Origin of the sequence: Rickettsia sp. Oklahoma-10 (genome assembly GCF_039954865.1) — a bacterium.
GTDB classification, from domain to species: domain Bacteria; phylum Pseudomonadota; class Alphaproteobacteria; order Rickettsiales; family Rickettsiaceae; genus Rickettsia; species Rickettsia oklahomensis.
On record NZ_CP157197.1, the window covers coordinates 75,172 to 305,857 of the forward strand.

A 230,686-nucleotide genomic window follows, 5' to 3' on the forward strand; every position below is an offset into this window, starting at 1 on the left:
TTGATTACCAAGTTACTGAGCTGTTTATCTTGAGCAGGCGTTAGACTCTCAAAATTATTTAGCGCTATAATCATTTTTTTTCTAGCACGAAACTCATTAAGAGTAATAGGTTCATCATTTACAGATGCTATTATATTTGGTAGTGAAGCTTGTACTACATTAAAAGTAAAAACAATACCAACTATAAGTAATAATTTTTTCATATTTTTCAGACTCACATAACGCAATAGTTAGAACAATTTTTATCCTGACTATCGATAAAAGGTTAGATAATCAAGCGACTTTATTGTATGGATCGATTTCATTCCTGCGAAAGCAAGAATCCAGCTCTCTCTTTCCAAGATCATACTGTGGCTTGAACACAGTATCTAGAAAAAAATCAAGACTGTAATACATTTTCTAGATTCCACCTAGGAGGAAATAACATATGGCACTTTTTCTAGCCATTTGAAACTTACATGTTTAATACTTTTAAACCGATAGAAAGAGTAGGTGAAGAAGTAGTCTTTTTGATTCCTCTACTTCCGTCAGCTAAATAATCGGAATAAATCTTTGCAGTAATTCTAACACAATCTTTAGCATATGTCACCCTAATAGTTCGAGTAAGTAAATTTGGGGATCGTTTAGAGAGATCAATACGTCCACCAAAGCCTACAATCCAATTGTCCGCTAGTTGATAATTTATGTCTCCATAAAATTGCTGCACTCTATTATTTGCAACCCTTGTATTTTCTACAGAATAATATTTTTTAAGCTTTGCAAGCTGAATAAAACTACCTAAACAGTTAATTTTATTATAGTTAAAATTTCCTCCTACTTCATATCTGATAGGCCTAAAATGTTTATCTTGCCGGAAACTATAAAACAATTCTAAATTATTAGAAATATTAACTAAGATTTGACCGACATTTTCCGTATCATCAGCGGGTAAATCTATACTATATCGTGTGTTACGGGACTGCCCTAAAAATAATTTTAAATAATTTCCTTCTTTAGCAATACTAGTATTTACACCATAACTTAATCTATTACCGAAATCATGGCAATCAATACCGCTATAACGATTGGATAAAAAGATATTTTTTTCAGATAATTCATATTGAGCAGGATCAATTATAACAAATTTTTTGTCTTTCTTAGATAATTTATGTCCCATAGTAAAAGACACTACCGGCTCAATAAGTAAATTTATCATTCTTGTTATATTACCTACTAACGGATAACGCCACAAAATTTGTAATTCCGGTATATTTCGTTGGAATGATTTAGTGTCTCTCGTTTTATCTAAATAGACTCGTCTTGCAAGGTAAAAATCACCTCTATCCTTAGCAGCAAAATCAAAAATTTGTCCTGAGGAAGTTATAAAATAATGAAGAATCGAAAATTGTAAAGAAGTTCTAGCAAGTTGTGTTCCTATCCTTTCTTTGTACATTAACGTATTATTTTCAACAACAATAAAACTATTATCATTTAAATTTATCACGTTTTTTGTATTGATTTTTGGGAATACTAGCGAATCAGTATACTTACTATCATTACTAACTAAGTCTTGAAAACTTAATCCTTCCAACGAAAAATAATTAGCCTCATGAATTTTATTTAAGAATATTTTAGAAGTTAGATATGAAGCATAGCTATTATAATAATTTTTTAAATAAGCTTTATCCGATGTACGTTCTATCCTAAAACCGTAATCATAAACTTTATCGTTACTAATAAAACTGCCACTTGCTATATAATGATAAGAAGAAACTTTTTGATTTTTTACTATACTTCCATCTTTTTCTAGAAAATAGGGTAATTTACCGTAACTACCTTGAAAATTCATATTATCAGTATTATTCGGGCGATAACGTGCTTCTAATTCAAAAGTTTGATATTTACTAAAAATGCGCGGAGTGAGGGTAAAATCCATATTAGGTTTTGCATATAGATATAGAGGTATACCAAGTCCTTTGTTTTTTATGTCTGGCACTAATAACCCGGAAGTTGCAGGAGCTGTAGGAGTCGGATGGGAAAAATATGGCAAGAAAAAAATTGGTACTCTATATACTTCAAAAAACACATTTTTATAAACTATTCTATGCTCTTCAAAGTGAATATAAGTATCCTTAGCAGCAATTTGCCAAATAGGATTTCTATTACAAGTAACAACACAAGGCGTAAATTCAGCATGGTGCAACTTAAGATTATTTTCATCTATTCTTTCAGCAAGTTTAGCAATTAAAAGATTATTATAACCTGAAAGCAAAATGAATTCTGATATGACACCCTTTTTAAATTCATCTTTTAAAACTAATTGAGAACCCTCTATTATTCTATTTTGTTTATCCTTAATGCGGATATTACCTTCTGCCCATAAAATATCCTTTTTTATATCATAAAGTAAATTATCTGCCTTTAATAAATACTCATCTGTGATAATTTGTATATTACCTTTAGCATATATCAAACCCTGAATTCCGTTATACTCTACAAAATCAGCTATCATATTGCTTATCTTAATATTGTGGCCCTTCTTAAAATTATCAGCAAAATTTATCAGAGGAGATATTATAATAATAAACAAGCATATTATTCGCAGTAGCATTTATATTAATAACTATATTTTAATAGTAAGAAATAATATCAAGCTATTAGTAATATATCAAATAATAAAAGTTTTACTTGCTCTTTTGCAGTGCACGGTTATTCTATTGAGAATGTATGTTATATAATTTTTTTGATTCCTGCATGACTTTGGTAAACCACCTTGTCCTACCGTTGCTTGACCACAGTATTCATTAAAAAATTAAAAAGACTGGATTACCGTGTGATCAAGCAGCGGGATGAGAGTAATAAAACTAATCTCTGCGGAAATAATATAAGAGTCATGATAAAATGTTAGACAATTTCATTGCGAATCAAGCAACTAAAGAATTTTCAGTTAGTGAGATTTCTAATAAAATTAAAGAATTATTAGAACATAATTTTGGCTATATTAAGGTCAAAGGAGAAATTTCAGGTTTTAAAATAGCAAGCTCAGGGCATGCTTATTTTAACTTAAAAGAAAATACTGCTATTTTAGCCTGTACTTGCTGGCGTCCTATTCTTGCTAAAATCACATTTCCTTTAAATGACGGCATGGAAGTAGTGATTAGCGGTAAACTCTCAAGTTATTCAGGTAATTCACGCTATCAATTATCAGTAGATAATTTACAACCCGCAGGACTTGGAGCTATACTGCAAATTCTAAACGAGCGTAAAGGACGTTTAGAGAAAGAGGGTCTATTTAATAAGAGACGTATTCCTATACCTTTTTTACCTACTAGAATAGGAGTTATCACCTCAATAACCGGCGCTGTTATTAAAGATATTATTCATCGTATTCGTGAACGTTTTCCGACTCATATAATAATATGGCCGGTTAGCGTACAAGGAGAAAATTCCGGTAATGAAATTGCCTCAGCAATTGAAGGATTTAACAAATTAGAAGAGGAAAAGAAACCAAGTGTTATAATTGTTGCTAGAGGCGGCGGCTCTATAGAAGATCTTTGGTCATTTAACGATGAGATATTAGTACGTGCCGCTTATAATTCAAAAATTCCTATTATTTCTGCAGTAGGTCATGAAGTGGATTATACTTTAATAGATTTAGCAGCTGACAAAAGAGCTCCAACTCCTACTGCTGCCGCAGAATTTGCTGTACCAGTACGATCTATTTTAAATCATACCATACAATCTTATGAAAAAGTATTATTAAATAATATTAGACAATTAATTAAGTATCACGAACAAAATATAGTAAATTATAATAAAATACACAGATATCTCGCTCACTATATAAATAATAGACAGCAATTACTGGATGAAACCAGTTTTAATTTACTAGATGCTTTACCATGCTTTATTGAACTACAAAAAACAAAGCTTAAATCTTTTTCTAAAGAAAGAATTAACCCTGCTAAAATAATCAATTACAAAACATTAGAATTATCACATCAAATAGCTTATCTATCAAAATCGGCAAATAATACTTTGAAAAACTTTGGGTATAAATTAGAATTAAATAGTACATTACTTGCAAGCCTTGATTATCATAATGTATTAAAACGAGGCTTTGCTATAGTTAAAGGAGAAATGGGTAATTTTTTATCTTCTAAAATTACTGCTGCGGATGAAAAAATTTTTAATATTAAATTTTATGACGGCGAAATTAAAGTAGTTCGTAACTAAAAATGTCAAAGCATATGATAACATTTATTTTATTTATATACTGCTCATTTCTAAAAATTTTTATGCTTAGGCATAGGTGCAAATGAACAACAAGTATCTTTAAATAGCGTTGAGCAATTTAATTTTGTTATAGATGATTTTCGTGCAAGTTAAGAAGTACAAAAAATCATTAAGATATATATCATATTTATTATAGGCTTAATTGGCTACTCGCTTTTGCTTTTTCAGAAATTATTTTGAATAACAGAAAAAATAGTACTTATATTCGTTACATTTACGGATATTACTGTTCTAGTAGCTGTATAATACTCGACTTAATTAGTAACCAATGATACCAGAAATTTAAACCTATACTTTACTCTTTCTTATTTCTATTATATATTTGTAGTAGTTTTGCGTGGTTTTACTATTATTAAATTATTCAGCTATTATAATAAATAAATTACTGAAGATAATTATTTAGAACAATCATTAAATAATATAGTAGCAATTTGCGATTCATTGGGACGCAACTTTTATAATTATAGAAGTTAAATTGAGCCTTTAAGTTTTTAGTGGACGACCGTTTTTGCTTTTATTACAGCTAATTGCGGTACGATATTACGAGATATTTATTATGAAAGAAAATTCAATTAAGAGGATACCAAGAGGAGTGAGTATTGAAATAACTTATGTTATAGGGCATAGCATTTAACATATTATGAGATATGGCAGTAATCTAAATTAACAAAATTTCCAGAGCATAAAAACAAACATGAAGATAGCTACTTGGAATATTAATTCCATAAAAACAAGAATTAATTTATTGCGTAATTTTTTGTCTAAGGAAAATCTAGATATTGTATTATTACAAGAAATAAAGTGTGAAACTGAAAAATTCCCGTTTGATGAATTATCCGATTTACCTTATAATTTTTACGTTCACGGACAAAAAACATATAACGGTGTTGCTATAATCTCAAAATTTCCTGCCGATGAACTAATTAAGGATTTTCCAGATAATTACTGCAGTGATCAAGCAAGGTTCTTAGAAATAAAATTATCACTACCTATAGGGTTTTGTAATATAATCTCGCTCTATGCTCCTAACGGATCATTTGTCGGTAGCAATAAATTTATAGCAAAACTAGCATTTTATGAAGCGCTTATCAATTATCTATCAACTAAAAAATCTTTTGATGAAAAAACTATCATTGGCGGTGATTTCAATATTGCACCGTTTGATATAGACGTATATTCACCTAAAGCATTAGCTGAAACTACTTGTTTTACTAAGGTTGAACAAAAAAAATTACGAACTATTCTAAATTCTGGATTTGAGGATTTATACAGATTAATACATCCGAGTAAACAAGAGTTTTCATGGTGGGATTATAGAGCTGGATGTTTTGAACAAAATAAAGGTATGAGAATCGATATGATCCTTGGTTGTAATAATACAATTGACTATTTAGAAAATTGCTATATGGATTATAATTTAAGGACACAAGAAAAACCTTCAGATCATATACCGGTCATTGCTAGCTTTAAGGTATAAATATGAATTCAAAATTTTATGAAAAATACATGATAATTGTTGGTATAATCAGCAAATTTTTTGTACAAGCTCATAAGATTTTCATTTACAAATCTTTGGCTTCTATTTCCATGTTTGCTTTTTAAGTGCTATTGCTCTTTGTATCTAGCTTATATTATGTTATTTTAATAAAAAACATACCTATTATAATAGCAAATATAAGTAGGTTTTATCGGGACATTAACAATAACTATCCTAATGTATTAAATATAATGAATAAACAAATCATTACTTTGGTAGGAAGACCTAATGTCGGCAAATCAACGCTTTTTAATAGATTAAGCATACGTAAAAAAGCTATTGTTCATGATCTACCCGGAGTCACTAGAGATAGAAAATATACAGACGGCAAAATCGGGGCTTTTGAATTTTTGTTAATTGATACTCCAGGACTTGAAGAGAATACTGGTAGTATGAGTGTACGACTAATGGAGCAGACCACTAAAGCAATTTTAGAGGCAGATTTAATTTGCTTTATGGTTGACGGTAGAAGCGGAATATTGCCTGATGATAAGTCACTTAGTAGTTTTATTAGAAAATATAATAAACCTGCAATACTGGTAGTTAATAAATGCGAAAAAGCTTTTGGTTTTGATAAAGAATACTACCAATTAGGCTTTAATAGTATGGTAGCTATTTCTGCCGAGCATGGCACAGGCTTAATTGATTTATATGACGAGATTATTGCCAAGTTACCTGAAGAAGAATCAATCGACACAAATATAGTGGATCCAATTAAAGGAGATTGTGTACAAATAGTAATTAGCGGCAGACCTAATGCTGGAAAATCTACTTTTATAAACGCTCTTATTAATGACGAAAGATTATTAACTGGTCCTGAAGCAGGTATTACTCGCGAATCGATTGAAATTGATTGGCAATATAAAAACAATCATATTAAATTGATTGATACAGCAGGACTCCGTAAAAAATCTGCTATTATAGAATCTTTAGAAAAATTATCAGCATCAGATGCTATTAACAGTATTAAATTTGCTAATACCGTAATTCTAATGATTGATGCTTTATCTCCTCTAAAACAGCAAGATTTAAACATTGCAAGCTATGTAGCAAATGAGGGCAGAAGTATCATTATAGTAGTGAATAAATGGGATTTAGTTAAAGAATCTGAAAAAGAAGCGTTTCAGGAAGAATTTTATTATCAGATAGATACTCATTTACCTCAGGTTAAAGGCGTCTCTGTGCTATTCATTTCAGCGATAAATAAACAAAATATTGAACAAGTTTTAGATGCTTGTCTTAAAATTTATAAAATTTGGAATAAGAAAATAACTACTAGCAAATTAAATGAATGGCTAAATTTTACTACGGAAGCACATCCACTACCTCTAAAAAAAGGCGGCAAAAGAGTACGTATAAAATATATGACTCAAACAAAAACTCGTCCCCCTACTTTCAAGTTATTTTCCAATAATCCAGAAAAAATTACTGATAGTTATACTAGATATTTAATAAATAATATGCGTGAAACTTTTAACATGCCAGGTATTCCTATCAGATTCACTTACGTCAAAATTAAAAACCCGTATGTATAGTTTATTTTACTTATATACTTGTTTATACAATAAACAAGTATATTATTATGCAAAATCAAATAAAAAATCTCCATGTGCAGTGGTAATAGATTGTCAGCAAATAAAGGGAGCGGTATTATGTGATCAAGTTAAATCCAATGGACTTCACCGCACATAAAACAAATAAAATTTTAACATTAAATAAAATACTTATAAATGAAATAATATATAAATTAAAATTACTTTTATAAAATAAAACATTTATTATATAGTCAATAGAAACTTTTTTCTTTAGGTAGATTTAACGGTGATTTTCTATTTAACATAATTATACATATATAGTATTACTATTTTGTAGTATTATGACTAATTACAATAATAATGTAAGATTAGCAGTGATCTAGTTATAAAAATGCCAGTATTGATCCTAAGATTACGTTTAAATTGGGTTAATTTATATAAAGAGGTAGGTAATACAGGGAAAGTTGTGGCTACACTTATAGTATTTCGAGATTCACTTTACACAAATGGTATAAAGGTGTAGATGGATTACATAATTTAAGCAGAAAACTACATACATTTCCTTTTTAGAAAGGAACTGATATAGCAGCAGATCAACAATACTAGTTTTAAGAAAAGAAAGAAAGCTAGCAGTATAAGAGATGTATTCAGAACAAACTAAAATGTCCACATAGCATTTCGTTTTCTATGACTACTATACATAAAATATTGCAATAATCCCAGGAGGTTAAGCTTAAAGCACCATTACCTACCGTAAGCAAGCAAAACATTATGGTGCTAAAGTTCCAGGAGGGACAAGAATACAAATTGATATGTGTAAGATTGTTAGTAATTTATATCAATATACTTCCATAGATTATTGTACTAGATATAAGGTATTAACTTTATATAACGTGCCACAATAAATACTTGTATCTTTTAGATCAAGTATTAGTAGAAGCCTATGCCATTTCCAATATAACGCACATTCAAACTGATATAGGACAAGAATTTTTTGCTTATATTGTACAATATTATCTAAAAAGAATACAAACTTAAATTCTGTCCGATCAAACCATTATCACCCTATCTATGGTAAAGTAGAAAGGTCACAAAGGACTAATTTAGTTGAATTTTACACTACAAAAGCAATTATAAAATTGGGAGCATTATTATAATCATAATAGGGACTGACTCTCTTGTTGGAAACGCTCCTTGGGGAAAATATAAAGATATAATCGTGTATCATTAGTTACGAATTAAACAAACAATCTAGTTGTATATCTATAAATCACACATTTAAAGAGTACATAAATAACTGAAGCTCATCAGCAATCTTAAATTTCTAATATTAGATTAGCCTCGCTTTACAGCACTACAAATACTAGTACTACTATCTCAAGCTATCAACTCTTAGCCAAAATAGTGGTTGAATTTTTATTTTTGTTAATTTTAAAAATTATCTTACAATAGTTTTTTACTATACTTCTTCATTCACAGCGCCTAAATCCATCTCTCTCTACAAAATGAAACAATATTCTCCATTATCTGAGGGATCTATAAAGATTTTATAATATTCACGTTTTGCATAATCAAGCAATTCTGCTACCATAAGTGGCATATCTGGATACTTTTCTATACTTACTAAAGCTATATTGTCTAAGTTTTAAGGATATTGAACAATTCTAGCTAAAGCTGTTAATTTTTACTCTCCTATTGTATCTTCTAGGTCACTTTTATATTTTTGTTCTTTATACAAAGAAAATACTAATTTATCATTTTTACACTCAACTAGGAAAGGATTTTTAAATTTAATCAATAAATCTTTTAGTTTCACATTAATAAGTTTTTTATATTTCAAATAATATCCTCTAAGGTAGTTAAATAATGCTTAATTAATCGCAATAATTTTGCTTCCGGACTTAAATTTTTCACTGCCCATTTTTTAATCCAAGGTTCAGCTAGTTGCCACATATTAACATTATTATCTAACTGCCTACCTATCCCTTCAACCATTATCAGAGTCTTTTGTAATAACAATAATTCCGGTTGTATTTCCATACCAAAATCTTCAGTAATTTTAAATAAATCTGCAAGCAACTTACCTATGGAAATATTTTTTGTAGGTATACCTACTATAGGCTCGATAACCGCTCTACAACTTTGAGCAAACAAATCTAAATTGGTATTTGAAGGGATATAACCTGCTTTTAAATGTACTTTAGCCACTAATTTATAATCACGCTTAAAAAAACCGAATAGGCTTTCGGCAACGGCTAATCGGTCTTTCTCATTAAGTCTGCCCATAATGCCAAAATCAAGCAGGATTATCTTACCTTGCTTGTTTACTAAAATATTTCCTGCATGTAAATCAGCATGAAAAAATCCGTCTCTATAGGCTTGATAAAAAAACATTAAGGCAAAACCCAGAGCTATTTTTTTTGGTTCTAATCCCATTTGTTTTAGCAGCGAAGTATCATATATAGAAGTTCCTTCTAGCCACTCAGTAGTGAGTATATTTTCCGATGTTAAATCCCAATATATTTTAGGAATTATTACATTACTATCATTTCGCATATTATGCATAAGCTCGGAAGCAGCAGCTGCTTCTAGCCTTAAATCAATCTCAAATTTCATAGTTTCATGAAATTTATCAACTACTTTAATCGGTTTTAGCCTCTTTGCTTTAGAAAATTTTGATACGATTCTTGCTAGAAAATATAGCAGCTTAATATCTCGGTTATATTTTTTATGAATATCGGGACGTAATATTTTTACCGCAACATACTCACCGGTTGCCAGCCGCGCCTTATGCACTTGCGAGATTGAAGCGGCAGCGACCGGGGTGTCATTGAAGTGTGATATTGTCATACCACGCCTCGATCTCAGTATCCAGTTGCTGTTATGGATTCCATAGTCAAGCCACAGCATGACATTATGCTTACAAAACTCCCTCTCTATAATTTTTCTAGCCACCCCACTATCAAACGGAGTTAGCTTATCTTGCAATAATCTTAAATGCTCTGCTATTTCTACTCCTACTAAATCAGCTCTTGTAGAAAGTGTTTGTCCGAATTTTATATAAATAGGTCCAAGGTTAATTAAACAATCTATTAAGCGTTTGCCGTAATCTTCACTTGATTTTTTTATTAATGATATCGGAGCAAAAAATAAAGCTAATATATAACCGATAAACCTAAAATTTTTAGGAACTCTAGAATCAATTAGGATTTGTTTTTTACTGATGATACGCAAAATACGTATTAAATCTAAAAAATTACTTATCATATCTTATATGCACTATGTACCGCTACTATACCGTTACTTAAATTTTTATAATGTACCTCTTCAAAACCGGCTTCTTTAATCATTATTCTAAAGTCATCCTGTGAGGGAAATAACTCTATACTTTCGACCAAATATTTATATGCCTCTTTACTACCTACTACCATGTGACCAATTTGAGGTATAATATTAAATGAGTAAAATTTATAAAAATCTTTTAAGATTCCCTCTTTTACTTTTGAAAACTCAAGACATATAAACTTACCCATTGGTTTTAGCACTCGATAAGCGTCTTTTAAAGCCTTATTAATGTCAGGTACGTTTCTAATACCGAATGCTATAGTATAATAATCAAAACTATTATCTGCAAAAGGCAATTCTTCAGCACTGGCTACAATAAATTTAAGGTTTTGAAATAGATTAAGATCTATTGATTTCTTTTTAGCATGTCTCAGCATTGCTTCATTTATGTCACTTACAGTTAAAGAGACATTATTTCCTCTATCTCTTGCTTTTTTAGCAAGCTTTAAAGCAATATCACCGCTACCGCTAGCAACATCTAAGATATGAGAGTTAAGATTTGGAATTTGCCTAATAAACTCATCTTTCCACAAGCGATGCAATCCAAAGCTCATAAGATCGTTCATTAAATCATACTTATCCACAACATTAGAAAAAATATTATTTACTAACCCTTGTTTTTCAGTGTAGTCTACTTTTTTAAAGCCAAAATTTGTTTGGTTCATAGTATTTAGTATAATTAATATAATATCAAATGCCGGAACTTCCTGAAGTAGAAACTCTTAAAAACTCTCTGAAAGATAAGCTAATCGGGCTTATTATAGAAAATGTAGAGTTTAAAAGAGATAATTTACGTTATAAGTTATCTCCACTTTTAGCTACAGAAATCTCAAATACTAATATACTGAATGTTAGGCGTCGTGCAAAATATTTAATTATCGATTTTGGTAATTATCATTCTTTAGTTATCCATCTAGGTATGAGCGGTAGGTTTACAGTGCAACCTGCTAATTATAAAATTCAAAAACATGATCACGTGATTTTTAATTTAAATAACTGCAAAAAGTTAATTTTCAACGATACTAGACGCTTCGGAATGGTTTATAGCTTTAAAACTAATTTCTTAGAAGAGGAATTTTTTCATAATCTAGGAATAGAGCCACTTTCTGATGTATTAACACTCGGATATTTAAAAAGTAAATTAATTACTCGAAAAATACCTATAAAAAACTTGATTATGGATAATAGAATTATAGTCGGAGTTGGTAATATTTATGCTTCTGAAAGTCTTCATTTAGCTAGAATCCATCCGAATACACTAGGTAGCAATTTAAAGGATGATGAAATAGCAAATTTAATTAAATCGATTAGAGAAGTGTTAACTAAAGCTATAACTGCCGGCGGCACTACTCTAAAAGATTTTGTAAACGGTAATAGTAAACCTGGTTATTTTAGTCAGCAACTTACGGTTTATGGTAGAGAAGGACAAAAATGCCCTCACTGTTCCAGTACTATTCTCAAAACAAAGCACTCAGGAAGAAGTACTTTTTATTGTAAAATTTGCCAATATACTTGATATATCATATAAAGCTATTTATTACTTATTCAATTAATAGCTATAAAATATATGATAAGTAACCCTCTTTAAAGAAGAATGTGAAGGAAATACTTCAACTCGCACCACAGCATACAAAAAAGTACATGACAAATTACCTTTAGCATAAGGTTATTACAAGGGGTCTAATAAAGCTGGTTATTATGGCAATGGTAAAAGAATTATGACCTGTATCATCAGGGACACCAAAACAATTTAGAAACCATATTTGGCTACAACAAACATTAAATCACAATAAATTCTTAGGATAACCTACTATTATTACTTCCAAAAAGTATAAATCAATTGCTAAATAACAAGAAGTCTAATTATTTAGATATAGCAATAGAATTAATTGCTGAACCCTTATAAAAAAATACCACCAATTGTGCTATTATTACAACATTATTGTCCAAGAACAAGTGTTTGATATCGTAGTATTACTCCCTGCAGATCATCCTATATTAGTAAATGCGGTATTCTAGGCATATAAATGCCCTAAATACTGAATATAACTATATAAAAATAGGCTTTCCAATTGCAGAAAATATTGATCAAACAGATTATTTTATTAAAAAACCTATATTATAGTATAGCAACAAAATATTTTTGGAATTCTAGAATTTTTATATATGAAATTAGTTTTTTTCTAGTAATTAATCTTCAACCTGATTAATTGTCTATTGTAGCAAATTAAGATACTATGACAATAAATCGTAATATTTATAATGAAATTGAAGCTATTTCGATAGAGAATACCATAATGGGATATATCTCGGGGATGTTTATGATAAAAGCCGATTTTACTTGAAACGATCTGGTACTTAGCACTACTTATTACAAGCAAAACACTAAAATATAAATAATAATTATTGCGAGAGAAACGTAACAACAAGGAATACTATCAACTCTTGCATTACTTCTAATAATATAATTACCATGTAATAATTATCAATACTATGAACAGTCTTTTGGTCGCCTATAAATCAAAAATGACTGTAATATAAAGAATTAGTAATGAGCAAAATAGTAAAATGCATGATCTACAAAAACTAAAATCCTATTTACTGCTCTTCTTAACAGGAAATCTGATTCATCACCACATTATGAAATATATGAAAAAGCTTTTCTAAGTAAATTAGGCAATACAGAATCTACAAAGCTTGTTTATTCATATGCTACAAAATATACAAACTTTGAAAACCTACTGTTAACAATTTTATTCAAAACTATAATAGGACAGCCTAATATCATTTTTGATGATGCTATTTGTTATCAACTACTACGGCTCCTTTAAATGACTTCAATATTAAAAGACGCAAATTATAATGATATGTATAAACCTTGCTTAAAACATATACAGCTAATATCAAGGCTATTGACATAACATTATTGCTTATATATCCTATTTTTACCTAAATGAGATGCGGCTTAAACCTCATCATTAAAATATAGCTAATCTTATAAACTTCAAAAGATCTATAAAATTTATAGGCGCAGCTTAGTAATAAAGAGGTTCATTTTAGTATTTTTCTTTTTATAATCAATTGATATAAACTGGGCATGCTTGTTGCTTATCGCTCACCTATCATTAATAGGTCTTGCTCCTCACGCCTAGTCCCAAATTACCTGAATTGACTATAGTTGATAATAAAATTAACTTCTGTGTTACTAATAACTAATAACAGTGTGAGTCACAATATGGGGAATACTACAGAAAAACAAATAATAATCTCTGAGTTCAAAAATGATAATGATGAAGATGAAGATGAAAAAAAATTAAAAGCAGAAGATGCACGTAAACAACTTAAAGCAATACTAATAACATTTGGTATTATTTTGACCGGGTTTTTAACTTTTACTTATTTCTTTTTTAATTACATAGAAGCAAAAGCAGAAAAATACAAGCAACAACAAGAAACTCAAAATAACTAATAAAATTACTTCCTTTAGTTGCAGTCTTATAGTTTTAATGTCATTCTAGCTAGTAGTGAGATGAAGAATAGTATACAAAGATCAATTTCAAAAAGAGCAAGGAATTTACAAGGCGAGGAACAGGGCATATAGTACGTAATACAATTCTTATAGGATGACATAGCAAATTTTTTATCTAGTGTGTCGAAAAAGAGTTAATGTTTATATTAATTTAAGTCTAGAGTGCTTGAAACCGTTTTTCTCAAAATCATAAATAAAATCTTTAATTAATAGGTACTTCACTTCTGCTACATACCCTGTAATGCCCTGCCCTTTTTGTCAATAGTATCCCTTTTCATTAATTGAGAATTTTAAAGCAGCTTTTGTTTGTTCCACGCGGCTGCAATATCAGTCTAATTACCCTTCAAGACCAAGTAGTAACTAATTTACCTCTTCTAACGAAAATTGTTGCAATACTTCATCTAGAGTTTGAAGACAGAATTCTGCAGGCATATACATATTAAATACTCATAATAAAATTTAATAGTATGGTCAGCTTTTTTATAATCAGAATTTAATAAACTTTGCCATAAAATGCAAAATGTAAATCTATATAATGGAATAAATTTATAAAGCTGGTAAGTTGGAGAAATCAAGAGTATTCTTTTTTCAAGACGGTATCTGCATTGTAACAATTTTGTAACACTATTTTAACTTGTATGTACTTTGAACAAATTCATTAACTACAGTGGGGTTTTGCTAGAATCTATAGGATCCACATCAAAATCACTGAGCTTGGAACATTAGACTATTAATGTCTAACATTACACTAATGGCGACAAACAGAGGTATGGCAGGTTAGCAAACTGCCATAGTGCGAACATTTAATCCTACAAATACATAATCAATATAATCATCCATATCAAAATGCCCTGATTCAAGTGACATACAATTAGTGCCTGTCCAATCCGTAATATAAATGATCTTGGTATACGAAATTCCTATACAGCTGATCTAAATATAAGTAGTGTGATGCCCTACGATAGCTACTATTATATATTTAGGTAATTCTTTTTTAAAACCTAATTTAGGCCCTAATTTACAAAAAGGTCTTTTTAGTATAACTTTTTCATTAATATTAGGTTCTATAATCAATAATTGTTCCGAGAATTAGGTTTCTTATAATTTTCTAGTCATGCGTTCACTAAAGTGTACAAGTATGCATAATTCTTACAAAACTGTTATCTTCTAATAATTCATGTTCATATACTTCTTTTAAAATTTTTTTATATCTAAATAAATTGGAGCAATTTATGTTCTAAGAACCTCTAACATATAACATGTATAATTAAGTACTTAAACCACAGTTAATCATAATTTATCCACAAACTTAATTTATACGTTTTATTCTATTCTAAAATATTGATTCTTCATTTATTGTTTAGTTTAACACTAAAAATCTCTCAATACATTAATTTTAGGATTTATAGTTTAAGTGTTTATAAATTTTAGTCTATACATATAAAATATTCTTATTTTTTCTTCTTGCTTTACTTAGGCATATATATGTTTGTTAATATTATAATACCATGTACTGTTTCTGTTGATTTTATACAAAAAATATAAACCTTAATTTAGATAATTTTCAAAATCCTTATTTTCTTCTGCCAACCTATTAACAATATTCCAATCTATCTCATATTTTCTCTAGCAGGGATTAATATTTCACTATTTTCAGGGAATAACATATTTATTACAATAACATCTATTTCATACCTAGTGCATAACATTTCAAGTGCATTCCTAGATATCAGACCTAGTTTTAGCATAGGTGCAACTAAATAATCATAATGTGCCCATGATGAATTTGATAAAGCCTAAAAAACTCTGTTATGTTACTATAGTTTATTTTCCTTTTTACTTCAAAAGACCAAAGTCTTGCTTGTTTCCTATATAATTTATTTAGTATAATCTTTAATGAGTATACTACATTTTCTACTATATCTACCCAATCTGGATTAACCATATATTACTTGCCTGCTGCTTATTTATTTGTAGAAAACTATGTTGAATTTGCATATTATTAGATATCCAATTCATTAAAATATAATGCAATTACCGCTCATTTTTCTTCTTCAGTTATATTATTTGACTTGCTTAATTTATTTAAGACTTGTTATTTGTTCATTATTAATTTGATAATTAGGATTTCGACTATAGTACAACCTTAATTGAGGTTCTTGACTATATTCTAATATTAGGATTTAATGCCACTCTCAAACTACACCTCTACTAATTTCAACCATATAATCCTTTATAACTTCCTTAATTTTTTCTTCTTGAGCTTTTTCATTATTTTCGTATTTTGACTTGTGTTTACTTTACATCTAGCTTTTTTAGGATAATTTTCTACAAGTCATTTAGCTATTTTATAAGGAGTAAATTTCAGATATTCATATGCTTTTAAAAGAACCAATAATGGCATTTATGCAATTAAATGCCAAAATGCCATATTAAATATACTAATAATTGAAATACTGTAAAATATACATGTTATCAACTTGATGATTCTATAAAGTATACTTTATATATTGTTCAAATTTAGAAAATAAAGTCTTGAAATTATGATTAGTAACATTTGCCACTTCTTTAGAGGTAATATTTTTGAGTTCAGCAATTTTCTCAGCAACATATCTCACAAACGCTGGTTCGTTTTGTCTGCCACGCATAGGGATTGGTGCTAAATAAGGTGAGTCTGTTTCGATTAATAACCTATCAAGTGGTACATATTTGACTATTTCCTGCAAATCGGTTGCATTCTTAAAAGTAACAATACCGGAGATTGAAATATATAAGCCTATATCTAGCATCTTTGTTGCTAGATTTTTTGAGGAGGTAAAACAGTGAATCAGCCCAGAAAATTTGCTATTATGCATTTCTGAAGTTAAAATATCAATAGTGTCTTCATCTGCTTCTCTTGTATGAATAATGGCAGGTAGGCTTGTGGAAGATGCTGCTTGTATATGTGCTACAAGCGAATCTTTTTGTGATTTTTTATTGTAAGGTTCATGATAATAATCAATACCTGTTTCACCGATTCCAATAATTTTCGGATGCTTGGTCAACTCTATTATTTCTGAATTAGTAATGAGCTGGCTACTTTCATTTACCTCACATGGATGTACCCCCACACTCGCAAAAACATTTGCATATTTTTCGGCTATTTCTAAAATAATTGATAAATCTTCAAGTTTAGTGCAGATAGTTTGCATATACTGCACATTATTTTCTAACGCTCTTTGAATGACAGAATCTAAATCTATATTTTTGGTAAGTAAATTAAGATGACAATGTGAATCTATCAAAATATTATTATTCATATTTCTAGTCTTTATATATGTAGGTTAAGCGTACTCTACCTCATACCTACAGATGCATTGTTGTGGTTGGATTGAAAAAAGCATTTGCTATCATACCTTAGCTTGACACAATCCTAATATAATCTTTAAACCTCTTATACTCTTGGAAAGATTATAGTAGGTTCTAAAATAGAAGCCCCTACAGTTAAAGCATAGTCACGTACTAAATGCCTAAATAGACGCTCTTTTTTATTTACCCCTAACTGATCAAGCATTTTGTTTGCTGAAGTCGGCATAAAAGGTTGAAGCATTATCGCAATATAGCGTAAAACCTCTAGTAAAGCATATAACACCTCTAACATCTTATCGTGATCGGTTCTTTTCAAATTCCAAGGAGCTTCATTATCAATATAGATATTTGCCTCTTCAGCCAAATTAATAATATTTTCAAGCACCTTATTAATTTCAATTTTTTCCATCAATAAAATATTCTGCTTAGCAAATTTACTTGCAGCTTTTAAAATTGGTAGCTCATATATTTTATCTATAACGCTTTGCATAAGTAGCGGCACTTTGCCATTATTATTTTTATAAACAAAAGTCATAGTACGCTGTAATAAATTACCAATTTTATTTGATAACTCACTATTGATTCGAGTAATTAGATTACTACGGGCAAAATTACCATCTGCACCAAAAGTGACTTCACGCATCAAAAAATACCTAACCTGATCAACACCAAATTCATCAATAAACTTAATCGGATCAATGGTATTACCAAGAGATTTAGAAATTTTTTGTCCCTCATTTGTCCACCAACCATGAGCCATAATTGTTTTCGGCAGAGGAATTTCAGCAGCCATTAAGAAAGCAGGCCAATAAATGGCATGAAAACGTAATATATCTTTACCGACTACATGTAAATCCGCTGGCCAAAATTTACCGTAATTACTTTGTGCATCAGGATACCCGAGCGCCGAAATATAATTAACAAGGGCATCAAGCCAAACATAAATTACGTGTTTTTCATTATTTGGGACTTTTATTCCCCAATTAAAAGTAGTACGTGATATTGATAAATCTTTTAAGCCCGATTTAACAAAGCTAACTACTTCGTTACGCCTTGATATAGGTCTAATAAACTCAGGGTTTAGCTCATAAAGGTCCAGTAATTTATCTTGCCATTTTGAAAGATTAAAGAAGTAGCTAGGCTCTTTAACCCATTCAACTGAAGCTCCCGTCGGTGCTAAGCCATCACTAGTAAGTTCCCACTCATCATAAAAAGCTTCATCCCGTACTGCATACCACCCTTCATAAAAACCCTCATAAATAGCACCGTTATCTAGTAATTTCTGCCAAAAAACAGCTACAGCTTCTTTATGCCTATTTTCCGTTGTTCTAATAAAATCATCATTAGAAATATGCATAGAGGTCATGAGATGACAAAAACTCTTGTAGGTCTGATCAGTAAATTGTTGAGGATCGATATTGTTATTAATAGCTGCTTTTTCCACTTTCTGCCCATGCTCATCGGTACCTGTTAGGAATATTACATCGAAGCCGCAAAGGCGCATGAAACGGGCAATTACATCACTAGCAACGCTGGTATAAGCATGACCGATATGGGGAACATCGTTAACGTAATATATAGGGGTCGTGATATAGTAAGTATTCTTCATAAATGCTTTTTTATTAACTCATGTACTTCAAGCAGACTTAAATCTGAAGCTTTAATTGTCTTTATTCTCGCTGGAAATCTATTACTTAATTCTTTAAAACAATCATAGATTTTTTTATAAAAATCTATACCTCTTTTGTCAAATTTATTACTTATATTTCGTAAATTTACTCTCTTAATAGCAGTATCGGGCTCTATGTCAATAAAGAAGGTAATATCTGGCATAAAAGGAGGCATTAAAGTTTTGTGCAGATTATATACTAAATCTATGCCATTTTCTAACTCTAATCCTTGATAACATGCAGTTGAGTCAAGAAATCTATCACATATTACAATATACCCCTTTTGTAGAGCCGGTATAATCTTCTGAACCATATGATCATAACGTGCTGCCATAACTTGTAATAACTCAGACATTGGAAGTAATTCTTCATGCACCAGAATTTCACGTATTTTCTCGGCTACGATAGTACCGCCAACTTCACGAGTTAAAATAACAGGAATATTTTGAGATTTTAAATATTCATAGAGCATTTGAGATTGGGTCGATTTACCGACCCCCTCCCCTCCTTCAAACGTAATAAACTTTCCTTGTTTCAAATTATTCATTAATCTCAGTCATTTTTAAAACTTAATAAATGATGTGTTATTTCTGCGGAAAGCTTACCAATGTGGATAGTAAAAAGCGGTTCAATTTCATTCCTGCTGCATAAGCAGGAACAACATAGGGAAATAACTCATCATTTTATAACAATAATATCTCTTAAAAAAATATTTACAAGGGAGATTATATACTTATAATGCATTCAAATTTTAAATTATTAGCATATGAACCATTCGTTAAGCAAACGGGATCTTTCTATCATAATCGGTAATACAATGGATCATTTCGATACTGCACTTTATGGGTTTCTTGCACCATTCCTTGCCGATATTTTCTTTCCAAATCATGATAAAGTCATTGCCTTAATACTTACCTATAGTGTTCTTGCTACCTCTTTATTTACACGTCCACTTGGTGCTTATTTTTTTGGTATTACTGCTAAAAAATACGGCGGGGTTTTTGCTTTGTCTCATTCTTTAATTGGAGTTGCTTTAAGCACTGTTCTAATTGGTCTCATACCTTCTCATGCCCAAATAGGCTGGCTTGCACCACTATTATTAATTGTGCTTAGAACGTTGCAAGGAGTATATTCCGAGGGTGAATGTACTATTGCTAAATTATATATTTTAGAAAATAAAAATGAAACAACAGCATTTAAAGCTTCTTATCTTTATCAAACCTCTACTATGGTCGGTATTATTCTTGCTTCATTTATCAGCACTATAGTTTTAAATGTAGATTATAATAAATATTGGCGTTTATGTTTTATATTCGGTGGGTTTACAGCTCTTGCAGGTTATTTTTTAAGGAAGAGTGATTTCATTAGAATAAACACTTTACTGTCATTCCGCGCCTTGACCACAGCATCCAATAAAAACCCTAATACTATAAGTTATTTTCTACCCCCCGTGGTCAAACCACAGGGTGATAATAAAGGTTTCTGGATTTCCGCTTTCGCGGGAATAACATTTTTACAGAGTCTTGTTACAATTTGGAACAATAAACTAAGTATTTTGCGGGTTAGTTTTGCCTTAGGCTTCTCATATATGACCTATATATTGCCTTTTGTATTTATGAATAGTTTTATTCCTATTATAACAAATATAACACTTGAAACAATGATGAAGTTTAATACTGAATTTCTAATTTTCGATATGGTTATGATTCCAATAATTGGGCATTTAACTAAAAAAATACATTATCTTAAAATACTAAGCGGCACTCTTATTATAATGATTTTAAGTATAATTCCTCTATGGTTATTCTTGAATCACTCGTCTATATGGTATGTTAATTTTGTACGTATCTGGATTATAGTACTGGGCGTTAGTTTCCTAGCACCTTTAAATTGTTGGCTAAATGATTTATTTAAAACCGCAGATAAATATATGCTAGTCGGTATTGGCAGTAGTATCGGCTCTTCACTAATCGGGCGTCTCATCCCGTCTACCTGCCTAATACTTTGGCATGTAACAGGTAGCTCTTTGTCAATTGCTGTTTATATAACTGTAATCTCTGCAATAACCTTATGGGCTGTAAGAGTGAGCAATTAATAAAAAGTCAAACTCAATAATATACCGACATAATTATTAGCTCTGAACCTTGTCATACAATTAGCAGGACTTTGAATATCTAGAGTTGCTACTTGTAATATCAATAAAATCAAAGCAGCTAAGATAGATAGATAGTTGATATTATGATTAGCTATCTTTGTTGCTAGAAGAAATAATAATATAAAACCTATATAACATACACAAATCCAAAACTTATAATGCTTGTTTTCTAAATATATGCTTAATGATTTTACTCCTATTTTCTTATCATCTTTTATATCCATAAAGCCATAAATCGTATCATAGCCGGTTGCCCAAGAACAGCATGCTAAATACATAATAATTGCTGCCATATCAAGCTTATCCTGAACTGCCGCATAAGCTATTAATGCTCCTAGCTTAAAGGTAAAGCCCATAAATATTTGTGGGAAGTAGGTAATACGTTTCATTAACGGATATATGCTAATCATTATTACTGCAAAAAAACCCATATATATAGCTGTTTTACTTAAAAGTAATAAAATAAACAGCGAAATAATGCTAAGAACAAAGAGTATAAAAATAGCATAAGAAACAGATAAAACACCACTTGCTAAAGGTCGATCTTTAGTTCTTGCTACATGCTTATCAAATTTCTGATCAAATATATCGTTAATAATACATCCACTACTTCTAGTCGTTATACTGCCTAAAATAAATATCGGTAATAACTGAGCTAATTCTATGTTAGAAGGATTTGCTAATAATAATCCAAATAAGGCAGGAAATAAAACTAGCAAATAAGCTACCGGCTTATCTGCCCGCATTAATTTTAAAATAAGTAAAAGTTTATTTAGCATTACTATATTAAACTTTAATTTAAATAAATATAGCATATAATCTAAGATAAAATACGCTATGCTGCAAAATAAAGCTACTAGATTTTTTATGGTCGAAAAATAAAAATACGATTCTTTAGTAAAAAGAATAATGACCAATCTGGTAGCAGTAAAAGCATTTCTAGAATATTACTTGCCTGATGATCTTAAGAACTTAGTAGATTGGTTAAAAATAGTAATAAAGCAAGAAAGCTATAATAGAGGAATCTTTAAAATAAGAAATATAGTGGTATAGTTATCAAATATAGTGCTAAGAATAAAGAAGAAGTATTTATTTATATACTAATTATAAGTTCAATCAAAGTTGATTAGTGGACAACTTTGCGGTTATGAAAATATATGTTATTATTATGTGCAAGATATTAAGAAAGGCAGAAATAAATTGACGCTAGTTTATGATTGAATTATTTATAATGGTAAAAGCAATACTCACAAAAATCTATAGCGTTTATTTACTGATAACATGATGGAATTAATGACAGCAGACTATAAACTATTATGCTTTGCAAGCTATATCAGATGATGAAATTGTAAAGAAAAAGCATTTAGGCATACTGGAGTATATGTATCCATATGCGGAATGAAACTATGTGAGAAATTTTTAACATAGTTTAAACATATTAAAATTTTATACAAAGAGAAAGATTATATTTACCTTAGGTCATTTTTATGGTATACCGACATAAAATTATCAAAACAGAAATAACAGGAATTATTACAAGTATTTACCACATTATATAATATAAATTATAAGGATAGCGTTATGAAAACTATAGAACAAAATATGCAGAAAAACATATGAGAGCAGGTTCTGATACAAGGAAGACAACTAAGGTATTAAGTAGGAGAGACTAAAGGTGAGAATAAAAATGCTCTCTAAAGAATTCAAAGGTTCTATTTTATCGCTGATCTTACAGATCTTAAAGATATCTTCATTAGTTCAATTGTAAAAAGTGATTTTTTTGTATAAGCTTAAAAACTACAATACTTGTGCAAGTATCTCTTGCAGAAATTATAAGTCTCCATATCTTCGAAAAGAAACGTAACATTTCTGTTGTCATAATCAACATATAACAACATTCTTGAATCAACTACAAAATCTATGAAAGAATTTCAGAAAAATTATAATTTTACAGAAACTGAAAAAAAATGGCAAAGAATTTGGCAAGAAAAACAAATTTATGCTTATGATCCAAATATTTCAAAAGAAGAAACTTATATAGTTGACACACCGCCTCCGACTGTTTCAGGACAGCTACATATTGGCCATGTTTACAGCTATACGCAAACTGATTTTATTGTACGATTTCAGCGTATGATAGGCAAAAATATCTTTTATCCTATGGGTTTTGACGATAACGGACTACCAACCGAGAGACTCGTTGAAAAACAGAAGCAGATCAAAGCTTATAATATGGGAAGAGACGAATTTATAAAAATTTGCGAAGAGGTAGTAACATGTGAAGAAGAAAAATTTAGAAGTCTATTTAACCAAATAGCCTTATCGGTTGATTGGAGTTTAGAGTACCAAACTATTAGTCCATTATCTCGCAAAATATCCCAAATGTCTTTTCTTGATTTAGTTAAGAGAGGCGAAGTATACCGCAATGATCAGCCTATATTATGGGATCCGGTAGACGGTACTGCTCTTGCTCAAGCTGATATTGAGGACACTGAACAAACCTCGTTTATGAATTATATCACCTTTAAAACCGAGCAAGGAGAACCACTTACTATAGCAACTACAAGACCTGAGTTATTACCGGCTTGTGTAGCGGTATTGTATCACCCTGATGATAGACATTATAAGCATCTAGCAGAAAAATTTGTTATAACTCCAATTTTTAAAGACAAAGTGCCACTGATTGCCGATCCTTTAGTACAACAAAATAAAGGTACAGGGTTAGTTATGTGCTGCACATTTGGTGATCAAACAGATATTACTTGGTGGAAAATGCATAATCTGCCTTTAAAAACTATTATAACCAAAAAAGGTACGATAGACTTCCCTAATGATATTGGTATAGACGGATTAAAAATTAAAGCAGCTCGAGCAAAAATAATAGATATTTTAAAAGAGCAGAATTTACTTATTAAACAAGAAGAAATAACTCATATAGTCAAATGTGCCGAAAGGTCAGGTTCACCACTTGAAATTTTAACCGTGCCACAATGGTTCGTTAAAACAATAAAACATAAAGAAGCATTACTTAAAAGAGTAAACGAGCTAAATTGGCATCCTAAAAATATGAAGATTCGTTTAAACAATTGGATTAATGCTATTAGCTGGGATTGGTGTATAAGTAGGCAGCGTTATTTCGGTGTACCGTTTCCTGTTTGGTACTCTAAGAGAGTAGGAGAAGAAGGTAAGATTTTATATGCTGACATTTCACAGCTACCAGTTGATCCCTTAAGAGATTTACCTATTGGTTATAGTAGAGATGAAGTTGAACCTGATCTAGACGTCATGGATACTTGGGCAACAAGCTCCACTTCACCGCAACTTTCAACTCATGGCATCTCTGATAATTTCACTGCTAATAAAAATAGGCACGATAAATTATTTCCGATGGATCTAAGACCTCAGGCACATGAAATTATCAGGACTTGGGCATTCTATACTATCCTAAAAGCACATCTACATCAAAATACTTTGCCGTGGAAAAATATCATGGTAAGCGGTTGGTGTTTAGCTGAAGATCGAAGTAAAATGTCAAAATCTAAGGGCAATGTTTTAGTTCCTGAAAAGCTACTAGAGCAGTACGGTTCTGACGTAATACGTTATTGGTCGGCAAATTCAAGACTAGGTGCTGATACTATCTACTCGGAAGACGTTATGAAAAACGGCAAACGACTAGTTAATAAGCTGTGGAATGCTGCTAAATTTATTTCTATTCATTTTGATAAATTAAAAGATGAAGATAAAAAAGCAAAGCTTTTAGAGGTTAAAGAAACAATCACTAACGAGTTTGATAAATGGATGATTAATAAGTTAGTCGAGCTAGTTAAGGCAGCCACAAATGAATTACAAAACTACGAATATGCAAATGCTATGCATTTGACAGAAAAATTCTTTTTGGCAGTATTTTGTGATAATTATTTAGAGATTAGTAAAACACGAGCGTATGATAAAGAAAATAAAAACCTAAGCGGACAATATAGTAGCATATTAACTTTATATCATGTGATGCAAACATTACTGAAACTATTTGCACCATTCATGCCACATATTACCGAAGAATTATACCAAATATTATACAATGATAAAGAATCTATCCATATAAAAGGTACCTTCGCTAACTATGATAATTTACATTACAATATCGATATAAAACAAGTAGAAGGTCTGCTTAAAATCCTAGATATCACCAGGAAATTCAAAGCTGAGAAGAAGTTATCTATAAAAGCTCCGATAAAATTGCTTAAAATTAGTGGTATAGTATTATCTGAAGAATTAGCAGAAGATTTAAAAAATGTTACATCAGCAGAAGAACTAAAATTTGAGACTCAAGGTGATAAAATTAAAGTCGATATTATCCTTTAAAAATATTTTAGGTTTAATTCTTATTATTTTTGCCGGTATATTTTTTTATGCTTATATATTAGAGCATGATTGGCGATATGTACTGTTAAGTGATGAACAAGTAAAAAAATACAGAATTAGTGAGAAAAAAACTATTGCTCTTTATCAGCTAATGAAAGACACTCATGAACTACTTAGCAAGAATAATATTAATTATTGGATAGAATTCGGCACTCTACTTGGTGCAGTAAGACATAAAGGCATAATTCCTTTTGATGATGATTTAGATATCGGTATTATGCATGAAGACGAAATACGTCTGCAACAAATATTACCGCAATTTGAGCAGCTCGGTTATACTGTTTCCTACAAGAGAACTTATAATATATGTAAAACAGGGTGTTTGGATATTTTCATTTTTCATCAAGAGAAAGATAAAGTTATATACTCTAATTTAGCAGTTCGAACTAAGTACCCAAATGATGCGTTTTATTATAATGAATTATACCCATTAAAAAAATATAAATTCGGTAGTATAGAGGTTTATGGTCCAGCTGATCCTATAGGAAAGCTAAATAGGCAATATCCGGAATGGGATAAGTATGCACTGATACAGAATTCCCACAGCTTACATATGCCTTTTTTATCAAATATCGAGCAAAAAAGCAAATTGATACTTACACCAGAATTGTTAAAACCTGCTCAGCCGTTCGAACCACTAGAAGATAAAGTAAATATAGTCAATTCAGCCAGTTTTAGTGATATAGAGGATAAAGCGTATTAATTAAATGTTGAGTTGGTTATAACTATTTCGACATTTGTAATGGAATGCTTATTATAGATGTGCATGTGTAAACAAAATTCACTATTGTACGAATATTGATAAATTTATACTTCTAGCAGCGTTGTTGCATGGATCTGATTTCATCCTAACAACAGCGGAAATCCTAGACACAATAATCTATAATATTAATACAAAATTATATATTATTGATAAAATATAATGTATAAAAATAAGTTTCTTATACATTTGGCTGGATTCCTGTTTTTGCAAAAATTCGCATTAAATAAGTTAAGGTAAAACAAGTAATAGCAGGTACTATCTCAATAAGACCGGTTTATCAAAGCAAGAATTAGAAATAGCTTGTTTATTTTGAATTACTTGAAAACTAAATTCAGGTTTAAGTAATGCATAAAAATATTTTAAACTAAGAGACACTACTAAATTACTTACTTTTGCTTCCACTAAAATCTCAGGTTTGTTATCCTTAATATAGTTATTTCACATTATTTATCACAAAGATAGTATAAACCAAAATCACCAAGTCCTGTTTTATTCCAAAAATATACGGTTTTTACAAGATGAGAAGCAACAAGATTTTCAAACTTTGCTCCTATATCTTTATATTTGTGAGCAGTCCCAAAGATAATATTTAGGTTCTTTATATTACAACATTTTTATACCAAGGTTTAAGCTCAAAACAATAATAATGTTTTTCTATAGCAAACAAACCACCTCCTTATTTGTTGATCTAAAACTCTAATTTTGTTAGCAAGATTTGTATAGATCATTTATAACGATAGCAAGTAATTCTAACGAATAAACATATCTTCAGTATATCTCTTCCCTAAATAATTGCTCAAATCTTTGATCACTCTATATTCTATAAAATGTTGTAGTGGCTTTTTAATATACTTCAAATTCATCGGTAGTGATATTTTTAAGATTTTTCATACAATCAATGTTATTATCAAAATTTTTAACTATTTCAGATACCGATAACCGATGTATAGTTCAATTTATGTATGCCCCATCCTTAGACTATCACCACCGTTTATATATTTAATTTAGCACTGACAGTTATAATAAATTCAATATTTTTCTCCGCATTATTTATTATACAATCCTTTTACAAGATTTTTCCAATCTTTATATTTATGAATTTCATCCAGTATTAAGGTGAATTGGGACCAAACTTAAATACTTGTTTTAATATTTGTAGTTTTTCCTACTTGTCTTGCTCCGCGTATAAATACGAACTTATTTTTAGATATTCTTCAACTTGCTTTTTATATAAGCTATATATTATAATAACTCTATAGTTTAGAAAAAAACAAGTAAATGTTGAATTGGTCAAGACCATTTTAATATTTACAACGTAATAGTCACATAAAATATATGCCTTACTTGTTACCAGTGATCATAACTACAGCATTTATTTTATTAACTTTAACAATTTGGTTTTATATAAAAACTAAAACCTTAAGGACACAACTACAATTCTTATCAGGACAGAATCTAGAAATTAACAATAATAACCAATTATTGAACCAAGAAAAAATAGGATATTTACAGACAATTGAGCAATTAAAGTGTAAAATAGAATATCAAGAACAAACTATTAAGGATTCAGAAAAAATAAGAGAAAAGTCGTTTTCATTAGCAAAAGCTGCCTTATTTGATCTTGGGAAAGATTTATCCAAGCAATTAATTGAGATACACAAAATAGAAAATATAGCAGCAAGAGAGCTAGCCGAGAAAAATATTGCTACTGCTTCCAGAAAATTTAATAGTGAGTTTGAGCGATTAATTACTATGGTAGGAGCATTAAATAAAGATATAGAGCAGTCCAAAGGTACGGTTGATTTGATAAAACAGTCTCTGCTTTCTCCTATAGGTGCAGGATTACTTGCCGAAATCACGCTTGAGAATATTCTAAAATCTTCAGGATTACGTCCTAATTTAGATTTCATTATGCAATATGGCTTAACTACAACAAATAGTGGGAAGCTAAGACCCGACGCTCTTATTTTTCTTCCTTCCGGTAATTTAATGGTTATTGATTCCAAAGCTTCTAAATTTCTAGTAGACGAGCAAGATAATAGTGGGAACCTTAGTAAAACTATGAGTTATCATTTAAAATCTCTAGCTAATAAAGACTATGCTGAAAATATTTTAACTAATCTAAATAAAAAGGATCAGAGTTTTAACAATGTTATTACTTTAATGTTTTTACCAACTGAACAAGCAGTGGAGAAAGTTATTGCAGCCGATTCTGAATTTTTACAAAAAGCTTGGGGGTGTAATATTTTTCCAGTAGGACCTGCAGGACTTATGAATATGCTATCATTTGCAAGATTTCAAATTACCGATCATCGCCGCTCAGAAAATTATAAGGTAATCATTGAAGAAGTGAGAAAGTTATTAAGCTCTATAGGTAGTATAGCTGATTATTCTCAAAAGATTGGTAATAACCTACAAAATATGGTTACTAATTATGATAAATTTGCCGCCTCGTTTAATCGTAATTTAATGTCAAGAGTGAAGAATATTCAAAAACTTGGTATTGATTCAAAGAATAAAACCATGTTGGCAAGCCTTGAACGTTATCAAATTGTTTCCTCCAAATCAGAAATTATTGAAATAGCAGCAGAAAATCCGCCAAAAATAGAAGAAAAATTATAAATAAATTTTTATACTCATGTGTAAGCATATATAAGATTAAAGCTTCTGAAAAAAAATAAACATATTATAGAGTAAATTTTATTAATAGGCCAGGCTCTACAGTAAGCAAGCTGCCAATTATATAAATATATAATTGAAGAAAACACAAAAATAATTGTGATAGAGCATAACAATTATAACCTTATTATTAATAATGTTTTTGGTCAAAAAGATTAGTAATTAAAGATATTTGTCACTTATGACTCCGTTAGACTAAAAGAGCATTATTGATATATCTTCTATAGATTTTGATTATATAGATCATCCAAATTATATAAGCATACCTTTTTGTAGGTATTTTTTAATAGCACTCAATTAAATGATTAAAATGTATTTTGTTTGTACCTGAGACAATCTTATTAAAGCCAAGTAAGATAGTAGCGGTTGTCTCGGAAATATTCTTGCCTGCACTACTAGACACTTAAATCTGATATATAAGCAATTGTTAAAACATCTATGAAAGTTGCTAGAATTTAAAATCTTTAACTTAAACATTATTACAGTACTATCCTACAGTCAGTCTTGCCTCATCATTATAGTAAAACTTTTGAAAAAACACATAATTAGTTACCAATGATATTTTATATAACTTGATTACTATATTAATAAAGAAGCAAGATGCATTATATTTAATAGATGTTGATGAAGATTGGATCTTCATAAATTCTAATCCTGAATTACAAAAATAAAAACAGATATAATCCAAAATCAGCGATTGCTATTACTGAACACATAGTAGCACAATTCTATCCATAATATGTACTAATATCTGTTTTAATATTGATTAGTAAATTTATTATATATTTCTTGAAGTTTTATTTGTGTATTCTTATCTTTTTCGAAACATTTATATTTTAAGTGAAAAGACTGTTTAATTTCTTCAGGTAAAAGTTCCTTATTCTCAATTAAAGTTAAAACAAAAAATATAAAAACCTCTTAAATATTTATTTAAATCTCTTAATATGTAATTATTTTATTATGAGATAATATTAAAACCACAAATTAAGTTTAATGGGTTCTATTATATCATTCCTGTGCAAGCAGGAATAAAAATAACCTGAATATTGACAAAAATAAACATATAAAAAACTCATTTTTTAATGTTTTACTTGTATTTCTGCTTTTGCAGGTAAAATAATATTTACGCCGGTATATATTCAAGAACTGGTTGTTTTTTACTTGATTTTGTAGGAATGAGAGAGGTCATTATCGGTTCTACTAACCCGTTCACTACCTCTTTTGTAATGATAACACGATGTTTTTTTAACTCGGCAACTTTATACATACTATCAAGCAAAAGATGTTCAAGTATTGAACGAAGTCCTCTTGCTCCTGTCTTTTTAGCTAAAGCTTTTTCGGCAATAGCTTCTAGCGCGGGATTCTCAATTATAAGCTCAGCATCATCAAGCTCAAATTGTTTCTGATATTGCTTTACTATGGCGTTCTTAGGCTTAGTTAGAATCGTAATTAAAGCTTCTTTATCTAAGTCATCTAAAGTAGTAACGATAGGTAACCTACCGATAAATTCAGGAATTAACCCGAATTTAATTAAATCCTCGATCTCTAATGATTGAAGAATCTCTCTATTATTTTTCTCTTTATCCATCTTTAAGTTAGCTGCAAAACCTATAGAACTATTATTAGTTCTTGCGGTTATAATGCTATCAATCCCCATAAAAGCACCCCCGCAAATAAATAAGATATTTGAAGTATCTAACTGTACGAAATCTTGTTGTGGGTGTTTCCTACCACCTTGAGGAGGCACGGAAGCAACTGTTCCTTCCATAATTTTAAGTAATGCCTGCTGTACTCCTTCACCCGATACATCCCGTGTAATAGAAGGATTCTCCGATTTACGGGCAATTTTATCAACCTCATCAATATAAATTATACCCTTTTGTGCTTTTGCTATATTAAACTCGGCTGCTATCAATAAACGTAGCAAAATATTCTCAACATCTTCACCAACATAACCAGCTTCTGTTAAAGAAGTAGCATCCGTCATAGAAAAAGGCACGTCTAAAATTTTAGCAAGCGTTTGAGCAAGTAAAGTTTTTCCTGAACCGGTAGGACCGATCAGTAAGATATTTGACTTATTAAGCTCAACTTCATTATTGCCGGATTGTACATACTCAAGCCTCTTATAATGATTATACACCGCTACTGATAAAATCTTTTTCGCTTGATCCTGCCCAATTATGTAATCGTTTAGAATTGTACATATTTTTTGTGGCGTTGGAATTGAAGAAGTAATCTGCTTTAATGCAACTTTACTTTCTTCTTTCATAATCTCCATGCATAAATCTATACATTCATCACAAATAAATACTGCAGGACCTGCTATTAGTTTTTTTACTTCATGCTGTTTTTTACTACAAAATGAACAAATTAATTCTTTTTTATCAACTTCTACTACCATTAACTTTCTTTTTTTATTTAATTTAAATTCTTCTTATACATACTACAAGCATGTTGTACAGGAAGTCATTCCTGCGCAGGCGGAAATGACTTAAAACGAGCGATATAACAACATTATTATGTTATTCTTGCATACATATAATAATCTTTATGCTCATTTGCAACTATTTCGTATTTCTTAAGGATCCCTTCCTTAGCAAAACCGCATCTCTCAAGCAGATTGATTGAACGAAAATTATCTGTAATGACTGTTGCTTGGACTCGCACAATACCTATATAATCAGCAAACTTTAAAATATTCTTTATTGATTTTAACATTATACCTTGACCCCAAAAGCTACAATCTAAATCGTAGCTTATTTCTGCTCTATGATGTTCTAGATTTATTATATTAAAACCTGCAGTACCTATTAATTTATTATTGCCTTTAAGGGCGATTCCCCAATAAAAGCTTCTATGATTTTTATATAAACTAGACCAATAACGTATTTCTTCTCTAGCTTCTTCTAAATCTTTAGGTCTATTACTATCAGTTATATAAAGCGCCATTTCCAACTTACTCATATAATTAAAATAATCTTGTGCATCATCTGCAACTAACTCACGTAAAACTATATCGTTTAAATCAAGTATAGGAAAGGAAGCATATAAATATTCTCTACTTATCATATATATTTAATAGGATCTTGTACATTATTCTTTTTAAAAGCATCAAGCCGTATCATGCAAGCAAGACATGTACCGCAAGATAAATGATCTGCAGTAGGTTCATAACATGATATCGTATTTTTATAATCTACACCAAGTTCAAGACCAGTTCTAATGATTTGCTCTTTAGTCATGTCAATTAAAGGCGTATGAATAGTAATTTTTTTACCTTGCACTCCCATATTGGTTGCTAAATTCGCCATTTCTTCAAAAGATTTAATATATTCATGACGACAATCAGGATAATTTGCCGAATCGCTTGTATGCACACCTATAAAAATGTCTTTTGCTCCTATTACTTCTGCAAAACCAAGTGCATAGCTTAAAAATATCGTATTACGAGCAGGCACGTAAGTAACCGGCACATCTGCGGGTAGTGCATTTACGCTGTAATAATGAGGGACACTTATATTATTGTCGGTAAGAGCAGAGCCGCCGAAAGCTCGTAAATCTATATCTACAATCTTATGCTGCTTGATTTTATATTCTTTTACTAACTCTCTAACTTTTCGTAACTCTGCATTGTTACGCTGTCCGTAGTTAAAACTCATAGCATAGATTTCATAACCCATTTTTTGTGCTATTGCAAGAACCGTAGCAGAATCCGCCCCGCCACTAACCAAATTAACTGATTTTTTCATTTACATATACTAATTATTTATAAAAGATAATTATAATATAATTTATATTATATATTAATCTTTAATGACTAGAAAAATATCTATCCAAAAACAAGTCGCTAGTAATTAAAGATAGTGTTTAAATTAAAAAAGAAAAATTCCAATCAAAGAGTTATAAAATTGATATAATAAATTATCACAGGTAATGAGTACATCAAATATGTATACCAATGAAATAATAACACGAGATTCACAATAAAATATAAAAAGATTAAATTCATAACAAAGGAAGAATCCACCTTTCGTCTTTGTTATTCATTATTTTCTAATTTTCTTTAGAAAAGGATATAACACACCTTTCTAAAGAATAAAACATAAATATAAATATTCTTGACTAAATTCTTATAATAATCTAAGGTTACGCTGTTAAGTTACTAATATGGCGAGTGTAGCTCAGTTGGTTAGAGCATCAGGTTGTGGTTCTGAGTGCCGCGGGTTCGAATCCCGTCACTCGCCCCATTTTTTTCTTCATGTATGGGTATCAAACTTTTATATAGACTGGTTAAATATCTAAGGTTCTATACAAAAGACTTGATCATTGTTATGATCTCTTTACTTAGCGTATCAGCTTCATTATTACTCATCGGTAATATTTTTAGAAATTTAGTTGATAAAGGCTTGAGCAAAGACCATATTTTATCAGTTGATAAATCTATATTATATATTTGTTTATTAATTATCATCTTAAGTATTGCCAGTTTTTTCCGTTCATATTTTATCAATAATGTTGCTGAAAAGACAGTTAATCAAATGAGAAAAGAAGCTTATAGTAATTTAATTCATTATAAAATTGAAGAGTTTGAAGAATTAAAAATCGGTGATATAATTTCACGCCTAACAAATGATATAGATCAAATATCTACACTTATAGTGAATTTCTTATCTTTTTTTATCCGCAATTCAGTAATGCTAATCGGTGGCGTTATATTAATGTTTTTTGAAAGCTTTAAACTCGCTTTTATAGTAATTATTACCATTCCTATCTTATTAATTCCTTTAATTAAATTTGGCAAGCATGTTAAGGCTTTATCTAAAAAAGCTCTAGAATCTAAATCACTTTTAGCCTCAGATATTGATGAAACTTTTAACAATATTAGAGCTATTTATGCTTTTAACAATCAAACAAATAAAATTGCCGATTTTGATACTAAACTACAAAACTATTTAACATACTGTAAAGCACGTTTAAAAATTCGTGCTTTATTCTTTGCAATTGCAATAGCTGTTATATTTCTTTCAATTACTTTAGTCATTTGGATCGGAGCGTCGGATATAGTTAAAGGTCATTTATCGCCAGGACAAATTATATCATTTATTTATTATGCAATTATTGCTGGAGTTAGTTGTGGCGGTATTTTTGAGCTACTAAGCGAAATGCACTTACCTATTACAGCACTGGAGAGAATAATGACAATTATAAATAAGAAGCCTACAAAACTTAAAAATTATTTAGAATTAAATAATTCTGACTCCGTATCAATAGAATTTAAAAATGTAGATTTTACCTACCATTCAAGACCTAATTTAAGAATTATTAATAACATGTCTTTCAAGATAAATGCTAATAAATTTGTTGGTATTGTAGGTAGATCAGGAGTGGGAAAAAGTACTATAATTCACCTATTACTACATTTTTACTGGCCAAAAAGCGGCACTATCCTTATTAACAATCAAGATATATCTTATTTAGACCCTATCGAAATCCGTAAATTCATTGCTTATGTTCCGCAGGAACCCTGTGTTTTTTCCGGCACTATAAAATCAAATATTATATTCGGTAATATGGAAGCAAGCGACGATGAAATAAACGAGGTAATAAAAATTACGGGAATAGAAGACTTTGCTACTAAACTTCATAACGGTATAAATGCTAAAATCGGTGAGAAAGGGGTTAGATTATCAGGAGGACAGAAACAAAGAATAGCTATTGCTAGAGCATTACTACGCATGCCACACATTTTACTTCTTGATGAAGCAATGAGTGCTTTAGATACAATAAGCGAACAGAAATTATTAAATGCTATAAAAAAAATAATGAACGGGAAAATTATTATATCAGTTGCCCATAGAATTAGTAGTATAGAATCAGCTGATCGTATTTTAGTAATAGATAAAGGTAGCATGATAGCTAGCGGGACCCATGATAATTTGTTACAAAATTCAGAAATTTATCGGAATATTTGTAGAGAACAGCTAGCTTAAATAAATTTCATATAGCTAATAAGGAGTCTCCCTCATGAAACACAGAACGCAGCACCGCGCAGCGTACAAAAAAATACGTGGAGGATGTGATGTACTAGATTGAAGTAATCAATTACCCTTAGAAGCAAGTTATGTAAGGAGTCTAATGATATATTAGTTACAATAAAAGTTCCTTAGTATAAAAAATTTAAATGTTTAATATAATTTAGCTTGAAAGCTACCGTGGCTTTGTTATAATTGCAATTACAAAATAAAAAAGGTTTACAAAATGAAAAATTTATTAAAGATTTTATTAATTCTAGCTTTCTCAGCACCAGTATTTGCTGATATGCCGTCCGACCCTACTTCAGTTACAATAACCCAAATACAAGCTATGAGTACTGATGATCAACAAGCTTGGGTTGCTAGCTTAACATCAGATCAGTATAATATATTAAGCACTGATGTTCAAAAGTGGGTAATGGAGCATACCACCGATGCTCAAAAACAAGCTTTAGGAATTAATCAGTAATATTTTAATTAATTTTTGAAATTGATATATGTTAGGAATCAATGATTCTTAACATATGTTCCTGGTAAATAATAAAGTAGTTGGAATAAAAATAAATTAAATTTACATCTAAGATTGAGACTACTTAACATCAAATACTTATTATTTTAAACGCCTGTCAAAAAGAGTATGCGTAATACTACTTATTGAAAGAAATAAAGTATAATATCACTAAAAGTTTTTGCTTTTGATCTCCTGAAGCCCTTCGGTTATTTATCATGCTGTGTATAAAAATTCATTTATCCTTTAGTAAAATAATAAACTATAAAGAATATAGAAGCTAAGCCACCAACGTTATTCCTGCTTTTGCAGGAATACATAAAAGCTATAGCAAGAAAATATGCATTTCAAGAAAATGCAACCAGTTTTCAAATCACTGAAAGTTATATATTTATATACTTACAATGATATTCCTTACACAAGGATATCAGATATTTATTGGAATTGTGAGATTATATAGGCAAAATTTAGATATAACTTCAGAATATTATGGATTATATATCAATAGCAACTTTATTCTCGATCATGGGCTTTACAAGCAGTGATCGCTTTTAAAAATGCGGTATTAAAAATTACTTCTATTTTGAAATTATAGTTATAATACTATTCTTACTAGGAAATAGCATACTAATTGTATATAATATAGTTACTCTATTATGATCTCTTGATATGATATATCCGATAAACATCTTATTGCTAATGCGTTTAGAAGCTATTCCGGAAACGACACAGCACATATGACAACTATTTTACTACGGCTAGATTGATTTTAACGGCATTTGGTCTACAATTGTAGACTTGTTTATAACAGTATTTTGTATCCCACGTAGTATTACTAAATATGAGTTTACGCTATTTGGGTTAGTAAAATTTCCAGTGAGGGAAAAATAAAAAATGACTAATCAAGCTTTTATATTCAAAATAGCGTTCAGATATTTTAGAGCTAAGAAAAACGAAAAGTTTGTTTCTATTATTTCTGCCTTTTCTTTAGTGGGTGTCATGATCGGCGTTGCAGCATTAATAGTCGTTATGTCAGTTATGAATGGTTTTCACATAGAGCTTACTAAAAATATTATTGGGTTAAATGGAGATATAGTAATAAATCCGCAAGCCGGTAGCATTGATAACTATGAAGAGATTAAGGCTAAACTCCTAAAACAAGATTATATAAAACATGTAACATTTATTGCTCACGGTCAAGCTTTAGCTCTTGGTAAAAATAATAATAGCGGTGTACTTATTAAAGGTATTCATTTAAAGGATCTCAGTTTAAGAAATGAAATTTTTAAAAATGTGAATTTTGGTAGTTTTGATAATTTTCACAGCACAAACGTAATAGCACTCGGAGGAGAATTAGCAAGTAATTTAGGTGTAACTGTTGGAGATAAGATCAGATTAATTTCACCAAATTCAGTTGCTACTGCCTTTGGCAGTATACCAAGGTCAAAAGAATTTAAAATTATAGCAATTTTCAATAGTGGTATGTATGATTATGATTCAGCAACGATATTAATGCCGCTTACCGCAGCACAAAAATTTTTATCTCTTGGCAATGATATTAATTTAATCGAAATTAATAGTTTAGATCCTGATAAAGCTCTTTCATATTCATATAAATTGCAAATATTATTAGGAGCAATGTTAAGAGTAACTAGTTGGCAAACATTAAATGCGCCATTTTTAAGTGCCCTTACCGTTGAGCGTACAGCTATGTTTACTATTCTTTCTTTAATTATTACGGTTGCCGCATTTAATATTATTTCAAGCTTATTTATGCTCGTTAAAGATAAAACTTCAGATATTGCAATTCTTAGGACCATGGGAGCAAGTACAAAGCAAATAATGCTTATTTTTATCTACAATGGAATGTTTATAGGATTGCTTGGCACAACACTAGGCATAATCCTTGGTGTTACCTTCTCTTATAATATTCAAACTATCAAGAATTATTTGGAGCGTATAACTGGTACTAAAATTTTCGAGGCAGCTATTTATTTTCTTTATAGTTTACCTTCAAAAGTAAGAGCTGAGGATATTATTTTAATTACCTCCTTATCTATAATATTGTGTTTTTTTGCAACAATTTATCCTTCTTATAGAGCATCAAAATTAAATCCAGTGGATGCCCTAAGATATGAATAATAAAGTTCTTATTCTAAAAAATATCTCAAAACATTACAGCCAAGGCAAAACTATTGTTAGAGTATTAGATGATCTTAATTTAACAGTTAGTGAAGGGGAATTAATCGCTATAATAGGTACTTCAGGTAGTGGCAAATCAACTTTACTACATATTGCCGGCTTGCTTGATAAACCTACAAACGGTCAAGTCATCATACAAAATAGCAAGTATACGAAAAATCACCTAATTCGTCTTCATTATTTAGGTTTTATCTATCAACAACATCACTTACTTAAAGATTTTACTGCCCTTGAAAATGTCATTATGCCAAGACTTATTAGCGGTCTTGATCAAAAAGAAGCAGTACAAGATGCAACAAAGGTATTAGATGATTTAGGACTTGGGAAAAAACTCTATAATATGCCTGGAGAATTGTCAGGAGGAGAACAACAGCGTATTAGCATAGCTCGGAGCTTAATTAACAAGCCAAAAATTATTTTAGCAGATGAGCCGACTGGTAATTTAGACCCCAAAACCACAAATGAAGTATTTAATTTATTTTTAAAAGTAGCGAGAGAACAAAATACTGCAGTTATTATGGTAACACATAACCATGAGTTAGCACATAAAATGGATAAATTATATAAGCTAAAGCACGGATTATTAAATATAGCTTGATTTAAAGCTCAAAAATTCTAATAATTATGTAATATTCTTTAATAAAGGTTAGTAATAATGGCTGAGCCTATTATATTTACTCTTTTACTTGGCAATAAAGATCGGATATTAGAGAGAATAAACAATCAGAACCCACTGAATAAACTACCTATTATCCCGCTACAAGTTAATAAAGAAGTACATATATCCGATAAAGAACGTATTTTTTCAGAGATCTTAGAACAATCCCACAAAGAGGGCAAAATACCGATTTTTAACATTCAACTTAATAATAATGTAAGATCAATTTTTCAGGTACAAGATTTAATTAATGCACAAAATCTAAATATAAAAACTACTATTACTTTTGATCAATATAACTCATTAACTCAAAATCCTGAACTAAAAGCTTACTGGAAGCAAATTATGGAACAAGTTGATCATGTTTTTTTTGTCAATGAAGCGGATCAAAATTTAGCTATAAATGAAAATATTATAAATAAAGATAAAACCACTACAATTAAAGATACAAATATAGATTTAACATCGGTTTTTAATAATCTTATATATAATCAAGAAATTGACCAATTACTCTCTGAGACAATACCTGATAAAGCAAAATTAGATAAAATAATAAAAAATACTAAAAATCAAGGTGGTAGAGTAATTATAGAAGCTTGGCCTATTTCTGAAGACGAAGCAATAAACCTTATAACTGCTAAATTCGGTATTACCTCTGAAGATCAAATTTACGGACTAAAGCTTGAAATTAATGAAATCTTAAAAGATCAAAACAATGCTGCCGAAAATTTAAAAAAATATGTATCACAAATATCTCAACAATTTCAAAAAGATTTAGGTAGATCTGAAATAAATCCTATTGATTTTAATTTTAATATAGAAAAAATTATAAAAAATGGACCTGAGTATATAAAAAAAGAACACTTAACGTCATATCAACCTCCAAAAGAAAATCAAACGGAATCGCAAGGTTTGTTTAGAAGAATTTTTAACTATTTTAAAGATATAGTAATTAGTATTCTTTGCAAGAAAGAAAAACCTCAAACTCTAGTAACTTCAACCCTGCAACAAAAACTAATAGTAACACAAGAATTGCAAGCTGTTGCACCTTCTATAATTCAACTGGAGCAACAAGCTGCCGTTAGTAATACAAAAACATGGGCAGAATTAGGCATCACACAAAAAGTGTACGAGGAATCTCTGCAAGCAAAAAAGCAATTTTCTACACTGGTAGCAGAACAAAAAATACAAATACCTGAAAAAAAATCATCACCGATTATAAATACTGAAGCTCAAGTTGGTATTTCTAATATAGAAAATATAAAAAAACCTAATTATTTATACACTGAAGATGATATAAAAAATATATTAGAAGCAAATATAGATCAGAATAAATTCTCTATATTCCATCATGCCTCTTTAGAAGAACCGGCACTATTAAAAGATACTTTTCGTGCTGCACTTGAGGGTCTAATTGTAGATAATAAAAAGCCAATTATACCACTCAATACAGGACACAATCACTGGCTATTCATGATGGCTAGTAAAGATGATAAAGGTAATATAACCTTTATCTATAATGACCCTACCGGTCAGCCATTGGAAACTCGCCCAAGAGTGGTAGAATATATTAACGAAGTTTATTCCGATGTAAAAATAATAGATTTAAAAACAAAACAACAAGAAAATGCATACGATTGTGGAGTTTTCGTATGCAATAGTGCGATAAACCTATCTAAAGGGCAGAACATTCTAACTACTTTAGAATCTAAAGGACAAAGTATAAATTTAAGGGAGACTCAAGCTAATACATTATTAACACAACAACAAGCAAAGGCAATTAGACAAGCATTAAAAACAAATATAGGACAACAACTAAGTAATAAATTTCATAAGATGGTTAGTCAAAAAACGAATGATCAATCTAGACAACTCTAATAATAAAAAAACATTAGGCAAAATTTCTAATTACTAATATAATTATTCATAGTTAATTTATACTTTAACAAAGAATGACTACAATACTTGTGATTGTTATTATAATAATGATTGCTTTATCTGCTTTATTTGCTGCCACCGAAACTGCTATTACTGCCTCTTCTCCCGGTAAGATTCATAAGCTTAAAATCGCTGGTAATAAGCGTGCTAAAACAGTTTTAGAGGTTCTTAAGAAAAAAGAAAAAGTCATAGGAACTTTATTAATTGGTAATAGCTTAATCAATACTGTTTGTACCACTATTGCAACTACTCTCCTTATTAGCTTACTTGGAGATAATGGACCTATAGTTGCTTCTGGTGTTATGGCTTTTATAATTATTGTTTTTGCTGAAGTAGTACCGAAAGCAATAGCTGTTGCTAATGCTGAACAATTAGCATTAAAAATGGCTTCAACTATAATAATTTTTTTAAAGCTTTTCAAACCTATTAATATTGCTCTTGATTATATTACAAAAATATTTTGCTTTATATTTCGTATTAACTTAAAACCTCAAATCTCAGGCACTGAGGAAGTAAGGGGCGTAATTGAGCATTACCATCAAGAAGGCGGGGTTTATAAATCTGATCGTAATATGCTCGGCGGAATATTAGATATACGTAATATGACGGTATCGGAAATTATGACTCACAGGAGTAGTATTATAGCCCTTAATATCGATCTACCTCATGAAATAATAATTAAAACTTTATTATCAGGTGCTCATACACGTATACCTTTATGGCAAGATAATAGAGATAATATAATAGGGATTCTTAATTTAAAAGATTTGCTTAAAGCATTATATGAAAATAATAATGATATAAAAAAAGTTGATATTAATAAACTTCTAACCCCACCTTGGTTTATCCCTGAAAATGCACTTGTAGTAGACCAGTTACATGCATTTAGAGAACGTAATAATCATTTTGCTTGTGTTGTAGATGAATATGGTACTCTACTAGGTATTATTACTCTTGAAGACATTATAGAAGAAATCGTAGGACCTATTACTGATGAACATGATAGGCTTAATAATGAAATTATTAAAAAGTCTAATACTGAGTTCATTATAAAAGGAACTACGACTATTAGAGATATTAACCGAGAACTTGATTGGAATTTATCGGATGAGGATGTAAACACTATAGCAGGATTAATAATCCATAAAATTGCTAGGATTCCAAATCAAGGAGAAGTAATTAAAATATTTAATTTAAAGGTAATTATTTTAAAGAAAATTGCCAATAAGATTGATAGGGTAAAAATTACCGTATTACCTAATACTGAGGACACCATAAGCAGTGAGTGAAATCGGTAATTTTTTACTGCTAGCTACAATGTGCTTAAGTGGTGTATCAGTTGTCATACCGTGGCTCGACCACAGTATACAGAAAAAAATCAAAAAAGAGTGGATTCCACGATTTAATCTTGGGGTGACCACCATACTTCCTTTCTACATAGCTGCCTTATGTACGTTATTTGCTTTTTATACCCTAGTCTACGCTTTTATTATCTCTGACTTTTCACTACAAAATGTTTTCTTAAATTCTAGTACCTTAAAGCCGTTAATATACAAAATAGCCGGTAGTTGGGCAAGTCACGAAGGGTCGATGTTATTATGGTTTTCCTTATTACAAATCATTAGCTGTTGTTATATATTTTTACTTAAAGATAATTGGCTTAAATTTTTATCTATTATTATATTATCAGCTATACAATTATTTTTTAGTAGCTTTATTTATTTTACCTCAAATCCTTTTAACGTTTTTTCATTTAGAGCTAAAGAGGGACTTGGGCTAAACCCAATGCTACAAGATATTGCTCTTAGCATTCATCCACCATTACTTTATCTCGGCTATGTTAGTTACGTAGTGCCTTTTACTATTGCTACCGCAATGTTGCTTACTCCTGTCATACTACAACTTGATCGCGGTATCAAAAAAAAAATTAATAATATGGATACCGTGGTCAAGACATGCTATTACATAAATTATAGTACTTTATGTCTTCTTAAAAGATTTGCGGGCTGTGGTATTTTATTTACTACTATCGGAATTAGTCTTGGTTCTTGGTGGGCATATAGAGAACTTGGATGGGGTGGATTTTGGTTTTTTGACCCAGTAGAAAATATTTCGTTATTTCCTTGGTTATCTGGAATAATACTATATCATTCTATAATTGTAACAGTAAAAACTGACCGTATGCAAAGTTGGATGATAATTTTATCAATCGTTACTTTCTTATTGGTAATATTTAGCACCTTTTTAGTACGTTCTGGTTTTGTTACCTCAATTCACGCTTTTACATTCTCATCTGAGAGAGGACTATACCTACTTGGGATATTTTTAATTTTGAGTATTGGAAGTATAGGGTTATATAGTGTTACCCCGCGACTTGATCATAGCATCAAAAAAAAAATTAATAATGTGTATACTGGAGTCAAGACACGGTATGATAAAATACTCGGCATACTCTTAGGCAATATATTTTTCCTACTTAGCCTTATTGTGCTAATAACTGCCACACTTTATCCACCAATTTACTCTTTATTCAACGATAAACCTATTATTATTAGTAAAACATTTTTTATTAATAATTTTATTATATTCGTTATTCCTATTCTTTGTATCATAGGATTATTTACTACTAGAAGCTCTATTAAAAAACATATTATAATTCTAATATTATCCCTAATAATTACTTATTTAATATCATCAAAAATAACATTTAGTGTTATATCAATTTTAACTATAATTACATCTATATTTCTAATGCTTCATAATGTTCATCACCTTTTGATTAAAACTAATTATTTTAGAAATAGACTTAAAGCAAGTAACGCTAGTATGATCCTTGGGCATTTTGGTTTTGCACTGATTAGCTTTAGTATAACTATGAATTCATTATTACAAAGTGAAATGGATTTTACTGGAGAGGTAGGAACAAATAAAACATTTAATAAATTTAAAGTAACATTGCAAAATATTAAATTTGCTCAAGGTAAAAATTATTATAGACAAATTGCTGAATTTTGGGTTGAGGATAATAGCCGTAATATAACTATATTAAAGCCGGAAAATAGGCTTTATATAGTTGAAAATAGTTTATCACAAGAAAGCTATATATACTCTTATTTATCATATGATCTTTACGCGATTTTAAGCAAAATAGACGGTGATATAATTCATGCTAAAATATATTACAAGCCAATGATGAGCTTTATTTGGCTTGGAATTATTCTTACCGCTTCCGGCTTTTTTATTGCACTAATCAGAAAAAATTCTAGTTAATGTAAACATTTAATTTAAACCATGAAATTTAAACTTTTAAATTTTAGTACTATTTGGATGATCAACTCTAAATTTTTCTATCTGATTATTATGGAATTTTTTATAACAAAATATTCTTAGGTGAAATACAGTTAGGTTTAGCAGCTGCAATATACATATTGCTTATTTCATACACATTCTGCATATTTTCTCTATAGTTATTCCAATATATTTTGCAGCAGTAACATAAGCATCTACTGCCTCTTAATTTTATACTAGTGTATTCCCTTCAACAGCAAATGCTTTTGTCAAATCTATATCCGTTGAATAATAACCTCTTTATTATGTCTAATTGAATCGCTAGGAAAAATTGTCTTAGACTTTATTACTCATTTTCAGTAACTTAAATTTATTCTTTTGATCGTTTTTATCAAACCACATTACTAATTTTATTTTTTTGAGTTATATAAATCGGAAGAATTATCATATTATATTAATAAATTTACTCTAAAATTTTATGTATCCATATATCGTATTTTTTGTAATTATCTCAATATTTATCCGTTATAGTTTTAGCATTTCTAAAAATCCTCCTTTACTAAACTTTTAGGTATAGAAATATATTCTTTATTTCCTTTATTCCCATTTATTTGTAATATTTTTTCAGCTATAACATAATGCATTTCAAATATTGGATTAACTTCATTAGGTTTAATATTATGGATCAAAGCAAATTTAGAAAGCTGATAAATATATCCATCTAGACTACTATTAAATTCTTTGATTATTGAGTACTATCTTGTAATCTCTTAACACTAGGCTTTAATCCATATAATAACAGTTTTATATTTAGCTCTATCCTTAGAGGTTCCTATCTTTTCTTATATTCCTCTAAGTTTAAATCTTATACTTGATTTAATATTTGTGTCCATTGTACTAAGAGAATCAGATAACCTCCAAATTCTTGAGTCAAAAAATTGACTAATTCCAGCTCTTGGGAACAAACTGTATATTACCAATTAATAAAATCCTCTACTTTCTTATCCTTGACTATGTTCAAATTATCAAACACTAATAAACATTTATCTTTATTTAGTAGTAGATAAGGAATAAAATCTTTCATCATCACTGTTGCCATATCTTGCTGAAATCACTTGTACTTTTATCTTGGGATTAATAGCTTTGATAATCTGAGTAATTGCTGCTCCTGTTTAGATTACAATTAATAAATAAATTATTGTTATCTTTATTTTTACAAGCATACATCCTAGCAAGCTGCATTTTACCCATACCACTTACCTATACTACGCTAGACTGCTCATACTTTATTAAGATTTTGTTCTAGCACAACTAAATTAGATATTTGACCTTGAATAAATATACTTCTGCTTTGAGTGAGATTTACAGATATTCCATTGATTAAAACACAACCCCAGTTATCATACCATGACTTGACCACAGTATCCATAAAAATAACTTAAAGCATGTAGTATTTGAACTCAACCACGTCATCAAGTCATGGAATGTGACAAGGGTGGAATTGCTCCACGCAAGCAAACATTTTACAGGAATGAACATAAAACGATGTCATACAACAACACCCCTTCAGGGATACAAGCAATCACTAGAAATTCTTATAAGAATAAACAAAAATTGGAATATAGAATAAAACCCCCTTTTTTCAAAGAGGGCTTTTTTCTTAAGATAAGTTATAAACTTACAGAAGTAATTAGAAGTTTACACGAACTTTTAGAGTACCTTGATGTGCAGTATATTTACTTGCAATCTGAGAATCATAACCGATTTCATATTCCATCTTAGCATCAGGTCTCATACTTACACTTAAACCTAAATTATAAGATGTTTTATCGGCTCTATCAGACTGACTGATGAATGGAGTAACCTGTCCTTCTAACTGAGACTGAATTTTAGATAATTTACCATTTACTTTGTGAACCACAAAAGCATGAGCTTCTGGATATACTGCAAGATCACTAAAGTTCATAGTATTACCCATTACTTTCACACCTACTCTTAAATCAGTTCTATCGCTAAACTTGCTATTAACTTGCTTATTTGCAACTGTTGTACCGGTTTCTTTATAGTTTTCGTCAGAAGACTTCAAGTAGCTAAGTCCTACCATTGGAGTTATTAACATGCCTTCCATTGCATTGCAATCATAACCAACTGTTAAGTTAGCTCCGAATACCATGTTATCGTAATTACCGGCAGCAATTTGCTTACTCATCTTACCGTTAGAATCGAAGAAATAACGCTGACTTTTGTTCTTCACTGGGTTTAAATTAAATATTGCACTACCTTGAGCAAAGAAGTTTTTAACAAGCTGCTGTGCACCGTATAGAGAGAATGAGAAACCGTTAATATCGGTTTTATCACCTTTCTTATAATCTTGGTGCTTTATATTGGTTTTAGTGATACCGATAGCAGCACCGATCATTAAGTTATCGTTAGCTAGCGTATCTAAACCGATTACTATACCGGTGGTTTTAGCTTTATAACCTGCTATACCACCTTTCTTACTTTGATGTACATCAGCATAGAAAGGTTTTGCCCATATACCATAAGCTACATTATCAACAGCCTCATCACCTGATGCAACCGGACCTTGCTGTGTAGATACTAATCCACCTTCAGCTCCTGCCATTTCAGCAGTTTCATAAGTACCAAGGTATCTAAGAGCACCTAACCTGTTACTAAGTTGAGATTGGATATTTCGAGCTAAATCTAATTGTACATTAGTTACAGCTGCACTTGTATCGGTAGTAATAGCTCCAACAAAGTTAGCTAAATCAGTAGTGTTTTTAGCTAAAAGAAGATTATTATATACTGCAGTATTAGTTGCATTTAAAAATGTTGTAACGTTCTGATCACCTACACCTGCAAACTGGCTATTTTCAATAGCCTTTGTAACTACATTTGCTACATCATTAGTACGTGTTAATATATAATCTTTATTATCGGCACGTATTAACCCATACTTTACAAAAATATTACTTCCGGTTACATTAAATTTAGGATCACCTAAAGTACCCACAAAATGAGCCCCGCCGTGGATTAAAGTATAAGTTTGTGTACCGCTGAAATTGACATTAGCACTATCTTGTACATTAATGGTTGTGGTTCCTGTCATTGTTGCATTAACTTGAGCATCTTCTGCTATAACGATATGACCTATATTGCCGTTTTCTAATGTTAGCGTTGTGCTAAGAGAAGTATTGGCTCCCCATGTTGAAGTACCGCTTGCAAATGTTAAGATGTTTGAAGCAAGATCTATATTACCGTTAATAGCAGTTGTACCGCCACCTAAAATTACGTTTGATTCTACAATATTTAAGTTCACATTACCAAAATTGGTTGCCGTAGAATATATATTGCCTTGTAATTTTTCTAATGAACTGGCAGGACCCGTAAATTGTACGGAAGCTACAGGAGTATTAGAGCTACCTATATTACCAACAGATGCACTACCCAAGTAAGTTACGCAACCACTATTAGCTTTAATGGTAGCAACCGTACTTGTAGCAGTAGAGTTTGTACCATCAGCAAAAATTACATTAGAGTTACCGTTAGCACTCCCAAGAGTGATTATACCATCCAAGTCTTTTCCGATTACACCGCCTGCTTGATATGTTAAACCATCATTAACTATTAAATTATTAACGAAAGTACTTCCTAAGTTTTTATAGTTTGTAGCAACAGTTACAAGCTTTAATTTTAGAGGAGCTTCACCTTCTGGTTTTGTCCCTAAACCGTAAATTGTACCAGGAACATTAGGAGCACCACCGTTAAGCTCTATAGTACCTTGACCGTCATTTACAGTAAACAGACCTGAATATAATGTAGGAGCATCAACAGTAATCGTATTATCACTTGCAAGCCCAAGGCCTACGATATTATGCTGATCACCGATTACTTGAGCTGGAACAATTTTACTATTAACATCTGAAACAATAACTTTAGGAATAATAAAGTCAGCTACCGGACCATTACCGACTGTACTTGTAATTGTTAAACCATCAAATGGCATTTTGCTAGGTAAGAATAAACCTGCACCCAAGCTTGCATTTTCAAAAGCAATATTAGTGGTATTAATACCATGCTCAGCTAAATTACCAGTCTCATTAAATACTACTGTTCCAGGACCGGAAACTGTTATTTGTTTTAATGCATCAACAGCGGCAGCTTGTGTTTGTAATGTTACGGTAATATCATCAGCATTAATGAACTCTACTACACCAGTATTGTCAGCAGATTCGATAAGACTTGTAGTATAATTGCTACCAATTTGTAAGGTAGCATCACCAGCAATTGTACTCTTGCCGTTAAAAATAGCACTACCTAAGAACTGAACAGTAGTACCATTACCTACTTCTACAGTATTAAACTTACGACCTTGCTGCCCACCAACTACACCACCAACTATATTTGTTCCACCAGCATTAAAACTGAATGAGCCTGTGTCAGCAGCAGCAGTAGTAATGTTAGTGGCGTATAAATTAACACCTTTACCAACCTCTAATAAAGAATTATTTGGAGCTGCCGGAACTGCAAAATTAATTTCAGCAAGTGAATTTGCTGCACTACCTAAATTTGTACCTGCAGAAAGAGTAGTAGTAGGGTTAGCGGGATTGCCAGCAACTATTATTTTACCTTGACCTTCAGCATTAGTAGTTTTTGTTATTAAATAATTATTGTGACCAAGTTGTACTGAACCGTTACTACCAATATCTAAGTTATGAATAGCAACATCACCAGCATTTAAAATTATTTTACTTGATCCGACTTTTAATTGTCCAAGGGTTTTATCAGCACCGGGTGCAATAGTACCGATACTACCATTAATAGTTAAAGTTTGAGCATTTGTTATACCACTCGCATCTAATATACCTTGTTTATCGGTAGTGACGGCTAAATTAGCATTAATTTGCAAAGCTGCATCTGTAGTATTAGTTAAAGTTAATGTTTCATTAGCTCCAAAAGTAATAGCATTAGCAAGATTATTAACTAATAAAATACTGTTGCCGCCGTAAGATAAATTGTTACCAGCTAAATTAATATTTTTTAGGGCATTACCAACATTACCACCGACAGCAGCATCAACACCTATATTACCATTAATAGTTGCATCACCGGTTAAAACGATTGTACCATTACCTGCTGCTAGCATATTTATAATATTACCGGTTACGGTTGTACCTTCTTCTAAGGTAAGGGTATTATCAAATGCATTAGATAAATATATATTTTGAGCATTAATTTTGCTACCTTGCTTTAAAGTAAAGTTTGTAGCAGCACCATTATCATCATCTTGTAAATGAACAATTTTTAAAGCATTATTTCCACCTACATTACCGTTAATGGCAAAATTAGCACCTTGTAACTGTAACACACCTTTATTAGCTGTATTAGTATTAACATTTTGAACAAAAATAGCATTTGCAGCTGCTTTATGCACTACTAAAGTATTATCTGTATCAAAATTAATTGTAGCTAAACTATTACCATCAGCACCAATATCACCGGCAACTGTTACATCACCACCATTAACACTAAAACCACCTTGGTTATTAGTCCCACTAGTATTAAGTATATTACCTGCCACATTATGATTTTGTGTTGTAAATTTGATGAAGGAATCAGCACTAGTTAAATTAATAGCTTGAGCAGCAAAAGTACCACCTTGCCCATTGTTTCCACCTTGGAATGTTAATTTTCCGGCAACATTAACTACAGCTACGCTATTATTAGCACCACCTATATCTGTACTAACCTTAGAATCACCTAAGAAATTTACCATACCATTATTAGCAGCTGCACCGTGAATACTTACATTATTAGCAGCAGTAATACCTGTTATATTAACGCCATCTGCAACATTTAATACAGCAGCATTACCTAAAATAATACCACCAGCAGCAACAGCACCGTCAAGTTTAGTATTTGCATTTAAAGTAACTTGTGCATTTGCCCCTAATGTAAAATCTTGTATACCATTAACATTACCAATCACACCATTAAATATAGCTATATTCCCGTTACCAATGTTAATGCGACCTATACCTGCTGCAGCTTTACCGTTGAAAGTAGCAGCATCACCAAAAACAGCTGTTTTAGTACCGTCTGCACCATTAGCTGCAAGGCTAACTTCAAATACAGAATTAGCATTTTCAAAATTAATAGGCCCAATGTTAGTGTAAGTATTTACAGGAAAAGCTGCGACACCAGGATCACCGTTTAAAGCTAAGGTATGTCCTGTACTTATATTGACTGTTAATAATTTATTTGCAGCACCGGAAACAGCACCAATTGCTATATTTGCACCGTTCACTGCAAAAACACCATCTTGCAACATGTTAATTGATCTGAAAAGCACAGTAGCATTAGCAGCTTTATCTTGTCCTCCATCAGCTGTAGCAGTGAAAGGACCTCCTCCTTGTACAACATAAGTTAAAGAATCACCTGTTGTTATTCCAGGAATACCAACAGCATTTAAATTAACGTTTGCATTAATATTATGGTTAGCAGCACCCATAGCTGAGCCTGCAAAACCAACTACTATGGTAGCTGTAGAAGCAGTTACCAATCCTGCGGAAATTAATTTTTTTAGAAAATTTGGTTTTTGAGCCATTTTTTTTTCCTATATTTAAGTTAAAAATTTAGTACCTAGCATTAAAACAATATAGCCGACTAAAGGTAAGATTACCTATACCCCGAATAAGGGAATAACCTAACATTTTGCTTTAATAATCTCTAAACTACGGCTAAGTATACTATATATTATGTATAATTACAAGTCACATAGTAGTTTTTTTATAAAGTTTTAATAACTGTTATATTTTTATCACAACTAAGTTATTCCACGTGGCCATGACCATGGAATCTAAAAATAATCTTAAAAAATACTAAATAATTTTCCTACTCTTTAATTAAATATAAGCATTTTAGCTTTATTTTCCAATTTTAGCATTTCATCATATTTGGTATGCCAAATATGCATAATTTCTTTTTCATATTCTACAATTTGCTCTTCCAATCCTTTAAATTGCTTCACCATTTGACGTGCTGTAGAAAATATCGGGTCGTTAGTAACGTCAAAAACTTTTTCCAAATGGCGGTCTTGTGCTGCTTTATAATTTAAATGAGCCGCTCTACCAAGCTCAGCATCTTTATGCATTTCCTCACTTCTTATTTGTATTTCAAAATTACGTTTAGAGTATAAAAGCTGCATTATATTATGAAGAGACTGATAGCCGTTGCTTTTTGGTCTATTGATATAATCTTTAGTATATAGTAAAGTTAAATGTGGAGAATTCTTAACTATGTCTAAAGCATTATAGCATAGATCCTTAGAGTTAACTATAATCCTAAATGCAATTAAGTCTTTCAATGCATCAATTGACACTCCTTTCCTTTTCATCTTTTTTAGAATAGAGTAGGGTTCTTTAAGACGCATATATATCTTATTTTCTACCTCTGCTTTATCTAAATCTTCTTTAAGCAGATTAATAATATCACAAATCAAATCCCCTCTTACTACCTAAAATTCTATATACCTCTATTTTAAGTAAAAATTGCCTATAGCTTTTAGTACTTAAGTCCACAAGACTATTCATCATACTATTAAGTAATTTATAAAAATTAATTCTTTAACTAAAAACTTAAAAAATATATTAAAATTTATTTCTGTAATTGAATAGTTTCTTAATAGCAATTTATGTGACTTGCCCCTGTGTTATACGAACCTTTGGTATATCATTCCCGCCTTTGCTTGAATGCAGCAAAACATATAAAAAACTTGTTTTTATATGTTTATTTTACCAAATATATTTCGTACCAATATTCATGTTATTGTTTCTGGATCCATGCTTTCACAGGCATGATATAAAGTCAAACAATAAATAAGTCGAAAAATTTACCCATAGATACCTTAGAAACACTACTAAGAACTTCAGACATTTTGTCCCATTCTCCGGTACACTCAAGCACTATATCTACACCCGCATCTAAAACTCCTTTAGTAATATCTTTCATATTACCGTTTAAAGCTTTCATATCTATTGCATCAGAAATAATAAGCCCTTTAAAACCAATACTACTTTTAATATAATCAATAACTTTTTTTGATAGGGTCACAGGGTTGCTTGGGTCAAGAGCTTTATAAATTATATGTGCCGTCATAGCAAGCTTAATATTATTTTGTTTCGCTAACTCCTCAAATACTTTAAAGTCTGTGTTTTCTAATTCTTTTAAGCTAGTATCAATAATAGGTAACCATATATGGCTATCTACTTTAGCTCTACCATGCCCTGGAATATGTTTAATACAAGCTTGGACTTTCTCTTTTTGTAATCCGCCTACGGCGGCTAAACATAAAAGTACCACTACTTCCGGCTCCGAGCTGAAACTTCTATCTCCAACTATATTGTGTGCTCCCTCATGGATCAAATCTGCGACCGGTGCAAAGTCTAAATTAATCCCTACTTCTCGTAACTCTTTTGCGATATTACTATAATTTTGTTTGCACCCCTGCACATCAATGAAAGTTTGAGCAGCTGGAGCATCATAAAAAGTTGGAGCAATAAGCCTTTTGACCCTACCCCCTTCTTGATCTACGGCGATGATAGTGTTTTCCCCTAGCACTCCTTTTACATCGTCAATAAGAGCTTTAAGTGCTTCTTTATCCTGCTCACCGTTCTCATGCTTTTTAATATTACGACGAAATAAAATTACACCTAAAGGATTATGCTCTTCAAATAATTCTCTTTCGGCATCGGTTAATTCAGGACCAGATATACCGATAATTACCGGTTTTACCATTTGTCTTATTGTCATAATATGCTTTAAAACACTATATGATAAGTACTATACGCAAGTCATTGCGTCATCTGCAAGATTTTTTTTATTTGAAGAGATAAATTATGAAATTTAGTAAGTAATGTATCAATTCTCTCGGTAGGAAAAGATATAACATCTTTATTTAAAGATTTTTGAAGTAGATCGATATCATTAACTGTATAATATTTTCTATTATTTATTTTATAACTGGATAAATCAGGGATTTTTGTCTCTAAATACCTTAATTGATGTAAAGCAATATTTAACTGCTTAATTACCTCACTAGCGGAATAATATTTTTTTGTTAGTTTATTATTTGTCATATACTCGAAATAAATAAAAAGTATTATATAATACAAAGATCAACTGTAAAAAGAGCAAAGAATCTCTACAAGGCGAGGAGTGAAGCGTATACTTGAAATACGCGAGCACCACAACTCTTATAGTTATAGGATGACGTAGCCAATTTTGAAGTTCATAAAGCAGATCCATTGATTAAAGCTTTTAATTTGGCAGAAGGAACAAAACGTAAATTCTTTTTTGATTCTATAATTAGCAGTGATTTAGTATAAAAATTTATTCCGGGACGTGCATTTTTTTGTTTAACCTCAAAGTACTAAAATTCTTTAAAGTTAATTTTTGTTTCTTGGCTATTTCTTCACATAAGTTATTTGAATAACCTAATTTGGAGCTTAACATAATTGCAATTTTTTTCTTTAGTAATAGTCATAAATAATACCGATTTTTTAAGAATATAATTCCATACCATAACTCGATCCACTTTGTTACATAGATTGAACAAACACTGGATTGTTATACACTCAAAATTTTTATCTTTAATTTTATATTATTTATAGCTTTTTGTAGTTCTTCACTTTAATTTTATCGTTTTGATTTGTCATATTTTCTTTCATCTCTGCAACGCTTTATTATGCTATCTAATTATAAGTATTACTAAGGTCTGATTAAATTTATCAGCCCCAATTTGTGCTAGGTTTGTTAAATTGTCTTTTAATGCCTGTAATTATACTACTTAATAGCTACTGCTTCAATTTGCACTGCATTTGATTACGTCTTGTCCTTAGGAGACAAATCCGCAAAAATGTTAGGTGTTAATAAATAATAAGGCAGTGGTAGCCCCATAATGTTATTAAAATTTTTTTCATTATATTCTCCAATTATTTATGTTTATTATTATATTGTTCAATTTTCTTACTTAAAATCATCCTGTTTTTTACAAGTTTTTGTCTATATTCTGCAACTTTATCATCCTTGATTTTTTGATAACCCTCAAACTCTTTCATTAAATTTTAATATTGCTCTTTATATATAATTTCTAAAGAATGATCCTTATTATATTTCTCCAAATTTTTAATTTTGACAGATAATTTATCCATCACTTTATGACATTGTTTATTAAAGTCAGCAGTAATTTTTAGCAGAACCCTTAAGTAAGTTTGTTATGTAATGCTTCAAGTACTTCAACTATAGCTCCATAACACCTCTTTTTGAAAGATAGTTAATCAAAATTAAACTTTAGGTTTAAAATACCAGAATTATAAAAAGCAATTTCTATAGTTATTATATAAGATGAATTTGAGAATGTTATGACATTAAAACTAGAAAAAATCCTGATTTATCTTTACATATATGTAAAGATAAAATAATTACACTATTGGATTTAAAAGAAAAATATATAGTATTTATATTGTTACAAGACGATATACCCTAGTACTATTGCAGCACAAGATTTTAACACACTAAAACCAGAATTGGATAAACTTAATACGGTAATTATCGTAGTATCTAAAGATAAGTTTAACTCTCATAATAAATTTAAAAAAATATAGTTTGGAATTTGAATTAGACTCTGATGCAAATTCAATTTATGTGAACAATGAGAGGTATGGATAGAAAAATTAATGTTCAGGAAAAAATATATATGCATTGATAGAAGAGCTACGTTTTTACTTTGATAAGCAAGGCATCGTTAAACATATTTAGCGATCGGTAAATGCTAAAAATCAAGCTCAAGAGGTATTTGAAAAATTAAGCACAATTTGACAACTATAGCAGATTGCTCTGAAGTAAAATAAAAATTTGGTATACGCAGATCAACCTCAAAAAGAGCAAGGAGGTTTTACAAGGCGAAAAATACAGCATACACTGCTGAATGAATATGCAAGTACCGCAGATCTTAAGAACGACATAACCAATTTTTGAAGTTTATTGCATATACTTCTTCCATCTATTATGAAACCAAAACCATTGAGAAGGATTTTGTTTAACCCATTCTCCTAGTATTTTGTTAATATTAAGCATAATATTATAGCAATCGACTTTATTATCACCGCTTTGTTCAAACATCAATTGTGAGTGAAATATTACTTTAAAATAACTGCCCTTAGTTCTAATGATTTGGCAAGGTATAATCGGATATTTATACTGCAATGCAATTTTAGCGATAGCGTTAGCAGTCATAGCAGGATATCCTAAAAAAGGCACTTCAATTCCATCGTTCATTTTTTGGTCAACAAGCATAACAATAGATTCACCCTCCTTGATAGCCCTCACTAAAGCTCTACTGCCTTCAAGACCTTTCGGTATAAGTTTTAATTTATCACCGGCACGACTTGCATTAACTAATTTGTTAACATACGGATTATTTGCTTTACGATAAATTACAGCAAATTTTGGATAAGATTTATGAAGAAGCTTAAGACCGATATCCCAATTTGCAAAGTGACCACTAAATAATAAAAAAGGTTGTCCTTCAAATTTTTGAATATTTTCTATGCCAATGACTTCAATTCTACGCTCTAACTCAACTTCATCCATCTTGTTGACATATGCAAATTCACCAATAAATCTACCGAAATTACCCCAAGTTTGATCTATGATTTTTTCAACATCACACATATCCCCAAATACTGCTTGAATATTCCTTCTAGCAATTCTATTAACAGCAAATAATATACCGATTTTTCTCGCTATAAAACTACAAATATCAGCTGCTTTATCTATACCGAACATTCCTATTACTTTAAGGAATATAAGAACGATAAAATATTCAATTAAATATCTGAGCTTTTTTAAAAATTTTTTCATTTAATAAATCAGAGTTGTTTATAGATAATTCTACATCTAAACAGATAATATTATTTAAATCATTAAATTTAACATAATCTTTTCTTGTAGTAATTAAGGTAGCATTATGCTCTTTAGCTAACGAATATAAATTTTCTAGATCTGCTTGTAAATAATTATAATGATCAGGAAAAATTTTGTAACCGACTATATGTAGCCCATAATTCTTTAAAGTAGAAAAAAAACGCTCAGGATTACCGATACCGCTAAAAGCAAAATAATTTTTAGTTTTGTCTATATTATTTAATGGCACTATTTGAGCATTTATTAACTTATTTACATAAGGAGTTAGAATATTTGATATTTTATCATTGGTACTACTAACTAAAAAAACCAAATCAGCCGCATCAAGAGCTTGATTGGGATATTGTCTTAAAGGACCAGCCGGAATCAAAAATCCATTACCGAAAAGCCTTTGGCTGTCTACTGAAAGTATAGTAAAATCTTTATGAAAATGAGGATTTTGTAGAAAATCATCAACTATTATTACATCAGGTTTAAGTTCGTTAATTAACGGCAAAACCTCTTTGATATTTTTAGTAGCAATAACTAGTCCGTATTTTACAAGTATTACCCCCTCATCTCCTACCTCTAGAGCAGTATGTCTTGCATTTACAATAGCTGCACTTTTAAGCATGCTACCATAACCCTTAGTAACTATTACAAAACTTATATTTCTAGCTTTTAGTAATTTGGCTAGATATATTACTATTTGTGTCTTACCAGTACCTCCTACGCTACAATTACCGACACAAATAACTTTAGCAGGCAACATAATCGGTTGAGCTAGGCTAGCTCGCACATAACCTAAAAATTGATATATCAGACTTACCGGTAAAAGCAAATAAGATATAATACTTTGCTTCTGCCAGAATTTAGGATATAAAAGCTTGATCATATTAATACAAATTAGGTTAATATTGGTTCTATTGTGTGGTTCAGCTTTTCCTATTGTCATCCTATCACTTATGAGAGTAGATCCAGTTAGAAATACTAATACCGTGTAAGGGACTAATGTATGACATCAGAGTGTTTCAGAACTACACAATAAACCTATTTATAGCATTTACAGCAGTTAAGTTACACGGATTGATTGCTTTATTGTGTAGTAGAATTTTAAAATGCAAAATGTTCGCCCGTTGCATTACCAGTTCTGCCTTGTATACCGATAAATTGACCACACTTAATATTGTTTCCTGCTTTAATTTGTATTGCCTTAAAATGAGCATATTGCGTAACAAATTTACATCTTTAATCTCGACAAAAAGTCCGTAGGGACTCTAGCAACTTTTACAATGATCCCACTTGCTTCTACATTATATCGGGGCTGCTTTTTTAAATTGTAAATCAATACCGTTATGGAAACATTTTTTTTCTTTTCTTTTTATTAGGACTTCTTCTAATGCTGTAATGACTGGTAATTTGCAGTTCGTATTCCGGTATATTGTAGCAATTATTTTATCACACTTGGTTAATTCTGAAATATTATTCCTATAAGTTTGTTTTTTTTGCAAAATAACTAGCTGCCTGTTTAGAGCAAAACTTATATTGTGAATTTAGTTTTGTTATAAGCGCCTTTATATCGGCTATTTTGATCACAGCTGCTTTATTAAATTGTACCAAATTTTTATTATAAAATTTTTGTAAAGAAATCTTATTGTGTTTAGGGGTATTAATCATTTAGACCTAAGTTTTTTGCATATATGATATATATTTACTATTGTTATTTGCTAAATCATACTGTACTAAAATCCACATGATGATTTTATATTTTTGTTTTAATTGAGATGAAGTTGTAGAAAGTAAAGTAGTATCACTAGATTCTTTAATACTGCCACACCTCAAATAAGAAAAACCATAAACCACTGTAAAAAGATCTTTTTTCAAAAGAACATTAAAAGTTAATTTAAATTAAGAGAAGTGTTTAAATATTCTGTTAATTTATCTAATTCGCCTCTAATATTCGGAGGATTTAATCAACATCAATACACACTTTACCATATTTTTGTAATTGTGGTAACAATCAGGGACTAAAACCACTGATAGGATACCAAATTAAGACGTATTATAAGAGATCATAGCTTAATTTTTCAAGTGCTTTGAGCAATTTTTGAAACTCATTTTTGACCTCAAAAGGCGAATTAAGAAAATTAATCCTCTATTTTCTTTAAACGGTATAAAGCTTTTATAGCATTATAAACACCTATATTATGCGCATTATTCGGTAGTAGCTTTTAACTTCAAGTACTCGCTTGGATGAAGCTTGCAAGCAATTAAGCGATCATTTGGTCTTAATAATTGTTTAATTATCAAAGGTGAGCTAGGATAATAATTTGCCCAGCTAGGTTTACTATATTAAAAAAAACTTTAAAAGTTCAGGAATAAATAGGTAGCTTGCAGTAATTTATTAATGCCTGTGTCGCTTCCTAGAGTTTTACAAACAGCTTCCGAACTTAAATCGTAAATACCTAGACCTGCAAAAACATCTAAAAATGCGAAAGGTTTTGCTATTTCTTAAACTGCTCTAAGATCGCAATAAGCACTACATGTTTCACTATATCGGCAAAATTGCCTTCATGATAAATATACCGATATTTCAAAATTATAATCCATATTTCTTGTTTAACAATTCTGCTGCTACTGTATTCTGAAGTAATAAGTTGATTACTATTATTAATTAGTCTTTCTAAAACAATTTCTACTATCTTTTTTTTAATCCAAGTAATTTTTAATTGCGACTCATATTAATTGAGCTTTACTAACCATAAAACTAATCATTAATTCTTGCTGTATACCCAAGTAAAAACAAAAATAAATTATTTTGTAATAACGATGGATGTAGTCTTTCATCTTTATTACTAATTATTTTAATGCTTCTTTCAAAAGCAGTATCTACCATGTTTTATAGAGTAATTTTATGTTAATTAATTCTTGTCCCATACTATTGACCAAATTTTGATTTATCAAAGTATTTGTTAAAAGTGCTACTGTGTTGTAGATTATTTAATTTCTTGTAAGTGATTTCATCTTGAGTAATACTATATTTAATGAGATATTCTCTAAGTCAGTTAGTAGCACACTTTCTACAAACTATACATATCTTAGAATGTATTCTATACCCTACAAATATTGCATCTAAATTATAATATTTATGCTATCCTTCTATTTAAACTGTGATAAAAAAGCAATAGCTGCTTTTTATTCCAATGCCCTGTCTTTAAATGTCTTGAAATTAACTGATTTATCTAGTGCAAATAGTGCTGCTATTTGATTTAAAGATAACTAAACTGTCTCTTATAATATTAACTGCAACATTAACTTCCCAATTTTCATCTTGATAAATTACTAACTGACTTTCTATTTCTTTATTCATTGTTTTAAACATTCTTTACTATGGCAAGCCATTTCTCTTCATCAATAATTTTAATTCCCAGCTCTCTAGCTTTTTTAAGTTTACTACCTGCATCAACACCTGCTATGACTAAATCCGTATTAGATGATACTCTAGCTGTAACTTTAACTCCAAGCTTTTCAGCCATTGCTTTAGCTTCTGCTCTAGATATAGTTGGTAAGCTACCGGTAAATACCACTATCTTACCTGTAAAACTACTTTGTTCTCTAGCCTCTTTATAATCTTCAATATTTAATACTTCACCAAGTTTTTTGATAAGCTCAATATTTTCTTTAACATCAAAAAAATCAATAATATCTACTAGAATCTTATCACCGATTCCTGCTAGATTGTTTAGTTTTTGGTAGATATCCGAATCGTTTTTACTCAGCAATTCTATCTGACTTATAAAGTTATCATAGCTTTCAAATTCTCTAGCAAGCAACTTAGCATTTTGTTCACCGATATGCCTTATGCCTAAGGCATATATAAACCGTGACAAACTAACATTTCTTGATTCTTCGACATTTTTAAAAAGATTTTCTACTGATTTTCTACCCCACCCATCCATATTTTCAAGCTTTATTAAGCGAGATTCATTTTTTTCTTTTAAGAAGAAGATATCTAAAGGATTGCTAATGAACCCCTTATCTATTAAAAACTCAATTTGCTTACGCCCCAACCCTTCAATATCCATAGCATTTTTTGACACGAAATGGCGTATACGCTCATAATTCTGAGCAGGACAGTTAAGAACGTTATCACAGCGTATAATAATATCTTCAGGAAGATAGTGCAACCTAGAATTGCACGAAGGACAAAATAAAGGAGTACTAAACATTGTTGTATCGGTGGAACGTTTACCTATATCAACTCCAGTGATTTGAGGAATAACGTCACCAGCACGTTGCAGGAATACATAATCCCTGATCCGCACATCTTTTCGTATAATTTCTTGGAAATTATGTAGCGTTGCTCTGCTAATGGTTACCCCACCTATTTCTATAGGTTCAAGCTCAGCTACCGGAGTTAATATGCCGGTTCTGCCTACTTGCACTGTAATAGAAAGCAGCTTCGTTTGCCCTATTATAGCAGGAAATTTATGAGCAGTAGCAAATCTTGGAGAACGAGCTGCAACTCCCATTCTATTTTGTAGTGCAAAATCATTTAGCTTATATACTACACCATCAATTTCATAAGGTAAATCTTCCCTATTTGTTTTTAGATATTCGTAAAAAGCAAAAATTTCTTCTTCGGAATCTGCAAGTTTAGATATTTCATTAACACTAAAGCCGAATTCTTTTAATTTTTTAAGTAATTCATTTTGAGAAGAAGCGAGATTTTGTTCAGTTGCTCCTACTGAATAGACAAAATATTTTAGCGGTCTTTTTGCAGTAACTGAAGAATCTAACTGACGAAGTGATCCGGCAGCAGCATTACGCGGATTTGCAAATTTATCTCTGCCCTGCTCGTTTTGTTCTTTATTTAGGTTAAAAAAATCTTGTTTTTCAATATAAATTTCTCCTCGTACTTCTAAAAACTCCGGAGCATTATTAATTTTATGAGGAAAATTTTTGATTGTTTTAATATTTCCCGTCATATCCTCACCTATATAGCCATCTCCTCTTGTGGCTCCTGTTGTAAGCCGCCCATTTTTATAAATAGCAGAAAAAGACAAACCATCTATTTTAGGCTCACAAAAGATAGGAGCAAACTTATCAAGGCGTAAGAAATTTTTGATACGATCTACAAAATCTTTAACATCTTGCTCATCAAAAACATTACTAAGAGATAACATCGGTGCTTGATGCGTAACCTTAGCAAATTTATTTGCTATCTTAGCACCCACTTTTTTGCTAGGACTATTTTCTAAGATTAAATGAGGAAATTTTTGTTCTAACTTGAGATTGATATTAAATAATTGATCATATTCGGCATCTGAAACTAAATGATTATCTTCTATATAATAAGCATGATTATAGCGTTCTATTTTATCAGCTAGTTCTTTTAATAATTTTGTTGCTTCCTCTTCAGAGATTAAATAAATATCCTGCATTATTAGTTCATACTTTTATTTAAAAATCAAGTTTGTATCAAACTTCAAATTATTACTTATTTCATTTAATTTACAATCAAGATTGTGCCGTAATTTAGTACATAATTTAACATCTTCATAAATTGCGTCAGCATATTCATTTATCGGAATTGGAACTTTAACATAGTTTTCTAAATATTCTTTAGATAATTCTGGCTGAACTGCCGTAGAAGACAAATAATAAAACTGTTTCTGTACTAATTCGCTCCTTAAGCTTGACCAAAGTAAGTAAGAATTTCTTTCTGATAAATTAGTAAAAACAAAAAAACCTGTAGAGACAAGGCAATCATTAATATCGTTATTTATTATACATGTTGAATATAAACAACCGATAAGCTTAGGAGTTATAACATCAAATTCTTTAACCACGATTCTTGCTCTGGTAGGTAAATTTCCTAAATTATCAGATTGACTACTGACTATATCGCCTTTTTTATTACAACTTCCAACTTCAATATAGTTAAATATGTTATTAAAATTATTTTGCACATATTTTGCATTAACTGATTTTTGTAGAGTAAATTCTTTACTGGTTTTTATAATAAATTTGCTTTTATCTAATGAATTAATCTTTTTATATATATTTTGCAATTCAGGACTATAGAAAAAGGCATCAAATCTTTTAGAAGATATCTTGCTATAATCTATACTAAACATTTGTAAGGAACATGTTAGTAATTCGCTTTTATTCTGATTTTCAATTATAATATCAGGTAGAGAAGAGTCTTTGTTAAAATCTAACCACTTACTATAAACTATATTTAAATTATTTCTCTCAGGAGTATCCTTGCTAGAATCATCATGACCTATATTATTACATATTGCCATAAATATTTTGTTTTGACTAATTGACTTATATTCTTTCTTCTCAAGATATATAATACTTGTTTTTATAGTAGTAGAAGCATTGACAAAAGCATTAAACGGTAAAGAAATAACAGCTTTTATATGAAATCTTTCTAAAATCCATTCTCTAAATGATTCTTGGTTTTTAGCATTTAATAGCGAATCGTCTATAACAGTAATTAATTTACCTCCAAGTTCTAGTAAATCATAATATCTTTCTATAAATAGGATATTGGAATTAATACTATTTTTTTTCCCGACTACCGTATAACTTTTTAGAATTCGTGTATCACTCTTATTAGTATCTTTATCTCTCATTTTATAATTACTTGAAAAAGGAGGATTTGTTAGCACTATTTGAAAAGCACCGTTAATTAAAACTTCTTTTGCGTCTTTAATATTGTTGTTGTTCTTCATCTGATAAGGTAGGATCTATAGTTAAATTTTTGTCTAAAGCATCTTGTAACCTAAATATTTTACTGCTACCATCTTTGTGAACATTAATTCTTGCAAGTCGTACAACTTTTTCTTCTTTATCTACTCCAAAAATAAGATTCTCCTTTATATTTTTTACTATTTCTTCGTGTTTAGATTTGGATAAGTTTTTAGGTATATTGTTCATTATGTAAGCAAACGACTCAATTAAAAATCCACCACTACCACAACAAGCATCTAGTATTTTTGTATACTCATTTGGTTCAGCAAGTTTTACCATAAATTTTATAACGTCCCTTGGAGTAAAATATTGTCCAATTTCTCGGCCTCTTACTGCTACTTTTAAAAAAACTTCAAACATTCTTCCGTTTAAATCTTCGTCTATATCGCTTAAATCAAATTTCTCTAATCGCTTTACTACATATTTTATAGTCTCTAAACTTAAATTTAATGCTTCACCTTTAGTAAAAAGTCTTTTTTTACCTTCTTTGGTAATCAATATTTCAAGTTCTTCTCTAAAATTATTGAATATTTTTTTTATAGGATCTTGCTTAGGAAATAAACTTAATTTTTAATCTATATAATTAGTAGAAAAAAGGTTATTCATTAATTTTTTATTGATATTTTTATCATTATCTTTGAATACTATCTTTCCTTTTTATAGAATCCTGAGAATAATCAAGAAATTTCAATAACGGTTCAACAATTATAGCCTCAACATCTGCCTTATTGTTAATAGTATCAAGGTTCTGCAAAGAAAAGCTTTCCATAATTTTTACTAAAAAAAACTTATAATAATAATTTGATTATATGAAACTAAAAATACAAGTCTGATTTTAGTTACTGTATAATATTTATCAACTCTTGACACTAAAATATTAACTAAGCTATAAAATCAAAATCCTTGCCGACTTTAATATATTCTCTAATACGGCTCATAAGGTTTTGAAAATATGTTAAATTATGCCATGTCATTAGCATAGAGCCAAGTATTTCACCGATTCTAACTAAGTGATGCAGATAAGCTTTGCTATAGTTTTTACAAGCAGGACATAGACAATCATATTCTAGCGGCTTGTTATCATCGGCATATTTGCTGTTGCGGATATTTATCGTACCATATTTGGTAAAAGCCTGACCGTTACGACCTGAACGAGTCGGAATTACACAGTCAAACATGTCAATACCCCTACTAACAGCACCAATAATATCCGCAGGTTTACCGACCCCCATTAAATAACATGGCTTATTTTGCGGCAGAAAATGAGGAGCATAATCAAGTACTTTAAACATAAGTTCTTGCCCTTCTCCTACCGCAAGCCCCCCTATAGCATAACCTTCAAAATCAAGCTTTACTAAATCTTTAGCAGATTGCTCACGTAATTCTTTGTAAACACTACCTTGAATAATGCCGAATTGTGCGTAGCCCTCCCGCTTAACAAAAGCCTTGCGTGATCTCTCTGCCCATCTAGTCGTTAATTGCATAGAAGTTTTAGCTTCTTCAAAAGTGATAGGATAAGGCGTACATTCATCAAAAGCCATAGTGATCGTGCTACCTAGTAAATATTGTATTTCAGTAGAACGTTCAGGTGTTAGCATATATTTATCACCGTTAATATGGGAACTGAAACTTACTCCCTCTTCAGTTATCTTGCGTAATTTTGATAAGGACATTATCTGAAAACCACCGGAATCAGTTAATATAGGTTTATGCCAGTTCATAAATTTATGTAAACCACCAAGGCGTGCTATACGCTCACTACTAGGTTGCAGCATTAAATGATAAGTATTGCCAAGGAGTATATCGGCACCTGTTTCAACTACCGATTCAGACAGCATAGCTTTAACAGTGCCTTGTGTACCAACTGGCATAAAGGCAGGAGTGCGGATTTCGCCGTGTGCAGTTGTGATAACACCGCTTCTCGCTTTTTTATGCCTCTGATGAATGGTAAATGAAAATTTTGACACTAAAATCACTGCTTTTTATTTTATACATTATTTTAGCATAAATTAAACCTGATCACCAAGGATATTATAATATAAATTTTCCACATAATACTTAAGGCTTTACAAATCTCAAGATTACCAATAATATAAAGGTTATTCTTAGCTCTACTAATACTGACAAGAAATTTATGGATCATAACATTTCGTGCTCCCTAATCTTCAGGATATTGAGTCCCTAGTACCATAATAACAGTGTCTGCCTCTGTACCTCAAAAAAAGCGTGAATAGTACCAATATTACTATCACAAAAATTATTAACCTTCTTTTCCATTCTAAGTTTATACGCTTCTTTCTTTAACCTAAATTTAATATTAAGAACTATTAATTTTTATAATGGTTATTATCTAGATTTTATTAATTATTGAGTAGAAGTATCTTATTTAAAAACTAATTTCAATCGTTTAAACAATACTTAAAATGCTACTTCCAATGCATATTGAGCTTTATTTAGTATGATTACCTTGAATATCAATCCATCTTGATTCCGTAGAATTATTCTAAGATAAGAATCAGATATAGGTGCAAATGAAACACATATATTATAATCCTATAATTCTGCTTTTAATTTTGCCTTATTATGACATTTGTAAAAAGGTGCATTTTGTAATAAAAAAAAGAGCTTCTTTTGTATTAATCTCTTTATAAAACTCTCTGTGCTACTTAGCATGTTTTTGCACATACGCGAAGTAATTATTTAAAGTTTCATTTTTAGGAGGATTAGAAAGTGCAATAATCTTCCATACATCTAGGATAGATTTGATTTATTCATTAGATTGGTTGTATATTAAAGAAGTGCATACTTAAAATAGAAATATTCTAAATATAAAAACTAGAAGAAATAACTAATTTTTTTGTGTATTAATTTATAGTTAAACTGATTCATTCAATACACATAGCCATAACGATATCACCACCGATACATAAAGTAACTAAGCTTTTTTAACTTTGGCTCCCTTCTGCAAGTTGTGTATTAAAGTAATAAACACATACCACCACACCTCGATTGGATGACCGATTGCTATTGCTCCTCTCCTCCATTAATATTCACTATTATTCATATCACATTTCATTGCACGGTTTACATAAATATTTTGTGAGCAGCAAATTTCTCATTAACCTCGATAATTTCCAAATCATACTACTTTACTTAAAGCTTTTTGCGATGCAGGAACAGGGGCAATACCCATAATATTTGGATCAACAATGACGGAAGCATAAGAAACAATACGAGCTAACGGCATTAAATTTATACTTTTGCAAAGCTTCTTCGGAAACTACCATAAGGCATGCTGCACCATCATTAATTGAAGAAGTGTTACCCGTGATAAACTATAGCAGTTTTATCGAAAGCAGGGTGTAATTTACTTAGAATTTCAAGGCTGTTTCAGGTCTTACTGTTTCATCATGATCAAACAAACTAGTAGTTTTTATCGTTACTTCAATTTCATCTTCAAATATTCCTTCCGCATAACTTTTACTACTTTCTTATAAGAATTTAAAGAAATTCGTCATGCTCTTGTCTGCTAAATTTAAACTGCTTTAAGATATTTTCGGCAATAATCCCCATAAATACTCCTAAAAATACATCTGTTAATCCGTCATACTGCATTAAATCAACCATTTTAGTATCACCAAATTTAACTCCTGCGCTAATAACTGCCATGCATACCAAGCAACACATTCTCCTGCCCGCCTGCTATAACGATTTCATTATCACCTGTCACAATTTAAGTGTGTAGCAAGTACTACACTTTTAAGACCTGAGCCGCATACTTTATTAATCACATAGCCCGGCACTTCTTTCGTTATTCCTGCATGAACCGGAGTTTGCCTTGCCAGATTCTGCACGCTACCACCCTACCACCACCTGTTATTATTTGTTCAAGTATTACTTCATTTACTAAAGCAGGATCGATTTTGCTGTTTTCTATCATGTCTTTCATTAAATGAGCAGCAAGCATAGGTGCTGCAGTTACTAAAGCTACCTATAAACGCACCGAAAGCTATCCTTTTCGCATGGGTTATATAAACTATGTTGTATCATGGTATATACTCCTTAAATAACTTATCTAATTTATATTGTGTCCGCTTTGTACAAGCTTAGAACGTTTAATAATTTTACAATGGAAGATTTAGGCACTATTACATTTGTAACTATTGTAAGGTTACCACCGATGCAATGAATTATTAAATTAATTTCTTTAATTTTAAACTGATCTATTACATTATCGTATGTACGTCATCTAGTCAGTTATTTAGGCTCTTGCATCTCTAACCAATCTATTAATTATAGACTGTGCCATAATTTCTTAAATTTTCTATGAAGATTTTATCACGAGCTAGAAAAAATATTGCAGCTGCGTTGAAGATAGAAATGATGATTACGAATATTTTATTATGCACATTGGTAAATCGATTTGTCATCCCATAACATGAATTGGTTGAACAATCAATTACTCAGTTTGCATTACTATTTTAACAGATTTTAAATATTAATTACCAAGCTTATGTGTCTTTGTATTATTATAGATAAAAATATTCCTGCAGTTTATTACTATCTAGCATTGGGCATTATTAGTAATTCTTGACAAAAGGCTAAATATATTGTATAAGTTCAAGACCTTTAGAAGGTAATAACAGTGCTCTAAAGTTTTAGGGGAAGTATCTTTTCATAAAATCTTGAAGTGCTTAAGTTTTTTTTTTGTCCTTAGGGATGTATAATGCTAAGTACCTCATCACGATCGTTTAAAAGCAAATTTAGAGCAGCATTTTGGCCTGTGCATAGTTACGAACTTGGCAAGTTTATCCCGATGAGCACATTAATGTTTTGTATTTTATTTAATCAAAATGTTTTACGAATCTTAAAAGATAGTATTTTAATCTCTGAGATTAGTGCAGAAATAGCAGGTTTTGCTAAAGTTTATTGTGTTACACCTGCTGCTGTTTTATTCGTAATTATTTATGCTAAAACAATTAATCACCTTACTTTTGAAAAGATATTTTATTATTTAAGTGCATTTTTCATCAGCTTGTTTGTTTTATTTGCTTTCGCTATTTATCCTAATATCCATATTTTCCATATACAGCCGGATAACTTAGCTGACTGGATGGAGCGTTATCCTCATTTTAAGTGGTATATATCACTAGTAGGTCATTGGGGCTATATATTATATTATAGTCTTGCCGAGCTTTGGCCTAATATTTTTTACGTATTATTATTTTGGCAGTTTGCTAATGAACTTACTACTACTGAAGAAGCAAAAAGATTCTATACTCTTTTTTCGTTATTTGGCAACTCTTCTTTAATATTAGTCGGCTTTTTAATGATGAATCTATCATCGGAAGATACGATTATTAAAAAGTTTATGAGTATTTCGGATAGTAAAATCACTTTAGTTCAAGTATCCACAACAATTGTTGCAATTGTTGCTATTATTTGTTGTATGCTAGTCAGGTTTATTAGTAAAAATGTTTTGACTAACCCATTATTTTACACTAAAGCAAAAAGCAGCAGATCAACTTCAGAACGTATGGGATTAATTAAGAGCTTTAAGTATATTACAAAATCAAAATATTTATGGCTACTTTTAATTTGTTCTGCAACTTTTGGTTTCGCTATCAACTTAGTTGAAGCCGTATGGAAAGCAAAAATCAAGGAGTTATATCCAACCGTAAATACTTACGCTGAATTTAACAGTCTGTATATACTTTGGACAGGCATTGCAATAATGGTTATGACTATCATCGGTAATAATGTAATGCGTATGCATAATTGGTTTGTAGCGGCAGTAATTTCACCGATTATAATAATGGTGACCGGCGTTTTGTTCTTTGCACTCATAGTATTTGATAAACAAATTTTATCATTATTTGACGGAGCAATTTTAATGTCGCCTCTTGCTCTTGCCGTTTCGATCGGCGGCATTCAAAATATTTTAGCTAAAGGTACTAAATATTCTATATGGGATACTTCAAGAGAAATGTTATACATCCCACTTGATGAAGAACTTAAAACTAAAGGCAAAGCTGCTGTTGATGTGATAAGCGCGAAAGTCGGCAAATCCTCTAGCGGTCTTGTACAATCTATTATTTTTACCTTAGTTCCAACCGCTACTTTTACCTCAATCTCACCAATTTTAATGGTAGTGTTTACTTTTGTATGCTTAGCGTGGATTTATGCAGTAAGGAAAATATATTTTGAGTATCAAAAAATAGCATAAAATAAATTATTGTCACCCCGTGACTTTGATCACAGGTCCAGTATGAATACTAAAATTATTAATATTTAAAGTTAATTTCTAGATACTGTGGTTAAGCCACAGTATCATATATAGAACTTTTTATAAACTATGCTGTAATAATGGAATATTCTAGCCCAATACCTTATTTTAATAATCAGAACAGTTAAACCATTTACATTCGATTCATTATTTTTTATAAAATTATAATTATTTACTGTTTTTAGTAAAAATCGACATTATAAATGATATAGTAAAAGATAATATAAAAACCCCTTGTTAGATATAAGCTTGCATTAGTAAGTAGGAGCATATGTTGTTGGAATTTATATAGTTAGTACTTAATCCACCTTCGAAATTTGCTATAGCATGTGCTGCAGTAATAATGGGTCATTGGCTGCAATAAAATATGAGAAACATGTTTATAATTATAAATATGGACCAATACCCTAGAAGAACTAATTGGGAAAGTAGAATATAACACAGGAGTATAATAATTAAATATAATCACTATTCAAACCATTCTTTAGTCTAATTTTAACTTGCTTTAAAGAGCGAGGAGTGGCATCCGTAACTTCAATTTCAATATTTTCTGAAATATTTATTTTAGTACCGATAGCAGGCACACTACCGACTCTAGTTAGAACTAATCCACCTATCGTATCAAACTCATTATCATTTTTTAGCTTTTCTCCTATTATTTCTTCAAGCACTTCTACTTCAACACGTGCATTTGAAATAATTGTTGAGTTATTAATAACCTTAAAATTATCGCTATCTAACTGTTGATCATGTTCATCATCAATTCGTCCTACTATTTCCTCTATAAGATCTTCAATAGTAACCAAACCATCAGTACCGCCGTACTCATCAACAACTATTGCAATATGTGTTCTCTCACGACGCATTTTTGCTAACAAATCTAATAATTTCATAGAAGGAGCTGCAATTATATGCTTACGTATAAGCTTTTTTAAACGACCATTTTGCTTTGTAGCCAATGCTTTAAATAAATCCTTAATATGTATAAATCCTACTACATTATCCAAAGTACCATCATATATAAGAGTTCGTGTATGAGGGACTTCTAACTTAATAGACTCACTTAATTCTTCTAGATTTGTAGTTAATTTTATTGCCGCAATATCAGAACGTGGTACCATTATATCTTCAATGGTCTTATCTTCTAACTTCATTAAATTAGCTAAAATATCACACTCGTCTAAAGTCATTTTTTGGCTATTAATTTTAATACGTTTTATGACACCAAAAAAATTATCGGGTGTTTTTGTTTCTCTAAAAAAATTTTTTATCGAAGAGAATAATTTTGTAAAAATTAACTTACTATTGTAATTGTCTTTAATAGAATCTTCTTTTTTCGAAGATTTTAACATAAAATTTTTTATTTAGTTAATAAGGGGAAGAAATACCGAAATATGATAATATTTCAATTTCTAGATTTTCCATAATATTTGCTTCTGTATCATTTTGATGATCGAACCCAATTAAATGTAAAATACTATGTATTAAAAGATGAATAAAATGATCTTCAGAAGTTTTTTGTTGCTCGTATGACTCATTATATATTACCTCATAACAAAATGCTATATCACCTAAATGCATATAATCATAGTCAATTAACAATTCAAGTTTAGGACTAACATTACTAAAACGTAAATTTAGCCAACTTAATTCGTTGCTTGGAAAAGAAAGAACGTTAGTAGCTTTTTCTATATTACGAAATTGCTTGTTTAAGGTCAATATTTCTGCAGCATTTGTAAGTAAAATTGATAATTCAAATTGTTTTATTTTACTAAAATTATCAAATCGCAATAAAACATTTTGAGCGATTTTTTTAATTAATGCTTTATTTATTTGTTTATGCTCACTCCATTTGTCATAATTCCTTATAATTTCTACATTTATCATTTTCTTATATTTTAAGCATTGTTATGCAACTCTTTCATTCCAACGAAAGCAGGATTCTAGGAAAACATATAAAAACTTGTTTTTATAATCATATATCTTAAGATACCAGTTGTTGCCGGTAATTTTCTTTTAATTTTTGAAAATCTTCTTCAGCATGATATGAAGAACGAGTTAACGGGCTTGCAGAAACCATTAAGAATCCTTTCGTTCTTGCTACTCGCTCTAGATATTTAAACTCTTCGGGAGTAACATATTTTGCGACCTCGGCATGATCTTTGGTAGGTTGCAGATACTGCCCAATAGTTAGAAAATCGACCTTTGCTTCTCTTAAATCATCCATAACTTGTATTACTTCACTTATTTCTTCACCAAAACCTACCATCATGCCAGATTTTGTAAAAATTTCAGGAGATAATTTTTTAATATTATGAAGTAAGCTTAAAGAGTTATAATATCTAGCTCCCGGTCTAATCGTTTTGTATAAAGATGGTACTGTTTCAACATTATGATTAAAAACATCAGGCTTTGAATTAACTATTATTTCAGCCGCCCCTTCTTTTCTTAAAAAATCGGGAGTGAGAATCTCAATAGTAGTATTTGGTGATGATTTTCTAATTTCATTAATACACTCCGCAAAGTGCGACGCTCCACCATCTTCAAGATCATCACGATCAACCGAAGTAATTACTACATGGTTCAGATTTAATTTCTGCACTGCTTCAGCAAGCCTTTGAGGTTCGTGCGGATCAAGCAAATCAGGTCTACCTGTTTTGACATTACAAAAACTGCAAGCTCTAGTACAAACCGAGCCTAAAATCATCACAGTTGCATGTTTTTTTGACCAACATTCACCGATATTAGGACAAGCTGCTGCCTCACACACAGTATTTAATCTCAGATTCTGTATTAAATCTTTTGTATTATAATACTCTGCAGAATTAGGAGCTTTTACTTTTATCCAATCAGGTCGTTTATTTAAATTAGCCATAGAAAGGGAATAATTTAATTAATTGTGTCACTTTAGTTAATATTTTCTGCTCAACCTTACTATTATCTTCATTATTTTTTAAACCGTCTAAAATATCTGCTATCATATGAGCGACTAATACAAACTCCTTTTCTTTAAACCCTCTAGTAGTGCATGCGGGAGTACCAAGCCGAATACCTGAAGTGATAAAAGGTGAAGTTTCATCAAACGGAATAGTATTTTTATTGCATGTAATACCTGCTCTCTCTAAAGAATTTGCAGCAAGCTTACCCGTGATTTTGTCTTTACGCAAATCCACTAAAACAATATGATTGTCGGTACCACCTGTTAATATATTATATCCTCTTTCTTGTAAGACACGTGCTAAAGCTTTAGCGTTACTTATCACTTGGTGAATATAACTTTTATATTCAGGCTGTAATGCTTCTTGAAAAGCTACGGCTTTTGCAGCTATAACATGCATTAACGGTCCACCCTGCAATCCCGGAAATAATGCAGAATTTACCTTTTTTCCGATCCATTCGTTGTTAGACAAAATTAAACCACCTCTTGGACCTCGCAGTGTTTTATGAGTAGTAGAGGTAACAATATGTGCAAAGGCAAGTGGGCTTTGATGCTCACCTGTGGCAACTAATCCTGCAATATGAGCAATATCTGCCATGACATATGCTCCAACTTTATCTGCAATTTCTTTAAATTTTGCAAAATCAATATTACGAGGATAAGCAGAAAAACCTGTTATAAGTAATTTTGGCTTATGTAAATAAGCTAACCTCTCAATTTCATTATAATCAATTAAATAAGTCTCTTTATTTAAGCTATAAGAAACAGCATTAAACCATTTACCGGACATATTAGGGGATGCACCATGCGTTAAATGTCCTCCACTATCTAAGGACATACCAAGAATTGTATCCCCAGGCTGTAACAAAGCAAGATACACAGCTTGGTTTGCTTGTGAGCCTGAATGAGGTTGCACATTTGCATATTTACAATTAAATAATTTCTTTGCTCGCTCTATAGCTAAGTTTTCAGCTTTATCGATTACCTCACAACCATTATAGAAACGCTGACTCGGATACCCTTCTGCATATTTATTAGTTAAAACCGACCCTTGAGCTTCAAGAACTGCAGGACTTATGAAATTCTCTGATGCAATAAGCTCGATTACACTACTTTGACGTATCTTTTCATGCTTTATTATTTCATCAATGTCTTTATCTATTTCATATAAATTATTATTAAAAATATTCATTTATCCTCATGTGTTATTTATAAAATGCAGTGCAATTTCAAGCCCCCGCCCATCTATTGAATGAGCAAGAGAAGTTAATTTATGTCCACTATGAGATATATGCAACTTAGATAAATAGTTTAAAGCATTATCCATTTCACTAATACTCACCACATCGTCAAGCTCCCCATGAATCAAGCATATAGGAGTAAGCTTATTATTAACTTTAGTCGGCGGAATTAATGCCCCTGAAAAACCTATAGTACAGAAAAACGGCTCTTGCTGAATCAGAGTTAAATATAAACCAATCATCGTGCCTTGGGAAAAACCAATAATGATAGTATCTTTGTTAGTTAGATTTAGCTCCTCTTGCTTTTGCTTTATTATATCCTCAAGAAGTTTAACATTACTTGCAATCAATCTAACTATAATATACGGACTACGATCTTGTAGGCTAAACCATTGCCTACCATATGGTGCCATATCGTAAGGCTGGATTCCATGAGGTGCAATAAAATTACAATCAGGTAAATCATTCTTAATATAAGGGACTAACCCTATTAAATCATGCCCGTCTGAGCCGAGACCATGCAGTAATACTACTAGCTTTTTTGGTGGCTGCTGGATACTTGTTACTTCAGGATATTCTAAATATTTGCTCATGTTTTTTCACAGATTGTCACCCAACAACTTAATCGTGGGATCTAGTTAATAAATATTTTTCCCGTAGTTAAGCCACAGGATAACAGCGACAACATTACCTCTTCAATATCTTCTCAAGCTCACCATTATTGTATAGCTCTGTTGCAATATCACACCCACCGACTAATTCACCATCAATATATAACTGTGGGAATGTTGGCCAATCACTAAACTTCTTTAAATATTCACGCAACTCCGGATCAGCAAGCACATTAATATCACGAAATTCTACATCTAATTTATTTAACATATCAACTACTTTAGCAGAAAAGCCACACATTGGGGTTTCCTTAGTACCTTTCATGAACAACACTACTTTATTATTTTTTACTTCATTTTCTATAAATTCACAATTTTTATTTTCTAGCATTTTAAGACTCAATAATTTATCTTTTAGGTTTTGTGAGAATTTCTAATTGATTTACTATTTTAAGATATTTTTTAGCAAAAATTAATAACCCATTTCAAAAAAATCTTATAATTTGGAGCAAAAAATATCTTAAAATAGTAAATCAATTAGAAATTCTCACAAAACCTAAAATACACCTTCTATAGTAAAACATGCAAGCACAAATAGTTAATAAAATTTTTGAGATTTTAAGCAAGAATAATCCAAATCCAAAAACCGAATTAGTATATAAGAATAATTTTACCTTATTAGTAGCAGTCATATTATCTGCTCAAGCCACCGATATATCAGTCAATTTAGCAACTAAATCTCTATTTGAAATTTACGATACACCGGAAAAAATTTTAGGCCTCGGTGAAGAAGAGTTAAAAAAATATATAAAATCTATCGGACTATTTAACAGCAAAGCAAAGAATATCATAGCATTATGTAAAATATTGATAAATGAGTATGATAATTCACTACCGAATAGCTTTAAAGAGTTAGTTAAACTACCCGGTGTCGGCAGAAAAACTGCTAATATTATACTAAATTGCTTATTTGGTATGCCAACAATAGCAGTTGATACACACGTTTTTAGAGTAGCTAAAAGGATCGGGCTTGCTCAAGGCAACACTCCTGAAGTAGTAGAAAAAGAGTTGCTGCAAATTATTGATGAGAAATGGTTAATGCATGCCCATCACTGGCTAATATTACATGGCAGATATATATGCAAAGCTAGAAAACCTGATTGCGATATTTGCCCTATTAAAAAGTATTGTAAGTATTATTGTAATGCAGCATTTGAAGTTGACAATGTTTTGCTTAATTCATAATATCTAGTCTCAATTTGATAAAGGTAAAATTTATGCGTTCAACACTTATAACTTCTATATTTAGTAACTGTAACAAGTGCTTGTAATACAAGGCAAAGTTGTAAGTTAAGATATAAAGCTAACTAATCAAAAACTTGAAGATTTGATAGAAAGAAATAAACCTAAAAAAGATTGCAGTTGCCATTAAAAATATACTTGTCGTGCTTTGTCAGATAGATTTTAAAAGCCTTTAATGTAATTCTCGCTTCTGCAGGAATAACATCAACATCATAGCAACAAAGCCTACAGCTGCTCGCAATGACATAAGTAAGTTACTCTAATCACTCTCATTCACCAATTTATATATCTCTTTCTTACTATAAATATTTTTGAATTTTTCATAAGCAAGTTCAGTAGTGGTTTTGTTACTTAAATTTCTATTTAAACAAAATTCTATAAATTTTTCTAAATCAACTTCTTCTTTTTCTTGTAAATTTCCTGAAATCAATAATACTATCTCACCTTTGAAAATATTTTTTTGATAAAACGCTATTATTTCATCTATATCCCCTGTTTTTATTTCTTGATACCGTTTAGTTAACTCACGAGCCACACATATTTCTCGGTTTCCTAGTATTTCTTTAACTACTGATAAAGTGTTTAGCAAACGAGGAACCGTTTCAAAAAAAACTAAAGTAGCCTTAAGATTTACTAACTCAGAAAAAATCTTTTTTTTACTTTCTATAGTTTTAGGTAAAAAACCATGAAATAAAAATCGATCAGTAGGAAGAGTCGATAAAGTTAGTGCAGTAATCGGTGCAGATACCCCGGGTATTACATCTATATGACAGTTAAGCATACGCAAATCTCTACTTAACTTATACCCTGGATCGGAAATTAAAGGAGTTCCTGCATCAGAAATTAAACTTACTATATTACCTTCTGCTATAAGACTTATAATACGTTCCCTATCTTTTTTGTCACTATGATCATTATAAATTTGTAATTTTGTATGGATATCATATTTTGCTAGCAATTTTTGTGATATTCTAGTATCTTCACATAAGATAATATCGGAATTTTTTAAAGTTGCTATAGCACGAAGCGTTATATCTGCAAAATTGCCTATCGGTGTTGAAACAATATATAACCCTGGTTTTAAAATCATAATTTTTAAATTTTAAGTAAATTATGGCTAGTATAAAACATACACTAAGAATTATTCTATCATTTTTTTGTTTAATATATTTATCATCATGTCAAACTCCTAAAAAAGAACCTATAAGTTTGTCTAAAAAAGAACCAAAAGAAATTGAAATTGCAATTTTAATGCCAAATCAGGGCCCTGATAGTATTGCAGGTAAACAATATAAAGATTTGATTAAAATGGGACTTAACGACGAGATAAAATCTTACATACATGTTACGTCTTATGATGGCTCAGACGAAAGAAACGTTTTAGCCGCTATCGATAAAATAGTAGCACGTAAAACTAAGATTATTTTAGGTCCTCTATATTCTAACTTTACTTCATTGATAGCTGAAAAAGCAAAAGTTAATGATATTATCATAATAACTATGTCAAATAATCCAGCTCTTGCAGAAGATAAATTATTTGTGTTCGGTCATGCACCTTTAAAACAACTGATACGCATTGTTAATTATTACGCAAGTAACGACCATAAAGATTTTATGGCATTATTACCTAAAGGGAAACATTCGGAAACTATTAGTCAAGTAATGCAAAATATATTGATTCAGAAAAATGCATCATTATCACACACTGAATTCTATGAGGATAATCCTGAATCTATAGCAAAAGCCGTAAGAACTATTTCAGATAATACTGATATTATAAATGAACGTAGCGATACAACAAAACCAGTTATTTATATATCCGACGATCCAAAAAATTTAAACCTACTTGCTGATAGTATTCGTAAATATAATTTAGATAAAAAAGCTATTTTAATCGGTGATAATCGTATTGATATTGATTACCTTCAAAATATCGATATTAGCTTTACCGGTTCTTTAAATTTACTTAATAGCAACGTTCCTGATACGGCAAAAGACTTGGGTATTAACCATATGGGTTTCATACATCTTCTTGCTTATGATTTAGGTCGTATGACTGCAAACTATATAGGCAACGAATTTGCATCTGAAAGATTTTTAAATAGAATCAACAGTAGACAACCTTATACAGGTTTATCAGGTAATATTCATTTCATTGACGGAATAGCTCAGAGATGGTATGATATTCTTAGGAAAGAGAATGGTGTATATTCTACTGTATCAGGAAACTAGAGATTTAACTCTAAAAAAGTGCATCTACACAGAAATGACAATAAAGATTAATTATTTGTTATCGTTGTTGCCTTCATCTTTCATGCCATCTTTAAAAGCTTTAAGACCTTTTGCAAGATCAGACATGACTTGCGGTAGCTTACCAGCACCGAATAATACAAAAATAATTAATAAAACTATCAATAAATGACTAAAACTCATACCCATGATATTTATTATTGTGTGCGTTAAAATCTTATTATAAGATTTTAACTAAATTTAATCTAGTAAATTTTCATTTAAAAAATGTTCACTAAAAAATGGTTGTCAGAATTTTTTGTTACTTTTTTTTATATTGGGAAAATTAAATATTGTCCTGGCACGTTTGGCTCACTTGCTGTTTTCCCGCTAGCTTACTTCTTAATATATTTTATTGTTAATAACAAAATAATTATTCCTTTCTCAAATCTAACCCTCGGTGAAGCACAGCTTGTAAGTATATTTATTATAAGTTTTAGTATATGTTTGATATTGTTAATTCTCGGTACTTATTTTACTAGAATATATTTAAATTATACAAATTTAGACGACCCTAAAGAAGTAATAATTGATGAAGTAGTTGGACAAATGCTCATTATTGTTTCAGTATTTTTTTCAGCTTTATTTGCCAATGAATCACATTTAGTAAAATATTTTAGTCCATTAACAATAAATATTATATTACTTTTCATATTACCTTTTTGTCTATTCCGATTTTTTGATGTAGTAAAGCCCTGGCCTATTAATTGGTTTGATAAAAATATTAAAGGTAGTATCGGCATTATGCTTGATGATTTGCTAGCTGCAATATTTGCTGCAATAACTCAATACGCAATTGTATTCGTATTAATAGATATAACATTTATTATTGACTAATTTCTAATAAAATAATATGATATGACAATATTTATAAATTTTTAAAGAGATATTGTTCATGTTCGCAGTTATAAAAGCAGGTGGAAAACAATATAAAGTCGGTAGACATAGTGTTATTAAAGTTGAAAAAATTGATGGAGAACTTGGCTCTAAAATTCAGTTTGATCAAATTTTAATGATTGGAGAATATTCCAAGCCTTCTTTTATTGGTACTCCAATAGTTAAAGGAGCTATTGTTACGGCTGAAATTACTAATCAGCTTAAGGATAATAAAATTATAATTTTCAAGAAAAAGCGTAGAAAAAATTATCGTCGTAAGGCTGGTCATCGTCAAGAATTGACAGAGTTAAAAATATTAGATATTACCAAACAATAATAACTTAAAAGGAATTATAAAATGGCAACTAAAAAAGCTGGGGGTAGTTCTAGGAACGGCAGAGACTCAGCAGGTCGAAGGTTGGGAGTAAAGCAAGCAGATGGACAATATGTAATGCCTGGTAATATTATAGTCAGACAACGCGGCACAAAAATTCATCCAGGAATAAATGTAGGGCTTGGAAAAGATCATACAATATTTGCTTTGATAGAAGGTAGAGTAGAATTTTTAACTAAGCGAAATCATAAAGTTGTGAACGTTAAAGAAATTGCAAGTGCTTACAAGAATAATACTTAGCACTGTATAGTACTGATATCATTTTTGGATAAGCTGCTTGTGTAGACCATAAGGTATAATCACTATCATCATATAGTTTGACCAGTGTTGTTGTATAGCTTCTATGTCATTCTCCGGCAAAAGTGTGCTAACATTAAGGGTATTTTTGGGCTATGCAATAAAGCATATAAGTGATCTAGATGATAACAAGCAGAACGTTAGTTATATAACATAATTCTATTAGGCTTCCTTTATATGGCCTTAATAATTCAAAAGTTTGGCGGCACTTCCGTTGCAAATATTGATAAAATAAAAGAAATTGTTCCTATTATAAAATCTGAAATAGCTAAAAATAACCAAGTAATCGTAGTGGTGTCGGCTATGGCAGGTGTTACTAGTCAACTGATCACATTGTGCAATGCAGTATCAAGCCTTCACAAAGCTTCTCAATTTGCAGAATATGATGTAGCACTTTCGAGTGGTGAAATGGTCACTGCTTCATTACTTGCATTAGCTCTGCAAGAAGAAGGTATGAAGGCACGATCATTTCTAGCTTGGCAATTACCAATTCTCACCAATAATAATCATAGTAAAGCTTTAGTGGAATCAATTACTACAGATTTACTAGAAAAATATTTACAGCTAAATACTATCCCTATAATAGCCGGTTTTCAAGGAATTAACAAGTTTAATAGATTATCTACTTTAGGTAGAGGAGGATCTGATACTACTGCTGCATTAATTGCTACAGCTATGAAAGCTAATAGATGTGATATTTATACCGATGTGGAGGGCATATTTACTGCTGATCCAAGAATTATTCCAAATGCAAAGAAGCTAAAAAAAATAGATTTTTTAGAAATGTTAGAACTAGCATCAAGTGGAGCAAAAGTATTACATCCTAGAGCTGTAGAGTTAGTAATGCGATATAAAATAGATATGCGTGTTCTTTCAACATTTTCACCAAATACAGAAGGTACATTAATTACTTCAAGAGATAATAATATGGAAAATGGCGTTATTAGTGGTATTACCTCTAATAAAAATTTATTAAAAATATTTATAAAGAGCGTTTCGTTAAATTTTCTGCAAACTGCAAATATGATTACACAAAACAATAATCATATTGAGTTTATGCAAGAGATAAAAAATAATGAAGAATATAGTTTTATTACAAAATTAACTGATAAAAATAACTTACAAACTTTACTTACTAATTTAAAAAATGATAAGCAAATACAAGATTTTACTTTTGACACCGAAATTGCTACAATCTCACTTATTGGTTATGGGATTAAAAATGATTGTAAATTACTTGAAACAATATTATCAAAATTAACGAAAGATAATATAAATGTTAACATGATGCAATTATCAGAAATTAAAATTACCTTATTAATAAATGATCAAGATGCAGAGAAAACAATTTTTAATTTATATAATCTTTTAAAAATATCCTAGATTCTGTATCTGGGCTGGGATTTAATTTATATATTAAAGTTATGTTGAAAAGATACAGATTTTATTTTGGAAAAATCTTATAATTTGTGATAAAAAAAGTTAAAATATATTAATTTAAATTTCATATTAGGACCTATATATTTAATTAAATAGCTTAAATTTATTATTTTCATTATAATTATCTTCTATGTACAATTTATTAGTTATATTAATAAATAAGTCTTACAAGTCAGAAATTCCTATCATTTTAAAATAAATTATTTTAACTCTCAATGTTTAGGAGTAAATTTTATAGGAAAAAATAATGAGCGAAGATATAAGGTCAAAAGAAAGAGTTAATCAAATTAACAACATATCAGAAACAAATAAAGATGATTTAGATTTAAAAAAAATTAGAGATAATTTAGAAAAATTTGTACAAGATGTGTTAAGAGAAGAAAATATAACCCCATATGAGTTAAGTAGAAGAACAAATACTCATGAAACATTATGGAAAAATGTCCTAGATGGTCGTACACAAAAGCCTGACACTGGAGCAATTGTTGCTCTTGCAGATTACAAAAATGTTCCACTAGATCAATTGATAGGCAGAGATATAAATAAAGACAATAATATAAAGGTAGAAGTAAAACAAATATCATCATCTATAGTTAAGCTACCAAAAAACATACTTCAAGAAGCCATGTTGATAGGAGAAAAAACTAGAGAATTTATGCATAAAACAACAACTAAAGAAAAATCTTTCACTGAACAAATTCAAAACTCTAATAAACTAAAAGGCAGGTCTATCTAAATAAAAGTATATTTTTATCGATCCTAATATCAAACCTAAAACTTTACTTGATATTTTAAAATGGAAAATAATTTCAACAAGATTGAAATACCGGCAACACTATCACTTCCTTTTAACGACATTCCTACAAAAAAATAACTAGCAACAGAAAATATATACTCCTATAAAATAAAGAGTTGAGATACGAAAATCAATTTGGAAAAGAGCAAGGAGTCTGTACGCCGAGAAAGCGGAGGGTATATAATATGTGCGCATCCGAGAAAGACGAGTGAGACAATTTTTCAAGTTCATCGATATATATGAATAAGTTATGTGGGGCATGTAACATTTTTAATTCAAATAGAAGGTGTTAAATATCCTAACTGATCCGGTATGGTCAGAATGATTTAGTCCTTTTAATTTTGCAGGACCAAAGAGAGTGATAAAACCAGATATTAATTTTACTGATTTATCTAAAATAGATATTATATTAATATAACCATTGAGATATTAAAAAAATTAAAAGATCTATAGGGACGAGATAAGTCTAAGATTATTATATCGCTAATGAATAATGACTTAATAATCACACAACATAATTAATTACCTATGCAGAAATTGTTACCTGAGGATGGGGAAATAAACTCAGCCCCATTTTGTAACAAGCGTGAGGAACAAGCCTATACGCGAGAGGACGGACAACTAAGCACAAGGGGAGCTCAGCACAAAATATTTATTTAGAACCAACACAGTATTTGGTCAGCTATAAAAATAAAGCATTATGGGGAGCTTTTATAATAAATACTTAAGATAGAAGATTTTTTATAGGTGATTCAGGTTATACACTATAATCTTTTGAAAAAGATCAAAACAATATAATACTTTTATTATAAGCCTGATTCCAGGAGTTTATAAGGCTGGTGCATATAAATCCTGCAGAAACTGTATTTACTCATTTGGATTTAGGCGCTAAATACTATTTTAATGTTTTGTAACTAGCTAGATTAAGCCTTTAACTGGGGTTCCGACACACTATAAAAAAACATAATATTGATGACAATAAATTTATTATTCCTGAAATAGATGTATTTTTTCTATTTAATAAAAACGGTTTTTAATCTAATAAAACACCTGTAGTAATTATGTAGGTATGTATTTTAGAACAAAAAATCATCTACTATAGAAATATTTTAATCAAGTTGATTTTTAGTAAGAATCTTATACATCTCATCAAATAAATTGCTTTCCATTTTATATTATTTGCCAGTATTTTTACTAAACAACATAGTCATAGAATAAGCAAGTACGGTAAACATGCAAAGATATAAAATCGGGAATAGGTTAAAATCAAATAATTTTATTATCTTTGCACAAATATAATTAGCAGTACCAGACATTAACATTGAGCCGATATTATGTCCTAAACTTATAACACGGTAACGTTCTTTAACTACAAAAGACTTAATAACCATACTATGAGCAAGCGCATTAAAAGGGGCAGCTGATGCAGCTAACATTAAACTAGCTGCAAGCCCTAAATTAGCCATTTGATATTTTACTGCTATTACAAAAAATACACTTGCTATAATAGTACATATAAATGCGGTTTTTAATACCGAGTTAACTCCTAAACGGTCTGCAATAAAGCCAGCAATCGGCATGCACATAGCAAAGCATATTACTATTAAGACTGAAAAAGAACTCATAATAATACCGACTGAAGGCAGTACAATAGGTAAATATTGCTTCATAAAAATGATTGCAATTTGATATGTTGCCCCAAAACCTCCGGCTAAGAATATAAGGGGTAAAATATATTTCCATTGTTTTTTAATTATGAAGTTAAGTTTTTCAATAGAATCTTGGCTATCATCTGATTCTTCAAATTCCGGTGTTTCATCAAATTTCTGACGATAATAAAGAGTTACTAATGCAAGCGGTAAACTTAACAAAAACGGAATACGCCAACCCCATTCTGGAAAAATATGAGAATTAAAGAAATTAGTTGCACCAATCCCGCATAATAAACCCACCACCCCCATACATCTAGTTATAGCTGAAGCAGTAAAACAGTATTTTGCCCCTAAATGTTCAATAACATAAATCACTGCACCGTCATATTCCCCTCCAATAAAAATACCTTGCATAAAGCGACATAAAACTAAAATTATTGTACTCCAAACTCCTATCGAAGAATAATCAGGCAATAAACCGATTATTAAGGTAGGAATTACAATGCCGATAATCGTAAAACTTAACGCTCTCTTTCGACCGTATATATCCCCTATGCATCCAAAAATATAAGCACCAATGGGCTTTGATAAATATGCTGCTGCATAAACAGCAAAAACATTTACAAGCTTTGTTAATGGATCAGTACAAGCTGAAAAGAATTTGTCGGCAATAATTGCTGCTGAGAAACCATATAAACTATAGTCGTAATACTCAATGATAGTGCCTAAAAAAGCACCGAGAACTTTATTGCTTGATCTTATTTGTTTCATTTTAAAGGTATACTGTGAGTAAACGAAAAGTAGGTAGACAAAGTTTAATTTAGAAAAAAGTAAGATGTCTTAAAGCTGATAAACGCAACGTACATACTAGTACGATGAGGATTATATAAGACAACGTAACTAATTTTCACATTAAACGAGCATACATGACCGCTTTGGCCGTTACTTAAAATCCTTCAAAGACCTTTTGTTAAAAGGTGGACTTCATATGTCTAAACTTAAATGAGTATTAGACAGGGACGATGTCCTAAAAGTTAGTGGTAGTCCTAGGCTAATATTAAGCTCACAAACCAAGCAGCCAAGAGCTAATATATCACTTTCCCATTTTACGTGCAAGGTTTTCTAGATAACCTGCTATAGTAGTTAAAGTTTCTGCGAATTTTTCTTCATTGGGATGATTTTTTTGAAAACCGTTTTTTTCAAACTTTTCTGTTAGGCTTGCTATTTCAGCTTGAGCATTAAGGGATGCCATAACTAATAATAGCTCAAAAGAGGCTGTAGGATTAACAAGTTTAATTTCAGTTATTTTATCATTCAATTTATTCGCTAAAGATAGTAATTCTTCCTCATCTCCATTATTACAATATAATTGAAAACTCTTGTTATTTAATGTTATCGTAACAATTGACATAATTACTTTTGCTGTTTTTTTATTTCTTCAAGTTCATTAATATAAATGCTAATTTGATCTAGCATTTTTATATAATTATCTTTTAATGCTTTATTTTCGTTTTGTAATTTTTTAATTTTATTTTGATTATTTACAAGCATACTCAATAAATAATCGAGTTTATCTCCACCTTTTCCATTAATTTCTTTAAATTGCTTACATAACTTGCTTCTAAAGGTAATTTGTATGCTGCGGTGCTGCGTTCCTTATCTCCTTCACATTCCTCCTTATTAGCTTCGTTCTGTAAGCAGTCTAATATTTCATTATCCATTGTTGTCTAAGCATGAATTATGACTTACAATAATAACCGATAACATTATAATAGATATAAGTACTAATTGTTGTTTACGTTTATAATTTATTAATGCTATATCTCTTTTATTATTTAATAATGTTTCTTTCTCGTTCTGTTTAGTACTTCTATCTGCTCTGCATTGCGATCTTTTACATTAAGATAATCTAAGTATAATTGTAAGTAACCTCTTCTTCTCCCGGTAAAACATCAAAATTACCCTCTTCTAAAGCTACTAAATATTTTTTTCTAATTTTCAAATCACTAGATACCTGATTTAAAGTTTTACCTGAATCTAACCTAATTTGCTTAAGCATTGACGACATAATTTACTCAAGTTTTTGTAAGAATATTTCAAATTTCTTATTTGCTAAAATAATTATATTTAAGTCTATAGTTTCTTGAGATTTAATTTCTTTAATAAAATCAAGAAAATTTCTAACTAAATTATTATTATTATTAATCCATAAATCTAAATCAATAGCTGTTTTAGATTTATTAATTATTCTTATTAATAATCTACGTTGTTTATCATATAAATCATCTTTTAGCGATTGAATTCCAAGACGACGCCAAAATGAATCGCTCAACTGCCTATCGCAAGCTTTACGTAACCAATCAAGACTAAACATATCGCTTATAGCAAAATAGGCTTCTGCTATCTCTTTATTATTACCTGAAGTCTGTTTTGTTATATATATAGTGTCAAATACTGAAATTAAATTGTCAAACGTAGCGATAGTAGCAGCAAATGATTCCTCTACTCCGTTAGTTGTATAATAATTTAATTTTTCTTCAAATCTTATTTTAGTTTCTCCAACTAATAAAGTACCTACCGTTTTTCTTAAGTTTTGCGCAGGAACTCTAAACTCTTCTATAGTTGCACTAATATTAATAGGATGTTTTAAATTTTTAATAAACCAAGAAATACCACGACGCATTAATTTTGTGATTTCGGTAAACATATCAATTTTTACATTGTAATCAATATTAGCAGATAAATTGCTCACTGTTTCCCATATGTTATCAAGATCAAAAATTTCACAAATAATGGTATACGACCTTATTATGTCACAAAGAGGAGCTCCAATCTCACGCTTTACAATACTAATAAGCGGTCCTCCAAGCTGATTCATTATTTTATTTATAGTAACGGTTTTAATAATCTCATGTTTAAGAGGATGAGATAAAATTTCATTACGAAACTTTTTTTGCATCATTTCTGGGAAATAATTTATAAGATATGCATCAAAATATTTATCATGAGAAAAAGTAGAATTAAGTAACTCATGATAAGCCGACCTTTTACTATATGATAGCAGTACGCAAAGCTCAGGACGAGTTAATACTTCACCGCTGATAGCTCTTCTACTCAATTCTTCTGCACTAGGCAAAAATTCATTTTCTCGTTCTAATACTTTTTCTTCTTCTAAAATGTCTATAAATTGACTAAGTATATTAACGGTTAAAGTAGGAGATAGTTGCATAATCGTTATTGCTTCGGTTTGCTTATAATTATCAAGCAATACTAACTCTTCAACTTGCTTTGTCATATCGTTTAAAAGTTTGTTACGTTCTTCTAAAGTAATTTTTCCTAAGGTTACCGCACTACTTAAAGCAATTTTAATATTTACTTCATGATCGGAGCAATCAACACCTGCTGAATTATCAATAAAGTCAGTATTTATGCGTCCGCCTTTTTTAGCATACTCAACTCTACCTCTCTGTGATACACCGACATTACCACCTTCTGCTATAACCTTTGCTCTAATTTCATCCCCATTACATCTAAGATTATCATTTGCTTTATCACCGATTTCTAAATTATTTTCCGTATTAGCTTTAATATAAGTACCTATTCCGCCATTCCATAACAAATCAACATTTGCTTTTAAAATAGATTTAATTAACTCCTCTGGTGATACCTCATTATCATTTATATCAAGTAATTTTTTAATTTCCGGTGATAATTTTATTAATTTACTACTGCGTTCAAATACTCCACCTCCCTTAGAAATAAGCTTATAATCAGACCAATTAGAGCCTTTTAAATTAAATAAACGCAAACGCTCATTAAAACTTGATAAAGGATCAGGAGTAGGATCAATAAATATATGCTTATGGTTAAAGGCAGCAACTAGTTTAATCACCTCTGACCTTAGCATACCGTTACCGAACACATCTCCCGACATATCCCCTATACCTACAACGGTAATAGGATCTTTTTGGACATCTAACCCTAGAGTTTTAAAGTGATTAGTTACAGAAATCCAAGCTCCTTTAGAAGTAATAGCCATTTTTTTATGATCATAACCTGCAGAACCACCTGAAGCAAACGCATCATCAAGCCAGTAATTGTATTCTCTTGCTACACTATTCGCATAATCCGAAAATGAGGCTGTACCTTTATCAGCAGCAACCACTAAATAAGGATCTTCTTTATCATAAATAATAGTGTCTTTTGGATGTACTACTTTACCATCAACGATATTATCGGTTATGTCTAATAAACCTCTTAGGAAATTTTTATAACATGCAATGACTTTTTCCATATATTCATCACGAGTAAGACCTTCCTCAGTAAAATGAACATAAAAACCTCCTTTAGAGCCGACAGGAACAATAACAGAATTCTTCATCATTTGTGCTTTCATAAGCCCCAGAACTTCAAACCTATAATCTTCTGCTCTATCTGACCATCTAATTCCTCCACGCGATACAGGACCACCTCTTAAATGAACGGCTTCAAAATTTCTAGAGTAAACAAAGGTTTCGGCAAATGGAATCGGTTTAGGTAAATTCGGTACTTTTGAAGAATCAAACTTAAATGAAAAAATATGTTTATGTAGTTGATAGTAGTTTGTTCTAGTAATAGCATTAACTATACCAAGCATATTACGTAGTACTTTATCTTCACTACTCATATCAACACTTGCTAAGTAATTAGTGAGCTTACCTTTAATTACATCACAATTATTATCAGAATGTTTAGGATTAAATTTGATGTCAAATAGATTTACTAACATTTTTGTATATTCGGAATGTTTCAGTAGTGTTAACTGTACATACCCTTTGCCGTAACTAAATCCTGTTTGATGTAAATATCTTGCTAAAGCTTTTACTAATTTAACTTGCTTCCAATTAAAACCGGCCAACACTATCAGTTTACTTAAAGAATCATTAGCAAACATCCCAAGTGCCATTTTATCTAAAGCTTCTTCAACATTTATTTTTAATTTGGTAATATTACCCTTTATGGGTACAATAGAAGTTAAAATAAAATTATATATCCAGCTTTCTTTGATTTCGAGGGCTTCCTTAATGCAAAAAGTCTGTTCATCAATTGCTTTAAAACCTAAATTTTCAATTGGCGGCAATATGTTAGAAAGTACAAGTTTTACTTTTGGACTATATATTTTTAAGTAAAATTCCGAGTCACTTATAGCGACTAAATTAAACATATATTTTTGCAACTTGCTTGCTTCCTTTAGATATTCAATATCTACTAAAGCTATTTCCGGAGAAAATTTTTGCCTATAGTCTGTCGGAAAAATACTATCAAAGAGCTTTAAATTAATACCTGCTTGATATTCGCCGAATTTTTTAGAAAGCTTGAAATAAAAATCTTCACTCCAACGTGTAGAGATACGATCTAAATCTTGCTGTATTATTTCTGCTTCAAAATTTATTTTATGTTCACCATGTGCTTCAAGAGTTACAAAAAGATAAGAGAAATTACCTGCTACTTCGGTGATATAATTGGATAAAATTTTACTACCAAATTTTTCCGATAAATAACAATCTATCACATTATGTATTTCAGCCGTTAAACGTTCTCTCGGTAAAAAAATGATGATATTAAGAAAAGAACTCGACCAGTCATATTGAATAAACAATTTAAGCTTTTTACTAATCATACTTGAAAGCATATGAAGACACATACAATATAAATCATCTTGATCAATTTGTATTAAAGCTTCACGCGGCAATGATTCCATTAAAATTTTTAATTTATCAGCATTATAACCTGATAGGGCGAATCCTGCTTTCTCTATTACAAAATTAAATTTCTGTCTAAGGATTGGGATAGTACTTATTGAATGATAATACATATTTGAACTATACATCCCAAATATTATACTGCCTGAAATATACTCACCCAAAGAATTAAAATGCTTTACTAACACGTAATCGATTAAATTGTCCGGATGGATAAGTGATCCACTGTTTATTTTACCTAGCATTATCAATTGATTTTGATACGGTAAATCTGCTGAACATTTTATAATATCTTCAATTTCGGTATGGATATCTTGCCATATTGCCCTTACACCAATTTCATTGTTTAATTTTAAAGATTCTAATTTAAAATCAAGGGCACCTAATAAAACAAAATTATTATTTTGCAGCCAATTTAAAAATTCTTTAGCCTCTTCAAGTTTCAATTTATCGTTACTAATTAAATTTTGAGATAAATCTTGCAATTTTGTGAGCAAATGTGGCAAGCTTCTATAGCTTTGTTCTAGTTCCTCTAATCTTTCATTTATAGCCCCAGTTAAAAATGTAGTAGTTTTATCGTCAAAATTTCCTAATATAGTTAAATGTAATATCGATTCTGAGTTTTCATTCGGTGCAGAATTTTCTAATATTTTTTCTAATTCTCCTTTACTATTTCGTATGCAGTTTATTACCGGATGGAGCAAAAACTTAGCTTGTAAATTCATGTTTTTAAGTAAACATATAACAAAATCAACAATATGCGGTTTATTATCAAGTAATATCAAGACATTTATTGCCGGATCATTTTCTATAGTCACCTTTGTTATTGCTATTTTTCTTGCTCTTCTTACCCTTTGCCTAAAAAACTTAAAGGCTTCATCTGCCAAATTTTGGAATAATTTTTCTCTATTCTCAAAATCATAATCAATCGGAATATAATTTAAAAATTTTTGAACAAAATCTATATATATAGGATTTGATTCACGTTCCGTACTAAGTTTTAAAATTTTAGTTTTATAATTTGGGATTTGACAATTTAAACGACTAAAGTTTAAAGAGGTTGTTTTTGGGGTCATACTTTGCTCAAATTAATAATATGATTATTTCTTTTGTTATTATATTATATTAAATAACTTAAGCAAGAGGCATAGAAAATAAGTGGAAACGATATTTGCACAAAGCTCTGCATTCGGTAAAGCAGGTGTAGCAGTTTTTAGGATTTCCGGTCCTAAAAGCTTAGAAGTGTTGCAGCTACTTACCGGTAGAAAGAACTTTAAATCGAGACTAATGTATTATCAACAAATTACATTCCCTGAAAGCGGCACACTAATTGATAATGCTATGGTCGTTTATTTTAAGTCACCAGGTAGCTTTACAGGTGAAGACGTAGCAGAGATTCATACGCATGGCAGTAAAGCTATCTCTATAATGCTTATTAATGCATTGTTAAATATACCGAATATTCGTTTAGCGGAAGCTGGAGAATTTACTAAAAGAGCTTTTTTAAATAATAAGTTTGATTTAACAGCTGCTGAAGGAATAGCCGATTTAATTAATGCTGAAACTATTATGCAGCATAGGCAAGCAATTAGACAAGCAGGTGGAGCGCTTAAAGAATTATATAATAGTTGGCGAGAACAGTTACTTCAAATTATCTCTTTACTTGAGGCTTATATAGATTTTCCTGATGAAGATATACCGGTTCGAGTCCTTAATGATGTTAATAACACTCATACAAACCTTATAAATGAAATATCTAATTATCTTAACGATAATAGACGAGGAGAACTACTAAATAGCGGTCTTAAGCTTGCAATTATCGGACCGCCGAATGCAGGTAAGTCTAGCCTATTAAACTTCCTCATGCAAAGAGATATAGCAATTGTCTCAAATATTGCAGGCACTACTAGAGATATAATTGAGGGGCATTTAGACATTGGCGGCTATCCTATTATTTTACAAGATACAGCAGGTATACGAGAAGCAAGTAGCGACATTATAGAGCAAGAAGGTATAAAAAGAGCTATAAATTCAGCTAAAACAGCAGATATTAAAATTATTATGTTTGATGCTGAGAAATTAGATTCATCTATAAATGAAGACATTATCAATTTAATTGATGAAAATACTATAATTATAATTAATAAAATTGATTTAATTGAACCGAGCAAAATATTTCCAATTGAAGATAAATATAAATGCTTAAGAGTTTCAATTAAGAATAATATATCCTTAAACGATATATTGAAAAATATTGAAAATATTGCCGAAAATATGACAGGATTGACTGAAACGCCTTACATTACAAATCAGCGTCACCGTTATTATTTAAAACAAGCTCTTACCTATCTAAAAAATTTTACTCTAGATAACGATTTAGTCCTAGCAACTGAAGATATTAGAATGACAGTACGTTGCATTGGTACTATTACAGGCGTTATTAATGCGGAAGAAATACTAGGTGAGATCTTTAAAAATTTCTGCATAGGAAAATGATTTTACCGCTGTCACCCCCTGACTTGATCATGGGGTATAGTATCTTTGTCATACCCCAACTTTTGACCACAGTATCACAAAAATAAAAAATACTAATAATTTAGTATTTTTAACTTGATCCCGCTATCAAGTTGCGGTATGACAATGTAACAATTGATCAACACAAGTAAACCTTTTGCAGGAATAACATAAAGGTCTAACCACAATAACTTCACTCAAATCCTCTTTATTATATGTTAATTTATTTTAACTTTCTCTTGACAAGAATATTAACATACTTTAGAAACCACGTTCCATGGTTTTATTAATTTAAATTGAAGGACTAGTATTATGGCACCTGTATTAAATTGTTTCATGCCTATATTTGAAAATGAAATTGTGAGTATCTTACCTGGAAATACAAAGCATATTATTTATAAGTTAGGCAACACTATACTTTCATCAGTATATAATACTGTTGAAGGCAGTTTTATTAATGGTTATTTAGTTAAGAATATAAAATGCAATTGGGTAGGAATCTTTAATCATTTGGCAAAAGTAAATAATGATTTATCAGTAGTAACTCAACAATGTACAGAGATTAAAATCCCTATAAAGTATATTGTTACTTATAGAAACAGTACTAGCGTCATTTTAGAAGAAGGCAAACACCTACTTCAAAATGATACCTTCTCAGAGTTAAAGGAATGCACTACTACCGAAGGCGAAGCCGTTTTACGAGAGCATAATGCAAAAATGCTTGTTAATAATTTGAGAGATATTTTAAATCATTTGGACATAACTTTGAACAATGCTCAAGAAGTAGGGGAAAAAATTTTTAATTTATTGAATATACCAGTTAAATTCACTATTGATAATCTTAATATTATTCTAAAGGATTTCAACGTAACTCTGGATTATATATCCCCTACAGAAGTAGGTAAAAATATTTTAGATCTACTAAATAAACCTTTCACTGAGATAACCACTTCCACTACAAAATGCCCTAACGATGATACAAATAATGATGCATCGTGGGGTTATGTTATTGGCGCAGTAGGATTTATAGCAACCTCATTGATGGTAGCTAAATATGGATGGGATTGGTATAAGGGAAGAAATAAGAATAAAGAATTCTTAAAACTAGAATATGGAAATTTAAAATATCAAATTTTAAATTCTAATAAAGATATATTAGATACCATTTTAAAAATTAAAGATTTAGATGATATAATTAAAATGTTAAATACATTAGAGAATACTGATGGGTGTACACGAATAAATAATAAAAGTATAATAACACTAACTTCACAAGACTACGATTTAGTAGGTCTAAAAGCAATAATGGAAAATTTAAACCAAGAATTTAAAAACTTAAATTCTTTAGATAAAATATTCTCTAATATAAATTCTCTAGGTGAGATACTGAATAATATATATTCTTTTATAAAGCCTAGTGTTAATAGCTGTTCTACTCATAATCCTATTCTACCATATAAAATAACAATAAAAACCTTTGAAGAGATATTGCAAAGTATTAGAAATCTAGAAAATAATAAAATTAGCATTAAAGAACAATTTCCTCTTTATGAAGATAGTTTTCAGCAACTATTCAGTATGTTATCAATTGAAAATATCTACACTGATTATGCACATGAAGAGACTTTTTTAATAGGAGAGTCAAGCCAAGGTATAAGCTCAGATTCATTATAATTAAACCCGTATTGCATGGATTTATAAGTATATAATGCCCGCAAAAGTGGAAATCCGAAAAAACTTGAGAATATAAGGTTAAAGAGTTTTAATAATTATTCTTAAAAAATGTATATGTAAATACTCTATTTCCATATTATTTATTGGGCTCCCACTTTCGAATGACATAACAAGAGCTATAAAACCATCATTGACTTTTTGAAAGTTATATAAAATGATACTCGAAATAGTAAAAAGACATCAAAACTTCTACAAAAAGTAAGAACATTACTCACAAAACTGATATAATCCTCAACTTCACGGTTGGGAAGATGGTAGTTGTTAAGTAATAATTATTCCTTTGCCAAATTGAGTCACGAGCTATGTCTGCCATTGATACAAAAAACACTTTGAGGGATTATTACTTACTATATATATTTTAAATACGTAACAGCACCTAATACATTCACTAATTCATATGCTGTTTCTTTTAGCGCTGCTGCACCTTTGGATCTCTCTGCCGGCACTGCATTCATCATTACTGTTACGGTAGTAGAAAGGCATAGACTTATTTCCTATACCAAGCAGTCCAAGATATATTTAAATAGTAATAGTCTAATATACTAGGTAAAATCAATGATACAGTAATATAAAGATAAGTCTAGTAAATATATTACACATGTGGTAAATTGTCTAAGTAAATATGGTATAATTAAAGATGCAATTAAAACAAAAACTACAACATATTTAAAAAACTGCATGCAAAAGACTTAACCCTTGATACACTGTAACCATAAGGATATAAGATACATTATGGATCCTAAGGCACAAGTAATCAACAAATAAACTATTACTCCTAATATAAAATTTACTAATTTAAAATAGACACATATCTACTAATGGATCATTACTTTTAAGTTGAATTAAGGTAAATATTTATTAGTCATAATAATACCAATTAATAGCATTCTACCAGATGCTATATTTATAATAGCCCATATTTAGACAATATCCTAATGCCTTGAACTAAAGCTATCATTCCAAAACATGAATGAAATACTACTATCCAATACCATAGCTCATTACTAAGATGAGATGAATCAGGCATCCAAACTATACCAAAAGCAATAATTACTAATGCAATAGGTAAATTCACAAAAAATGTAAATTGCAACTTAAAAGCTCAACCAATACTCCTCCTAGTCGGTCCTATAACTAAGCCCCTAGGGTTATTATTCCCTACACAGATATTTGCAATCATATGTTTTTTATGCATATTAGTAAAAATGTTACGCACTATAGATATAGTGGAATGCATAATCAGTGATCCTCCTAACCTAAGTCAAGCATGATAAAATACTAATCCCAATGTGTTATCAAATACATACACTAAATATTAAAGCGATAAAAAACTCAAAGCTCTCAAAGCAATAATCTTTTACAACCAAATCTATCTCCTAGTACACCTGCAGTAATTAGAAGACATGATAATAGCATATTAATTATATATGCATTGACTATCCATAATTGTTATAAATGAGATGGTTTTAAATCAAGAATTTGATAGCAGCTATCAATACTAAAAGTAAGTAAATGCTTAAAATAATTAAAATATACAATCTAAATTTAGAAGAAAGAAATTATGAATTATCTATTGTTTTAGCAATATATTCAGTTTGTTGGAATTGTGATAAGTTATTTAATAAGGATTCTCTATCTTTGTCAGGAACTATAGTCAATTCAGTTGGATTTGCACATAAGGAGCAAGACCTATCACTAATAGGAAAGTGACGAGTAACATAGTAGGCAAATCCAAATCAATTGACTATAACACAAGTAAATTTAACATTTAAGCATCACATTGTATGTAAGTCAAGATTTACTCTTAAAAGCACAATAAAATAAAATTTGATTTTTTTTCTCAAGCTTATATTTTAATTGATAAGTTTATAATATGAAAATTTATGTTAAATACAGATAAAGAAAGAGCCATTGCTGCAGCACTCACACAAATCGAAAAAAGCTATGGTAAAGGTTCGGTAATGAAACTAGGGCAGCGTCCAAATATTGATATAGAAGCTGTATCAACCGGCTCACTTGGGCTAGATATAGCTCTTGGAGTCGGCGGCGTTCCCAAAGGTAGAATCATCGAGATTTTTGGTCCTGAAAGCTCAGGTAAAACTACTCTAACATTGCATTTAATTGCTGAAGCACAGAAAAAAGGTGGCACATGTGCTTTTATTGACGCCGAGCATGCTCTTGATCCCGCTTATGCTAAAAAATTAGGTGTAAATATTGACGAGCTTATTATTGCACAGCCCGATACAGGTGAACAAGCCTTAGAAATTACCGATACTTTAATCCGTTCAGGCGGCATTGACATGATAATAATAGATAGTGTTGCTGCTTTAGTACCTAAATCAGAAATTGAGGGAGAAATGGGTGATGCACAAATGGCATCTCAAGCAAGATTAATGAGTCAGGCTTTGCGTAAGCTTACCGCTTCAATTTCCCGTACTAACTGTATTGCCGTTTTCATCAACCAAATTAGAATGAAAATAGGAGTAATGTTCGGTAGCCCTGAAACTACAACAGGCGGTAATGCTTTAAAATTCTATGCTTCAGTTAGAATAGACATAAGAAGAATCGGTGCTATTAAAGATAAAGAAGAAGTAATAGGTAGTCAAACTAAAGTAAAAGTAGTTAAAAACAAAGTATCACCTCCATTTAAAACCGCAGATTTTGATATAATGTACGGTTCAGGTATTTCAAAAGAAGGTGAAATAATCGATCTTGGAGTTAAGCTTGATATTGTTGAGAAATCCGGTTCATGGTTTTCCTATAATAATGTGCGCATCGGTCAAGGGCGTGAAAACGTCAAACAATATTTAAAAGAACATCCTCAAATTTCCAACGAAATTGAGCAAATAATACGTGAAAAATCATCAAAAATTACTAATATAAATCTTGTTCAAATGGAGGAAGAAAATGATTGATTTAACAGGTAAAACTTCCTTAATTACAGGAGCTTCAGGCGGTATAGGCGGAGCTATAGCGAGGTTACTGCACAAACTTGGAAGCCATGTAATTATTAGTGGTAGTAATGAGGAAAAATTAAAATCCCTTGGAAAGGTTTTAAAAGATAATTATACAATAGAGATATGCAACCTTACAAATAAGGAAGAATGCAGCAATTTAATATCTAAAGCATCAAAACTAAATATTTTAGTATGTAATGCCGGTATTACTAGCGATACGCTAGCAATTAGAATGACAGATGAAGATTTTGACAAAGTTATTGATATTAATTTAAAAGCAAATTTTATTTTAAATCGTGAGGCAATAAAAAAAATGATGAAAAACAGGTATGGACGCATTATTAATATATCTTCAATAGTAGGGGTTTCAGGCAACCCTGGACAGACCAATTATTGTGCTTCTAAAGCAGGTTTAATCGGCATGACTAAATCGCTCTCTTATGAAGTTGCAACTAGAGGTATTACAGTTAATGCAGTAGCTCCAGGATTTATTAAGTCTGATATGACTGATAAACTGAACGAAAAACAAAGAGAACTGATAGTGCAGAAAATTCCACTAGGCACTTACGGTATGCCGGAAGACGTGGCAAATGCAGTCGCATTTTTAGCAAGCGATCAATCATCATATATTACTGGTCAAACTATACATGTAAACGGCGGTATGTTAATGGTATAAAAATTAATAAGATTATTTTGTGCTAGCATAAAATAATTTTTTATGTTAGAAGTTCTTTTAAAGATAAAATGCTATGAATATTTTAAATAAATATTCATACAATGAAAATAAAGCCTAATAGCTGAATGACCGCTATTATACAGCATATAAACTTAAATGATTTATGGAGTTCAAAATTATGAGTACAACGGATAAAATCGAACAGAAAGTTATTGAAATGGTTGCTGAAAAGCTAAATAAAGATAAATCGATAATCACTACGGATTCGAGATTTATAGAAGATTTGAAAGCTGATAGCCTTGATACTGTAGAGTTAATGATGGCAATAGAAGTTGAATACGGTATTGATATCCCTGATGATGAAGCAACTAAAATTAAAACTGTATCCGATGTTATAAAATATATCAAAGAACGCCAATCTTAATCTGCATAAATTAAATCCCTAATAGATAATTAAAAATGTCAAATCAAAGAATAAATAAAAGAGTAGTGATTACCGGACTTGGACTTGTTACTCCTGTTGGGCTTAATGTTAGTTCATCTTGGGACAATATTATAAATGGGGCAAGCGGTATAAAAACTATTACGGAATTTGACACTTCTAAACTTGCATGTAAAATTGCCGGACTTATAGATAACTCTAAGAGAGATGGATTTAAACTTGAAAATTTTACACAAACTGATGACGTTAATAGACTAAATAAAATGGATAAATTTATCCATTACGGAGTAGCAGCCGCAACTGAAGCAGTTAAAGATAGTGGCTGGTTACCTGAAGATGAAAAATCTCGTGATAGAACCGGCTTGATATTAGGTTCAGGAATCGGCGGACTTAAAATGATCGAAGATACCTCTATCAAACTTTATCAAGAAAATAACGGTAAAGTTAGTCCATTCTTTATTCCAGCTTCATTAATTAATCTTTTATCGGGTCTTGTTTCTATAAAATACGGGTTTAGTGGCCCAAACCAAACAGCAGTAACAGCTTGCTCTACAGGGGCACATGCCATAGGCGATGCTATGCGTATGATAAAACACGGCTATGCAGACGTTATGGTTGCAGGTGGTGCAGAAGCTCCCATTACACCTGTCGGAATTGCAGGTTTCGTCGCAGCTAAGGCTCTCTGTACTAAATATAACGATAATCCTGAAAAAGCATCAAGACCTTGGGATAGAGACCGCAGCGGCTTTATTATGGGTGAAGGAGCAGGTGTTGTAGTTTTAGAAGAATATGAACATGCAGTAAATCGGGGGGCGAAAATTTACTGTGAAATTATAGGATACGGCTCGACAGGTGATGCATATCATATGACAGCCCCACATCCTGAAGGTAGAGGAGCATACAGAGCAATGAGAGATGCAATGCTAGATGCCGCAGTCACTCCCGATATGATTGATTATATTAATGCACATGGTACTTCTACTAATCTTGGTGATGCAATTGAATTAAACGCTGTTCAAAAATTATTTTTAGAAGCGAATCCAAAAATTTTAATGTCTTCTACTAAATCATCAATAGGACACTTGCTTGGTGCAGCAGGAAGCGTTGAATTTATCTTTTCAGCTCTTGCAATTAGAGACCAAATTGCACCGCCAACCTTAAATTTAGAAAATCCTATAGATGAGGTTAAGATAGATTTAGTAAAATTAAAAGCTAGAAACGCTAAAATAGACTATGTACTGTCTAATTCTTTTGGCTTTGGCGGTACTAATGCTAGTTTAGTATTAAGAAGAATTTAGTCTAAATCATTGTCATACCGTATCCCCTCCACAATATAAATAAAAACAATTGATGTGCATTTTTTAATATTTTTGCTAGATTCTGCGATCAAAGTCGTGGGAGGCAATAGTCCTGCATGACCCCAATTTATTACATTAAAAATGGTGATTTAAGTTTTGCAGATAAAGTAAATTTTATCTGATTTAGAGCTTTATTTGTACAAAAACTATAATACTTGTCTTATAGGTTGTAACTGCTACAGAAACTCAAGCTTAATACAATAATGTCAGGCTATTTCAAGATCCTTTAGCTACAACCAGTTATTTAAAGCAAGATATTGCTATAAAAACTAATCTAAATGTTTTTATGATTTTGCAACAAATAGATAATGTATAAAACAATAAATACCAAATCAATCATAATCCTAGAAAATTACAAATCAGCGGAGCAGATAAATCCCACCTATTCAGGTAATAAACTTAGAAGAGCAAACCTTGCCAAAGCTTTAATATTAGAACCGAAAATATTATATTACTGACAAAAATTTTAATAAATCCAACTAATTTACTCATATTAGATGGACCAATGACCTTGATATAGACATTTTACTAGATATACTTGCATATTATTCAGGCACTTTAATTGTAGTTAGCCATAAATAAATTGTGACTGCTTAGATAGGTTAGTTAATAGAACTTTAGTTTTTACTCAAGGTAAAATTCATGAAATAACAGGAGGTTATGAGGATTATAGTATTTTACCACTGTTAAAAAAACTACTCTATCAACTTCTCAAAAAGACCATCAAAAAATTATCTTACAAGTATCAGTGTTTGCTTGAAACATTGTCAAATGATATTGAAAAACTAGAACTCTCAATCCAAAACTTATAAAGAGAACTTGAAAATGTTAATTTATATTTAAAGCCTTAAAAATATAATTAACATTACTAACCAATTAATTAATGATAAAAAGAAACTAAATATGGTGGCTAGAAATACAAAATTAATTTTTGTTAAAATTTGCTTGACTTAATTATTAACTCTTGTTAACGTTCTTAGTGTTAATATAAGGATGATTAGCATGTATGTCTGATATAACAGCTACATTAAAGTATAAATTCGATAATTTAAAAGAACATCTTAAAAATTCTTATTCTCGCTCTCAAATAGAAACAATTCTAGGAGAATTAAGTAGTTTACAAAGCGAGGCAGCTTCGTATGGCTTGAATTTTAACATATCCAATCTAAAAGAGACTGCCGAAACTAAGATCAAAAATTTTGAAGTAGAACAAAATTTTAATAAAGCTCAAACTCAAAAAGAAGAATTTCTAAAATCACAAAGAGCAAAAAAACTTGCCAAAGCAGAAAAAGAAATTGCACTAAAGATTGCCGCACTTAATAATTTTCATAATGAATTTATAAAAAATATTACTAAAGATACTAAAAGAATTGAAAAAAGTAATAAACGTTTAGATAAGATAATAAATAAACTGGAAAAAGAGAACATTATTGATCATGAAGCATTGAATCATGAAATATTAACTCATGAAGAAATATTTAAACTAAATCAAGAACATAAAGTATTACATGAAAACCATAAAAAAATAACTAAAGAACATAAACAAGCACATACAGAATTAAATGAATTAAATTCAGCAATAACAAATTTAACAGAACAATTGCAAGAAAACGGATTAGCGCCGGAAAAAGTTAAAGCATTAAAAGGAGAATTAGAATTTTACCAAGAAATGCTAAAAATACATAAGCCATATGTAGAACAGATTGAAAATAGTAAAAAAGTATTAGATCAAGAAATTATTAAACGTGAAAAAGAACAAAAAATAACTAAAGATAAAATAAAGAAATTAGGAAGTGATATTAAAGAGCGTTATAAAAAAGAACCAGCAAAATATTTAGAAGCACATGAAAAATATGTAGCTCTAAAAAATCAGCATAAAGCAATTGAGACAGATGGCGTTGTAAAGGATATAGCACATCATAACAAAGTAATAAATAAAATTAATGCGGGTAACACTAAATCTTTAGCTAATAAAATAAGAACGCAAACTCAAGTAAAAGATACTAATATTAGGAGTTTATCTCCTTCTCGTACTCCTAATAATCATACAAATAATAAAACGAGAGGAATTTAACTAAATAATAATATTATTATGTCTAAATTTAAAAATTTAACTCCTGAACAAAGAAAAGCAGCTTTAGAAGCTGCAAAAGTACAAATTGAACAAAAACAGCAACAACATAACACAATATTTCAAGAAGCTATACAAGCAAGTACTCAAATCCACCAATATAATCAAGATTTAGGTAATTGTGTGGATAATGCTTATAAGACGCACGAGACTAAACTTGCTGGTAAAGGTTCTAAAAGCTTGTGTGAAATAATTTAACATTCTAAGAACTACGACTTATAGTTGTAGTTCTTATATCATTTTGAACTTGGTTCTGTGTACAGCATTAAACTAACTTGTAGTTTAAGAGATTCTTATGCAAAAATTAATAAGATTTTTGCAGGAAACTACCTATTTCAAAAAGATCTTAATAAAATTTACAGCTAAAATAAAATATATTATTTTAAATTTTGTACACCAAACGTGTTCCATTTTTAAAAATTAAAAGATCTACTTCTGCACCATTATGAGATGACCAAAAATAGCACTCCTCTACTGCAGTTTTATCACATCTAATAATTTGTTCTAAGACTAATCCTTCACATGATGCACTGATTTTAGGATGAGTACTTAAAGCTTCATAATTATTTAAACCTAATAAATAAAGCGTAATATATTCTACTATCTCTAAAAAAATTTAGGAGTTTTAACTTGTCTTTTTTAAGGTTTTTATACAAGAACCGCAAAACACAGGTAATAAAAGTGCCCTCTAAAATATCAAGATAATATTTTGCAATTGATGATGTGATATAGATAAAGAATTTCTAAGTTCAAAAGCATAAAATATATTACCGTGATAATGACAAAACATTAACCAAAACCTACTCACTGCACAGACAAAAACCACATTTGACATGTCTCTTTCTAAAAAGATTTTAATGTTAGTTCTGACACTAAATAAGTACATCTGCAAGATATTACAAAAAATCCACCACGTACCAATCATGGCCTGAACACCTGACACTGCAGAATAAGGTAAATAGAGTCATTTCAATATAAATCTATTCTACCTGCTAGTATTTCACAGAACCTTTTTTTATTAAGTCTCTTGATACATCACCCATACCAACTTTAATAGTCGTGTATAAACAAGAACTCTTAAAATAGGAAATAGATTTGGTTTATACTAGATTTCATCAATAATACAAATCCCTTTAGATCAAGACAAAGCAAACACCAGTGCATTTAAATCTAAAGGATTTTCTCTAAAATTTATTTCAGGAATATTATGAACTTCTATAAATTGTTTAGAAAGATTAGTTTTTCTACCTTGCTCCTAGTCCTATAAACAACGAATAAACTTTATGAGTTTTAACATGCTTTGTAATTAATGCAAGAAATTCTGTTCTAATCATCTGAGTTAATTATATATGAAATTTGGAAGCTTACATTCCAAATTTCATATATAATATAATGTTATGGTCCAAGCTATTATTTACTTTTTCCTCGCTCTGTAAATATAATCGCATGTATTTTTTTAAGCGTATGGTCAAAATCATCGTTAGTAACTACATAATCATACTCATTAGCGTGTGATATTTCATGTTGTGCTGACTGCATACGTAATTTTATTGCTTCTTCATTATCGGTTGCTCTATTTCTTAAACGTTGTTCCAGTACTTTAATACTAGGAGGCAATACAAATATAGCAACAACATTAGTAGCATTTTTCTTAATACTCCTTGCTCCTTGCCAGTCAATATCAAACAAAACATCCAAACCTTGATTTAATAACATTTTAACATATTCTTTAGGCGTACCGTAATAATTATTGTATATTTTAGCATATTCAAGGAATTTATTTTGCTTAACTAATTCTTTAAACTCTAGACCGGTCTTAAAGTAATAGTTTATACCTTCTACTTCTCCTAAACGTGGCGCTCTTGTAGTTGCCGAAATAGATAAACGTAAATTATTATCTATTTTCAATAATTCTTTAGCTAAACTTGACTTACCTGTACCTGAAGGAGAAGACAAAATTATAATCAGCCCTTTATTTTTTGTTGTCATATTTTGTAGGTACTTTTCTTTTTATTACCTCATCCATAGTACAATTAAAATATTTTGCTATTTTAAAAATAGTATCTATTTCAGGATTAAATTCACGATTAACTTCTGCTCTCATAATTCTGCTAATGGTTGTGTAAGGGATATCAGTAACTTGAGCAAGATATTTACGATCTATCTTTTCTTGTTTTAATTTTTCTTCTAAAAATTCTTTTACTTTAGTAGCAAGTGCCATATTATATACCTCTGATAAATAAAGAATAGTATACGAAATACAATCAAGTATTACAAAAATTTTTTATAATTATAGATAATTTATAAGTGTTTATAATATACTAAATTAAACTTGATATTATAGAATTGCTACTTAAAAACATTTCAGCCACCATAATAATTCTTTTTTGCTGATTAAAAGAAAAAATCTATAATCAATTTTCGAGCTTATTGCTTTGACTTCAAGAAACACAACTTCTTTATTACGTAATCCAATATATTTCATTGAAATAATAACGTTTTCTATCACGACAATAATGCCGGAATAATCCTTTTTCATACTAGGTAAAATAAATTTAAAGATGGACATTGTTGCATGTATCTACCGCATAAGCAGAAACTTAGTAACCAAAAGTATAAACACTATAGTTCTTAAAAACTACAATGTTTAATTGTTCCTTTTTTCTTGCTTCTATAGGAATGAAATTGAGTGCAACTTTGAAAAAACAGCAATTACTCTTTAGGCAATAATACCTGTACAAATTCTGTTTTAGATAGATCAGCTGCTATATCCACTATAACATCATGTTCCGTAACTTTAGACACATAGCCTACTAAAATACCTGCAGGATAAATATTACCGTGTCCGGAGGTTACTATCTCCTCGTCTTTCTGTACTAAATGATTGTTAGGCAAGTATAAAATCTTACTATTATTATTATTACCTGCTAAAATACCTTGTTCTCTTGAAGAATTAGCTTTAATAGGTATTCTAGAATTAACATCGCTAATTAACATCACTTTAGCATAATTATTACTCACTTCTATTACTTTTCCTACTAATTTTCCTGCATTAATAACAATTTGATCAGGCTCGATGCCTTGCTTTTTACCTGCAGAAATCAAAGCAGTTCTAGAAAAAGGATTAAAGGACACACCTAGTAATTTAGTAGTAATGTATTCAAATTCTTCTTCCTCAGCAATCTTTAACAAATCTTTTAATGCAATGTTTTCAGCTCTTATCGATTCTATTTCACTTTGCAAATGTTGTAATCTTGCTATCTCAAGTTTAAGTTCTACATTTCTTCGTTCTAAATCTTGAAAATAAACAAATTTCTGTATTATTGAATTTATATATTCAAATATATCTTCATAAACTGCTAAACCAGTTAATACTATACTACCGGTTACCTCAAGAGATATACTAGATATTTTTTTAGGCGTAGTAAAAAATAAATATATAGACAATCCAAGCCCAAATATAACAAAAAAACGCTTAAGAATATTTGATATTATTCTTATTAATTCTAACGCACTTGAAGAATTTTTTACTCTATTTGCAAGTATTGCCATTTTTAATCCTGTTTAAATAGTACATGTTTTAGTTTTGTAAAATCTTCAAGTACTTTTCCTGTTCCAAGTGCCACACAAGAAAGGGCATCATCTGCAACTATCACTGGCAATTTAGTGGCTTCACTAAGAACAAAATCAAGATTTCGTAATAATGAACCGCCGCCTGTTAAAACAATTCCTTTATCGACTATATCTGAAGATAACTCAGGAGGCGTTGCCTCTAATGCTACTTTTACCGCTTCAACAATTTGACTTACCGGTTCAATTAGACTATCAGCAATTTGTCTTTCATTCAATATCATTTCTTTAGGAATACCGTAAATTAAATCACGTCCTTTAATTTCCATCTTTCTCGGCTCAGCATTTTCATCTACATAAGCCGTACCTATCGCTTGCTTTATCTTTTCGGCAGTAGCTTCACCTATCAATAGGTTATAGTGTCTTCTTATATATGAGATAATAGCTTCATCCATCTTATCACCCCCGACTCTTACTGACCTTGCATATACTATGCCACCTAGTGACAAAACTGCAACTTCTGTAGTACCACCACCGATATCCACAATCATTGAACCAGTAGCTTCTGTTACAGGTAAACCTGCTCCGATTGCTGCAGCCATAGGTTCTTCAATTAAATAGACATCTCTACCACCTGCACTTTCTGCTGCTTCTTGGATAGCACGACGCTCAACCGGCGTAGAACCGGAAGGTACACAAATAACAATTGTCGGACCAAAAAAAGAGCGACGATTATGCACCATTCTAATAAAATACTTTATCATTTCTTCTGCACCCTTAAAATCGGCAATAACACCATCTTTTAAAGGTCTTTTTGCTTCAATATCCGTAGGAGTACGCCCAAGCATCATTTTTGCTTCATGACCATAAGCATAAGGCACAAAAGCACCGTCTTTTTTTATTAAAGCAATAACAGAAGGCTCCCTGAGCACAATTCCACGGCTTTTTTGATAGACAATAGTATTTGCCGTACCAAGGTCTATGGCCATACCAGAAAAAAAACCTTCCAAAAATTTCATTATCATTTTATTTTTGCTCTCTAAATTCTAAAAACACTTCTATAGACTCAGTTTAAGTTGGAAAAACGCAAACAGCTTGAAATTTTTGACTGCATGAGGATCAAAATTGGAAAGCGACTATGCCGATTTTTCAAATTAAACTGAGTCTATATTAAATTTCTTTATAATGTAAAATAATAAAGTTACTAATAAAAAATATTAGCACACTAGGTAATAAAATAGCAGCAATTAAAGACAAATTATTATAAGTCAGTATTTTTAATAAAATTTCTGATAACGAATATACTATAAAACCTGAAAATAAACCTAATATCAGTATTCTGTCTTGGGAATTATCACGCTGTTTCAGACTAATAAAACAACTTGCTAAAATTACGGTGGCCACCATCATTATAGGCTTAAATAATTGCTTGTAATAATAAATTTGATAATTAATAGCCGGTAAACCTGAATTTAATAATTCATTAATTAACTTAGGTAAAGCCCAAATAGAAACCATATCAGGACGAATAAATTTATTTACTAAACTATTAATTGATAAATTTGTCTTTATAGTTAAATTGTTATAAGCCTTAGTTTCCTCTTTTGTAAAAACCTTAACTCTATTTAAATGTAACATTTTATTTTCAATAATACCGTATAATGCATCAATTCTCTTTAAAAAAGAATTATTACTATCAATAAATACAATTGTAATATTATTTAATTTTTTCTCAGCCACATTAATAAATTGTGTTTGAATAATTTGATTTTCATCATTTAAAGATTCAAAAAATAATAAACCTGATTTAGATATTATACCCTCACTCAAGGCTTTTTTAGTCAATTTTGCTTCTAATAACTCATATTTTTGTAAACCTAAAGTACCAATAGGATTCAATATGGTTGTAAACAAAATACCGAAAATTAAAGTTACGATACATGGAATAACAAGTACTTGCCAAATATGAATACCGCTAGATAATATAGCCGTTAATTCATTATTTTTTGTTAGACTTCTAAGAAAAAATAACATAGTGGTAAAACTAATTAACGAAGATACTTGACCTAGTAAATAAGGAATCTTATATAAGATAAGTCTCCAAAAAAAACTAAAAGGAACATAAATATTTTTAAATTTTTGCAAAAGATCAAAAATATTTGAGATAATCAACAACCCGATTAAAAGAAATAATATAATAAAGAAACACTTAGAATATAATTTAGTAAGATACCAAGAAAGTGTTTTTAGATTAATCATTATAAATTCAGGTCTAATGCGAATTTAAATAAGAATTTGTGTGGTGGGGCTGGTAGGACTTGAACCTACGACCACACCGTTATGAGCGGCGTGCTCTAACCAACTGAGCTACAGCCCCTTTTCATTTAAGGTTTATATAATTATTACGCAGTTTAGTCTAGTAAAATTTTTATATTTTTTGATATGGTGCCAAAAAAAGGATAATGTAGATCAAGAAACCTACTCTAGGTTATGTCTGCAAAGGCCTACTTGTGTGGATTAATTTTCTGATTGCAATCCCAAACTTGGGCGCAGGCTCCTCTATTAGGATTTTAAGTTAATGGTGCCTGCAGTCAAGCGCACTAGGTAATACAGCGAATTTTATCATTCCATACAAACAATTCCATAGGAAGATATCAAGTTATAAATAAAAAAGCCGAGTAATAAACTCGACCTTTAATAGATACTAAATTAGTAAATAATTTTAGTGGTGTATAACTGTTACAGCTCTACGATTATAAGCAAAAGCTTCTTCAGTATTACCAATCACAGCAGGTTTATCTTTACCGTAAGAGATTGTATTTAACCTGTTATGCTCAATTCCTTTATGAGCTAAGAATTTTTTCACTGCTGTCGCTCTTCTTTCACCTAAACCTAAGTTATACTCTCTAGTACCTCTTTCATCGCAATGCCCTTCAATATTAGCTTTTACTTCAGGATGCTTTAATAACCAGCAAGCTTGTCTCTCTAGTTCCTCTTTAGCCTTTGGTGATAAATCAGAACTATCAAAAGCAAACAATATTGTATTCCTTGCATGCTTCTCGAAATCTTTCATTAATGATGTTTCTTCTACTTGATTCATCGCACCATCAAATTGTGGTATTCTTTTTGTTGTATTACAGCCTGCAAGCACAAACAATGCAAGAAAAGCTAATGTAATTCTTGTTTTCATAATTAAACTCCTTGAATTATAATTTATTAATATTGAATCATTTTAGTTAGTTAAAACTCAAACTAACCAAAAGCTATGTGAGTCAGTATATATTATTATTTTATTAGTTTAAAGACTAAATATTATAAAATGCAATTACTTATATATAAATGTGGTAAAAATATCATTTTTTGCTAGTAGATACTTTGGGTAAATAAAAGTAGTATCGATGAAGCTTTATTTGGAAAAGAGCAAGGAGTATAGTAAGTTTGAAGAGTGGAGAGTATAATACTGTTGTAAACCTGCAGACCTATAATAATATGATTTAGCCAATTTTGCAAACAAAACGAGTATATTTACCATCTTACCAATGCACTGCCCCAAGTTAAACCGGCACCGATAGCTGAAAATAGTAGAATATCTCCCTTTTTTATTTTACCTAATGCTTTGAGAGTACTTAAAGCAAGAGGAATGGAAGCGGCTGAACAATTAGCATGTTTTTCTACAGTCTTTATTATCTTATGTTCTTCTATATTTAACAACTCGGCTAGTTTATTGATAATACGGACATTTGCTTGATGAGGTATAAAATAATCAATATCGTTTACACTGAATTGATTAGAACGCAATAACTCTTCTATAGATTGTTGCATTTTTTCTATTGCATGACGGAATAATTTTTGACCCTGCATAATGATTGTACCACTAGCACCATTCATACTTACACCACCATTTGTATATAGTATTTCATAATCGATACCACTTGAAAAAATATTACTGTCTATTAAACTGGAATCATCGCTACTACGCTGCAATATCACACTCCCTGCTCCATCACCGAACAAAACACAGGTAGACCTATCATTCCAATCTAATAGCGATGTCATTTTTTCAGCACCTATAAGCAACACAGTTTTATATTTACTAGACGCAACCAGAGCATTTGCTACTTGCAATCCATATACAAAGCCGGCACATACTGCTTGTAAATCAAAAGATGGTATATTAGCCAAACCAAGATAGCCTTGAAGTTTAGTAGCAACTGAAGGAAAGCTATTATCTGGAGTAGTAGTACATATAATTATTAAATCAATATCATTTGCCGATATCCCTGCATCTTCTATAGCTTTTTCAGCTGATTTTAAAGCAAGATGGGAAGTATATTCTGTATCGCCTGCTATATGACGCTGTGTAATACCTGTTCTTGTTCTAATCCACTCATCGTTAGTATCTACGAATTTTGTAAGCTCGTCATTACGGACTACTTTTGAAGGAAGATATCCGCCACAACCAATAATTTTACAGGTCATAAATCTTAAGCTTTAGGCTACTTCTTCTTCAGTTTTAATTTTTTTTGTTACTACTTGACGATTGTTATAAGTCCCATCAACTAAAGAAACATGATGCGGAAGTTTATATTCACCAGTTTGTGAGTCAACTATTACATTAACTTTACTAAGCGCAAAGTGTGAGCGTCTCATATTACGTCTTGATCTTGATGTTTTCTTCTTTGGAACTGCCATTAATTATCCTCTATAAATATAAATTAAAAAGTATTTGTCAAATTAGTGAAGCAGTATATTATAATAATATTGTAATAAAATCTAGATAAAATTAAACTTATGAAAATTTTTATAACATACATTTTTAGTATATTAGTCTTCTTTTCCTTAAGCGGCTGTAAAACTATCGAAAATAGAGGGCAATCGATAGATGATTCGGTACTTGTCAAATTAGAGTCTAAAAAACTAAATAAAGCAGAAGTCGTAGAATTAATTGGTACGCCTACTATGGTACCGGAATATTCCCAAAATACTTGGTATTATGTTGAAAGGATTATTTCTCAAAGAGCTTGGCTTAATTCAAAAATTGAAAAGCAAAGAATAGTAAAAATTACCTTTGATACTAATAATTTTATACAGGAAGTAGTAATAATAGATAATTCTCATAGACAAGATATAGAAATAGTCCGTGAATATACTAGGGCATATGGAATGGAACTTAACGGACTACAAAAATTTGTTAAAAATTTAGGTAGATTCAATAAAACTGACTGGAATAAAAATAACAGCAAGAATAAGAAGAAGAGATAAGTACCTTAATTGTCATTGCAAATGAACATAGAAAGCGTGGTAATCTATTGACTGTATTGTGCTGAGTCAATTACTTTCCTCGCAATTATTAAAAAAACTGATCTACATCAGGAATGACACTAACACCCAAAAACTATCTAATATGATTTCGATATTTAGTAAATTAAAACAAAGTTTATCTAAAACTTCTAATAAAATATCAGAAGGTATAGACAAAATATTTTACAAGAAAAAATTAAACGCAGAAACTCTAGAAGAGCTAGAAGAGCTACTTATATCAAGCGATATGAGTGTTTCGGTAGTAACCAATGTTATTGAAGAGTTTAAAAAGGTAAAATTCGACAAAGAAATAGATAGTAGTACAGTAAAGGCAGCCCTTGCTAAATTGATAGAAGAGCAGCTGTTAAACTCAGAAATTCCTTTTTCTCTAAATGCAAATAAATTAAATGTAGTATTAGTTTGTGGTGTTAACGGTGTAGGAAAAACTACGACTATAGGTAAGCTTGCTGCAATGTACTCAGCACAAGGAAAAAAAGTAGCGGTTGCTGCCTGCGATACTTTTAGAGCAGCTGCCATAAATCAACTAAGTACTTGGGTAGATAGAGCAAATGCAATACTTATTACCGGTGAAGAATCAGCTGATCCTGCAAGTGTTGCTTATCGCGGGATGAAAGAATCGATCAAACAAAATATCGATATACTTTTTATTGACACAGCAGGTAGACTCCATAATAAAAAAAACTTAATGGATGAACTCGCTAAGATCGTAAAAGTGATAAAAAAATTAGATGAGAATACACCTACGCATAGCATTTTAGTAATTGATGCCATTACAGGACAAAATACTTATAACCAAGCCGAGCATTTTAATAATGCTACTAACTTAACAGGGCTTATCGTGACTAAACTAGATGGAAGTGCTAAAGCAGGCGTAATTGTCGGAGTAGTACAAAAATTTAATTTACCAGTGTATTTTATCGGCATAGGCGAGAAGATAGAGGATTTAAAAGTATTCGATCGACATAATTTTGCTAAAATTTTAGTAGGACTGTGAGATTTTGTTTATAAAAATTACTATATCTTAAAAAACAACTTAACTATAGATAAATAACTTATCTTCTTATTTTTACTAGATACCATGACATAGAGAATTAAAAACACTTAAATCATAAAATGACAAAAAAAAATACCTTATTAATAATAGACGGGTACGGATTTGTTTTTAGAGCTTATTATGCTCAACAGCCTTTAACTTCACCGACAGGCTTGCCTGTCGGTGCTCTTTACGGTTTCACTTCAATGATGATAAAATTACTAAGCGACTTTAAGCCTAAACATGTCGCTGTAGTGTTTGATAGCGGTGGGGAAAATTTTCGCCATCATATTTATCCTAAATATAAAGCTAATCGCTCCCCTCCACCTGAAGATTTAATAACGCAATTACCATTAGTTCGTGATGCTGCAAGTCACTTAAATCTGCCTATTCTAGAGAAAAACGGCTATGAAGCCGATGATATTATCGCAACCTTCGCTAATAAAACAGCTGCACTCGGCGAAGATGTAATCATTATCTCTTCCGATAAAGATTTATTGCAGTTAATGAATGCAAACATTAAAATATATGATCCACTAAAAGGGAAATATAGTACAGAGGATGATATTGTTAAAAAATTTGGCACTACTGCTAATAAATTACGTGAAGTAATGGCTTTAATCGGCGATAGATCGGATAATATTCCAGGCGTACCCTCTATTGGACCAAAAACAGCCAGTAGGCTTATAGCGCAATTTGGTTCGATAGAAAATCTATTTAACTCTTTAGACCAAATCTCAAGCGTAAAACAACGTGAAACTTTACAAAATTCAAGGGAAGCAGCTTTAATTTCATGGCAGTTAATAGGACTTGATTCTAATGTTGACTTAGATTTTCAGCTGAATAATTTAGAATGGTCACCTCCAAATAGCGAGAAATTAATAGGATTTTTACAGGAATACGGTTTTAGATCTTTATATAGAAGAACAGAAAATTTATTTGATATTAAAATTAATGACCACAAAGAGATAGTAGCTAATAATAAAGTAGAGGAAATAAAAGAAATTAGTAATAAAATTGAACTTGAAAATTTTGCTAAAGAAGCTGAAAGAGCAGGAATATTCGGAATATATTTGTTACAGTATAAAGGAGATAATCGTGCTTTGATTTTATCACTACAAAATAAAAGTTATATTATTAAAATTTCAAATACGACCAATAGCCTTTTTTCCTATAATACCAAAACTAATAACAACTGGTTTTCAGAAATTATTTTTAATTTACTAACTGACAAATCCATAAAAAAAATTACTTACTCTCTTAAACCTTTACTTAAGTTTTATGCAAACCAATGTCATGAGATTACAGCGATTGAAGATTTAGAGCTAATACAATATACATTATCTGCAGGTCTATCACAGAAAGATTTATTTGAAGCAGCTCAAAAAGAAACTGTAATAGAAAATATAATCAATGAATCGGCAAAAATAGTACTAAATTTCATCTCACTTTATAAGCAAAATATATTAGTGCTTAAAGATAATAAAGCCTTTAGACTTTACAGTAACATTGATTTACCTATTTGTTTTATTTTAGATAAAATGGAGAAAGTTGGTATTAAAGTAGATGCTAATTACTTGAAACACTTATCTACTGAATTTGGAACAGAAATAGATAGACTTGAAGAAGAAATTTTTGCTCTTAGCGGCACTAAATTTAATATCGGTTCGCCAAAACAATTAGGTGAAATCTTGTTTGAAAAAATGCAATTACCTTTCGGTAAAGTCTCAGCTAAAACAAGCTCTTATTCAACAGGGGCAGAAATACTAGAAAAACTTAGCAAGCATGGATATAATATTGCCGATTTGTTACTAAGGTGGCGGCAACTTACAAAATTAAAAAATACTTATACTGATAGTTTACCAAGACAAATAGATAATATAACTAGACGAGTACATACTACATTTTTACAAACTTCTACTACTACAGGCAGGCTTAGCTCACAAGAACCTAATTTGCAAAATGTGCCTATTCGCTCTATTGAGGGAAATAAAATCAGACAAGCTTTTATTGCTGAGGAAGGTTATAAATTAATATCTGCCGATTATTCTCAAATTGAGCTTAGAATATTAAGCAATATTGCAAATATAGGTGCACTAAAACAAGCATTTATCAACAAAGACGATATACATACTCAAACTGCTTGTCAGATCTTTAATTTGCAAAAAGACAAACTAACTAGTGAACATAGACGTAAAGCAAAAGCTATAAATTTTGGTATTATTTATGGTATTAGTGCTTTTGGGCTTGCTCAACAATTAAACGTTACTCATAGTGAAGCTGCCTCATATATTAAGAAATATTTTGCCGAATATAAAGGAGTACAAGAATATATTGAGCAAACAAAAGCTTTTGCAAGTAGCAATGGCTATGTTACAAATTTCTTTGGCAGAAAATGTTTTGTACCTTTCATTCATGATAACAAGCTTAAACAATTTGCAGAGCGTGCAGCTATTAACGCACCCATTCAAGGTACTAATGCCGATATAATTAAAATTGCTATGATCAATCTAGATCAAAAAATAGAAAAACTGAAGCTTAAAACAAGACTAGTGCTGCAAATTCATGATGAATTACTGTTTGAATCACCGACTAACGAAGTAGAACTCGTAATACCCATTATTAAAAAAATCATGGAAAATTCTACTAATATGGACATACCAATTATTACTGAAATCAGGGCTGGTAATAACTGGATGGAGATGCACTAGGTTAATATAATAAATATTTATGGCATGGATTTTACGTGGATAAGTTTTCCATTGTCATTCTAGCTAACTTGATCAACCTTGTTTTATTGATATGGATCGAAACACTTTCTCAATGTCGTCCACGCAAAAGCAGGAATCCAAAAATAACTTTAATACTGACATAGAATTTACATATTTAATAAAATAAACATATAAAAACTAAGTTTTTATATGTTTTACTGGATTCCCCACGGAAGCGACAATGAAATAAAGCGCGCTATACACACTATTTACTATATCCTTTTAAAACCTCAAAATCTTGTGCTTGGAGCAAGAATTTTTCCAGTAATGTAATTTTTGCTACAAAATTCTTTACCTCTTTACTTTGTAAATATATTGTAGCTTTAGCATTATTTTCATTATTATTAGTGCGAGCCGCAAGTATCGTTACTATTTGCCGTAAGTCTTCATAATTTTGTGGATAAAGCTGTAGTTCAAATTGTTTATTATTAATTGTATCCTCAATTGACGCAAAGCTTTTTGCCGTTAGTTTTATTCCGCCTTCATCTTTAACTACGTCACAATTAACTACTACTAAACTTTTAACATCAAGTAAATGTACATAATCTTTTAAAACTTCTTCACTAAAAATACTCAGTTCAAAGATATTCTCAGGATCGGAAAGCACGAGCGTCACGAACCTACCTCTTACTGACATACGAGAATCCTTTTTTTGTATTACACCAGCAAGATTTACTCGGTTAGTACCATAGGGTAAGTTATTATACAAATCCGCAGTATTTAAAATATTTAAACGGCTAAATATTTCTTGATACTGTGTAAGAGGATGATTAGAAATAAATACACCCATAGAATCAAATTCATAAAAAGCTAAAGTATTGTTATCTGCATAATCACTATCTATTAAAATAGTTGGACTTAAACTAGAAACTTTAATTAAGCTAAATTGATTAGATGCCTGTTCTTCATGATATGAAGTTGAATAAGAAAGTAATTTTGGAACGCTTAAAAATAATTGTAATCGATTATCATGTAACTCATCAAAACAGCCGGATTTAATTAAATTTTCCAGTAATTTACTGTTAATAGATTTTGGTGGTAATCGTTCAATAAAATCAATAATTGATTTAAACTTTCCTCTTGCTTTTCGCTCGTCTGTTACTAACTTACCAAAATTTGGCGTCACTCCTTTAATAGCACCTAAAGCAAATATTATTGCAGTTTCTTCTTTGTCAGAATCACAACTTTTTATGTCATGCTCAGTACTTTCTTTATCATTCCCACGAAAGCAATAATCTATTTTCATTGCATGAACTTTCTCTGGATCACTGACCACGCGGGGATGACAAGTCGCGACTCGCGGTATGACAGACTTTACACTAAAATACCCTTCAGAAATATTAATATTAGGAGCAATAATTTTTATTCCGCTGTCTTTTGCTTCTTGTAAAAATAAATTAATTTTATCGTGATTATTTAATTCAAGATTTAAGCAGGCAACCAAAAATTCTGCAGGATAATTAGCTTTAAGATATGCAGTTTGATATGAAATAACGCCATAAGCTGCCGCGTGTGCCTTATTAAAACCGTATCCGGCAAATTTAGCCACAGTCGCAAAGATGGACCTAGCTTGAGATTCCGGAATATTATTAGCAACTGCCCCTTTAACAAAAATTTCTTCCTGCTCCTCCATTTCTTTTTTAATTTTCTTACCCATTGCTCTACGAAGTAAATCAGCAGCACCTAGTGTATAACCGGCAAGAACTTGTGCTATTCTTTGTACTTGTTCCTGATATATCACCACTCCGTAAGTTTCTTCTAAGATTGGCTTTAATAGCTCATGTAAATAATCAGGCTGCTGTAATTTATGCTTACAAGCTATATAGGTAGGGATATTTTCCATAGGACCTGGGCGATATAAAGCACCAAGCGCTATTAAATCACGTATAGAATCAGGCTTAAGGCGTCTCAGTGCATCTTTCATCCCGACACTTTCAAATTGAAAAACTCCGATTCCCTTACCTTTACATAACATTTGATAGGTTTTATTATCATCAAACGTTATATTGTTCAAATTTACTTCTATCCCTCGCTCTTTAAGCAGTTTCTTACAATTGGTAATAACCGTTAGGGTTTGTAAACCTAGAAAATCAAATTTAATTAAACCGGCAATCTCTGAATATTTCATAGAATAACCGACTATCAGCATATCAGAATTAACATCTTTATATACCGGGACTATATTGACTAAATTAGTGCCTGCTATTACAATTCCTGCAGCATGGGTCGAGGAATGCCTATGTAGCCCCTCAAGAATTAACGAAGTATCAAGTACCAGCTTAATTAACTCTGCTTCACCCTCTAAATTATACAGTCCATTACCTTTAGCAGCATTTGCAAGCTCCGGAACTTCACGCATTGCCTGTTCAAGTGTAACAGGATTAACTGCACTAAAAGGTACAAGTTCTGTTAGATAATCAGCGAATTTATAAGGTAAGCTAAGCACACGTGCAACATCCTTAATTACAGCCTTTGCCTGCATCTTACCAAAAGTTATAATCTGCCCTACTCTATTATTGCCGTATTTAGAACGTACATAATTAATTACTTCCTCACGCCTTTCTTGACAAAAATCAATATCGAAATCAGGCATTGAAATACGTTCAGGATTTAAAAATCTTTCAAATAATAAACCAAATTTAATTGGATCGAGATCAGTAATAAGCAAGCTCCAAGCAACAACCGAACCTGCTCCCGACCCTCTACCCGGTCCAACTAAAATCCCCTCTTGTTTACTCCATTTAATAAAATCTGATACAATTAAAAAATAACCGGCAAAATTCATATTACAGATAATATCCAGCTCGTAATTAAGACGAGAAAAATATTCTGCGTTCAATTCTTCTTGATCCTCTAACGAAATATTTTCGGATTTAAACTTTGTAGCAAGCCTTACAAGTAGTCCTGCTTTTGCTTCTTTTCTAATTAAATCTGTTTCACTAATATCTTTGGTAGCAAAATTAGGTAGCATCGGTGGATTTGCATGTGCTGCAAAACAACAACGTTCTCTTAAATTCACCGCATTTTCAATAGCAACAGGTAAATCAGAAAAAAGTTCTATCATCTCACTTGGTGATTTAAAATAACAATTCTCACTAACTGTTTTACGGTCAGTATATTCCTTAGTAACACCGGCTGATATACATAACAATACATCATGTGCATCATGCATGCTTTTCTCACTAAACAAAACTTTATTAGTAGCAACAAGCGGAATAGCAAGCTCAGCAGCAATTCTAACATAACTATCCTCAATAAACTGTTCTTCCGGTAAATCATGCCTCATAATTTCAAAATAAAACCGATTACCTAAAATTCCCTGTAATTTACATGCAAACAGCCTTGCTTGCTCTTCATTACGAGCCAGTAAACATTTCCCAACAATACCGTCGGTATAACAGCATAATGCTATTAACCCTTCTTGATATTTTACTAAATCCTCAAAATTAATGTGATCACAGATCTTACGATCATTTTTAGTGAAAGTAAGGCTTGATAGTTTGAGTAAATTTTTATAGCCGACTTCATCTTTAGCTATAAGCAAAATTTGAGCAAAAATATTAATATCATATTGTATATTGAGAATAACACCGTGTATCGGCTGCAGCCCTTTTTTTACTGCATATAAAGCAAATTCTAATGAGCCAAATAAATTCCCCCTATCTGCCAAACAAATAGCAGACATTTTATTTGATAAAGCAAGCTCCACTACTTTTTCGATTGTTAATGCACTTTCTAGAAAAGAATAAGAGCTTTGTGTTCTTAAATGAATAAATTCAGGTTGCATTTTAAATTAATGTTATATGGTTATTTATGTCATACCTACAAAGCATTGTTGTATGGATCACAATTTCACCTCTGTCATCCCACAAATCGATCGCAAGCTCTAGTAAAAATACTAAAATTTTATTAGTATAGTGATACTGTGGTCAAGCCACGGTATGTGACAACGCATGTGTTTTTCAGTCCACATAATAACACTTATAAGGAAATGAAATCGAATTTACTACCAACTGCATAATATCTAAAACCGATTTTTTTCACTACTTCACTATCTAGTATATTTCTAAGATCAATTATTATCGGAGATTTTACTAAATTATAAATTTCTTGAAAATTAAGTTCTTTAAATTCTAACCACTCAGTTGCAATAACTATAATATCGGTTGATTTACAGGCTTCAACTGCTAAGTCTAAATATAGCAAATTTTTATTTTCAAAATTCTTTTTCGCATTTTCACAACCAATTGGATCAAATGCTTTAACATATGCACCTTTATTTAATAAAATCTTTATAATTTTGATAGCAGGACTTGCTCTAACATCATCTGTCCCTGCTTTATATGTTAAGCCTAAAATTGCTATATTTTTACCTTTTAAATCTCTGTCTAACAAAGTAGCTATCTTATCTACTATGTTACTTGGTCGCTGCTTGTTGCTTGTAATTACTGCCTTAAGAATCTTACAATCGATATGATGGTTTGTTACAAGATTATTTAATGCTAGAATATCTTTTGGAAAACATGAACCGCCAAAACCAGGTCCTGCATTTAAAAAATTTTGACCGATTCTTTGATCAAGCCCTATACCTTTAGATAAATCTTTAATATTACCACCGATTTTTTCACATAAATCAGCCATTTCATTAATAAAAGCAATTTTGGTAGCTAAAAAACTATTTGCAGCATATTTAATAAGCTCGCTTGTCACTAAATCAGTCACCACAAACTTTGTTCCTTGTTCTATTAAAGGAGCATAAATTTTTCTTAAGATCTCCTCTGATTTTTCATTATTTACACCGACAACTATACGATCAGGATATAAAAAATCTTCTACAGCACTACCTTCCCTTAAAAACTCAGGATTGGAAGCAACATTAAATGAAAAACCTTTTGATTTTAAATAGGCTATAATATTACTGCAGCTATCAGGCGGAACAGTGGATTTGATGACTATTAAACAATCCTTATTTATATACACTGATACCTTATCAATAGCATCATAAACATATTTTAAATCTGCTTCTCCCGACTTTTTTGAAGGTGTACCGACCGTAATAAATATTGCTTCAGCATTTCGCAGTTCATTATTATAAATATTTGTAAATTTTAATCTTCTAGCTAGCAGAGCTTTCTGTAAATATTTATCAAGGTTCAACTCATAAATTGGTAATATTTGCTTATTTAACTTAGATATTTTAACTTCATCATTATCAAGACAAGTAACATTATGACCTAAATAGCTTATAATAATACCTGATACTAATCCCACATATCCGCTACCGATAAATGTAATATTCATAATTTTTGTGATTTTTATATTAAATTCTTAGATTATACGTTATATTCAACTAACGTAACAAGTATACCTTGAGTCAATGAAGGATCAGTATACTTTGAAATCAATTCAAAAAGAGATAGGAAGTTCACAAGGTGAGGAGCGGAGTTGTATAGCGTATCACTTAATACATAAAGTACCGTAACCCTTGTGAACGACAACACCAATTTTTGAAGTTCATCAAGTATACAAAGCTTTTATTATATTTCAATAAATTTGCCAAGCTCAAATGAATTTTATTAAAAAAACCTTTATTAGTATTTTTATAATTCTTATTTCATTGTTTGTTACAATAACTCTAACTGTTTATAGTGCAAATACAGGACACTTAAATGAACCTTTGAGAAAAATAATTGAATTTTATTTAAGTAAAAATGATATAAAAGCTGTACTACATAATTTAGAATTTAAAGAAAACCGATTATCTATAGATAAAATTTCCTTAAGTCTTATAGATAATGCTAGAGGAGAAATTAACGATTTTAATCTTTGCTTTAATTTCAAAAATTTCTTCTCTAATGCGTTAATAGAGGCTAATTTTAATATTGATAAATTTTCCGTAATCTCAAATAAGGATGATGAAATTATAAATACTGCAACGACTGGTGATTATTCGTTAAATATACTCACAAAAGATGTTCTAACCAACATACGATTAACTTCAATAAAAAGTGATATCTTAGCTGATGAGCAAGGGGAAAGCTTACCTCCAGGAAATGCCTTATGCTTGTATAACATTTCTTATTCTAAAGATAATCCAAAAAGCATTAATTGCAAACTTACCTTCGGAGACAAAGCTTTTTTATCACTAAACGGTATAATAACCGATCAAAATATTGACGCAAGTGCAACTGCCGCAAATATGCCTTTAATAATTTATCAAACATTCGAAAAAATTATTCCGGATAATTCTATAATCTCATATTTACGAGCACATATAAAACAAGGTTATATACAAAACGGAGAATTAAATATTAAATTAGATAAAAAATTTTTAAAAAAAAATATTTTAGTAGAAGATAATTTAAAAGCAAATTTACATATCTCGAATTTTGAATATCAATATCATAAAGATATACCGCCTTTAACTAAAGTCGATACGAATATAATTATTTCAGGACCGGAAATAAAATTTCTAATTAATGAAGCATATAGCGGTAACAGTATTGTTTCAGACGGTATTATGACTTTCAAATGGGAAGGACCGGATAAATCACAATTCGTTTTTAATGCTACTGCTAAAGGTGAAATTAACGACTTAATTGACTTTATTCCAAGTAATGCATATCAAAATATTAAAGCCCAAAATATTGATCTAAAAAAAATAAAAGGAACGGCAAATTCAATAATAGAGTTAATAATCCCTATTAGCCAAAATATCCCTAATAGTTATAATGTGTTATCAACATTAACAAATATTTCCTTTAATACTTTAGACAATAATATTTCATTACAAAACGGCGAAGCCAAAGTTAGCTTTAAAGATAATAAACTAAACATTAGCGGTAAAGGTAAAATTAATAATTATGCAAGTAGCTTTACTTACGATCATGATATATCAGATAACAATAATGAGTGTTTACTTAAAATAAAAAGTAATATTACGGCTAAGAATCAAAGACTTGGAGTATTTAAATTAATTTCAGGCAGTACCGTTCTAAATTTTGAGTATAAAAAACAGCATAATAATGAGAATTATATTACCGTTAATTCTAATCTTGATAATTTAGAATTTTATATAGATAAAGTATCTATTCATAAAAAATTATATAAAAAAGCCAATTTATATTTATATACTAAATTAAATGACAAAAATTTCGATACAAATATCGCATTTAATCTTTCAGGGCAGGATAATCTAAAAATTAATGGTAATGCCTTAATTAAGAAAAATATTTATAATATTAATCTAGCCTCTGTTAAGCATAATAATACAGATTTAAAAGGAAAAATAATCATAGATAACCATAATCTCAATACAGAACTTTATGGAAGCGGATTAGATTTATCAAACGCTAATATGATGCAGTTTTTAGAAAAAGAGGGGGATTCTACACGTAATATTAATTTAAAAACTAATATATCAAAAATTCTTTTAAAGAATAATATAATTCTCTCTAATCTTGATTTAGCAATCAAATGTGATAAAGTACGGTGTTTCTCCGGTTTTCTAAATGCTAATATTGATAATAAAAAAGTTAAGATGTCGCTCACTGCTAAGGAAGCTTTTGAACAATGGCTAATCGAATCAGATAATGCCGGAGCATTGCTTAAAGGACTCGGAATGTATACAACTATGCAGAACGGTCAAATTAACATCAACTTAAATACAAAAAGATATGAAGTAAAAAAAGGAGAAATAGTGCCGATATTAGACGGCAAATTTTCTATAAAACATTTTATGGTAATTGATACTCCTTTTTTAACACGGCTTGTTTCCTTTGTTTCTCTACCGGGTTTTCTTAGTTCAATAACTAATAATAAAAATATTTTATTTGAAGATATGACTGGCAAATTTAATTATAGAGGGAATATTATTACAATTTTTGATACAGAAGCACATGGACCGTTTTTTGATTTTACTATGAAAGGTAATATTGATACCAAGCAGCAATTAATTACGGTTAAAGGAAACGTTATTCCTTCCTTTTTCTTAATCAGCAATATTGTAATCAAAATACCGGTAGTCGGTAAAATATTTTCCAAAGTAGCCCCTTACTCACTAGAAATGAAATATTAAGTAACTAATTTAAAGCTATTAGATTTCATGTACAAAATTTTAAATCATTCCTTTATATCATACCTGCGGAAGCGGGAATCTAGAAATCAAGAAGCTCAAGTCACTACAGCTTCTAAAGTTAGAACACTTAATTTGTTTCACTGTTTTCTGGATTCCCGCTTTTACGGGCATGACATACATAGATATAAATATTTAATCGGTATTTTACTTTTAGGCTTAATTTCCGGTCTTACGTTTAATTTAATTTTTTTTACAGTCCCATATCAATTATCTGAGGCAAAATACACCACTGATGTAATAGGTTCGATATCATTAGCTGCTTTTCCATATTGCTTAAAAGTCATATGGTCACCTTTTATAGATAAATACTCTATACCTTTTTTATGTGCTAAATTTGGTCACAGGCGTAGCTGGGCATTAGTATCGCAAATATGTTTAATCCTAGCAATGACGGGATTCTTAAACATAAGCCCTTGTAATAATTTATATATTACTGCCGTTATCTTATTTATTATTTCATTCTGCAATGCTACTCAAGATATTGTACTTGATGCATATAGAATTGAGAGACCTACATCGAAAGAAGAACTATCAATAGCTTTTACTTTTAGTAGCATAGGGTTTCGTTTAGGTATGTTACTTGGCAGCGTCGGCGCTTTATATTCATCAATTATTTTTGGCTGGAATATTGTATATAAATTTGCTCTATTAATTACTATACTTGGACCTATAGTAATTTTATGTGTCAAAGAACCAAAATCAAAAGCAATACGTCATACAACTATTAACTTAATAGGATTACAGCAATATTTTGAAGTTATAAAAAAAAGTATTATATCCTTAAAAAAGGAACAACAATATTTACTGCTAATTATATTGTTTGTATTTTTGTACAAAGCTGCAGATTCTATACCTATGGCTATGAGTTCACCTTTATTTCTAGATTTAAGTTTTACTACTCATGAAATTGCTGTTATTTACAAAGCTTATGGGTTACTAATCATGATAGTCGGGGGAGCTTTAGGTGGCATTTTAACTGCAAAAAGAGGTATATTTCATAGTGTCTTAATTGGTGGAATTATTCAATCATTATCACCTCTTATGTTTATGATTCTTGCTACTATCGGCTATGATATAAGGACATTTATAATAACCGTGACAGTGCAAAATTTTTGTGCAGGATTTGCCGGAACTATTATCTCTATCTATTTTGCTAGCCTTTGCAATAGTGAATTTGTTGCCACACAATATTCCATTATTGCATCTTTTAGCTCTCTTAGCCGTATTATTCTAGCTAGCCTTGGCGGTATTTGTGCAAAATATCTTACTTGGCCTTCATTCTTTTTAGGTAATACTCTGTTTAGTATGCTATTCATACCGATATTTTATAAAATATATAGAAAGAAACTAGTGATTAAAAAAATATGACAATTCTTAAAAAAGGTTTATAACATTGATTATATACTTCTATGAAATTTAAAGAGTAGGCATTTTTATGAAATTATATAGTTTGCAAGAACACTTATTAGAATTAAAAATAAGGCTTCTTAGAATATTTACTACTTTTATAATTATATTTGCTATTTGCTATTACTTTAGCGATACTATTTATAGTTTTTTATTAAAGCCGCTTGCTAAGCTAAGCGGTGATACAACACGAAATATAATTTACACAGGACTTACAGAAGCCTTCTTTACCTATATTAAACTTGCAGCTTTTACTGCTTTTACTATCATTATACCGATGATTGCTTTAGAGTGTTACTTATTTATCAGTCCCGGGCTACACCGCCATGAGAAAAAAATTATCACTTTTATTCTTTTTATGTCACCTATTTTATTTTGGTGCGGTAGTATTTTTGTATTTTATTTTGTAATGCCAAAAGCGTGGCATTTTTTTCTTAATTTTGAAAAACGTGATATAATAGTACCGATAGTTTTGGAAGCAAGAATTAGTGAGTATCTAAGTTTAGTTATTCATCTTATTATTGCTTTTGGAGTAGCTTTTCAACTACCGATCGTGACAATAATATTAAACATATTAAAAATAGTTCAGGTACAGACACTTAAGCAAAAAAGACGTATTGCCGTGGTAATTAATTTTATTATTGCGGGAATATTAACACCTCCTGACATTTTAAGCCAGTTTGCTCTTGCAATACCACTACTTTTATTATATGAAACTTCAATAGTGATATGTAATTTTATAGAAAAACCGAGGACACTAAATGTTAAATATCAAATGGATTAGAGAAAATCAAGAATTGTTCGATAAAAAGCTTAGCCAAAGATTTATTGAACCTATGTCTAGTAAAATTGCTATGCTTGACGGAGAGAAAAGAAAAATTACAAGTTTAATTCAAGAATTTCAGCATGCACGTAGGGTAAAATCAAAGATTTTAGGTAATATGGCCTCTAAAAGTAGCGAAGAGTTTGAAGGACTACAAAGAGATGTCAAACATATAAATGAGAAGTTGGAAGAACTTGAACAGGATCTAAATAATAATAATGAATTAAATGAGCTATTAAATATGCTTCCTAATATTCCGGATGAGGAAGTACCTTATGGGATTGATGAAAGTATGAATAAATTAGTGCGTACTTATGGAGAGATAAATCCAAATGCTTTAAATAAGCAGCATTTTGAACTAGGCACAAAATTAAATTTAATGGATTTTGAACAAACCTCTAAAATTTCAGGAGCTAGATTTGTAACATTAAAAGGTGATTTAGCAAAGCTAGAACGTGCTTTAATTAACTTTATGCTTGATGTTCATACTAAAGAGTTTGACTTCTTTGAGATATCACCTCCGGTATTAGTTCGAGATAATGCTATGTATAACGCAGGACAACTACCTAAATTTGCTGAAGAGTCTTTTTCAACAACAAACGGTTATAGACTAATTCCAACCGCAGAAGTAGCTTTAGTAAATATAGTTGCTGATACTATTATACCAAGAGAAAAGTTACCGATGCGTTACGTTGCTTACACCCAGTGCTTTAGATCAGAAGCAGGTAGTAGCGGTAGAGATACAAGAGGTATGATTAGATTACATCAATTCGGTAAAGTAGAGCTTGTATCTATTACTACTCCGGAAGAGTCACAAAATGAACATGAATATATAACTAATGCATCAGAGACTATTTTACAAAAACTTAATCTACCTTATCGTGTTATGTTACTTTGCACTGGAGATATGGGATTTACAGCAAGAAAAACCTATGATATAGAAGTATGGCTTCCTGGACAAAAGCAATATCGTGAAATTGCGAGCTGTTCTAATTGTGGCGATTTTCAAGCACGTAGAATGAAAGCAAGATATAAAGAATTCGGCAGTAATGAAACTACCTTAGTGCATACTTTAAATGCTTCAGGATTACCTATCGGAAGAACTATGATTGCAATATTAGAAAATTATCAGAATAAAGATGGATCAATAACTATACCTGATGTCTTGATAAATTATATGGGAGGGTTACAAAAAATCACTACATATAGTGAATAATTGTTTATTAAATATAAATAATAAGGTAAAGTTTTGTAATAATTCTAGGGTTTAGAGTAAGTCAGATCAAAATGGTTATATAGTTTATATGTCATTCCCACTAAGGTAGTGTTGCATAGACTGGTAGAACCTACTGTATCACCCCATAGCTTTTGATGACTACGAGGCAAAAAAACAACTTAAAATACTAATAATTTCAGTATTTTTAATTTGATTCCGCGATCAAGGTCACGGGATGAAAATTGGACAATTGATCTACATAACAATACTTTTTCTGGAATGACATAGAGAAGTTTTCAGACACTATGAAAACTAATATTATAAGCCCTTACAAAATGGTAATTTAAATTCAGGTTATTTGTGTTTAGTGATTTACGAAAGTGTGATAAGGATATATACAATTATAACGCTCCTAATTTTATACCTATAGCATGTCATTATAATGAAAATACTTTACTTACCAAAGATGGTAAATTACTACAAATTATTAAAATACACAGCATTAATTCAGAACATATTAGTGATAACTTAAAGAATTTACGTGAAATGGTTAGATTTTCTATAAAAAAGAATATAACCAATTATGATTTTGCTTTTTGGCTACATACAATACGAGAAAAACAAAATTTAGACGATTCCACTCCTTATAAAAAATTACTACCAGCAAATATTCATGCACTATGGCAAAGAAAAAATCATTGGAATGATAAATTCGTTAATACTTTATATGTATCTATAGTACATGATTCCGCCAAAGTTAATATCACAAATTTTAACTCCTTAATAAATTCTTTATCTCATAAATTAATTACTAATTTTGAAAATAACTACTTAGATTCAGCTTTTCAAAAACTAGAAAATACCACTAATAATATTTTAAAAGATTTAAATGAATTCAGTGCTGAAAAACTTGGTATAATATTTGAAAATGATAATGTTTTTTCTAAGCCTTTATTTTTATATAATCGAATAGCTAATCTTAACAATCATGATTGTTTAGTACCTATAATAGATTTATCTGACGCATTAGGGAGAAGTACTTATAAAATTAGCGGCGATAAAATGGTAGTTACAGATCATGAGAAAAATAACAAATTTGTTTCTTTACTATCTATAAAAGAATATCAAGAAACTCCTTCTAGCGCACTTGATAAATTTTTACAGTTACCGATTGAATTAATAATAACTGAAATATTTTACTTTGTTAGCAAAAAACAATTAATATCCAAATTGCAAGGTCAAGATTATATTCTAAAAATTACCAACGACTCAACTTTAATTAATCACAAAGGGATTGATAAACTTAATGATGCAGCTAACTTAGCTTTGCAATTTTGTAATCAGCAAATCTCAATTACTGTTATAGAAGAAGATGAAAATCAACTCGATACAGCCGTAGCTAAAGCATCAACCGAACTTTTTAAACTTGGTATTGTTCATGTAAAAGAAGATCTTAATATTGAACAAATATTTTGGTCGCAATTACCTGCTAACTTTGCCTTTATCCGTAGAATGTCACCATTATCTGTAGAACATATTGCTTCTCTTACCGCTCTTCATAATACTACACTCGGTAATCAATATAATCCCTGGGGTAGAGCTATCACTTTACTGCGAACTGAAAAAGGTACTCCATATTTCATGAATTTTCATGATAAAACGAATAAAGGTAATACTTGCATCTTTGGTACAGAAAAAACTGGTAAAACCGTATTATTGAACTTTCTAATATCAGAATCGACTAAATATAACCCCACAATAATTTATATCTCTAATAATAATGATTCTAAAATTTTTATTGAAGCAATAGAAGGCAAATGGTTAGAACCGGACACACAAATTATCAATCCATTTTTAGTAGATGATACAGAACAATCAGAAGCTTTCATTTTAGAATTTTTAAAATTAATCAGCGGTCATTATATTGCACCTCTTAGTGAAATAGAGATATCTTTCTTAGAAAAGTTAAAAAATAAAATTTTATCAATTGAAAAAGAAAAACGTATTTTCTCCGATATTTTAAAATTAGAAGATTTTAAAGAAGCAGGGGGAATACAAATACTTGATAAATTTAAAGTTTTTACCGAAGGACAATTATATTATCAATTATTTGATGGACCATCTCTTAACATTCAAGAAGGAGAAGTCATAGGGTTAAACTTATATAAACTTTCTGATGAACCGTTTTCTAAACAATTTTACCCGATGGAGAGAAAATTGTTAGAACAGTTTAATAATAATTTAAAGAAGCATCAAAGTATTAGTGCAGCAATAATTTATGCTTTTACTTATCATTTAAGCCTAGTTGGCACAAAACCTAAAATATTTGCTGCCGATAATTTTGACAAACTTTATAAACCTGAAGTTTATTATGATAATATAAATTTAATTTATAATAATCTATCTAACAATAATGGTATTTTCGTTAGTAATTTCAATTTTATTTATCTTAAGTCATATCCTAAATATACTATAAAACCTTGGCTTGATTTAATTAATACTAAAATTATTCTACCGTCTGATGTTAAAATAGAAGATTTAGACAAAATTTTAGGCTTAAGCGAACTGGAAATACGAAAATTATCACAACTAATACTTTCTACAAGGATGTTCTTAATTAGTAAGGATAATGAATCTATAGCTTCTGAATTAAGTATTGCCGCTTTAATAGGCATTGTCCGTATTTTATCAAGCAGACAAGAGGAAATGGATATTTATAAAAAAATACTTGAACAACACCAAGGTCCTCCAGATAATTGGGTTAACTACTTATATCATGCGTTAAATATGGACTCATGAGAATAGCGCATTAGTTTTAAAATATAGAATATAAAACATAAAAGGGGGGTTTTCCACCTTTTATATAAATTAATTATCATATGTTATTGGCGATAATTACAAAGTAACTAATTATAAAAACAACGAGCATAAAGAATACTCTAAAGTGTTAAAAAAATATTTACTATTTTTCTTATTTTCATTTTTCTCATTTAATGTATATGCATCTATTTGGGGTGATGTAGCCAATTGCCTTAGCGACCCATGTAATTGTGGTCAAAGTGAGAGAACAGAAATTTGGAATAAGGGCAGCCACAATGAAGTAAAAAGAGGACCTTTTAAACCCAATACATTGTGTCCTCCTTGGAATAAAAGTGACGGCCGCAACAATGATACTTGTTTATTAAAATTTGATTACCCAGGTACATTTATTGGTTTTTTACTCAATAGATGTGCAGAAGAAGCCCCTGATAGTAGTTACTTTACTCCAAAAATTCGTATTAGAGTTCAAAGTTGTAATGCTGCAGCTTGTTGGCACCAAAGCTCTACTTTAAATTGGGATGGAGAATGTGTAGTATGGCCTACAGGTTATGGTATACCTCTAACTAGAGTTTGTGCTAGAATTGCCGTACCGGATATGTCACCACCTCATGGAATCAATTCTAACTCTGCTCCTGCAGATCCAGGTTATACCGATGGAGTACATCTCAATAAAGTTGGTTACACGGAAAATGATAATAAGATCATAGGTGTAGACGGGAAAATAGTGAATTTAAAATCGCCTAAGCTTTGTGCTTATAGTGATCCTGGACTTGTTAATCTTATTTCAGATTCCGGGGTACATCTTGATCCGATGGACTGGAATCCTAATCGTCAACCTCTTCACCAAACTAATGAACTTAGCCCTATTGCAAAACTATTAAAATTTTTAGTTGGAATAGTAAAAGGAGCAAATCTGCCAAGTTTATTAGGGCAGCTTCTTGGTATGATAGATCAAGATTCAGCATTTATAAAAGTACTTCAATCAATACTTAATGCAATAGGAGAGATTTTTAATTTTTTTCCTAGTTTAATAATAAAAGTTATTGAAGCACTTGGATCATTGAACGGTTCTGTAGATAGCTATTCTTTTGGTTGTGTACAATTACCTTTAGGACCTTTTCCACCACCATATTGTCTAAATTTGGATTATATTAGAATTAATCCTAAAGCTAATAATGTATGTAGTATAAAAGATTCCAACGGCAAATTTGATCAATCTTCTACTAGTCCAGCTTGTGTAGTGTCTAATGTTAGAAACAATATTGTTAATAATACCATACGTGTTAGCTTTAGCAATCTTGTTCCACTTTGCACAGGACCTACCCCTGACCTCAAAACTTGTGTACAACTAAAAAATATAGATTTTGCTTCAGCAAAAATTACTCATACTAATACAGCTTTTAGAGATCTTATAAAACCGTGTAAGAACACTTCAGGCGGTATCCCATGTATTAATACAGAAATCCCTACCCCATGTAGTGTTACAGCTGACGGTTGTAATAATGGATTTAGAATAGTATATTCACAGAAAATTGGTACTGTAGAAACACCTAACGATTATTACATAAGCGATATACCAGACTGTCCAAGTTCTAATTCAACTACCTGCCAAAAAGTGTGGGGAGTTAACATTGGCGAATTTAAAGATGTAAGTGTACAATTTCCTAAAATACAAGGACAAGATCAAGCTGGTTTAAGTAAACCTGAACCAACAAGATTCACTTTAAAAGACAATAATGGTAAAGATAGAAATCTTTATGTCGCTATTAGTAATATCGAAGATGATAAGCAAAATCCTAATAATATTTGCTTATTCGAGTCTAGTAATTTAATAGATTGTATACCACGAGTAAATCACTCTTACAACTTAGTTGTTTACGAATGTGCAAAACAATATGCCGGAATTACCTGTAATAATAACAATGCCCACGATGCTTATTATAACCCGCAATTCATTGCTTCAGTGCAGGTAAGAGATGGCAATAATATTATAGATGAAACAAGCACTCTTGTAACGCCGTTATCATATACCGGACCTCCACCTCCCAATCCCACTGACACAGAAAGCACAGTAATGCTTGCTGGTTATACTTATAGTTCTTCCGTTGCATTTATACCTCAAGATCCGCCAAAAAATCCAACGGAAGATAAATATATTGCTATACCGTTTTCAGGAGAAAATGCTCTAAATCAATTGACTATTCACGGTAAATATAAAAATGATCAGAAACCTTACAATAATAAGGGCAAGGCAAACCCAGATGCAATATATTTAAAATATTTAGAATATATAAACGGTAAATATATACAAGGCGGAACACATGCCTGCTTGATGCCGAAAAATTTCCAACATTGTAAACCTATGCCGATGTATAATGGTTCGCCTATTTCCAGTTACAATAATGACTCGATAAATTGTGTACTTGCTAAACTACATAACAAAGATACTATAAATTGTAAGGATTTTAAAAATAAATATAACATTATCTATCCAAATCTTGGATTATGTGGAGATACAAGTAGCTGCACTCTAAAAGAAACAGTACCAGGTCCAGGAAAAGGCATTACTATTTATACTTGCAATATAAATAATATTCCGAGTAACTGTTATACCAATAACGATAACCCTAATACTCCAATATGTGTTTTAAGTAGGAATTATACAGATAGAATCGAGCCAGAACCTAACATAGGACCAATATTAGATGCTTTAAGATATTATAAAGTGACATATACAAAAGAAGATGCAAATAATCCTCCTGCACCAATATATAACGCTGAAATTTCAGATGTAAGAGATAAAACTTGGCAAGAACTAAATCTTTGTACTCCTATATTAGTACCTACTTGTAAAGCAATTAATACTCCTTCAAACCAACATGGTAATGCATTATGGCCTGAAAGCGATATAGGGGAACTTGTAAAAGGAACATGCCCAATTAATTGGGTAGTTATTGACCCTAGTAAACCTTTAGAACGCTATTGCTTATCACACCTTGATAGAAAGGTTGTCGAGTTCGCACCTTTAGGTAAAAATGTCGGCTGTAGAGAATCAAAAGGATTGCTGTTAGATATTATTGACAATACATTTCCAACACAATTAGTTAACACTCCTTATGATCATGCAACTAAAACAGGTGACTTTATTTTCAATGTAGCACCTGAATGGAATTCAGAATGGCATATTATGACATTTCCTAATAATAATCCGAATACTTTTATAAGTGCATCAAATGAACCAGAAGGTACAAAATTATATACTATAACTTTTAAAGTAACTTTAGATGCCATTATGGATGATTTAGATTATTTCAAAATATTAGATTTATGGTACGACGATTGTACATTGTTATATGTCAATGACAAAAAAGTTTTTAGTGCCCCAATATCTTCTATTGATTCTTTAGACGATCCAAAACAATGTAATAATGGTAGAGATCAAGGCAGAGCATTACAAGCTAAAGTTAATAACCAACTTATTAGTACAAGCAATCCTATTGACATCAGACCCTATCTACATCAAGGTGAAAATTTTATAAAGTTCCAATTAAGAGTGATGCACGGTGGAGGACTATATTATCACATGCAATATAAAATGAAGAGATAAATTAAAAAATGAGTTGGATTATTTTTTATACGGTCATTGCTGCTTTATTGATTCTCGATCTGGGGATAGTACACAAAAAAAACACTGTAATGAGCTTTAAAAAAAGTATACTTTTTAGTCTTTTCTATTTTATAATCGCTTGTTTATTCGGTATCTATGTTTACTATAATACTGGAACAGATCATGCTCGTGAATATTATACTTGCTTTCTCATTGAGAAAGCTATGTCACTTGATAATATTTTTATTATCTCGATTATTTTCCAATTTTTTAGAATTCCTGAGAAATATCAACATCGTGTTTTATTTTTCGGTATAATAGGTGTAATAATATTCAGAGCTATAGTAATTTACGGCGGCATTATTATTATAAAGAAATTTGCCTGGTTATTGTATATTTTTGCTGTAATACTTATTGCTACTGGTATAAAAACTTTTTATGTATCACATAAAACTTATTATATACAGAATTCTTATATTTATAAGTCAATAATGAAAAATCTAAATATTACTCCTAATCTTGAAGGTAGTAAATTTATTGTTAAACGTAATAACAAATTATATTTTACTCCCCTTTTTATATCTCTAGTACTGATAGAAGCAATAGATTTAGTCTTTGCTATAGATAGTATACCAGCAATATTTGCAATTACTAATGATGTTTATATAATTTATACTTCAAATATTTTTGCTATTTTAGGGCTTAGAGCATTATTCTTTTGTTTAGAAGAGATTGTAGAACGTTTCAGTTATATAAAATATTCTTTGGCTTTAATTTTAATATTTATCGGATTTAAAATATTTATTCATCATTATATAGCGATGCCGGTATATGTTCCCCTCACAGTAACTATTACTTTATTACTATTTAGTATCATTGCTTCCATAATTAGAAAAAATATGACTGACCCTTAATAAAGGGGGTATATAATATTTTTTTATTTTTTAAATAATTATCATGACTAAATTATTAAAATTATTTTTTTACTATCATGATTTTTAATAACATTACTCTTGCAAAAGAAACAGGTTTTTATATAGGAACAGAAGGCGGAATAACTGAACCGGTCATTAGTAAATTCCAATATAAACACTCAAATACTGCAATAATTTTAAAAAAATCAAGCATGTATAGGGGGAAAATAGACTATATAATATATCCACAGATAGCTGCATTCTCGGCAACTTATCAACCTAAATATCTCCTACATGACTTATTACCCACTCCAGCAGATAACACTAAAGTATTATCAAATATATATGCTAAATCTTATTTATGATTTAGCAAAAATAAAAACTTTTAGACCTTTTGTAATACTTGGAGGCGGAATAGCACTAGTGAAAATTAAGCCTACCGCTTCTAGGTGGAGTGTTATATAATATAGTGATTATTTTAAAGCAAGAAGAACTCATAAAAATTGTGGTGCGTGGCAAGAAGGGCTTGGGATTTCATAAGATGAAACTTCAAATTTAAGTAATGGATGCAACTGCAAAATTACAAACGGCATCATAGAGTAATGATTAATTATGATACGCTTGATATAAAAACGGCATTATTAATACCGGTAAATCCTATAAAAAACTATAGCCGCTGGAGAATTTGGTATAGAATTTACTTATAGATTGCCATTTTAAGAATTCTGTGCAATATTTGATATAAAGAAAACCGGAATGCAGTTCTGTCCGTTATCATACCGTGGTTAAACCACAGTATGAAAGAGAAGACTTTTCCGCTACATGCAATAACACAAATATAAACCAACAATATAAGGAAAAAACTATGTCCCAAAAAGCTACTAACTCTTCTTCTACCTCTAATGGTCATGATAAGATAGTCAAAAAACCGCATTCCGTACAATCCGTTGTTAACGGCACGATTTCAGATCATAACACTTATGATGAAGTACCATATGAAAGCTACCCATATGCTCTTACCAATCCTTATCACTTAAGTACACTTGCAACCCTTTTCGGTGTAAATGCTCCTGAAGTTGAACATAGCAGAATATTAGAACTTGGTTGTGCTGCAGGCGGTAATTTAATACCGCATGCAGTTCTTTACCCCAAAGCTCATTTTGTTGGTATTGATTTGTCTAAGGTACAAATTAATGAAGCACACAAAAATGTTAAAGAACTAGGATTAAAAAATATAGAGTTCCATCATTGTTCTATAACCGATATTGACGATTCTTTAGGTAAGTTTGATTATATAATTTGCCACGGCGTAATTTCTTGGGTACCAAAAACCGTTAGAGATAAAATTTTTGAAGTTTGTAATAAAAATCTTAACCTAAATGGAATAGCATATATTAGCTATAATACGCTACCAGGCTGGAATATGGTCCGTACTATTAGAGATATGATGATGTACCATTCTAGCTCATTTGTAAATGTGCGGGATAGAATAGCTCAATCTAGATTGTTACTAGAATTTGTTAAGGATAGCCTAGAAAACTCTAACACTCCTTACGCAGAAGTATTAAAAACCGAAGCAGGGCTGCTTGCTAAACAAACTGATCATTACTTACGTCACGATCACCTAGAAGAAGAAAATGCTCAATTCTACTTCCATGAGTTTATGAATGAGGCAAGAAAGTACAATTTACAATATTTAGCCGATTGTAATCTCTCGACTATGTATCTCGGTAATATGCCGCCAAAAGTAGTAGAGCAGTTAAAAGCTGTGAACGACATAGTGAGAACCGAACAATATATGGATTTTATTACGAATCGTCGTTTTAGAACTACTTTATTATGTCATAGTAATATCAAAATTAATAGAAATATTAATAATGAGGATATAACGAAATTTAATATGATCTTTAATATAGTACCTGAAAAGCCACTTAAAGAAGTGGATCTTAACAATACTTCTGAAAGCTTAAAATTTTTTTTAAACGGTAATAAAGACTCTAACTTAACAACTAGCTCACCTTATATGAAAGCTATTTTATACACTTTTAGCGAGAATCTAAATAACCCGTTAAGCTTTGAGAAAATAACTGCAGAAGCTAATAAAAAGCTACATAATACTAAATTAAATGAAATTAAAGCTGAGCTTTTAAATAATGCAATGAAGCTAGTATTACAAGGTTATATTAGTATTACAAATCAGAAACATCGCAATAACCCTGAGCTTGATAAACCTAAAACAACAAAAATGGCTATACATCAAGCAAACCACACACCTTATATGTGGGTAACAAATTTAAAACATGAGCCAATCAGCATTAATTTCTTTGAGAAGTTTGCACTTAGATATATGGACGGAAAGCATGATAAAAAAGCAATCATTGAGGCTGTACTTGGTCATGTAGAGAAAGGCGAATTAACTTTAAGTAAAGAAGGTCAAAAAGTAGAAAATAAAGAAGAAATACGCAAAGAATTCGAAGTATTATTTACTCCAATGATTGAGAAATTTTCTTCTAACGCTTTGTTGGTGTAATATACTTCATCATGACCTGCGCGACTAAAGTCGTTGTTGCATGGATCAGTGCAACAACGCTTATCTAAGTTACGGGGTTGACACCAAAGTAATACTTAAAAACATAAAAATAAATTATGTCCATATTTTTTTATTTATTTGCAACATTAATAACTATAAGCAGCTTTTGCGTTGTTTTAAACAAAAATTCCGTATATTCGGTATTATGGTTAATTTTTGCGTTTCTCAATGGCTCAAGTCTTATGATTTTGCTTGGTGCAGAATTTCTAGCTATGATGCTGATATTGATTTATGTTGGAGCTGTAGCGGTATTATTTCTATTTGTGATAATGATACTCGATTTGCATTTTAATAAGGCAATAACACAGTTAAAAAAAAATCTAGCTTTAAGTATTTTTATATCTCTAATAATGTTTGCTGATTTAGTAATAATTATTTTACTTGGTACTAAGAATATTAATTTCAACTCCGATATATCGTTTGCCATAAAAAATCATATCTCAAATACTAAAGCAATAGGTAATATACTTTATACTGATTTTATGCTACCATTTCAAATAGCAGGGCTTATTTTGTTTGTTGCTATGATTAGTTGCATTGTATTAACGCTTAAAAAGTGTGAGGGAGTAAAACGTCAAGATATATCAAAACAATTAAGCCACAATAAGGAAAATGCTGTATTAATGACAAAACCTCTTCTCAAGAAAGGAATTGAGGATATTAAATATGAATGAATATATTTCGCTTAATCATTATTTAATCTTAAGTAGCTTAGTTTTTACTATCGGCATGTTTGGATTATTTATGCACCGCAAAAATATTATCAATATATTAATGTCCATTGAGTTAATGCTGCTTGCAGTTAATATAAATTTTGTTGCATTTTCCGTGCATATGCAAGAATTATCAGGACAAATTTTTAGTATCATAATCTTAACTGTAGCAGCATCCGAAACCTCTATAGGGCTTGCAATATTACTTATATATTTCCGTAATACAGACTCAATTGAAATTACTGATATTAATCAGATGAAAGGATAAAGATGTATAATACCCTTGCCATAATGATCATTATGTTACCGCTAGCCTCTGCAATAATAAACGGGTTATTCTCAAAAGTTATAGATAAAAAATTAGCTCAAGTAATTGCAACCGGCTTTTTATCTTTATCTGCTTTATTCTCATTAATAATATTTTGCCATACGGGCTTAGGTGGGAATATTATCCATATAAAATTATTCCCGTGGATTGTCTTAGAGCAATTCAGAGTAAACTTTGCTATTTATGTAGATCAGCTCACTATCATAATGTTTATAGCCATAACATGGGTATCAAGCGTTGTGCATATTTACTCGCTTGGCTATATGGCAGAAGATAAAGGGATTATACGTTTCTTATCATTTCTTTCTTTATTCACTTTCTTTATGTTAATGCTAGTATCAGCAGATAATTTCTTACAGTTATTTTTTGGCTGGGAGGGGGTTGGATTTTGCTCATATCTACTAATCGGATTTTGGCATTTAAAAGAATCAGCCAATAAAGCAGCAATTAAAGCTTTTATAACAAATAGAGCCAGCGATTTTGCTTTTATCTTAGGCGTAATAACAATAATTTTTTACTGTGGTTCAGCAAATTATAAAGATGTATTTTCATCTACAGAGTTATTATCTAATACAAAAACATTGCTACAATGTTCCATTCTAGATACTATTTGTTTATTACTATTTATCGGTTGCATTGGTAAATCTGCACAGATTGGTTTACATGTATGGCTTCCTGATGCGATGGAAGGGCCAACTCCGGTATCTGCACTTATTCACGCAGCAACTATGGTAACGGCAGGAGTATTTTTAGTGGCACGTTGTTCGTATTTGTTTGAATACAGCCCTATAGTTCTACAATTTATTACAATAATCGGCGGAACTACTTGTCTTTTTGCAGCAAGCATTGCTCTTATGCAAAGAGATATTAAGAAAATTATTGCATACTCAACTTGTAGTCAGCTTGGTTATATGTTCATAGCTTGTGGAGCATCTGCCTATAATAGTGCAATATTTCACTTAGTAACTCATGCTTTTTTTAAGGCCTTACTATTTTTATCAGCTGGTAGTGTAATACATGCAGTTCATGAACAGGATATTTTCAAAATGGGTGAGTTACGGAATAAGATGCCGATCACTTACGGCAACTTCTTAATTGGTTCACTTGCATTAATAGGAATTTATCCGCTTGCAGGATTTTACTCTAAAGACTCAATTTTAGAAGCATCTTATAGTAGTGGATCGTTTATGTTTATTTTTGGAATAGCGGCAGCAATACTGACTGCTATTTATTCAATGAAGATTATTATATTGGTATTTCATGGTAAAACTAAGCTAGAAAAAGATGTTTTTAAGCATGCTCACGAACCTTCTAAAATAATGAATACTCCACTTCTATTACTCGTCGCAGGAAGCTTTTTTAACGGTATGATTGGCTATTATTTACTCTCTATGAATAAACCACACAGCTATTTCCATGAAAGCATATTTAATTTACATATTTATAAATTACTAATTAGCCACCCGCCTTTATATATACAATTACTACCTATGGTGGTTGGTATAATAGGGATTATTACAGGGATTTACTTATATAAGTCAAGTACATCATTCCAGCAAAAGCGGGAATCCAGTAAAAATATCAAAAACTGGATACCACAGTCAAAGCTCAGTACGAGTATAACATTTTTTAGCAAAATTAAATCTTTTAGGTTAATAGGTAATATCCTATATAACAAATATTACTTTGATGAATTATATAACTATCTAATTGTGAAGTCTATTAACTGCCTAGCCTGTTTATTTTATCTCGGTGATCAGAAAATAATTGACCGTTTTGGACCGGCTGGTTTTTCACGAGTCATTAATTGTTTTAGCGTTCTTACCAGCAAAACACAAACAGGATATGTTTTTAATTATGCTTTATATATAGTATCATTTATTGTTGCAACAATTAGTTATTTTGTTTTTACTTTCTTTTAAAAGTAGTATTTCATACTCTTAATTTATTTTTTATTTGCACTATTCTTTATTTATTGGGGTATTATATACAAGGATGCTAGAATTACCTATTATATCTATCAGTATTTTTCTGCCGCTAATAAGCGTGCTATATATTTTGCTATTCATTAGTCAAAGTAAAAAGGTGAATAAACCAATATATGTAATGTATGTTGCAGTGCTTAGTTCTATTTTAACATTCATTTCAACTATTTATATTTTAGTAGAGTTTGACTCCTCAAATCCCGCTTATCAATTTGTTGAACATTATGCATGGCTTGATAAGATTGGTCTTGAATTTCATTTAGGTGTTGACGGTATATCGATATTTTTTGTGGTGCTAACTTCTTTTCTTACCCTTATTTGCATAATTAGAAGCTTATTTACCGTTAAAAAATATATTAAAGAATATTTAGTATGTTTTTTATTAATGGAATCTTTTTGTATAGGAGCATTTACCTCTATAAATCTACTATTATTTTATCTGTTTTTTGAAGCAATATTAGTACCGATGTATATTATTATTGGTGTATGGGGCGGCGAAAATAAAATATATGCAGCGCTTAAATTCTTTTTATATACTTTCTTCGGCTCAGTATTTTTTCTACTTTCATTAATTTATATTTATAGCAAGATTCATAGTTTTAATTTAACATATATTCCTGATCTTACCGATAATATTCCATTATTTGCCCAAAAAGTTTTATGGTGTGCAATTTTTATAGCCTTTGCCGTTAAAATCCCTATGATTCCCTTTCATACTTGGCTACCTGATGCACACGTACAAGCTCCAACCAGTGGCTCGGTTATTCTTGCCGGTATTCTATTAAAACTTGGCGGCTACGGTTTTTTAAGAGTACTACTTCCATTACTACCAACTGTTTCACAAACATTTGCAATTTATGTAATTTACCTTAGTATAATTGCTATAATATACGCATCACTTGTAGCCCTTGCTCAAAAAGATATGAAGAAGATGATAGCCTATTCATCAATTGCACATATGGGATACGTTACAATAGGTATTTTTAGTGTTACTGAAGCTGGAATTAGTGGAGCAATATTTCAGATGCTTAGCCACGGTGTGATTTCTTCATGTTTATTCTTAATAGTCGGCACTTTATATGAAAGACTCCACACTAAAGAAATAGCTAAATACGGTGGTGTAGCAAATAAAATGCCTGTGCTTGCTACATTTTTTATGATTGCCATCTTTGGTTCTATTGGACTACCTGGTACTAGTGGATTTATCGGGGAATTTTTAAGTTTACTTGGAATTTATAAGGTAAATGTAGCAGCAACTTTTGTAGCCGCTCTTGGCATAATCCTTGGAGCAGTTTATATGCTGAAATTATATAAAAATGTTATGCTGGGTACAATTACCAATAAAGAAATTATGCATTTCAGAGATTTATATAAATACGAAATAATCTCAATAGCTCCTTTAATATTATTGATTATTTACTTTGGTCTAATACCGAATTCTCTTATAAATATATTCCGTCTATCGATAGAAAATTTGTTAATGAGGTTTTGATGGTTAATGTTATTTTCAGTCAAACCTATAGAAAACAAGTTTTTTTAGGCTTGTTTTCTCAATTAATGTGTAATACCAATATTAAAATTATTTTTTCCACCTACACGGAAATGACATAGTAACATATGCTATCACTTCACCAATTACAGTTTAACATAGCACAAAGAAATTTATTCGATCTAAGTCTTACTTTTCTTCCTTATTCTATTACGTATATAAAAGGAGTTAACGGTTGTGGTAAAAGTTCGATGCTACGAATGATAGCAGGAATTATGCAACCGAGTAGTGGTAATATATACTATAAAAACTGTAATATTAATAACAATACACAGCATATTTCAGAAAGCTTCAGACAAGATGAATTTAAAGGCGAGCCTGCGCAGCGTATAAAAATACATAAGCCAAAACACATCCCGCAAAATTCACTTGTATCAAGCTTTACAAAATATGCTGTAGCTAAACCTTATTGTACTTATGTAGGTCATAATTTAGGTCTAAAGCTTGAAATGACTGTTTTTGAGAATCTAAAATTTTGGTCAGAAATTTATAATTCCACTGAGGCCTTACATGCCGCTATTCATTATTTCAAATTACACGATTTATTAGATGAAAAATGCTATAGTTTATCTAGCGGGATACAGAAAGTTGTAGCCGTAGCAAGGCTTATTGCTTGCCCATCAGATTTATGGTTACTTGATGAAGTTGAAACGAACTTAAGCAAAGAAAATAGAGATTTGCTAAATAATTTAATTATCATGAAAGCAAATAGCGGCGGTATTGTACTCCTATCCTCACATCTAGAAAAATCTATAAAATCTGCACAGATATTACAACTGGATTAATTATTATTGTTTTGCGTATTTTTATAAATCTTCCAATGTAAAATAAAAAATACAAGCTCACTATAATCCAAATTGAACAATTAATTATTGTCTTACAGCAGCGCATACTTTAGTAACTACTATATATTCATTCTTATAACTAATTCTCTTTTATTCTAGTACTTTTGGAAGTAACCCTTTTAATTGTTCATATAAATCCTTATCATATAATTTTATTAGTACTGTACTTTTACTCCTCTTTAATTAGTATAATTCGGTAGAAATAAATTTAATAGAAAGTGTTATTAACAGAACGATAGTAGTAACAAAATAAACTACCATACTATAAATTTTAAACATAATTATTGAGATATTTTTAGGTACTTTTCACTAAATTATATCCTTGGTTTAAAAAATTTTCTAAATAAAACCGAATATATTTTACTGATTCAGGGATATTTCACCATTTAATTGATATTTATGCACCTGAGCAATTATTAAGACATCCAAAACTAGGAGCAAGTTTCAAAGGACTTGCTCTATAATAAACAAATAAATGCAGCGAGGATTGCTATTACAATAATCAAGAAGGAGAGTTTGATTTATTTATAAGACATAAAGGTTTAAAATTGGGCTTCGATTTAAGCTTAGCGATACTCAAGCAGTAGAATATTTAAAATTAGATGATCAATTTATTATATACTTCAGACAAATGATTAAGTAATATCACTGTTGTTCCGGTTAAGAATGTTGTGTAATTTACTTACCTATATTCATAATCCTTATATAATTTACTGGCTAGTGCCTGTTCCCATTTGTCACCGTTTTGCAGTAATCTTGCCTTATCGTAAATAAGTGCAGTATGGGTAAGGCTTGCAAACTCGAAATTATGACCCTCAACTATTGCATCTACTGGACAAGCTTCTTGGCACAACCCGCAATAAATGCATTTTGTCATATCGATATCATAACGAGTAGTACGCCTACTGCCATCATCTAGTTCATCTGCTTCAATCACTATAGCTTGTGCAGGACAAATCGCCTCACAGAGTTTACAAGCAATGCAACGTTCTTCGCCATTTTCATAACGACGCAGTGCATGCTCACCCTTAAACCTTGGACTAACAGGACTTTTTTCATAAGGATAATTGATTGTAACTTTAGCTTTAAAAAAATATCTCAAAGTCAAAGCCATCCCTCTTACTATCTCATATAGAAAAAACGATTTTAAGTAGTTTATCATTCTCTATTAAAATTTTAAGTTTGAATTGATAGCATTAAGTAACTCCTTAATAGTAGGAACATAATGTCCATCTGAAAGTTTCGCATCATACGTATGCTATGTCATATTACGGTCAGTGATCATATAAATGCATAGATCTTCATAATTTATTATACCAGCAGTAAAAACCTCTTTAAGAACTTCTTTAGGATAATTAAGGACTTATATACCTTTCGCCGTAAAAATATTCTTTCAAATTTTTATTCTTCAATATATTTTCATAAAGCTCTGTACTTATTTTTGTAGACTAGCACCTAACATAATCTATCTTTAAAAGAGTATACATTTTCTACAATATTTACAACTTTTTATCATTCTTGATTTGTAATATTGGAACAAATAATTGCAATATCAATATCAGAGCGCTTTTTATTATCACCTCGACTGCAAGAACAAAAAAGCCATACTTCCTTTATAAAAAGTAAAGATTTCAATTTCTCAATAAAGGAGGATGATTTATAGTTAATGTTATTATTCTAAAACACTTGGTAAATTATCGGTATACATAAGTACGCTCGACACCAATATCACCCAAAATAGTGTCAGTGGCAAGAATACTTTCCAACCTAAACGCATTAACTGATCATAGCGATATCTTGGTAACGTTGCTCTGATCCATAAAAAGCAGAACAGTAAAAATCCAACTTTAAAAGCAAACCAAAAGAAACCGGGAATACAATCTAACCATAAGATATTAAAAGGTGGTAAATAACCACCTAAGAAGAAAGTAGTAGTCATTGCACTAACAAGTATCATATTAGCATATTCGCCTAAGAAAAATAAAGCAAATCCCATAGAGGAATATTCAACATTATAGCCGGCAACTAACTCTGACTCCGCTTCAGGTAAATCAAAAGGTAATCTATTTGTTTCGGCAAGTACTGAGATAAAAAACACAACACCCATTGGTAATAGCATTAAATCGATCCACCATGGAATGGTACTTTGTGCTTCAATAATCCCACTTAAATTGAGGGTACCTGTAGTAAGCAACACGGTAATAATAACCAGTCCCATCGATACTTCATAAGAAATCATTTGAGCAGATGAGCGTATAGCACCAAGGAATGCATATTTTGAGTTACTAGCCCAGCCTGCAATAATAATGCCGTAAACACTTAAGGCAGAAACAGCAAGAATATATAAAACACCGACATTAATGTCTGCAAGAACTACACCCTTTGCAAAAGGTATAACCGACCAACCAATTAAACTTAATATAAAAGTTATCATCGGTGCTAAAATAAATAATACTTTATCGGAATTGGTTGGAATAACCGGCTCTTTGAATAAGAGTTTAACCGCATCAGCAATAGGCTGCAAAAGCCCAAACGGTCCAACAACATTTGGACCTCTTCTAAGCTGCATAAAACCAATAACGCGACGTTCTGCATATGTTAAATACGCAACACACAATATTAAAGGGATAGTGATTGCCATTACCTTTAAAGCAATTATAATTAACGGAAAAATATATTCAAAAAAGAGTTCTGCCATATTGCATTGTCATCCCGCGACTTGATTGCGGGATCTAAGTAAAATTATTTTATAATATTTTAATATAAATTATAACAATTATGGTTGTGTTAGCTTTGATTAAATCTTATTACCATTTTCTTTTATATTATTTAAAGTGTTTCCTATGACTAATTGCTAGGTGAATAGCATTAAACTGTCCAAAATAAGCTAATTTATTATATTTCAAAATATAATAAATTAGCTTATCAGTAAATCCTTTTATTATTTTTTGTGTATACTGCCAAACACGTTTTATAATATTAGAAGTAACACTGATATTATAAAGTACCATCGTATTTACTTGAAAGTATATAAATAAACATAGTATTCATTCATTTTTAAATACTAGATACTGCGATCAAGTGCGGGATGATAATACTCTATTTTCTCTCATTTGCTTAGCCTCTACACACTTAGCCATAGTTACCGAATTTTTACTAATTATGTCAGTCATATAATAATTAATCGGTTCTGCAGTTATAGGTTCTTTTAATAATTTATCTTTAGATCTAAATTTAATAAATTTATTCTCTATAATTTTACCAATACTAGCGAACACTTTATATTCTTCAGCAAGCTTAGTCCGTATTGCTTGCAAATGATCCATTCCAATATCTATTCTTAAATGACTAGCAAGCTCTTTAATAATTGTTATATCTTCTTTAGCATCTCCTACAGGCGATATTGTTTTTTCTGCTATTTGTGGTCTACCTTCTAAATTTACGTAAATTCCACTCTGCTCAGTATAAGCAGCCGCAGGTAAAATTACATCTGCATTAGTAGCACCTGTTTCCCCGTGATGTCCTTGATATACTATAAAAGCTGATTTAAGTTTATTAAATGGGACTTCATCGCTACCTAATAAATAAGCTAATTTTATTTCCTTTAATTCATCAATCAAGCTATTAAAACCAATATCAAGACCGCCAACTATAGAAGCGTGATTATGCAATATATTAAAACCCTTCCAATCATCACGCATAATATTATATTCAGCTACTATCTTATGAATAAGCGACAATATAGCATATCCATCATCTCTTGCATATACACCGTCACCTACTATAATTATCGGATATTTTGCTGCTTTCAAGACTTTCGTAAACTCGTGAGTACCAATGACTAGCTCCTCAATAATCTTAATATCACTTCCTAAATCCTGAATTTCATAAGTTTGATTATGACCTGCCCCTATTCTTGCTACTTTTAATGAACCTACACGCACCCTTTGCCCTATGCGACTATTTAATATAGGTGCTATTTGTCTTGGATTAGCTCCAATTAATAAACATAAATCCGCTTTTCCTACACCGGCAATAGTTGTGTTAAATAAATAATTTCCTCTCTCACTTGTATCTATTTTATAGTTCAATTGATTAACACTATAATTATTACTACCAAGTTTCTGAAGTAATATTTTTAGCATAAACATTGCTTCAACAGGGGCAAAACAGCCAGCAAAAGCAGCAATTTGTTTAGGGTTAATAGATTTAATTTTATCAGCTATTGTATTTAAAGCTTCACTCCAGCTCGCTTCTACTAATTTACCATTTTTTCTGATATAAGGACAATCTAGACGCTGATATTTTAACCCATCATAACTAAAACGATTTTTATCCGAAATCCATTCTTCATTTATTTCTTCATTAACACGGGGTAATATTCTCATTACCTCATCACCTCTACTATCAATACGAATATTAGAACCTTCAGCATCATGCACACCTATAGAATTTGTGTGTCTTAGCTCCCATTTACGGGCTTTAAATGCATATGGCTTAGAGTTCAAAGCACCAACGGGACAAATATCAATCATATTACCAGAAATTTCTGAATCGAGAGCTTGTTCTAGATAAGAAGTTACTTCCATGTGTTCTCCACGATGAATAGCTCCCATTTCTTCTATTCCCGCTATATCATTGGCAAATCTAATACATCTAGTGCATTGTATACATCTAGTCATCGCTGTTTTAATCAGCGGACCCATATATTTATCTTTAATAGATCTTTTATTTTCATGAAATCTAGTAGTACCTCTACCGTATCTAAAAGCTTGATCCTGCAAATCACACTCACCACCCTGATCACAAATAGGACAATCTAAAGGATGGTTAATCAGCAGAAACTCCATCACCCCTTCACGGGCTTTCTTAACCATCGGTGTATTGGTATGAATAACCATACCGCTGCTGACTGGCATTGCACAAGAAGCTATAGGCTTTGGAGATTTTTCCATTTCAACCAAACACATACGGCAATTACCGGCAATTTTTAGACGCTCATGATAACAAAAATGAGGAATTTCTTTGCCTGCTTGTGTACAGGCTTGATAAACGGTGCTACCTTCTGATACTTCTATTTCAGAGCCGTCTATAGTAAGCTTTATCATCTTTTATTCATCTCCAGTAGCAAATAGACTTAAGTAATTTGCTACTGCTTTAAAAGTTGTATAAATCAAGTTTGAAGCAGCGCTTCGCTTAATTTGAAAATAAGTTTTAAAAAAAATCATTATCTTTTACTAAAATTATTAATTTCAAAAATTGTTACTGTAGTGGTACGTACAGCGACAATTTTTGACTACTTTGTCCAAATATTATATTATGTAATAATTCGCTATTCGTATTATTTTATCCAATAAGTCGTAGGGTTTGGATAAGCTTGACCTTCTACCATATAATTAAAACCAATGACAACACGCAATATATACCAAACTGCCAATGCAAAGTACAGTACTACTCCAATAATAATAAACGTAAACATGAAACATACAATCCATCCAAGAACTCCGAAACAAAAAGTACGCAACAGAAATACATAATGGCTGATAGTAAAATCATCCCCTTTATCCTTATTGAGATATGCAAAAAATACTCCAATTAATGGTAATACCGGAGCTACTATCCCGCATAGATATAATATATATATTACAATTAAATTTTTCGTACCACTCTCAACATATTCTTTAAGATGCTTATCCATATATTTCTCCTTATGTCATATTCCAATGTAGGCTGGAATCCAGAAAAATCTTTACCTAAATCTTTCCAATCAGAATTAATTTTTTCTATTAATTTGATTTTGCAACTATAATGCCATTTTTTAATACTTTTTCTCTAGCAAGTACTTCTTTAAGATTAGTCAATTCTTCTACATAGAAAAGCTTTTATAATATTATATTTTGCTGTAATCCCTTGATCACTTTTTACTTATGTTCATAAGTACGACTCAGTATATTATTATTAATACTAATATACAAAGTACTATTACGATCAGAACACAATATATCTATCTACCCAATACATTTTTATTATTTTTGCTGCTTTCTAAATTCCCGCGTAGGCGGGAATGACATCATTTCAAATTCTCTACCATAAAATGCATAATACTTCCGTGCTTTATATAATTTATCTCATTATCCGTAAATATTTGCAATATTAAATCTATTATCTGAGTCTCTCCATTTTGTTTTTTTATCATGCATTTAACAGAATTATAAGGTCTTATATGCTCATTTAAGCCTATAATATCAATAAATTCTGATCCGTCTAACTTTAAATCTAACCTTGTTTTATTACCAGTGAAAGTTAGCGGTACAATACCCATACCAACTAAATTTGAACGATGTATTCGCTCAAAGCTCTCAGCAATCACTGCCTTTACACCAAGCAGTTGCGACCCTTTTGCTGCCCAGTCTCTTGATGAACCACTACCATACTCTTTACCGGCAAAAATCACTACCGGCGTGTTATGTGCTTTATAGTCCATAGCTGTATCATAAATAGTTTGCTGCATACCATTTAACTGGTTTATAGTAAAACCACCTTCTACACCTTTACACATCTCGTTTTTTATACGAATATTAGCAAATGTGCCACGCATCATTACTTCATGGTTTCCTCTACGTGATCCGTAAGAGTTAAAATATATAGGCTCTATATGATGATCTGTTAAATATTTAGCAGCAGGGCTAGTTTTACTAATACTGCCTGCCGGTGAAATATGATCGGTAGTAATAGAATCACCGAAAATTGCTAAAATTCGTGCAGATTTTATGTCTTTTATATTATTCTTGCTGCCTATATCCTCAAAATAAGGCGGTTTATTAATATAAGTACTATTCTTATCCCAGTTATAAGTAGAGCTAGTAGTAACCTGTAAATCTTGCCACTCTTTCGTTCCGGTAAATATATCGGAATATTTTTCTATAAACATAGAGGAATTAATTGAATTCGCAATAACGTTATCTATCTCTTCTTTACTTGGCCAAATATCTTTTAAATAAATATTTTTTTCTATTGGTTGACTATTTAAATTTATATTAAGAGTGCCGCTAAGTGCGTATGCTACAACTAAAATAGGCGAACCGAGATAACTTGCTTTAGTAAGGGGATTAATTCGTCCTTCAAAGTTTCTATTACCCGATAAAACAGAAGCAACAACCAATCTGTTTTTGTTAATAGTTTCCTCTATTTCCAGATTTAGAGGTCCGGAATTACCAATACAAGTAGTACACCCGTAACCTACTAGGTTAAACCCCAATTCATCTAAATATTTATCAAGACCGCTAAGCTTCAAATATTCTGTTACAACTTTTGAACCTGGAGCAAGAGAAGTTTTAACCCAAGGCTTTACCTTTAATCCGTGTTCTAGTGCTCTTTTAGCAAGAAGTGCTGCACCGATCATAGCGCTAGGATTTGAGGTATTAGTACAGCTAGTAATCGCTGCAATTACTACATCACCGTTACCGATTTTATAACTCTGATTTGCTACGACATATTTTGTATCAATGTCTTTATTTTCTATAGTAAAATTCGGTAATTCTTGTTTAAAATTATTTGCTACATCGTTTAAATTGACCCTATCTTGTGGACGTTTTGGACCGGCTAAAGAACTTTGTACTTTCGATAAATCTATATCTAAAACCTCAGTATATTCTAGCGTTTCTGAAGAATCATACCAAAGATTTTGCATTTTAACATACTCTTCTACTAACTTAATTTGTGTTGTTTCTCTTCCTGTGAGTTCTAGATATTTTATTGTTTCATGATCAAGCGGGAAAAAACCGCAAGTTGCACCGTATTCAGGCGACATATTAGAAATCGTTGCACGATCAGCAATTGTTAGACTTTTAAGCCCTTCACCAAAAAACTCAACAAATTTACCTACTACTTTTTTCTTACGTAGTAATTCAGTAATAGTGAGAACTAAATCGGTTGCATTAGCAATACCGGTTAATTTACCTGTAAGCTTCACTCCAATTACCTCCGGGAGGATCATAGTAAGTGGTTGACCAAGCATTGCAGCTTCTGCCTCTATGCCACCGACTCCCCAACCAAGTACTGATAACCCGTTTACCATAGTTGTATGACTATCCGTTCCAACTAAACTATCAGGATAAACAAGCCCGTCTTTATTCCACACTACTTTTGCTAAATACTCTAAATTTACCTGATGGCAAATACCCGTACCGGGCGGCACTACCCTGAAATTATTAAATGCTTGCTGCCCCCATTTAAGAAATACATAACGCTCTATATTACGTTTCATTTCCATGTGAACATTTTTATCGAATGAATCCTTCGCTGCATAAGAGTCAACACTTACAGAATGGTCTATTACCAAATCAACAGGAATAAGCGGATTAATTTTTAACGGATCACCACCTTCTATTTTCTTCATCGCATCACGCATAGCCGCCAAATCTACAATAGCAGGCACGCCGGTAAAATCCTGCATTAAAACTCTTGTCGGCATAAAATCTATTTCCACATTAGATTTTTTAGTTTTTAGCCATTCTTTAAATGCAAGTAAGTTTTGCTTTGAACCATTAGAACGTAATACATTCTCAAATAACACTCTTAAACTATATGGAAGCTTTTTTAAGGGCAACTCAATATAATCTGCAGCTTTATTTATATCATAAATTTTATATAAAATATTATCGACTGATAATTCCTTAATATATTCTACATTATGCACTTTTTGCATGCATTCCTCATTCTAATATTCATTATGTGGTACTTGGTGGCGTTGCCAGCTATGTCCATTCCTACGTTATGCATTATTGTGTGGATCAACTTTGCTGTTGTTATCCCACAACTTAATCACAGCATGACCAACAAAATTCTACTACTTTAGGTTACTTTTTAGATGCTGTGCCAAGTTAAGGTTGACACCAAACACGTTTTTTGATCCATATAACAAAGTTCACTCTCAATGACGCTTAAATACCCCCTAAAATATACCTTTAGGCTAATTTGTTTGAAGATCGAGAAGCTTAGTTGCTATTTCTGCTTCACTTAAATTCGTAACGTTGATAGCTGTTTCTGTAGTTATATTAATATAACTTCCTGTTACTTCAGTTACACCACTGGAAATAAGATAAGTGTTTTTGGGTTTATGCATATCATCTATATAAACCTGCACTAAACCAGTTTTCAAACTAACAAGCATCGGTGCGTGACTCGGCAACACCCCAAACATACCCTCCTCACCAGGTAGCACTACCATTTTAGCTTGCTTTTCAAATTCAATACTTAAAGGAGTAATGATTTTAACTATAATTGTTTCATTCATATTGTGTGGTTTATCCTTAATGTTAATCCCGTGGCTTAAACCAGGGATAACACATAAAAGAGCTGGATTCCCACCTAAGCGGGAATGACATCAACATAATTTTAAATTCCGAGCTTTATCAATAGCCTCTTCTATAGTTCCAACCATATAAAAAGCAACTTCCGGTAAATCATCGTATTTACCTTCCACAAGTCCTTTAAAACCTGCTATAGTATCGGCTAAATCAACAAATTTTCCCTCCGTTCCGGTAAATACTTCTGCTACATGGAAAGGTTGCGATAAGAAACGTTGTATCTTTCTAGCACGTGACACGGTTAATTTATCTTCTTCAGATAACTCATCCATACCTAAAATAGCAATAATATCCTGCAACGATTTATAAGTTTGTAGAACCTGCTGAACTTGTCTTGCTACACTATAATGCTCCTCCCCGACAATCATCGGATTAAGTACTTGAGAATTGCTATCTAATGGGTCAACTGCCGGATAAATCCCAAGCTCAGCTATCTGACGGCTAAGTACTGTTGTAGCATCTAAATGTGCAAAAGAAGTAGCAGGAGCAGGATCAGTTAAATCATCCGCTGGTACATATATAGCCTGCACAGAAGTTATTGAGCCGTGCTTAGTAGAGGTGATACGCTCCTGTAGTTCTCCCATATCAGTTGCAAGAGTAGGCTGGTACCCTACTGCCGATGGAATTCTACCAAGCAGTGCCGATACTTCAGAGCCTGCTTGAGTAAAACGGAAAATATTATCCACAAAGAATAAAACATCTTGTCCCTCATTCATATCTCTAAAGCTTTCTGCAATAGTAAGCCCACTTAATGCAACTCTTGCCCTTGCTCCGGGCGGCTCGTTCATTTGCCCATAAACAAGAGCCACTTTTGACTTTTCAGGCTCTTCAAGATTAATAACACCTGAGTCAATCATTTCATGGTAAAGATCATTACCTTCTCTAGTTCTCTCACCAACGCCCGCAAATACCGTATATCCACCATGAGCTTTAGCTACGTTATTGATAAGTTCCATTATTAACACGGTTTTACCGACTCCTGCACCGCCGAATAATCCTATTTTACCACCTTTAGTATAAGGAGCAAGTAGATCGACTACTTTAATACCAGTTACCAATATATTACTCTCGGTTGCTTGATTGGTAAAGCTAGGTGCTGGTTTATATATAGAAGAAATATTTGAGCTCTTAATTTCTCCCCTGCCGTCAATCGCTTCACCTACAACATTCATAATACGCCCTAACGTTTCAGTACCTACAGGAATACGGATAGGATTACCTGTATCCACTACTTCTAGCCCCCTTACTAATCCTTCAGTAGAATCCATAGCAATACAACGCACTGTATCATCACCTATATGTTGTGCTACTTCCAACACTATCCTTTGATTATCACTATAGCACTCAAGGGCATTTAAAATTTCCGGTAATTTGCAGTTATTCGTAAATTTTACGTCCACTACCGCTGAAATAATCTGAGTAATTTTTCCAATATTCTTTGTCATTATTGTATCTTTATGTTGAGGTTTGTCACACCCCATGGCTTGACCACGGGGATCCTAAAAAAATAAAAAAATACTGAACCATGTGGTCCCACGGGACATGAGGCGGGGCCTAACACACAGCCTTATATCTAAACAGCCTCAGATCCGGCTATAATCTCTATCAACTCTGTAGTAATAATAGCTTGTCTTGATCTATTCAGCTTTAAAACTAACTTACTTATTAAATCATTAGCACTATTGGTTGCATTGCCCATAGCAGTCATTCTTGCCCCTTCCTCACTTGCTCTATTTTGTAGCAGAGCATAATTTATTTGGGCATCAACATATAAACTAATCAAGTTAGAAATTAATTTTTCTCCTTCATACTTATAATGATCATTTTTGACTGTAGAATCATCCTGATATTTTTCTACCGGTAAAATCTTTTGTCTAGTCATAATTTGAGTCATTGCGTTTTTAAATTTGTTAAAATATATAGCACAGCTACTAACTTCAAAATTGTAGGCTGCCGACATAATTTTTTGTTTTACTTGTAGAATCAGTTGTTCATCATGAATTTTTGGTAAATCAAAATAACTATCAATATAATTTGCATACTGCCTTTTTAGTACTTCGTAACCTTTTTTTCCAATAATGATAAGTTTTATTTGTGCACCTTTATTTTCTAACTCTTTAATATCATTCTTAACTTGCTTAATTATGCTGTAATTGAATGTTCCGCATAAACCACGCTGTGATGTTATCACTATCAATAAATTTGCTTTATTAGGTACGGCATAAAAAAATTTTTGTTCTTCTATAGATAGCTCATACATATCCATTGATAATATAGCAGACATCATTTTACTAATAGCCTCAATATAAAAATTCGAATTGGCTATTTGACTCTTTATTTTTGTCATCTTAGATGCTGATACTAGTTGCATTGCTTTGGTAATCTTTTGTATAGATTTAATGCTTTTAATTCTAGTTCTTAACTGCTTTAAATTTGACATATACTTTAGTTCTTGTAATTCTATAGCCATTCTTATATTCTACCACTTTCGTTAGAATGAAATAGAATATAAGAATGACATTATGCTAATTAATCGGCTTCAACAAAAGCCTTAACAAAATTTTCTAAAAATGCTTTTAGTTTCTGCTCAGTTTCTTCAGTTATACATTGCTCATTTTTTATTGATTCCAAAATATTGTTTTTATTTAACCTTATTTCCGTAAGCATTTTATCTTCAAATTCTTTTACTTTCTGAAGCGGTACATAATTTAAATATTTCTTAGTCCCAACATAAATACTGACTATTTGCTCTTCTAACGGAAAAGGATGATATTGTGCTTGTTTTAATATCTCAACTAATCTCTTACCATGTTCGATTTGTACTTTAGTTGTAGGGTCTAGATCTGATTCAAATTGCGAGAAAGACTCAAGCTCTCTAAATTGAGCAAGTTCTAGCTTTACCGAACCTGCCACTTGCTTCATAGCTTTTATTTGTGCTGCAGAGCCAACTCGGCTTACTGAAATACCAACATTAACAGCCGGTCTTACGCCTTTATAAAATAACTCACTTTCTAAAAAGATTTGTCCGTCGGTAATTGAAATAACATTTGTTGGGATATATGCGGATACATCACCTGCTTGCGTCTCGATTATAGGAAGTGCTGTAAGTGAACCGCTACCTTTTCCCTTTGACATTTTAGCAGCGCGCTCAAGCAATCTTGAATGCAAGTAAAATACGTCGCCCGGGTAAGCTTCACGCCCAGGTGGCCTTCTAAGTAATAATGAGATTTGTCTATATGCTACGGCATGCTTACTCAAATCATCATAAATAATAAGTGCATGCATGCCATTATCACGGAAATATTCACCCATGCTACAGGCAGCATAAGGGGCAATGAACTGAAGAGCAGCAGCTTCCGATGCAGTCGCGGAAACAACCATTGTATAGTCCATTGCTCCAGCATCTTCTAGTTTTCTTACTATCTGTGCAACACTTGATCTTTTTTGCCCAATAGCTACATAAATACAATAAATTTTATCGTTTTCATTAGTAAGTAAATGAGCTTGTTTTTGATTAATAATAGTATCAATGGCTATAGCTGTTTTCCCAGTTTGTCTGTCACCTATTATTAGTTCTCTTTGCCCTCTGCCTATCGGAATTAAAGCATCAATAGCCTTTATACCAGTCTGCACAGGTTCACTAACACTTGCTCTTTCTATTATCCCTGGGGCTTTCATTTCGATATGTCTGTATTCTTTACTTACAATATCGCCCTTGCCGTCAATAGGGTTACCAAGAGCATCCACAACACGACCAAGCAAAGCTTTTCCAACCGGTACTTCTAAAACTTCTTTGGTTCTTTTAACATTATCACCTTGCTGTACTTGATTATCCTCCCCCATAATTACAGCACCGACACTATCATTTTCCAAATTTAAAACAAGACCCTTAACACCAGATTTAAATTCTACTACTTCACCAGATTTTACATTAGCAAGACCAAAAATTTTAGCTATACCATCACCGACGGTTATTACCTGTCCTACTTCCTCAAGTTCACTTAAGCAATTAATATTAGCTATTTCCTTTTGTAATATTTCAGCTACTTCAATAGGCTTTAGTTTCATGTGGTTTACATCTCCCTAATATACTCATTATCATCGCACGACTTGATCGCGTGATCTAGTAAAATTGACTACTACAAGCTATTTTTTTGGATACCGTGGGTCAGGACAAGGTACAACAACAATATTCAAGTAGTAATATTAACTTTCTTTAAAACTTTCATTATTTTATCTAAACTACCTTTTATTGAGTAATCTTGCAACATACTATCATATTTAATTACAATACCACCAATAATAGTGTTATCTATAGCAAATAATATTTCTGTTTTTTGATCTAACTCTTTTTCTATATGAGACTTAATCCACTCTTGCTCTTTAGGTTGTAACTTATTTGCAGAAATAACCTGAACTATCTTTATATTTTTACTTTCATATAGCAACTTATTAAATATACTTACTATATCTGATAAGATAGTTATGCGGGAATTTTTTATCAATAATAATAAAAAATTATGTACTATTGTGTGAATTTTAGTATTTTTTACTAACGAATTGACTACATTAATTTTATCATTCCTATTTACTATAGGAGAAAATAAGCATTCCCTAATATCAAAATGATCAGTAATAATACTATTTATAAAGGTGATTTCCTCAAATACCTTATCCTGAATACTATCAACCATAGCATTATTAAATAAAGCTATAGCATAATTCCCTATTAAATTATTTTTATTCATATATATATATACTTTTTGTAAAAGGAGCGTACACAATACAACTTTAATTTATGTTTTTACTCTTTTTTACCTAGACCTATATATGTATTGCTCTATCATAAGCAGCGAGTACCGACTCATACATCATTTCCGATAAAGTCGGGTGTGGAAAGATAGTATTAATTAAATCGAGTTCGGTGCCTTCTAAATTTTTTGAAACTACGTATCCTTGTATCAATTCCGTAACTTCTGAACCTATCATATGAGCTCCAAGTAACTCACCAGTTTTAGCATCAAATATGGTTTTTATTAACCCATCGCTATCACTGCTTACTAAAGCCTTACCATTAGCTCTAAAAGGAAATCTACCTATTTTAAGCTCATAACCTAAAGCTTTTGATGCTTCTTCAGTTAAACCAACGCTTGCTATTTGTGGTGAAGAATAAATACAGCTGGGAATATTATGTTTATTAATAGCATTGGGTTTTAAGCCGGCTATGCTTTCCGCTACAATAATACCTTCATGACTTGCTTTATGTGCTAGACAAGGTGTTCCTGCTACATCTCCTATAGCATAAATACCTGATTCCGCAGTTTGCATTAATAAGCTAGTAACTATATAGCCGTTTTCTACTTTAACTTTTGTTTTCTCTAGTCCTAAATTTTCCGTATTCGCCTTAATACCTACTGCCATAAGTAAGATTTCAGCTTGTAATTTTTGTGTTTTTCCGCCTAACTCTAATTCAACTTCTATCTTATCTTGTGATTTTGTTTGCTTAATTAACTTAGCATTTGTAATAATTTTTATACCCTTTTTCTCAAATTGCTCATGAGCAATTCCAGCAATTTCCGTATCTTCGGCAGGCAATATTTTAGTGTGAGCTTCAATTACGGTAACATTAACGCCGATACTATTATAAAATGAAGCGAACTCTATACCTATTGCCCCTGCACCTACTATAATTATAGATTTCGGCACATACTGAAGTATCATAGCTTCCTTAGACGTCAAAATTTGTTTACCGTCAGGCTCAAATCCTTTTAATACTATTGATCTAGCACCAGTAGCTATAATAATATTCTCTGCTTTTATAGATAATTTATTACCTTGTTTATCTATATTTATTATCTTATTTCCTGCGAGATTTGCTACTCCATCTATCACAGTCACTGTATTTTTTTTTAATAAAAACTTAACACCACCTGCAAGCTTACCTGAAATTTCTCTTGAACGCTCAACTATTTTTTTAATATTGATTTCAGCACCTTTAGCATCAATTCCATAATCTTTAGCATGTCTTATGTACTCAAACACCTCAGCAGATTTAAGCAGAGATTTAGTCGGTATACATCCCCAATTAAGGCATACTCCGCCCAAATGTTCTTTTTCTATTAATACAACTTTTTTCTTTAATTGTGCTGCTCTAATTGCTGCAACATACCCACCGGGACCACCGCCTATAACAGCTACATCGTATTGTTCCATTTTATTTTTATTTCGTTAATTTGTTTAATTGTTATACCGTGGTTTGACCACGGTATCCAATCTTTTTAATGTTTTTATGAACCCCGTGGTCAAGCCACGGGGCAATACTACAGATTTTACCGATCCATACAACAACTCCCAACAAACATGACATAAGCAACTTCAAACAACCATAATGTTTTTTAGCATACACCTATTCTACTCATGCACTTTAATCTGTCCCAACAATCGGCTGCACCCTAATCGCATTCTGCTTATGCTACCTTAAGACCTTATATCTCCTTAATAATATTGTAATCTTTTGTGAGCACTTTAAGCCTTTCATTCACTGTTATATTCAGACTTACCTCATCTATAGCAGTAAGTTTCACTAAATTTGATAATGCAGGGAATTTAGTACCTAAACTTCTTATTCTTTCGTCAAGTTCATCTAAGCGTTTAATTAAACCTTCATATTGTCCTTCAAATAATAAATGTAGACCTCTAAACTCTACTCCTTCTATATTCCAATTTGATAAATGTTGTGTTCTAAAATAGAAAACATATCTATCTGCTAAAATTTAGCTCTAAAGCTTTTACGCCTTGTATAACACCATCAAATTTCTATGAACTCCTTGAGTTTATAACATTTTTTTAGATACTGCAAGAGATAACAAAATTTATAATTTATTTCCACGTTTCTTCATGAGAGTAAGTTCTAGCATTTTCTTTATCAAGTTTCTTAGCAATTTTTGACAAAAATAAATATTCTCTTATTTCAATAAAATTTGAAGTATTAATTCTTTAAAATTTAAAGATTTAATTTTTCGATTAAAATCGTAATTGTAACAGTTTTACATCACTTAAAAAATAAAAGTATAGAAAATCATTAGGAGTGTATTAGAAGTACATAAAACAGCTGCAAAGGATTTATTGTATTCTGAAACCACAAATTGAGGTTCAGTTCAATTCTTTTAGCTTTTCTTTTATTATTTCTTAATAGAGTACCCTGCATAAGAATCATCAGTTGTATTATCTTCAATAAATATGTACAAAGAAAACTATTATATTATTTTTTATAACCACCTACAAACTATCCGATTTACCTATCTTGTAATTTTTGCATTCTATCTTGAATCAGTATATCCCCAACTGCCTATATTTACTGCAAAGCTTCCAACCATCTACACCATCTTCAATAAACAAAATATTTTTAGTCATTCCTTGGGCTGTAAGGTACAGGTAATTTATTCTCTGCGAGTTTTTGAAGAAAAGTTAATTCTTCTTCTGGTGAAATTGCTAAAGCACCAGCAAACCATGAATTGGTTAAGCCGTTATTTTTACTTTATCACCTAAAATATCTGATTACCGTAATTAAATTACGTTACATAATCACAGAATTTTTCAATACCTAATTCTTTGGTAATAACCTAAGTATTACCAAATACAGTTATTCTTCATCCAGTCTTTAGGTATTTGAGTTTGCTTCCAAACTTTAAGATAGTCAACATCTCCTTCTTTAAAAGGTAATTTTGGATGAGTATTATCAATTAAAAGCCTATCATCATAATCCATTAAACTTATAGCAATTTTCAATGTTGAACACGGAGAAGAATGTGAATTACAATTTCCTGTCTAATAAATTTATTATTTTCTTTAACTAAAAAACAATCTACTTAAGTTATAAAAAGTATAATAAGTGATATTAGGGCAGTTAGATATAACTTGTTTCATATATTAAGCTCTAAGTACATTAGAGTGGGTAGACTAAGTTTAATTTAGAAAAGAGCAATGCACTTCAAAACTTATAATCACAGCGTAGGTCATACTACATGAGGATCATCAACAAAAATTAACGCTGCTAATTTTTTAAATTAAACAAGTATATAGTTTAATAAATTTCTTGGGATTGATCATTTATACTCGGCACATAATCAAAAATATCACTGTGATCATGATTATCGATCATGTCTTCATTCTCAAGCATTTGAACGTTATTGATTTTAAATGCTTCTATCACACTACCATTTGGCGTAATTTTACCAGTTGCCCTATCTACTGCTAATAATTTTATTGAATCAGGAACCTTGAAAGGCAACACTGGCTCATCCTTATAAGCGTTACTCATAAAATCAATAAAGATCGGTAATACAACGTTTGCTCCAGTTGCTCTTTGTCCAAGGGTTCTTGGAGTATCATAGCCAACATAGCTACCGACTACTATTTTGGGTGTAAAGCCTACAAACCATGTATCTTTACTATCATTACTAGTACCGGTTTTTCCACCGATAATCTTCCCTAACTTCTTTGCAGCATAGCCGGTTCCTCTATCTATTGCTCCTGTTAAAAACGAAGTAATTTGATAGTTGCTAGCTTCATCTGTAACTCTATAGATATCTTCCTTGGGTATTTCTAATATTGCAGTGTCTAAATTACTATCTGAAACAATGCAAGCCGCACATTTTCTATTCTCTCTACGATAAATAATACGTCCGTTACGATCTTTAATTAATTCTACAAAATGAGGTTCAACTTTTTTACCACCGTTAGCAATAATTGCATAAGCATTAGTCATGCGTGCAAGCGTAGTTTCAATTGAACCAAGTACCATAGAATAGACTTTTTTTGGTTCATTATTAATACCGAAACGCTTAATTATATCAATGATTTTTGTAAGTCCAACTGCAGTTGCAACTCTTACAGTTATAAGATTACAAGATTTTTCAAGTCCGGCACGCATAGTGATGTCACCTAAAAACTTACCTGCATAATTTTTAGGACGCCAACTAGGCATACCTGGACCTTGTGAGATCTCAATAGGCCCATCATTAAAAATCTGATTTGGCTTAACACCGTTTTCAAGAGCTGCCAAATAAACAAAAGTCTTACTCAAAGAACCTGGTTGACGAAGTGCTTGAGTTACTCTATCAAATTTACTGGTCGAAAAATCATAACCACCAACACTTGCAAGTACCTGTCCAGTATTTGGATTCATAACCATAATAGCCCCATTCACCTCAGGGATTTGACGAAGAGCATACCACTCTTTTATAACCTCAACTACTATTACATCACCTTTTTTAAGCAAAGACTTAACTGACTTAAGGTCACTTCTTGCCCATTTCATTTCAGAAATAGGAATTTTAGATTTGCTGCCGTCTATAAGCCCAATCTCTGCATGGTTATCGGTCACATCTAGAACTACAGCTAATTTATACTCTAAAAGGGATTGAGGCAGAGATAATTTTTTTAGCTCCTCTTGCCAGTTTTGGATAGAGATATTAGCTATAGGTTTTCTAAAACCACGTTTTCTATCAAACTCCCTAAGACCTTTTCTTAAAGAATTTTCAGCTAATTGCTGCATCTTTGTATCTAAAGAAGTAATAATAGTAAGACCTCCAGTATAAAACTCTTCCTTACTATTTAGCATCTTAATTACTTCTTCTCGCACCTGCTCAGCATAATAATCAGCTACAACAGTCTCTTCTTTAGCGCGTTTACGTAGAACTATTGGACTATCTATAGCTTCTTTTGCCGCTTCTTTTGTTATATAACCGTCTTCAAACATACGTGTTATTACGTAATCACGACGCCTTTTCACCCTAACATAATTTTTCTCTGGATTAAGTTCGGAAGGAGCTTTAGGCAACGCCGCAATAAAAGCGGATTCTGCAATGGTAAGTTCTTCTACCGATTTATTAAAATAATTTTGTGCAGCTGTTGCAACTCCGTATGCACCACGACCAAAGAATGTTTGATTAAGATATAATTCTAAAATTTGATCCTTAGTAAATACTCTCGAAATCATATAAGAAAGAATCGCTTCTTTAATCTTACGTTCAAGAGAAACCTTGTTAGTTAGTAGAAAATTTTTGACCACTTGCTGAGTAATGGTAGAAGCTCCTTCCATACGTCTATGATGTAGATAATTAGATATATTTAAAAATGCTGCTCTAATTATTCCAAGCAAATCGACCCCCGGGTGGTTATAGAAATTCTTATCCTCAGCAGCAATAAAACTTTCTATTAATGAACTTGGCACGCTATTAATCGGTACAAATACTCGGCGTTCAAAAGCGTACTCCTCCATTAATTTACCGTCACGGGAATAAATACGCGTTACTGAGGGAGGATAATAACGTGCAAGCTGTGAGTAATCCGGTAAATCATGTGAATAATGATATATTATATACGCTAAAACAACGCAACCAATTAAAATCAATACTGCAAAAATTCTTAAACAAAAAAATAGAAACTTATACATTTATAGGTAATATTTTTTGACATTATAATTAAGTAGACGAAGATCAACTTCAAAAAGAGTAATCGGTCCACAAAACAAGGAATAACGGTATATTAATATAGTTCGTACCACACCGTACTTGTAGGACTTGGTACCAATTTTTAAAGTTCTATCTCAGTATATATTTCACCTGTTAAACTATTACTTGCAGCTTTTATAATTTTTACATCAATAATTTTACACAGTAACTCTTTATTAGGGTTTTTGATATATACGGACTGCATATATGGAGTTTTACCTATTATTTGATCGTCGAATTTACCTATGCGATCAAATAGAACTTTCATGGTACTACCAACACAACTTTCATTAAAAGCTAGTTGTTGGCTTGATAGTTTTTTTTGCAATATAGTTAATCTCTCTGATTTTATATGTTCCGGTATTTGGTCTGTTCTAGTTGCTCCAGGGGTGCCTGGACGAGGACTATATTTAAATGAATAGCACTGACCGTATTTTATTTTACTTACCAAATCTAAAGTATCTTCAAAATCTTCATCTGTTTCACCGGGAAACCCGACAATAAAATCAGAAGAGAACACTATATCGGGTCTTGCGGCTCTTAAGCGATTAATTATATCAAAATAATATTCTCTATCATGTTTGCGGTTCATTGCTTTTAATATTTTATTTGAACCTGATTGTATCGGTAAATGTAGAAATGGCATTAATTTGGGTTCAGTGCCGTGCAGTTTTATTAGATCATCCGTCATATCTATCGGGTGTGACGTGGTATAACGCAATCTTTCTAAATTTGGAATTTGTGCTAAATGCCTTATTAAATCAGCTAGACTAAATGTCTTATCATCTACATCCTTACCATGATATGCATTTACATTTTGTCCAAGTAGCATAATTTCTTTAGCACCGCTGCTAACTAATTTTAACGCTTCTCTATAGACCTGTTCTATGTTCCTTGAAAATTCAGCACCTCTAGTATAAGGCACTACGCAGAAAGTACAAAATTTATCACACCCCTCTTGTACTGATATAAAGGCACTTGCTCCTTGCGGATATAATTGCTCAGGTAACTGATCAAACTTTGCTTCTTCAACAAAATCGAGATCGATTAAATGTTTTTCATGTCTAACGACTTTAGAAATTAATTGTGGTAAATTATAATAAGACTGTGGACCAACAACAATATCAACATAAGGAGTCCTTGTAAAAATTTCCTCCCCTTCTGCCTGAGCAACACAACCGGCCACAATTATTATTGCAGAGCTTAAACCTTGGTTTTTTCGCATATCTTGTAGTTTCTTAATACGACCAAGTTCAGAATAAGTCTTCTCGGCTGCTTTCTCTCTAATATGACAGGTATTTAGAATAATAACATCTGCTTCTTCAATATTATCCGTAAACTCATAACCAAAGGGATAAAGCAAATCTTTCATCTTGACAGAATCATAAACATTCATCTGACATCCATAGGTCTTAATATAAAGCTTCTTACTCATAAAATTTTAACATTATAAAAAAGTTTTACATTATAAAATATTTAAACAATTTAATCAAATTTTAAATAAACTGAAAGCAGACATTTAGTCATACTGTGATCAAGTTGATATTGTTGCATGGATCACGATTTCACCACTATCAATCCTGCGCCTTGATCGCAGGATTAAGATAAAAATGTCACAAACACATAAACTAAAAGTTATTTTTTATTCAAACCACAGTATGACACCCAAATGCGTTTTTCGATCTATACAACAAAGTCTTTACAATCAGTGAATATGTGTATATGTCTGCAACTCCGCAGCATATTTTACTTGCTCTAAATCAAACAGCACAATTATTACTATAAAATCCGTAATTAAAGTTAATATTTCCTCAGTATCTCTATATTAATGTGTTTTAAAACAGTTAACACCTTGGTAATATTCACCAATCGGAATCACCAAATATAACAATAGAGGCTTTTATTATTTCAATACCTCTTTCATTTTGAATTAAAGCAAGTAAAATCGAAGTATCTAGTAATATATTATTCATGTTTTGCCTCTGCTCTTCTTATTCTAATCAATTCATCCACTAGATAAATTTTTCTCCATACAATCGTTGTAATCTTTTAATTTTGCTTGCAGATTTGCTAAAGCTTGAATTGGAGTAGTAATATTATAAATTATATCTTCTTTCATATGTAGTACTATATCAATCAACAGTTAAGATATGCAAGACTTTATCTAAAAACTGAAAGAATAATAAACTATCCGTGCTTACCAAACTTATGTATGCATAACTTCTATAAAATTCTCTTTTTTGCCTAATAATATTTAAATGAATATTATTTTTATTTTTACATGTTGTCAAATAACTATATGTCTTTTAAGCTTGATGTAAGAGAATTAAAGTAACATCTTAACTATCTATATAAATTTAACATGAAATATTAAATTTGTATGGATAATGATTATACGTTTTTTAGCAAAAGAAATAGCAGAACTGATATCTCCTACACATTTATATTTATACTTATAGAAACCTTCAGATTTGGCAAAATTATCTGGTCCTAAACTTTACTTGCAACTTATACCAACCACTTAGTTATTGGTGAAATTCAAAGGATGATGCATCAGCTTTTGCAAGTTTTATGTATTGTTATTGATGAAAGACGTCAACAGGGATCAAAAGTTAAACAGTGCTTACTTCTTGCTTCTAAAGAATTATTAAAACATTCTATGAAATCATTAGCAGGTCGTATAATTTATAATCAGCTTTGTCGTTTTAATGCTCAAAAAATTAGAAAAGCCGGATATATTGATGATAATTTATTATGACTTAGAGGTAACTTTCCAGACAACTTACTCAGTGCTTTGAATAATAGCAGTATGAATTGGAATCAATCTCTCATAATGACTTATTTAGACTTGAAATACTGCAACTCGGCTATACCTATAGAAGTTTTACTCAGAATCTAGACTATATTCACTCATTGCCAAGGTAATTTATTAAATGCTAGTAAAATAGTGGCAAACCTTGAAATATCAGTAACTAACTATAATTAAGATATAGATCTATTTGAAGATTTATTTGTCATAAGCTTGCTAAGCCACTGGTAAGTAATAAAGAAACAATTAGTCAGAACCATGAAACTATACATTCGTGATAGCGATATCCTAAATGCATTATTAAATCATTAAATCATTAAATCTTATGCTGAACTATTCGTACATTATATTCTCCGGAGGCAGCTGTGAAGGATTTGTAATAGAAAACATTTTATCTATGGTTAAGAATAAAACGAATAGTTGGATTTATAGAACTGCTGGAGGGCTAGAGGTAGATTTTAATACTAGAATCAAGTATAAATAATGACAGCAATTGAACAAAAGGTCTCTTACTCCCTTCTATATCCAAAGCATTATATAATGTATTACAAGATTTAATAATAAATATTAATTAAATTCACAAGTTAAGTAGTGTCTTTATCATCTTCTTAATCTATTAATAAAAACAGAGCTGCAATAGTGTCATAATTACCGATTCTTTCGTTGATTTTTTTTGACTGTTCTACTCTATCAATAAATATAAAAGCTGTTCCGTACTAATTTTATAATTTCTATTATATCTTGATCAAGATATACTTTAAAGCAACTTAAAACATTTTTTTGTTCTTCAGTTAACTTAGATAGAATACCGTTCATAATTCATTATATTAATTTCCTGCCATACTAACTAATTCTTCTATATCATGTGACTTTAAGCTTATAATTAGAAAAAACTAATAAAATAGTACTGTACAAACTTTCCATAGATTGATGTAACTTAAAAGCATATTTGTTCCTCTTAGTAAAATACTATAAACATCAATAAAACATTCGTTAGCATGTTTAAATCACTCTTCATAATATTTTTTAGCAATTTCTTTTCTCACTCCAATGTAACTCCTTAGATTCGTTGTAAATTCAACGCTATCATATATAAAGAATACCTTCTTTTGTGATATATCATTATAAAAATAACGCCCTTTTTCTAACTGACTATTTTACATCTATTGAATCAAAAATTATAGATATTAATGAATTATTAAAGAACATATTTGCTCATGATTTATTACTACCGTCTTCTCTAATATATATCTTTCAATCTTAAAGTAGCACCATATGATACTTTTAAGCATAATCAAAACATCACCTTTTAGGTAGATCATACACCCAATCACCCCTAGTAAAAGAAAGCCATACAAGATAATCATAGCGATTGTATCTCTTGTGCAATATCTAGAATTTGCTGCCTATAAAATTGAATCTAGAACTAATTTAACGTTTGAGTAAAACTCTCAATATCTATCATTATCATTATACACTCCCCAAATTACTTTCTTTGAAATCCAACCTGTGTAATTCTTACAAGTAATTTGGCAAAATTGTTCTTTACATTTTTTTAAGCTACAACGAACCTTAGGCATTAATCTTGCTATCACTCGGCTTTTAGGATTGATAGCTTTGGTAAGCTCTATTTCTTCATCACCAATAATAATTACTGATCTTTTACCTGATAAAACACTTGAATGTATCCAGCCACCTTCACCGTTAATGTCACGGACTTGTCTCCATTGTGCGTACTCTGCAATTATTTCTACCGGCTCACCTTTTTTAATAAAAACCCATTCTACAGCAGATTTAGTCGTTGGTCCACTCCTTGCATTTACTTCATTAGATTTTATTGAAACAAATCTTGGCACAGGCAATTTTTTATTATCGGCATTAATTGTTGTTGATAATACTATTGTAATTAAAATGATAAAAATTTTAATCATTATCTTCCACTTCAGACAAAGCATCCTCTTTTTTTACTATTATATAATTACCAAGCCTAAATTGCACTTTTATTCTATTAATTTCTTGCTCACTAATACCTATATGTTTTAAGACTATTCCACCGATTTGTAATCCTGTCTCATAGCTTTCTGGAATAATAGTTGTGGCCCCTAAATCATAAAACTCTCTAGCATTTTTTAAATTTTTTAACTTAACGATAACAGGTATATCCTGATAATTACTGCTAATTGTCTTAAGCGATTTCTTGATAGTTACTTGATTATTCATAGTAAGTATTATAGCAAATGCTCTTTCCGTACCTAACGCCTTTAGAGTATCGGCTTGCGATACATCACCTTTAAAAACTGGCAAACCGTTTGATAGCTCTTCTTTAACTCTATCATCATCTAAATCAAGTATTACGTAACTTACACCTTCTGCTTCCAAAACTCTTGCTACCATTTTACCAATATTACCGAGTCCAGCAATAATAATATGGTTTGTTAAATCTCTTGCACCAAGCTCAATCATTTGAGTCGGGGTTTTACCAAGTCCTTTATCAACTTTCTCGGCAATCTTTTTCCCTAAAGCTGCAAGTAACGGAGTAAGTGCCATAGTAAAAGTAACTACAAGTAATAATATATCGGCAGTACTTTCTTCTAATATTCCGCTATCTTTGCCTAAACTGAATAATATAAAACCAAACTCCCCACCTTGCGATAATAACAAACCCGAATAAAATGCAACTCCTTTATTAAAACCGAATAAAATACAAAAAGCCGTTATAATTAAGGTTTTTATACCTATTAAAGCAATCGATAAAGTAAGAATATGAGATATTTTTTCATACATTTCTAAAGCATCGATATTCATACCGACAGTCATAAAAAACAGCCCTAAAAATAAACTTTTGAAAGGATAAATACTTTCTTCCGCCTGCAATCTAAATTCAGTTTCTGCAACTAATACTCCAGCAACAAACGCTCCAAGAGCTAAAGATAAACCAAATGTTTCGGTGGCCCAAGCAGCAGAAAGTACTATTAACAAAGTCATCGCAATAGGTAACTCGCTTGCATTATTACTTTCTGATGAAATGAATGAAAACACAGGGCGAAGTAAAACACGACCGACAATAAATATTGTAAGTAATGCTGTTACGGCTTTTAAGAGTGCAATACCAAGGGCAGCAGCAAGGGAGGCATTATTGTTACTAGCAAGTAACGGTACTATCACAAGCAATGGCACTACGGCTAAATCTTGTAGTAAAAGAATTGCTAAAGAAATTCTCCCTATTTGTGTCGATTGGCTACGATTTTCTTCAATAACCTGCATAACAAGAGCCGTAGATGAGAGTGCAAGACCGCCACCGGTAATAATAGCTGCACTACTATTACCGTCTATAAGCACCATTGCACCGGCAATTACTATAGCAGTCGTTAAAACTTGCAAACTACCAAGACCAAAGACATATCGTCTCATAGCTTTTAATCGTTCAAAAGATAACTCAAGACCTATTGCAAATAATAGGAATACCACACCAAGCTCACCTAGCAACTTTGTTTGATCGTATGTTACGATTTTTAAACCGTGATCACCTATCGCAGCTCCGGCAATTAGGTAGCCAAGTACAGGACTTAGCCTAAAACGCTTAAGTATAGCTACGATAAAAACCGCAGTACCAAGTAAAATTATAACGTTAATAAGAATATGATCGTTCATCTTTTCCAAATTTCTTCTAGCCTAAAATGCTCCCGTACTTCAGGATAAAAAATATTAATTAAAATAGTACCTGCATCTATCAATACCCATTCTGATTTGTCAAGCCCCTCAATATTAATACTTATACCAGCATTATTTTTTAATTCTAAAGCTACATATTCAGCAATTGCTTTAATATTTTTAGTCGAACGACCACTAGCAAATATAATATAATCGGCTAATTTATGTTTTCCCATTAAATCAATTACCTCAATATTTTCTGCTTTTTTTTCACTCAAACATTCTAAGATAAATAATTTTAATTCTTTTGCTTCTTTTTTCATTAGAATTAATAAATGATATAATTTTATATTAATTATTATATGCACAAGAGTAGCTTTTATCAATGAATGTTTAAAATTCTGTAATAAAAATTCATATAAAACTTTACTTTAAGTAAAAAAACTTAAATTTTTTTTGATAAAATAATGGCAATTTATGCAAAAAAGTTAGAAAAAATAGTTAAGGAATACTTTCCAAGCAGTATAATAAAAATTACTGATTTAGTAGGAGATCAAGGCCATTATGTACTAGAAATATTTAGATGTGCTAATGTATTTTCTTTAATTAATCAACATCAATTTAGTAAAAAATGCCCTGTCTTAAATACTAAATAAAAAACTACATGCAATAACCATAAAAACTATTGTAGTTCTTAGTCTATGTAAAGATTTCAAATTATTATTTTAGGTAAGGTGATATCGATATTATATTTTGATTGTCCTAAGTATTATTGGGCTTTTGTGAGGCGCCTCATTTTGGCTGTTGATTATATAAGGACTACAATTGAATTTACTCCTTATTATATTTAGACTCTCCACATAACCTACTTCCAAAGGCAATTTGTATACGCTGCGATGCTGCATTCCGTGTTTTCTTACAAATTCCTCTTATAAGATAGGTTAGGAAAGAGGTCTATTTACATTTACTCTGCCAGTTGTTTTTCTATCCATTCTTTATGTTTTTATTCATCTAAAAGACCTTGTTTTAAGGTTTTTGATGCATCATTCCATTTATACTCATATAATCTTTTATATAGTATTTAGTCTCTTCTTCATTTATATGCATAGCATATAATATAGCTTTATCATCAACTAAATCAGCAAGTATCACTTTACCTTTTGTTAGCAATTGCTTACTAGTCCCTTGACTATAGTTATATTTTGATAAAAGTTTAACTCTTTTACATGTCTTTCATGGTCTGTTTTAAATGCGTCCAACTGTTTTTTTATAATCTTCATTAGCTATTCTATGTAATAGCCGTTTTATATGCTGCAATAACATCATAATCAAGTTCACATTTACTACCCTATGACAGCAGTCACACCGTATCTTCGAGAATTAGCTTCCTCCGCTGCAGGATTTGTTACCGTGATCTGCATCTTTAAGAATATTAAGTCTCTTACCTACTTTCTTAAGCAGTAGTGGTGTATATTAGCATGTGCAGCATTACATAATTCAAAACGACTTAATGTCCACTACCTGAATTTCTACCGTTACCTGTACCTGTATAGTTATCTCTGCAGACATATAACGTTATTATTAGCAGGAGATACACCTGTTTGCAGCAGGATTACCATTATTACCGTATGAGCCTGTTTCCACCATTGGTGGATACTGCAGTTAGAGCCTGTACCCACCACCATAGCTTGTCACTACATACGCAGTTGATGCTGGACCATTATAACTTGTACCACCATTATCAACTGAAGGAGTATATCTGCCAACATTCCGCTTGCCACTTGCAGGTGAGTTACCACCTGTACCAGATCAATTAGGACCAAATCCACTGGTGCCACTACTGTAATCGGAGTATATAAAGTATTATATACTCCCAGATTATTAGGCGGAATATATTGTTCACTATATTGCTGGCAGTTGGAGACGTTTGTATTAGACTGTAACCTCCAACGCTTGGACCAACATAGAAAAACCAATTGGATTAATAAGCGTTGTAGTTATTCTATGTATTTCATTTGTCTCTGAATTATAGATAATAGGTGTTAAATACTTCACATCTTTGTACTCCCTACAGGGGGTATTCACTATAACATTATCGACAGGAGTATTTATTAAAATTTTATATTATATATTGTTACATACCCTGTTGGTTCTATATGTATAAAGTATAAATGAATTAGATCTACCATCTAACAAAACATCCTTCATTAGCTGTAACGTTTAACAGTAGATTTGCCGCATTACCGACTATTTTATATTACCGCCTACTACACTAAATATAATAATAAGCACTACCTTATCCGATAGCAGAAGGATCACTTTGTGCAGTTAAAAATACTTTGATTAAAGAAACATATTGATAGATCTATAGTACTACCACTCACTAAGACTATATTACCACTAATTAGCATTACCTGTTTGATTGGCATTTGTTGCATAAGACATAATAGTAATCTTATCAGCAGGAGTTGCCAATCTCATACTAAAGTGATCTTATTATTACTAAGGTCAAAAATTATATTACTTCCTGAGATTATTATAAGCTACCTCTGGTAAAAATAATCGTTGCTTGATTGGCAACTATGATAGCTACTCCTAAATCTGATTGGATTAAGACTATTTTCTTCAGTGTAAAAGCAATAAAATTAGTACCGGTTTAGTGGTTTTGAGCTACACTTCATAGTTAAATTTAATGACTACCGCCGTTAATCGGCACTTGTACAAAGCATGGCATTAGTGTATTTGGCTGAATAGTGACTACTGCTACCTTGAAAATATCTGAAACAATTTTTGTTGTATAATTAAATTTCCTCTCGGCACCTTATCTTAACACTGCCGACGGCAGCTGCAGATATATCTAAACTTCTACTGTCATTACCGGTAAATATGGCTGATTTACTAGAATCAATAATAATATCTTTAGCATAGGTATCCCCTTTTACCATACCTTTATTAATACTGAACTGAACTAGTTTAAGACTTAAATTCTTAGCACCTAAATCATCGATAAAGTGCTATCAGCATTCAATATTGTACCGTACTCTTGATCTTTTGTCTTGGTTTGTTATACTAGAGTAAAAATCTTTACTGTCGATTATGATTTCATTGTCACTGTTAAACTGCACGGTTTTAAGGTAATTTGAGTCTGAACCAAACAGCATAGTACCTGCTTGTTAAATCACTTGTTATTACAAAAGTATGAATTTTATTGCCAGTAGTCACAGCCCCACCCACTAACACTTGTATTAGCACAAGTGAATGTAGCAGATTGTGAAGAGGTAAAATTGATATTGTTAACATATACTTGGTTATTTAAGTGTTACGTCTCCACCGTTTATTTGTATTATCCCTAAGGGACTAAGTCACTGTACTATAAACCTTTAGCAAAATTATATGTTTTACTGGATTCCTGCTTCCACATGTATAACACAATAATACTTAGGTATAAATAAAACCACTTTTGCTAGATAAAATCTATAAATTTTTAAATAAACAAATTGATTTGATACGAATAATAGAGTATATTATAAACATAAATATAATTCTCGGGGCGTAGCGCAGCCTGGTAGCGCATCTGGTTTGGGACCAGAGGGTCGGGAGTTCAAATCTCTCCGCCCCGACCACAAAAACATAAATTATAATGTCAAAAGATGACCTAATTCAGTTTACAGGTACAGTACTTGAGCTTTTACCTAATGCTAATTTCAGAGTAAAGCTTGAGAATGATCATATAATTATTGCTCATACTTCCGGTAGGATGCGTAAGAATCGTATCAGAATATTATTAGGGGATAAAGTTACAGTCGAAATGACCCCTTATGATTTAACTAAGGGGCGTGTGATTCATCGTCACTAATCTTAAAGTATGAAGCGGAACCAAAAAACCTTATCGATTATATTAGCTTCCAGGTCTTCTACAAGAGTTGAGTTATTAAACAGAATCAAAATCATCCCTTCACGAATTATTACGGCAGATATAGATGAAACACCTAATTTACGTGAGTTACCTGTTTCCTTAGCCGTAAGACTTGCTTACGCAAAAGCTATAAAAGTCGTATCTCAAATAGAAGAATCAGCTATAATTATAGCTGCTGATACCGTAGTGGCAGTAGGTAGAAGAATATTGCCGAAAGCTACTACTTACGAAGATGTTAAGAATTGTATTAAGATATTATCAGGGCGTCGTCATCGTGTCTATACTGGTTTATGTATTATCAAAAAAGAAAATGGCCAGCTTACAATTAGACAAAAAACAGTTCAGACTATTGTTAAGTTCAAAAAATTAAGTGATGAAGAGATTAACTTTTATTGTTCTTTAGATGAAGGAATAGACAAAGCTGGTGGCTATAAAATTTCCAGTTATGCAGAAGCTTTTATCTCATTTATTTCCGGTTCATATTCAAATGTTATGGGATTGCCTCTATTTGAAACAGTAAATGCTCTAACTTCTCTAGGTTTTAAGGTATCTCAGTAAGATTTTTATATCGCACAATGTCACCCAGTTCACTTGACCACGGAGTACAATCTTTTTAAATTTTGTCTAGACCCCATCATGGGATGACAATAAAAAACTAATCCATGCACCTAACTGCTTAGTTTCCAGGCTTATCCACATGACTTCTCTCATAATTTTCATGACGCTCTTGAGCTTCAATACATAATGTAGCAATAGGTCGTGCTTCTAATCTTTTTATACCTATTGGGTCACCTGTTTCTTCACAGTAACCGTATTCCCCATTTTTAATACGTGATAACGCCTCTTCTATTTTACTCTTTAATTTACAATATCTATTTCTACTACGAAGCTCAAAAGCTCTTTCTGTTTCATGAGTGGCACAATCATTAAGATCGGATTCTTTCAAATTTTCTTCCTTTAAATGATTTAAAGTCTCTTGAGACTCTTTTAATAAATCATCTTTCCATCTTAAAAGTTTTTGTCTAAAATATTCTAGTTGATTAGGACACATATATTCTTCATCCTTAGAAGGTTTATATCCCATAGGTAATTTAGGTGTTTCTAGCATATTAATATCTCAATATTAGATTAATCTATTTATATTTAGAAGGTTTTTAATAATAATATATAACTTAAAAGTAACGCAAGAAGATTTAATATTAATATATTTTATTCTTTAATTGGATATGAATTAGTATATACAGACACTAAATGCTTTATACTTGTCTTAGTATAGTTTTGTGTAGTAGATAGACTTTTATGACCTAATAGCTCTTGAATAGAGCGTAAATCTGCACCATGCTCAAGCAAATGCGAAGCAAAACTATGTCTAAATGAATGAGCAGTTAAATGTTCAGGTAAACCATAAAAACGCTTTAATTTAATTAATTCACGATTAAATACAGATGGCTGCAATTTCTTACCTTGCTTTCCTCTAAATATCGGTTCATTATCACCTAACTTATATGGCAATATTTCTAAATATTTGGTAATTAAATTTTTAGCAATCGGTAACCACGGAATTATTCTTTCTTTACTACCTTTACCTATTATTCTTATAAATTCTAGATTTTGTAGATGAAATTTCGTCATTGATAATGCTTCCGATATACGAAGCCCTGCAGCATATATAAGAACAAGTAGAGCTTTATTTCTAAGTTCTACCCACTTAACATTCCCGTATTCTTCAATATGTGCAAGTGACATCACTACATCATATTCCGATAAAGCCTTTGGTAACAATTTAGTTTTTTTAGGAGATTTTATAGAAAAAATTATATGGCTATTTAATTGCGCTGTTTTTTCTAAAAACTTATAAAAATTTTTTACTGCAGATAAACCACGTGAAATTGAAGATATAGTAAAATTATCACAGTTACGTTTTGCAAGCCAACTTCTGATTAGTCTTATATCTACAGTTTTAATATGATTTATCGTTACAATGTCTGAATTATAATAATAAATAAACTCCAAAAAATGCTTAAGGTCATTATTATAAGAAATTACTGTATGATTAGAGTAATTTTTTTGCAAAATGAGGTATTTTTGCCACTTATTTATTAATTCCTGAATTGATGTATCTAACATTCATGAAAACTTAACTATAATATTATTATTAACAATTATTGACTCATAATTTTATAAATATTAGCATGAATCAATGGTTTTTATGTTTACATCACGTGACATATAAAAAAACATAAAGGCAACACAACTTCTTAAGTAAAATATTCACAAAATTTATATTTATTTTAGGAGAATGTATAATGATAATACACAATTTTTAGATTTAATGAAGCCCTATATGAATTTGGAATTTTATATGAGTTCTCTGCAAAATATCCCTATAGACCTTGCATTCAACAAGTACAATGCAAAGAACTATGAATATTCTTGTAATAACTAACCAAATTGCTAAGGAAAGCATGCAATCTTGTCTTAAGAAAAATTCCGAGATTATACAAAATAATGTTAATACTATTTAAAATACTACTAAAGAAGCAGCAAATTCTAAAAATTTCAAACTAAGTTAGTGAATGTCATCAAAAATGTTTATATTTATGGAACATCTATAGACAAATGCTAAGCAACTGGATAATATAGCTGAATCTTCAACCAAAATATTAGAAGCCGCAAATAAGCATATTGTCGAGAATGTTCATCATGCTCATAATAATGCAGCACATTACAGAACAAGTACAAAAAAACTTTAATAAGAAATCTGCTTAAAAAATAACTAAAACGGTCATACCGAAGCTTGATCACAGTACCTTTTTATAAGGTACTGTGATCAAGCTTCGGTATGACATAGTAGAAATTACCCTTTAATTACTTGCTTTTCTGCTTAACCAATTTTGTAAATAAGACTCTGCTAGTTCCTGATCTTCTATAAGAATTACATTTTCAGCATTACGTTTATCAGCAGCAGCTGTGAAATTAAACGAACCGGTTATTACTTTCTTTTTATCGATAATTATAACTTTATTATGAGCGATTCCTGATACTTTATCTATACCTACATCAATTTTTGCTCGTTGTAATGCACGTAACTTAGAAAATTTCTGCTTTAAATTACTACGATCAAGCAATATTCTCACTTTTACTCCTCGTGCTTGTGCATTAATAAGTGCAGTAGTAATCAATGTATCACTCATACCGTATGCCTGCATATAAATAGACTCTTCAGCTCTATCTATCTGATTGGCTATAAACTTAGTACAACCGGCAGGCGGGGTAAAACATGTACTAACTTTCCTTCTTGAAAGCTCTGAAATATTGTAATGCTTGATTTGTGGAGCAGATGAAACTAATAATTTTTGGTTTATTAGATTAGTAAAATAATCCAAATGCTGGCTATAAATACCTAAAACAACTCCCAAGATAAAGACAATACTTATTTCTGTAAACTTAGCATTTTTTCTCTTCATGACTTATTTCCATTTTAGAAATTGCCTGTAGACTTACAAATCGTCATTGCAAGCAACTAAAGAATTTGTTGCATGTGGAACACGATGTCATTCCTGCCTTTGTGGAAATAACATTAAAGATTATTTACCAATCCACGCAACAACATATTATTTTGTACAATCACTATCCTAGAACTGCTTCAATAACCTTTAGATTCTGATAATCTAAAGAATCTACTAACTTATTATCATTATTTTTACAAGCCAACAATTCCACCATGAATCTTTATATTCCTTAGCTTTCATAAACCACTCATGACTACTTAAATTTAAGTCATCATTAAGCCGATAATTTTTAGCACTAGTCGGAGGACCATGCCTGCTACATACCTTGAATCTGTGAGACAAAAAAAATCTTATGTTCATTTAATAATTTCATCATATAATTGAACGCCATGGAGCTATATGATCTTCTTTTGCTAATACAAAAAAAGAATTACAATCAACTTTTCCAAAATCTATTTTTGTTTTAAGTATCTCTAAAGTATTAAACTCTTTTAGAAAGTTATTATACAATATATATGTTGGTTGGAATCAATATTCCAATATAGCAGCAAATCAAAATGCATTGTTTTTTACCAAGTAAATAATTATTGATAAAAACCGTCCAAATTAAATCACTTTGAAATATAATTTTTCCTTGCGTTACCGCAATATTCCCACAAGTTTAAATGCTGATCTATCAGTAGTTTCAGTATCGAATATATCCGAAACTTTTTATATCTCATAAGAACTTTTCTAGTCCTTGTACTAGATTTCTGCTTTTTAATTCACGTAAAACTTTTGGATTACAAAAGGTAAAATTCGCAGGTGAATATATCTTATAAAATGTTTAGTTGCAAACTCTAAATGTTGCTTAAGATCATTTGATAGTTTATTCATTAAGCATTACCACAAAGAATCTTTAAATCTTTTATCTAAATAATCTGAATAAAATACATCTTTTACCAGACTACTAAGAAATTTTGTAAAGTTATTCGCTGTAAGCTCTCTTAATTTATCAATATACTCAACATTAATCCTACAAAATTTAGGATTAACCTAAAATGTTTTACCATTAAAGATGGCTATAATTATCAATTAGGCTTCTAGGAATCATAATCCCTCTACCTTGCATGAAATGTAAAATAAGTTCTTGATTACTTATAGGCAATTTCTTTGAAATAATTATCGTATCGTGTTGGATATTATACATATTGAGTTCCAGTATCAAAATCAGGTGTATCACACTGTAGCTTGACCACGGTATCCAAAAAATAATTAAAAAACACTGGACCCAGTTATCAAGTTGCAGAATAGCATATAAAAAAAAGCTTATATTTTTAAACTATCCCAAATATTATCAATCTTGTCTATAACTTCCTGACTCATTTCTATTTTTGTACCCCATTTTCTATTTGTTTCAGGGTATATTTTATCTGTTGCATCTATGCCCATTTTACTACCAAGGCCTGACTGTGGTGATGCAAAATCCAAATAATCTATCGGAGCATTATCTATAAAAGTCGTATCACGCCTTGGATCACTTCTTGTTGCTATTGCCCAAATTACTGCTTGCCAATTACGAACATCAATATCATCATCTACAACAATAATAAACTTACTATACATAAATTGCCGCAGATAAGACCAAATACCAAGCATTATTCTTTTAGCATGACCAGAATAAGATTTTTTAATCGATACTACTGCAATTCTATATGAACATCCTTCAGGTGGAAGCCAAAAATCAACTATTTCAGGGAATTGTTGCTGCAAGATAGGAATAAAAATTTCATTTAATGCTTCACCGAGTATTGACGGCTCATCAGGCGGCTTACCTGTATAGGTACTTAAATACACAGGATTTTTCTTCATTGTTATTGCCGTTACGATAAATACCGGAAATTCTTCAACATCATTATAATATCCGGTATGATCACCAAAAGGACCTTCAGGCAAATATTCCTCTAAACTTACATAGCCTTCCAGCACTATTTCACTATGTGCCGGTACTTTTAAGTCAATAGTTTTACATTGTACTAACTCTACTTTTTCATTACCAAGTAAACCAGCAAAATTATATTCTGAAATATTGTCAGGTATAGGCGTAACCGCTGCCAAAGTTACTGCTGGATTTGCTCCGATAACAATAGCAGCAGGAAATGGTTCTTGTGTTGCTTCCCTCCAACGTTTATGATGCATTGATCCACCACGTAATTTAAGCCAACGCATCAATAGCTTATTTTCTGAAATAACCTGCATGCGATATATTCCAAGATTATAATTATCAATAGACCTATTCCCAAACTCTACCTCTAGAGGTAATGTATACGTTGACCCGATACTCGCATCCTTACGTATATCCATACATGATTTGGTACTGAGTTTCGTATCTCCTTTAAATTCCTCTCTATAAGCCAATTTGAAAATAGGTCTAATTTTATCTTTAGTTGGACCTTTAGTAACTACTATCCCCCAAGTAATTAAAGGTGAAATATCATCAGGCCAACATCTTTGAATCGGTAATATATTGATATTCGGTTTGTCAATAATGACTTCATGACAAGATGCTTTTGATATAGTTTTAGGAGACATAGCAAATATACGCTTAGCAAGTGGTAACATTGACAATGTTTCTTTTAAAGATGCCGGAGGTTGCGGCTGTTTTAAAAATGCTAGTAAAACACCAAGCTCTCTTAATTCCTTAACATTCTGAAACTTTAGTCCCATGCAAATACGCTTTATGCTAGCATAAAGATTAGTTAGAACAGGTATATCGGATTTAGTGCCATCGGTTTTTATAACATTTTCAAAAAGTAAGGCAGGTCCACCTTGTGCTAATACTCTTCTACTAATTTCGGTAATTTCTAAATCAGTTTTAACTTCGGTAGAAATACGCTTTAATTCACCATTTTTTTCTAAAAATTTTAAAAATTCTAGCAAATCTTTAAAGCACATAGTTTTATTTTTTCGTTTATAATACGTGGCTTATTATATAGCTACTACATTCCTGCGAAAACAAAAACCTAGAAATGAGTATTATACTATGGCTTGACCACCAAGGTATCCAAAAAAAATAAAGTCTGAATTCCCACAACCAAGTCGCATAATGACAATAGAGAAAGCTGGATTCACTCTTTCACGAGAATAACATAAGAGACACTTTTCACTACTTACTAAAATTAGCATTTACCCGCATATCATTCTGAATAATTGCATAGTTAATTAACTCATCAATTATAGAATTTTTAATATTATATATTATACTTTTTTCTGAATTGAAACGAATATTTTTAGCTGTTAATTCATCTATGCTTCTAGATTTAATATGTGCAAAATATACTTCATCGCCTACCTGAAACACAGGTGTATTACTTCCTATTTTAGTGTTAAAAATTGATAATAATATCTCAGGAGTTAATGAGAGTTCATTTTCTATTTCGGATCTAATATAATTTTTTTTACTTATTTTTATTCCGGTAGCTTTAAATTCTTTTATATTCTCTTGATCTGAATTATATTCCTTTGCTAAATCTTTAATAATGTTTAAGTTTACATCTGCTATATGCTGTTTTATCCAAACTTTATTTACCTGCTCTTTAATACTATCAAATTCAGGTATTTTTGTCGGCTGAATTGATTTTAATTCCACCAACATAAGATAGCTTTTATCTTCTGCTTCTATAGGATAAGATAATTCTCCTTCCGAAAGTTCAAAAATACTATCAGCATTTCCGGCAATTATTTCATCTTCAATAAGCTCTGCATAACTGACATAATTAACGTTGTGTATCGGTAGCTTATATTTTTCAGCAATGTCAATCAAGCTAGCACCGGCTACCGTCTCATCTTCCAGCTTTTTAGCAAACTCCATATTAAGTATATCGATTTTTTGAGCCTTTAATAAATCATATAATTGTTTTTGTACCGTTTCAAAACTTTGATTTCCAAATTCATCTTTATTTTCATTATAAAATTCTAACAATTCATCTTGAGTAACTGAGACTTTTAGATCCTTGATATTAGCTTTAATATAAGAAAAGCTGCGTTTCTCAGGTACTTCAAACGAGGTTTTATTATCTTGATAAAAATCCTTTAATTGCTGATCGGTAGGAGTAGGAATTTGTAAATCTTTCGGTTTATTTTGTAAATCTATTTGTACTAATTCTACTTCTCTTTTTTCAGCCATATAATCTACTATATTTTCAGTCATAGCTTTAGGAATATAGAAACTTTCTGCAAAAATACCAACAAAAATATTTTTTAAAGCTTTTTCTTTGAAATTTAATAAATATTTTTCTTCATCCATATAAGAATTTCTAAAATAAGTTTTAAAAATTTTAATATCAAAAACACCTTGCTCATTTTTAAAAACTGGTGATGCTTTAACTAAAATTTTAACTGTATCATCACTTAGATCTAAGTCATAATAACTAACTAAATAATCTAAAACATTATTATAAATAAGCCTTTTTAGGATTCGGTTATCAATATTTAACTGCGCTATTTCTTCATCGGTTAAACTTGTTCCAGTTTGCTTATTTATAGAATTAATTTCCAAAGATTTTGCTTGCAAAAAATCTGCTTGAGATATATTTTTTGCATGAGAAAAAGTAACAATATCGCCACCTCTTCCTCCATTTAATACATCTTTAATACCAAAGACAATAAAAGCAAAAGCAATCATTCCGAATAAACACCGCATTATAAAACTATCGGCAGTTTTTCTAATACTATCTAACATAATTTTTTATTTAAGACTCACTATACCATCCCGTGGCTTGACCACGGAATCAAGTATTATTAGTATTTTAAAGTTATTTTCATAGGCCCCGTAGTAAGCTACGCTGCAACACTCACTTCTAGATTTTTAAACTATTACATCTAAAAGCCATATTATAAAGCAAAAAAACCTATATAGTCAAAAACTATATAGGTTTTCTCTGTAACATAGAATAGTTAATTAGAAGTTTACACGAACTTTTACACTACCTTGCTGTGCGAAATACTTACTTCCGATATTTGTATCGTAGTTAATGCTGTATTCCATCATTTTGTACTTAGCAGTAACACCAATGCCAACATCAAAGCTTATTTTGTTCTGTTTGAGACTATTAGTCGGGAATGGTTGTGCCATACCTTGTAATCTTGCATCAATAGCTGGCACTTTATTCCTAAATGCATAATCAACCATTGCGTAAAGCTCAGGTTTTAGCACTACATCACTGACATTGATATTACTTGATAGTTTCGCTCCTAACATTCCATCAAAACTGTTATAGGTCTTTCCTTTAATGATAAGATTTTGGTAAGTAGCTCCGGTTTCTTTATATCCTTTATCTTTGATAGCTAAGTATCTAAGCCCTGCTACTGGTGTTAGATTAATGTTCTCAGGCATTACATAAGTATAGCCTGCCATTAACTGACCTACATAACTTTCAGATTTATACTTACCGCTTGCAGTTTGATAAGCAACAGTATTCACTGCCGCTGCAATACGTCTTGATTTACTTCTTATTGTATTATCCGAGTAAGCTGTTATAGCTTCAACAAAGAAATTTTCATAAGGCAAGTTATATAAACTGTATAAAGAATAGATGTTAGTCTGTACTTTATTCTTATCGCCTGTCTTATTATTTTTCAGTTTGATATCGGTATCAGCCCTTGTATATGCAATCCCTAACATTAAATCATCGCTAACTAAACCGTCAAAACCTATAGTGCCACCAGTTGTATCAGACTTATAACCACTTACATTATTAGACATCTTTTGCGTTGCATTACCGACAAATGGGGTTATCCACGCACCAAACTTAGCATCTCTATCCTCATCACCTGCAGATATGGAAGCCGGCTGTAGTTCATCAATTCTAGCATTTAGATTAATTAAACTACTTGATATATTACTTGTTATAATTTGATTATTAACATTAGCTATAGTATCGCTAGGTTTTACAACATCTTGTATTAGATGACTTACAGCTTCTACTACCTGTGAATTTGTCATACACCCAAAGTCATTATTGAGAGCCTGACGTGCATCTGAACCGTTTTGTGCTTGTGCCATTATTTCAAGCGATCTTTGAGTAACCCCTGTAAAATCTTTTTCTATCACTGCTCCAGATATGTCTTCTGCAAATAAAGTTAAAGACGATGCATCAAAAGTAAAGTCAACAAAACGGTTTTCATTGTTAATAGTTATTTTAACATTATCTGCGGGAGCAGGCTTTAAACCACCAGCTGTTTCTGCATATATTACTGTATATTTTGTATTTGGATCTATATTATTAATATCAAAATTAGTAGCAGTAACAACAAGTGCTAAAGTTGAAACCCCCGATAAATCAAGAGTACTACCCGATTTTATTAAGATATTACCGCCTGACTTAACTGCCCCGTCAAAAATAGTATTTAAGGTTAATGTATCGGTAAAATCACCTGATCCTTTATAGATTACTTGATTTGCTCCTAAGGTAATAGTAGTACCGCTACCTGTTATAGCACTGTTAAACGATAGGTTATTACCAAAATTCATAGTAGCACCATCAGCTTGAAAGCTCGTCGCCGTTACATCTTTAGCAAAATTATAGGTAAAACCTTTGCCTAAAATCACTGGCCCTGTATTAGTAAACATATCAGCAAAACTGGTAGTACCACTAAATGTTGCAGTACCTTTTGCGTTAACACTGCTTGCAAAACGCATTGTGCCTGCGGTGGTAATATCACCTACCGGACTATTTGCATTACCGACAACATCGCTAACACTACCACCACCATTAAAGTTCAACTTTAACGTTTGACCCCCGGTTTTATTTATACCACCTATTAAGTTAATAGCTGGCATTGTTAACATCCCCATACCGTTACCTTGGATTTCATTGATACTAGTATTACCTCCTGTGGTTATAGTTACATTACCCGCACCTACTTTTAACATAGCGAGATTTGTAATAGCTCCTTTAATAGTGCTAGCACCACTTGCAATTATCGTACCGTTAACTCCGTTGCTACTTGTAACGCTACCATTGATATTTTGACCTATACCGAGTGTTATAGCTGCTGCGTGATTATTAAAATCTACATTGCCGTTAATATTGCCGTTCTGAGTTAAAACAGTATTAGCTTTAAATGTTAAATTAGCATTGATATCCTTATTATAATTAATTGCCGGTACTGATAATGCTAAATTGTTAGCAAATATATCCGTATCTACTTGGATTGTTCCGTTTCCTTTAAATTCTAATTCTTTTAACCTATTTACTTTAGTACCGTAAGTAGCACCATCAACACTTGCAAGTATTATTTTTCCACCCGCAACTTCTGAATTTACCACAATTTTACCTTTATTCGGAGCAAAAGGGTCAAGTATAGCATTTAATGTTATCCTACCGTTACCAGCTGCACTATTTTGTAATACTAATTCAGCATCTTCATGTGCAAAATTAATAGTCTGACCATTGGCTAAAATATTTATTGCATTAGCACCTTCTGTATCAATAGTATAAGAACCTTCACCAGCAGCAAATATTGTATTTGCAGCTCCTATATTTATTCTATTAATTTGGTTAGTAGTACTGCCTACATCAATAAACTTTGTATTACTTAGGATATTAAATTCAATAACATTTGTAGTATCTATATTATTAAATGCTACATTACCAAAAATACTTAATGATCCTAATTCATTGCCTCCCGTACCTATTGCTTTAGCTCCACCATCACCTTGTAAGGTTATAAGTTTTGTTGCACTAATAAGAGTTAAATTACCACCACCGGTTGCAAATGCAGGCAAATCATTTTTAAGCGTTATAACTCTATCATCTATAATACTATTGTTAAGTAATAAAAGACTTGAATTTGCTCCTTTAAAACTAATCACCTGACCGTTTAATAAATTAACATCTGCGTTCTTAACATCTATTCCAAAATTCTTATCATTTTGAATGTCAATTAGTGCAACTTCACCAATACTAGCATCATGTGCCATCACTGTACTTGCAGCATTAATATTAAGTGTACCATTATTACCGTTTACTATAACACTGGTTAAATTATAAATTGGACCATCAGGACCGTTAAACTCTAATGTACCACCGACTCCAAAATCTATATTATTTGCAGCTATGCTTCCTCCAGCTTGTAATGTTGCTCCTGCTCCTACATTTAATGTTTCTAAGGCGTTTGTATTACCTATATTGCCAGTTACTGTACTATTACCGGCAAAGGTCACTACACCATTATTAGCATTACCTGTATTATCTATTGCTCCAGTTACTACTACAGGATTTGTAAATGTCAATCTTGATGCATTATCCGTTAAATTTATTGCATTAGCTTTTACTACATCTCCTTTTAATTGTACTAAGCCTGCTCCTACATCCAATGTTGCTAAGGCATTTGTATTACCTATATTGCCAGTTACTGTACTATTACCGGCAAAGGTCACCACACCATTATTAGCATTACCTGTATTATCTATTGCTCCGGTTACTACTACAGGATTTGTAAATGTCAATCTTGATGCATTATCCGTTAAATTTATTGCATTAGCTTTTACTACATCTCCTTTTAATTGTACTAAGCCTGCTCCTACATCCAATATTGCTAAGGCATTTGTATTACCTATATTGCCAGTCACTGTACTATTACCGGCAAAGGTCACCACACCATTATTAGCATTACCTGTATTATCTATTGCTCCGGTTACTACTACAGGATTTGTAAATGTCAATTTTGATGCATTATCCGTTAAATTTATTGCATTAGCTTTTACTACATCTCCTTTTAATTGTACTAAGCCTGCTCCTACATCCAATATTGCTAAGGCATTTGTATTACCTATATTGCCAGTTACTGTACTATTACCGGCAAAGGTCACCACACCATTATTAGCATTACCTGTATTATCTATTGCTCCGGTTACTACTACAGGATTTGTAAATGTCAATCTTGATGCATTATCCGTTAAATTTATTGCATTAGCTTTTACTACATCTCCTTTTAATTGTACTAAGCCTGCTCCTACATCCAATGTTGCTAAGGCATTTGTATTACCTATATTGCCAGTTACTGTACTATTACCGGCAAAGGTCACTACACCATTATTAGCATTACCTGTATTATCTATTGCTCCGGTTACTACTACAGGATTTGTAAATGTCAATCTTGATGCATTATCCGTTAAATTTATTGCATTAGCTTTTACTACATCTCCTTTTAATTGTACTAAGCCTGCTCCTACATCCAATATTGCTAAGGCATTTGTATTACCTATATTGCCAGTTACTGTACTATTACCGGCAAAGGTCACTACACCATTATTAGCATTACCTGTATTATCTATTGCTCCGGTTACTACTACAGGATTTGTAAATGTCAATCTTGATGCATTATCCGTTAAATTTATTGCATTAGCTTTTACTACATCTCCTTTTAATTGTACTAAGCCTGCTCCTACATCCAATGTTGCTAAGGCATTTGTATTACCTATATTGCCAGTTACTGTACTATTACCGGCAAAGGTCACTACACCATTATTAGCATTACCTGTATTATCTATTGCTCCGGTTACTACTACAGGATTTGTAAATGTCAATCTTGATGCATTATCCGTTAAATTTATTGCATTAGCTTTTACTACATCTCCTTTTAATTGTACTAAGCCTGCTCCTACATCCAATGTTGCTAAGGCATTTGTATTACCTATATTGCCAGTTACTGTACTATTACCGGCAAAGGTCACTACACCATTATTAGCATTACCTGTATTATCTATTGCTCCGGTTACTACTACAGGATTTGTAAATGTCAATCTTGATGCATTATCCGTTAAATTTATTGCATTAGCTTTTACTACATCTCCTTTTAATTGTACTAAGCCTGCTCCTACATCCAATGTTGCTAAGGCATTTGTATTACCTATATTGCCAGTTACTGTACTATTACCGGCAAAGGTCACCACACCATTATTAGCATTACCTGTATTATCTATTGCTCCGGTTACTACTACAGGATTTGTAAATGTCAATCTTGATGCATTATCCGTTAAATTTATTGCATTAGCTTTTACTACATCTCCTTTTAATTGTACTAAGCCTGCTCCTACATCCAATGTTGCTAAGGCATTTGTATTACCTATATTGCCAGTTACTGTACTATTACCGGCAAAGGTCACCACACCATTATTAGCATTACCTGTATTATCTATTGCTCCGGTTACTACTACAGGATTTGTAAATGTCAATTTTGATGCATTATCCGTTAAATTTATTGCATTAGCTTTTACTACATCTCCTTTTAATTGTACTAAGCCTGCTCCTACATCCAATGTTGCTAAGGCATTTGTATTACCTATATTGCCAGTTACTGTACTATTACCGGCAAAGGTCACCACACCATTATTAGCATTACCTGTATTATCTATTGCTCCGGTTACTACTACAGGATTTGTAAATGTCAATTTTGATGCATTATCCGTTAAATTTATTGCATTAGCTTTTACTACATCTCCTTTTAATTGTACTAAGCCTGCTCCTACATCCAATATTGCTAAGGCATTTGTATTACCTATATTGCCAGTTACTGTACTATTACCGGCAAAGGTCACCACACCATTATTAGCATTACCTGTATTATCTATTACTCCAGTTACTACTACAGGATTTGTAAATGTCAATTTTGATGCATTATCCGTTAAATTTATTGCATTAGCTTTTACTACATCTCCTTTTAATTGTACTAAGCCTGCTCCTACATCCAATATTGCTAAGGCATTTGTATTACCTATATTGCCAGTTACTGTACTATTACCGGCAAAGGTCACCACACCATTATTAGCATTACCTGTATTATCTATTGCTCCGGTTACTACTACAGGATTTGTAAATGTCAATTTTGATGCATTATCCGTTAAATTTATTGCATTAGCTTTTACTACATCTCCTTTTAATTGTACTAAGCCTGCTTCTACATCCAATGTTGCTAAGGCATTTGTATTACCTATATTGCCAGTCACTGTACTATTACCGGCAAAGGTCACCACACCATTATTAGCATTACCTGTATTATCTATTACTCCAGTTACTACTACAGGATTTGTAAATGTCAATTTTGATGCATTATCCGTTAAATTTATTGCATTAGCTTTTACTACATCTCCTTTTAATTGTACTAAGCCTGCTCCTACATCTAATGTTGCTAAGGCATTTGTATTACCTATATTGCCAGTTACTGTACTATTACCGGCAAAGGTCACCACACCATTATTAGCATTACCTGTATTATCTATTGCTCCGGTTACTACTACAGGATTTGTAAATGTCAATCTTGATGCATTATCCGTTAAATTTATTGCATTAGCTTTTACTACATCTCCTTTTAATTGTACTAAGCCTGCTCCTACATCTAATGTTGCTAAGGCATTTGTATTACCTATATTGCCAGTTACTGTACTATTACCGGCAAAGGTCACCACACCATTATTAGCATTACCTGTATTATCTATTACTCCAGTTACTACTACAGGATTTGTAAATGTCAATCTTGATGCATTATCCGTTAAATTTATTGCATTAGCTTTTACTACATCTCCTTTTAATTGTACTAAGCCTGCTCCTACATCCAATGTTGCTAAGGCATTTGTATTACCTATATTGCCAGTTACTGTACTATTACCGGCAAAGGTCACTACACCATTATTAGCATTACCTGTATTATCTATTGCTCCGGTTACTACTACAGGATTTGTAAATGTCAATCTTGATGCATTATCCGTTAAATTTATTGCATTAGCTTTTACTACATCTCCTTTTAATTGTACTAAGCCTGCTTCTACATCCAATGTTGCTAAGGCATTTGTATTACCTATATTGCCAGTCACTGTACTATTACCGGCAAAGGTCACCACACCATTATTAGCATTACCTGTATTATCTATTGCTCCGGTTACTACTACAGGATTTGTAAATGTCAATCTTGATGCATTATCCGTTAAATTTATTGCATTAGCTTTTACTACATCTCCTCTAAGAGCAAGTATAGCTTTCCCAACGCTTATTTTAGCTAATGGATCATCATTACCTATTGTACCATCAATTTTAGTATCTGTATTGACAGTTACTATACCTTCTTCTCCATATATATCTCCCAAAATGGTTATCAGTGCAGGCGTACTAGAGTGAATGGTTAATTCAGAATTTTGCTCCAAAATTACATGTTTTAAACCGGTATAAATATTAGCAGCAGCATTAAAACCATGTTTTCGGTCAACTGCAGCTGTGCCGGTTAAAGTTAAGTTTTTATTGGCCTTAATACTAACATCTAAAAAGTTATTGTTTGTAATAATAGAACCTACTTTGGTATTTGCATTGATTATTAGGCCTTCAGGATGAGTATCTGCAACATTTATAGCCTGAATAATACGGTCAACTTCATCTGCAGTGATTATATGATTACCACCGAAAGTAAATGCATCACCATTTTGAGGTCCATTAACAGGATTATTATTATCTGCTCCTGCATTCGTTATACCATGCCAAAGATTGGTATCAGCATTATCACTAAATGCTGCATTATTAGTAGAAATAACACCATATTCGGCAATACCCAATGCCCCGCTACTACTCATCATTAATGCTGCAGTTGAGGTGGTGAATAAAGCAGTTTTAAGACCTTTTTGAATTACTTTTTGAAATAGTTTTGGAAAAACATTCGTCATATCAGAAAACCTAATAAAAATTAAATAACTTATAAATTGTCCTGATTTTAAAGTAACTTTTTAAATATGTCTATATAATTAACAATTAATAAATGATATTTTTACAAAATTTGATATGAATTTGTGACATTATTGCATAGTGGATAAGACAGGTACAATGTAGCATTATTTAAATTATCGGTGTCATCCCATGACTTGACCTGACCACAGAATCCAGTTAAAAATGCTAAACAATACGCGTTCTAAGTTATTTTTCTGGCCCCCCTTTGGTCAGGCCACAGCCACATGGCAACAACGGAAAAATCAAGCCTTGCAACACCACTTTCTGGGAAATGATATACTGAATGTTTGTAGCCTAGAAGGCTTGATCACTGCATAACATCGGAGCATTTTTAAAGATGCTATGAATAACCGCTCCTAGAATATCCATAATATTATCATATCCATAATTATTTAGCTAGGCTTAAGGGAACCTGCTCTAAATAATCCGGAATATAAAAATCAGTATTGACTACAAGCTGTAATTTTGTAGCTTTTGTAACTAGAGTATGATGATTATTTGCTGCCCAATGGAGGAAAGTTGACCCTAATTTATCACGATAATTAATATCAGTAATGTGTTCAAATTAAAAGCCGTATTAATTCCTCACCACAGTTAGCTTTTTAGCATTATTGCAGAGCAAGATATCCTAATGATCTTTGCAGTCAATATTATATTTAAAGTGTCTACTATAATCACTCATATATTACTTTTTGTAAAGCTTTTGTCCTAAAATTTTATCACATTCTACATAGTCTTTAATAAAAAATTTTACTAGTTTTAGGTATTGATACTTGTCATAAATTTGCGTTACTCTTTCTAGAAGAGTGTGTTGCTTAGTGTTTTTACTGCTTAGCGTATGATTTACTACAGACCCTATTAATCTCACATCTTCAGAATCAATAGTGAAATCAAAAACCTTAGAGCCGTATGCGCTTCAAATTTAGCACCTTTGCTCTTTGCTAATTAATACTTTTGCTGATTAGATATTTTTTGTTCTACAGCTAAATTTAAAGGAGTTGTATCAAAATATTAGTCCTTTATCCATTAAAGCTTTGACTAATGTTTGAATGCAAATGTTGCTTTTAGACGCCAAGATATTATATCACTATTAGAATTAATTTCCGGTGCAATTAAGGTTTTTATATGCTTTTCTATATAAGAATTATTATATTGAGCAGGCTTAAAATATTTTTTAATTTTTTACAGTATGAATAAATGGTTTAAAGGAATTTAGAACAGTCATAGATTATCTACATCATTAATATATTTCAGCGGCAATTATTAAAAATACATTAATAATAATGTTAATAACAAGTGTTGTAATAGGGATTGCATTGTTTTGTGGAAAGCATGTTCGATGTTATCCCACAAATTAATCGCGAGATAACACAAGCCCCTATCTCTCAGGCAATAATATTTCTCTCTTACCGGTATGGTTCGGTGGTGAGACTATCCCTTCTTTTTCCATTTTTTCAACTAAATTGGCAGCTTTGTTATAACCGATTCTAAGTGATCTTTGGATATAACTAATGGATGATTTCCGCTCATCACGTACTATCTGCACGGCTTTTTTGTAAAGTACTTCATCAGGTGTACCGTCACTAATATCAATGCTAATGTCGTCTTCCTCAAACTGCTCGGTAACGGCTGATATATATTCAGGTGTACCGGTTTCTTTCAAATATTCTGTAATTTTCTCAATTTCGGCTTCATTAACAAATGGTCCGTGTACCCTACTTATCTTTGAAGCGTTCCCCATAAATAGCATATCACCAATACCGAGTAACTGCTCGGAACCTTGCTCACCTAAAATCGTGCGGCTATCGATTTTAGAAGTAACTTTAAAGCTAATACGGCTTGGAAAATTGGCTTTAATGATGCCGGTGATAACATCTACCGAAGGTCTTTGCGTTGCCATAATAATATGGATACCTGCCGCTCTTGCCATTTGAGCAAGCCTTTGAATCAACATTTCAATATCCTTACCTGCAACTAACATTAAATCAGCCATCTCATCAACAATTACCACTATGTAAGGTAGTTTTTCCGTATTCATTGTAACGGTTTTGTAAATAGGCTTGCCGGTTTCAGTATCAAAACCCGTTTGAATCGAACGCTCAATTACTCTATTTTCTTTAATCGCCTCTAAGATTTTTGCATTATAACCTGCGATGTTTTTAACACCGATATTACTCATCATTCTATAGCGGTTTTCCATTTCCTTCACTGCCCACTTAAGAGCAACTACTGCCTTAGAAGGCTCGGTTACCACCGGAGTTAGCAAATGCGGTATTCCATCATAAGCTGATAACTCAAGCATTTTTGGATCAATCATAATAAAGCGGCATTCTTCAGGAGTATAACGATATAACAGCGAGACGATCATGGCGTTAATCCCAACCGATTTACCTGAACCGGTGGTTCCTGCAACAAGCAAGTGAGGCATCTTAGCAAGGTCAGCAATCAGCGGCTTACCTGCCAAATCTTTACCCAAGACTAGTGGCAATAAAATTGATTTATCTTGATATTCAGACGTCTCTATAAGTTCTTTTAAACAGAAGAATTCACGTTGCTTATTAGGAAGTTCAATACCAAGTACATTTTTCCCCGGTATTACTGCTATCCTTGTTGATAAAGCAGATAATGAGCGTGCTATATCGTCTGATAAACCTACTACTCTCGAAGTTTTAGTACCTGCTGCCGGTTCAAATTCATATTGAGTTACTACCGGTCCTTGGTTTATATTAATAATTTGTCCCTTAACACCAAAATCATTCAATACTGTTAATAACTCTTCAGCTTTTTGTTTAAGCTCTGAGGAAGAAGCCCCTTGTACATGACGGTTCTCAGGATCACATAATAACGAAATAGGTGGCAATTCTGATATTTCACTTTGGAGTATTTTAGAAGCAGGTGGTTTGCTAAAGAATTTTATAGGATTTACAGGTACAGATTTATTGTCTTCAACGAATTTTACTTTTTCACTCACAGATTTTTGGTAAGAAAAAGTTATATTTAACTTATCATTATTCTTATTAGGAAATAATCTTACTGAGGACAACCATGACAATACATCATGTAAAAAAGATTGTATCCGGTAGGCCAAAAATTGGCCTAGCTTAATAATAAAATTACTTAAAGAAGTAAATTTAATTTCAAGTAAAAAGACTAATATAATAAAGGTAAAAAATATTAATAATAAGTAAAGTTGATTTGTAAATCGCGCAAAGAAATTAAAGGCTATTATTCCAATAGCTCCGCCTGCATTTGTCGGCATGAATTCTAGTTTGAGATTAGATAATAATATGCTACTGCTTAAGAGGGCCAACAACATTACAAACACACGTATAAATGATGTACGATATCGTCCATACCAACAATTTCTCCCCCAAACAAAGCAGGCAAGCGGTATGATAAAAGCAGCTAATCCAAAAAATTGATATAAAAAATCTGATAAATAAGAGCCAAAAATTCCGACTAAATTACTAGGATACTCTGTTGTGACCGAGTTAAAAGAAGGATCGTCTATATTATATGATGTGAGAACAGTAACAATACCAAGCCCGATTAGCACTAAGGTAACAGCTTGTATTTTATTGTTTGACAGAATTTTATTTATGTAATATAGCATAGTTTTAAATTTTAAAGATAAATTAATGTATCTTTTTCAAGTAACTAACGTTAAGAAATTTCTTATTATTAGCCCAATATGAAATAGCAGCTAATATACAAGACAAAATGATAACAATATGTTGAGCAAGAGAATAAAGCAATTAATTTATCTAACTTATGATTTTTGGTTACGTCAAATATCTTTCCTAAAGTATAGAGCAAATAAACAAAGTAATTGTTTTAATTGATATGCTATTCAGATAAATGTAAAAGTAATAATCATTAATATAGAGTAATTGACTAAGTCAAGACTTTTCTTCATTTAATTCTTTAATTAGTAGAAATATAAAATACTTAGACTGCCAATTAAGAAAATTGCAAGTTCAGAAGGAAAGAATCTATAAGACCAAGGGTCTCTTAATAAATCCATTAAATGGAAGAATCATTCTAGTAATTAAATATATAAATGGATAAAATGATAGAAATTCTTCTTTTTTAGAAATCCAAGGCACATAAATAATTAAAGACATTTCCAACCAAGTTAACTAAATAGACATTATTAACAAAAATTGATAAAGAGAAGGTATAGAGTTTCAATATTAAAGTATTTTCTGTATTATTCATTCCAATAAACATTGTTAGGTTTGTAAAAATAAAACACTAGCTGAAAATGGAGAGATTATACAATTGCCTTAAAGCTGAAAATTTTTGCCACAAGAAGAAAGTAGTCAAAATATAGAAAATATAAGGATGATAAAGCATTAAATATCTACTTTTCCAAAATTTTATTTTGCTTGTATTAATTGCTTTGAAGCTGAAAATTATGAAAAAAATTGTACTGTGATTTCTCTACATACCAATTTTAAAAATATATGAAAGGGCAAATAGTAATCTAACTAACTACTACACTCATTAATGTTTAAATTATATTTTATCCAAAACCTAAAAAATCAAGTAACATAGGTAGCACTTCTCAATAATGGTATAAGTTATTTACATAAAAAGCATCATTTTGTATTATGCAAAATATATTTTTTTACTTAATTATATAAAACTCTCAAGTAATTCATAATGAAAGGTAATTAAAATTCATGACTATAAAAATCCACACAGAAAAAGATTTTGATAAGATGCGGGCAGCAGGAAAATTGGCTGCAGAGACACTCGATTTTATTACTGATTATGTAAAACCAAATATTACTACCAATATTTTAAATGACCTTTGTCATAATTTTATTACTTCTCATAATGCTATTCCTGCACCATTAAATTATAAAGGTTTTCCGAAATCGATTTGTACTTCGATAAATCATGTAGTTTGTCACGGCATTCCAAATGATAAACCTTTAAGGAACGGTGATATAGTAAATATTGATGTTACAGTAATTTTAGACGGTTGGTACGGCGATACTAGCCGCATGTATTATGTCGGTGACGTAGCAATTAAGCCAAAACGTCTTATTCAGGTAACCTATGATGCAATGATGCAAGGCATTGAAGTAGTGAGACCTGGGGCTACACTCGGTGATATTGGACATGCTATTCAAAGTTATGCCGAAAAGCATAATTATTCGGTAGTAAGAGATTATACAGGTCATGGTATCGGGAGAGTTTTTCATGATGAGCCATCAATATTAAATTACGGTCGCAGTGGCACAGGTCTAACTCTAGAAGAAGGGATGTTTTTTACCGTTGAACCTATGATAAATGCCGGTCATTATGACACAATATTAAGTAAACTAGATGGATGGACGGTGACTACCCGTGATAAATCATTATCGGCTCAATTTGAGCATACTATAGGCGTGACTAAAGACGGCTTTGAAATATTTACGTTATCACATAAAAAACTTAATTATCCTCCATATGTTAAATAATAATCTGATAGAACTCTACAATAATGAAATAGACATATACTCCTGTGAAATAAAGAATAGTCATACGAAGATCAACCTGGCAAAGAGTAAGCAGTCTGTAAGCAAAGGAGCAGAGCATATAATAATATTTGAGCATCCAAGGACTTACAAAGACGATGTAGCCAATTTTTCAAGTTCATCAAATATATCTCATTATATAGGTAACCGCAAAAGAGTAAAAGAACGTGTTATTGCCACTGGAGCAGAACATTTTGCCGATTACAAATTACTTGAAATGATACTATTATTGGCTTATCCCTTATAAAGACGCAAAACCTCTTGCTAAAAATTACCTAACCATTTTGATATTAAAGATTTAATCTTGATAAGGAAACATTAATTAGTAATGAAAATTTATACACTAATTTTGCTCTAATATGCAAGTTAATCAATAGAGTATTGAAACAAAAAATAATAAATAAAAATATTATTGTTTGAGTTCTTTGATTGATTATTTAAAAGTTAATGTGCAATATACGTTTAGCGCAATTTCATATATTATTTTTAAATAAAAAAATATTTTAATTGCGATGAGGTTTTATAGACCAAGCGCTGTGGTATATCCACACTAGGTAATGAAACGAGCTTTATTTTTTAATAAACCTTATACTTGGTACATACCATCCAAGTGGTAGCTCTAAACCTTTAAAAGCCGATATTCATATGACAAATAAGATAGTAGAAACATGCAACCCTGTAAATATTATAATTTGAAATCTAATACGTTACTATGAATATAAATAACTATAGTACATTATTTATTTTTTCTTTTATAGCAACCGCTATATTAACATATATATTAACTAAATATCTTCCTATAATTGGTTTAGTTGATGTACCGAGTAGTCGTCGCTTTCATGACAAGATAACACCGCGCGGAGGCGGTCTTGCGATTGTAATTGTTGTAATGATTGCCCTGAGTGGGTTTGAATATATAACGAGCAATAATCTTGTTAATTCAATAAAAATATTACCATTATTACTGGTAATTTCCTCGGTTTCTTTTTTAGATGACTTACAAGCTGTACCTATTCTAATTCGCTTAATAGTCCATTTAATTTGCGCAACTTGTGCTATTGTTCTTTTCTCGCAGGTAAACTCCCTACATATACTAATATATTTCATTTTAGTTGTAGCTTTAAGCGGTTTTATTAATATATATAATTTTATGGACGGTATAGACGGTATGAGTTGCATAGAATCTATTCATCTTGCTAGCACCATGCTTATATTATGTTTTTTACAATTTTCAACTATTGATAACCCGTATTTTATATCTAGTGTAAATGTTATCATTCTTGGTTGTTCTTGTGGTTTTTTAATATTTAATTGGCATCCGGCAAAAATATTTTTAGGAGATGTAGGAAGTATTAGTCTTGGATTCTTAACAGGTCTTTGTTTACTCTTACTTGCTCTTACAAATACTAATTTATTTATAGCTTGTGTTATTGCTAGCTTATATTACATTACTGATGCAGTGTTAACCATATTAATTCGGTTACTCAATAAAGAAAAAATTTGGCAACCTCATTTAAAACATTTTTTTCAAAAAGCAGTACAAAAAGGTAAGTCTCATAAACAAGTAATATCAATTATAGCAGTTTGTAATATATTTTTAATGATCATATCAGTTATATCTTTATATTTTCCCATAATATCTATAATACTTGCTTTAGCTGTCATAACTTTAACAGTGCAGAGTTTATTAAAATGAAGCTCATCAAAGAGGATATTGATAAAATAGTTAGACGTATATTTGTTAAACAACATCCGTTGTTGCCTGAAATCATGATTAACTGGAATAAAATAGTCGGTTTTAACTTCAGCACTAAAGCCTTACCTTTAAAAATTACCACATATACTTATAAAAAACGGAAAATTAATACACTATTTATACAAGCAGAAGATAATGCCATTGCAGCAGAATTACCTTATTATCAAGATATTATACTAGAACGTATTAAAATTTATTTAGGCTTTGATGCAATACATCGAATGAATGTAACGTTCTATAAGCAAAAGCCTTAGGAAGCTGCATGTAAAGTGATTTTAATTAATAATTAAAGAGATTTAATAGCGAAAATTATAAGTTTTTTGCTGAAATAGCTGCTCATATTTCAAAAAATTTATATATTTAATATTTATAGCAAAAAAAATTTAATTAGCTTTAAAATAACTTTACTCTCTAAGGCATGAACATTATGCTTTCTTCTTGTGAATTTCATATGCATTAAAATATCTGCTGTAATATTTAAATTTTTATTTAATTTTCTAATCATAAAAAAAGTAATAGGTCTATAGGTCTTCTTTTATTAAGAATTGCAGATATTGTACTTCTTGAACCTATGCTCTTTTCTAAATCTTTTCTAGAAAAACCAAACTAAACTGTTCTATCCTAGAATTAATTGCTTCAATTGGATCAGGTGCTTCTATTTTATAACGTTTAAGCTCATAATCTTCTACTAATATTGATAATATTTCTGATTTTTCAGTCTCTGAGAAATTTTCTTTTGTATCTAATAAATTATTTTTTTAATGCTTCTTCATATTCTTTTTCTGTTTTTATAATATATTTATGATCAAATCTCTTAACATTTATATTCTTGCATTCATTCCTACAAATCTTATGACATTGTTGTTGCATGGTTCTTTTAAATTTTAAAAGTGGTTACCACATATGAGGGATGATAAAACACAGCCAAAGTACACAAATAAAAATAAGGAGTCTTTAAATTTAAAGACTCCTTTTTCGTGTTAATTTAATAGCTTGTAAAAAGATTTGAGAACTAATTACATATCAAATCTTAACCCTGCCATCAGGTTATTACCTTTATAACGGGTTCCACCAAATTTATATGTGACTCCATCAATAATTTTAGTGGTATTTTTTGTTTTACTGTAATCTATCCAGCTATAAACGAGTTCTGCTTTTATACCCTGTGCTACTTCAAATGAAGTACCTAAAGATAATTGATAAGCAACATTTGTTTTATTTTTAGTAGTTAGGCTAGGATCATTAACAGTTATACCATTAGCACTTGTAGGAATGCCTTTGCCTGTGATTTTCTCTTTTACCATTGCAAGACCAACACCGGCACCAGCAAAAACTTTAAACATACTTAAATCAGCAAAATCTACATAACCGTTAAGTAATACACTTACAATACTAGGCTTATGTTGTTTTGCTGACTGAGTAAGAGTAGCATCTCTTGAACTTTTAGTTATTGATTTTTTCAGATGAACATTTGCTACTGTTCCAAGTGTTAAATCGGTTCTCAAATTATCCATGATATAATAACCTACTCCGATATTACCGGTAAAACCAGTATTAGATTTTAGTTTAAAATCTGTGCCTTTAGATTTTATTTTATTAAAAATCATGCCACCGGCATTAAGTTTTAAATACCATTGATTTTCCATAGATGATGATGACATCGGTAAATTAGTATATGAATCTACAGAGGAATGCATATCACAATTAGCAAATGAAAGACCAGAAGTTAAAAGTGTTGTACTTGCAACTGCTACTAAAAATAATTTTTTCATATTGTTAAATTTTTCCTTTAAATTTTTGTTGTTAGTAAAAACGATATTAGATAATAATTATTACAATTTCTACCTAAATTCGATAAAAAATAGTTTGTAAGTGATATCCCTGACTTGTTATACCCCGCGCTTGTAGCTGGATCTAAACTGAAAATACTAATATTATTAGTATCTTAAATTGTTTTCTTAGATACCAAACTATGGTATGACATTAGGTTATAAAACTATCAATATATTCTTAATTATATATCAAATCTTATACCTGCTGTTAAGTTATGACTTTGATAACGCATTCCACCGGTTTGTACATTTTGCCCTTGATAAACTACGTTTTTACTTTTTGCTCTACCGTCGTTTATCAAGCTATAAGCTAGTTCTACTTTGAAACCGTCAACAATTTGTGCAGAAGTACCTAAAGTTAGCTTATAAGAAATACTGGTTTTGTTTTTAGTTGTAGATGCAAGACCGGTTATCCCATTATATGTAACTTTCTCTTTAACTAATGAAGTACCAACACCGGCACCGACAAAAACATCAAATATATCAAAATTAGTTAAATCTACATAACCGTTAATAAGTAAACGTGTAATAGTAGGTTTATGGGTTACTGAAAAATTAGTACCAGAAAAAGGTGCATTAGTTGCGGTTCCAGATTTTAACTTTCCACCGATTATAGTACCTAAAGTTAAATCAGCTCTAAAATTTTCAGAAATATAATAACCAATACCTAAATCAATTGGAATAGCGGTATTAGATTTTAATTTAACATTAGTTGCTTTATCTTTTTCTTTATTAAACATTAATGCACCGGTATCTATTCTTAAATACCACTCATTATCCATACTATTAGCAAATGATACGGTAGAAGATAAAATTGTTGCACTTGTAGCAGCTATTAAAAGTAACTTTTTCATAATTAACACCTCAAATTTAATAATTAAACATTATCTTTAAATGAGATAACATATTATATTTTTTAGTTCTATATTTAATCGGCTATTATATTCGTTTTATTAAGTTTTGTGATAAAATAAACACATAAATACACTCACACCACTTGAAAATTGACTACGTCATCCTACAAGTAATATGGTACTAACATATTTATATGCTCTGTTCCTCATCACTCTGTAGATTCCTTGCTATTTTTCAATTTGAACTTCATATAACTCACTCTTCATTTTACTTCGGAGCATACTTCAGCAAACATGTATTTATTAAACTTGTCTTTCTCATCTCTAAATTTATCAGCATCAGGCAAAGCAGGCATTTTTTTGGTAATATTTTTCCATCCCTTATTCTCTATAAAATCTTTTGCACGTTCTACCCATTCTATTAACTCCGGTGATTCGGGTTTGATGGCACCTATAGGACAATCAGGAATGCATACACCACAATCAATACATTCATCTGGATTAATGACTAGCATTAATTCCCCTTCATAGAAGCAGTCTACGGGACATACTTCAACGCAATCAGTATATTTACATTTTATACATTCATCGGTTACAACATAAGTCATTTTATTATCGATTCTTAATTTTATAAATTAATACAGAAGTTCGCATAGTTAGTATTAATAAAAAATATAATACAAAACTTATAAACATAATAATTAAGGGTTTCAACATTGAAGAATGAATAGTAGGAGAACCAAGCCTTAAAACACTAGCTGGCTGATGCAGGCTATACCAAATATTTACCGAGAATTTTACTATCGGTATGTTAATCAAGCCGATAAGAGCAATGATCGAAGCTGGATTTTGTGCTTTTCTTATATTATCCACACTATTCACTATTATAATATAGCTTAAATATAATAAAAATAATATAAGCATAGAGGTAAGTCTTGCATCCCAAACCCACCATATTCCCCATATAGGCTTTCCCCATAAAGAACCTGTTACTAAACTAATCAAAGTAAAAGTAGCTCCAACGTGACTAGAAGCTACAGCTAACAAATAGTTAATAGTAGTTTTCCATACTAAATAACCAAAGCTGCAAACTGCCATAAAAACATAAATACCAAGGGCCATCCAAGAAGCAGGTACATGAACATACATAATGCGTACAAACTCACCTTGTTGATAATCGACCGGCGAAACTATAAGAGCTAAATAAAGACCTATAACCATCATTATGAAAGTAGATATAGTTAATATAGGTATTATAACCTTTGATAATTTATTAAAATAATAGGGAATTAATAGTTTTAACATATTTTCTTTTCTTATTCTCAATTTCATTCCTAATTAAAAGCGATTCTGTTACATGACTATTATGCCGCCTACGTAGAGAATGAAAATTGGGCTATTACTCAAGCCATGAAAAAATTTCCACTTTCACAGAAATGACATCATTTGAATTACGTAACAATGCTCTACCATGATTAGGAATAGCAAGTTCTTATTTTTTTAAAAAACTCTTTCATTAATAGTCCTGAATCTTCGGCAAGAATTTCGCTATATATTTCCGGTCTATGAAAACAAGCACTACTGTTAAAATATCGCAAATTACTTTCAACAACCCCATGTTTAGGATCAGATGCTCCATAAAACAAACGTTTCAACCTGCTATGACTAATCGCTGCTGCACACATAGCACAAGGCTCTAAAGTAACATAAATATCATAATCATTTAAATTTTTAGAAGATATAATGTTACATGCTTCATGAATAGTAATTATTTCAGCATGATAAAGAGCATTGTTTTTTTCTTCGGTATTATTATAACTACTAGCAATAATTCTCTGATTTAATCTATCTACAATTACTGCTCCAACCGGAACTTCATTTTTATCAAAAGCAATCCTAGCTTGTTTTAAAGCTTGCTGCATGAAAAAGTTATTAAAACTAGTTTCTTTCTCTAACAATAGATTCACGATAATTTACATGTTCTTCGAATCCATGAGGATCTTGGTGAATAATTATTTCAGCTTCTGGAAATTCCTGCAATATTTCAAAAGCAATTTCATCACTAATTTTATGAGCATTATACAGCGACACATTACCATCTATTTCTAAATGGCACTGGATAAAAGCTTTTTGACCGGCATATCTAGTTTTCATTTCATGCATACCTTTTATACCTAAATGGTTATTAACTATCGAGATAATTTTTTGCCTATCTTGTTCAGGTAATTCATGATCTACTAAATTTTTAAATGCCTTTTTAAACAAAGAATAAGAATAGTGAAATATATATAACGAAATAACTACCCCAAATAGTGGATCAACAAACCAAAAATGATCACTTAAATTTATTGAGATAATTACTATAATATTAGTGAGTAAGTCCGTGAAATAATGAAGCTTATCTGCTTGTACTATATCCGATCCTGTTTTTTTAACTACATAAGTTTGATAAAGTACTAAAATAATTGTTAAGAGTATACATACATACATTACAGTAGTACCGTAGCTAATATTCTCCGGTTTTGTGTTTTCAAATAAAGATTTAACTGAAGAAAAAACTACAAAAAAAGCTGAAGCAAAGAAAAAGATCGATTGAGAAAAAATTATTAAATCCTGCATTTTTTCATGCCCGAATCGATGATGATAATCAGGTGGTTGCAGAGCAAACCTTAAAGCTATTAAATTAATAAAGGAGGAAGTGATATCAAGAATCGAGTCAATTAAAGAAGCAAGTATTGATTGTGAATCGGTAACAACCCAAGCATATAATTTGATACTTAAAATAATTAATGCAATAGTAACGGATAAATAAGATGCCGATTTTATTAACTGATTACGACTATTAGTATCCATAACAAATCTTTCCAATTGAATATTCTTAGTTTAACAAAGAAAATATAAAATTCAATGAGTTTTACACTTTACAAAATTCTAAAAACCATATACTTATTAAATTATATTAATTTAGAGAGAATTTATATGAAACTATTATCTAAAATTATGATTATAGCTCTTACAACCTTTATGTTACAAGCATGTACCAGTCCAGGTGGTATGAACAAGCAAGGTCAGGGTACACTAATCGGCAGTACAGCAGGTGCATTAATTGGTTCTAAGTTTGGTAAAGGTAAAGGACAGCTTGTTGGAGTAGGTGCTGGAGCGTTACTAGGTGCTATCCTTGGTAATCAAATCGGTGCAGGTATGGATGAGCAAGATAGAAGACTTGCAGAACGCACCTCACAAAGAGCTTTAGAAACAATACCTAGCGGTACTAGCATAGAATGGCATAATCCAGATAACGGTAATTACGGTTATGTTACGCCTAGCAAAACTTATAAAAATAGCACTGGTCAATATTGCCGTGAGTACACTCAAACAGTTGTAATAGGCGGGAAAGAACAAAAAGCATATGGTAATGCATGCCGCCAACCTGACGGACAATGGCAAGTTGTGAATTGATAAATAGTTCTATGTTATTTCCTACAAAAGCGAGCATCCAGAAAAATTAAAAAAGACCGGACTCACTACAAGCTCCCGGGATGAAGTCCAAAAAAGCTGGATTCTTGTTTTTGCGGAATAATGTACACAACACTCATAGAAATAAATAATTATGACTTTTATAATAACAAGTACAGCATTTAAACATAATGACCATACTTCTAATAAATCCATCTGTAAAGGCCAAAATCTTTCACCACATTTAGAGTGGCACCATGCTACTTCAGATCCTAAGTTTTTCCTAATGCACTGGTAAAAATAACCGCTGCATGGTATATTGGATCATTGGATAATATATTAATGACTGAATTTTCAGAAGGACAAGAGATGGCAATATTAAAATAATAGCTGGAAAGAAAAAATACGGTAGTCCTTGTCCGCCTACTGATAAACAACCTCATCATTGTTTTTTCAAATTACGCTCTAAATGATTATCTTGAACTTGATGAGAGTGCTAGCAAACAAGATTTAGTATTAACTTTGCCAAAATCATTTACTTGCTGAGGCAAAACTAATACGAATTTATTCCATAGATAAATAAATGGGAAAACCTATAATAGAGTTTCGTAACGTATCTAAAAAATTCGGTAATAAGTTACCGATAAATAACGTTAGTTTCACTGTCATAAAAAACAATATTACCACTTTAATTGGACCTAACGGCGCAGGTAAAACGACCATAGTACGATTAATGCTTGGACTTGAAAAACCAACAAGCGGCGAGATTATAATTAATCCCAAATTAAAAATCGGATATGTACCCCAGAAGTTTGGACTAAGTCCTGACTTACCTATCACAGTGAAAAAATTTTTAGATCTATTAGCACCAAATAACTTTAAGAACAATATTAAAGAGATTAACTCATTTATTAATTTAGAACATATAAAAGATCAAGAAATTTCCAAGCTCTCAGGAGGACAGTTTCAGAAATTGGTTCTTGCATGTGCAATAGTTAATAATCCTGACTTAATTATTTTAGATGAACCGTTGCAGTCTTTAGACGTAACAAGTCAACAAGAATTTTACTGGCTTATTAATCTAATTCGTAAAAAACTAAATATTACAGTTTTTATGATCTCTCACGATTTATTTACCGTAATAAAAAACTCAGATCAAGTTATATGCTTAAACGGTCACATATGTTGCAGCGGAATACCAAATGAAATAACTCCTAACTCTGAATTTTCAAATGCACTTTCTTCTCTAGGCTTCTATATTCACCACCACGATCATAGGCATTAGACTTATTTTTCAAATATCGCTTTAAATATATACCGGTATGACTATCAATGCATGCAGCAATGTCGGCAGGAGTACCGCATACAACTATCTTACCACCTTTGTCACCACCTTCAGGACCAACGTCAATAATATAATCTGCTGTTTTGATAACATCTAGATTATGCTCGATAACTAAAACGGTATTGCCCATATCAACAAGTTTATGTAACACTTTCAACAATTTATTAATATCGTCGATATGCAATCCTGTAGTTGGTTCATCAAGTATATAAAGCGTTTTACCAGTTGAACGTCTTGATAATTCTTTAGCAAGCTTAACACGCTGTGCCTCACCTCCTGAAAGAGTAGTAGCAGATTGACCGATCTTAATATAGCCAAGCCCGACCTCATTTAAGGTGATTAGTTTTTCGTAGATTAACGGGATTTTCTCAAAAAATTTCATCGCATCTTCTACAGTCATCATTAATATATCGGCAATTGATTTCCCTTTATATTTTATTTCAAGCGTTTCTCTATTATATCTATAACCATTACAAATATCACATTTTACATATACGTCAGGTAAAAAGTGCATCTCTATTTTAATTAACCCATCACCTTGGCATGCTTCACACCTACCGCCTTTAACGTTAAACGAAAATCTGCCTACTTTATAACCTCTAGTTTTTGATTCAGGTAATTCTACAAACCAATCTCTAATATGAGTAAATGCACCTGTATAAGTCGCAGGATTTGAACGAGGGGTTCTACCTATTGGAGATTGATTAATATCGATAATTTTATCAATATATTCAAGTCCTTTTAACTCTCTATATTTTCCAGGGAATACTTTGCTAGTTGGCTCTAAATGCTTTAAAGCTGCTTTATATAGAGTATGAATCATCAAGCTTGATTTACCACTTCCCGATACTCCTGTTATAGCAGTAAACGTACCAAGCGGAATTTTGATATCAACATTATCTAAATTATTTGAAACTGCTCCAAGTAGTTCGATTGCCCTATTATTATGTCCTATTCGTGTTTCAGAAGGCACTTTAATTGTTTGACGACCGCTTAGATACCTACCTGTAATACTGTCTTCAACATTCTTTATTGCTTCAGCATTCCCTTCCGCAATAACGCGTCCACCGTGAATACCAGCTCCTGGTCCTATATCAATAATATGATCTGCTTTATACATTGTTTCTTCGTCATGCTCAACTACCAAAACGGTATTACCTAGATCTCGTAGCCTTTTGAGTGTCTCAATTAATCTCGTATTATCTCGTTGATGAAGACCAATAGACGGCTCATCAAGTACATATAAAACACCGCTAAGTCCTGAACCTATTTGAGATGCAAGACGAATACGCTGACTTTCCCCTCCCGATAAAGTACCTGCTTCTCGTGATAACGTTAGATAATCAAGCCCGACATTCATAAGAAATTTTAATCTCTCGGTAATTTCTTTAAGTATACGCTCGGCAATAAATAATTGCTTTTTATTTAATTTTTCTTCTAAGTGACTAAACCATTTGTACAAGGCGGCAATACTCATACCTGCTACTTCGCCTATATGAAAATTTGCTATTTTAACACATAATGCTTCGTCTTTTAATCTATATCCGTTACACGCAGTACATTTATGTTCTGACTTAAATTTAACAAGTTCTTCTTTAATTAAAACCGATTCTATAGTACGATCCTTTTCTTGCAAACTTGGTATTATACCAGCAAAAGGTCGTTTTATTATTTGCGTTTTAGAACCATCGTGAAACTCAAATTTTATTGCTTCTTCTCCTGAACCTTCAAATAAAATATCCTTAACATTTTGTGATAAACTTATAAAAGGTACTTCAATAGAAAATTTATAATGATCAGCAAGAGCCTTTAATGTCTCTAGGATAAATTTAGAGGAGGTGCTACCCCAAGGCACGATTGCACCATCTTTAATAGATATTCTTTGATCCGGAACAATTAAGTCTCTATCAAAGAAAAACTCCTTACCCATTCCTTCACATTTAGGGCATGCTCCAAAAGGGCTATTAAAAGAAAAGATTCGAGGTTCTATTTCAGTAAGCTGAAAACCAGATACTGGACAAGAATATTTCTGGGAAAAAGTAATACGTTGATTTTTTTTAAACTCGGTCTTAACTGCCAGCGGCAATTCTACAATTTCTAAATAAGTAATACCCTCGGCAAGGTTTAACGAACTCTCTAAACTATCTGCAAGTCTATTACCTAAATTTTCGTCTAGAACTATTCTATCCACAATGACTTCTATATTATGCTTCTTATTTTTATCAAGTTTCGGTAAATAATCAATTTCGCAAACTTCCCCATTAACTACTAATTTCTGAAAGCCTTGCTTTTTCAGATTCATAATTTCACGCTTGAACTCACCCTTATGTCCTCTAACAATAGGAGCTAGTAAATATATTTTCGTACCCTTAGGTAATTCATTAATTATATCCACCATCTCTGAAACTGTTTGACTATGTATAGGAAGACCGGTCGCTGGAGAGTAAGGAATACCCACCCTTGCATATAATAACCTAAGATAATCGTAAATTTCTGTTATAGTGCCTACCGTAGAACGCGGATTTTTGGAAGTAGTTTTTTGGTCAATTGCAATAGCAGGTGATAATCCGGAAATAGATTCCACATTTGGTTTATTTTGTAAATGTAAAAATTGCCTTGCATATGAAGATAAACTTTCAACATATCGCCTTTGTCCTTCTGCATAAATAGTATCAAACGCTAAAGAAGACTTACCTGAACCACTAAGACCAGTAATAACAACAAATTTATTCCTTGGAATATCAACATTTATATTTTTTAGATTATGCTCTTTAGCACCGCGTACCTTAATATATTCTTGGTTCATAACCACTGCACTATAAAATTTTTGAGATTTTTTTTAAAAAACCTGTAGTATTATAGGCTCTTTTATTTTATTATTGCAATAATAATATTTTAAAATAGGTAGTATTAATCTATGGCAGGTAGTTTAAATAAAGTAATATTAATAGGTAATGTAGGACGTGATCCTGAAATTAGAACTACAGGAGAAGGGAAAAAAATTATTAATCTTTCCTTAGCAACAACTGAAACTTGGAAAGATCGCGTCACCGGCGAACGAAAAGAACGAACCGAATGGCATAGAGTAGTGATATTTAGTGAAGGATTAGTATCTGTTGTGGAACGCTATGTTACAAAAGGTAGTAAATTATATATTGAAGGTTCATTGCAAACCCGTAAGTGGAATGATAATTCAGGTCAAGAAAAATATACCACGGAAGTTGTGTTACAAAACTTTAATGCACAATTAATATTATTAGATAGTAAAAATTCTAATAATCATACTCAAGATTTAGGACATAACGAATATAAACATCTTGAAACTAAAACTCATTCCTTTGATCATAGCGACTTAGATGATGAAATACCATTTTAATCAAAATTGTTATGCAAAATTTCATTTGGACAATAATATTTTTAGTGTCAATATTTCTTTCAGGGTGTTCTACTACTTATGATGTAGCTAGTAGGGTAAAGCATTTGCAAGATATAGCAACTCAAAATAACTTTCAGATGCAGCTGGTAAACGGAGGTGATTTTACCCTTACTACTTATCAGCGTATTACCAACCTTAACTTACCTTTTGTATTCTATATTGAAGGGGATGGGCATCTTGCAGATGGATCTGCTAATTCTGATAATCCTACTCCGGTTAATCCAATGCTCTTGAAACTTGCTGCAATCGATAAGAGACCAAATGTCGTTTATATAGCAAGGCCTTGTCAATATACACCTTTAGAAATGAACCCAAAATGCATTAGCGATTATTGGTTAGATAAAAGAATGGGACAAGAAGTTGTAGATTCAATTAACAATGTTATAAATATTATTAATAACGGACAAAAATTTAGCTTAATCGGTTTTTCAGGCGGTGGTGGACTTACAATATTAATCGCTAATCAAAATAGTAATGTGAAAGATATTATAACGATTGCCGGTAATTTAGATACTAAAAAGTTTGATAAATATCATAATTATCATGGTTATTTAGTTAAATCGTTAAATCCAATAAATTATGCAAAGCAGGTTAATAATATCCCGCAATTACATCTCGCTGGCATGGATGACACAAGGGTTCCACCTTTCATAACAGAACTTTATGTAAAAACAAGCAGCTCAACATGTGTAAAAAAGCAAACTTTTCCTAATATTTCTCATACAAAAGGTTGGGATAAAGTTTGGTCTAATATATTAGATATCCCTCTGGTTTGTGATAATTAGTATTTGAATTCAGAATATTACGGCAAAAAGAAACCAATGTTGTTATGGTTCTAAAAAAGCATTCTATTATAAATATCCTATTGTAGCCTTAACTACGGTTCTCTCTGCTGTAGGAACTTGCTCGGCTTTAGGGATTTACTAATATTGTTACTTCTTATAGATTTAATTATATTACAGGAACATTAATGAGAACCACATTAAGAGAAGCTCCTGAATTTGCCAATGCAAAGCATAAATTACTTAAAACTTTTGAAAAAGCTAAATAGAAATATAAAAAAGTATTTAGAAAATAATCCTATTTGGAAAGAAAAAATTGATAAAAGACAGCAAACAACTCTATATTTTAATGGATTGTGCATGGCCCATGGCTTGTATGTTTTTATTTTGTATACATCTATTGTGGTGATATTCTTATAACTAAATTTAACTGTACTCCTGATCAAGTTATCAAACAAAATTCAGACTATCTAATAGAACTTAATAAGTAGTAACGGTATTAAGTTATAAATATATAACCTTTAAAACTTTAAAAAGTCTACAGCATTATTAGGGATGTTCAATATTTATAATATAACATCCATATTTATTAAATAAAGCTTCAATGCCAAATCAAATATTTATTAATGGATTATGCCTCAATCTTGCCGATTGCACCAAATTGTTTTAGACATTTTCCAACCTCTAAACACTTTACTTCATGTACTTTATCAGTACTGGTATGTATGTTACTCACTTTTGGTTGCGCTCATTTAATAAAAATTCTTGGAAACTAGTTAGTATTAATTATTACAACAAATATTAGATTTGGTATATTTCATTTTGTAAAAGATTGGAGAAAGAAAGTTGGGAATTACCCGATAAAATCTTTTGCTTCTTCAGTGAAGTTTGCTTAATTGATAAATATTTATAGCAGTTTTCCTTTAATATCTCTATAACATTGCCTATCTTAAGTTACTTAGCAAGAATTATAAAATTATTAAAAGTCTCTTCTATAATTTTCTTTGCTTTCTCAGGCGACTTAGCTGCTAATGTTTGTATTATGAATACGATCAAATAACTTTATTAAGTACGGTCTCATATCTTTTTGCCTAATTAATAGGCGTAGCTTTTCTGCGACACTAAATTTTTCCATAAGTTAAGGTTTAACCCTCCATATGTTTTGCTATTTCTTTGCCAAAAATCTTGATGATCATTTATATATATATAACTTCTGTATAAGTAGTGCAGCTTGCGGCATAATAGTATTTAAAGCTTAGGAACTTAATATGCTGCAAATGCAGCTAGCATAATCACCCTTCAACCAGGTGAAATAGTAAGGGTAACCCTGATTGGGACTCATTTGTAAGCTGTAATATTTGCAAGCATAATTATATCCGTTTCTTGATTTAAGAATATCTATAGTGTTTAAATATTCAAGTTTATCAAGTAATTTTTTACCATAAAAACAAGTCTTAAATTTTTCTTTCCAAGAGCTTAAATCTTCTATAAAAAGTTATGTTATTTATATTAATAATAGTTAATTACAATTAAACAACAAAAATTAAAAATTGCAACAATAAGTAGCGTTTTAAGTCTGGCTGTATATCGATAACTTTTAGTTATTTTGTAGCAACTATAATCTTAGTAGATTATTAGCTTGTAAAAGATTCAGCAGTTAATCACGGATAATAATCGATACAGTTCAAAGTGTAATTGGCGTATACACTTACAAATTTATCGAAAAACTAAGAGTGGCGCACCCTAAAGGATTCGAACCTCTGACCCACAGATTAGAAATCTGTTGCTCTATCCAGCTGAGCTAAGGGTGCTAAACATTTATAATAAGCTAATACTATCAGTTTAAGCAAAATTTTGCAAGGATTCTTTTTTTGAAATAATAAGAGCAAATTTGATAAAAAATATTTATGGATAAGTTCTACAATTATAATTCTTCTTTAAATCAGACTTTACTTAATCTTAAAGTAAAACCTAATTCTAAACAGAATCTAATTAGCGATTTTGTAATTATTAAAAATATTCCATATCTAAAATTATCTATAAAAGCTGTAGCTGAGCAAGGTAAAGCTAATAAAGAAATTATAAATTATCTAGCAAAAGAATGGAAATTATCACGCAGTAATATCGAAATTATTAAAGGTCATACTCATAGCTTAAAAACAATATTGATAAAAAATATTGATAAAAGCTATTTAAATTCGATTATTAATTCCTATATTAAGTGAGAGGATATTGTTGCTATAGTACACCGATGTCATTTCCACGTAGGCAGGAATAATGACATTAAGAGTATTTACCAAACTATGCAATAAAACTTAAATTTCCTTAAAATGAGGAAAAAATAATTTATAAATTGGTTTAATATGACACAAGAAAAGAAAAAGTTTGATGCCGAGGTTGGCAAGATTTTAAATTTAATGATTCATTCTCTTTATAGTCATAAAGAAATTTTTATGCGAGAGTTAATTTCCAATGCTTCAGATGCTTGTGATAAACTACGCTATTTATCTCAAAGTAATAACACATTAGTAGCAGGCGATAGTAACTTTAAAATTACGGTTAAAATTGATAAGAATAATGGACAAATTATTATTCGTGATAACGGTATAGGCATGAATAAAGAGGATTTAATCGAAAACCTTGGTACTATCGCAAGATCAGGAACGGCAAATTTTCTTAGAAACTTATCTGGTGATTCTAAAAAAGATAATATGCTAATCGGTCAATTTGGCGTTGGGTTTTATTCAAGTTTTATGGTAGCCGATAAAGTAACTGTAACTTCAAGAAAAGCAGGAGAAGATAAAGTCTATGTTTGGGAATCAGACGGACTTGGTGAATATACTGTCTCAAATTCAGATAAAGAATTCACAAGAGGTACGGCAATCGTTTTACATATCAAAAAGGAAGAAGATAATTTCCTTGATCACTTCAGGTTAAAGCATATTGTTAAAAGCTATTCTGATCACATAGCAGTACCGATATATTTCTTTGATGCGAACGGCAACAACGAAATACAATTAAATTCTGCATCTGCATTATGGACAAGACCAAAATTAGACATTACGCAAGAACAATATAAAGAATTTTATAAAAGCTTATCTTACGCTATAGATGATCCGTGGATTACTCTGCATAATAAAAACGAGGGTGCTATAGAATTTACTAACCTACTTTTCATTCCATCAAACAAAACATTTGATTTATTCCATCCTGATCGCAAAAGACGAGTAAAACTATATATAAAAAGAGTATTTATTTCTGATGAGAATATTGATTTAATTCCGTCATATTTAAGATTTTTACGAGGTGTGGTTGATTCAGAAGATTTACCGCTAAATATTAGCCGTGAATCACTACAGCATAATAGCATACTTGAGAAAATCAAAAATGCTATTACAAAAAGAGTGCTGGGTGAACTTAAGAAAAAGAAAGAAGAATCACCTGAAGAGTACAATAAGTTCTGGGCTAATTTCGGCGGTGCGTTAAAAGAAGGGTTATGTGAGGCTACTACCGATCATGAAAAATTATTAGAGGTATGTATATTTAGAAGTGCCTTGCATAATAAAATGATTAGCCTTGACGAATATATAGCAAATCTAAAAGAAGGACAAAATACTATATATTATTTAAGCGGTGATAATCCTGATAAATTACTTTCAAGCCCACAAATCGAAGGATTGCTGAGTAACAATATCGATGTATTACTTTTCACTGATACTGTTGATGATTTTTGGGTAAATGTTAATAGTGAATATAAAGGGCATGCTATTAAATCTGCTACTAGAAGCGATATCAATGTAGAGCAAACTACTTCACCATCTGAAGGAGAAAATACAGATAGTAAAAAATCCGATGATGAATATAAATTACTAACTGATTATTTTAAAGAGACACTAGGGAATTTAGTTAAGGACGTTAAAATATCTAAAAAACTTACCTCAAGCCCTGCTTGTCTTGCAGTGAGTGAATCTGCTATGGATATTCGTATGGAGAGGTTTTTAATAGAGCAGAAACAAATAGCTAATGCATCAGCTAAAAATTTAGAACTAAATCCTAAAAATAAAATTATAGAGAAACTCTTTAACGACTTAAAAGCAAATAATAAAAATAATAAAGAGTTAGTTAATCTAATATTTGATCAAGCCTGTATTTTAGAGGGTGAACCTGTCGCTGATACCGGTGCGTTTTCAAAAAGATTAAACGATATTATACAAAAAGCCATATTATAACTTTAAGCTTCTTTAATTTTAATATAGAATGGCCCCAAACATGAAATCTGTTGTCATACCATTGCTTGACAACGGATTTCACGTAAAAATTTTCTAATAAACCAATAGTTCTAATGTTTTATTACGATACTATATTTAGCAAACATATAGATAAGATAAAAAGCGAAGGAAGATATCGAGAATTTAAAGCTTTAAAAAGACAAGCAGATAATTTTCCTTTTGCAGAGCATGAAGATAAACAAATAGTTATGTGGTGCATTAATGATTATTTGGGTATGAGTAAACATACAAAAGTAATGCAAGCTTCTATAGATGCTTTACTAAAATATGGTGTTGGATCAGGTGGAACCCGCAATATCGGCGGTAATCATACCGCCATTCTTGAGCTTGAAAAAGAGCTGACAAGTTTACATAATAAAGAGGCAGCTTTAGTTTTTACATCTGGTTTTGTTGCAAACGATACAACGCTTGCAAGCCTTGCTAAAATTATGCCAGATATAGTATTTTTTTCCGATGAGCTAAATCATGCATCAATCATTGCAGGAATTAGAAGTTCAAGAGCCGAAAAATATATATATAAACATTTAGACGCTAAGCATCTAGAAGAACTTCTGCAATCAGTCGATATTAATAGACCGAAAATTATTGTTTTTGAATCGGCTTACTCTATGGACGGGTTCTTCTCGCCTATCAAAGATATAATTAACTTAGCCAAAAAATATAACGCTTTAACCTTTATAGACGAAGTTCATACGGTTGGTTTATACGGTAAGCATGGTGGAGGCATTGCAGAGCTTCTGAATTATAGCAATCAAATCGATATTATTCAAGGTACGCTTGCTAAAGCCTATGGCACTATTGGCGGTTATATCACGAGCAATCATAATTTAGTCGATGCTATAAGACTAACCGCTTCAGGATTTATTTTTACTACTTCTCTTCCACCGGTAATTTCTACCGCTGCAACACATAGTATTAGACATCTTAAAGAATCAAAGAAAGAACGAATAAAACATCAAGAAGTAGTTGCAAAACTTAAAAACTCTTTTGAACGTTTTAATATACCTTATTTGAAAAATGAGAGTCATATAGTACCGATAATTATCGGCGATCCAATAAAAGCGGCTAAAGCATCAAATATGTTACTTAATAAATATGGCATTTACGTTCAACATATAAATTTTCCAACTGTACCACGGGGTACAGAACGCTTAAGAATCATCCCAACCCCTGCCCATACTGATAAAATGATCAATGATTTATCTGTAGCTTTAGTCAAGATATTTACCACACTTGGTATAGAATTAGAGGCTACACAAGAACTCAACGAAGAAGTACGTTTGAATCTTATTAATTCATAAGCTTATACTTTCTATTCCGGTAAAATAAAAAGTCGTTATATAAAGATCAACTTCAAAAAGAGCAATAGCTTTGTAAGCCGAGGAGCGGAGCATATAACAAACGTTCAACATCCCAGAACTTACAAGGACATTTTCACCAATTTGTCAAGTTCATCGAGTGTATAAAAACTATTGCATATTTCAGCTCTTTGGTTTATTTTGATTAGCAAACTACATATAGAATTAATAATGGGTTATTAATAATGGGAGTTACCGTATTAAAAAACGAAGGATTGGATTTTCATGCAAAAATCTCTACTCCTTTAAGTGAGATAGATGATGAGATTCAAAAAGAATTACTTGATTTAACCAAAAAAGTTAAAATAGCAGGTTTTAGAACTGGTAAAGTACCGGTTTCAATTGTTAAGAAAAAATATGGTCCTTCCATCAGGAATGATATAATAGAAAGAAGAATTAACCAATCGGTAAATTACATTATTAAAGAGCATAATCTAAATATAATCGGTAGACCCAAAATTGAAGAATTGCAAAATGAGCCTGACAAAGCTTTAGAATTTACTATAAAGATAGAGCTATTACCTAAAATTATTATTCCAGATTTAAAGAAAATTTCACTAGACCGTCCAAAATTAGCAGTAAGCCCTAAAGATGTTGAAGAACAACTAGAAAAGCTTGCTAAATTAACAAAAAGTTATACCAAAGAAAGTAAAGTAAAAATAAATGATGGAGATCAGGTTACTATTGATGCAATTGGATATATTAAAGATGAAACTTTTGAAGGCGGTAAATTAAATGATTTTAAGGTAGTAATAGGTAGTAATACACTTATTCCCGGTTTTGAGCAACAATTAATAGGTTCTAAAACAGGTAGTGAAGTAGATGTTAATGTTACTTTTCCTCAAAATTATCATGCTAAAGATTTAGCAGGTAAGGATGCTCGTTTTGTAGTACAAATTAAAGCAGTACATACTGCAGAACCTACCCTTATTAATGACGAATTCGCTAAAAAATTCCAAAGTAATAGCCTTGAAGAATTGCGTACACATTTTGCTAAACAAATAGAAAATGAGTCGGAAGAAGCTATTAATACTATAATGAAAATGCACTTATTTGATAAGTTAGAAAAATTGTTAGATTTTGATGTGCCGGCATCTTTATTAGAGCAAGAAAAAAATATTTTAAAATCAGAGACTGATAAAAGTGAACAAGATGCATCATTATTGAAAGATAAATCCTCTAAAGAAATAACAGAATATTATAACAAATTAGCATTACGCCGTGTGCGAATAGGTTTATTACTTGCTGAATATGCAAAATCTAAAAATTTGCAATTAGAGTCTGATGATTTAAGAAAAGTTATTATGCAACAAGCACGTAATTTCCCCGGGCAAGAAAATGTAATTCTTGATTTTTATAAAAAAAATCCTAGAGCAATTGAGGAACTGAAAGGCCCTGCTTTAGAAGATAAAACTGTCCAATATATATTTAATAATGAAATAAAACTTAAAGAACAGAAATATACTAAGGAAGAACTAGAGAAATATCTAGAAGCAGAAGAGCAACGTATTACTTTGATTTAAAGTTTGCTAATCCCGTCATTAACAAGCGACCATATGGTTTGTTACATGGACCGATTCCCAATCCCCCCCCGATTGGACCCTGAGTTTGTAGCAGAATCTAGTTTAAAATTATTGGTATTTCTTATTTATTTTTTGGATAAAGACGTATGATACCATGTACGTTTTCGATCCATATAACAATAGCTCCTCACTAGGTAATATTACTCCCGATTTTTATAACCTCTAAAGCAAGTTTGACTACTTTATTTACTCCGGTATTAGTATAGGTAGAGATAGGAAAAACTTCTTTATTAGTAATTTTCCGCAACTTATTTATTTTTTCCCGTATCTCCTTATCGGTAAGAATATCACATTTATTCAGACATATGATTTCGATTTTGTTTTTTAGATAATTGGAATATGATTCAAGTTCAAGACGTACCGTATTATAATCTGCAACTACATCATTACTAGAGCCATCTATTAAATGTATTAATACATTACATCTCTCTATATGTTTTAAGAATTTATCACCAAGACCATGACCTTGATGAGCTCCTGCAATTAAGCCTGGAATATCGGCTATGACAAACTCTTCGTCATCAACATATATCACCCCAAGATTCGGTATTAAAGTAGTAAAGGGATAATCAGCAATTTTAGGCCTAGCAGCAGTTACAACTGATAAAAAAGTAGATTTACCGGCATTTGGAAGCCCCACAAATCCAATATCAGAGAGAAGTTTTAAGCTTAAATGAATCCACATTTCTTCAGCGATCTTCCCTTCTGTATGCTTCCTTGGCGCTTGATTAACTGATGTTTTAAAATGGCTATTACCAAGACCACCGCTTCCTCCTTTAATTATTTCAAAGCTCTGATCATCCTCAGTAAAGTCATGCAATAATTTACCGTCTTCTGAAAAGATTTGCGTGCCAATAGGAACATCAAGAACTAACGATTTTCCTGATTTGCCACTTCTATTTGAACCTTTACCATTTTCGCCGTTCTCAGCGGTAAAATGCTGCTTATATCGATAATTTACTAGAGTATTAAGATGGTGATTACTTCTAAAAATAACACTACCGCCACGCCCTCCGTTACCACCGTCCGGTCCGCCTCTATCAATAAATTTCTCACGATGGAAACTAACACAACCATTACCACCGTTTCCACCTTTTATATATATTTTAACTTCATCAATAAAATTCATTTTATTTTCTTGTTATTGGTATCAATTTTTAAAAATTTAATAATTATAAGTAAGTTTTTGTCCAATATACATAGTTTGAAATTACTTACGTCATTGTTACGAATCAATAGGAGTTAATTCATCTAAAATGGTACTCTTTTTATATTTATTTTAATTATACTCAAAAACTCCAGCGATTTTCGAATGTTTAATCTAAATCATTAAATTCATCACTTTAAAATAATTTAATCTTCTATGATTTCTAAAATTCTAGTTTATTAAAATACACTTTTACTTTATTAGATCAGTTTAATTTCTCAATAGTCGTATAAATAGGTTTTAAATTTTTACTAGTCATTTTCTCTCTTGAATACCCTTATACTCTCTATGTACATAACCAGTGTAAAGCTGTCTCGGTCTGCTGATTTTTTGTTCAGGATCTTCATGCATTTCTTTCCACTGTGCCATCCAACCTACGGTTCTCGCTATTGCAAAAAGTACCGTGAACATTTGTGACGGTATACCCATAGCTTTATAGATAATACCCGAATAAAAATCAACATTTGGATATAATTTTCTCTCAATAAAATATTGATCTTTAAGAGCAATAGATTCAAGTTCTATTGCTATCTTTAAGAGCGGATTGTTTTCTAGCTGTCCAAGTTCCTTTAATACTTCCTTACAAGTTTCTTTAAGTACTACGGCACGTGGATCATAGTTTTTATAAACACGATGACCAAATCCCATTAACCTAAATGGGTCATCTTTATCTTTAGCTTTAGCTATGTATTTAGGGATATTTTCAGAACTACCGATTTCTTTAAGCATATTTATTACCGCTTCATTAGCCCCGCCGTGAGCAGGCCCCCAAAGTGAGGCAATACCTGTACTAATACAAGCAAAAGGATTAGCTCCGGATGAGCCAGCAATTCTTACTGTTGAGGTAGAAGCATTCTGCTCATGGTCAGCATGCAGAATAAATATCTTATTAAGAGCATTTTTTATTACTGGATTTACTTCATACTTTGTACAAGGCGTTGCAAACATCATGTGTAAGAAATTTTCAGTAAAATCTAACGAATTATCAGGATAAATAAAGGGTTGTCCTATAGAATATTTATAAGACATTGCAGCAATGGTCGGTATCTTAGCAATCATTCTAATAACGGTAAGTTCATAATCTGCTTCCTTAAAATTCAATAAATCAGGATAAAATGCAGCAAGAGAACCGACAGCCGCAAGCATAATAGCCATAGGATGAGAAGAGCTACAAAATGTTTGGAACAGATAATGTAGTCGTTCATTTACTAACGAATGAACAGCAACTTTTTTAGTAAAATTATTATACTGCTCACTACTTGGTAATTCTCCATAAATCAATAAATATGCTACCTCTAAAAAATTGCTTTTCTCAGCTAAATCCTTAATATCATATCCTCGATGTCGTAAGATTCCCTTATCACCATCTATATAGGTTATTGTGGATCTACAAGAAGCAGTAGACATAAAACCGGGGTCGTAATTAAAGCAATCAGCTTCCGAAGACACCCTACTTATATCAATTACGTCCTTACCAATACTTGCTTTAAGTATAGGTAATTTAAATATTTGTCCTCTGATTTTTAATTCAGCAAATTCTGAATCATTATTATTTTCATTGGTCATATGTGCTATACCTTATTTTATACATCAGTAATTATAACCCTACCTTAAGGAAATTAGAAATGAATTATGACTTTTGAAGACTTAAAAATTTTCTATATTGCGATTTCAAAATCATACACTTTTATTTGTTAAATCTTCACATCTACTACCCATACTTAGATACTTAGATTAACATTTTTCACACTATTACTTGCTATATAAAGCCAAATATCTTTTATATCTTACTCAGACTTATAAGGTTAATGAAAAATTATAATTAGACATTAGAATTTAACTGCTCTTTACGAAAATTTTTAATATTTTGTAAAGCTTTCTCACCAGGTATTAATTTACCTTGAGCAGTTTGGTCTAAACCAACTTAAATTTCTTGATTAGGCCACATTTTATAGTTTTCAAACTGAGCATTTTGAAACACATTTTCAGATTTAACCATAAAAAGTAAGAATGTTCTTACAACTTTACTTGAAGAATGGTACAAGTCACGGTTAGTAACTTAGAACACGCTTTTCAATCCACACAACAATGCTTCTAGCTAGGAATGATATTCTAAACGTTAGTAGACTACTACTTCTAATTTCAAAAGAATATATTTACTAATACAAAGCAACTAAAATTAGTTGTTAATTAAGCATGAGTTTATTATTTACTAAATACTCCTTAATCTTTAGTAAATCATACCATGAGTTACGTTTTTGCATAGGTTGACGTAGCAGATATGCAGGGTGAAAAATTGCAGTAGTTTGAATGGGTGAAGATAAATATTGATTGGTATAAAAATAATATTCTTGTCTAATTTTAGTAATACCCAAATTTGTTCCAAGTAAGCTAGTTGCAGCCGTACTACCAACTAAGATAATTAATTTAGGGTTAACGAGAGCAATATGCTTCTCAACAAAAGGTTTGCAAATATCGACTTCTTCAAGTGTCGGTTGTCTATTAGCAGGAGGACGCCAAAATACTGTATTAGTAATATAAGCATTATTTTTCCGTGAAATTCCGATGCTATATAGCATATTATCAAGTAAATTCCCGCTTTCACCACAAAAAGGTATACCTTTTAAATCTTCAGTACTTCCCGGAGCTTCGCCTATTAACATAATTTGAGCTTTCTGATTACCATCACCAAAAACGGTATTAGTAGCAAATTTCTTAAGTTCACAGCCATTAAAATTTAGTAGAGATTCTCTTAGTTCTTCTATATTATTAGCTTTGTCGGCAAGAGATCTCGCTAAACTAATACTAGTATGCATTTTACCAGTATTTACTTCAAGAATTTTATCAACTGTTTTGCATTGCATAGGATTAATTTGATTGTTTTCTTGGGATTTATCAATATTTAATTTTTGTGGCTGCGTAGAGCAGTAATATTCAACACCGATTGTACTTAACCATTTAAGCGTATTATTCATTATCTTAAAATATGTTAAAATATTCTGTACCGCATGAACTAAATGATATAAGGCTTGATAAAGCCCTATCATTACTTCTTAAAAATGTTTCAAGGAATCAAATCCAAAAAGCTATTAAAGATTTGCAAGTACTAGTTAATGATGTAATTATTTCTGATCCTGACGTTTTGGTCAAGGAGAATGATATTATATTATTTTCTTTTAAAGAACCTGAAGAACTAAAAATTGAGGCAGCAAATATAGCACTCGATATAATCTATGAAAATGATGATCTAATTGTAATTAATAAAGCTGCAGGTATGACGGTACACCCAGGAGCTGGTCATCATAATGATACACTTGTTAATGCTTTATTACACTATACGAAGAATTTATCGGATATCGGTTCATCAGAAAGACCTGGAATAGTACATCGTTTAGATAAAGATACTACAGGCTTGATGGTAGTTGCTAAAAATAATAAAGCACATATGCTACTTGCAAATCAGATAGAGCAAAGACAGGTAATACGAAAGTATAAAGCATTAATTTGGGGAGTAATTAACCCACTAGAAGGAGTGATTAAGAATAATGTAGGTCGCAGCCGAAGCGATCGACAAAAAATGACCATATTAAAATATGGTGGTAAAGAAGCCGTAACACATTATAAGACTCTAGAATTATTTTATGGTGGCACTATTAGTATGGTAGAATGCAAGCTTAGCACAGGTAGAACTCATCAAATTAGGGTGCAGCTAAGCCATTTAAAGCATTCGGTAGTTGGTGATCAAACTTATGGCAATAACAACCGAAAAGTTACTCATTCTCCACCTGAATTAAAAGCAAAATTAATTGATTTTAAACGCCAAGCTCTGCATTCTTGGTATTTAAGTTTTACTCATCCAACTAGTAATGAGATTATGGAATTTTCTTGTAAGCTGCCAAGTGATATGGAAGAGATAATTTCGCTTGATTTAATTCCTAAAGCAGGAATCCATAGACAATAAGCATCCACCCTGTGGCTTGACACGGGGTCTAATATAATTAGATACTATACAATCAAGGAGCTAAATAACCACTCAATAATTTTAATATTTTACTATTCATGCAATACTCCATAAAACAAGCTCTCAGTGACGCAACAGATAAATTAAATAAAATAGGGATTAATTCATCACAATTAGAAGCACGAATTTTACTACGGCATGTTATAAATAAATCGCTTCAATATTTGCTTATTAAGCGTGATGAACACTTAAATCAATCAGAGATAGAAACTTTTCAAGAATTGTTAGAGAGAAGATTAAAGCATGAACCGATAGCATATATTATAGGTGTAAAAGAATTTTACTCACATGAATTTATAGTTAATAAACATGTATTAATTCCAAGAGGCGATACTGAATTGTTAATTGATATTGTAGTAGAATTGGTAAAAAAGACAGGGTATACCTACAGCCGGAATTTAGTAAACTATATGGATACCTGCCACCTACGCTGGTATGAGACCGAAGGGCTACATACTAACAATATAAAAATCCTAGAGCTCGGTACGGGTAGCGGCTGCATTGCTATCAGCCTATTAGGTGAGTTACCGAATGCTAATGTAATTGCAACTGATATAAGTCTTGATGCAATAGAAGTTACTAGAAACAATGCTTTAAAACATCACGTAACAGATCGTATTCAGATCATTCACAGTAATTGGTTTGAGAATATTGAGAACCAGAAGTTCGATTTTATCGTTAGCAACCCACCCTATATATCCAACACCGAAAAATCAGAGATGGCAATTGAAACAATAAATTATGAACCGCATCTTGCATTATTTGCTGAAGAAAACGGCTTACAGAGTTATAGAACAATTGCCAAAAATGCAAAAAAATTCTTGAAACAAAACAGTAAGTTGGCATTAGAGATAGGATTTAAACAAAAAGAAATGGTAACTCAAATTTTCTTAGATCAAGGATATAATATTGAAGGCGTTTATAAGGATCTACAAGGTTACAGTAGAGTAATATTATTTACTCCTATAACTTAAATCATTCATATGCAAGACACATTGATACAAGCCTGTAAAAAACTTGCAGAAAAATTTGATACGGAACTACCGAAATATTTATAAAAGAAAAGCTTATTGATGCAAAATGTAATTTATAGAAATCGGCCTTTATATTTGAGCATTTCATTAACCAAGCTAAAAAATGAATCCTAATGCAATTTTTTGGCGTAGAGGTACATTGAAACAACATTGAAAATGTTTTAAAGCTTACAGGTAGGCAGAAATATCACAAAATTTTTATTATTCCCAAAATAGGTATTTTAAATAAAGAGCATCTTAAGGTTTTGCAATATAAGCTAAAAGATAACAGGTAATTTAGTATTTACTTCCGATATTGAAAATTATTTTTATAAAGTAGTAATAGATGTTAATAGAGCAGAATGGTAATTTTGACATCACGAATAGAGCCACATGATAATTTGTATCATTTTACCAAATATAATCAAAAAGCTATTAATACGAATATAACACTGAAATTCATAATTTTGCAGCGCGTTTTAATCTGTCGTTAATTGCAGCTCCGATATTTGTAGAAGGCACTGGAGCAACCGCAATACATTCTATATCATGACTAACAGCATAATCGTCAAGTATTCTTAAATATGCATAAAGATTTGCAGCAGCTTCTATAAGGTCACCTTTGGGGCTTAGATTTAACAAGAATCTTCCTGTAAGGTTTCTATTACCAAAAGTTAATCCAATTTCTTTACCCTCTAAATTTGTAGCATTTAATCTAATTGGTACTTTTGGCGAATAGTGTTTTGCAAGCATTCCAGGAGCTTTTATAGTAATTTTTTCTAAAGCTTTAAGAATTTCTATACCAAGCACTTTTTCTAGAACTTCAACCGTTATAAACCCTTCTCTAAGAAGAGTAGGAGCAACAGTTGTAGTATCAATTATAGTTGACTCTAACCCATATTCAGATTGATAAACTTCAGGGACTAAAATAAAAATTTCTTCATTATCCTTAAAATGTTTTGTAACATGCTCAGCATTAGTTGGACTAATATAGTTTGAGGGGTTAGCACTTGGGGCTGCTATAGGCTTACCTGATTGTCTGATAAGTTCTAATGCTAAAGGATAAGATGGTATTCGAATTGCTATTGTGTTAAGCCCTGCCGTAACTGACAATGCTATATTAACATTCTTTTTTAAAGGAACAACTATCGATAATGGTCCAGGCCAAAAATTTTCTACTATTTTTATAGCTAAATCATTAAACTCACCTATGTCTTTTGCTTGCTCTACGGATGCAACATGTACGATAAGTGGATTAATAGCAGGACGATTTTTAAACTGAAAAATCTTTAAACAAGCCTCATTATTAGTAGCATCTGCTCCGATTCCATAAACTGTTTCGGTTGGAAAAACAACCACTTTACCAGATTTTATAAATTGAACTGCTTTATTAATCATTAATTTAGTTATTTAAGTTATTATTCTTAAGTGGATAATCATTGCGAGCGACTGTAATGAGTATGGCAATCCAGAAAAAACAGTTTTCCCTCACAATGACAGAAAAATCGATTCACGCAACAACATTATGTGAAAATAACATCTCCTGAATGTTTGTTGACTAATTGGTCAAGCCACGGTATGATAGGTTTCAATCATAAGCGGTTAAACTTGGCTATTTTATGGAATAATTTGCAAGTATTTTGTAATAATGATAAACGATTTTGTGCTATTTTTGGATCAGGATCATTAACAAGTACTTTGTCAAAAAAGCTAGTAATCGGAGCTAATAGGGATGATAATAAATTTAAAGCTCGATCATAATTTTTATCAGTTATACTATCTATAATCTGCGGCACAAGCTTTTGCATCACTTCAAATAATTCTCGTTCAGGCTGCATAGTCAAGAGACTCTCATCAACTAAACCAGTAATTTTCTGACCGTCGATTATATTACTTGCTCGTTTATAAGCATTTAATAATTGCTTTCCTACATCTTTTACTAAAAATTTTTGTAAGGCATGAAGTTTTAGACTTACACTCACCAAATCTTCTGCACTTAAATCAAGAACTGCATTAATTAATGAAATATCATAATTATTTTTAAAATAGAATTTTATTCTTTCTTCAAAGAAAGATTTTATTAAATCCTTATTTTTATCAGATGAATCTTTATATAAGTTTATAGAAAAATTAATTAAATCATTTAAATTTAACTCTAATTTATTCTCAATTATTATTCTTATAATACCAAGAGCTTGACGTCTTAAGGCATATGGATCACCTGAACCTGTTGGAGCTTCTCCTACTATCATTAAACCGACTAAATTATCTATTTTGTCAGCAATAGCAAGAAGTGCAGCATTCCCATTTGGTACATTGTCGCTCAAACCTTGCGGTTTATAATGATCCTTAATTGCTATAGCTACTTCTTCATCTACCCCCTCATGTTTTGCATAATAATAACCTATAATACCTTGCAGATCGGGAAATTCCCCGACCATTTCTGAAACAAGATCGATTTTGCAAAGTTTTGCTGCCGTAATTAAATCTTTATTGTTTGGAGCTATATAACTACAAATATCGGTTATACGGTCAATTTTCTCTCTTAAGTTACCAAGCTTTGCATGAAATGTTACAGCTAGCAGTTTAGATAAATTTGATTCTAAAGTTTTAGCTATATCCTGCTTATAAAAATATAAAGCATCAGAAAGACGAGCTACCAATACTTTTTCGTTACCTTTAATAACAAGTTCAGAATTTGCAAATCTGCCATTACTTACAAACAGAAAATACGGTGCGAAATTTCCAGCCCTATCAAATAGACAGAAATACTTCTGATGTGTACGCATCGAGGAAATTAACACCTCCTTAGGTAACTCTAAGAATTTTTGCGGTATTCTTCCAAGTAGAACAACAGGAAATTCAGTAAGCCCTGCTACTTCTTCAATTAAACGGTTATCTTCTTTTATAGTTAAATCATGAGAATTTGCAAGTTCTAATAAACCGGTTTTAATTATTTCTTCTCTCTTTGTTCGTGCTAAAATAACATAATTTGCTGAAAGTTTATTTTTGTAATCTTCAAAATTCTCTACTTCTATTTTTTTGTTATCAGTTAGCCGATGCCCGTATGTAATATTATTAGCAGTTAAATGTCCAAATTGCACCGGTAATATTTCACCATCAAATATGCATAAAATGTTACGCAGAGGCCTAACCCACTTTATATTATAATTACCCCAAAACATCGACTTTGCCCAACTATACTTATTAATAGCCTCTATAATAATTTCTGGTAAAATCTCTTTTATTTCTCTTTCTTCTGTGTTTTTGATGAAGAAATAATACAGCTGATTATTAATTAATTTAGTATAAAGCTCTAATTTGCTAACATTATGAGTTTTACAAAAACCATTAATAGCGGCTTCCGAAGCATCTAAGCTAGGTCCTTTAATTTCTGTTTCTTGTGGTAACGTTACTTTCGGCAAGTGGGTAGCATGCAGAGTTATCCTACGAGGTCCTGCAAATACTTTTACTTTTGCAAATATTGCATTTTCTTCAAAAATTTTTGTGAATATATTTAAATAACCCTCTTCAGCATTCTTTTGCATAAATGCAGGTATTTCTTCACTAAATAACTCTAATAATAACTCACTCACTCTTTCATCTCCAACCATTTTGTACAACAAATTTTTGCTAAATGACGCACTCTTAAAACGTAGGAAGCACGTTCAGTTACACTAATCACCCCAAGTGCATTTAATTGATTAAATGCATGACTTGCCTTAAGGCATTCATCATAAGCAGCTAACGGCACATTTTTCTCTACTAACCACTGACATTGTTCTTCACTATCTTTAAAAAGCCGTACTAACATTTCACTATCTGCAAGCTCTAAATTATATTTTGAAAATTGCCTTTCAGCTTCAAAATCTACTTTACCATATTTTAAAGCTTTTTCTCCTACTTGCCCATTCCAGTCAAGTTCTTTCACTTCATCAACACCCTGAATATATAAAGCAAGACGCTCAAGCCCGTAAGTGATTTCACCGGCAACAGGACGGCATTCAATACCCCCAATTTGCTGCATATAAGTAAATTGCGACACTTCCATACCATCACACCACACTTCCCAACCAAGCCCAGCAGCACCTAGTGTCGGCGATTCCCAATCATCTTCAACAAAACGAATATCATGCATTTTTAAATCTATACCTAAACTTTCTAAACTTTTAAGATATAGCTCTTGAATATTATCTGGTGAAGGCTTTAAGAGAACTTGAAACTGATAATAATGTTGCATTCTGTTAGGATGCATACCGTACCTGCTATCCCCAGGTCTTCTAGACGGCTGCACATAAGCGACAAACCAAGGTTTAGTGTCAATACATCGAAGCACTGTTGCAGGATGAAAGGTACCTGCTCCAACATGTGCATCGTAAGGCTGCAGTATTGCACAGCCATAATCCTGCCAATAATTTTGTAATGTCAATATAATTTGCTGAAATGATAGTTTTTTCATAAGAATTATAGTTATATAATTTTATTTTTTAGATTCTTACCTTTACAGAAATGACACAGGAAAGTTCATACAATACCACTACAAACTCGTGTCATAACACATAGGTCTAATAATACTCTTTACCGATCTCGATTTTAGGACGACCACCAGCTACTCGCCAATCGTTAGTATCACGGAAAGAATAAACACAACCGCAAAATTCTTGCTTATAAAAATGCTCTTCTTTAGCGATTTCATACATCCTACTAGCACCACCGTCTTTACGCCAATTATAAGTCCAATAAGTTATCCCTTCATAATGAGACGCAGCTCTAATTCCTGATTCATTAATTTGATTCATATCTTTCCATCTAGAAATACCAAGAGAACTAGTAATAACCCTAAAGCCATTTTCATAAGCATATAAAGCTGTACGTTCAAAACGCATATCAAAACACATGCTGCAACGTTTACCTCGTTCAGGCTCAAACTCCATCCCTTTAGCTCTTCTAAACCAATTTTGCGGATCATAATCCGCGTCGATAAATTCTATATTATGCTTCCCAGCAAAACGTATATTTTCGTTTTTACGAAGCTCATATTCTTTTTTAGGGTGTATATTAGGATTATAAAAGAATAGTGTAAACTTAATTCCATTATCTATTATTTTTTCCATTAAAGGAGCAACACAAGGAGCACAACAACAATGAAGTAAAACCTTGCTTTCACCGTTTGGTATTTCAAAAACTTCACTCATAATTAGTTTACCAACTTTTTCTTATATGTCTCTTTATAGAAATTCAAAATTATAGAGGATAACAAAGCAAATGCAATTAAATAAATATGCAATAGCGTAATTATTGTTGGTAAAATTCATTGATACAAGATATAAATATTATAGACAGATACAATTAATAATATAATACCCCCTATAGCACAGACGACGTCCGATTTTATCAGGAATATATGCCAATATAGGTAATACCATCATTACGATTAATATTATACTACTCAAAATTGTGCTTTGCTGACTATAACCTAGTGTTTGCATAAAATTACTGATAAAAACTGTAGAAGTATAAAAAGCAGTAGTTACGGTAATATAGATTCCAAATGCTACTATTAATTCTTTTGGATACTTAGTTAATATCTCACGCAAAGGTAAGCATGTTAAACGTCCACTCTCTTTAACTTTTTTATAAATAGGACTTTCTGCAAGGTGTTTTCTAATATATAAACCTATGGAGCTAATAAATAAACCGGCAATAAAAGGTATTTTCCAGACCCATTTAAAAAGCATCTTAGCAGATATAAAATAAGAAAAACCGGCTGCTGTACCACGTCCAAGGGGCATACCGTCGCACATACCTAATAAAAGCTACTCACACTGCAAGTCCTCACTCTTCTGTCAAGGTATAGGTATGTTCTACAACATACGAAATACAACAGATAAATTTCCCTACTAAATAAAAACCTTGTGTAAATCTGATAATAGTAAAAATAATAGGAGCGGCAATTCCAATAGTTTTATCACTTGGTAAGAGACCTATTCCGGTAGTCGGTATTACCATAGTCAAAGTAGTACGTCTGCCGAATTATCACCTATATTACCAAGCAATCTCACTACAAAGCCTACAGCAAATACTGCAAAAGTTAAAATATCATACATTTCTAAATCTGACAAAAATGCCGCCCTATAATATAAACAAATTGAGCATATAATGCATACCATTCTAAAGCGTTTGATCATGCCAGATATTCTACTTTTCTTATTCAAGTTATTATATTGATAAAAAAAAGATAATAAGAGTAGAGTAATATTTTATTCTCAAGTAAAAATAACTTTATCTATGTTTTTCATTAACTGTTTTCTTAGTTAATTTAGCATTTATTTGAAAAGTAGAAACTCTAATATTTTGTTTGATGTTTTTTGTTTTTTCTTGAGATAGAAGACTTTCTTTATTATTTTGTAATGTTTTCATAAACTTATCTATATTGCTTTGCTCTAGTTTTATTGCATTATCATTGTTCAAAATTAATTCCCCAATTTTTTCACCAAGTTCAGGTGCATATCTAACGGCAAAAATTGATACTGGTACAACTATGATAGAAAAAGCTGCTCCCGCAGTTGTAACACTAATTGCTCCGACTAATAAAGCACAGACAGCACCTGCGATTTTTCCAGTTGATTGTTTAAATACATTACTTTTTTGTGTAAATGCTAAATACATCTCTAATATCTTATTAAAGTCTTTTTTTATATACTTAGTTGCTTCATCAATATTATTATATTTCTTCATTGCATACATCATGGAAGCCTTAAATAATTTTTTATGAGATTCCGCATAATTTATTATTTTATCAAAATTCTTCTCTTTTAAAAGAGTTTTAAATATATTTTTAATTTTTTCTTTTTCGGTACTATTTATTTTTTCATCCCCAAAATAAACTTCTACAAGATTTTCTGCTATTATATCTTGTGATTGCTTTAAAATATTATTCTTATTTTGCTCATTTTCGTCTTCAGAAGTAATCATGATTGCAAATAGCTCTAGTGCTACAGAAAAATTATCATCGTTAATAACCCGCATACCTAAATAATTTTTGAGCCTAGAAATACATTTGTTAATATATTTTTCAGCTTCCGGTTTAGAATTAAGTCTTAGCGTATAATCTATAGCAAGCATATTTGCAATAGTAGAGCAAGTAGATTTCGTAAGATTATTAACAAAATTATTAACAATATCCTTTTTAAATAAATTAATATTTACGTTATTAAGTATTATTGCACTATTCATTTTAGTAATTTATTTTGAAACTAATTCTCTAATATATAATATTAATTTAGCATAAATAAGATTAGGAGCATGATTTACTGAAAGTTTATAGATATTCTTAGGCGTTAATACTTCTTCATTACGCACTCGTACAAAAGATATAAGAGTATTAGGAGGCATATAAGAATAAATTTCAGAAAATATTTCTAGAAAAGTCAAAAAATCTGCACATGCATATTTTATATTTATGCTATAATTATTTACATGAATCGATTCACTTTCTCCTTTAAGCACCTGGACATTATGTTTAGACAATACTGAATTTATAGATACATCTATAGGTTCTACTAAGTTATATTTATTACTTAAGCTTTTTATTCTCGGAATTAGTTCTTGATAATTTAAGCAACTCACACTACTTGGCACGCTTAAATCTACATATTTTTTGTAAGATTCTAATATTTCTTCTTTAGAGTTAATAACAGAATAAAGCTTTAAAGCTTCCTCCGTTAAATTTTCCTGTGCAACTTGTTGATCTAGAATAGATTTACTATATTCTTGCTGAAAATTTTTTATCATCCAAATAGTTAATAGAATAAAGAAAAAATATATAATAAACTGAAAAAATATAAGATTCTTTAAATACATAATATATTTTTCAAACATTATTTTTACCTTGGGTTATTATTATTGTTGCATGGTTTATATCATTCCCATGAGAATAGGAATCCAGCAAAATAACTTTAATACTAGTACAAAAATTACACATTAATTGATAAAATAAACCTATAAAAATAAGTTTTTTAAGATTCTTGCCAGCTAGAAATGATATAGAATATTACGTTTTATAATCAATTATATTGACCGACAAAGGAATTACTACATTACCAAATATATTAAGTATTTTATCCTTGTATATAATATGATCTATTTGTAAATTAGATAATGTATTTTTTAAGTTTTGCATATGATCATCTAGCATCTTTAGAGATTCATTGACCGATAGATTATTAGTATTATATTTAAGTATTAATTTGATTATTAATTGTCTTTTAGAAACCAATAAAATATTATTTATATTTGTTAATTCCCATTTAATTTCTTCTAATTTAAAAGCTGGATTTAAAGTAATTATTAGTCTTTTAAGTAAATCAAACGGCAATGGTACCGGTGCTTCTAGTAATTTTTCTATTACATATAAATCAGCTAAACTAGTAGTATTTTTAATATAAGGATATTTATATTTTAAATTATCATATTCTTGATTTGTTGCATAATATTTTTCATTAATAGATTGTATGTTTTTGTAATTCTGTTTTGTATTATATTTGATAACACCGACCACTAATATTAATATGACAAGTAATATATTATATAATTTAAATGTTAGATCTTTTATAGTAACTAGTTTTTTTATTGATTTTAAATTATTATTATAAGCAGGAAAACTCTTATATTCTAAAAACAGCCTACTAATATTTGTATCTATAAATCTTTCTTTTTCTGGAGTTTGCTTATTTAGTATATTATCAACCGGTATAAAGATTACAGGACGATCTTCAAAATTTGTTGATTCTAATAAAGATTTTAACTCTTCATCTATTATAAGAATTATACAGACTTTTTGATCAAGATTACTTATATAGTCTTTATATAATATAAAGCAATCATTAATTTCTTGTTCTATAATACCTTGAATATAGCAGACAGTTTTATCAAATGGATACTCAAGATTTTTAATTGTTATTATATTATTTTTATGTTTGATAATAAATTTTATACCGCTAGCTTGTGATGCATATACACAAATTTGAAAATAATCTATATATTTATCATTTTCTATATTCTGCACTATTTTATTTATAATAACTTTTAGCTCTAATGTTAAAAAATAAATTCCTTTTAAATCAAGTGATCTTTTATCTATAATGCATGAAATTATATCGCTTAAAGGTGTTTCAAATGGACACGACATAATTAAGGTCGACCAAATTTCACTTGTTGGTGTAGTAGTAATTTCATAAACATAATGCGCTATGATATCTTCTTTATTAAAATAACCTTCAATAAATTGTGTGATAGGATCAAGTTTTACTATTGACTGCAATATAGGTATATGATCGTGCCGTGTTTTACATGTGCTACCGTCAAGTAAAAAATAAATATCACTTTTTGGAAATTTACTAAAAAAGTTTTTATAAGGCTTTAAGTCTACCTGTTCCTGATTAGGGATAAATAATTTTTCTAATAATTTATTATTAAGAAAAGTACTAAGAAACATCCCTTTATTACCTAGTAACACTACAATATTTTTTCTTTTAAAAGAAAAAATTTTTAATTTTATAGCAAATTTAACAAAATGTAATTTGATCAAATCAAAAATATTTTTCATAAATAAATTTATTTTATTCATGATTCAGAGTATACTCCCAATAAATGAAGAATAGTCAAAATAAAATATAAATTAATATTAGAGATAGAAACCGCTTTCCATATCTAATACTCATTATTTTAAACTATTAAAACTTATATGACTAGATTTACCACCGAAGAAGTTAGAAGTAAATTTATAACTTACTTTAAAACAAATAATCATACACATGTACCGGCTAGCTCGTTAATTCCACACAATGACCCTAGCTTAATGTTTGTTAATTCTGGAATGGTGCAATTTAAAAATGTTTTTACAGGACAAGAAAAAAGAGTTTATAACAAAGCAGTAACTAGTCAAAAATCTCTTAGAGCCGGTGGCAAGCATAACGATCTTGAGAATGTCGGTTATACTGCAAGACATCACACATTTTTTGAAATGCTAGGTAATTTTTCCTTTGGTGACTATTTTAAAGAACAAGCTATATATTACACTTGGAATTTATTAACTAAAGAATTTGAACTACCGAAAAATAAGCTTTATGTAACAATTTATCATACCGATGACGAAGCAGCTTCTTACTGGAAAAAAATAGCAGGTTTTAGGGATGATCGCATAATAAGGATCAAAACCAACGATAATTTTTGGTCTATGGGCGATACTGGTCCTTGTGGTCCTTGCTCTGAAGTTTTTTACGACCACGGCGAAAATATATATGGTGGACTTCCCGGTACTAAAGATGAAGACGGTGATAGATTTATCGAGATTTGGAATATGGTGTTTATGCAATATGAACAAATCGATAAGGATACTAGAATAGAGTTAACGCAAAAATCTATTGATACCGGCATGGGTCTTGAGCGTATGACTGCGGTATTGCAGCATGTTAACAATAATTATGAGATAGATTTATTTCAGAAAATAATTGATTTTACCGAAAATATAGTAAAAGTGAAAGTAGATGGAGAAGCTAAATTTTCTTATAGGATTATTGCTGATCACCTAAGAGCAAGTAGCTTTTTAATAGCTGATGGTGTTATCCCTTCAAATGAAGGACGCGGTTACGTACTTCGCCGTATTATACGAAGATCCATAAGGCATGCTCATATGTTAGGTAGCAAAGAGCCGCTTATGTATAAATTACTGCCAAAGCTTGTTGATTTAATGGGGAATGTTTATCCAGAACTTAAAAGAGCTGAAAGCTTTATAAGTAATATCTTAGAACAGGAAGAGATTAGATTTAAAACTACTTTAGAAAGAGGATTAAAATTACTTTCCGAAGAAATAGAAACGCTAACAAAAGGTAATGAATTATCAGGAGAAATAGCATTTAAATTATACGATACTTACGGATTTCCAATTGATTTAACTGAAGATATTTTAAAAAACCGTAATATTTCTATTGATCATAAAGGTTTTAAAGAGCAAATGCTTGCACAAAAAGCACGTGCTAGAAAATCTTGGCTTGGCTCCGGTGAGTTCAAAACTGGTCAGCTATGGTTTGACATCAAAGAGCAATATGGTAGCACGGAATTTTTAGGATATACGCTTAACAAAGCAGAATGTAAAATAATTGTATTAATCAAAGATAATAATTTAGTTAATAATATTCAGGAAACAGGTACGCAATTTCTGTTGATCAGCAACCAAACTCCTTTTTACGGTGAGTCCGGCGGTCAAATGGGTGATAATGGGATGATATTTGCAAAAAATTCTGAAATAGAAGTAATAGATACTTTGAAATATTTAGGCTCTATTATAGTTCACAAATGTATTTTGAAGAAAGGCATAATTAATGTAGGAGAAAATGCTAATTTTAATATAGACATAAAATATAGACAGAATTTAAGCATTCATCATTCAGCAACACATATACTACATGCAGTACTGCACGAAGTACTTGGTAAACATGTGACACAGAAAGGCTCGTTAGTTGCTCCGACTTATTTACGTTTTGATATTAGCCATTCTAAATCTATTGCTAATGAAGAAATCACGTTGATTGAAGATAAGGTAAATGAGATTATTAGAGCTAATCATGAAGTAAATACTACATTAATGGCAACTGAAGATGCAGTTAAACAAGGAGCTATGGCCTTATTTGGAGAAAAATATGACTCTGAGGTAAGAGTAGTTAAGATGGGCAATAATTCTTTAGAATTATGCGGCGGTACACATGTTAGACGCCTTGGTGATA

The 230,686-nt window shown here is 31.0% G+C and carries 165 protein-coding genes, 4 tRNA genes, 1 other RNA gene and 23 pseudogenes (2 of these 193 running past the window's edge); 80 read left to right on the forward strand and 113 right to left on the reverse strand.

Annotated features, from left to right (window positions below):
• Positions 1-203, reverse strand: partial view of a SurA N-terminal domain-containing protein gene (locus AAGW17_RS00410; RefSeq protein WP_347938993.1) — the start only. 685 nt of this gene lie to the left of the window's left edge; only the first 203 of its 888 coding nucleotides appear in the window; the start codon lies at positions 201-203; its stop codon lies off the left edge, out of view.
• Positions 204-454: 251 nt separating this feature from the next.
• Entirely contained in the window at positions 455-2,590 is a 2,136-nt protein-coding gene (locus AAGW17_RS00415) for an LPS-assembly protein LptD (RefSeq protein WP_347938994.1), read from the reverse strand.
• Here AAGW17_RS00415 and AAGW17_RS00420 point away from each other — a divergent pair.
• From AAGW17_RS00420 to der, 5 genes and pseudogenes are all read left to right on the forward strand, one after another.
• Positions 2,556-2,737: pseudogene (locus AAGW17_RS00420) on the forward strand (hypothetical protein). The gene AAGW17_RS00415 and the pseudogene AAGW17_RS00420 overlap by 35 nt on opposite strands.
• A 143-nt stretch (positions 2,738-2,880) precedes the next feature.
• Entirely contained in the window at positions 2,881-4,215 is a 1,335-nt protein-coding gene (xseA, locus tag AAGW17_RS00425) for an exodeoxyribonuclease VII large subunit (protein ID WP_347938995.1), read from the forward strand.
• 754 nt (positions 4,216-4,969) lie between these two features.
• The gene (gene xth / locus AAGW17_RS00430; RefSeq protein WP_347938996.1) at positions 4,970-5,752 is read left to right on the forward strand and encodes an exodeoxyribonuclease III; all 783 of its coding nucleotides are present in this window, start codon (positions 4,970-4,972) and stop codon (positions 5,750-5,752) included.
• A 2-nt stretch (positions 5,753-5,754) separates the two neighbouring features.
• Positions 5,755-5,998, forward strand: a pseudogene (locus AAGW17_RS05195) (hypothetical protein).
• 5 nt (positions 5,999-6,003) lie between these two features.
• On the forward strand, positions 6,004-7,347 hold the full coding sequence (gene der, locus AAGW17_RS00435; protein WP_347938997.1) for a ribosome biogenesis GTPase Der: 1,344 nt from the start codon (positions 6,004-6,006) through the stop codon (positions 7,345-7,347).
• A 1,684-nt stretch (positions 7,348-9,031) separates the two neighbouring features.
• Here the strand turns inward: der and AAGW17_RS00440 are convergent.
• The 3 genes from AAGW17_RS00440 to ubiE are packed head-to-tail and all read right to left on the reverse strand — an operon-like array spanning position 9,032 to position 11,357.
• Positions 9,032-9,163 carry a hypothetical protein gene (locus AAGW17_RS00440; protein WP_347938998.1) on the reverse strand — a complete coding sequence of 44 codons (132 nt, stop codon included), beginning with the start codon at positions 9,161-9,163 and terminating at the stop codon, positions 9,032-9,034.
• Between the two features lie 20 nt (positions 9,164-9,183).
• Positions 9,184-10,614, reverse strand: a complete 1,431-nt coding sequence (ubiB, locus tag AAGW17_RS00445) for a 2-polyprenylphenol 6-hydroxylase (protein ID WP_347938999.1) — start codon at positions 10,612-10,614, stop codon at positions 9,184-9,186.
• The gene (gene ubiE / locus AAGW17_RS00450; RefSeq protein WP_347939000.1) at positions 10,611-11,357 is read right to left on the reverse strand and encodes a bifunctional demethylmenaquinone methyltransferase/2-methoxy-6-polyprenyl-1,4-benzoquinol methylase UbiE; all 747 of its coding nucleotides are present in this window, start codon (positions 11,355-11,357) and stop codon (positions 10,611-10,613) included. Before ubiE ends, ubiB begins: the two co-directional genes overlap by 4 nt.
• 29 nt (positions 11,358-11,386) lie before the next feature.
• On the opposite strand from ubiE, the gene mutM reads away from it, so the two are divergent.
• The gene (mutM, locus tag AAGW17_RS00455; RefSeq protein WP_347939001.1) at positions 11,387-12,208 is read left to right on the forward strand and encodes a bifunctional DNA-formamidopyrimidine glycosylase/DNA-(apurinic or apyrimidinic site) lyase; all 822 of its coding nucleotides are present in this window, start codon (positions 11,387-11,389) and stop codon (positions 12,206-12,208) included.
• Between the two features lie 1,719 nt (positions 12,209-13,927).
• Positions 13,928-14,161 (forward strand): RC1041 family protein, encoded by a 234-nt coding sequence (locus AAGW17_RS00460; RefSeq protein ID WP_347939002.1) that lies wholly within the window; start codon positions 13,928-13,930, stop codon positions 14,159-14,161.
• A 1,670-nt stretch (positions 14,162-15,831) separates the two neighbouring features.
• On the opposite strand, the gene AAGW17_RS00465 is transcribed toward AAGW17_RS00460, so the two are convergent.
• The 4 genes from AAGW17_RS00465 to tmk all read right to left on the reverse strand — a co-directional run bounded on the left by AAGW17_RS00465 (position 15,832) and on the right by tmk (position 19,786).
• Positions 15,832-15,969, reverse strand: coding sequence for a hypothetical protein (locus AAGW17_RS00465; protein ID WP_347939003.1), 138 nt, complete (start codon positions 15,967-15,969; stop codon positions 15,832-15,834).
• Between the two features lie 741 nt (positions 15,970-16,710).
• On the reverse strand, positions 16,711-17,508 hold the full coding sequence (locus AAGW17_RS00470; RefSeq protein WP_347939377.1) for a TatD family hydrolase: 798 nt from the start codon (positions 17,506-17,508) through the stop codon (positions 16,711-16,713).
• Positions 17,509-17,654: 146 nt separating this feature from the next.
• Entirely contained in the window at positions 17,655-19,178 is a 1,524-nt protein-coding gene (gene metG / locus AAGW17_RS00475) for a methionine--tRNA ligase (RefSeq protein ID WP_347939004.1), read from the reverse strand.
• Positions 19,175-19,786 (reverse strand): dTMP kinase, encoded by a 612-nt coding sequence (gene tmk, locus AAGW17_RS00480; protein WP_347939005.1) that lies wholly within the window; start codon positions 19,784-19,786, stop codon positions 19,175-19,177. Before tmk ends, metG begins: the two co-directional genes overlap by 4 nt.
• A 219-nt stretch (positions 19,787-20,005) precedes the next feature.
• On the opposite strand from tmk, the gene AAGW17_RS00485 reads away from it, so the two are divergent.
• The gene (locus AAGW17_RS00485) at positions 20,006-21,334 is read left to right on the forward strand and encodes an MFS transporter (RefSeq protein ID WP_347939006.1); all 1,329 of its coding nucleotides are present in this window, start codon (positions 20,006-20,008) and stop codon (positions 21,332-21,334) included.
• Here the strand turns inward: AAGW17_RS00485 and ubiA are convergent.
• Entirely contained in the window at positions 21,331-22,173 is an 843-nt protein-coding gene (gene ubiA, locus AAGW17_RS00490; protein ID WP_347939007.1) for a 4-hydroxybenzoate octaprenyltransferase, read from the reverse strand. The two genes, AAGW17_RS00485 and ubiA, sit on opposite strands and share 4 nt — an antisense overlap.
• Before the next feature lie 130 nt (positions 22,174-22,303).
• On the opposite strand from ubiA, the gene AAGW17_RS00495 reads away from it, so the two are divergent.
• From AAGW17_RS00495 to AAGW17_RS00510, 4 genes are all read left to right on the forward strand, one after another.
• Complete coding sequence (locus AAGW17_RS00495) at positions 22,304-22,447, forward strand: prenyltransferase (RefSeq protein WP_347939008.1); 144 nt, start codon at positions 22,304-22,306, stop codon at positions 22,445-22,447.
• An 867-nt stretch (positions 22,448-23,314) separates the two neighbouring features.
• A complete protein-coding gene (locus AAGW17_RS00500; protein WP_347939009.1) occupies positions 23,315-25,756 on the forward strand; it encodes a valine--tRNA ligase in 2,442 nt (813 codons plus the stop codon).
• Entirely contained in the window at positions 25,725-26,519 is a 795-nt protein-coding gene (locus AAGW17_RS00505; RefSeq protein WP_347939010.1) for a phosphorylcholine transferase LicD, read from the forward strand. Before AAGW17_RS00500 ends, AAGW17_RS00505 begins: the two co-directional genes overlap by 32 nt.
• A 1,395-nt stretch (positions 26,520-27,914) precedes the next feature.
• Positions 27,915-29,201: a DNA recombination protein RmuC gene (locus tag AAGW17_RS00510; RefSeq protein WP_347939011.1), complete on the forward strand. Its 1,287-nt coding sequence runs from the start codon at positions 27,915-27,917 to the stop codon at positions 29,199-29,201.
• Between the two features lie 1,180 nt (positions 29,202-30,381).
• On the opposite strand, the gene clpX is transcribed toward AAGW17_RS00510, so the two are convergent.
• From clpX to queC, 3 genes are all read right to left on the reverse strand, one after another.
• Complete coding sequence (gene clpX, locus AAGW17_RS00515; protein ID WP_347939012.1) at positions 30,382-31,659, reverse strand: ATP-dependent Clp protease ATP-binding subunit ClpX; 1,278 nt, start codon at positions 31,657-31,659, stop codon at positions 30,382-30,384.
• Positions 31,660-31,775: 116 nt separating this feature from the next.
• The gene (locus AAGW17_RS00520) at positions 31,776-32,327 is read right to left on the reverse strand and encodes a GNAT family N-acetyltransferase (protein WP_347939013.1); all 552 of its coding nucleotides are present in this window, start codon (positions 32,325-32,327) and stop codon (positions 31,776-31,778) included.
• Positions 32,324-33,007, reverse strand: coding sequence for a 7-cyano-7-deazaguanine synthase QueC (gene queC, locus AAGW17_RS00525; RefSeq protein WP_347939014.1), 684 nt, complete (start codon positions 33,005-33,007; stop codon positions 32,324-32,326). Before queC ends, AAGW17_RS00520 begins: the two co-directional genes overlap by 4 nt.
• A gap of 421 nt (positions 33,008-33,428) precedes the next feature.
• On the opposite strand from queC, the gene AAGW17_RS00530 reads away from it, so the two are divergent.
• The 9 genes and pseudogenes from AAGW17_RS00530 to AAGW17_RS00570 all read left to right on the forward strand — a co-directional run bounded on the left by AAGW17_RS00530 (position 33,429) and on the right by AAGW17_RS00570 (position 43,866).
• Positions 33,429-33,505: transfer RNA gene (locus AAGW17_RS00530), tRNA-His, on the forward strand.
• A 15-nt stretch (positions 33,506-33,520) separates the two neighbouring features.
• On the forward strand, positions 33,521-35,248 hold the full coding sequence (locus tag AAGW17_RS00535) for an ABC transporter ATP-binding protein (RefSeq protein ID WP_347939378.1): 1,728 nt from the start codon (positions 33,521-33,523) through the stop codon (positions 35,246-35,248).
• Between the two features lie 268 nt (positions 35,249-35,516).
• Complete coding sequence (locus tag AAGW17_RS00540; RefSeq protein WP_347939015.1) at positions 35,517-35,759, forward strand: DUF2673 domain-containing protein; 243 nt, start codon at positions 35,517-35,519, stop codon at positions 35,757-35,759.
• 388 nt (positions 35,760-36,147) lie between these two features.
• Positions 36,148-36,689 (forward strand): annotated as a pseudogene (locus tag AAGW17_RS00545) (MFS transporter); the annotation flags it as partial.
• A 3-nt stretch (positions 36,690-36,692) separates the two neighbouring features.
• Positions 36,693-37,940, forward strand: coding sequence for a lipoprotein-releasing ABC transporter permease subunit (locus AAGW17_RS00550; protein ID WP_347939016.1), 1,248 nt, complete (start codon positions 36,693-36,695; stop codon positions 37,938-37,940).
• Positions 37,933-38,598, forward strand: a complete 666-nt coding sequence (locus AAGW17_RS00555) for an ABC transporter ATP-binding protein (protein WP_347939017.1) — start codon at positions 37,933-37,935, stop codon at positions 38,596-38,598. Before AAGW17_RS00550 ends, AAGW17_RS00555 begins: the two co-directional genes overlap by 8 nt.
• A gap of 57 nt (positions 38,599-38,655) precedes the next feature.
• The gene (locus AAGW17_RS00560) at positions 38,656-40,536 is read left to right on the forward strand and encodes a Ulp1 family isopeptidase (protein ID WP_347939018.1); all 1,881 of its coding nucleotides are present in this window, start codon (positions 38,656-38,658) and stop codon (positions 40,534-40,536) included.
• Positions 40,537-40,610: 74 nt separating this feature from the next.
• Positions 40,611-41,885, forward strand: a complete 1,275-nt coding sequence (locus AAGW17_RS00565; protein WP_347939019.1) for an HlyC/CorC family transporter — start codon at positions 40,611-40,613, stop codon at positions 41,883-41,885.
• Positions 41,878-43,866: a heme lyase CcmF/NrfE family subunit gene (locus AAGW17_RS00570; RefSeq protein WP_347939020.1), complete on the forward strand. Its 1,989-nt coding sequence runs from the start codon at positions 41,878-41,880 to the stop codon at positions 43,864-43,866. The genes AAGW17_RS00565 and AAGW17_RS00570 overlap by 8 nt, the downstream gene beginning before the upstream one ends.
• Before the next feature lie 560 nt (positions 43,867-44,426).
• Here AAGW17_RS00570 and AAGW17_RS00575 read toward each other — a convergent pair.
• The 7 genes and pseudogenes from AAGW17_RS00575 to AAGW17_RS00610 form a co-directional block, all read right to left on the reverse strand.
• The gene (locus tag AAGW17_RS00575) at positions 44,427-44,573 is read right to left on the reverse strand and encodes a hypothetical protein (protein ID WP_347939021.1); all 147 of its coding nucleotides are present in this window, start codon (positions 44,571-44,573) and stop codon (positions 44,427-44,429) included.
• A gap of 1,001 nt (positions 44,574-45,574) precedes the next feature.
• Positions 45,575-50,494, reverse strand: coding sequence for an autotransporter outer membrane beta-barrel domain-containing protein (locus tag AAGW17_RS00580; RefSeq protein WP_347939022.1), 4,920 nt, complete (start codon positions 50,492-50,494; stop codon positions 45,575-45,577).
• Between the two features lie 294 nt (positions 50,495-50,788).
• Positions 50,789-51,388: a bifunctional (p)ppGpp synthetase/guanosine-3',5'-bis(diphosphate) 3'-pyrophosphohydrolase gene (locus tag AAGW17_RS00585; RefSeq protein WP_347939023.1), complete on the reverse strand. Its 600-nt coding sequence runs from the start codon at positions 51,386-51,388 to the stop codon at positions 50,789-50,791.
• Between the two features lie 365 nt (positions 51,389-51,753).
• The gene (gene nagZ, locus AAGW17_RS00590; protein ID WP_347939024.1) at positions 51,754-52,698 is read right to left on the reverse strand and encodes a beta-N-acetylhexosaminidase; all 945 of its coding nucleotides are present in this window, start codon (positions 52,696-52,698) and stop codon (positions 51,754-51,756) included.
• 41 nt (positions 52,699-52,739) lie between these two features.
• Positions 52,740-53,024 (reverse strand): MerR family transcriptional regulator, encoded by a 285-nt coding sequence (locus tag AAGW17_RS00595; RefSeq protein WP_347939025.1) that lies wholly within the window; start codon positions 53,022-53,024, stop codon positions 52,740-52,742.
• A 152-nt stretch (positions 53,025-53,176) separates the two neighbouring features.
• Positions 53,177-53,400 (reverse strand): annotated as a pseudogene (locus tag AAGW17_RS00600) (HU family DNA-binding protein).
• A 479-nt stretch (positions 53,401-53,879) separates the two neighbouring features.
• A complete protein-coding gene (locus AAGW17_RS00610; RefSeq protein WP_347939026.1) occupies positions 53,880-54,005 on the reverse strand; it encodes a hypothetical protein in 126 nt (41 codons plus the stop codon).
• 308 nt (positions 54,006-54,313) lie between these two features.
• Between AAGW17_RS00610 and AAGW17_RS00615 the strand changes: the two are divergent.
• Positions 54,314-54,702, forward strand: a pseudogene (locus AAGW17_RS00615) (peroxiredoxin); the annotation flags it as partial.
• Positions 54,703-54,927: 225 nt separating this feature from the next.
• On the opposite strand, the gene AAGW17_RS00620 reads toward AAGW17_RS00615, so the two are convergent.
• The 13 genes and pseudogenes from AAGW17_RS00620 to AAGW17_RS05200 form a co-directional block, all read right to left on the reverse strand.
• The gene (locus tag AAGW17_RS00620) at positions 54,928-55,809 is read right to left on the reverse strand and encodes a lipid A biosynthesis lauroyl acyltransferase (RefSeq protein WP_347939027.1); all 882 of its coding nucleotides are present in this window, start codon (positions 55,807-55,809) and stop codon (positions 54,928-54,930) included.
• Positions 55,772-56,746: a tetraacyldisaccharide 4'-kinase gene (gene lpxK / locus AAGW17_RS00625; protein ID WP_347939028.1), complete on the reverse strand. Its 975-nt coding sequence runs from the start codon at positions 56,744-56,746 to the stop codon at positions 55,772-55,774. Before lpxK ends, AAGW17_RS00620 begins: the two co-directional genes overlap by 38 nt.
• Before the next feature lie 142 nt (positions 56,747-56,888).
• A pseudogene (locus tag AAGW17_RS00630) lies at positions 56,889-57,735 on the reverse strand (M23 family metallopeptidase).
• A gap of 14 nt (positions 57,736-57,749) precedes the next feature.
• Positions 57,750-58,448, reverse strand: a pseudogene (gene rlmJ / locus AAGW17_RS00635) (23S rRNA (adenine(2030)-N(6))-methyltransferase RlmJ).
• A 170-nt stretch (positions 58,449-58,618) separates the two neighbouring features.
• Entirely contained in the window at positions 58,619-58,747 is a 129-nt protein-coding gene (locus tag AAGW17_RS00640) for a hypothetical protein (protein ID WP_347939029.1), read from the reverse strand.
• A 342-nt stretch (positions 58,748-59,089) separates the two neighbouring features.
• On the reverse strand, positions 59,090-59,221 hold the full coding sequence (locus AAGW17_RS00645; RefSeq protein ID WP_347939030.1) for a hypothetical protein: 132 nt from the start codon (positions 59,219-59,221) through the stop codon (positions 59,090-59,092).
• 4 nt (positions 59,222-59,225) lie between these two features.
• Entirely contained in the window at positions 59,226-61,295 is a 2,070-nt protein-coding gene (gene ligA, locus AAGW17_RS00650) for an NAD-dependent DNA ligase LigA (RefSeq protein WP_347939031.1), read from the reverse strand.
• A 15-nt stretch (positions 61,296-61,310) separates the two neighbouring features.
• Entirely contained in the window at positions 61,311-62,597 is a 1,287-nt protein-coding gene (locus AAGW17_RS00655; RefSeq protein ID WP_347939032.1) for an N-6 DNA methylase, read from the reverse strand.
• Complete coding sequence (locus tag AAGW17_RS00660) at positions 62,575-63,114, reverse strand: HsdM family class I SAM-dependent methyltransferase (protein ID WP_347939033.1); 540 nt, start codon at positions 63,112-63,114, stop codon at positions 62,575-62,577. Before AAGW17_RS00660 ends, AAGW17_RS00655 begins: the two co-directional genes overlap by 23 nt.
• Before the next feature lie 133 nt (positions 63,115-63,247).
• A complete protein-coding gene (locus AAGW17_RS00665) occupies positions 63,248-63,385 on the reverse strand; it encodes a hypothetical protein (protein ID WP_347939034.1) in 138 nt (45 codons plus the stop codon).
• Between the two features lie 112 nt (positions 63,386-63,497).
• Entirely contained in the window at positions 63,498-64,583 is a 1,086-nt protein-coding gene (gene tgt, locus AAGW17_RS00670) for a tRNA guanosine(34) transglycosylase Tgt (RefSeq protein ID WP_347939035.1), read from the reverse strand.
• Between the two features lie 918 nt (positions 64,584-65,501).
• A pseudogene (locus tag AAGW17_RS00675) lies at positions 65,502-66,656 on the reverse strand (acetyl-CoA C-acyltransferase).
• 64 nt (positions 66,657-66,720) lie between these two features.
• Positions 66,721-67,016 (reverse strand): annotated as a pseudogene (locus tag AAGW17_RS05200) (alpha/beta hydrolase); the annotation flags it as partial.
• Positions 67,017-67,342: 326 nt separating this feature from the next.
• Between AAGW17_RS05200 and tlc5 the strand changes: the two are divergent.
• A complete protein-coding gene (gene tlc5 / locus AAGW17_RS00680; protein WP_347939037.1) occupies positions 67,343-68,842 on the forward strand; it encodes a GTP/GDP exchange transporter Tlc5 in 1,500 nt (499 codons plus the stop codon).
• A gap of 515 nt (positions 68,843-69,357) precedes the next feature.
• Here the strand turns inward: tlc5 and tlyC are convergent.
• The 6 genes from tlyC to grxD form a co-directional block, all read right to left on the reverse strand.
• On the reverse strand, positions 69,358-70,254 hold the full coding sequence (gene tlyC / locus AAGW17_RS00690) for a hemolysin C (protein ID WP_347939038.1): 897 nt from the start codon (positions 70,252-70,254) through the stop codon (positions 69,358-69,360).
• Positions 70,255-70,270: 16 nt separating this feature from the next.
• On the reverse strand, positions 70,271-70,789 hold the full coding sequence (gene ybeY, locus AAGW17_RS00695) for an rRNA maturation RNase YbeY (RefSeq protein ID WP_347939039.1): 519 nt from the start codon (positions 70,787-70,789) through the stop codon (positions 70,271-70,273).
• A gap of 97 nt (positions 70,790-70,886) precedes the next feature.
• The gene (lipA, locus tag AAGW17_RS00700; RefSeq protein ID WP_347939040.1) at positions 70,887-71,777 is read right to left on the reverse strand and encodes a lipoyl synthase; all 891 of its coding nucleotides are present in this window, start codon (positions 71,775-71,777) and stop codon (positions 70,887-70,889) included.
• Positions 71,770-73,032 carry a serine hydroxymethyltransferase gene (gene glyA / locus AAGW17_RS00705; protein ID WP_347939041.1) on the reverse strand — a complete coding sequence of 421 codons (1,263 nt, stop codon included), beginning with the start codon at positions 73,030-73,032 and terminating at the stop codon, positions 71,770-71,772. The genes lipA and glyA overlap by 8 nt, the downstream gene beginning before the upstream one ends.
• 6 nt (positions 73,033-73,038) lie before the next feature.
• Entirely contained in the window at positions 73,039-73,674 is a 636-nt protein-coding gene (locus tag AAGW17_RS00710; protein WP_347939042.1) for a hydrolase, read from the reverse strand.
• A 94-nt stretch (positions 73,675-73,768) separates the two neighbouring features.
• Positions 73,769-74,083: a Grx4 family monothiol glutaredoxin gene (gene grxD / locus AAGW17_RS00715; protein ID WP_347939043.1), complete on the reverse strand. Its 315-nt coding sequence runs from the start codon at positions 74,081-74,083 to the stop codon at positions 73,769-73,771.
• A gap of 191 nt (positions 74,084-74,274) precedes the next feature.
• Here grxD and nth point away from each other — a divergent pair, with 191 nt between their 5' ends.
• Positions 74,275-74,937, forward strand: a complete 663-nt coding sequence (gene nth, locus AAGW17_RS00720; RefSeq protein ID WP_347939044.1) for an endonuclease III — start codon at positions 74,275-74,277, stop codon at positions 74,935-74,937.
• Positions 74,938-75,253: 316 nt separating this feature from the next.
• Here nth and rsmI read toward each other — a convergent pair whose 3' ends face one another.
• The gene (rsmI, locus tag AAGW17_RS00725) at positions 75,254-76,084 is read right to left on the reverse strand and encodes a 16S rRNA (cytidine(1402)-2'-O)-methyltransferase (RefSeq protein ID WP_347939045.1); all 831 of its coding nucleotides are present in this window, start codon (positions 76,082-76,084) and stop codon (positions 75,254-75,256) included.
• 23 nt (positions 76,085-76,107) lie between these two features.
• On the opposite strand from rsmI, the gene AAGW17_RS00730 reads away from it, so the two are divergent.
• Positions 76,108-77,226 (forward strand): penicillin-binding protein activator, encoded by a 1,119-nt coding sequence (locus AAGW17_RS00730; RefSeq protein WP_347939046.1) that lies wholly within the window; start codon positions 76,108-76,110, stop codon positions 77,224-77,226.
• A gap of 51 nt (positions 77,227-77,277) precedes the next feature.
• Here the strand turns inward: AAGW17_RS00730 and tatA are convergent, their stop codons facing one another.
• Positions 77,278-77,433, reverse strand: a complete 156-nt coding sequence (gene tatA, locus AAGW17_RS00735; RefSeq protein ID WP_347939047.1) for a twin-arginine translocase TatA — start codon at positions 77,431-77,433, stop codon at positions 77,278-77,280.
• A 78-nt stretch (positions 77,434-77,511) separates the two neighbouring features.
• Here tatA and AAGW17_RS00740 point away from each other — a divergent pair, with 78 nt between their 5' ends.
• The 5 genes from AAGW17_RS00740 to AAGW17_RS00760 all read left to right on the forward strand — a co-directional run bounded on the left by AAGW17_RS00740 (position 77,512) and on the right by AAGW17_RS00760 (position 81,026).
• Positions 77,512-78,120 carry a phosphatidylglycerophosphatase A family protein gene (locus AAGW17_RS00740; protein WP_347939048.1) on the forward strand — a complete coding sequence of 203 codons (609 nt, stop codon included), beginning with the start codon at positions 77,512-77,514 and terminating at the stop codon, positions 78,118-78,120.
• A gap of 58 nt (positions 78,121-78,178) precedes the next feature.
• Entirely contained in the window at positions 78,179-78,496 is a 318-nt protein-coding gene (rplU, locus tag AAGW17_RS00745) for a 50S ribosomal protein L21 (protein WP_347939049.1), read from the forward strand.
• A 21-nt stretch (positions 78,497-78,517) separates the two neighbouring features.
• Positions 78,518-78,793, forward strand: coding sequence for a 50S ribosomal protein L27 (gene rpmA, locus AAGW17_RS00750; RefSeq protein ID WP_347939051.1), 276 nt, complete (start codon positions 78,518-78,520; stop codon positions 78,791-78,793).
• Positions 78,794-79,027: 234 nt separating this feature from the next.
• On the forward strand, positions 79,028-80,233 hold the full coding sequence (locus AAGW17_RS00755; protein WP_347939052.1) for an aspartate kinase: 1,206 nt from the start codon (positions 79,028-79,030) through the stop codon (positions 80,231-80,233).
• Positions 80,234-80,537: 304 nt separating this feature from the next.
• Complete coding sequence (locus AAGW17_RS00760) at positions 80,538-81,026, forward strand: XRE family transcriptional regulator (RefSeq protein WP_347939053.1); 489 nt, start codon at positions 80,538-80,540, stop codon at positions 81,024-81,026.
• Between the two features lie 1,235 nt (positions 81,027-82,261).
• Here AAGW17_RS00760 and AAGW17_RS00765 read toward each other — a convergent pair.
• The 6 genes and pseudogenes from AAGW17_RS00765 to AAGW17_RS00790 all read right to left on the reverse strand — a co-directional run bounded on the left by AAGW17_RS00765 (position 82,262) and on the right by AAGW17_RS00790 (position 89,555).
• The gene (locus tag AAGW17_RS00765; protein WP_347939054.1) at positions 82,262-83,509 is read right to left on the reverse strand and encodes an MFS transporter; all 1,248 of its coding nucleotides are present in this window, start codon (positions 83,507-83,509) and stop codon (positions 82,262-82,264) included.
• A gap of 152 nt (positions 83,510-83,661) precedes the next feature.
• Positions 83,662-83,822: non-coding RNA, 6S RNA (gene ssrS / locus AAGW17_RS00770), on the reverse strand.
• Between the two features lie 9 nt (positions 83,823-83,831).
• Positions 83,832-84,149, reverse strand: a complete 318-nt coding sequence (locus tag AAGW17_RS00775) for a cell division protein ZapA (protein ID WP_347939055.1) — start codon at positions 84,147-84,149, stop codon at positions 83,832-83,834.
• A 2-nt stretch (positions 84,150-84,151) separates the two neighbouring features.
• Positions 84,152-84,459: pseudogene (locus tag AAGW17_RS00780) on the reverse strand (palindromic element RPE1 domain-containing protein).
• Positions 84,452-84,806: pseudogene (locus AAGW17_RS00785) on the reverse strand (helix-turn-helix domain-containing protein). The pseudogenes AAGW17_RS00780 and AAGW17_RS00785 overlap by 8 nt, the downstream one beginning before the upstream one ends.
• Before the next feature lie 3 nt (positions 84,807-84,809).
• Positions 84,810-89,555, reverse strand: coding sequence for an NAD-glutamate dehydrogenase (locus AAGW17_RS00790; RefSeq protein WP_347939056.1), 4,746 nt, complete (start codon positions 89,553-89,555; stop codon positions 84,810-84,812).
• A gap of 82 nt (positions 89,556-89,637) precedes the next feature.
• Between AAGW17_RS00790 and mnmE the strand changes: the two genes are divergently transcribed.
• Together mnmE and AAGW17_RS00800 are read left to right on the forward strand one after the other, a co-directional pair.
• On the forward strand, positions 89,638-90,975 hold the full coding sequence (gene mnmE, locus AAGW17_RS00795) for a tRNA uridine-5-carboxymethylaminomethyl(34) synthesis GTPase MnmE (protein ID WP_347939057.1): 1,338 nt from the start codon (positions 89,638-89,640) through the stop codon (positions 90,973-90,975).
• A gap of 330 nt (positions 90,976-91,305) precedes the next feature.
• A complete protein-coding gene (locus AAGW17_RS00800; RefSeq protein WP_347939058.1) occupies positions 91,306-92,667 on the forward strand; it encodes a DUF5460 family protein in 1,362 nt (453 codons plus the stop codon).
• A gap of 964 nt (positions 92,668-93,631) precedes the next feature.
• Here the strand turns inward: AAGW17_RS00800 and AAGW17_RS00805 are convergent.
• Positions 93,632-93,820, reverse strand: a complete 189-nt coding sequence (locus AAGW17_RS00805) for a hypothetical protein (RefSeq protein ID WP_347939059.1) — start codon at positions 93,818-93,820, stop codon at positions 93,632-93,634.
• 554 nt (positions 93,821-94,374) lie between these two features.
• Here AAGW17_RS00805 and AAGW17_RS00810 point away from each other — a divergent pair.
• From AAGW17_RS00810 to AAGW17_RS00845, 8 genes and pseudogenes are all read left to right on the forward strand, one after another.
• Positions 94,375-94,478 (forward strand): annotated as a pseudogene (locus tag AAGW17_RS00810) (palindromic element RPE2 domain-containing protein); the annotation flags it as partial.
• A gap of 132 nt (positions 94,479-94,610) precedes the next feature.
• Positions 94,611-95,642, forward strand: a complete 1,032-nt coding sequence (recA, locus tag AAGW17_RS00815; RefSeq protein ID WP_347939060.1) for a recombinase RecA — start codon at positions 94,611-94,613, stop codon at positions 95,640-95,642.
• Positions 95,635-96,360, forward strand: coding sequence for a 3-oxoacyl-ACP reductase FabG (gene fabG / locus AAGW17_RS00820; RefSeq protein WP_347939061.1), 726 nt, complete (start codon positions 95,635-95,637; stop codon positions 96,358-96,360). The genes recA and fabG overlap by 8 nt, the downstream gene beginning before the upstream one ends.
• Before the next feature lie 163 nt (positions 96,361-96,523).
• A complete protein-coding gene (gene acpP, locus AAGW17_RS00825; RefSeq protein ID WP_008579292.1) occupies positions 96,524-96,784 on the forward strand; it encodes an acyl carrier protein in 261 nt (86 codons plus the stop codon).
• Positions 96,785-96,819: 35 nt separating this feature from the next.
• On the forward strand, positions 96,820-98,100 hold the full coding sequence (gene fabF / locus AAGW17_RS00830) for a beta-ketoacyl-ACP synthase II (protein ID WP_347939062.1): 1,281 nt from the start codon (positions 96,820-96,822) through the stop codon (positions 98,098-98,100).
• A 502-nt stretch (positions 98,101-98,602) separates the two neighbouring features.
• Positions 98,603-99,088: pseudogene (locus AAGW17_RS05205) on the forward strand (ABC transporter ATP-binding protein); the annotation flags it as partial.
• Between the two features lie 78 nt (positions 99,089-99,166).
• Entirely contained in the window at positions 99,167-100,234 is a 1,068-nt protein-coding gene (gene roaM, locus AAGW17_RS00840; RefSeq protein WP_347939063.1) for an actin-based motility regulator RoaM, read from the forward strand.
• 18 nt (positions 100,235-100,252) lie between these two features.
• Positions 100,253-100,489 (forward strand): hypothetical protein, encoded by a 237-nt coding sequence (locus AAGW17_RS00845; RefSeq protein WP_347939064.1) that lies wholly within the window; start codon positions 100,253-100,255, stop codon positions 100,487-100,489.
• A gap of 184 nt (positions 100,490-100,673) precedes the next feature.
• Here the strand turns inward: AAGW17_RS00845 and AAGW17_RS00850 are convergent, their stop codons facing one another.
• From AAGW17_RS00850 to rpmF, 11 genes are all read right to left on the reverse strand, one after another.
• Positions 100,674-100,907: a DUF4143 domain-containing protein gene (locus AAGW17_RS00850; RefSeq protein ID WP_347939379.1), complete on the reverse strand. Its 234-nt coding sequence runs from the start codon at positions 100,905-100,907 to the stop codon at positions 100,674-100,676.
• Between the two features lie 794 nt (positions 100,908-101,701).
• The gene (gene gmk, locus AAGW17_RS00855; RefSeq protein WP_347939065.1) at positions 101,702-102,280 is read right to left on the reverse strand and encodes a guanylate kinase; all 579 of its coding nucleotides are present in this window, start codon (positions 102,278-102,280) and stop codon (positions 101,702-101,704) included.
• Complete coding sequence (locus tag AAGW17_RS00860; RefSeq protein WP_347939066.1) at positions 102,264-102,512, reverse strand: helix-turn-helix domain-containing protein; 249 nt, start codon at positions 102,510-102,512, stop codon at positions 102,264-102,266. Before AAGW17_RS00860 ends, gmk begins: the two co-directional genes overlap by 17 nt.
• A 132-nt stretch (positions 102,513-102,644) precedes the next feature.
• Positions 102,645-102,830: a hypothetical protein gene (locus AAGW17_RS00865; protein WP_347939067.1), complete on the reverse strand. Its 186-nt coding sequence runs from the start codon at positions 102,828-102,830 to the stop codon at positions 102,645-102,647.
• A gap of 173 nt (positions 102,831-103,003) precedes the next feature.
• Positions 103,004-103,843 carry a rod shape-determining protein MreC gene (gene mreC / locus AAGW17_RS00870; RefSeq protein ID WP_347939068.1) on the reverse strand — a complete coding sequence of 280 codons (840 nt, stop codon included), beginning with the start codon at positions 103,841-103,843 and terminating at the stop codon, positions 103,004-103,006.
• A gap of 2 nt (positions 103,844-103,845) precedes the next feature.
• The gene (locus AAGW17_RS00875; protein ID WP_012150062.1) at positions 103,846-104,886 is read right to left on the reverse strand and encodes a rod shape-determining protein; all 1,041 of its coding nucleotides are present in this window, start codon (positions 104,884-104,886) and stop codon (positions 103,846-103,848) included.
• 145 nt (positions 104,887-105,031) lie between these two features.
• Positions 105,032-106,120: an LptF/LptG family permease gene (locus AAGW17_RS00880; protein ID WP_347939069.1), complete on the reverse strand. Its 1,089-nt coding sequence runs from the start codon at positions 106,118-106,120 to the stop codon at positions 105,032-105,034.
• Positions 106,121-106,161: 41 nt separating this feature from the next.
• Positions 106,162-106,238: transfer RNA gene (locus AAGW17_RS00885), tRNA-Ile, on the reverse strand.
• Positions 106,239-106,583: 345 nt separating this feature from the next.
• Positions 106,584-107,051: a peptidoglycan-associated lipoprotein Pal gene (gene pal, locus AAGW17_RS00890; protein ID WP_347939070.1), complete on the reverse strand. Its 468-nt coding sequence runs from the start codon at positions 107,049-107,051 to the stop codon at positions 106,584-106,586.
• Positions 107,052-107,386: 335 nt separating this feature from the next.
• Positions 107,387-108,340, reverse strand: a complete 954-nt coding sequence (locus AAGW17_RS00895; protein ID WP_347939071.1) for a beta-ketoacyl-ACP synthase III — start codon at positions 108,338-108,340, stop codon at positions 107,387-107,389.
• 12 nt (positions 108,341-108,352) lie between these two features.
• Positions 108,353-108,553, reverse strand: a complete 201-nt coding sequence (gene rpmF / locus AAGW17_RS00900) for a 50S ribosomal protein L32 (protein ID WP_347939072.1) — start codon at positions 108,551-108,553, stop codon at positions 108,353-108,355.
• 99 nt (positions 108,554-108,652) lie between these two features.
• Between rpmF and AAGW17_RS00905 the strand changes: the two genes are divergently transcribed.
• From AAGW17_RS00905 to polA, 3 genes are all read left to right on the forward strand, one after another.
• Positions 108,653-109,123, forward strand: coding sequence for an outer membrane protein assembly factor BamE (locus AAGW17_RS00905; RefSeq protein ID WP_347939073.1), 471 nt, complete (start codon positions 108,653-108,655; stop codon positions 109,121-109,123).
• A gap of 142 nt (positions 109,124-109,265) precedes the next feature.
• The gene (gene ftsY, locus AAGW17_RS00910; protein ID WP_347939074.1) at positions 109,266-110,177 is read left to right on the forward strand and encodes a signal recognition particle-docking protein FtsY; all 912 of its coding nucleotides are present in this window, start codon (positions 109,266-109,268) and stop codon (positions 110,175-110,177) included.
• Positions 110,178-110,296: 119 nt separating this feature from the next.
• Positions 110,297-112,927 carry a DNA polymerase I gene (polA, locus tag AAGW17_RS00915; RefSeq protein ID WP_347939075.1) on the forward strand — a complete coding sequence of 877 codons (2,631 nt, stop codon included), beginning with the start codon at positions 110,297-110,299 and terminating at the stop codon, positions 112,925-112,927.
• Between the two features lie 265 nt (positions 112,928-113,192).
• On the opposite strand, the gene dnaE is transcribed toward polA, so the two are convergent.
• Together dnaE and AAGW17_RS00925 are read right to left on the reverse strand one after the other, a co-directional pair.
• Positions 113,193-116,774 carry a DNA polymerase III subunit alpha gene (dnaE, locus tag AAGW17_RS00920; RefSeq protein WP_347939076.1) on the reverse strand — a complete coding sequence of 1,194 codons (3,582 nt, stop codon included), beginning with the start codon at positions 116,772-116,774 and terminating at the stop codon, positions 113,193-113,195.
• Between the two features lie 194 nt (positions 116,775-116,968).
• Complete coding sequence (locus AAGW17_RS00925; protein WP_347939077.1) at positions 116,969-118,288, reverse strand: UDP-glucose dehydrogenase family protein; 1,320 nt, start codon at positions 118,286-118,288, stop codon at positions 116,969-116,971.
• 265 nt (positions 118,289-118,553) lie between these two features.
• On the opposite strand from AAGW17_RS00925, the gene AAGW17_RS00930 reads away from it, so the two are divergent.
• The 14 genes and pseudogenes from AAGW17_RS00930 to AAGW17_RS00995 all read left to right on the forward strand — a co-directional run bounded on the left by AAGW17_RS00930 (position 118,554) and on the right by AAGW17_RS00995 (position 139,861).
• On the forward strand, positions 118,554-121,064 hold the full coding sequence (locus tag AAGW17_RS00930) for a DUF3971 domain-containing protein (protein ID WP_347939078.1): 2,511 nt from the start codon (positions 118,554-118,556) through the stop codon (positions 121,062-121,064).
• 27 nt (positions 121,065-121,091) lie between these two features.
• Entirely contained in the window at positions 121,092-122,492 is a 1,401-nt protein-coding gene (locus tag AAGW17_RS00935) for an MFS transporter (RefSeq protein WP_410528106.1), read from the forward strand.
• A gap of 67 nt (positions 122,493-122,559) precedes the next feature.
• Positions 122,560-123,315 carry a twin-arginine translocase subunit TatC gene (gene tatC / locus AAGW17_RS00940; protein WP_347939079.1) on the forward strand — a complete coding sequence of 252 codons (756 nt, stop codon included), beginning with the start codon at positions 122,560-122,562 and terminating at the stop codon, positions 123,313-123,315.
• On the forward strand, positions 123,293-124,570 hold the full coding sequence (serS, locus tag AAGW17_RS00945) for a serine--tRNA ligase (RefSeq protein ID WP_347939080.1): 1,278 nt from the start codon (positions 123,293-123,295) through the stop codon (positions 124,568-124,570). The genes tatC and serS overlap by 23 nt, the downstream gene beginning before the upstream one ends.
• Before the next feature lie 360 nt (positions 124,571-124,930).
• On the forward strand, positions 124,931-127,369 hold the full coding sequence (locus tag AAGW17_RS00950; protein WP_347939081.1) for a VirB4 family type IV secretion/conjugal transfer ATPase: 2,439 nt from the start codon (positions 124,931-124,933) through the stop codon (positions 127,367-127,369).
• A gap of 145 nt (positions 127,370-127,514) precedes the next feature.
• The gene (locus AAGW17_RS00955) at positions 127,515-130,997 is read left to right on the forward strand and encodes a hypothetical protein (RefSeq protein ID WP_347939082.1); all 3,483 of its coding nucleotides are present in this window, start codon (positions 127,515-127,517) and stop codon (positions 130,995-130,997) included.
• An 8-nt stretch (positions 130,998-131,005) separates the two neighbouring features.
• Positions 131,006-131,911, forward strand: a complete 906-nt coding sequence (locus AAGW17_RS00960) for a TerC/Alx family metal homeostasis membrane protein (protein WP_347939083.1) — start codon at positions 131,006-131,008, stop codon at positions 131,909-131,911.
• A gap of 43 nt (positions 131,912-131,954) precedes the next feature.
• Positions 131,955-132,631: pseudogene (locus AAGW17_RS00965) on the forward strand (porin family protein).
• 145 nt (positions 132,632-132,776) lie between these two features.
• A complete protein-coding gene (locus AAGW17_RS00970) occupies positions 132,777-134,441 on the forward strand; it encodes a class I SAM-dependent methyltransferase (protein WP_347939084.1) in 1,665 nt (554 codons plus the stop codon).
• A 116-nt stretch (positions 134,442-134,557) separates the two neighbouring features.
• Positions 134,558-135,175, forward strand: a complete 618-nt coding sequence (locus tag AAGW17_RS00975) for an NADH-quinone oxidoreductase subunit J (protein WP_347939085.1) — start codon at positions 134,558-134,560, stop codon at positions 135,173-135,175.
• Positions 135,168-135,482, forward strand: coding sequence for an NADH-quinone oxidoreductase subunit NuoK (gene nuoK, locus AAGW17_RS00980; protein WP_347939086.1), 315 nt, complete (start codon positions 135,168-135,170; stop codon positions 135,480-135,482). Before AAGW17_RS00975 ends, nuoK begins: the two co-directional genes overlap by 8 nt.
• Positions 135,483-135,484: 2 nt before the next feature.
• Positions 135,485-137,464 (forward strand): NADH-quinone oxidoreductase subunit L, encoded by a 1,980-nt coding sequence (nuoL, locus tag AAGW17_RS00985; protein WP_347939087.1) that lies wholly within the window; start codon positions 135,485-135,487, stop codon positions 137,462-137,464.
• Positions 137,465-137,537: 73 nt separating this feature from the next.
• Complete coding sequence (locus AAGW17_RS00990) at positions 137,538-139,019, forward strand: NADH-quinone oxidoreductase subunit M (RefSeq protein WP_347939088.1); 1,482 nt, start codon at positions 137,538-137,540, stop codon at positions 139,017-139,019.
• A 125-nt stretch (positions 139,020-139,144) separates the two neighbouring features.
• Entirely contained in the window at positions 139,145-139,861 is a 717-nt protein-coding gene (locus AAGW17_RS00995) for an ATP-binding cassette domain-containing protein (RefSeq protein ID WP_347939089.1), read from the forward strand.
• Between the two features lie 742 nt (positions 139,862-140,603).
• On the opposite strand, the gene nuoI is transcribed toward AAGW17_RS00995, so the two are convergent.
• The 17 genes and pseudogenes from nuoI to miaB form a co-directional block, all read right to left on the reverse strand.
• On the reverse strand, positions 140,604-141,083 hold the full coding sequence (nuoI, locus tag AAGW17_RS01000) for an NADH-quinone oxidoreductase subunit NuoI (protein WP_347939090.1): 480 nt from the start codon (positions 141,081-141,083) through the stop codon (positions 140,604-140,606).
• A gap of 350 nt (positions 141,084-141,433) precedes the next feature.
• Complete coding sequence (locus tag AAGW17_RS01005) at positions 141,434-141,556, reverse strand: nucleotidyltransferase domain-containing protein (RefSeq protein WP_347939091.1); 123 nt, start codon at positions 141,554-141,556, stop codon at positions 141,434-141,436.
• A gap of 37 nt (positions 141,557-141,593) precedes the next feature.
• On the reverse strand, positions 141,594-142,619 hold the full coding sequence (gene nuoH / locus AAGW17_RS01010; protein ID WP_347939092.1) for an NADH-quinone oxidoreductase subunit NuoH: 1,026 nt from the start codon (positions 142,617-142,619) through the stop codon (positions 141,594-141,596).
• Between the two features lie 379 nt (positions 142,620-142,998).
• Positions 142,999-145,029 carry an NADH-quinone oxidoreductase subunit NuoG gene (gene nuoG / locus AAGW17_RS01015; protein ID WP_347939093.1) on the reverse strand — a complete coding sequence of 677 codons (2,031 nt, stop codon included), beginning with the start codon at positions 145,027-145,029 and terminating at the stop codon, positions 142,999-143,001.
• Between the two features lie 233 nt (positions 145,030-145,262).
• A complete protein-coding gene (locus AAGW17_RS01020) occupies positions 145,263-145,619 on the reverse strand; it encodes a DUF4870 family protein (protein WP_347939094.1) in 357 nt (118 codons plus the stop codon).
• Positions 145,620-145,991: 372 nt separating this feature from the next.
• Entirely contained in the window at positions 145,992-148,628 is a 2,637-nt protein-coding gene (gene acnA / locus AAGW17_RS01025; protein WP_347939095.1) for an aconitate hydratase AcnA, read from the reverse strand.
• A 264-nt stretch (positions 148,629-148,892) separates the two neighbouring features.
• Positions 148,893-149,216, reverse strand: coding sequence for a F0F1 ATP synthase subunit epsilon (locus AAGW17_RS01030; RefSeq protein WP_347939096.1), 324 nt, complete (start codon positions 149,214-149,216; stop codon positions 148,893-148,895).
• A gap of 90 nt (positions 149,217-149,306) precedes the next feature.
• Positions 149,307-150,734 (reverse strand): F0F1 ATP synthase subunit beta, encoded by a 1,428-nt coding sequence (gene atpD, locus AAGW17_RS01035; protein WP_347939097.1) that lies wholly within the window; start codon positions 150,732-150,734, stop codon positions 149,307-149,309.
• Between the two features lie 128 nt (positions 150,735-150,862).
• Complete coding sequence (atpG, locus tag AAGW17_RS01040) at positions 150,863-151,729, reverse strand: ATP synthase F1 subunit gamma (RefSeq protein WP_347939098.1); 867 nt, start codon at positions 151,727-151,729, stop codon at positions 150,863-150,865.
• Between the two features lie 89 nt (positions 151,730-151,818).
• Complete coding sequence (gene atpA, locus AAGW17_RS01045; protein WP_347939099.1) at positions 151,819-153,357, reverse strand: F0F1 ATP synthase subunit alpha; 1,539 nt, start codon at positions 153,355-153,357, stop codon at positions 151,819-151,821.
• A 125-nt stretch (positions 153,358-153,482) separates the two neighbouring features.
• A complete protein-coding gene (atpH, locus tag AAGW17_RS01050; RefSeq protein WP_347939100.1) occupies positions 153,483-154,037 on the reverse strand; it encodes an ATP synthase F1 subunit delta in 555 nt (184 codons plus the stop codon).
• A 76-nt stretch (positions 154,038-154,113) separates the two neighbouring features.
• Positions 154,114-155,502, reverse strand: coding sequence for a dihydrolipoyl dehydrogenase (gene lpdA / locus AAGW17_RS01055; protein WP_347939101.1), 1,389 nt, complete (start codon positions 155,500-155,502; stop codon positions 154,114-154,116).
• 31 nt (positions 155,503-155,533) lie between these two features.
• Positions 155,534-155,656, reverse strand: coding sequence for a hypothetical protein (locus AAGW17_RS01060; RefSeq protein ID WP_347939102.1), 123 nt, complete (start codon positions 155,654-155,656; stop codon positions 155,534-155,536).
• 124 nt (positions 155,657-155,780) lie between these two features.
• A pseudogene (locus tag AAGW17_RS01065) lies at positions 155,781-156,062 on the reverse strand (ferritin-like domain-containing protein); the annotation flags it as partial.
• Between the two features lie 856 nt (positions 156,063-156,918).
• Positions 156,919-157,077, reverse strand: coding sequence for a hypothetical protein (locus tag AAGW17_RS01070; protein ID WP_347939104.1), 159 nt, complete (start codon positions 157,075-157,077; stop codon positions 156,919-156,921).
• 295 nt (positions 157,078-157,372) lie between these two features.
• A complete protein-coding gene (locus AAGW17_RS01075; RefSeq protein ID WP_347939105.1) occupies positions 157,373-159,745 on the reverse strand; it encodes a penicillin-binding protein 1A in 2,373 nt (790 codons plus the stop codon).
• Between the two features lie 140 nt (positions 159,746-159,885).
• A complete protein-coding gene (gene miaB / locus AAGW17_RS01080) occupies positions 159,886-161,238 on the reverse strand; it encodes a tRNA (N6-isopentenyl adenosine(37)-C2)-methylthiotransferase MiaB (protein ID WP_347939106.1) in 1,353 nt (450 codons plus the stop codon).
• A gap of 1,110 nt (positions 161,239-162,348) precedes the next feature.
• Between miaB and AAGW17_RS01085 the strand changes: the two genes are divergently transcribed.
• The gene (locus AAGW17_RS01085) at positions 162,349-162,561 is read left to right on the forward strand and encodes a hypothetical protein (protein WP_347939107.1); all 213 of its coding nucleotides are present in this window, start codon (positions 162,349-162,351) and stop codon (positions 162,559-162,561) included.
• A 376-nt stretch (positions 162,562-162,937) separates the two neighbouring features.
• The gene (locus AAGW17_RS01090; protein WP_347939108.1) at positions 162,938-163,096 is read left to right on the forward strand and encodes a hypothetical protein; all 159 of its coding nucleotides are present in this window, start codon (positions 162,938-162,940) and stop codon (positions 163,094-163,096) included.
• Between the two features lie 206 nt (positions 163,097-163,302).
• Here the strand turns inward: AAGW17_RS01090 and AAGW17_RS01095 are convergent, their stop codons facing one another.
• The 4 genes from AAGW17_RS01095 to rsfS form a co-directional block, all read right to left on the reverse strand.
• On the reverse strand, positions 163,303-163,428 hold the full coding sequence (locus AAGW17_RS01095; protein WP_347939109.1) for a hypothetical protein: 126 nt from the start codon (positions 163,426-163,428) through the stop codon (positions 163,303-163,305).
• Positions 163,429-164,063: 635 nt separating this feature from the next.
• Positions 164,064-164,543 (reverse strand): SH3 domain-containing protein, encoded by a 480-nt coding sequence (locus AAGW17_RS01100; protein ID WP_347939110.1) that lies wholly within the window; start codon positions 164,541-164,543, stop codon positions 164,064-164,066.
• Complete coding sequence (locus AAGW17_RS01105; protein ID WP_347939111.1) at positions 164,536-166,263, reverse strand: monovalent cation:proton antiporter-2 (CPA2) family protein; 1,728 nt, start codon at positions 166,261-166,263, stop codon at positions 164,536-164,538. The genes AAGW17_RS01100 and AAGW17_RS01105 overlap by 8 nt, the downstream gene beginning before the upstream one ends.
• The gene (gene rsfS / locus AAGW17_RS01110) at positions 166,260-166,586 is read right to left on the reverse strand and encodes a ribosome silencing factor (RefSeq protein ID WP_347939112.1); all 327 of its coding nucleotides are present in this window, start codon (positions 166,584-166,586) and stop codon (positions 166,260-166,262) included. The genes AAGW17_RS01105 and rsfS overlap by 4 nt, the downstream gene beginning before the upstream one ends.
• 144 nt (positions 166,587-166,730) lie before the next feature.
• Between rsfS and AAGW17_RS01115 the strand changes: the two are divergent.
• Positions 166,731-166,908 (forward strand): annotated as a pseudogene (locus tag AAGW17_RS01115) (BolA/IbaG family iron-sulfur metabolism protein).
• A gap of 381 nt (positions 166,909-167,289) precedes the next feature.
• Here AAGW17_RS01115 and AAGW17_RS01120 read toward each other — a convergent pair.
• A complete protein-coding gene (locus AAGW17_RS01120) occupies positions 167,290-167,433 on the reverse strand; it encodes a hypothetical protein (RefSeq protein WP_347939113.1) in 144 nt (47 codons plus the stop codon).
• Between the two features lie 1,631 nt (positions 167,434-169,064).
• A complete protein-coding gene (locus AAGW17_RS01125) occupies positions 169,065-169,208 on the reverse strand; it encodes a hypothetical protein (protein ID WP_347939114.1) in 144 nt (47 codons plus the stop codon).
• A gap of 601 nt (positions 169,209-169,809) precedes the next feature.
• Here AAGW17_RS01125 and AAGW17_RS01130 point away from each other — a divergent pair.
• From AAGW17_RS01130 to AAGW17_RS01140, 3 genes are all read left to right on the forward strand, one after another.
• Positions 169,810-169,886: transfer RNA gene (locus AAGW17_RS01130), tRNA-Pro, on the forward strand.
• Positions 169,887-169,903: 17 nt separating this feature from the next.
• Positions 169,904-170,119 carry a translation initiation factor IF-1 gene (gene infA, locus AAGW17_RS01135; protein WP_347939115.1) on the forward strand — a complete coding sequence of 72 codons (216 nt, stop codon included), beginning with the start codon at positions 169,904-169,906 and terminating at the stop codon, positions 170,117-170,119.
• A gap of 9 nt (positions 170,120-170,128) precedes the next feature.
• On the forward strand, positions 170,129-170,737 hold the full coding sequence (locus tag AAGW17_RS01140) for a Maf family protein (protein ID WP_347939116.1): 609 nt from the start codon (positions 170,129-170,131) through the stop codon (positions 170,735-170,737).
• 118 nt (positions 170,738-170,855) lie between these two features.
• Here AAGW17_RS01140 and dksA read toward each other — a convergent pair whose 3' ends face one another.
• Positions 170,856-171,287: an RNA polymerase-binding protein DksA gene (gene dksA, locus AAGW17_RS01145; RefSeq protein WP_347939117.1), complete on the reverse strand. Its 432-nt coding sequence runs from the start codon at positions 171,285-171,287 to the stop codon at positions 170,856-170,858.
• A 101-nt stretch (positions 171,288-171,388) separates the two neighbouring features.
• The gene (locus AAGW17_RS01150) at positions 171,389-172,306 is read right to left on the reverse strand and encodes a tyrosine recombinase XerC (RefSeq protein WP_347939118.1); all 918 of its coding nucleotides are present in this window, start codon (positions 172,304-172,306) and stop codon (positions 171,389-171,391) included.
• A 205-nt stretch (positions 172,307-172,511) separates the two neighbouring features.
• Here AAGW17_RS01150 and AAGW17_RS01155 point away from each other — a divergent pair.
• Positions 172,512-172,822 (forward strand): annotated as a pseudogene (locus tag AAGW17_RS01155) (phasin family protein).
• A 221-nt stretch (positions 172,823-173,043) separates the two neighbouring features.
• Here the strand turns inward: AAGW17_RS01155 and pld are convergent.
• The 8 genes and pseudogenes from pld to AAGW17_RS01200 all read right to left on the reverse strand — a co-directional run bounded on the left by pld (position 173,044) and on the right by AAGW17_RS01200 (position 190,056).
• Entirely contained in the window at positions 173,044-173,646 is a 603-nt protein-coding gene (pld, locus tag AAGW17_RS01160; RefSeq protein ID WP_347939119.1) for a phospholipase D, read from the reverse strand.
• Positions 173,647-173,862: 216 nt separating this feature from the next.
• On the reverse strand, positions 173,863-174,051 hold the full coding sequence (locus tag AAGW17_RS01165) for a hypothetical protein (protein WP_347939437.1): 189 nt from the start codon (positions 174,049-174,051) through the stop codon (positions 173,863-173,865).
• Positions 174,052-174,063: 12 nt separating this feature from the next.
• Entirely contained in the window at positions 174,064-174,201 is a 138-nt protein-coding gene (locus tag AAGW17_RS01170; RefSeq protein WP_347939120.1) for a hypothetical protein, read from the reverse strand.
• A 798-nt stretch (positions 174,202-174,999) separates the two neighbouring features.
• A pseudogene (locus AAGW17_RS01175) lies at positions 175,000-175,959 on the reverse strand (UbiD family decarboxylase); the annotation flags it as partial.
• 147 nt (positions 175,960-176,106) lie between these two features.
• Positions 176,107-176,625: pseudogene (locus AAGW17_RS01185) on the reverse strand (UbiD family decarboxylase domain-containing protein); the annotation flags it as partial.
• Positions 176,626-176,836: 211 nt separating this feature from the next.
• Complete coding sequence (locus AAGW17_RS01190; protein WP_347939121.1) at positions 176,837-178,411, reverse strand: SurA N-terminal domain-containing protein; 1,575 nt, start codon at positions 178,409-178,411, stop codon at positions 176,837-176,839.
• A 219-nt stretch (positions 178,412-178,630) separates the two neighbouring features.
• The gene (locus tag AAGW17_RS01195; protein WP_347939122.1) at positions 178,631-186,382 is read right to left on the reverse strand and encodes an autotransporter outer membrane beta-barrel domain-containing protein; all 7,752 of its coding nucleotides are present in this window, start codon (positions 186,380-186,382) and stop codon (positions 178,631-178,633) included.
• A 1,439-nt stretch (positions 186,383-187,821) separates the two neighbouring features.
• On the reverse strand, positions 187,822-190,056 hold the full coding sequence (locus AAGW17_RS01200; RefSeq protein WP_347939123.1) for an FtsK/SpoIIIE family DNA translocase: 2,235 nt from the start codon (positions 190,054-190,056) through the stop codon (positions 187,822-187,824).
• A 1,072-nt stretch (positions 190,057-191,128) separates the two neighbouring features.
• On the opposite strand from AAGW17_RS01200, the gene map reads away from it, so the two are divergent.
• The 5 genes and pseudogenes from map to AAGW17_RS01230 all read left to right on the forward strand — a co-directional run bounded on the left by map (position 191,129) and on the right by AAGW17_RS01230 (position 193,981).
• Entirely contained in the window at positions 191,129-191,914 is a 786-nt protein-coding gene (map, locus tag AAGW17_RS01205) for a type I methionyl aminopeptidase (protein ID WP_347939124.1), read from the forward strand.
• Positions 191,915-192,098: 184 nt separating this feature from the next.
• Positions 192,099-192,391 (forward strand): annotated as a pseudogene (locus AAGW17_RS01215) (DNA repair protein).
• Positions 192,392-192,559: 168 nt separating this feature from the next.
• On the forward strand, positions 192,560-192,667 hold the full coding sequence (locus AAGW17_RS01220) for a JAB domain-containing protein (protein ID WP_347939382.1): 108 nt from the start codon (positions 192,560-192,562) through the stop codon (positions 192,665-192,667).
• 16 nt (positions 192,668-192,683) lie between these two features.
• Entirely contained in the window at positions 192,684-193,667 is a 984-nt protein-coding gene (locus AAGW17_RS01225; protein WP_347939125.1) for an MraY family glycosyltransferase, read from the forward strand.
• Complete coding sequence (locus AAGW17_RS01230; RefSeq protein ID WP_347939126.1) at positions 193,664-193,981, forward strand: DUF721 domain-containing protein; 318 nt, start codon at positions 193,664-193,666, stop codon at positions 193,979-193,981. The genes AAGW17_RS01225 and AAGW17_RS01230 overlap by 4 nt, the downstream gene beginning before the upstream one ends.
• A gap of 762 nt (positions 193,982-194,743) precedes the next feature.
• On the opposite strand, the gene AAGW17_RS01235 is transcribed toward AAGW17_RS01230, so the two are convergent.
• From AAGW17_RS01235 to AAGW17_RS01260, 6 genes are all read right to left on the reverse strand, one after another.
• The gene (locus AAGW17_RS01235) at positions 194,744-195,499 is read right to left on the reverse strand and encodes an outer membrane protein (protein WP_347939127.1); all 756 of its coding nucleotides are present in this window, start codon (positions 195,497-195,499) and stop codon (positions 194,744-194,746) included.
• A gap of 242 nt (positions 195,500-195,741) precedes the next feature.
• Positions 195,742-196,413 carry an outer membrane protein gene (locus AAGW17_RS01240; protein ID WP_347939128.1) on the reverse strand — a complete coding sequence of 224 codons (672 nt, stop codon included), beginning with the start codon at positions 196,411-196,413 and terminating at the stop codon, positions 195,742-195,744.
• Positions 196,414-196,676: 263 nt separating this feature from the next.
• Entirely contained in the window at positions 196,677-197,021 is a 345-nt protein-coding gene (gene fdxA, locus AAGW17_RS01245) for a ferredoxin FdxA (RefSeq protein WP_347939129.1), read from the reverse strand.
• A gap of 4 nt (positions 197,022-197,025) precedes the next feature.
• Positions 197,026-197,718: a heme ABC transporter permease gene (locus AAGW17_RS01250; RefSeq protein WP_347939130.1), complete on the reverse strand. Its 693-nt coding sequence runs from the start codon at positions 197,716-197,718 to the stop codon at positions 197,026-197,028.
• A gap of 170 nt (positions 197,719-197,888) precedes the next feature.
• Positions 197,889-198,380, reverse strand: coding sequence for a nucleoside deaminase (locus AAGW17_RS01255; RefSeq protein ID WP_347939132.1), 492 nt, complete (start codon positions 198,378-198,380; stop codon positions 197,889-197,891).
• Positions 198,352-199,266 (reverse strand): cation diffusion facilitator family transporter, encoded by a 915-nt coding sequence (locus AAGW17_RS01260; protein WP_347939133.1) that lies wholly within the window; start codon positions 199,264-199,266, stop codon positions 198,352-198,354. The genes AAGW17_RS01255 and AAGW17_RS01260 overlap by 29 nt, the downstream gene beginning before the upstream one ends.
• A 126-nt stretch (positions 199,267-199,392) precedes the next feature.
• Between AAGW17_RS01260 and AAGW17_RS01265 the strand changes: the two genes are divergently transcribed.
• Together AAGW17_RS01265 and AAGW17_RS01270 are read left to right on the forward strand one after the other, a co-directional pair.
• Complete coding sequence (locus AAGW17_RS01265; protein WP_347939134.1) at positions 199,393-199,872, forward strand: RT0821/Lpp0805 family surface protein; 480 nt, start codon at positions 199,393-199,395, stop codon at positions 199,870-199,872.
• 580 nt (positions 199,873-200,452) lie between these two features.
• Positions 200,453-201,154, forward strand: a complete 702-nt coding sequence (locus AAGW17_RS01270) for a metal ABC transporter ATP-binding protein (RefSeq protein WP_347939135.1) — start codon at positions 200,453-200,455, stop codon at positions 201,152-201,154.
• A gap of 10 nt (positions 201,155-201,164) precedes the next feature.
• On the opposite strand, the pseudogene uvrA reads toward AAGW17_RS01270, so the two are convergent.
• A pseudogene (gene uvrA / locus AAGW17_RS01275) lies at positions 201,165-204,020 on the reverse strand (excinuclease ABC subunit UvrA); the annotation flags it as partial.
• A 111-nt stretch (positions 204,021-204,131) separates the two neighbouring features.
• Between uvrA and AAGW17_RS01280 the strand changes: the two are divergent.
• The gene (locus AAGW17_RS01280) at positions 204,132-204,590 is read left to right on the forward strand and encodes a single-stranded DNA-binding protein (RefSeq protein ID WP_347939136.1); all 459 of its coding nucleotides are present in this window, start codon (positions 204,132-204,134) and stop codon (positions 204,588-204,590) included.
• Between the two features lie 11 nt (positions 204,591-204,601).
• On the forward strand, positions 204,602-205,435 hold the full coding sequence (locus tag AAGW17_RS01285; RefSeq protein ID WP_347939137.1) for an alpha/beta hydrolase family protein: 834 nt from the start codon (positions 204,602-204,604) through the stop codon (positions 205,433-205,435).
• A 1,731-nt stretch (positions 205,436-207,166) separates the two neighbouring features.
• On the opposite strand, the gene AAGW17_RS01290 is transcribed toward AAGW17_RS01285, so the two are convergent.
• Positions 207,167-207,243, reverse strand: a tRNA-Arg gene (locus AAGW17_RS01290).
• A 96-nt stretch (positions 207,244-207,339) separates the two neighbouring features.
• Here AAGW17_RS01290 and AAGW17_RS01295 point away from each other — a divergent pair.
• The 4 genes from AAGW17_RS01295 (at position 207,340) to tig (ending at position 212,602) form a co-directional block, all read left to right on the forward strand.
• Complete coding sequence (locus tag AAGW17_RS01295; protein WP_347939138.1) at positions 207,340-207,657, forward strand: A1G_07140 family DUF167 domain protein; 318 nt, start codon at positions 207,340-207,342, stop codon at positions 207,655-207,657.
• A gap of 138 nt (positions 207,658-207,795) precedes the next feature.
• Positions 207,796-209,661: a molecular chaperone HtpG gene (gene htpG / locus AAGW17_RS01300; protein WP_347939139.1), complete on the forward strand. Its 1,866-nt coding sequence runs from the start codon at positions 207,796-207,798 to the stop codon at positions 209,659-209,661.
• Positions 209,662-209,774: 113 nt separating this feature from the next.
• The gene (hemA, locus tag AAGW17_RS01305) at positions 209,775-211,022 is read left to right on the forward strand and encodes a 5-aminolevulinate synthase (RefSeq protein ID WP_347939140.1); all 1,248 of its coding nucleotides are present in this window, start codon (positions 209,775-209,777) and stop codon (positions 211,020-211,022) included.
• Between the two features lie 242 nt (positions 211,023-211,264).
• Complete coding sequence (gene tig / locus AAGW17_RS01315; RefSeq protein WP_347939141.1) at positions 211,265-212,602, forward strand: trigger factor; 1,338 nt, start codon at positions 211,265-211,267, stop codon at positions 212,600-212,602.
• A gap of 190 nt (positions 212,603-212,792) precedes the next feature.
• Here the strand turns inward: tig and obgE are convergent, their stop codons facing one another.
• The 3 genes from obgE to AAGW17_RS01330 all read right to left on the reverse strand — a co-directional run bounded on the left by obgE (position 212,793) and on the right by AAGW17_RS01330 (position 216,844).
• Positions 212,793-213,791: a GTPase ObgE gene (gene obgE / locus AAGW17_RS01320; RefSeq protein WP_347939142.1), complete on the reverse strand. Its 999-nt coding sequence runs from the start codon at positions 213,789-213,791 to the stop codon at positions 212,793-212,795.
• Positions 213,792-214,124: 333 nt separating this feature from the next.
• Positions 214,125-215,435 carry a citrate synthase gene (locus AAGW17_RS01325; protein ID WP_347939143.1) on the reverse strand — a complete coding sequence of 437 codons (1,311 nt, stop codon included), beginning with the start codon at positions 215,433-215,435 and terminating at the stop codon, positions 214,125-214,127.
• 620 nt (positions 215,436-216,055) lie between these two features.
• On the reverse strand, positions 216,056-216,844 hold the full coding sequence (locus AAGW17_RS01330; protein WP_347939144.1) for a uracil-DNA glycosylase family protein: 789 nt from the start codon (positions 216,842-216,844) through the stop codon (positions 216,056-216,058).
• A gap of 11 nt (positions 216,845-216,855) precedes the next feature.
• Here AAGW17_RS01330 and AAGW17_RS01335 point away from each other — a divergent pair, with 11 nt between their 5' ends.
• Complete coding sequence (locus AAGW17_RS01335; RefSeq protein WP_347939145.1) at positions 216,856-217,830, forward strand: RluA family pseudouridine synthase; 975 nt, start codon at positions 216,856-216,858, stop codon at positions 217,828-217,830.
• A gap of 142 nt (positions 217,831-217,972) precedes the next feature.
• Positions 217,973-219,397: pseudogene (locus tag AAGW17_RS01340) on the forward strand (hypothetical protein).
• On the opposite strand, the gene AAGW17_RS01345 reads toward AAGW17_RS01340, so the two are convergent.
• The 8 genes and pseudogenes from AAGW17_RS01345 to AAGW17_RS01380 form a co-directional block, all read right to left on the reverse strand.
• Complete coding sequence (locus tag AAGW17_RS01345) at positions 219,363-220,301, reverse strand: L-threonylcarbamoyladenylate synthase (RefSeq protein WP_347939146.1); 939 nt, start codon at positions 220,299-220,301, stop codon at positions 219,363-219,365. The pseudogene AAGW17_RS01340 and the gene AAGW17_RS01345 sit on opposite strands and share 35 nt — an antisense overlap.
• A 194-nt stretch (positions 220,302-220,495) precedes the next feature.
• Positions 220,496-222,499: a glycine--tRNA ligase subunit beta gene (glyS, locus tag AAGW17_RS01350; RefSeq protein ID WP_347939147.1), complete on the reverse strand. Its 2,004-nt coding sequence runs from the start codon at positions 222,497-222,499 to the stop codon at positions 220,496-220,498.
• A complete protein-coding gene (locus AAGW17_RS01355) occupies positions 222,496-223,362 on the reverse strand; it encodes a glycine--tRNA ligase subunit alpha (protein WP_347939148.1) in 867 nt (288 codons plus the stop codon). Before AAGW17_RS01355 ends, glyS begins: the two co-directional genes overlap by 4 nt.
• A 106-nt stretch (positions 223,363-223,468) precedes the next feature.
• Positions 223,469-224,098 (reverse strand): epoxyqueuosine reductase QueH, encoded by a 630-nt coding sequence (locus AAGW17_RS01360; protein WP_347939149.1) that lies wholly within the window; start codon positions 224,096-224,098, stop codon positions 223,469-223,471.
• A gap of 2 nt (positions 224,099-224,100) precedes the next feature.
• A pseudogene (locus AAGW17_RS05210) lies at positions 224,101-225,091 on the reverse strand (MFS transporter).
• A 94-nt stretch (positions 225,092-225,185) separates the two neighbouring features.
• A complete protein-coding gene (locus tag AAGW17_RS01370) occupies positions 225,186-226,139 on the reverse strand; it encodes an RP853 family protein (RefSeq protein WP_347939151.1) in 954 nt (317 codons plus the stop codon).
• 9 nt (positions 226,140-226,148) lie between these two features.
• Positions 226,149-226,784: a hypothetical protein gene (locus tag AAGW17_RS01375; protein WP_347939152.1), complete on the reverse strand. Its 636-nt coding sequence runs from the start codon at positions 226,782-226,784 to the stop codon at positions 226,149-226,151.
• A gap of 172 nt (positions 226,785-226,956) precedes the next feature.
• Entirely contained in the window at positions 226,957-228,531 is a 1,575-nt protein-coding gene (locus tag AAGW17_RS01380; protein ID WP_347939153.1) for a hypothetical protein, read from the reverse strand.
• 117 nt (positions 228,532-228,648) lie between these two features.
• Here AAGW17_RS01380 and alaS point away from each other — a divergent pair, with 117 nt between their 5' ends.
• Positions 228,649-230,686, forward strand: partial view of an alanine--tRNA ligase gene (alaS, locus tag AAGW17_RS01385; RefSeq protein WP_347939154.1) — the 5' portion only. 596 nt of this gene lie beyond the right edge of the window; 2,038 of the gene's 2,634 nt are visible here — the first part of the coding sequence; it begins with the start codon at positions 228,649-228,651; its stop codon lies off the right edge, out of view.

What these genes read in the sequence shown, in the direction of transcription:
- AAGW17_RS00415 (WP_347938994.1), bottom strand. Translation starts at nt 2,590, where the DNA reads ATGCTACTGCGAATAATATGCTTGTTTATTATTATAATATCTCCTCTG.
- xseA (WP_347938995.1), top strand. Translation starts at nt 2,881, where the DNA reads ATGTTAGACAATTTCATTGCGAATCAAGCAACTAAAGAATTTTCAGTT.
- xth (WP_347938996.1), top strand. Translation starts at nt 4,970, where the DNA reads ATGAAGATAGCTACTTGGAATATTAATTCCATAAAAACAAGAATTAAT.
- der (WP_347938997.1), top strand. Translation starts at nt 6,004, where the DNA reads ATGAATAAACAAATCATTACTTTGGTAGGAAGACCTAATGTCGGCAAA.
- ubiB (WP_347938999.1), bottom strand. Translation starts at nt 10,614, where the DNA reads ATGATAAGTAATTTTTTAGATTTAATACGTATTTTGCGTATCATCAGT.
- ubiE (WP_347939000.1), bottom strand. Translation starts at nt 11,357, where the DNA reads ATGAACCAAACAAATTTTGGCTTTAAAAAAGTAGACTACACTGAAAAA.
- mutM (WP_347939001.1), top strand. Translation starts at nt 11,387, where the DNA reads ATGCCGGAACTTCCTGAAGTAGAAACTCTTAAAAACTCTCTGAAAGAT.
- AAGW17_RS00460 (WP_347939002.1), top strand. Translation starts at nt 13,928, where the DNA reads ATGGGGAATACTACAGAAAAACAAATAATAATCTCTGAGTTCAAAAAT.
- AAGW17_RS00465 (WP_347939003.1), bottom strand. Translation starts at nt 15,969, where the DNA reads ATGCTAAAACTAGGTCTGATATCTAGGAATGCACTTGAAATGTTATGC.
- metG (WP_347939004.1), bottom strand. Translation starts at nt 19,178, where the DNA reads ATGAAGAATACTTACTATATCACGACCCCTATATATTACGTTAACGAT.
- tmk (WP_347939005.1), bottom strand. Translation starts at nt 19,786, where the DNA reads ATGAATAATTTGAAACAAGGAAAGTTTATTACGTTTGAAGGAGGGGAG.
- AAGW17_RS00485 (WP_347939006.1), top strand. Translation starts at nt 20,006, where the DNA reads ATGAACCATTCGTTAAGCAAACGGGATCTTTCTATCATAATCGGTAAT.
- ubiA (WP_347939007.1), bottom strand. Translation starts at nt 22,173, where the DNA reads ATGCTAAATAAACTTTTACTTATTTTAAAATTAATGCGGGCAGATAAG.
- AAGW17_RS00495 (WP_347939008.1), top strand. Translation starts at nt 22,304, where the DNA reads ATGACCAATCTGGTAGCAGTAAAAGCATTTCTAGAATATTACTTGCCT.
- AAGW17_RS00500 (WP_347939009.1), top strand. Translation starts at nt 23,315, where the DNA reads ATGAAAGAATTTCAGAAAAATTATAATTTTACAGAAACTGAAAAAAAA.
- AAGW17_RS00510 (WP_347939011.1), top strand. Translation starts at nt 27,915, where the DNA reads ATGCCTTACTTGTTACCAGTGATCATAACTACAGCATTTATTTTATTA.
- clpX (WP_347939012.1), bottom strand. Translation starts at nt 31,659, where the DNA reads ATGGTAGTAGAAGTTGATAAAAAAGAATTAATTTGTTCATTTTGTAGT.
- AAGW17_RS00520 (WP_347939013.1), bottom strand. Translation starts at nt 32,327, where the DNA reads ATGATAAGTAGAGAATATTTATATGCTTCCTTTCCTATACTTGATTTA.
- queC (WP_347939014.1), bottom strand. Translation starts at nt 33,007, where the DNA reads ATGAAAAAATCAGTTAATTTGGTTAGTGGCGGGGCGGATTCTGCTACG.
- AAGW17_RS00535 (WP_347939378.1), top strand. Translation starts at nt 33,521, where the DNA reads ATGGGTATCAAACTTTTATATAGACTGGTTAAATATCTAAGGTTCTAT.
- AAGW17_RS00540 (WP_347939015.1), top strand. Translation starts at nt 35,517, where the DNA reads ATGAAAAATTTATTAAAGATTTTATTAATTCTAGCTTTCTCAGCACCA.
- AAGW17_RS00550 (WP_347939016.1), top strand. Translation starts at nt 36,693, where the DNA reads ATGACTAATCAAGCTTTTATATTCAAAATAGCGTTCAGATATTTTAGA.
- AAGW17_RS00555 (WP_347939017.1), top strand. Translation starts at nt 37,933, where the DNA reads ATGAATAATAAAGTTCTTATTCTAAAAAATATCTCAAAACATTACAGC.
- AAGW17_RS00560 (WP_347939018.1), top strand. Translation starts at nt 38,656, where the DNA reads ATGGCTGAGCCTATTATATTTACTCTTTTACTTGGCAATAAAGATCGG.
- AAGW17_RS00565 (WP_347939019.1), top strand. Translation starts at nt 40,611, where the DNA reads ATGACTACAATACTTGTGATTGTTATTATAATAATGATTGCTTTATCT.
- AAGW17_RS00580 (WP_347939022.1), bottom strand. Translation starts at nt 50,494, where the DNA reads ATGGCTCAAAAACCAAATTTTCTAAAAAAATTAATTTCCGCAGGATTG.
- nagZ (WP_347939024.1), bottom strand. Translation starts at nt 52,698, where the DNA reads ATGACAATAAGACAAATGGTAAAACCGGTAATTATCGGTATATCTGGT.
- AAGW17_RS00595 (WP_347939025.1), bottom strand. Translation starts at nt 53,024, where the DNA reads ATGACAAATAATAAACTAACAAAAAAATATTATTCCGCTAGTGAGGTA.
- AAGW17_RS00610 (WP_347939026.1), bottom strand. Translation starts at nt 54,005, where the DNA reads ATGAAAGAGTTTGAGGGTTATCAAAAAATCAAGGATGATAAAGTTGCA.
- AAGW17_RS00620 (WP_347939027.1), bottom strand. Translation starts at nt 55,809, where the DNA reads ATGAAAAAATTTTTAAAAAAGCTCAGATATTTAATTGAATATTTTATC.
- lpxK (WP_347939028.1), bottom strand. Translation starts at nt 56,746, where the DNA reads ATGATCAAGCTTTTATATCCTAAATTCTGGCAGAAGCAAAGTATTATA.
- AAGW17_RS00640 (WP_347939029.1), bottom strand. Translation starts at nt 58,747, where the DNA reads ATGGTAGATACTGCTTTTGAAAGAAGCATTAAAATAATTAGTAATAAA.
- AAGW17_RS00645 (WP_347939030.1), bottom strand. Translation starts at nt 59,221, where the DNA reads ATGAATAAAGAAATAGAAAGTCAGTTAGTAATTTATCAAGATGAAAAT.
- ligA (WP_347939031.1), bottom strand. Translation starts at nt 61,295, where the DNA reads ATGCAGGATATTTATTTAATCTCTGAAGAGGAAGCAACAAAATTATTA.
- AAGW17_RS00655 (WP_347939032.1), bottom strand. Translation starts at nt 62,597, where the DNA reads ATGAAGAACAACAACAATATTAAAGACGCAAAAGAAGTTTTAATTAAC.
- AAGW17_RS00665 (WP_347939034.1), bottom strand. Translation starts at nt 63,385, where the DNA reads ATGGAAAGCTTTTCTTTGCAGAACCTTGATACTATTAACAATAAGGCA.
- tlc5 (WP_347939037.1), top strand. Translation starts at nt 67,343, where the DNA reads ATGCTAAGTACCTCATCACGATCGTTTAAAAGCAAATTTAGAGCAGCA.
- tlyC (WP_347939038.1), bottom strand. Translation starts at nt 70,254, where the DNA reads ATGTTAAAATCTTCGAAAAAAGAAGATTCTATTAAAGACAATTACAAT.
- ybeY (WP_347939039.1), bottom strand. Translation starts at nt 70,789, where the DNA reads ATGATAAATGTAGAAATTATAAGGAATTATGACAAATGGAGTGAGCAT.
- lipA (WP_347939040.1), bottom strand. Translation starts at nt 71,777, where the DNA reads ATGGCTAATTTAAATAAACGACCTGATTGGATAAAAGTAAAAGCTCCT.
- glyA (WP_347939041.1), bottom strand. Translation starts at nt 73,032, where the DNA reads ATGAATATTTTTAATAATAATTTATATGAAATAGATAAAGACATTGAT.
- AAGW17_RS00710 (WP_347939042.1), bottom strand. Translation starts at nt 73,674, where the DNA reads ATGAGCAAATATTTAGAATATCCTGAAGTAACAAGTATCCAGCAGCCA.
- grxD (WP_347939043.1), bottom strand. Translation starts at nt 74,083, where the DNA reads ATGCTAGAAAATAAAAATTGTGAATTTATAGAAAATGAAGTAAAAAAT.
- nth (WP_347939044.1), top strand. Translation starts at nt 74,275, where the DNA reads ATGCAAGCACAAATAGTTAATAAAATTTTTGAGATTTTAAGCAAGAAT.
- rsmI (WP_347939045.1), bottom strand. Translation starts at nt 76,084, where the DNA reads ATGATTTTAAAACCAGGGTTATATATTGTTTCAACACCGATAGGCAAT.
- AAGW17_RS00730 (WP_347939046.1), top strand. Translation starts at nt 76,108, where the DNA reads ATGGCTAGTATAAAACATACACTAAGAATTATTCTATCATTTTTTTGT.
- tatA (WP_347939047.1), bottom strand. Translation starts at nt 77,433, where the DNA reads ATGGGTATGAGTTTTAGTCATTTATTGATAGTTTTATTAATTATTTTT.
- AAGW17_RS00740 (WP_347939048.1), top strand. Translation starts at nt 77,512, where the DNA reads ATGTTCACTAAAAAATGGTTGTCAGAATTTTTTGTTACTTTTTTTTAT.
- rplU (WP_347939049.1), top strand. Translation starts at nt 78,179, where the DNA reads ATGTTCGCAGTTATAAAAGCAGGTGGAAAACAATATAAAGTCGGTAGA.
- rpmA (WP_347939051.1), top strand. Translation starts at nt 78,518, where the DNA reads ATGGCAACTAAAAAAGCTGGGGGTAGTTCTAGGAACGGCAGAGACTCA.
- AAGW17_RS00755 (WP_347939052.1), top strand. Translation starts at nt 79,028, where the DNA reads ATGGCCTTAATAATTCAAAAGTTTGGCGGCACTTCCGTTGCAAATATT.
- AAGW17_RS00760 (WP_347939053.1), top strand. Translation starts at nt 80,538, where the DNA reads ATGAGCGAAGATATAAGGTCAAAAGAAAGAGTTAATCAAATTAACAAC.
- AAGW17_RS00765 (WP_347939054.1), bottom strand. Translation starts at nt 83,509, where the DNA reads ATGAAACAAATAAGATCAAGCAATAAAGTTCTCGGTGCTTTTTTAGGC.
- AAGW17_RS00775 (WP_347939055.1), bottom strand. Translation starts at nt 84,149, where the DNA reads ATGTCAATTGTTACGATAACATTAAATAACAAGAGTTTTCAATTATAT.
- AAGW17_RS00790 (WP_347939056.1), bottom strand. Translation starts at nt 89,555, where the DNA reads ATGACCCCAAAAACAACCTCTTTAAACTTTAGTCGTTTAAATTGTCAA.
- AAGW17_RS00800 (WP_347939058.1), top strand. Translation starts at nt 91,306, where the DNA reads ATGGCACCTGTATTAAATTGTTTCATGCCTATATTTGAAAATGAAATT.
- recA (WP_347939060.1), top strand. Translation starts at nt 94,611, where the DNA reads ATGTTAAATACAGATAAAGAAAGAGCCATTGCTGCAGCACTCACACAA.
- fabG (WP_347939061.1), top strand. Translation starts at nt 95,635, where the DNA reads ATGATTGATTTAACAGGTAAAACTTCCTTAATTACAGGAGCTTCAGGC.
- acpP (WP_008579292.1), top strand. Translation starts at nt 96,524, where the DNA reads ATGGAGTTCAAAATTATGAGTACAACGGATAAAATCGAACAGAAAGTT.
- fabF (WP_347939062.1), top strand. Translation starts at nt 96,820, where the DNA reads ATGTCAAATCAAAGAATAAATAAAAGAGTAGTGATTACCGGACTTGGA.
- roaM (WP_347939063.1), top strand. Translation starts at nt 99,167, where the DNA reads ATGTCTGATATAACAGCTACATTAAAGTATAAATTCGATAATTTAAAA.
- AAGW17_RS00845 (WP_347939064.1), top strand. Translation starts at nt 100,253, where the DNA reads ATGTCTAAATTTAAAAATTTAACTCCTGAACAAAGAAAAGCAGCTTTA.
- gmk (WP_347939065.1), bottom strand. Translation starts at nt 102,280, where the DNA reads ATGACAACAAAAAATAAAGGGCTGATTATAATTTTGTCTTCTCCTTCA.
- AAGW17_RS00860 (WP_347939066.1), bottom strand. Translation starts at nt 102,512, where the DNA reads ATGGCACTTGCTACTAAAGTAAAAGAATTTTTAGAAGAAAAATTAAAA.
- AAGW17_RS00865 (WP_347939067.1), bottom strand. Translation starts at nt 102,830, where the DNA reads ATGAAAAAGGATTATTCCGGCATTATTGTCGTGATAGAAAACGTTATT.
- mreC (WP_347939068.1), bottom strand. Translation starts at nt 103,843, where the DNA reads ATGGCAATACTTGCAAATAGAGTAAAAAATTCTTCAAGTGCGTTAGAA.
- AAGW17_RS00875 (WP_012150062.1), bottom strand. Translation starts at nt 104,886, where the DNA reads ATGATAATGAAATTTTTGGAAGGTTTTTTTTCTGGTATGGCCATAGAC.
- AAGW17_RS00880 (WP_347939069.1), bottom strand. Translation starts at nt 106,120, where the DNA reads ATGATTAATCTAAAAACACTTTCTTGGTATCTTACTAAATTATATTCT.
- pal (WP_347939070.1), bottom strand. Translation starts at nt 107,051, where the DNA reads ATGAAAACAAGAATTACATTAGCTTTTCTTGCATTGTTTGTGCTTGCA.
- AAGW17_RS00895 (WP_347939071.1), bottom strand. Translation starts at nt 108,340, where the DNA reads ATGACCTGTAAAATTATTGGTTGTGGCGGATATCTTCCTTCAAAAGTA.
- rpmF (WP_347939072.1), bottom strand. Translation starts at nt 108,553, where the DNA reads ATGGCAGTTCCAAAGAAGAAAACATCAAGATCAAGACGTAATATGAGA.
- AAGW17_RS00905 (WP_347939073.1), top strand. Translation starts at nt 108,653, where the DNA reads ATGAAAATTTTTATAACATACATTTTTAGTATATTAGTCTTCTTTTCC.
- ftsY (WP_347939074.1), top strand. Translation starts at nt 109,266, where the DNA reads ATGATTTCGATATTTAGTAAATTAAAACAAAGTTTATCTAAAACTTCT.
- polA (WP_347939075.1), top strand. Translation starts at nt 110,297, where the DNA reads ATGACAAAAAAAAATACCTTATTAATAATAGACGGGTACGGATTTGTT.
- dnaE (WP_347939076.1), bottom strand. Translation starts at nt 116,774, where the DNA reads ATGCAACCTGAATTTATTCATTTAAGAACACAAAGCTCTTATTCTTTT.
- AAGW17_RS00925 (WP_347939077.1), bottom strand. Translation starts at nt 118,288, where the DNA reads ATGAATATTACATTTATCGGTAGCGGATATGTGGGATTAGTATCAGGT.
- AAGW17_RS00930 (WP_347939078.1), top strand. Translation starts at nt 118,554, where the DNA reads ATGAATTTTATTAAAAAAACCTTTATTAGTATTTTTATAATTCTTATT.
- AAGW17_RS00935 (WP_410528106.1), top strand. Translation starts at nt 121,092, where the DNA reads ATGTACAAAATTTTAAATCATTCCTTTATATCATACCTGCGGAAGCGG.
- tatC (WP_347939079.1), top strand. Translation starts at nt 122,560, where the DNA reads ATGAAATTATATAGTTTGCAAGAACACTTATTAGAATTAAAAATAAGG.
- serS (WP_347939080.1), top strand. Translation starts at nt 123,293, where the DNA reads ATGTTAAATATCAAATGGATTAGAGAAAATCAAGAATTGTTCGATAAA.
- AAGW17_RS00960 (WP_347939083.1), top strand. Translation starts at nt 131,006, where the DNA reads ATGAGTTGGATTATTTTTTATACGGTCATTGCTGCTTTATTGATTCTC.
- AAGW17_RS00970 (WP_347939084.1), top strand. Translation starts at nt 132,777, where the DNA reads ATGTCCCAAAAAGCTACTAACTCTTCTTCTACCTCTAATGGTCATGAT.
- AAGW17_RS00975 (WP_347939085.1), top strand. Translation starts at nt 134,558, where the DNA reads ATGTCCATATTTTTTTATTTATTTGCAACATTAATAACTATAAGCAGC.
- nuoK (WP_347939086.1), top strand. Translation starts at nt 135,168, where the DNA reads ATGAATGAATATATTTCGCTTAATCATTATTTAATCTTAAGTAGCTTA.
- nuoL (WP_347939087.1), top strand. Translation starts at nt 135,485, where the DNA reads ATGTATAATACCCTTGCCATAATGATCATTATGTTACCGCTAGCCTCT.
- AAGW17_RS00990 (WP_347939088.1), top strand. Translation starts at nt 137,538, where the DNA reads ATGCTAGAATTACCTATTATATCTATCAGTATTTTTCTGCCGCTAATA.
- AAGW17_RS00995 (WP_347939089.1), top strand. Translation starts at nt 139,145, where the DNA reads ATGCTATCACTTCACCAATTACAGTTTAACATAGCACAAAGAAATTTA.
- nuoI (WP_347939090.1), bottom strand. Translation starts at nt 141,083, where the DNA reads ATGATAAACTACTTAAAATCGTTTTTTCTATATGAGATAGTAAGAGGG.
- nuoH (WP_347939092.1), bottom strand. Translation starts at nt 142,619, where the DNA reads ATGGCAGAACTCTTTTTTGAATATATTTTTCCGTTAATTATAATTGCT.
- nuoG (WP_347939093.1), bottom strand. Translation starts at nt 145,029, where the DNA reads ATGATAAAGCTTACTATAGACGGCTCTGAAATAGAAGTATCAGAAGGT.
- AAGW17_RS01020 (WP_347939094.1), bottom strand. Translation starts at nt 145,619, where the DNA reads ATGGATAAGCATCTTAAAGAATATGTTGAGAGTGGTACGAAAAATTTA.
- acnA (WP_347939095.1), bottom strand. Translation starts at nt 148,628, where the DNA reads ATGCAAAAAGTGCATAATGTAGAATATATTAAGGAATTATCAGTCGAT.
- AAGW17_RS01030 (WP_347939096.1), bottom strand. Translation starts at nt 149,216, where the DNA reads ATGAATGAAACAATTATAGTTAAAATCATTACTCCTTTAAGTATTGAA.
- atpD (WP_347939097.1), bottom strand. Translation starts at nt 150,734, where the DNA reads ATGACAAAGAATATTGGAAAAATTACTCAGATTATTTCAGCGGTAGTG.
- atpG (WP_347939098.1), bottom strand. Translation starts at nt 151,729, where the DNA reads ATGTCAAATTTAAAGCAGTTAAGAACTAGAATTAAAAGCATTAAATCT.
- atpA (WP_347939099.1), bottom strand. Translation starts at nt 153,357, where the DNA reads ATGAAACTAAAGCCTATTGAAGTAGCTGAAATATTACAAAAGGAAATA.
- atpH (WP_347939100.1), bottom strand. Translation starts at nt 154,037, where the DNA reads ATGAATAAAAATAATTTAATAGGGAATTATGCTATAGCTTTATTTAAT.
- lpdA (WP_347939101.1), bottom strand. Translation starts at nt 155,502, where the DNA reads ATGGAACAATACGATGTAGCTGTTATAGGCGGTGGTCCCGGTGGGTAT.
- AAGW17_RS01060 (WP_347939102.1), bottom strand. Translation starts at nt 155,656, where the DNA reads ATGTCATGTTTGTTGGGAGTTGTTGTATGGATCGGTAAAATCTGTAGT.
- AAGW17_RS01075 (WP_347939105.1), bottom strand. Translation starts at nt 159,745, where the DNA reads ATGTATAAGTTTCTATTTTTTTGTTTAAGAATTTTTGCAGTATTGATT.
- miaB (WP_347939106.1), bottom strand. Translation starts at nt 161,238, where the DNA reads ATGAGTAAGAAGCTTTATATTAAGACCTATGGATGTCAGATGAATGTT.
- AAGW17_RS01085 (WP_347939107.1), top strand. Translation starts at nt 162,349, where the DNA reads ATGATGCATCAGCTTTTGCAAGTTTTATGTATTGTTATTGATGAAAGA.
- AAGW17_RS01090 (WP_347939108.1), top strand. Translation starts at nt 162,938, where the DNA reads ATGCTGAACTATTCGTACATTATATTCTCCGGAGGCAGCTGTGAAGGA.
- AAGW17_RS01095 (WP_347939109.1), bottom strand. Translation starts at nt 163,428, where the DNA reads ATGAACGGTATTCTATCTAAGTTAACTGAAGAACAAAAAAATGTTTTA.
- AAGW17_RS01100 (WP_347939110.1), bottom strand. Translation starts at nt 164,543, where the DNA reads ATGATTAAAATTTTTATCATTTTAATTACAATAGTATTATCAACAACA.
- AAGW17_RS01105 (WP_347939111.1), bottom strand. Translation starts at nt 166,263, where the DNA reads ATGAACGATCATATTCTTATTAACGTTATAATTTTACTTGGTACTGCG.
- rsfS (WP_347939112.1), bottom strand. Translation starts at nt 166,586, where the DNA reads ATGAAAAAAGAAGCAAAAGAATTAAAATTATTTATCTTAGAATGTTTG.
- AAGW17_RS01125 (WP_347939114.1), bottom strand. Translation starts at nt 169,208, where the DNA reads ATGGTAAAAGGGGATACCTATGCTAAAGATATTATTATTGATTCTAGT.
- infA (WP_347939115.1), top strand. Translation starts at nt 169,904, where the DNA reads ATGTCAAAAGATGACCTAATTCAGTTTACAGGTACAGTACTTGAGCTT.
- AAGW17_RS01140 (WP_347939116.1), top strand. Translation starts at nt 170,129, where the DNA reads ATGAAGCGGAACCAAAAAACCTTATCGATTATATTAGCTTCCAGGTCT.
- dksA (WP_347939117.1), bottom strand. Translation starts at nt 171,287, where the DNA reads ATGCTAGAAACACCTAAATTACCTATGGGATATAAACCTTCTAAGGAT.
- AAGW17_RS01150 (WP_347939118.1), bottom strand. Translation starts at nt 172,306, where the DNA reads ATGTTAGATACATCAATTCAGGAATTAATAAATAAGTGGCAAAAATAC.
- pld (WP_347939119.1), bottom strand. Translation starts at nt 173,646, where the DNA reads ATGAAGAGAAAAAATGCTAAGTTTACAGAAATAAGTATTGTCTTTATC.
- AAGW17_RS01165 (WP_347939437.1), bottom strand. Translation starts at nt 174,051, where the DNA reads ATGAACATAAGATTTTTTTTGTCTCACAGATTCAAGGTATGTAGCAGG.
- AAGW17_RS01190 (WP_347939121.1), bottom strand. Translation starts at nt 178,411, where the DNA reads ATGTTAGATAGTATTAGAAAAACTGCCGATAGTTTTATAATGCGGTGT.
- AAGW17_RS01195 (WP_347939122.1), bottom strand. Translation starts at nt 186,382, where the DNA reads ATGACGAATGTTTTTCCAAAACTATTTCAAAAAGTAATTCAAAAAGGT.
- AAGW17_RS01200 (WP_347939123.1), bottom strand. Translation starts at nt 190,056, where the DNA reads ATGCTATATTACATAAATAAAATTCTGTCAAACAATAAAATACAAGCT.
- map (WP_347939124.1), top strand. Translation starts at nt 191,129, where the DNA reads ATGACTATAAAAATCCACACAGAAAAAGATTTTGATAAGATGCGGGCA.
- AAGW17_RS01225 (WP_347939125.1), top strand. Translation starts at nt 192,684, where the DNA reads ATGAATATAAATAACTATAGTACATTATTTATTTTTTCTTTTATAGCA.
- AAGW17_RS01230 (WP_347939126.1), top strand. Translation starts at nt 193,664, where the DNA reads ATGAAGCTCATCAAAGAGGATATTGATAAAATAGTTAGACGTATATTT.
- AAGW17_RS01235 (WP_347939127.1), bottom strand. Translation starts at nt 195,499, where the DNA reads ATGAAAAAATTATTTTTAGTAGCAGTTGCAAGTACAACACTTTTAACT.
- AAGW17_RS01240 (WP_347939128.1), bottom strand. Translation starts at nt 196,413, where the DNA reads ATGAAAAAGTTACTTTTAATAGCTGCTACAAGTGCAACAATTTTATCT.
- fdxA (WP_347939129.1), bottom strand. Translation starts at nt 197,021, where the DNA reads ATGACTTATGTTGTAACCGATGAATGTATAAAATGTAAATATACTGAT.
- AAGW17_RS01250 (WP_347939130.1), bottom strand. Translation starts at nt 197,718, where the DNA reads ATGTTAAAACTATTAATTCCCTATTATTTTAATAAATTATCAAAGGTT.
- AAGW17_RS01260 (WP_347939133.1), bottom strand. Translation starts at nt 199,266, where the DNA reads ATGGATACTAATAGTCGTAATCAGTTAATAAAATCGGCATCTTATTTA.
- AAGW17_RS01265 (WP_347939134.1), top strand. Translation starts at nt 199,393, where the DNA reads ATGAAACTATTATCTAAAATTATGATTATAGCTCTTACAACCTTTATG.
- AAGW17_RS01270 (WP_347939135.1), top strand. Translation starts at nt 200,453, where the DNA reads ATGGGAAAACCTATAATAGAGTTTCGTAACGTATCTAAAAAATTCGGT.
- AAGW17_RS01280 (WP_347939136.1), top strand. Translation starts at nt 204,132, where the DNA reads ATGGCAGGTAGTTTAAATAAAGTAATATTAATAGGTAATGTAGGACGT.
- AAGW17_RS01285 (WP_347939137.1), top strand. Translation starts at nt 204,602, where the DNA reads ATGCAAAATTTCATTTGGACAATAATATTTTTAGTGTCAATATTTCTT.
- AAGW17_RS01295 (WP_347939138.1), top strand. Translation starts at nt 207,340, where the DNA reads ATGGATAAGTTCTACAATTATAATTCTTCTTTAAATCAGACTTTACTT.
- htpG (WP_347939139.1), top strand. Translation starts at nt 207,796, where the DNA reads ATGACACAAGAAAAGAAAAAGTTTGATGCCGAGGTTGGCAAGATTTTA.
- hemA (WP_347939140.1), top strand. Translation starts at nt 209,775, where the DNA reads ATGTTTTATTACGATACTATATTTAGCAAACATATAGATAAGATAAAA.
- tig (WP_347939141.1), top strand. Translation starts at nt 211,265, where the DNA reads ATGGGAGTTACCGTATTAAAAAACGAAGGATTGGATTTTCATGCAAAA.
- obgE (WP_347939142.1), bottom strand. Translation starts at nt 213,791, where the DNA reads ATGAATTTTATTGATGAAGTTAAAATATATATAAAAGGTGGAAACGGT.
- AAGW17_RS01325 (WP_347939143.1), bottom strand. Translation starts at nt 215,435, where the DNA reads ATGACCAATGAAAATAATAATGATTCAGAATTTGCTGAATTAAAAATC.
- AAGW17_RS01330 (WP_347939144.1), bottom strand. Translation starts at nt 216,844, where the DNA reads ATGAATAATACGCTTAAATGGTTAAGTACAATCGGTGTTGAATATTAC.
- AAGW17_RS01335 (WP_347939145.1), top strand. Translation starts at nt 216,856, where the DNA reads ATGTTAAAATATTCTGTACCGCATGAACTAAATGATATAAGGCTTGAT.
- AAGW17_RS01345 (WP_347939146.1), bottom strand. Translation starts at nt 220,301, where the DNA reads ATGATTAATAAAGCAGTTCAATTTATAAAATCTGGTAAAGTGGTTGTT.
- AAGW17_RS01355 (WP_347939148.1), bottom strand. Translation starts at nt 223,362, where the DNA reads ATGAAAAAACTATCATTTCAGCAAATTATATTGACATTACAAAATTAT.
- AAGW17_RS01360 (WP_347939149.1), bottom strand. Translation starts at nt 224,098, where the DNA reads ATGAGTGAAGTTTTTGAAATACCAAACGGTGAAAGCAAGGTTTTACTT.
- AAGW17_RS01370 (WP_347939151.1), bottom strand. Translation starts at nt 226,139, where the DNA reads ATGAATAGTGCAATAATACTTAATAACGTAAATATTAATTTATTTAAA.
- AAGW17_RS01375 (WP_347939152.1), bottom strand. Translation starts at nt 226,784, where the DNA reads ATGTTTGAAAAATATATTATGTATTTAAAGAATCTTATATTTTTTCAG.
- AAGW17_RS01380 (WP_347939153.1), bottom strand. Translation starts at nt 228,531, where the DNA reads ATGAATAAAATAAATTTATTTATGAAAAATATTTTTGATTTGATCAAA.